Annotated in this window: 163 protein-coding genes and 2 tRNA genes; 72 read left to right on the forward strand and 93 right to left on the reverse strand. The window is 59.5% G+C overall.

Features of this window, described 5'->3' with window-relative positions; all coding sequences use genetic code 11:
- Nucleotides 1-34 precede the first annotated feature (34 nt).
- The 30 genes from ligA to P353_RS08615 all read right to left on the reverse strand — a co-directional run bounded on the left by ligA (nucleotide 35) and on the right by P353_RS08615 (nucleotide 37,243).
- Nucleotides 35-484 carry a protocatechuate 4,5-dioxygenase subunit alpha gene (gene ligA, locus P353_RS08465; RefSeq protein ID WP_003067559.1) on the reverse strand — a complete coding sequence of 150 codons (450 nt, stop codon included), beginning with the start codon at nucleotides 482-484 and terminating at the stop codon, nucleotides 35-37.
- 81 nt (nucleotides 485-565) lie between these two features.
- Nucleotides 566-1,483, reverse strand: coding sequence for an amidohydrolase family protein (locus P353_RS08470; RefSeq protein WP_034367970.1), 918 nt, complete (start codon nucleotides 1,481-1,483; stop codon nucleotides 566-568).
- A gap of 178 nt (nucleotides 1,484-1,661) precedes the next feature.
- Nucleotides 1,662-2,345 (reverse strand): 4-carboxy-4-hydroxy-2-oxoadipate aldolase/oxaloacetate decarboxylase, encoded by a 684-nt coding sequence (gene ligK, locus P353_RS08475; RefSeq protein WP_034367973.1) that lies wholly within the window; start codon nucleotides 2,343-2,345, stop codon nucleotides 1,662-1,664.
- 133 nt (nucleotides 2,346-2,478) lie between these two features.
- A complete protein-coding gene (locus P353_RS08480; RefSeq protein ID WP_034367976.1) occupies nucleotides 2,479-3,507 on the reverse strand; it encodes an amidohydrolase family protein in 1,029 nt (342 codons plus the stop codon).
- Nucleotides 3,508-3,547: 40 nt separating this feature from the next.
- Nucleotides 3,548-4,945: an MFS transporter gene (locus tag P353_RS08485; RefSeq protein WP_034367980.1), complete on the reverse strand. Its 1,398-nt coding sequence runs from the start codon at nucleotides 4,943-4,945 to the stop codon at nucleotides 3,548-3,550.
- Between the two features lie 161 nt (nucleotides 4,946-5,106).
- Nucleotides 5,107-5,799 (reverse strand): substrate-binding domain-containing protein, encoded by a 693-nt coding sequence (locus P353_RS08490; RefSeq protein WP_080750493.1) that lies wholly within the window; start codon nucleotides 5,797-5,799, stop codon nucleotides 5,107-5,109.
- A gap of 383 nt (nucleotides 5,800-6,182) precedes the next feature.
- Nucleotides 6,183-6,692 (reverse strand): hypothetical protein, encoded by a 510-nt coding sequence (locus P353_RS08495; protein WP_034367983.1) that lies wholly within the window; start codon nucleotides 6,690-6,692, stop codon nucleotides 6,183-6,185.
- A gap of 176 nt (nucleotides 6,693-6,868) precedes the next feature.
- Nucleotides 6,869-7,216, reverse strand: coding sequence for a hypothetical protein (locus tag P353_RS08500; RefSeq protein WP_034367986.1), 348 nt, complete (start codon nucleotides 7,214-7,216; stop codon nucleotides 6,869-6,871).
- Entirely contained in the window at nucleotides 7,213-8,598 is a 1,386-nt protein-coding gene (locus P353_RS08505) for a cytochrome P450 (RefSeq protein ID WP_034367989.1), read from the reverse strand. The genes P353_RS08500 and P353_RS08505 overlap by 4 nt, the downstream gene beginning before the upstream one ends.
- A complete protein-coding gene (locus P353_RS08510) occupies nucleotides 8,595-9,905 on the reverse strand; it encodes a hypothetical protein (protein WP_034367992.1) in 1,311 nt (436 codons plus the stop codon). The genes P353_RS08505 and P353_RS08510 overlap by 4 nt, the downstream gene beginning before the upstream one ends.
- Before the next feature lie 21 nt (nucleotides 9,906-9,926).
- Nucleotides 9,927-11,423, reverse strand: coding sequence for a capsule biosynthesis protein (locus tag P353_RS08515; protein WP_052084800.1), 1,497 nt, complete (start codon nucleotides 11,421-11,423; stop codon nucleotides 9,927-9,929).
- Between the two features lie 101 nt (nucleotides 11,424-11,524).
- Nucleotides 11,525-13,621, reverse strand: a complete 2,097-nt coding sequence (locus tag P353_RS08520) for a capsular polysaccharide biosynthesis protein (RefSeq protein WP_232776348.1) — start codon at nucleotides 13,619-13,621, stop codon at nucleotides 11,525-11,527.
- A gap of 7 nt (nucleotides 13,622-13,628) precedes the next feature.
- The gene (locus P353_RS08525) at nucleotides 13,629-14,822 is read right to left on the reverse strand and encodes a glycosyltransferase family 2 protein (RefSeq protein WP_232776350.1); all 1,194 of its coding nucleotides are present in this window, start codon (nucleotides 14,820-14,822) and stop codon (nucleotides 13,629-13,631) included.
- A gap of 308 nt (nucleotides 14,823-15,130) precedes the next feature.
- Complete coding sequence (gene pgi, locus P353_RS08530; protein ID WP_052084810.1) at nucleotides 15,131-16,678, reverse strand: glucose-6-phosphate isomerase; 1,548 nt, start codon at nucleotides 16,676-16,678, stop codon at nucleotides 15,131-15,133.
- A gap of 261 nt (nucleotides 16,679-16,939) precedes the next feature.
- Nucleotides 16,940-17,806, reverse strand: a complete 867-nt coding sequence (galU, locus tag P353_RS08535; protein ID WP_034368004.1) for a UTP--glucose-1-phosphate uridylyltransferase GalU — start codon at nucleotides 17,804-17,806, stop codon at nucleotides 16,940-16,942.
- Between the two features lie 30 nt (nucleotides 17,807-17,836).
- Complete coding sequence (locus P353_RS08540) at nucleotides 17,837-19,012, reverse strand: nucleotide sugar dehydrogenase (RefSeq protein ID WP_034368007.1); 1,176 nt, start codon at nucleotides 19,010-19,012, stop codon at nucleotides 17,837-17,839.
- A gap of 162 nt (nucleotides 19,013-19,174) precedes the next feature.
- Nucleotides 19,175-20,590: a mannose-1-phosphate guanylyltransferase/mannose-6-phosphate isomerase gene (locus tag P353_RS08545; RefSeq protein WP_034368010.1), complete on the reverse strand. Its 1,416-nt coding sequence runs from the start codon at nucleotides 20,588-20,590 to the stop codon at nucleotides 19,175-19,177.
- A gap of 2 nt (nucleotides 20,591-20,592) precedes the next feature.
- Nucleotides 20,593-21,063 (reverse strand): GDP-mannose mannosyl hydrolase, encoded by a 471-nt coding sequence (locus tag P353_RS08550; RefSeq protein WP_269799956.1) that lies wholly within the window; start codon nucleotides 21,061-21,063, stop codon nucleotides 20,593-20,595.
- Nucleotides 21,064-21,085: 22 nt separating this feature from the next.
- On the reverse strand, nucleotides 21,086-22,246 hold the full coding sequence (locus P353_RS08555) for a DegT/DnrJ/EryC1/StrS family aminotransferase (protein ID WP_034368016.1): 1,161 nt from the start codon (nucleotides 22,244-22,246) through the stop codon (nucleotides 21,086-21,088).
- 10 nt (nucleotides 22,247-22,256) lie between these two features.
- Nucleotides 22,257-23,174, reverse strand: a complete 918-nt coding sequence (locus P353_RS08560) for a GDP-L-fucose synthase family protein (RefSeq protein ID WP_034368019.1) — start codon at nucleotides 23,172-23,174, stop codon at nucleotides 22,257-22,259.
- Between the two features lie 14 nt (nucleotides 23,175-23,188).
- The gene (gene gmd, locus P353_RS08565; protein WP_034368023.1) at nucleotides 23,189-24,307 is read right to left on the reverse strand and encodes a GDP-mannose 4,6-dehydratase; all 1,119 of its coding nucleotides are present in this window, start codon (nucleotides 24,305-24,307) and stop codon (nucleotides 23,189-23,191) included.
- Between the two features lie 3 nt (nucleotides 24,308-24,310).
- Complete coding sequence (locus P353_RS28740; RefSeq protein WP_157839570.1) at nucleotides 24,311-25,054, reverse strand: hypothetical protein; 744 nt, start codon at nucleotides 25,052-25,054, stop codon at nucleotides 24,311-24,313.
- Between the two features lie 71 nt (nucleotides 25,055-25,125).
- Complete coding sequence (locus P353_RS08575; protein ID WP_157839571.1) at nucleotides 25,126-26,820, reverse strand: glycosyltransferase family A protein; 1,695 nt, start codon at nucleotides 26,818-26,820, stop codon at nucleotides 25,126-25,128.
- A complete protein-coding gene (locus P353_RS08580; protein WP_034368030.1) occupies nucleotides 26,817-27,827 on the reverse strand; it encodes a hypothetical protein in 1,011 nt (336 codons plus the stop codon). Before P353_RS08580 ends, P353_RS08575 begins: the two co-directional genes overlap by 4 nt.
- Nucleotides 27,828-27,871: 44 nt before the next feature.
- Nucleotides 27,872-30,871 (reverse strand): FkbM family methyltransferase, encoded by a 3,000-nt coding sequence (locus P353_RS27535; protein ID WP_052084802.1) that lies wholly within the window; start codon nucleotides 30,869-30,871, stop codon nucleotides 27,872-27,874.
- 73 nt (nucleotides 30,872-30,944) lie between these two features.
- Entirely contained in the window at nucleotides 30,945-32,768 is a 1,824-nt protein-coding gene (locus P353_RS08595; RefSeq protein ID WP_034368039.1) for a hypothetical protein, read from the reverse strand.
- A gap of 23 nt (nucleotides 32,769-32,791) precedes the next feature.
- Complete coding sequence (locus P353_RS08600) at nucleotides 32,792-34,582, reverse strand: polysaccharide biosynthesis/export family protein (protein ID WP_034368042.1); 1,791 nt, start codon at nucleotides 34,580-34,582, stop codon at nucleotides 32,792-32,794.
- A gap of 26 nt (nucleotides 34,583-34,608) precedes the next feature.
- Nucleotides 34,609-35,739, reverse strand: coding sequence for a chain-length determining protein (locus P353_RS08605; RefSeq protein ID WP_034368046.1), 1,131 nt, complete (start codon nucleotides 35,737-35,739; stop codon nucleotides 34,609-34,611).
- Nucleotides 35,736-36,407, reverse strand: coding sequence for an ABC transporter ATP-binding protein (locus P353_RS08610; protein ID WP_034368049.1), 672 nt, complete (start codon nucleotides 36,405-36,407; stop codon nucleotides 35,736-35,738). Before P353_RS08610 ends, P353_RS08605 begins: the two co-directional genes overlap by 4 nt.
- Nucleotides 36,404-37,243 carry an ABC transporter permease gene (locus tag P353_RS08615; protein ID WP_232776352.1) on the reverse strand — a complete coding sequence of 280 codons (840 nt, stop codon included), beginning with the start codon at nucleotides 37,241-37,243 and terminating at the stop codon, nucleotides 36,404-36,406. Before P353_RS08615 ends, P353_RS08610 begins: the two co-directional genes overlap by 4 nt.
- 533 nt (nucleotides 37,244-37,776) lie before the next feature.
- On the opposite strand from P353_RS08615, the gene selD reads away from it, so the two are divergent.
- Nucleotides 37,777-38,847 (forward strand): selenide, water dikinase SelD, encoded by a 1,071-nt coding sequence (gene selD / locus P353_RS08620; RefSeq protein WP_034368051.1) that lies wholly within the window; start codon nucleotides 37,777-37,779, stop codon nucleotides 38,845-38,847.
- A 116-nt stretch (nucleotides 38,848-38,963) separates the two neighbouring features.
- Here the strand turns inward: selD and P353_RS08625 are convergent, their stop codons facing one another.
- From P353_RS08625 to P353_RS08645, 5 genes are all read right to left on the reverse strand, one after another.
- Complete coding sequence (locus P353_RS08625) at nucleotides 38,964-39,431, reverse strand: Lrp/AsnC family transcriptional regulator (RefSeq protein ID WP_003054128.1); 468 nt, start codon at nucleotides 39,429-39,431, stop codon at nucleotides 38,964-38,966.
- 766 nt (nucleotides 39,432-40,197) lie between these two features.
- Nucleotides 40,198-40,274: transfer RNA gene (locus P353_RS08630), tRNA-Gln, on the reverse strand.
- Between the two features lie 123 nt (nucleotides 40,275-40,397).
- Nucleotides 40,398-40,718, reverse strand: a complete 321-nt coding sequence (locus P353_RS08635) for a heavy metal-binding domain-containing protein (protein ID WP_003054127.1) — start codon at nucleotides 40,716-40,718, stop codon at nucleotides 40,398-40,400.
- Nucleotides 40,719-41,120: 402 nt separating this feature from the next.
- Entirely contained in the window at nucleotides 41,121-42,023 is a 903-nt protein-coding gene (locus tag P353_RS08640; protein ID WP_034368056.1) for a LysR family transcriptional regulator, read from the reverse strand.
- A gap of 23 nt (nucleotides 42,024-42,046) precedes the next feature.
- Complete coding sequence (locus P353_RS08645; RefSeq protein WP_034368336.1) at nucleotides 42,047-42,595, reverse strand: MarR family winged helix-turn-helix transcriptional regulator; 549 nt, start codon at nucleotides 42,593-42,595, stop codon at nucleotides 42,047-42,049.
- Nucleotides 42,596-42,868: 273 nt separating this feature from the next.
- Here P353_RS08645 and P353_RS08650 point away from each other — a divergent pair, with 273 nt between their 5' ends.
- The 15 genes from P353_RS08650 to P353_RS08720 all read left to right on the forward strand — a co-directional run bounded on the left by P353_RS08650 (nucleotide 42,869) and on the right by P353_RS08720 (nucleotide 56,886).
- Nucleotides 42,869-43,996: a cupin domain-containing protein gene (locus P353_RS08650; protein WP_034368060.1), complete on the forward strand. Its 1,128-nt coding sequence runs from the start codon at nucleotides 42,869-42,871 to the stop codon at nucleotides 43,994-43,996.
- Nucleotides 43,997-44,139: 143 nt separating this feature from the next.
- On the forward strand, nucleotides 44,140-44,847 hold the full coding sequence (locus P353_RS08655) for a fumarylacetoacetate hydrolase family protein (RefSeq protein WP_003054121.1): 708 nt from the start codon (nucleotides 44,140-44,142) through the stop codon (nucleotides 44,845-44,847).
- Nucleotides 44,848-44,859: 12 nt separating this feature from the next.
- Complete coding sequence (maiA, locus tag P353_RS08660; protein WP_034368065.1) at nucleotides 44,860-45,504, forward strand: maleylacetoacetate isomerase; 645 nt, start codon at nucleotides 44,860-44,862, stop codon at nucleotides 45,502-45,504.
- An 81-nt stretch (nucleotides 45,505-45,585) separates the two neighbouring features.
- A complete protein-coding gene (locus P353_RS08665) occupies nucleotides 45,586-46,614 on the forward strand; it encodes a Bug family tripartite tricarboxylate transporter substrate binding protein (RefSeq protein WP_420093378.1) in 1,029 nt (342 codons plus the stop codon).
- Nucleotides 46,615-46,998: 384 nt separating this feature from the next.
- Nucleotides 46,999-47,667 (forward strand): hypothetical protein, encoded by a 669-nt coding sequence (locus P353_RS08670; RefSeq protein WP_034368068.1) that lies wholly within the window; start codon nucleotides 46,999-47,001, stop codon nucleotides 47,665-47,667.
- A gap of 212 nt (nucleotides 47,668-47,879) precedes the next feature.
- Nucleotides 47,880-49,403, forward strand: coding sequence for a CoA-acylating methylmalonate-semialdehyde dehydrogenase (locus tag P353_RS08675; RefSeq protein WP_034368070.1), 1,524 nt, complete (start codon nucleotides 47,880-47,882; stop codon nucleotides 49,401-49,403).
- 82 nt (nucleotides 49,404-49,485) lie between these two features.
- On the forward strand, nucleotides 49,486-49,959 hold the full coding sequence (locus P353_RS08680; RefSeq protein ID WP_232776355.1) for a lysozyme inhibitor LprI family protein: 474 nt from the start codon (nucleotides 49,486-49,488) through the stop codon (nucleotides 49,957-49,959).
- Between the two features lie 20 nt (nucleotides 49,960-49,979).
- Nucleotides 49,980-50,447, forward strand: a complete 468-nt coding sequence (locus P353_RS08685; protein WP_420093379.1) for a lysozyme inhibitor LprI family protein — start codon at nucleotides 49,980-49,982, stop codon at nucleotides 50,445-50,447.
- A 54-nt stretch (nucleotides 50,448-50,501) separates the two neighbouring features.
- Nucleotides 50,502-51,668, forward strand: coding sequence for an acyl-CoA dehydrogenase family protein (locus P353_RS08690; RefSeq protein WP_034368077.1), 1,167 nt, complete (start codon nucleotides 50,502-50,504; stop codon nucleotides 51,666-51,668).
- A gap of 31 nt (nucleotides 51,669-51,699) precedes the next feature.
- Entirely contained in the window at nucleotides 51,700-52,227 is a 528-nt protein-coding gene (locus tag P353_RS08695) for a TfoX/Sxy family protein (RefSeq protein WP_034368080.1), read from the forward strand.
- An 18-nt stretch (nucleotides 52,228-52,245) separates the two neighbouring features.
- Complete coding sequence (locus P353_RS08700) at nucleotides 52,246-52,665, forward strand: DUF488 domain-containing protein (RefSeq protein ID WP_034368083.1); 420 nt, start codon at nucleotides 52,246-52,248, stop codon at nucleotides 52,663-52,665.
- Nucleotides 52,666-52,737: 72 nt separating this feature from the next.
- Nucleotides 52,738-53,634 (forward strand): 3-hydroxyisobutyrate dehydrogenase, encoded by an 897-nt coding sequence (gene mmsB / locus P353_RS08705; protein ID WP_003054095.1) that lies wholly within the window; start codon nucleotides 52,738-52,740, stop codon nucleotides 53,632-53,634.
- A gap of 4 nt (nucleotides 53,635-53,638) precedes the next feature.
- Nucleotides 53,639-53,971 carry a cupin domain-containing protein gene (locus P353_RS08710; protein WP_034368086.1) on the forward strand — a complete coding sequence of 111 codons (333 nt, stop codon included), beginning with the start codon at nucleotides 53,639-53,641 and terminating at the stop codon, nucleotides 53,969-53,971.
- 271 nt (nucleotides 53,972-54,242) lie between these two features.
- Entirely contained in the window at nucleotides 54,243-55,331 is a 1,089-nt protein-coding gene (locus P353_RS08715) for a saccharopine dehydrogenase family protein (protein ID WP_034368088.1), read from the forward strand.
- Nucleotides 55,332-55,365: 34 nt separating this feature from the next.
- Entirely contained in the window at nucleotides 55,366-56,886 is a 1,521-nt protein-coding gene (locus P353_RS08720; protein WP_034368092.1) for an aldehyde dehydrogenase family protein, read from the forward strand.
- An 87-nt stretch (nucleotides 56,887-56,973) separates the two neighbouring features.
- Here the strand turns inward: P353_RS08720 and P353_RS08725 are convergent, their stop codons facing one another.
- From P353_RS08725 to P353_RS08745, 5 genes are all read right to left on the reverse strand, one after another.
- Nucleotides 56,974-57,891: a LysR family transcriptional regulator gene (locus tag P353_RS08725; RefSeq protein ID WP_230847540.1), complete on the reverse strand. Its 918-nt coding sequence runs from the start codon at nucleotides 57,889-57,891 to the stop codon at nucleotides 56,974-56,976.
- 811 nt (nucleotides 57,892-58,702) lie between these two features.
- Nucleotides 58,703-59,866 carry an acyl-CoA dehydrogenase family protein gene (locus P353_RS08730; RefSeq protein WP_034368095.1) on the reverse strand — a complete coding sequence of 388 codons (1,164 nt, stop codon included), beginning with the start codon at nucleotides 59,864-59,866 and terminating at the stop codon, nucleotides 58,703-58,705.
- 83 nt (nucleotides 59,867-59,949) lie between these two features.
- Nucleotides 59,950-60,342 carry a cupin domain-containing protein gene (locus P353_RS08735; protein WP_034368098.1) on the reverse strand — a complete coding sequence of 131 codons (393 nt, stop codon included), beginning with the start codon at nucleotides 60,340-60,342 and terminating at the stop codon, nucleotides 59,950-59,952.
- On the reverse strand, nucleotides 60,327-61,685 hold the full coding sequence (locus P353_RS08740) for a CaiB/BaiF CoA transferase family protein (RefSeq protein WP_080750495.1): 1,359 nt from the start codon (nucleotides 61,683-61,685) through the stop codon (nucleotides 60,327-60,329). The genes P353_RS08735 and P353_RS08740 overlap by 16 nt, the downstream gene beginning before the upstream one ends.
- Before the next feature lies 1 nt (nucleotide 61,686).
- Nucleotides 61,687-62,673 carry a Bug family tripartite tricarboxylate transporter substrate binding protein gene (locus tag P353_RS08745; RefSeq protein WP_034368101.1) on the reverse strand — a complete coding sequence of 329 codons (987 nt, stop codon included), beginning with the start codon at nucleotides 62,671-62,673 and terminating at the stop codon, nucleotides 61,687-61,689.
- A 270-nt stretch (nucleotides 62,674-62,943) separates the two neighbouring features.
- On the opposite strand from P353_RS08745, the gene P353_RS08750 reads away from it, so the two are divergent.
- Nucleotides 62,944-63,543 carry a hypothetical protein gene (locus P353_RS08750; RefSeq protein ID WP_232776357.1) on the forward strand — a complete coding sequence of 200 codons (600 nt, stop codon included), beginning with the start codon at nucleotides 62,944-62,946 and terminating at the stop codon, nucleotides 63,541-63,543.
- A gap of 169 nt (nucleotides 63,544-63,712) precedes the next feature.
- Nucleotides 63,713-64,048 (forward strand): cupin domain-containing protein, encoded by a 336-nt coding sequence (locus tag P353_RS08755; RefSeq protein ID WP_034368347.1) that lies wholly within the window; start codon nucleotides 63,713-63,715, stop codon nucleotides 64,046-64,048.
- 7 nt (nucleotides 64,049-64,055) lie between these two features.
- On the opposite strand, the gene P353_RS08760 is transcribed toward P353_RS08755, so the two are convergent.
- Nucleotides 64,056-64,847: a hypothetical protein gene (locus P353_RS08760; RefSeq protein ID WP_034368104.1), complete on the reverse strand. Its 792-nt coding sequence runs from the start codon at nucleotides 64,845-64,847 to the stop codon at nucleotides 64,056-64,058.
- A gap of 102 nt (nucleotides 64,848-64,949) precedes the next feature.
- A complete protein-coding gene (locus P353_RS08765; RefSeq protein ID WP_034368107.1) occupies nucleotides 64,950-66,437 on the reverse strand; it encodes a PLP-dependent aminotransferase family protein in 1,488 nt (495 codons plus the stop codon).
- A gap of 134 nt (nucleotides 66,438-66,571) precedes the next feature.
- Here P353_RS08765 and P353_RS08770 point away from each other — a divergent pair, with 134 nt between their 5' ends.
- Together P353_RS08770 and P353_RS08775 are read left to right on the forward strand one after the other, a co-directional pair.
- The gene (locus tag P353_RS08770; RefSeq protein ID WP_003067454.1) at nucleotides 66,572-67,189 is read left to right on the forward strand and encodes a LysE family translocator; all 618 of its coding nucleotides are present in this window, start codon (nucleotides 66,572-66,574) and stop codon (nucleotides 67,187-67,189) included.
- Between the two features lie 9 nt (nucleotides 67,190-67,198).
- On the forward strand, nucleotides 67,199-67,708 hold the full coding sequence (locus tag P353_RS08775) for a GNAT family N-acetyltransferase (protein ID WP_034368110.1): 510 nt from the start codon (nucleotides 67,199-67,201) through the stop codon (nucleotides 67,706-67,708).
- Nucleotides 67,709-67,765: 57 nt separating this feature from the next.
- Here the strand turns inward: P353_RS08775 and mnmH are convergent, their stop codons facing one another.
- The 3 genes from mnmH to P353_RS08790 all read right to left on the reverse strand — a co-directional run bounded on the left by mnmH (nucleotide 67,766) and on the right by P353_RS08790 (nucleotide 71,361).
- Entirely contained in the window at nucleotides 67,766-68,821 is a 1,056-nt protein-coding gene (mnmH, locus tag P353_RS08780; RefSeq protein ID WP_034368115.1) for a tRNA 2-selenouridine(34) synthase MnmH, read from the reverse strand.
- 388 nt (nucleotides 68,822-69,209) lie between these two features.
- A complete protein-coding gene (locus P353_RS08785; protein ID WP_003054063.1) occupies nucleotides 69,210-70,565 on the reverse strand; it encodes an alanine/glycine:cation symporter family protein in 1,356 nt (451 codons plus the stop codon).
- A 253-nt stretch (nucleotides 70,566-70,818) separates the two neighbouring features.
- Entirely contained in the window at nucleotides 70,819-71,361 is a 543-nt protein-coding gene (locus P353_RS08790) for a retropepsin-like aspartic protease family protein (RefSeq protein WP_034368118.1), read from the reverse strand.
- Between the two features lie 145 nt (nucleotides 71,362-71,506).
- Between P353_RS08790 and P353_RS08795 the strand changes: the two genes are divergently transcribed.
- Nucleotides 71,507-72,277 carry a DsbA family protein gene (locus tag P353_RS08795; RefSeq protein ID WP_034368121.1) on the forward strand — a complete coding sequence of 257 codons (771 nt, stop codon included), beginning with the start codon at nucleotides 71,507-71,509 and terminating at the stop codon, nucleotides 72,275-72,277.
- A 198-nt stretch (nucleotides 72,278-72,475) separates the two neighbouring features.
- Here the strand turns inward: P353_RS08795 and P353_RS08800 are convergent, their stop codons facing one another.
- A complete protein-coding gene (locus P353_RS08800) occupies nucleotides 72,476-74,863 on the reverse strand; it encodes a membrane-bound PQQ-dependent dehydrogenase, glucose/quinate/shikimate family (RefSeq protein ID WP_034368124.1) in 2,388 nt (795 codons plus the stop codon).
- A gap of 203 nt (nucleotides 74,864-75,066) precedes the next feature.
- A complete protein-coding gene (gene icd, locus P353_RS08805; RefSeq protein WP_034368127.1) occupies nucleotides 75,067-76,329 on the reverse strand; it encodes an NADP-dependent isocitrate dehydrogenase in 1,263 nt (420 codons plus the stop codon).
- 164 nt (nucleotides 76,330-76,493) lie between these two features.
- Here icd and P353_RS08810 point away from each other — a divergent pair, with 164 nt between their 5' ends.
- The 3 genes from P353_RS08810 to P353_RS08820 all read left to right on the forward strand — a co-directional run bounded on the left by P353_RS08810 (nucleotide 76,494) and on the right by P353_RS08820 (nucleotide 78,051).
- Nucleotides 76,494-76,751 carry a hypothetical protein gene (locus P353_RS08810; RefSeq protein WP_232776359.1) on the forward strand — a complete coding sequence of 86 codons (258 nt, stop codon included), beginning with the start codon at nucleotides 76,494-76,496 and terminating at the stop codon, nucleotides 76,749-76,751.
- A 214-nt stretch (nucleotides 76,752-76,965) separates the two neighbouring features.
- Nucleotides 76,966-77,466: a DUF192 domain-containing protein gene (locus tag P353_RS08815; protein ID WP_034368133.1), complete on the forward strand. Its 501-nt coding sequence runs from the start codon at nucleotides 76,966-76,968 to the stop codon at nucleotides 77,464-77,466.
- Nucleotides 77,467-77,553: 87 nt separating this feature from the next.
- Complete coding sequence (locus P353_RS08820) at nucleotides 77,554-78,051, forward strand: hypothetical protein (protein ID WP_232776361.1); 498 nt, start codon at nucleotides 77,554-77,556, stop codon at nucleotides 78,049-78,051.
- Here P353_RS08820 and P353_RS28025 read toward each other — a convergent pair.
- Nucleotides 78,031-78,321, reverse strand: a complete 291-nt coding sequence (locus P353_RS28025) for a CPCC family cysteine-rich protein (protein WP_080750496.1) — start codon at nucleotides 78,319-78,321, stop codon at nucleotides 78,031-78,033. The two genes, P353_RS08820 and P353_RS28025, sit on opposite strands and share 21 nt — an antisense overlap.
- 189 nt (nucleotides 78,322-78,510) lie before the next feature.
- Entirely contained in the window at nucleotides 78,511-80,742 is a 2,232-nt protein-coding gene (locus P353_RS08830; protein WP_034368141.1) for an NADP-dependent isocitrate dehydrogenase, read from the reverse strand.
- 510 nt (nucleotides 80,743-81,252) lie between these two features.
- On the opposite strand from P353_RS08830, the gene P353_RS08835 reads away from it, so the two are divergent.
- Entirely contained in the window at nucleotides 81,253-81,774 is a 522-nt protein-coding gene (locus tag P353_RS08835) for a regulatory protein GemA (protein ID WP_232776363.1), read from the forward strand.
- A 663-nt stretch (nucleotides 81,775-82,437) separates the two neighbouring features.
- On the opposite strand, the gene P353_RS08840 is transcribed toward P353_RS08835, so the two are convergent.
- Entirely contained in the window at nucleotides 82,438-85,125 is a 2,688-nt protein-coding gene (locus P353_RS08840; protein WP_198529047.1) for an ATP-dependent DNA helicase, read from the reverse strand.
- Nucleotides 85,126-86,786: 1,661 nt separating this feature from the next.
- Nucleotides 86,787-87,080: a hypothetical protein gene (locus P353_RS08845; RefSeq protein WP_052084805.1), complete on the reverse strand. Its 294-nt coding sequence runs from the start codon at nucleotides 87,078-87,080 to the stop codon at nucleotides 86,787-86,789.
- A 514-nt stretch (nucleotides 87,081-87,594) separates the two neighbouring features.
- Here P353_RS08845 and P353_RS08850 point away from each other — a divergent pair.
- Nucleotides 87,595-87,888: an H-NS family nucleoid-associated regulatory protein gene (locus P353_RS08850; protein WP_034368147.1), complete on the forward strand. Its 294-nt coding sequence runs from the start codon at nucleotides 87,595-87,597 to the stop codon at nucleotides 87,886-87,888.
- Nucleotides 87,889-88,855: 967 nt separating this feature from the next.
- Here the strand turns inward: P353_RS08850 and P353_RS29150 are convergent.
- Nucleotides 88,856-89,155: a hypothetical protein gene (locus P353_RS29150; RefSeq protein ID WP_157839572.1), complete on the reverse strand. Its 300-nt coding sequence runs from the start codon at nucleotides 89,153-89,155 to the stop codon at nucleotides 88,856-88,858.
- A gap of 392 nt (nucleotides 89,156-89,547) precedes the next feature.
- Here P353_RS29150 and P353_RS08860 point away from each other — a divergent pair, with 392 nt between their 5' ends.
- Together P353_RS08860 and P353_RS08865 are read left to right on the forward strand one after the other, a co-directional pair.
- Nucleotides 89,548-92,925: an EAL domain-containing protein gene (locus P353_RS08860; RefSeq protein WP_034368154.1), complete on the forward strand. Its 3,378-nt coding sequence runs from the start codon at nucleotides 89,548-89,550 to the stop codon at nucleotides 92,923-92,925.
- A 642-nt stretch (nucleotides 92,926-93,567) separates the two neighbouring features.
- Nucleotides 93,568-94,149 (forward strand): SMI1/KNR4 family protein, encoded by a 582-nt coding sequence (locus P353_RS08865; protein ID WP_052084806.1) that lies wholly within the window; start codon nucleotides 93,568-93,570, stop codon nucleotides 94,147-94,149.
- A gap of 1 nt (nucleotide 94,150) precedes the next feature.
- Here P353_RS08865 and P353_RS08870 read toward each other — a convergent pair whose 3' ends face one another.
- The 3 genes from P353_RS08870 to xseA form a co-directional block, all read right to left on the reverse strand.
- Nucleotides 94,151-95,011, reverse strand: a complete 861-nt coding sequence (locus P353_RS08870) for a DODA-type extradiol aromatic ring-opening family dioxygenase (RefSeq protein ID WP_003054035.1) — start codon at nucleotides 95,009-95,011, stop codon at nucleotides 94,151-94,153.
- 184 nt (nucleotides 95,012-95,195) lie between these two features.
- Nucleotides 95,196-95,783: a superoxide dismutase gene (locus P353_RS08875; protein WP_003054032.1), complete on the reverse strand. Its 588-nt coding sequence runs from the start codon at nucleotides 95,781-95,783 to the stop codon at nucleotides 95,196-95,198.
- Nucleotides 95,784-96,108: 325 nt separating this feature from the next.
- Complete coding sequence (gene xseA, locus P353_RS08880) at nucleotides 96,109-97,446, reverse strand: exodeoxyribonuclease VII large subunit (protein WP_080750497.1); 1,338 nt, start codon at nucleotides 97,444-97,446, stop codon at nucleotides 96,109-96,111.
- Between the two features lie 449 nt (nucleotides 97,447-97,895).
- Here xseA and P353_RS08885 point away from each other — a divergent pair, with 449 nt between their 5' ends.
- Nucleotides 97,896-98,528, forward strand: a complete 633-nt coding sequence (locus tag P353_RS08885; RefSeq protein ID WP_003054029.1) for a MotA/TolQ/ExbB proton channel family protein — start codon at nucleotides 97,896-97,898, stop codon at nucleotides 98,526-98,528.
- A gap of 19 nt (nucleotides 98,529-98,547) precedes the next feature.
- The gene (locus tag P353_RS08890) at nucleotides 98,548-98,979 is read left to right on the forward strand and encodes an ExbD/TolR family protein (RefSeq protein WP_003054027.1); all 432 of its coding nucleotides are present in this window, start codon (nucleotides 98,548-98,550) and stop codon (nucleotides 98,977-98,979) included.
- A gap of 86 nt (nucleotides 98,980-99,065) precedes the next feature.
- On the opposite strand, the gene P353_RS08895 is transcribed toward P353_RS08890, so the two are convergent.
- The gene (locus tag P353_RS08895; protein WP_034368162.1) at nucleotides 99,066-99,986 is read right to left on the reverse strand and encodes a Dyp-type peroxidase; all 921 of its coding nucleotides are present in this window, start codon (nucleotides 99,984-99,986) and stop codon (nucleotides 99,066-99,068) included.
- Between the two features lie 176 nt (nucleotides 99,987-100,162).
- Here P353_RS08895 and P353_RS08900 point away from each other — a divergent pair.
- Nucleotides 100,163-100,239 (forward strand) — tRNA-Val (locus P353_RS08900).
- A gap of 137 nt (nucleotides 100,240-100,376) precedes the next feature.
- Here P353_RS08900 and P353_RS08905 read toward each other — a convergent pair.
- A complete protein-coding gene (locus P353_RS08905; RefSeq protein WP_034368165.1) occupies nucleotides 100,377-100,826 on the reverse strand; it encodes an SRPBCC family protein in 450 nt (149 codons plus the stop codon).
- A 190-nt stretch (nucleotides 100,827-101,016) separates the two neighbouring features.
- Here P353_RS08905 and P353_RS28035 point away from each other — a divergent pair, with 190 nt between their 5' ends.
- Together P353_RS28035 and P353_RS08915 are read left to right on the forward strand one after the other, a co-directional pair.
- On the forward strand, nucleotides 101,017-101,415 hold the full coding sequence (locus P353_RS28035) for a hypothetical protein (RefSeq protein ID WP_232776365.1): 399 nt from the start codon (nucleotides 101,017-101,019) through the stop codon (nucleotides 101,413-101,415).
- A gap of 233 nt (nucleotides 101,416-101,648) precedes the next feature.
- Nucleotides 101,649-102,488, forward strand: a complete 840-nt coding sequence (locus tag P353_RS08915; RefSeq protein WP_034368172.1) for a CHAD domain-containing protein — start codon at nucleotides 101,649-101,651, stop codon at nucleotides 102,486-102,488.
- 21 nt (nucleotides 102,489-102,509) lie between these two features.
- On the opposite strand, the gene dkgB is transcribed toward P353_RS08915, so the two are convergent.
- Together dkgB and P353_RS08925 are read right to left on the reverse strand one after the other, a co-directional pair.
- Nucleotides 102,510-103,316, reverse strand: a complete 807-nt coding sequence (gene dkgB / locus P353_RS08920; protein WP_034368176.1) for a 2,5-didehydrogluconate reductase DkgB — start codon at nucleotides 103,314-103,316, stop codon at nucleotides 102,510-102,512.
- 358 nt (nucleotides 103,317-103,674) lie between these two features.
- Nucleotides 103,675-104,862, reverse strand: a complete 1,188-nt coding sequence (locus P353_RS08925; protein WP_034368179.1) for an MFS transporter — start codon at nucleotides 104,860-104,862, stop codon at nucleotides 103,675-103,677.
- Between the two features lie 74 nt (nucleotides 104,863-104,936).
- Between P353_RS08925 and P353_RS08930 the strand changes: the two genes are divergently transcribed.
- The 5 genes from P353_RS08930 to adk all read left to right on the forward strand — a co-directional run bounded on the left by P353_RS08930 (nucleotide 104,937) and on the right by adk (nucleotide 109,371).
- The gene (locus P353_RS08930; RefSeq protein ID WP_003054010.1) at nucleotides 104,937-105,839 is read left to right on the forward strand and encodes a LysR family transcriptional regulator; all 903 of its coding nucleotides are present in this window, start codon (nucleotides 104,937-104,939) and stop codon (nucleotides 105,837-105,839) included.
- Nucleotides 105,840-106,211: 372 nt separating this feature from the next.
- The gene (gene lpxK / locus P353_RS08935) at nucleotides 106,212-107,255 is read left to right on the forward strand and encodes a tetraacyldisaccharide 4'-kinase (RefSeq protein WP_034368181.1); all 1,044 of its coding nucleotides are present in this window, start codon (nucleotides 106,212-106,214) and stop codon (nucleotides 107,253-107,255) included.
- Between the two features lie 96 nt (nucleotides 107,256-107,351).
- On the forward strand, nucleotides 107,352-107,543 hold the full coding sequence (locus tag P353_RS08940) for a Trm112 family protein (protein WP_003054006.1): 192 nt from the start codon (nucleotides 107,352-107,354) through the stop codon (nucleotides 107,541-107,543).
- 3 nt (nucleotides 107,544-107,546) lie between these two features.
- Nucleotides 107,547-108,323, forward strand: coding sequence for a 3-deoxy-manno-octulosonate cytidylyltransferase (gene kdsB / locus P353_RS08945; protein WP_003054004.1), 777 nt, complete (start codon nucleotides 107,547-107,549; stop codon nucleotides 108,321-108,323).
- 391 nt (nucleotides 108,324-108,714) lie between these two features.
- Complete coding sequence (gene adk / locus P353_RS08950; protein ID WP_003054002.1) at nucleotides 108,715-109,371, forward strand: adenylate kinase; 657 nt, start codon at nucleotides 108,715-108,717, stop codon at nucleotides 109,369-109,371.
- 282 nt (nucleotides 109,372-109,653) lie between these two features.
- Here adk and P353_RS08955 read toward each other — a convergent pair whose 3' ends face one another.
- The gene (locus tag P353_RS08955; protein WP_080750498.1) at nucleotides 109,654-110,637 is read right to left on the reverse strand and encodes an asparaginase; all 984 of its coding nucleotides are present in this window, start codon (nucleotides 110,635-110,637) and stop codon (nucleotides 109,654-109,656) included.
- A gap of 82 nt (nucleotides 110,638-110,719) precedes the next feature.
- Between P353_RS08955 and lexA the strand changes: the two genes are divergently transcribed.
- From lexA to P353_RS08975, 4 genes are all read left to right on the forward strand, one after another.
- Nucleotides 110,720-111,391: a transcriptional repressor LexA gene (gene lexA, locus P353_RS08960; RefSeq protein WP_034368362.1), complete on the forward strand. Its 672-nt coding sequence runs from the start codon at nucleotides 110,720-110,722 to the stop codon at nucleotides 111,389-111,391.
- A 170-nt stretch (nucleotides 111,392-111,561) separates the two neighbouring features.
- A complete protein-coding gene (locus P353_RS08965) occupies nucleotides 111,562-111,984 on the forward strand; it encodes a hypothetical protein (protein ID WP_034368189.1) in 423 nt (140 codons plus the stop codon).
- Nucleotides 111,985-112,415: 431 nt separating this feature from the next.
- On the forward strand, nucleotides 112,416-112,661 hold the full coding sequence (locus tag P353_RS08970; RefSeq protein ID WP_003053995.1) for a hypothetical protein: 246 nt from the start codon (nucleotides 112,416-112,418) through the stop codon (nucleotides 112,659-112,661).
- A 144-nt stretch (nucleotides 112,662-112,805) separates the two neighbouring features.
- On the forward strand, nucleotides 112,806-113,267 hold the full coding sequence (locus P353_RS08975; protein ID WP_034368192.1) for a universal stress protein: 462 nt from the start codon (nucleotides 112,806-112,808) through the stop codon (nucleotides 113,265-113,267).
- A 306-nt stretch (nucleotides 113,268-113,573) separates the two neighbouring features.
- On the opposite strand, the gene P353_RS08980 is transcribed toward P353_RS08975, so the two are convergent.
- A complete protein-coding gene (locus tag P353_RS08980) occupies nucleotides 113,574-113,957 on the reverse strand; it encodes a hypothetical protein (RefSeq protein WP_034368194.1) in 384 nt (127 codons plus the stop codon).
- 296 nt (nucleotides 113,958-114,253) lie between these two features.
- Between P353_RS08980 and P353_RS29155 the strand changes: the two genes are divergently transcribed.
- The 12 genes from P353_RS29155 to P353_RS09030 all read left to right on the forward strand — a co-directional run bounded on the left by P353_RS29155 (nucleotide 114,254) and on the right by P353_RS09030 (nucleotide 123,248).
- Nucleotides 114,254-114,655 carry a hypothetical protein gene (locus P353_RS29155; RefSeq protein WP_198529048.1) on the forward strand — a complete coding sequence of 134 codons (402 nt, stop codon included), beginning with the start codon at nucleotides 114,254-114,256 and terminating at the stop codon, nucleotides 114,653-114,655.
- 18 nt (nucleotides 114,656-114,673) lie between these two features.
- A complete protein-coding gene (locus P353_RS08985) occupies nucleotides 114,674-114,982 on the forward strand; it encodes a hypothetical protein (protein WP_003053988.1) in 309 nt (102 codons plus the stop codon).
- 95 nt (nucleotides 114,983-115,077) lie between these two features.
- On the forward strand, nucleotides 115,078-115,482 hold the full coding sequence (locus P353_RS08990) for a hypothetical protein (RefSeq protein WP_003053987.1): 405 nt from the start codon (nucleotides 115,078-115,080) through the stop codon (nucleotides 115,480-115,482).
- Nucleotides 115,483-115,566: 84 nt separating this feature from the next.
- Complete coding sequence (locus tag P353_RS08995; RefSeq protein WP_003053984.1) at nucleotides 115,567-116,208, forward strand: FABP family protein; 642 nt, start codon at nucleotides 115,567-115,569, stop codon at nucleotides 116,206-116,208.
- 569 nt (nucleotides 116,209-116,777) lie between these two features.
- Nucleotides 116,778-117,224 carry a universal stress protein gene (locus P353_RS09000; RefSeq protein WP_003053983.1) on the forward strand — a complete coding sequence of 149 codons (447 nt, stop codon included), beginning with the start codon at nucleotides 116,778-116,780 and terminating at the stop codon, nucleotides 117,222-117,224.
- Nucleotides 117,225-117,420: 196 nt separating this feature from the next.
- Nucleotides 117,421-118,899, forward strand: a complete 1,479-nt coding sequence (locus P353_RS09005) for a metal-dependent hydrolase family protein (protein WP_034368198.1) — start codon at nucleotides 117,421-117,423, stop codon at nucleotides 118,897-118,899.
- A gap of 9 nt (nucleotides 118,900-118,908) precedes the next feature.
- Nucleotides 118,909-119,670, forward strand: a complete 762-nt coding sequence (locus P353_RS09010; protein WP_034368201.1) for a hypothetical protein — start codon at nucleotides 118,909-118,911, stop codon at nucleotides 119,668-119,670.
- 357 nt (nucleotides 119,671-120,027) lie between these two features.
- Complete coding sequence (locus P353_RS09015; RefSeq protein WP_034368205.1) at nucleotides 120,028-120,888, forward strand: hypothetical protein; 861 nt, start codon at nucleotides 120,028-120,030, stop codon at nucleotides 120,886-120,888.
- Nucleotides 120,889-121,405: 517 nt separating this feature from the next.
- A complete protein-coding gene (locus tag P353_RS09020; RefSeq protein ID WP_034368207.1) occupies nucleotides 121,406-121,603 on the forward strand; it encodes a hypothetical protein in 198 nt (65 codons plus the stop codon).
- 67 nt (nucleotides 121,604-121,670) lie between these two features.
- On the forward strand, nucleotides 121,671-122,018 hold the full coding sequence (locus tag P353_RS09025; protein ID WP_003053976.1) for a PRC-barrel domain-containing protein: 348 nt from the start codon (nucleotides 121,671-121,673) through the stop codon (nucleotides 122,016-122,018).
- Nucleotides 122,019-122,555: 537 nt separating this feature from the next.
- Nucleotides 122,556-122,804: a hypothetical protein gene (locus P353_RS29515; RefSeq protein WP_190275133.1), complete on the forward strand. Its 249-nt coding sequence runs from the start codon at nucleotides 122,556-122,558 to the stop codon at nucleotides 122,802-122,804.
- 249 nt (nucleotides 122,805-123,053) lie between these two features.
- Nucleotides 123,054-123,248: a hypothetical protein gene (locus P353_RS09030; protein ID WP_012838825.1), complete on the forward strand. Its 195-nt coding sequence runs from the start codon at nucleotides 123,054-123,056 to the stop codon at nucleotides 123,246-123,248.
- A 337-nt stretch (nucleotides 123,249-123,585) separates the two neighbouring features.
- On the opposite strand, the gene P353_RS09035 is transcribed toward P353_RS09030, so the two are convergent.
- Nucleotides 123,586-123,966 (reverse strand): cupin domain-containing protein, encoded by a 381-nt coding sequence (locus P353_RS09035; protein ID WP_003053968.1) that lies wholly within the window; start codon nucleotides 123,964-123,966, stop codon nucleotides 123,586-123,588.
- Between the two features lie 566 nt (nucleotides 123,967-124,532).
- Complete coding sequence (locus tag P353_RS09040) at nucleotides 124,533-124,778, reverse strand: DUF333 domain-containing protein (protein ID WP_034348676.1); 246 nt, start codon at nucleotides 124,776-124,778, stop codon at nucleotides 124,533-124,535.
- A 320-nt stretch (nucleotides 124,779-125,098) separates the two neighbouring features.
- Here P353_RS09040 and P353_RS09045 point away from each other — a divergent pair, with 320 nt between their 5' ends.
- Together P353_RS09045 and P353_RS09050 are read left to right on the forward strand one after the other, a co-directional pair.
- Entirely contained in the window at nucleotides 125,099-126,316 is a 1,218-nt protein-coding gene (locus tag P353_RS09045; protein WP_003053964.1) for a sensor domain-containing diguanylate cyclase, read from the forward strand.
- Between the two features lie 150 nt (nucleotides 126,317-126,466).
- A complete protein-coding gene (locus P353_RS09050; protein ID WP_034368364.1) occupies nucleotides 126,467-127,246 on the forward strand; it encodes a YoaK family protein in 780 nt (259 codons plus the stop codon).
- Nucleotides 127,247-127,260: 14 nt separating this feature from the next.
- Here the strand turns inward: P353_RS09050 and P353_RS09055 are convergent, their stop codons facing one another.
- Nucleotides 127,261-128,427, reverse strand: coding sequence for a GGDEF domain-containing protein (locus tag P353_RS09055; RefSeq protein ID WP_034368209.1), 1,167 nt, complete (start codon nucleotides 128,425-128,427; stop codon nucleotides 127,261-127,263).
- Between the two features lie 1,057 nt (nucleotides 128,428-129,484).
- Between P353_RS09055 and P353_RS09060 the strand changes: the two genes are divergently transcribed.
- Complete coding sequence (locus P353_RS09060) at nucleotides 129,485-130,504, forward strand: D-2-hydroxyacid dehydrogenase family protein (RefSeq protein ID WP_034368367.1); 1,020 nt, start codon at nucleotides 129,485-129,487, stop codon at nucleotides 130,502-130,504.
- Between the two features lie 31 nt (nucleotides 130,505-130,535).
- On the opposite strand, the gene P353_RS09065 is transcribed toward P353_RS09060, so the two are convergent.
- The 3 genes from P353_RS09065 to P353_RS09075 are packed head-to-tail and all read right to left on the reverse strand — an operon-like array spanning nucleotide 130,536 to nucleotide 133,383.
- Nucleotides 130,536-131,336, reverse strand: a complete 801-nt coding sequence (locus P353_RS09065) for a hypothetical protein (protein ID WP_034368214.1) — start codon at nucleotides 131,334-131,336, stop codon at nucleotides 130,536-130,538.
- A gap of 3 nt (nucleotides 131,337-131,339) precedes the next feature.
- On the reverse strand, nucleotides 131,340-131,771 hold the full coding sequence (locus tag P353_RS09070) for a DNA polymerase III subunit chi (protein WP_034368218.1): 432 nt from the start codon (nucleotides 131,769-131,771) through the stop codon (nucleotides 131,340-131,342).
- A gap of 52 nt (nucleotides 131,772-131,823) precedes the next feature.
- On the reverse strand, nucleotides 131,824-133,383 hold the full coding sequence (locus P353_RS09075) for a leucyl aminopeptidase (protein ID WP_034368221.1): 1,560 nt from the start codon (nucleotides 133,381-133,383) through the stop codon (nucleotides 131,824-131,826).
- Between the two features lie 23 nt (nucleotides 133,384-133,406).
- Between P353_RS09075 and lptF the strand changes: the two genes are divergently transcribed.
- From lptF to P353_RS09100, 5 genes are read left to right on the forward strand one after another with little or no spacing between them, the layout of a single operon-like run.
- Nucleotides 133,407-134,516 carry an LPS export ABC transporter permease LptF gene (gene lptF / locus P353_RS09080; protein WP_034368224.1) on the forward strand — a complete coding sequence of 370 codons (1,110 nt, stop codon included), beginning with the start codon at nucleotides 133,407-133,409 and terminating at the stop codon, nucleotides 134,514-134,516.
- Nucleotides 134,513-135,616 (forward strand): LPS export ABC transporter permease LptG, encoded by a 1,104-nt coding sequence (gene lptG, locus P353_RS09085; RefSeq protein WP_034368227.1) that lies wholly within the window; start codon nucleotides 134,513-134,515, stop codon nucleotides 135,614-135,616. Before lptF ends, lptG begins: the two co-directional genes overlap by 4 nt.
- A 2-nt stretch (nucleotides 135,617-135,618) precedes the next feature.
- The gene (locus P353_RS09090) at nucleotides 135,619-136,056 is read left to right on the forward strand and encodes a sirohydrochlorin chelatase (protein ID WP_034368229.1); all 438 of its coding nucleotides are present in this window, start codon (nucleotides 135,619-135,621) and stop codon (nucleotides 136,054-136,056) included.
- A 58-nt stretch (nucleotides 136,057-136,114) separates the two neighbouring features.
- On the forward strand, nucleotides 136,115-137,056 hold the full coding sequence (locus P353_RS09095) for a CysB family HTH-type transcriptional regulator (RefSeq protein WP_003053946.1): 942 nt from the start codon (nucleotides 136,115-136,117) through the stop codon (nucleotides 137,054-137,056).
- A gap of 40 nt (nucleotides 137,057-137,096) precedes the next feature.
- A complete protein-coding gene (locus tag P353_RS09100; RefSeq protein ID WP_034368232.1) occupies nucleotides 137,097-138,263 on the forward strand; it encodes a pyridoxal phosphate-dependent aminotransferase in 1,167 nt (388 codons plus the stop codon).
- Between the two features lie 116 nt (nucleotides 138,264-138,379).
- Here P353_RS09100 and P353_RS09105 read toward each other — a convergent pair whose 3' ends face one another.
- The 11 genes from P353_RS09105 to P353_RS09155 all read right to left on the reverse strand — a co-directional run bounded on the left by P353_RS09105 (nucleotide 138,380) and on the right by P353_RS09155 (nucleotide 148,352).
- A complete protein-coding gene (locus tag P353_RS09105) occupies nucleotides 138,380-139,489 on the reverse strand; it encodes a YeeE/YedE family protein (RefSeq protein WP_003053944.1) in 1,110 nt (369 codons plus the stop codon).
- 84 nt (nucleotides 139,490-139,573) lie between these two features.
- Complete coding sequence (soxB, locus tag P353_RS09110) at nucleotides 139,574-141,307, reverse strand: thiosulfohydrolase SoxB (protein ID WP_034368236.1); 1,734 nt, start codon at nucleotides 141,305-141,307, stop codon at nucleotides 139,574-139,576.
- A 181-nt stretch (nucleotides 141,308-141,488) separates the two neighbouring features.
- Complete coding sequence (gene soxX / locus P353_RS09115; protein ID WP_034368241.1) at nucleotides 141,489-142,142, reverse strand: sulfur oxidation c-type cytochrome SoxX; 654 nt, start codon at nucleotides 142,140-142,142, stop codon at nucleotides 141,489-141,491.
- A 9-nt stretch (nucleotides 142,143-142,151) separates the two neighbouring features.
- A complete protein-coding gene (gene soxA, locus P353_RS09120) occupies nucleotides 142,152-142,961 on the reverse strand; it encodes a sulfur oxidation c-type cytochrome SoxA (protein ID WP_003053940.1) in 810 nt (269 codons plus the stop codon).
- A gap of 78 nt (nucleotides 142,962-143,039) precedes the next feature.
- A complete protein-coding gene (gene soxZ, locus P353_RS09125; protein ID WP_003053938.1) occupies nucleotides 143,040-143,351 on the reverse strand; it encodes a thiosulfate oxidation carrier complex protein SoxZ in 312 nt (103 codons plus the stop codon).
- Between the two features lie 32 nt (nucleotides 143,352-143,383).
- A complete protein-coding gene (gene soxY / locus P353_RS09130) occupies nucleotides 143,384-143,839 on the reverse strand; it encodes a thiosulfate oxidation carrier protein SoxY (RefSeq protein WP_003053937.1) in 456 nt (151 codons plus the stop codon).
- A 47-nt stretch (nucleotides 143,840-143,886) separates the two neighbouring features.
- Nucleotides 143,887-144,960, reverse strand: a complete 1,074-nt coding sequence (locus tag P353_RS09135; RefSeq protein ID WP_034368244.1) for a c-type cytochrome — start codon at nucleotides 144,958-144,960, stop codon at nucleotides 143,887-143,889.
- Nucleotides 144,944-146,296 (reverse strand): sulfite dehydrogenase, encoded by a 1,353-nt coding sequence (soxC, locus tag P353_RS09140; RefSeq protein ID WP_034368247.1) that lies wholly within the window; start codon nucleotides 146,294-146,296, stop codon nucleotides 144,944-144,946. The genes P353_RS09135 and soxC overlap by 17 nt, the downstream gene beginning before the upstream one ends.
- 55 nt (nucleotides 146,297-146,351) lie before the next feature.
- Nucleotides 146,352-146,672 carry a c-type cytochrome gene (locus P353_RS09145; protein ID WP_034368248.1) on the reverse strand — a complete coding sequence of 107 codons (321 nt, stop codon included), beginning with the start codon at nucleotides 146,670-146,672 and terminating at the stop codon, nucleotides 146,352-146,354.
- A gap of 115 nt (nucleotides 146,673-146,787) precedes the next feature.
- A complete protein-coding gene (locus tag P353_RS09150) occupies nucleotides 146,788-147,282 on the reverse strand; it encodes a hypothetical protein (RefSeq protein ID WP_034368251.1) in 495 nt (164 codons plus the stop codon).
- Nucleotides 147,279-148,352 (reverse strand): MBL fold metallo-hydrolase, encoded by a 1,074-nt coding sequence (locus tag P353_RS09155; protein WP_034368254.1) that lies wholly within the window; start codon nucleotides 148,350-148,352, stop codon nucleotides 147,279-147,281. The genes P353_RS09150 and P353_RS09155 overlap by 4 nt, the downstream gene beginning before the upstream one ends.
- A 171-nt stretch (nucleotides 148,353-148,523) precedes the next feature.
- Between P353_RS09155 and P353_RS09160 the strand changes: the two genes are divergently transcribed.
- Nucleotides 148,524-148,937 carry a DsrE family protein gene (locus P353_RS09160; protein WP_003053926.1) on the forward strand — a complete coding sequence of 138 codons (414 nt, stop codon included), beginning with the start codon at nucleotides 148,524-148,526 and terminating at the stop codon, nucleotides 148,935-148,937.
- Between the two features lie 62 nt (nucleotides 148,938-148,999).
- Here the strand turns inward: P353_RS09160 and P353_RS09165 are convergent, their stop codons facing one another.
- Both P353_RS09165 and P353_RS09170 read right to left on the reverse strand, forming a co-directional pair.
- Nucleotides 149,000-149,308, reverse strand: coding sequence for an ArsR/SmtB family transcription factor (locus tag P353_RS09165; RefSeq protein ID WP_034368257.1), 309 nt, complete (start codon nucleotides 149,306-149,308; stop codon nucleotides 149,000-149,002).
- Nucleotides 149,309-149,541: 233 nt separating this feature from the next.
- Nucleotides 149,542-150,135, reverse strand: coding sequence for an NUDIX domain-containing protein (locus tag P353_RS09170; protein ID WP_034368260.1), 594 nt, complete (start codon nucleotides 150,133-150,135; stop codon nucleotides 149,542-149,544).
- 96 nt (nucleotides 150,136-150,231) lie between these two features.
- On the opposite strand from P353_RS09170, the gene P353_RS09175 reads away from it, so the two are divergent.
- Nucleotides 150,232-151,170 (forward strand): MBL fold metallo-hydrolase, encoded by a 939-nt coding sequence (locus P353_RS09175; protein WP_034368371.1) that lies wholly within the window; start codon nucleotides 150,232-150,234, stop codon nucleotides 151,168-151,170.
- A 143-nt stretch (nucleotides 151,171-151,313) separates the two neighbouring features.
- On the opposite strand, the gene P353_RS09180 is transcribed toward P353_RS09175, so the two are convergent.
- The gene (locus P353_RS09180) at nucleotides 151,314-152,384 is read right to left on the reverse strand and encodes a 3-keto-5-aminohexanoate cleavage protein (protein ID WP_003053922.1); all 1,071 of its coding nucleotides are present in this window, start codon (nucleotides 152,382-152,384) and stop codon (nucleotides 151,314-151,316) included.
- Nucleotides 152,385-153,148: 764 nt separating this feature from the next.
- Between P353_RS09180 and P353_RS09185 the strand changes: the two genes are divergently transcribed.
- Nucleotides 153,149-154,147, forward strand: a complete 999-nt coding sequence (locus tag P353_RS09185; protein WP_232776368.1) for a Bug family tripartite tricarboxylate transporter substrate binding protein — start codon at nucleotides 153,149-153,151, stop codon at nucleotides 154,145-154,147.
- A 77-nt stretch (nucleotides 154,148-154,224) separates the two neighbouring features.
- On the opposite strand, the gene P353_RS09190 is transcribed toward P353_RS09185, so the two are convergent.
- On the reverse strand, nucleotides 154,225-155,247 hold the full coding sequence (locus tag P353_RS09190; protein ID WP_034368266.1) for an AraC family transcriptional regulator: 1,023 nt from the start codon (nucleotides 155,245-155,247) through the stop codon (nucleotides 154,225-154,227).
- Nucleotides 155,248-155,357: 110 nt separating this feature from the next.
- Between P353_RS09190 and P353_RS09195 the strand changes: the two genes are divergently transcribed.
- The 4 genes from P353_RS09195 (at nucleotide 155,358) to P353_RS09210 (ending at nucleotide 159,387) form a co-directional block, all read left to right on the forward strand.
- A complete protein-coding gene (locus tag P353_RS09195) occupies nucleotides 155,358-156,269 on the forward strand; it encodes a TauD/TfdA dioxygenase family protein (protein WP_052084807.1) in 912 nt (303 codons plus the stop codon).
- A gap of 15 nt (nucleotides 156,270-156,284) precedes the next feature.
- Nucleotides 156,285-156,887 (forward strand): RBBP9/YdeN family alpha/beta hydrolase, encoded by a 603-nt coding sequence (locus tag P353_RS09200; RefSeq protein ID WP_034368268.1) that lies wholly within the window; start codon nucleotides 156,285-156,287, stop codon nucleotides 156,885-156,887.
- 99 nt (nucleotides 156,888-156,986) lie between these two features.
- Nucleotides 156,987-158,039: a Bug family tripartite tricarboxylate transporter substrate binding protein gene (locus tag P353_RS09205; protein ID WP_034368272.1), complete on the forward strand. Its 1,053-nt coding sequence runs from the start codon at nucleotides 156,987-156,989 to the stop codon at nucleotides 158,037-158,039.
- Between the two features lie 235 nt (nucleotides 158,040-158,274).
- Entirely contained in the window at nucleotides 158,275-159,387 is a 1,113-nt protein-coding gene (locus tag P353_RS09210) for a porin (RefSeq protein WP_232776370.1), read from the forward strand.
- A gap of 152 nt (nucleotides 159,388-159,539) precedes the next feature.
- Here the strand turns inward: P353_RS09210 and P353_RS09215 are convergent, their stop codons facing one another.
- From P353_RS09215 to P353_RS09225, 3 genes are all read right to left on the reverse strand, one after another.
- Nucleotides 159,540-159,893 (reverse strand): Rieske (2Fe-2S) protein, encoded by a 354-nt coding sequence (locus tag P353_RS09215; protein ID WP_052084808.1) that lies wholly within the window; start codon nucleotides 159,891-159,893, stop codon nucleotides 159,540-159,542.
- On the reverse strand, nucleotides 159,862-160,518 hold the full coding sequence (locus tag P353_RS09220; protein WP_034368283.1) for a DsbA family protein: 657 nt from the start codon (nucleotides 160,516-160,518) through the stop codon (nucleotides 159,862-159,864). The genes P353_RS09215 and P353_RS09220 overlap by 32 nt, the downstream gene beginning before the upstream one ends.
- A gap of 91 nt (nucleotides 160,519-160,609) precedes the next feature.
- Nucleotides 160,610-161,590: a quinone oxidoreductase family protein gene (locus P353_RS09225; RefSeq protein WP_034368287.1), complete on the reverse strand. Its 981-nt coding sequence runs from the start codon at nucleotides 161,588-161,590 to the stop codon at nucleotides 160,610-160,612.
- A gap of 484 nt (nucleotides 161,591-162,074) precedes the next feature.
- Between P353_RS09225 and P353_RS09230 the strand changes: the two genes are divergently transcribed.
- On the forward strand, nucleotides 162,075-163,865 hold the full coding sequence (locus P353_RS09230) for an acyl-CoA dehydrogenase (RefSeq protein WP_034368290.1): 1,791 nt from the start codon (nucleotides 162,075-162,077) through the stop codon (nucleotides 163,863-163,865).
- Between the two features lie 187 nt (nucleotides 163,866-164,052).
- On the opposite strand, the gene P353_RS09235 is transcribed toward P353_RS09230, so the two are convergent.
- A complete protein-coding gene (locus tag P353_RS09235) occupies nucleotides 164,053-164,742 on the reverse strand; it encodes a GntR family transcriptional regulator (protein WP_232776371.1) in 690 nt (229 codons plus the stop codon).
- Between the two features lie 508 nt (nucleotides 164,743-165,250).
- On the opposite strand from P353_RS09235, the gene P353_RS09240 reads away from it, so the two are divergent.
- On the forward strand, nucleotides 165,251-166,783 hold the full coding sequence (locus P353_RS09240) for an NCS1 family nucleobase:cation symporter-1 (protein WP_034368296.1): 1,533 nt from the start codon (nucleotides 165,251-165,253) through the stop codon (nucleotides 166,781-166,783).
- A gap of 123 nt (nucleotides 166,784-166,906) precedes the next feature.
- Here the strand turns inward: P353_RS09240 and rng are convergent, their stop codons facing one another.
- The 7 genes from rng to P353_RS09275 form a co-directional block, all read right to left on the reverse strand.
- Entirely contained in the window at nucleotides 166,907-168,394 is a 1,488-nt protein-coding gene (gene rng, locus P353_RS09245; protein WP_003053901.1) for a ribonuclease G, read from the reverse strand.
- 140 nt (nucleotides 168,395-168,534) lie between these two features.
- Nucleotides 168,535-169,149 (reverse strand): Maf family protein, encoded by a 615-nt coding sequence (locus P353_RS09250; RefSeq protein ID WP_034368318.1) that lies wholly within the window; start codon nucleotides 169,147-169,149, stop codon nucleotides 168,535-168,537.
- A 110-nt stretch (nucleotides 169,150-169,259) separates the two neighbouring features.
- Entirely contained in the window at nucleotides 169,260-169,727 is a 468-nt protein-coding gene (rlmH, locus tag P353_RS09255) for a 23S rRNA (pseudouridine(1915)-N(3))-methyltransferase RlmH (RefSeq protein ID WP_003053899.1), read from the reverse strand.
- Complete coding sequence (gene rsfS, locus P353_RS09260; protein WP_034368321.1) at nucleotides 169,728-170,405, reverse strand: ribosome silencing factor; 678 nt, start codon at nucleotides 170,403-170,405, stop codon at nucleotides 169,728-169,730.
- A gap of 227 nt (nucleotides 170,406-170,632) precedes the next feature.
- A complete protein-coding gene (gene hemF / locus P353_RS09265; RefSeq protein ID WP_052084809.1) occupies nucleotides 170,633-171,586 on the reverse strand; it encodes an oxygen-dependent coproporphyrinogen oxidase in 954 nt (317 codons plus the stop codon).
- A complete protein-coding gene (gene purD, locus P353_RS09270) occupies nucleotides 171,586-172,878 on the reverse strand; it encodes a phosphoribosylamine--glycine ligase (protein ID WP_034368324.1) in 1,293 nt (430 codons plus the stop codon). The genes hemF and purD overlap by 1 nt, the downstream gene beginning before the upstream one ends.
- Nucleotides 172,875-173,594 (reverse strand): YebC/PmpR family DNA-binding transcriptional regulator, encoded by a 720-nt coding sequence (locus P353_RS09275; protein WP_003053891.1) that lies wholly within the window; start codon nucleotides 173,592-173,594, stop codon nucleotides 172,875-172,877. Before P353_RS09275 ends, purD begins: the two co-directional genes overlap by 4 nt.
- An 80-nt stretch (nucleotides 173,595-173,674) precedes the next feature.
- On the opposite strand from P353_RS09275, the gene P353_RS09280 reads away from it, so the two are divergent.
- A partial coding sequence (locus tag P353_RS09280) for a helicase HerA-like domain-containing protein (RefSeq protein ID WP_034368379.1) occupies nucleotides 173,675-174,934 on the forward strand: 1,260 nt, incomplete at its 3' end.

Here is a 174,934-nt window from a genome sequence, read left to right on the forward strand (position 1 = left end):
AGGTGAAAACGGATGCGGTGATGCGTGCCATGTCTTAGTTGCCTTCCTTGTTCTGGTTGCCTGCGCTGCCCTGGGGCTGATGGTGTGCCTGCGCATCACCGTCCTCGCCCACGTAGCGATTGCCTTCGGCAGAGCGGCCGCCGCCCATCATCATGGCGCGGTACTCTTCTTCGGTCATGCCGGTCATGGAGCCGGCCATCTGCTGGAAGCTCTTGCCGTCGGTGGCACCGATCTTGGCCAGGAAGTAGATATTGCCGCCGGTGCGCATGCACCAGTTCAGGTCGCGCGCCAGCACGGCCTGCTTTTGCTCCTCGGTCATCGCCCACTCGTCGAGATAGGCACGCTCGTTGGCGCGAAAGCGCTCGCGGTTCTCGGCCTTCATCAGGCTCATGCAGAACTGGTTGAGCCAGTAGCCCTTGCGGGACTGCTCGGCATCGAAAATGATGGTGCCGGGCACGTCCAGATACGGTTTTTCCAAAGCCATAAATTCTCCTCGTTACGGATGGCGCAGCCCATGCGACAAGGCTGCGGCCTGTTTCCGGGTGTATGTGTCGCCGGAACTCCGTCAGACCTCTTCGGGCCAGTACAGACGCATGGGGTTGTCCACCAGCAGCTTTTGCTGCAGCTCTGCTGTGGGAGCGATATGGGGAATGAAGTCCACCAGCAGGCCGTCGTCGGGCATGTGGTCCTTCAGGTTGGGGTGCGGCCAGTCCGTGCCCCAGAGCACGCGATCGGGGAACTCCTCGACCACGCGGCGCGCAAACGGCACCACGTCGCGGTAGGCATTCTGCTCACCATTCAGCGCCTTGGGGCCGGTGACGGACAGGCGCTCGGGGCAGGACACCTTGCTCCAGACGTTCTGGTGCTCGCGCATGAACTTCAGGAACAGGGCGAACTCTTCGCTGTCCACGCCCTTGGTGACGTCGGGGCGGCCCATGTGGTCGACCACCACGGTGGTGGGCAGCGCGGTGAAGAAGTCCCACAGCTCGGGCAGATCCACGGCTTCGAAATAGATCACCACATGCCAGCCCAGCTTGGCGATGCGGCCGGCGATCTCCATCAGCTCGTCCTTGGGCGTGAAGTCCACCAGGCGCTTGACGAAGTTGAAGCGCACGCCGCGCACGCCGGCGTCATGCAGCTGCTGCAGCTCGGCATCGCTGATGGAGCGCTTGACGGTGGCCACGCCACGGGCCTTGCCGCCCGAGGACTTGCAGGCATCGACCATGGCGCGGTTGTCCGAGCCGTGGCAGGTGGCCTGCACCACCACATTGCGCGCAAAACCCAGATGGTCGCGCAGCGCATACAGCTGGGCCTTGCTGGCATCGCAGGGAGTGTACTTGCGCTCGGGGGCGAAGGGGAACTCGTTGCCGGGGCCGAACACATGGCAGTGTGCATCCACAGCGCCGGCAGGCAGCTTGAACTGGGGCTTGCTGGGGTTGGCATACCAGTCCAGCCAGCCGGGGGTCTTTTCAAATTGGCTCATTTGTCTTTTCCTCAATGGTCTGTGAGTGGGCCATAGCCGCCAATACTGGCGCCGCACAACTCAGAGATGCCAAGCAAGAGCCGCCTCGCAGCGAGGGCATCGTCCCCTTCCGCATTGCGAAGCAAAGCGAGAGAGGGGGAAGGCGCGGGGCCGCCTAGGCGAAGCGACTAAGGGGGTGTTAGTCAATATATTTCAGGCCAGCCTTTTCCAGGGGCTCGCGCATCTTGTACATATCCAGGCCCAGAACGCCCGAGGCCAGCTTGGCGCGCTTTTCGCCTTCGAAGCTCTCGCGCTTCTGGGCGGCGGCCAGCACTTCGACGGCACGCGCGGCGGGCACGCAGACCACGCCGTCGTCGTCGGCCACGATCACGTCACCGGGCGTGACCAGCATGCCGGCGCAGACGATGGGGATATTGACCGAGCCCAGGGTGGCCTTGATCGTGCCCTTGGAAGAGATGGCTTTGCTCCACACGGGGAAGTCCATCTCCTGCAGCGTCTTCACGTCGCGCACGCCGGCATCGATGATCAGCGCGCGTGCGCCGCGTGCCTGAAAGCTCGTGGCCAGCAGGTCGCCGAAGTAGCCGTCGGAGCACTCGGCGGTGACGGCCGCGACCACGATGTCGCCGGGCTGGATCTGCTCGGCAGCCACATGCATCATCCAGTTGTCGCCGGGCTGCAGCAGCACCGTGACGGCGGTGCCCGAGACCTGCTTGCCGGCATAGATGGGGCGCATGTAGGGCCTGAGCAGACCGACGCGGCCCATGGCCTCGTGCACGGTGGCGGAGCCCAGGGCGGCCAGGCCGTCAGCGGCAGCGCGGTCGGCGCGCTGGATATTGCGGTAGACAACTCCCAGTTCGTACATGGAAATACCTCTTAGCTTTGACGTGATTGAATCAAAAAAGTGAGCTTCTATCGCTTGATATTCTTCATATCTGAATAGTTTTCATGCTGAAAACGTTTAATTCCGTGCGATAGCAGCTCTCTTTTTTGAGAAGTTATAGACCCTTGGCCTTGAGCGCCTTGTCCAGGCGGGTGAACACGCGGCGGGCATTGCCTTCGTAGACGGCTTGCTTCTCATCGGCCGTCAGGTTCTGCGTGGCTTCGATGTAGCGCTTGGTGTCGTCGTAGTAGTGACCGGTCTGCGGATCGATACCGCGCACGGCGCCGATCATTTCGCTGGCGAACAGGATGTTCTTGGTGGGAATCACTTCCGTCAGCAAATTGATGCCGGGCTGGTGGTAGACGCAGGTGTCGAAGTAGATGTTGTTGAGCAGATGCTCTTCCAGCAGCGGCTTCTTCATCTCCTGCGCCAGACCGCGGAAACGGCCCCAGTGGTAAGGCACGGCGCCGCCGCCATGGGGGATCAGGAACTTCAGCGTCGGGAAGTCCTTGAACAGATCCGAAGTCAGGCACTGCATGAAGGCCGTGGTGTCGGCATTCAGATAGTGGCTGCCCGTGGTGTGGAAGCAGCTGTTGCAGCTGGTGGAGACGTGGATCATCGCGGGGATGTCGTACTCCACCATCTTTTCGTAGATGGGGTACCAGCTCTTGTCGGACAGCGGGGGCGAAGTCCAGTGGCCGCCCGAGGGGTCGGGGTTCAGGTTGATGCCGACGTTGCCGTACTGCTCCACGCACTTGACCAGCTCGGGGATGCAGGTCGCGGGGTCCACGCCGGGCGACTGGGGCAGCATGGCGGCGGGAATGAAGTGGTCGGGGAACAGCTCGCTGACGCGGAAGCACAGCTCGTTGCAGATGGCGGCCCAGGTGCTGGAGATCTGGAAGTCACCGATGTGGTGCGCCATGAACGAGGCACGGGGGCTGAAGATGGTCAGATCGGAACCACGCTCCTTCATCAGGCGCAGCTGGTTGGTTTCGATGGTCTCGCGGATTTCATCGTCGCTGATCTTCAGATCGGCCACCGACGGGGTCTTGCTCGGGTCCTTGAGGCCGGCGATCTGCAGATCGCGCCATGCGCCCAGGGCCGCTGGCGCCGTGGTGTAGTGACCGTGTACGTCAATGATCATCTTCAAGCTCCGTTCAAAATAATTCGTCTATCAAAAAAGTTCAGTGCGCACCGCCAAGGCCCAGCATGGAGGTGCGCGGTGCGCCGCCCGCATAGCGATTCTTGACCAGCAGCGCCAGCGCAGCGATGACGCCGGGAATGGCGACCACCATGAAGACCAGCGGCAGCTCCAGGTGACGACGCGACAGCTCGGCCACGAGGAAGGAGCCGGCAATGCCGCCAAAGCGGCCAATGCCCAGCATCCAGGACACGCCGCTGGCACGGCATTCCGTGGGGTAGTACTCGGCAGCCAGCGCCTGCATGGACGACTGTGCCGCATTCATCAGCAAACCGGCAATGAAGACCGAAGCCACCAGCATGCCCACGCCGCCACCAAGCACCTGGCCGATGAAGGCCACGCCCAGGCTGGTCAGGAAGTAGCCCGTCGCAATGATCAGATTGGCATTCCAGCGGTCCATCAGCAGACCGACAAAGATCGCGCCCACGCCGCCGAGCTGGAACAGCGCGGCAATCACGGCAGCCTGGCTGGCGGGCACGCCCGCTTCCTTGAACAGCACAGGCATCCAGTTGACCAGGCCATAGACAATCACCAGGCCCATGAAATACGTCACCCACAGGGCCAGCGTGCCGACCAGATATTTCTGCGAGAACACCAGACGCAGGCCCTGGGGACCCTGCTGTGCCTGGGCGGCAGCCTCGCCGCCGTCGTTGAGCACGAAGCGCGCTGCATTGCGCGTGCCGGCGGCGATACGCACCATCACCTTGCGCACGCGGTCTGCCGAGTAGTTCTTGAGCACCATGAAGCGCACCGACTCGGGCAGCATCACGATCATCAGCACGGCCAGGATCAGGGGCACCACACCGCCCACGATCAGCAGGCTGCGCCAGCCGAAATGCGGAATCATCCAGGCCGCGATAAAGCCGCCGAAGGCGGAGCCGATGGGGAAGCCGCAGAACATGCAGTTGGTGATGAAGGAGCGCTTGCTGTCAGGGCAGTATTCGTTCATCAGCGTGATGGCGTTGGGCATGGCGGCGCCAAGACCCAGGCCGGTGATGAAGCGCCAGATGGTCAAGCCTTGCAGGTCATGCACCAGGCCGGAGGCAATCGATGCACCGCCCATCACCACCGCAGCGATGATCAGCACGGTCTTGCGGCCCACGCGGTCCGCCAGCGGACCCGCGCCCAGCGCGCCGAAGGCCAGGCCGAACAGGGCCGCGCTCAGCACCGGCCCCAGATGGGACTTGTCGATGCCCCATTCGCCAAGCAGCGAAGGCGCGATGAAGCCGATGGCGGCGGTATCAAAACCGTCGAGCAGAACAATCAAAAAGCAGAGGAAGAAAATCCCCCACTGAAAGCCCGAGAACGGGCTCTCGTTGAGCACGGTCTGCACGTTGACGACCGTCGGGTCGGTGTTCTGTTTGCTAGTTTGCGAAGTCATAGTTGGAATCTCAGTTGCCTCTCTTTGTCGCCTCTATCTCCTGTCTCGCGGCTGGCGCCAAAGCCTCAAAGGCATCTGGTACGTCCGTCACGAAAGGGCTATGACTGCCCTTTTGCTGGATGGGGTTTCAGTGCCAGGCCCCCGCCTGGACACGAGTCAATTCAAGCGGGCTCCATGCCCTGGCGGCGCTTGGCCGCTGCGGCCTCGGGCGAAGCCATGAAGGCCAGCAGACGCTGCACGGCATCGGCATGGGCCGAGCCCGTCACAACGCCGGCCGAAAACACGGTGTCGATGGCAATCGCGGCAGGCAAGCCGCCCACGATGCGGATGCCTTCGACATGGATCAGCTCGCTCAGCTGCTGAAAGCCCAGCGCCACTTCCCCCGAAGCAATCATGGAGCCCACGGGAACGCCGGGCCGGGCCTGCACGATGCGGGACTTGATCTCCTCGGCAATGCCCCAGCGCTCGAACAGCTTTTGCAGCGCCACGCCGCTGGGGCCGGTGGAGTAGCCAATGCTGGGCGCGGCCAGCACGGCAGCGCGCACGGCCTCTTCCGAGCCGATATCGGGCTGGGCCGCGGCGGCAGGCACGGCCACGGCGGTGCCAGAGAGCACCAGATCCACCTTGCTGCCCTCAACCACTCGGCCGGCGGCCTGCAGCTTGTCGATGGCGTTGGAGGCCAGGAAGACCACATCAAAGGCCTCTGCGCCAGACTGCACGCGCTGCGCGGCATCCACACCGCCCACGGATTCGATCTGCACCGGCTCGCCGCCCTGCTCCTGCCAGGCTGCAGCCAGATCCGCGAGGACCTGGCGGGTTGCCATGGAAGAAATGCCTTTGAGTGCTGCGCTCATGCCGGAAGACTCCTGAAGTGGATGCAGTGGCTGCCCAGCCAGATTCCGCAACCCAGCCTTCAAGGCTTTGCGAGCCACTCCCTCATGCTGCGGGCACTGCACCGGCAGGACTGGGACGCTCGAACAGGGCTTGCGTCAAGGCAACCATCTAGTCAAAACGAATGAGACTATTGTCGACAGCCCTGAGCGCCCCTACTAGGCAAGCCCTCCGCTAGCAGCTATGCCGCAAAGGCATAGCAAAGTGCTTGCTCATATCACGTATAAATACCTACGAACAAGGCATGAAACCAACAAATAGAAAAGGCTGAGTGCTATTTTTTCAATAGCATTCAGCCTTCATTGCTGTGCATAAGCAACAGTAGATTTAGTGGTTAACCCCTAATTCAGTCGTCATGGCGTCCATGCCCACGCCCGTGACCATGACCGTGGCCTCGCCCCCGGTCATCGCGATCATGCCTGTCCCAGTCACGTCGGTCATGGCGATCGCCTCTGTCCCATTGGCGATGATCCCGGCGATCATCACGCCAGTCGCGCCTGTCGTGATGGTGATGCGGCGGAGGTCCTGCACGCCAATGGGGCGGCGGATTGCGCAGGAAATAGACCGGCTGGCCGCAGGCATGGTAGCGACCGCAGTAGCGGCGCCAGTTGCGCGAATGGCCGGGCGGCACCCACATATAGATGGGCTGCACCTGCGGCACCATCGGGCCGCCCCACATTGGCTGGGCATACAGCAGCTGCGGCGGCGCATTGCCGATATTGACCTGACCGTACACCCCGGGCGCCAGCTGCCCCGAGATGGAGCCGCTGATATAGGCCTGTGCCTGGGCGGCACCCGCTGCGCAAACCAGCGCCAAGGCCGCCAGACTGCGGATGATTGAAGTGCGATTGGACATATCTCTCCATGCTCGATATAGATCACCGTGGGGCCGGCGAGATCGCGCTTCAACCCGGAAACGCTTAAGCCCTTAACGCGCCAGGGCCGGTTCCCGCTGACCTGTACCAATCTCGAAGCGTAAAGAGGCGTAATGCGCGGATTCGGCTCAATCGGCTGAACGAGTCGGCCGGCCTCTCATTTGATCGTCTGACCCTGCAGGCCTTTTTTCAGGATCAGGTCCACCACGGGCTGCTCGCGCTTGTTGGCGCGCATGCAGTGATCCTTCTGGAAGTGATCGGTGATTCTGATCACCCAACGCGCCCAGCGCTTGTTCTCGCGTTCGCGCCAGGCATGCGATGAGACGCTTTCCCATGCGTAGCCGTTGAGCACTGCGGCATTGACGAAATGGTCCAGCGCGCGCACTCCGGCCCTGCCCCGCTCCGTCTTGCCGAACAGGCCGACCCAGCAAAGAATCAGCCAGCCCACGACCGCGAGCGGGACAACGGCGCACATCAACACAAAGCCTGCCAGGCGCTCCTTCATGCGTCCTCTCTCTTGCGCAACTTGATACGAACGCCATTTTCGGAGCGAATCGTCAGACGCCCCACGGGCTGCGGCACATGACCCGGCGCGGGCAGGATTTCATAGCGCTGCAGCAGGCAGGCCAGAATCAGGACCGCCTCCTGCAGCGCAAATGCAGCGCCCAAACAGACACGCGGGCCCATGCTGAAAGGCATGTAGGCATGCTTGATGGCCTCCTTGTCTTCCTCACGGTCAAAGCGGTCGGGATCGAAGGCATCGGGGTTCTGCCACCACTTGCGGTGGCGCTGCAGCAGCCAGGGAGCCACCACCACCGTGCTGCGCTCCTTCAATTGCTTGCCCCGGATGGGGCAGGATTGAACGTTCTCCCGCGCAAAGAAACCCACTGGCGGAAACAGGCGCAAGGTCTCGCGAAAGATATTCCAGACCTGCGTGAAGCTTTTCATGTCCGCCTGCTGCGGCAGACGATCGCCAGCCACCTCCAGCACTTGCTCGTAGGCACGCTGCTGAATGTCGGGAGACTGGGACAGCAGATAGCTGGCCCAGGTCAGCGCACTGGCCGAAGTTTCATGCCCTGCCAAGAACAGCATGGCAACCTGATTGACGAGCTCTTCCTCGTTGAAAGGCTCGCCCGTATTCGGATCCTTGGCCTGCATGAAGGCGGCAAGAATATCCTCCTGCTCCTCGGCCTCGCCCCTCAGATGCGCTTCATAGCGCGGCTTGATCATGGCGTGCAGCAGGCCGCGAATCTCCGTGGCGGCCTGGTTGCTCTGCCAGCGATACCAGGGCATGGTCAGCCAGCGAACGCCGAACAGAGCCGGCAGCATGAGCTTGGGAGCCAGCGACTGATAGCGCGCAAAGGCTTCGAAGATGCGATGCGCATCAGGCCCCTGCAAGGGCGTGGAAAAAATCGTGCGAAAAATGATATCGGCGGTGACATGAGTCATCTCGATCTCAATGTCATAGGGCTGGGCCTCGTCCACGGCATCCAGGCGCTCCAGCATGGCCTGCGCCGCACCCAGCATGCGCGGGAAAGCGACGTTCACCCGGGCCTGTGCAAACGCCGGGTTCATCATGGTGCGCTGACGCTGCCACTGCTCGCCATTGGTCGTGAAGATGCTGTCTCCCAGCAAGGGCTCCAGCGACTCGTGCAATAGATGGCTCTTGGGAAACTGCTGCGCCTCGCTCTGCATGACTCGCTTGACTTCCGCAATGTCATTGAGCATGTAGAGATCCACGCCGGGCAGATGGACCTCGCCCATCTGCATGCTGTAGCTGCGCTCGAACAGCGCATCCATCCAGGAGCGCCGCGCATGCCAGAACATGCGCAGCTTCGATGTCTGCTCGGGATGGGGTTTGGGATAGGCGGGGCAAAAACGACTCATCGCACCAATTTCCTCTCTATGTAGTCATGCATCGGACCGGCGCTGGTGAGCAACTCAAAAAAATCATAGGCGCCGGCAACCTCGCCGGCCATCAGATACTGAAAATGCATGCGCATCTTGTTCCTGCGCAACCAACGGTAGGTTGTCGGCAAAAACAGCTTGTGAAAGCGCGGGGAGCACATCGCTTGCGGGTTGAATCCCCACTGCGGCCTGCGCTTGCCGGCAGCGGCAACGGAGCTGGCAAGCTGGCTCTGATCCCGGCGTCCATCCTCGCGCAAGGACAACCCCACCACATCGCACATGCCGAAGCACACGCTATCGCTGGGGGAAGAAATATCGGCCCAGTACACGGCTTCGTCCATGGCAATCTGGCGCAAGGTCTGCCGCAAGGCTCCAGCGCCGGGAAACAGCCCGAACAGCGGAATGCAATTGCCCAGGGTGACCAGATTCACCAGCGGCCTGCGCGAAGCCTGCAAGGATAAGGGACTTTCTGCCAGTCTCCGGCGAAGTGCCTGAGTCAACTTCAACGCCTGCACGCTGCCGACACTGAAGCCGACCACCACCACTTCGCGCCAGCGCTGCTGCTGCAAGGCCTGCGCCACCTCGGCGGCCATGGTCTCGATGCGCGCATCCAGCACGGGAAAGGTTTTCCGGGAACTGACATGGGCAAAGTTCAGAATCCTCAGAAGCCAGCTGATATGCAGATAGCCATCCAGCACCAGGCCGCCCCAGCCAACGACAGCGACCGCCGCCAGCATCAGCGTGGCTGCGCCCGCTGGCGGCAAGCCGTCCCAGGCACTGACAAGCACAGAGCCCAGGCCCAGTCCGGCCAGCAACACCAGCAGCATATAAAACAGCGGATACATCAGCGCCCACAGGGTAAAGCGCGCCTGCTCCCGCACGGGTTTGAGCCACTGCCTCAAATTCCAGATCGAAACATAGGTGCCCACGGCCTGGCGAAAAACCTCCGCCCGGCTTGAAGGCCAGTGCAGACGGACCTGATCGTGCCAGTCGAAAAAAACAAAATCGGCGCTAGCCGTGTTTCCGGAATCCGTCTGAGAGACTTTCCAGCGGGAATGCAGCGATTTCTCCTGCCCGTGCTCAGCCGCATTCCATTTTTCTCTGCCGCCAATCGCATATTGTCGGTCCGCAGAAGCCACCGGCTGCTTTTGCGCCTCGGAACGCATCAGCTGGTGATAGTGCCTTGCACCGCGCGGATCGAAGCCGCCCATGAAGATCACGAGGCGCTCGCCCTCTCCTGTCTTCTTTGAAGACTCGACTGAGATATTCTTTTCGCTGCTAGTCATTGGCCCCCTCCATACCAAGGCTTATTCGACAGAGGCGGCCCCCTGCAGCATGGAAGGCATGGCATCTTTCTGATTGGCCGGCCTGGAAACAAAGACTGGCTCCGCAGCCTCTGCGGGCCAGAGCACAGGATCCACGGACAGGCCGCCGCCCCAAAGGCGCTGGGCCATCTGTCCATCCAGCGCAGCCCCGCAGCGCCAGGAGACCGCCGGAAGCCGACGGTAGAAGCTGCCGTTGATCTGCGTGCACTCTATCAAGGCCTTGCGAAAGCGCGAGAGCATTTCCTGATCGGGAACCGCATGATGGGCCCGGAACCAGAAGTCGCGCATCTTGCCCTGATAGGTCAAGCCTTCCAGGTCATACAAGGCATTGCCGCAGACCTTGACGGGGGCGCCATGACCCAAGGCCGAAAGCCCGGTCGTGCTATTGACCAGCACCACACCCTTGGCGCTCTTGAGCAATGAAGGCAAATGCTGGTCATGGATATAGAACACCTTGCCCTGCAAACCGTGGCGGCGCGCCAGCAAGCGGATGATGTTGGCGTAATTTCTATGTCCGCGGTCCATGGGGTGATGCTTGAAAACCACCACGTCATCGGCAATCGACTTTCCACCCTCGGGCACGCCATTCGTGCGCTCCAGCGCCTGGGCCCGGGAAAACGAATGCAGCACGTGATTGATGAAATCCGTCACGAAGTCATAGTTCGAGTGAACCACGATCTGGGCATCGTTATAGACCTGCAAGGGAGCCAAAAAGAACTTCTTGCGCAAGTCACCAAGCAGCAGATTCTCAATCTCTTTTTCCGTGCGCCGATACCAGAATTTACGCAGATAGCTCAGCCACCACCAGGGGGCATCGCGCACGGTCATGCTCCGGTGATGCAGGGCGTTGTTCCAGAACCACTGCCCCAGCCAGGCCACAAAGAAATACAGCATGCCCCACATGGCCGAGTGCCAGAAAGAGTTCCCGACCTTCTTCCATGACTCCGTGGCCGGCCCGTTCGAATGAGGACGCGATGGAGCATTCTCCTGCTTCGACCTCTGTTTCAGCCAGAGGGCCAGTCTCTTTTCGAAATGCGAATGCCCGTTGACGCCCATGGGCTCGAAGGTAATATGATCGGGCCGCAGATAGCCTTCTTCAAACACCCCGAAGGCACAGCCCAGGCGCTCTGTCATGGAGCGCACGCAGGCATGGACCGGCCGGCAGTCGCCAAACAGCAGCACGGCATCGATACGGTGCCTGACGATGAAGGCCTCCAGCACCTCCGGCCACTGGGTCAGATCCCCCCGGAACGAATGGGCCTTGCGCGGATAGAACAGCCAGTCCCCGGCATTGAAGTTGAATTTGAAGACAGTCGCCCCCACCGAGCGCAAGTCCTTGGCCAGGTTCCAGAAAAAAGGCCCTACCGGGCCTTGCAGCAACAAAACACGTTTAGACGCAAATCCACTCTTGTTCTTCATGCGTACGGGACTGCGGGCTGTCAGGCCGCTTGGTATTTCTATGGAGGCGTCATGAAGCATGACCCCTGTATTTTAGGGGTTTCACCGGGCGCCCCCCGTGCATATCACTGCACGTTGACAACAAATCGATGAAAAATAATTGCAAAAAAAGGTAAGTATCACTAATCCGACAAAATCGACTGAAGCAATACCTTGGATTTGCGCCATTGCCGCCGCAGCCAGCCGGACTTCAGGCCATGCAGACTGCCCGACTGCTCCAGGGCAGTACGTTGCTCAAGCAAGCGCCTGAGCACCGCTTCGCAGCTCGTGTAGCCCCTGAGCACCGGGTCCCAGTACAAGGGGTAATGCAGCAGCGCCCCTGCAACCAGCTCATCCAGCAACAGCGGACGGCTTCGGCGTGGCACGGGCAAGCGATCCTGCGTCAGACCCCAGCCTGCGTAGAACGGGCGCCCATGTACCACCACCTGCTTGTTGCGCAGCAAGGCGTCAAAGCCCGTCAACGAGGTCATGGTCACCACCACATCGCAGGCCTCGATGCAGCTGACCACCGAAGCGCCTTGTTCAATGTGGTCGGCATGCTGCAAAGCCTGGGCCGGTTCAACATGGCCCTTGCGATTGCCGCTGCTCACATCGGGGTGCGGCTTGAAGACAATGAATGCATGAGGAAACGCAGCGCGCGCGGCCTGGATCAGACCCAGATTCGTGCAGACGCCATCGGCGTCGCAGCCAAAGCGAATGGAGGCATCGTCTTCCACCTGACCCGGCACCAGCACCACCTGCCTGCCGGCCTGCGGACGATCCGTGCTGAACCAGTCCACCGGGCGATTGGGCTCGAGGTTGTACTTGGTGATGCCATGCTCGACGATAAACGCACGCACATTGCGCGCACGCTGCAAATCGTGCGCCGTGAATGCCCTGGTGTTGAGCAAATCCTCCAGCTCCGACGACTGACCCGGGTCAAAATAGATGCCCTTGGCATCCAGCACAAAGGACTGCGGAGGAATCAGGTCGGAGCCCAGGCCCACGGAGCGGACAAAGCCATCCTCCATGCGCAGCAGGCGCACGCCCGCTGCATCCGCCAACTCCTGTACACCTGCCGGCGGCACCCGCCCCCAGCAGACCAGGCAATCTTCACCGCCAGGCTGCAAAACCCTGGCCGCAGCAGCATTCTTGACAAACACCACCTTGCCGGGATGCAGCGACAACATGGCCTTCACGTTCGCGGCCTTCCAGCGCCGAAAACCCACCACAATCATGCGCCCGCCAAAGCGCCGAGCGACCCGACGCTGACGCTCCAGCCAGTCCATCACGTCCAGTAGGTCGCCACGTTGCCGGGTCTCCGGATTCAAATAGCGGCTGTAATGCATATAGCCGGCTGCAAATAATTCGTCCACCGAGCGTCGGCGAGCGGCGCGACGCAGCATGGCTGCATGCTGCGGCTGGCGATCATCCGTCACACCCCAGCCCGCATACCAGGGCACACCAAAACAAACCACTGGCTTGTTTGCCAGCAAGGCCTCAAAGCCCATGGTCGAACTGACCACATAGACCTTGTCCATCTGCGCAAGCAGGCTCATCGGGTTGACAGCATTGCGCAGCACCACCGTGCGGGCACCGGGCTGCACGCCCGTCAAGTAGCCGCCCTTGCGGCCCGAAGTCACTTCGGGGTGGGTCTTGACATAGACGGTGGCCTGCGGGTTCTCAGCCAACGCAGCGGCCAGCATAGCGTCAAAAGTAGCAGCATCCGCCCCGCCCTTTGCCACGCTCATATCGCCCGCGGTCTGGTCCACCACCAGCACGCGCTGAACATCGTCGCTGCGCAGCATGCCCTCAGGCAGATCAGGAGCGTGGTTGTATTTGCTCAGCCCGGCGAAGAGCAGCTTCTCTCTGGCCTGCTGCACCAGCACGGTATCTGCAGCCAGCAGATTGACATCGCTGCAAAGCAGGCGCTCCAGTGCACTGGGCCGCGTGCAGTCGTAGTAGATGCCCGCGTCATCGACCACCAGCGACAGCGGCGGGAAATGCTCGCCAGTACCAAAGGAGCGCAGAAAGCCGTCTTCCAGCGCTACATAAGGCAGGCCATGCGTGTCCGCATAGGCCAATGCCTTACGAGTGGTTGGACGCAGGCCCCAGCCTGCCACCACATCAACAGGTGCGGCGCGCCATGCGCGCAAGCGCACGGGCGCGGCCTTGAGCAATACCGCAAGCAAAGGAATGCGGAGTATTCCTCTCGAGAAAATGCCAATTCTTTGCGACACCAGACTCTCAAATAAAAACGGGTTCACTGCCAGCATCGACAAGCAGTCTCTGTTGCCGGACTTGATTCTGCGCGGCTCTGACCTGCTCTGGCGTGACACAGATCTCCTTCGGAGCATCGAAAAATCGGCTTGCAGTCAACGCCTCAAGATCCAGCGGCAGGCACGGCAAGATGCCCTGGCGCAGACATTCCAGGTGCCAACTCATCCCGGCCTCCCAATAGGCCAGCCGTTGCGGTGAAACACCGGCATCCGAGTAGCCTGTGTCCTCTGCCGTCATCAGCGAGCCTATACGGTGCGAACCCAAGGACAGCGGCTTTGCAATGCGCTTGACGGCATCTTTTCCAAACACCAGCCGCAGCCGCGCATGAAACTCGCTGTCCGCTCCCGTTCGCACACAATCCCAAGCACCCATGCGGTGCAAGACCAGTTCACGGCGAAACAGGGGTGAAGAGGGATTCAGGCGCATCAAGGTATGCACGGGACGGGCATAGAAAACGCCGTCATCCTGCATGCGCACCCAATGCGAAGTGGTCGCAACCAGAGAAGCATCTTCCAACAAGGGGCGCACCTGCATCTCGATCTTCAGCGGGTGCGACCAATCGTCAGAATCGTGACAAGTCACGAACTCTCCACGGGCAAGCTGCAGACCCATGCTCTTAGCCAGATAGGTACCGCCATTCGTCTGCAATCGCAGCAGTCTTACGCGTGCATCCTTTCGTGCCCAGCTCTGCGCCACCTCAGGAGTGTCGTCAGCGCTGGCATCATCCACCACGATGATTTCCAGATTGCGATAGGTCTGATTCAACAGCGATTCGATCGCCACCGAGGCTCTCGCGCCGGTCTGGAAAGTCGTCATCAAAACCGAAACCAGCGGGCCATCCGTCACTGCAGGCAAGCCGGGCAATTTCACATTGCAGGGGCCCGGCGCCTCCTGCGGGTTGCACAGCGCCACCGGCGGCAGCCCGTGAGCCGCAAAAAAGCGATTGAGCCGCTCCAGTTGCTGCTCGGGCCGATCAGGCCCCGCCATAGTCTGATAAAGATACAACTCAGGATAGCGTGCTGCCTGGCCACGGTTCAAAGCATCTGCCAGCAACTCACCCGCGCGCTGCGTCTGATTTGTGCGCAATAAAAGTGCGGCGTGCAGAGCCGGAGGTACACCCTCTGGTACAGACTCCAGCAATTGCAAGGCCTCTGCTGGCATGAATGGCGCCAGGGCCTCGGCCAACGCGACACGCAGGTGCGCCGGGGTACCCCGCCACTGCGCCGCAGCCAGCATCTTGCGCGCACTATCATGCTGGCCGCATGCGGCCAGAGAAACCACGGCAGGCATGACATGGCGCCTGCGGCCCGGCTTCAGCGGAAGCGCCGCCACCGTGGCATACATGCCCAGGCGATAGTACGCCCTGGGCACCCAGCTATTGAGAGCCCCCAAAGAACTGGTGTCCACCTCGGCCAGGGCACGGGCAACATCGCCGCGCAGCAGATGCAGCAGACTACACAAGGCCTTCATCAGACGTGTTCCGTTTCCGGGATGCAAGACGCCAGCAATCCCGCCGTGGACACGTCAAGCCCCGATAGATCGCCGGAGTCCATGCGCGCGCGCAAGTCTCTGGCCAGGGTCTTGCCCAACTCAACCCCCCACTGATCAAAGCTGTTGATGCCCCATACCGTGCCTGCCACAAACACCCGGTGCTCATGCAGAGCCAGCAAGGCTCCCAGCGACTCGGGAGTCAATGCATCCAGCAACATGAAGGTGCTGGGCCGATTGCCCGGAAAGTCCTGATGTCCGGGCAACTGCCCCTGCCCGGCATTGCTACCCTGCATCAGCGCCTGCGCCTGGGCCAGGGCATTGGCCAGCAAGGCCTCCTGGTGCTCCGGCAACCCATGGGCCGCCGTGCGCGCGGCAATGAACTCCACCGGAATACGCTGGGTTCCCTGATGCAGCCACTGAAAAAACGCATGCTGACCATTGCTGCCAGGCTCACCCCACACCATGCCGGTAGTTGGATAGCCTACGGCTGTTCCATCTGCACGCACCTGCTTGCCATTGCTTTCCATCTCCAGCTGCTGCAGATAGGCCGGCAGTCTGCGCAAACCATGGTGATACGGCGCAACGCAGCGCCCCGGCATGCGCAAAAGGCTGGCGTACCACACATCCAGCAAACCCAGCCATACCGGCGCATTACGCTCCAGTGGTGCCTGGGCAAAATGCATATCCATCTCCGCTGCACCTGCCAGCAGACGCTCGAAGACCTCTGGCCCGACAGCCAAAGCCACTGGCAATCCCACGGCAGACCAGATGGAAAAGCGCCCACCAATCCCTTCCGGGATATGCAAGGTCTGGGTGAAGCCGCTTTGGCGAGCCAAGTCCTCGCGCGAAGACACAGCCACGAAGTGATCGGGCCAATGCAGGCCGCCAGCCGCACATACCCAGGACTTGGCAGAAGCCATATTGCGCTGCGTCTCGGCCGTGGACCAGGACTTGGAAGCCACGATGAACAATGTCCGCTCGGGCTCCAGCCCTTGAAGCGCCTGCTGCAGGTCATGGCCATCCATGTTCGACACCACATGCACGCGCGGCCCACCTTCGCACCACGGCTGCAGTGCCTGCAGCAGCAATTCAGGCCCAAGACCCGAGCCGCCAATACCGATATGCACGACATCCGTAAAACGTGCCGTTTCACGCAACTGCCGAGCCAAAGCCAGCATGGCGCGCAGGCCGGCGTGGCATTCGTCCTCCGGCAGAGAGCTGCCCTGCGGCGCCAAAGGAGCCCGCAAGCGCACATGCAAGGCCGGGCGCTGCTCTGTTTCGTTCACCACAGCCCCGTCATACAAAGCATCGCGTCGCTGCACCAAACCGGCCTCCTCGGCCAATTGCAACAAGGCCTCCAACACAGACTCATCCCACAAGGATTTGGAGCAGTCCAGCAAGACATGAGGTGCGTGCAAGCTCAACCGCTGAAACCGTTCCTGGCTGCTCAATGCCTGCTGCAGATTCAGCGTTTGCTCGCAAACGGCAGCCCTGGATCTCAGCGCCTGCCAAATGGGTGTATCCACACTCAAAACATCATCCTTGTCAAATCACACTCTGCAGGCTTTGCCTGCATCCGCTCCTAAAAAAGAAGCTTTCAGCGCAAGATATACGGATGTTTCAGGTTATGTATTACCTGAAACCCCATAAATTAATACGTCAACAGCTATGCTTTTAGAGAAAGTCACACAACCCCCAACCCGGAAGAGACACAGCCCGAAGCCGTAGACAGCAAAACGGCTGCCGCTGTACCTAGGAGCGCATCGCAGGGATTGCGCCGGCGCTTTCTAGTTGCGCAACGACTGAAGCAACGCCTCGAACTGCTCCCCCACCTCGGGGTGCTTGCGCGCCATGGCCAAGGTCGCCTCCAGGTAGCCGATCTTGGAGCCGCAGTCATAGCGCTTGCCCTGATAGCGGTAGGCCAGCACCTGTTCTTCCTTCATCAGCGCAGCAATTCCATCAGTGAGCTGGATCTCTCCACCGGCGCCCTTACCCAGGCGAGCCAGATGATGGAAGATACGCGGCGTCAGCACATAGCGGCCCACCACAGCCAGGGTGGAAGGTGCTTCCTCCGGCTTTGGCTTTTCCACAATGGCGTGCACAGCTTCCAAGCCCTCCTTGAGCGGCTTGCTGTCCACGATGCCATAGCTGCGCGTGTCTGCAAGCGGCACCTGCTGCACCCCCAGCACCGAGCACTTGTAGTAGTCGTACACGTCCACCATCTGGCGCATCACCGCCGGCTCGCCGTCCAGCAAATCATCAGCCAGCAACACGGCAAATGGCTCATTGCCCACCACCGGCTGAGCGCACAGCACAGCATGGCCAAGACCCAAGGCCTCTGGCTGGCGAATATAGACACATTTCATGTCTGCAGGCATCAGGCTGCGTACATATTTGAGCATCTCGGTCTTGCCACGCACTTCCAGCTCGTTTTCCAGCTCGTAGGCCTTGTCGAAGTGGTCTTCGATGCTGCGCTTGCTTCTTCCTGTCACAAACACCATTTCATTGATGCCTGCAGCAAGGGCCTCTTCCACCGCATACTGAATCAACGGCTTGTCCACCACTGGCAGCATCTCCTTGGGGCTGGCCTTGGTGGCAGGCAAGAATCGGGTGCCCATGCCCGCAACCGGAAAAACAGCTTTTCTTACTTTCATCTTCACACGTCTTTCAATTGCAAAAAAATATCAGGAATCACCACCAAACAAATCGCGTGTGTAAATTTTCTCTGGCACATCTGCCAGCTCATCCACCACACGATTGGCCACAATCACATCAGCCATCTGCTTAAACTCCGAAAAGTCCTTCACGACCCGGGAATGGAAGAAATCAGAAGCATCGAGCACAGGCTCGTAAACCACCACCTCGACACCCTTGGCCTTGAGGCGCTTCATCACCCCCTGGACGGAAGAAGCACGGAAATTGTCCGAGCCAGCTTTCATCACCAGGCGGTAGATACCCACCACCTTGGGATTACGCTTCAAAATATCGTCCGCCACAAAATCCTTGCGTGTGCGGTTCGATTCCACAATCGCATGCATCAGGCTCTGCGGAACATCGGCATAGTTGGCCAGTAACTGCTTGGTATCCTTGGGCAGGCAATAACCGCCGTAACCAAACGATGGATTGTTGTAATGCCCGCCGATGCGCGAGTCGAGACTGACCCCTTCAATGATCTGGCGCGTATCCAGCCCATGCACGGCCGCATAGGTATCCAGTTCATTGAAATACGCAACGCGCATCGCCAGATAGGTATTGGCAAACAGCTTGATGGCCTCTGCCTCGGTGCTGTCCGTCAGCAATACCTGCACATCCTTTTTGATGGCGCCTTCGCACAGCAGATCGGCAAACTGCTGACCGCGCTCGGAACGCTCCCCCACCACAATGCGACTGGGATGAAGGTTGTCATACAGTGCCTTGCCTTCACGCAGGAACTCTGGCGAGAAAACAATGTTCTCGCTACCTAGTTGTTCCTTCAGGCGCTTGGTAAAGCCGACAGGCACCGTCGACTTGATCACCATCACCGCATCCGGATTGATGGTCATCACCTCTCGTGCCACCGACTCCACCGACTTGGTATTGAAGTACTGCGTTTGTGGGTCGTAATCCGTCGGCGTTGCGATGATCACAAAGTCCGCGCCAGCATAGGCATCCTGCTTATTCAGAGTAGCGCGAAAATTCAGCTTTTTTTCCGCCAGGAAACTCTGAATCTCTGCATCCACAATAGGAGACCTCTTGTCATTGAGCAACGACACTTTACGCTCGTCAATATCAAGAGCGACTACCTCGTGATACTGCGCCAACAACATGGCATTGGAAAGGCCAACGTATCCTGTACCTGCAATTGCAATTTTTAAAGTCATGATCTATTTTTCGAAGCAAGGTGAAGCGATACTCTGAAAACACGATTGAATTCCATTTATGCACTTACCTCATTTAGCAATCCTATGGTAATTATCTGCTACCCAAGCTGAGCTACCCTGATAATGTGAAGCAGGGCCAAAAATGAAAGATTATTGATGTTATTAGGTGCGTCCATATCGGTCTTCAAACCGCACTATGTCATCCTCACCCAGATATGAGCCAGACTGCACTTCAATCAACTCCAAAGGGATTTTTCCTGGATTTTCCAGCGCGTGAACCTCACCGACCGGTATGTAGGTAGACTGGTTTTCCGTCAAGAGGTAAGTCTTATCCCCATTGCTGATCTGAGCTGTACCACTCACCACAATCCAATGCTCCGCCCGATGGTGGTGCATCTGCACCGACAACTTTGCGCCAGGCTTCACAGTGATGCGCTTGACTTGGTAACGCATGCCGCTATCGATGCTGTCATACATGCCCCAGGGACGGTACACCTCCCGATGGCTATCGTGTTCGTTACGACAGTCAGCCTTCAGCCGTTCAACCACTTTCTTCACATCCTGCACTCGGTTCTTGCAGGCTACCAGCACCGCATCTTTGGTCTCGACAACCACCAAGTCTCGCACCCCCACAGCAGTTACCAACCGACTACTAGCGTGCACATAGGTTCCCGCACTGTCTTGCAAGATAGCATCGCCCTGAACGGAGTTGCCAGCGTTGTCCTTGGGGCTCACATCCCACAGCGCCGACCAGCTACCCACATCGCTCCAGCCAGCGTCCAGAGGAACCACCACAGCATCATCGGTTTTTTCCATTACTGCATAGTCAATGGAATCCGATGGACAGGCCTCGAATGCTGCCTTGTCCACGCGTACGAATGTCAGATCCTCCTGAGCATTTGCCATGGCCGCTTGGCAGGCCTTGAACATATCGGGCGCAAAGCGTTCCAGCTCCTGCAGATAGCGAGCAGCCTTAAACATGAACATGCCGCTATTCCACAGGAAACGTCCGCTGTCCAAATAGGATTGCGCAGTTGCGACGTCCGGTTTTTCAACAAAGCGGTTAATCACAAACCCGTTGCCGGTGACCGCTCCCTGCTCAATATAGCCATAGCCAGTTTCAGCGTGCGTAGGCACCACGCCGAAAGCGACCAGCTTGCCGTCACTTGCCAGAGGCAAGGCCGCCTGCACACAGTGTTGGAACGCTGCCACGTCGGCAATGACATGGTCAGCAGCCAACACCAGCAGCACTGCGTCGCTGGTAGCCTGCAGCTTGCTCGCTTGCATTGCTGCCAAAGCGATGGCCGGTGCAGTATTACGGCCTGCTGGCTCCAACAAGATCTGTGCCTCGTCTCGACCGATAGAGCGTAACTGCTCGGCGGCAAGGAAGCGATGTTCTTCGTTACATATCAGCAGCGAAGATGCCACGTCCAGCCCCTCCAGCCGCTGTATCGTGGCCTGCAACAGGGTTTGGCCACCAGATGCCAGCGGCAGAAACTGCTTGGGGTATTGCACCCGCGACAGCGGCCACAGACGGGTACCGGAACCTCCGGCCATGATGACGGGTATGACTTGCATGTTCAACTCAGAAAAGAAAAATAGGCCTTGCTGTTCATATGAACGACTTCGCTGCGAGCCGCCACCTGCAATGGCCACCAGCGAAACCGAGCATGTTGATCTCGCGGCCAGCTATGAGGCCAATTTTGTGAACCCCATGAAAGGGCGTAGGCCAGCACTACATAGTGAGTGCCGGCGCTGTTAGGTGCGTTGCTGAACACATTGTCATCATAGAAATGCTCGAAAACGCCCAGCAGCCGAGCTTGCTCCCGACGGCTGGAACGGCCCAGCTCATTAAGAGTCAGCCTCTCGAAGGCCGTGTCCAAACGTTCGTCTTTACGCACCCGTCCGCCGGGAACAAACCATGTTCCCTGCGCCGGCCGGTTTAGCCGCTCGCCGAGCAAAATTTCGCCGCAATCATTGCTAACAACCAAATCAATCGACACCAACGGTGCAGACTCAATGACCGTCCTGAATGCATCATCACTCAGCAGCATGCCAACACCATTAACAGTGTCACGCTACAAGAGAGTGCAGGTAGTCGATTTGATCAATCAATTGATAATGGTGATTACCCACGAAGAAACCAGCACGATCAATATATTCCGCGTTCTTCAAATCAGCGTGGATAGTGTAGTCAAACCATTTCAGAACTTCATTCTTGGCGAAGTTGCCCGCCACGATCGGGCGCACGTCAATCTGGCTGGCCGAGAGCTTATCCATCAAGGCTGAACGGCTGATTGGAGCGTCTTCCGCCAGCAGAAGCGAAAAACCGAACCAACTGCTTTCCCCGATTTCCTTCTGAATGCTCAACCAGGGATGCTTTTCGAACCGCTTGACAAAGTGTTCAGCATTGTTGCGGCGTGCGGTGATCATGCCGGCTAGCTTCTTCATCTGTTCCTGGCCCACTGCGCCGCTCATTTCCAGCGGGCGCAGGTTGTAGCCGGGCAGCACGAAACGGAAGGATTCTTCGAATGCGTTGTCGCTCTTTTCGCCACACACCAAGTTGTGCTTGGGCAAGTTGCGCGTCCAGCCGTGAGCACGGACGCACAGCAGAATGTGATACAGCTCCTCATCATCCGTCACGACCAAGCCGCCTTCCATTGTGGCAATGTGGTGGCTGAAAAAGCTGCTGAAGGTGCCCATCAGTCCATGGGTGCCGGCTTGTTTACCATCAAAGACGGCTCCGAGGGATTCGCAGTTATCTTCCAGCAGCAGGATGTCACGTTGACCAATGATCTTGCGGATTTCTGCGAAATCGTTCGGGTTACCCAGCAGGTTGACCGTCAGGATGGCCTTCGTGTCATCTGTCACGGCCGTCTTCAACTGCTCCAGGTCAAGGTTCAGCGTTTGACGGTCGATGTCCACGAACTTCAGCTTCAAGCCGTACTGCTGCAGCGGGTGGTAGGTGGTGCTCCAGGAGACGGCGGGTACGATCACTTCGTCACCCCGCTTGAGCGAGCCTTGCTTACGGAACATCAGCGCTGCGATCATGGCCAAGTTGGCCGAAGAACCGGAGTTGACCATCACCGCATAGCGGCTGCCCACCCATTCAGCGAACTGCTTTTCGAACTGAGCTACTTCCTTGCCCATGGAGAACATGCCTGATTTGAGCACGCGATCAATGGCGGCGTATTCGGCTTCGTCCCAGGTGGTGCTGGCGAGCGGATATTGCATTTCAGGTTCCTTAGAGTTGATTCAAATAGTATTGATAGGTCTTTGCCAGACCCTGTTCCAGGGTATGACCGGGCTGCCAACCCCACTCCATTGCCCGGCGTGTGTCGCTCAACTTGCGTTGCATGCCGGTAGGTTTCGAGAGGTCGTGATGGAACCCCCCTTGATAACCTACTACTTTGGCGGCGATTTCGTAGTACTGGTTCACGGTGTAGTCGTGACCCAGTCCAATGTTCATCAGCGAAGGCAGGCTTTCAAAGTTCGTCAATGCACGCATGACGGCATCGGCAAGATCGCCGGCATATAGAAATTCGCGTCTCGCCTGACCTGAACCCCAAATTTCCACGCTGTCCAAACCTTGCTGCTTGGCTTCGTGCAGCTTGTGAATGACAGCAGGGATCATGTGCGACCAACGCGGGTCGAACTTGTCATATGGACCGTACAGATTGCACGGAATCACTGTCTTATATTGCAGTTGTGGATTTTCACGGCAGAGGTAATCGGCCAGACGAGCCACCGTGATTTTGGCCAGGGCATAGCCTTCGTTCGTGGGCTCCAGCATGCCTGTGAGCACATCGCCTTCAGCCAAAGCACCCTGCTGGTCTTTGGGGTACATGCAGGTGCTGCCGAAATTGATCAGGCGTGCGACACCTGTTTCCGCTGCCGCCATCAGCACGTTGCGGCCCATGTCCAGGTTATCCACGAGAAAGCGCACAGGCTCTCGCATGTTGGCCTGAATACCGCCCACACGTCCGGCCGCGTGAATCACGGCATCTGGACGATGAGTCTCGAAATACTGTTTGACTGTGGCGTAGTCAAGCAAGTTCAGCGCGGCACTGCTGGGTGTCAGCCAAGCATGCTCTGAGGCCAAAGGGTGGTCTTGGATATTGCGCCCCACCATACCCGAGGCGCCTGTCAGCAAAATCTTCATGTGAGTCGTGCAGCTCAGCGTTCCAAGCTCACTGCAGCTTCATAGCCATGCTGCTTCAGCAGAGCGTGCTGGCGGGCCTGCGTCAGGTCGTTGGCCACCATCTCAGCGCACATTTCCTGAACGGTGATCTCGGGGACCCAACCCAGCTTGGACTTGGCCTTGGCGGGGTCACCCAGAAGGGTTTCCACTTCGGCCGGGCGAAAGTAACGTGGGTCAACGACGATGAGAACATCTCCTGGCTTGACCGCAGGGGCCTTGTCGCCTTCCACCTTCACGACCACTCCCTTCTCATCCACGCCCTGACCTTCAAAACGCAGGGTAATACCCAACTCGGCAGCCGACCACTCGATGAACTGGCGCACGCTGTACTGCACGCCAGTCGCGATGACAAAGTCTTCGGGTTGGTCTTGTTGCAACATCATCCACTGCATGCGCACATAGTCCTTGGCATGGCCCCAGTCGCGCAGGGCGTCCATATTGCCCATATACAGGCAGCTCTCAAGCCCTTGGGCAATATTGGCCAAGCCGCGGGTGATCTTGCGGGTGACGAAGGTCTCGCCGCGGCGTGGTGATTCGTGATTGAACAAAATGCCGTTGCAGGCATACATACCATAGGCCTCGCGGTAATTGACCGTGATCCAGTAGGCATACATCTTGGCCACCGCATAGGGGCTGCGGGGGTAGAACGGTGTGGTTTCCTTCTGTGGAATTTCCTGGACTAAGCCATATAACTCCGAAGTGGATGCCTGATAGAACTTGGTCTTCTTCTCCAGCCCCAAGAAGCGGATCGCTTCCAATAGGCGTAATGTGCCAATCGCATCCACATCGGCCGTGTACTCGGGTGACTCAAAGCTCACGGCCACATGGCTTTGCGCACCCAAGTTGTATACCTCATCCGGCTGGATCTCGGACAGGATTCGCGTGAGATTCGAAGAATCCGTCAAATCGCCATAGTGCAACTTGAAGCGGGCATTTTCCACATGCGGGTCCTGAAAAATGTGATCGACCCGTTGGGTGTTGAATGAGGACGCTCGGCGCTTGATACCATGCACCTCATAGCCCTTTTCCAGCAAGAATTCGGCCAAATAGGATCCGTCTTGTCCTGTGATCCCAGTAATCAATGCTTTTTTCATTTTCTAAACCCTAATGTAATTGATAGCCCCCCAAATGGCGGCGAACGTACTAAAAGATGAGTGCTTTGTCCCGATAATGTAGCTACATTTAGAGAGAGCATAAAGATCGGCAACCGCCTCCTCTAACGAAGACAACCTCTCTTGAATGTTTGATTTTCCGGCAGCCTCTGTTTTAGAAATATCCCAGTTCTTTCTTAAAACAAGCACTTTATTCTTGTATTTTTCCATAAACTCAAATTCAGAGTCAGGATTATCTGCAGACAAAATTATCAAAGACTTCGGATTGGATTCAAAATAGTGGTTGATCTGCTTGTGGAGCTCTGCATCACTTGGGGGTTCAATACCCATCTTTATGCAATGATCTAGCATATCAGTGCGCCTCAAATGCACACCAAGTATTTTATCCTGTTTATTTAAAAATAATGAGTTGACGGATTTTTTTATTGACTCCACAGGAACTAGATTTTCATAAAATTCTTTAATAATTTCATTAAATCGAATGGACTCATCTTTATCAAGATTGTATTCTTTTTCGATACTAGAAGGATGACTTCCGCAATGCGTTGGTTGCGTTTTATATGTAACCAACAGATTATCTGAAAGATTGGTGACAGCAGATCTCTCCGAATTATCCATTAACTGACAATTAAAAAGATCAGAAAAATTTCCGGGACAGCTTGGATCCTTAATCCATTCATAGCTGAAAGCTAATCCCTTAACTGAGGCAAGAGCATAATGTCCAGCCATTGATCTCACCCTGTTAGACAGTCCGTAACGACCAGAAAATATTATATGTAAATTTTTCATAAATCGGGAGTTCAGATAAGAAACTCAGGTATTTGCTTTAAATATTCTTGATTATTTAAATAATTCGGATAAGAGAAGTGCTTAGACAAATCTCTATTTATTTTTTTGTAATTTTCGAGAAAAATCTCTTTATGCTTACTTCTCTGAGACAAATCTGATTGCATGGATTTCCCATTGTTATCCACTTTATAGATGTCTGCGGTGAGGTTCATGCCGTCAAAGGGTTGAAATAGCACGGGGTATCTGAACCATTGAGTGCTATGCTTGCCTTCAAAGTATCGCAGGCGCTCAATGAACTCTGTGTCCGCATTCTTTCGGATATTTTCATAATAGCCATATTTCTGGTGAGAATTAACCCGACAGGCCAAAGATGCCGTGCCATAACGCTCCACCTTGCCATCCAAAGCCAACAGCTTGAACTGTTTGTCTACTCGGACGATATCGCCAAAGCAAATAACGGCCTTGGTATCGGATTTTTCAAGGAAGGGCAGCTGTATACTGGCCCGTTGGCAGCAGCTAAAGTCATCTGAATCATTGACCAAGTAGATCGTGTCATCGTTGATGTGGCGGTGGATAACCGAATTCCGGATCCAGTAGGTGCCCATGCTTTTCTTATTCTGCTCCAGAGTGATATCGAACTTGGAGGAATCAACAAGTTTCCTAAACGCTGAAACAATGTGCATGGACTGATCTGTGCTGACGTCGTCCACCATGTGAACACTACAGTGTGGATGAGTTTGCATCGCGACGCTGTACAAGGCCGATGCGATATAAGAGGCCTTGTTGTAGTTCGACATCACAAAGATGGCGCTGGCACTGCTTTTCTGTAGCGGCCATTGATTGCATGTCGTGACGGTCAGAACCGTTCTAGCGGTCTGTAGACGGATAGAGTCAGTCGGCTCGTTGCGCTGTGGCGCCGGGTTAATATCCAGCAAAATTTGGCGACCTGGCGCATTGCACAGTAGGCCTGGAATGGTAACCACTTTACTCTGGCGAAGAACTTCAATATCTTGCTTGCAAAAATCCTCCAAGTCCAAGTCATTGTCAATCTGCCAAAGCCGCTTGTATTTGGCGGGTAGATGTCCGTCTATCAGAATATCAATCGATCTGAACGCCGCCTCACCACCAAAGCGCTCAAGCCCTTGTTTGGTAACAAACAAAGATGCAATGCCTGGGTTTTTGGCTTCCTGGCTGTTAGTCGCCTTGATTGGTTCTTGCCTAATAGACCAATATAAGCTCTCAAAGCTTTCAAGATTGATGCTCGGGCAGTCACGCAGGTACTTCTGAGAAAAAGCAAGATACTGTCCATTGCATGCGCGTGCAGCGCTTATTTCGGCATTCAGCAGCTCCACCTTGAACTTCAGGAATTCAGCCCAGGTTGATTTGAGTTGCGGCAATTCTGCAAAAAAAACTTGGTCAACCTCTTGCCGCTTGGCAAACTCCATGCAGTCAAACCAAAATGCCTTGGGATCGTCCGTGATCAAAATTCGATCAATAGTGCCCTGCGCAATCCAGTGAAGCAGACGTCTATTAAAGAAAAGTAATTCAGGCGTCTTGAATATAAGCGCGAGTTTAATATCAAATCGCTTTTTTAGAAGATCAGCAACAAAAATCAGCTGATTGATATTGGAAACTGTTTTTTCAACAGCAATAACCAACGCAGAGCTCTGTTGCTTTTCATTGTGGATTCGGTGAAATCGTTTCACATTACGCCCCCTTCTTTTTCACACAGCGTATGCAAATTATATCCATATTTTTTCAAGAAATATTTTTCCAAATTCTTAGTGGATATATCATTTTTTCCACCCGAAGCGCTGGAGTTGTGCGCTTTAAAAAGACTAACATCTCGATATTCCGCCGAATAATCAACAACAGGAAAACTCTTATAATCTGACGTAGATGCCTCAGGATTCAAAATCACAGATTTCACACCATTCAGACCACAGTGCCATTTAATCCACAAATCATCCGCAGTGGGAGTCAATTCAATCGCCGCGTTGATATCAACGAAATCCCGAGTAAAGAATTTAGTGGAATACAAAATACCATCCTTACCTGTTGGTAGATTGTTCATAGTCGCCACTGTCTTGCCGAGCTCCCAGTTACTGTACGGATTGATACCACTACTGTTGGCTGTAATGTAACGCCCCCGAAATGCAATGACACTATCATGTTCAAGGTATTTATCATACAACGTTTGGATAAAATAATCTGGATATAAAGTGTCATCATCCACTGTGATGAATATTTTATCTTTCGTTTTATCTTCAGAAAAAAAACCCTCCATGAATGGAATAATTTTTCTAAAAGGCCCCGTATTCTTTGTCCATTTTATCTCCAACAAAGGAAGCTTGATAAAGCTAGCCAACCGCGGATCATCTTTTCTAATACCTTTATCCAGAAGATATGCCTCCTCCGAAATATTCAAATATATTTTTTTAGGCAGCAACGTCTGTTTGTGCAGCGACTCTAATACTGGCAACAACCGATTCAAGCGGTCGCTTATAGTGGTAAGAGTAATGAAAATTTCAGGCGCTTCGGAATTTTTCTTTATTTCCGATTTAATAATGAATTTTTTGCACAGCTCAATATTTGCTGTAAAAATATACTTTAAATCAGGGTACTCTTGCTCTATCCGCTGGTAAGCAGCAAGCGCCTGCTCATATTCACCCCTATTAAAAAGGAGATTAGCTTCTTTAGTGGAGATCAACATAAAATACCTTAAATCACATTCAGAACTAAAGACTTCATCTTGATTTATTCAACAAATTTATCAAGCTGACTTTTCAGGCGCATTATTTCCAAACTACATTTATATGGATTTTCAGCAGCAAACCGCTTACTCATATAAGCAAAATTGCATCTTCTGAGCAATGGAGAATCTTGAATCCATTCATTTTTTTGTTCATATATTTTGAATATACGATATCCATAACTCTGAAAGAAATTATCGATATCACCAAAATATGCTTGTTGTGTCCCATCACGACGAAAACCAACCTCGATGTAAATTACATCAGCGAGCTGGTTTTCAAGTATTATTTTTGCTCCTCCAAGAACATCCAACTCATATCCTTCCACATCAATTTTCAACAAATCGATATGCCTATCCGTAAATAAATCCACAAGACCATCTAGACTACGGCATTGAATTTTTTTTACTTCCTGGCTTTGGTCCAAATGCATTTCAGGTGGAAAAACTTTGCTCATAGACTTAGCGGGACTCAATAATAATTCTTGATCCTCCGCGCCCAATGCATGATTATATGTATGAAGCTTATTTAAATTGACTTCAAGAACATTATTCTCCAACTGCTTATAGCTTATTGGATTAGGCTCAAACAAATGGGCTTCACGAATTTTTAGCAATTTACTCTTATGGAGCTTTAACAAAACCTCGCCAATATATGCACCAACATCTACATAAGTAAGGGATCTATTATAAAAGAATGGAGATATATCATTCAAGAAATCATCAATATCAGCATCACTGCTATATTTTCTTTCTTTTTCAGATTTTACCTGAAGCTCTCCCAGACTCTTTCTCAATTGTTCACTCTTTTTTTCTAGTTCAATATTCTTCTTTTCGATATCCTTAAATCTCAAGCTCCAGCCATCATTCAGTTTTTTTTCTTCAAGGAGAGATTTCGTCAAAACATCGATTTCATTTTTTTGATTACCATTGTTTTCGGCACACGGAGCATTAACCAACGTTAGCTGCTCAATCTGTGCCTTATATCCTTGGTGCAGCTTGATAGCTTCCTCATCACGCGCCTTGGCTAAGTGCTCTAGCTGTTGCATCCACTCCTGTGCCTGCCTTTCGACAGCAGCTTTAGCCTGAGCCAGTTGCTCAATCTGCACCTGACTCTCCTTCGCCATTTTGGCTTGCTCGTCGCGTGCCCTACCGAGCCGCTCCAGCTGTTGCGCTCGCTCCTGTGACTGCTTTTCAGCTGCCGCCCTGGCCTGGGTCAGCTGCTCGATCTGAGCCTGACGCTCCTGCGCCAGCTTGACTTGCTCGTCACGTGCCTTGGTGAGCTGCTCCAGTTGCTGGGCTCGCTCCTGTGACTGCTTTTCAGCTGCCACCCTCGCCTGGGTCAGCTGCTCGATCTGAGCATGGCGCTCCTGCGCCAGCTTGGCTTGCTCGTCGCGTGCCTTACTGAGCTGCTCCAATTGCTGGGCTCGCTCCTGTGACTGCTTTTCAGCTGCCACCCTCGCCTGGGTCAGCTGCTCGATCTGAGCATGGCGCTCCTGCGCCAGCTTGGCTTGCTCGTCGCGTGCCTTACTGAGCTGCTCCAATTGCTGGGCTCGCTCCTGTGACTGCTTTTCAGCTGCCACCCTCGCCTGGGTCAGCTGCTCGATCTGAGCATGGCGCTCCTGCGCCAGCTTGGCTTGCTCGTCGCGTGCCTTACTGAGCTGCTCCAATTGCTGGGCTCGCTCCTGTGACTGCTTTTCAGCTGCCGCCCTCGCCTGAGTCAGCTGCTCGATCTGAGCATGGCGCTCCTGCGCCAGCTTGGCTTGCTCGTCGCGTGCCTTACCGAGCTGCTCCAGTTGCTGGGCTCGCTCCAGTGACTGCTTTTCAGCTGCCGCCCTCGCCTGGGTCAGCCGCTCGACCTGATCCAAACGATCCTGCGCTAGCTTGGTCTGCTCATCACGCGCCTTGCCCAACTGCTCCAGTTTCTGGGCTCGTTCCTGCGATTGCTTTTCGGTGCCAGCCTTAGCCTGGGTCAGCTGCTCAATCTGAGCCTGACGCTCCTGTGCCAGCCTGGCTTGCTCATCCCGCGCCTTGCCGACCTGCTCCAGTTGCTGCGCCCGCTCCTGCGATTGCTTTTCAACAACAGCCTTGGCTTGGGTCAGCTGCTCGACCTGGGCCTGACGCTCCTGAGCCAACTTGGCCTGCTCATCAAACGTCTTGCTGAGCTGATCCAGTCGCCTGGCTACATCCCGTGACCGCTGCTCTGAAACGGCTTCGGCCTGAGCCAGTTGCTCGATCCTTGACTGAGCCTCCTGCAGCAACTTGGTCTGTTTCTCTCCATTCAGGCGCAGCGCAAGGCACTCGCGGTGATGTTGTTGCACCTTGGCATGCAAGGCCGCCCGGGCATCGCGCACAAACAATGCATACCCGATGCCAGGATGGCGCGTAGCCTCGAGGGCAACATACATCATGCCGTTTTGCTGAAGAAGTTCTGCCACTTCTTCCAGACTTGCTCCAGCAGGCATTGAGTGAAGCTCGCCCAGCAAGACTCTTGCAATGACTACATCCACCAGACCCAGCTTGCTGGAAGCTCGCAGCAGAGATCCTGCAGGAAGGCAGTCAATGATCAGCCAATTTCCTTCACCCATTGGCGGCTCGACGTCTTCGCTCAGGTCGCTAAACAAGGCGTCCAAGTTAATGGCACTCAGCTCTCTGACCTCTTGCGTCTGTAGGTTGGGCCAAAGACTCAAGAGTGATTGAGGCTCCAGCAGACCACTTTCCTGCTGACTGTTGGCCACAAAAAAGGAAGCCGTGCCCTGTTGAGCTGCAACCACGGTATTGCGTAATTCGCAATGTTGAGCACGTTCACCCAACAAGCCCACTGTGCGCTGCAAGGTCGAATATTGCAGAGGCTCCGCCTCTATCAACGTCACTCGGGACTTGCTGGCTTGATGCGCCAGCCATTGAGCCCAAATGCCTTTGCCGTTGCCTGCCCCTACCAGAGCAATATGTCCGGGGTGCATCAGTACATTCAGATGTTCCAGCCAGGGGATGATGGTATTCATTGGGCTATTCATAAAAGTTCTGCCGTTTCAGCCACACTCAGTGGCTGCGATTTGTGCATGCAAACCCTCAGCTTCAGTGCGACCGGCGATCTTTTCTGAATGCCTTCACTTCCGTGTACAGGCTCCAAGGCAGGGACATACGGCCGCCCAATGTTTTGGTATTTGCCACCAAGCAAGCGCCTAAACGATATGAGAGGTGTTGTTTGATCAGTTCTGCCTCGTGCGCATCACGATATTGCGTGATGGGCGGTAGTTGGAGACTTTTGCTTGCGACCTTATCCTGCGCGTAACGCTTTGCCTCGGCGCGCAATGCAAAAGGCATACTCAACCAACCGCCAATACTGCGCGATTGCCTGATCATGGTGGCACCCAAGCGATAGGAAAGCTGCTGCTTTACACGATCAGCGGCTCCGAAGAGAGCCCGAGGCTGCGGTTTCAGTTCAGCCTTGAGCCTGCAGTTTTCCAAGTAATGGCGCTCCAGCTCTTCCTGAACTTTGTGCAATTGAGTTAGCAGCAGTTCGTTTTCTTTCTCCAGTTCTGCCACCGAGGTTCTGGCGCCTGCAGTCTGCAGCTGCTTTTTTAGCTGCTCTTCACTTTGCTGAAGCTGCATAGCCTTGTCATGAGCGGCTTTAAGTCCTGCCTTAAGTTCGCTGTTCTGCAACTGATAAGACTGCAACGTTTTGACCCGCTCTTGGGCCGATTGCAAATCGATCTTGACCTTGGAAAATTCCACCAAAGCTTTTTCCTGCTGCTTGGCTTGCAGATACCGGCTTTCCAGTTCCTCTTGCACTCTATGTAGTTGCTCCAGCAGCAACTGTTTTTCCCTCCCGCTAGCCTGCAATTCTGTGGCTTTGCCTGCCAGCAGGCGCTCCTGCTCCCAGACACGCTGCTGCGCCGCAACGCCTGCTTGGTTCAACTGCTCAAACTGCCTCTCACGCTCAAGCGTTTGCTGAGCTTGCTCATCCAGCGCTTTGCCTAATTGCAACAGGCGCTGGGCATGCGCCTGCATGGCGGCCTGTTGCGCGACAAAGCTCGACCAGGCCTGATATCTACGATTGGCCTGCACACTTGAAGTCAGCAGTTGTCTACCTGTCTGGGCCTGACTGCGTTGCGGCAACGATGCTGCAGCCTGCAACTGCTCATATAGATCGATGGCCTGAGGATAGTCCTCCAACAGTTGCTCGGCCAGCCACTGCGCCAGTGCATTGCCATCCAGAGCTTGCTTTGGCTTGCCCACCGCGCCAGTGCTGATCTGAATTTCGTCGTTGCTCAATTCCTGATTCTGGCCTTCAACCTCTGACTGCACTGCTTCGCTGGGCAAGCAAAGCTGTGCGTCCACATGCAAGCTAAGTTGCTGCAAATAGCTCTGCGCCGATGTTTGCACCTGGGCTGCATGAACAAGCAGACTGCGCTCAGGATGTCGCAAATGGAAATTCAGCAAGGCGGAGTTGTAGGCAATCCAGCCATTGATTCGAGCTTCCTGCTCTTGTGGGCTGGCGTCAGCATGCTCCAACGCCTGGCGCGTGAATACGCTTTGCGGCTCATCAAACACCAGAACGAACACCATCTGCGGGTCTTGCGACTTCCAGTAATCCAGCAGATAGACCGCTTGTGCATCAGCCCAGCCCCACAAAGGCTGCTCCATATTGGCCAGCATCAAATCCAGAGCCAGGCCTTGCCAGACCGGTGCCACCTCAATCTGCGCAAGCTGATCGGCAACGCATACCTGCTGCACCGGAACTCCACCATGCACCTTGACCAGGGTTTCACTGATCTGCGCCGGCATGAAACCTTCACGTCTGGACGGATTGGCCTCAGCCATGCCACTATCCAGAAGCAACTCCTCCACCTCATCAAAGCCCGACTGAGGGTGTCCCACCACAATAATTTTGTTCATAGCTCTTCAACAAATCAGAAAAATCAAAGACCAAATACGACCTTCGCGCCAATCGCGATCTGGTACATGATCTGAGTGATGTCTTTCCAGAACTGGCGCTTTTTCTCATCCACCTTGGGCAACACCAGCACCTGATCACCCGCCTTGAGTCGGGTATTCTCAAAAAGCTTGCTGGTATCAACCTGCTCGAACGCACCATCGCGGTGCGCCACAACAACGCGAGCGGCATCTGCGGTCTGAGTAAAGCCGCCAGCACGATCGATATAGTCCTTGAGACTCAAAGAGCCATCGAATGCCACGGCATTGGGAAAGAGAACTTCCCCACTGACCAGCACCAGTCCATCCTTGCGCGGTATGCGAATGACGTCGCCGTTTTCCAGCAGCATGTTGTCGCGCTGTGCTGCCTGTGCGATTTGCACCTGCCCGGTGGGCTCCACCTTCTTGGCACGCTCCACCCATTGCAGGGTCAGATCGGCCTCGTCCTTGCGCAGTCGGGCCTCTTCGCTGCTGCCGCTGCGAGCGGTGAGCAGTGCCGTTTCCAGACTACGCAAGCTGGTAGCCAGCATCTCCTTCTGGCGATCCTTCACGCTCTGGCGAAAGAGCTGAATGCTCTCAGGCTCGGCGTCTGCCGAGGTCTGAATGCCCTGCATCAGAGACCCCAGACGAGTGCCGTAAGGCAGCACATATTCCTGAGAATTCATATGCTCGCCTTCAACCCGAACGGTAATCGTGCCAGGCTTCTTATCAGCGGTGAATTCCAGTTCATCCCCGTTTTGCAGCACCAAGGCATTGGCCTCCTGCAGCGGGTAGTACTCCGTGTTCTTCACGGTTCCGGTATTGCGCGCAATACGAACATGGGTGGCCTGGGCCTGCGGCTTGGCCAGTTGCATCAACTGGGCGACCGTTTCAGAGCCCTGAGCAAACTCGAAGCGCTTGGCGTTGTTTACAAGACCCGATACCCGCACACGGTTGGCAATGGGGGGGACAAAAATCACATCTCCGTCATTGAGCTGCAGCAGCGGCAACTGGCCTTTGAGCAGAAAGTCATAGAGATTGAAAGTGGCACGCACGGAGCTACCGCGCTTGACCTGCACGGTCAGAAAGCTGCCCCGCTCCGGGTCAATGCCGCCTGCCTGATCAAGATAGTTAAGCAGGCTGTCCATGCTGGTGCCGTTGTACAGGCCCGGGCGCATGACATTGCCGCCCACAAAGATGCGCACCGGCTGGGCTGCCGCCAGGCTGGCGTAGCTGTACACATTGGCGCGGAACACGCGGCGCACTGCAGCCTCTACCTGCTGCTGAAGATTCTTGTTGGCAATGCCCAGTACCTTGACCGGCCCGACCTGCGGCAGAAAGATATTGCCTTGCGGGTCGACCGCGGCCACGCTGTCAAAAGTAAAGCCGCCCCAGAGGCGCAGGTGGATGCGGTCGCCTACCGCGACGAGATAATCGGGGTTGAACTGCGTTGCCCCGGCACGTGCAAAGTTGCCGGTAAACAGGTTCGCACCAAAGACATCGCTATTGAGGTTGGCCGTGTAATCAGCGGTCTGTGGGGCTTGCGGCAACACAGGGGACTGCATGGGGACGGCAGCACCAGAGCGACTTACCGAAGCATCGCTAGATCCACCAGAAGGAACCAGCCCCAGCGCCTGATTGATCTGGAAAGGATCAATACTGGATGCCGATGTATCTTGGCTGGACCGGGCTTGAGAGGTCTGGGGCTGGGTCTGGGTCAGGGCCTGAGCCGGTACCAAACCAGTCAGCAGCACCACGACTGCCGAACTGATACAGGTACGCGCGATAAAACGTTGCATGATGAGACTCGAAAAATTCAGAACAATCAGTCGCGGTGATCGCGCACGATGGATACCAGCAATTGCACCAACCCGGCCAGCAGCAAGGCACCCAAGATAAAGGTGGCAATGTTGTAGAGGCGACGCGGGCGCAGGGGGTATTCAGGCATCGACGGGCTTTGCAGCACCAGCACCTTCTTCAGAGTACGCGTTGCTTCCACCCGGCCTTTTTCCAGCGCAACCAAGGCGCTCTTGTAGGCATCCTGTTGAAACTGGGCCTCCAGCTCCAAGCGCTGGTACTCTTCTACCGTCTTATTCAACGACTGCCCCTTGGCACTGGTCAAACGTGCTTTTTCTGTCTTGATCTGCTTTTCCACGGCCTGAATCTGCAGATCGACCTCCACGACCGCAGGCGCTGTGGGGGCCAGATAGCCCAACAACGCAGTCTTGCGCGCGCTGAGTTCAGTCAGCTGTTCATCCAGCTTGTTGACCACACCGGCCAGATTTTCAGCTGCGGACTGCGGCGATATCAGGCCCTTGGCATTCTGAAAGGCCAGAACGCGCTGACGCGCGTTCAGCGCATGCTCACTACGTTCCTTGACCTGCTTTTCCAGAAAATTCACCTGCTCCTGCGCCAGCTGGTGGCCCAGCGTATTCATATAGTGCTCGCCCTCATGAACCAGTGCACTGGTGATCTTGCGAGCCATGTCTGCGTCATAAGCCTGCGCCTGGATGACCAGCACACCTGCATACTCGTCATATTCCACACTGATGCGCGAGAGAAAATGCCTATGAAAAAACTCCAGAGACGCATCATGGAAGAACATGCGCGAAAGCACGTCATGATCGTGGCTGCTGTAGTGTTCCCGCAGGTTCAGGTCTTTATCCAGTTGCAGCAACATATCCACGGACAGCAACCGATCGCGCAGCAGCATTTGATCTGCGCGTGATATGCCATCACCGCCAGCCAGTAAAGAGCTGAAATCCATTGCCTGCGAAGCCGCCATGTCGGTTCGTTGAATCAGCACGCGGGCTTCAGACACATATCGATCAGAAGCAATAAGTCCCCAATAGATAATGGCTAATATAGATACGCACAATGCAATGGCAAGAGCCTTCATCCGCCATATGGCTTGGCAATAGCCCTTAAGGCATTCTTTTTTAAAGAAATCGGTCATGTGGCAATACTGTCTTTGTAATTCTTTAAGGCATCTTCAATGCTGTCAAACCAATGGGCCTGACCTTCATGCAACCAGATACCAGCTTGACAAAACTCGCGCAAAGTACCATCGCTATGGGATACCATAATCAGCCCAGAACGATCCGCAATTCGCTTAAATGCATCAGATGCTTTCTTTCGAAATGAAGCATCTCCGGCCGAAGTGGCTTCGTCCGAAATATAAACATCAAAATCAAATGCCAGAGAGAGGCCGAACTGTAGGCGTGATTTCATGCCCGATGAATAAGTACGAACGGGCTCATCAAATGATGAGCCCAGCTCCGCAAATTCTTCAATATAGTCAATCCTGTCCACCATGGCCGGTGCATCGCCAAAGCCATGCAATCGGCAGACAAACTTGGCATTCTGTCGACCAGTCAGAGAGCCTTGCAACCCTCCGCCATAACCCATGGGCCAGGAAACCCGGCTACGCCGTTCCACAAGGCCTCGTGTAGGTGTATCCACCCCGCCAATCAGGTTGAGCAAAGTGGACTTACCTGCACCATTACGGCCAACCAAACCCACACTGACATTGGCAGGAATGGTGAGATTGACACCTTTAAGTATCCAGCGCCCTGCCCCGTGTGGGGTCTGGTAACGCTTGTGTACGTCTTCCACAATAATCATTGTGCCCTCAGCTTCTGAGCAAAACGTATCTGCAACGCCACGCCGAAAAATATGGAAGCCGCAGCAAAGCCAAAAAGGTATTCAAAATTAGCCTCAGGAGCCGCGTGATAAACAGGAAAAAAACTGCTTCTCAACAACTCCAGTCCATGTGCAAATGGATTTAAAAATGCCCACTCTCTGTATTGAATCGGGATGACAGACAAAGGAAATATCGCTCCCGATAGAAAATACAAAGGTCTAAAAAGGAATACCGCCAGATTTCCTGCCTCAGGAACCAAATCACTAAGCACTGATAAAATCAAACCAATCCCCAATGCACAGAGCATCAGCCCCGCCCATGAAAGAATAGTTTCCATCGGAGCATCGGGAACAACGGAGCGACCAAAAAAAGCCAGCCCCCCTAACAAGACCAGCAAGATAATGATTCCGAGCAAAGTCTCCAGTGCAGCTCGAGAGATCACGGTGTCTATAGGCCGAACCTGACGATAGGCAAACAAGGACTTGTTAGCATCGACCGCCCCCATGGCGCGCTGGAAGACGTTCTGTACCGTAAAGTAGCCAGTCAGGCCCAAGACCAGCCACACCGCCACATCAGCGCCAGCAACAGAACGTGTACGCAGGACGGTGTACAGAAGCAACATGAAGCAAGCATGCAACACCGGCTCCAGCACGATGAGCACCCAGGCTCCGCGCGTAGCGCTCAGGCGCGCAACGGCTTCGCGCAGGAAAAGTGCGTTCCATACCGCAAAGGTAACGGAAAGTGAACTACGTGGCGCAGAAATCGCACCAGAAGACGGGGCTGAGTCCAAAATAAATCCTCGTTCTTTTGGACTCAAGACGCACTGAAATCCAATCGGCCGATTGTAAATGAAAACATAAGCAAAACCTTATTACAGGCAGCCACTACCTCCCACTTCACATTCAATTACATTATCAATAAACTATCGAAATGCACGATTTGATATATTTTATCTATTAAATAATTTTAATTCAAAAAATAAATGGTTAGATATTTTCAATCTGCAAAACACGGTGGTACTACAATATCAAAATAATTTCTCATACGCGTTTTCAAAAAAATCACTCAATAATAAAAATCAAAGAAACATAACCTCAACTATTTAGTTATCTCATATTTAAAACATTGAATAGTTGAAAAATATATTTCACGACCCCAGGCACACCACCGCACCGTCTTCATGCTTCACCCGGGGAGATCTCCGATGAAATCGCCAGCAAAACGGCAGATCCACACCGCAAGCAGTCAATAATGAGAGCCTACTGTGCGTTCAGGATGAACTTCTGACCGAGCACAAACATCGCTACCGTCACCGCAGCAACATCCGTGCTGCTTGCCGTCTGGATTGATATGAACACCACTCAAGAAACCGCCTCCCCAGCGACCCCACGCCTGACCTCTCTGTCTCACGGCGGCGGCTGTGGCTGCAAGATTGCGCCCGGCGTGCTGTCGGAGTTGCTGGCCAAAAGCAATCTGCCCAAGCAGTTTTTCCCCGACCTGCTGGTAGGCACAGAGACCGCAGACGACGCGGCCGTCTACAGGATCAATGACGAGCAGGCCATTGTTGCGACGACGGACTTTTTCATGCCCATCGTCGACGACCCCTATGACTTTGGCCGCATTGCCGCCACCAACGCGCTGTCCGATATCTACGCCATGGGCGGTACGCCGCTGATGGCGCTGGCCATTGTGGGCATGCCCATCAATGTGTTGCCGCACGATGTGATTGCCAAGATTTTGGAAGGCGGTGAATCGGTCTGCCGCGATGCAGGCATTCCGCTGGCGGGCGGTCATTCGATTGATTCGGTCGAACCCATCTACGGCCTGGTCGGCATCGGCATCGTCAACCCCAAGCAGATGAAGCGCAACGCCGATGCCAAGGACGGCGATGTGCTGATTCTGGGCAAGCCCCTGGGAGTGGGCATTCTCTCGGCGGCGCTCAAGAAGAATTTGCTCGATGATGCAGGCTACCGTGCCATGGTGGATGCAACCACCAAGCTCAACCGCCCCGGCGCCGAGCTTGCCAAGCTCGAGGGCGTGCACGCGCTGACCGACGTGACCGGTTTTGGCCTGCTGGGCCACGGCCTGGAACTAGCCCGTGGTGCCCAGCTCAGTGCACGCTTTGAAAGCGCCAAGCTGCCCGTGCTGCCCGGTGTTCGGGCACTTGCAGAGCAAGGCATTTTCACGGGCGCATCGGGGCGCAACTGGGCATCCTATGGTGAACACATCCAGTTGGCATCAACCGTGACAGATGCCCAGAAAGCGCTGCTGACCGATCCTCAGACCTCTGGCGGCCTGCTTGTTTCCTGTGCGGCAGATGCTGTCCAGCAAGTACTCAAGGTCTTTGCCGACAGCGGATTTGGTGATGCTGCAGTGATTGGCCGCATGGAGACAGGCACGCCCAAGGTTTTTGTGGACTGAGCGCGTCAGGCAGTCGAGAAGGAGCGCAGCCCTGCCCTTCTTTCCAAACAGAATGCAAAACGCCCGGCTCAAACCGGGCGTTTTGCATATGAGCGTCATATCGCGACTCAGGGCGTCTACGCCTCGCCCACGACCTCGGCCGTGGTGCGGCGGTCGATCTTGCGGCTCAGCACCACCGAGGTATAGGTCTGCTGGATGCCGTCGATCAGGCCGATACGGTCGAGCAGCGCATCCAGTTTCTCATTGCTCTCGCAGCGCACAAACACCATGTAGTCGTACTGCCCGCTGACAGCCGATACCTCTTCGACCTCGGTGAAGCGGTTGAGCGCCTGCATCACCGAAGTTGCCGTCTTGGGCTGAACACGGATACCGCAGTAGGCGCGCACGGCAGACTGCTCCATGCGTGAGCCAAGGCGAACGCCATAGCCGGCGATCACGCCCTCATGCTCCAGCTTGGCAATGCGAGCGACCACCGTGGTCCGAGCCAGATTCATCTGCCGAGCCAAATGCGCGGTCGAGGCTCGCGCGTTGGTCTGCAGCAGGCGCAGCAGCTGGCGGTCCGTTTCATCCAGTCGATATTCCATACCTTGTCTATCCAAATCTTGCCGTGCACTTACGCAAACGCTGCGTTAAACACAAACCCCAAGAACTCTCTGCCACCACCTGCAGCCATGCATTGCGCCGAGCGACTTCTATTGCTGCTCGCCCTCAGTCAAATGCCTGGAGCGAACCTCAGCCACACCCAACAGCCAATCATTGTGTCAGCTAACCCAGCCTGGCAGTGAGCTTGTCTTTTCAGATGGCAAATCTGAATACATTTGTTTCAATCAGGCAAAAATTCAACATATCTGCACTTGCCTGCGCTTGTGACCATGGCAAGGGCGCACTGCGGAACTTCAGGGTGACCCCGGCCGAAACCAGATCTCTGTTGTGGGCGGGCGGTCAAGCTCGTTCACAAGGAACCAAGTGCGCTCGCCGATTAACAGCGACACAAAAGAGCGAGGAGTCTAATGGTTGTTTTCCCGCGCTCATCGATGCCACCGACGATACGGCGAAAACACTCGGTAAGTTTGGCTGGTTTGACGCAAATATCTGCGAAAGGTAAGTGCTTACCCTAGGAAATTCTTTGGCCCAGTGCGTCGCTTTCGGCAATGCCTGAGCCCACCAGACGGCAAGCAGCCTCCAATCACCGACAACTGCGCCTTGTGCTGTGCAGCAAGACTGACTGCGCGATAGCGCAACCTGAGCGCTCCAATCGCGCATGACTGAAAGCTTCGGGCTCGCTTGCACGCGTCCCAAGCTCTACAAACAAAAAACCCTGCTCATTGCAATGAGCAGGGTTTTGATTCTTGGCAGGGGAGGAAGGATTCGAACCTTCGCATGCTGGAATCAAAATCCAGTGCCTTAACCAGCTTGGCGACTCCCCTACGATGGGACGAATTCTACAACGACTTTTCGCTATGAATTTCGAAGTAGTCAAAAAATGTGCAATTGCACATGGAATAGGTGTACAGCCTTCCTAGCGCCAAGCCAGCTCAGTCGCTGGCTGCCTATTCCACGACGACAGCCGTTCCGCTGGCCGAGACCATGAGCATGCCGTTGCCCTGGCCCAGCACCTCGAAATCAAGGTCCACACCGACCACTGCATTGGCTCCCGCCTCGGCAGCGCGCTGCTCCAGTTCCTTGAGGGCAATTTCACGCGCTCTTTGCAGCTCGCGTTCGTAGGTTCCAGAGCGCCCGCCCACGATGTCACGGATACCGGCAAAGAAGTCCTTGAACACATTGGCACCCAGAATGGCCTCGCCCGCTACCACGCCGCAATAACGGGTGATGCGCTTGCCTTCGATAGAGGGAGTGGTTGTGACGATCATGTTGGGCTTTCAAAAAAACGGCAAACCGAGATCGACACCCATACGCACTGTCCAGCGCTCCTCATGCCGCAGATCCAGGCGAGCCAAACAGCAAAAATCGGCGCAATCCGCTCGGCCCAGTATATGCGTGCAGACAGCGTGTCATGGCGGCCCACGGTCCAGACCGGCCAATGCTTGCCGTGGGCCAAATCAACGCCACAAATCGGGCACAGGGCACAGGGCACAGGGCACAGGGCACAGGGCACAGGGCAATCAGGCTGCAACCGTCAGCATCCGAAGCAGTTCTCCTTCGCCAGCGAAGCATCGATCAGGCAATACCGGATTGCATCTGTCTCACATTGATTTCCAGCATCAAATCCAAATCTGTCTGAATGCCATAAAGCACAAGACGCCATCAAAGAATCATGAATCCGGCAATAGCAGCTTCTGCATGCCTTGCACGGCATCGCGCAGAAAGCTCCAGGTCGTGGCTATGCGTGGAATCTGGCGCGACTCCACGGGCATGCTCATCCAGAAGGTGCGCGTAAAGCACGCCTGCTCGGGCAGCACGCGACTCAGTATCGGATCCTTGTCGGCCACAAATGCCGGCAGCACGGCCAGACCGGCGCCGGCACGCACGGCCTCGTATTGAGCGGTGATGCTGGTGCTGCGCAGCGCAAAACGCTCAGGCCGGTGCAAGGTATCGAGCAGTTGCAGCTCGCGCGTGAACAGCAGATCGTCCACATAGTGCACAAAGCTGTGATGGCGCAGATCCTCGGTTCTGGCCACCAATGGCTTTCGCGCCAGATATTCACGCTGGCCGTACAGATAGAGTCGGTAGTCGGTCAGCTTGGTGACCACGACCGAGCCGCGTTTGGGCCGCTCCAGCGAGATGACGATGTCGGCCTCGCGGCTGGACAGATGGAGCATGCGCGGCAACGCCAGCAGATCCACGCTGAGCAACGGGTAGCGCAGCGTGAGCCTGGCGAGCTCGGAGGCCAGCATCTGCGTGCCAAAGCCTTCGGTTGCCCCCACCCGCACCAGCCCGGCCAGCCCCTCGGCGGTCGCTGCATGTGCCAGGGGGCCTCGCTCCATCCCGTCCACCGCGCTTTGCATGGTGTTGGTCACTTCCTGCAGCTGCCGCCCGGCCTCGGTCAGCCGCCACTGCCCGCCTTCGCGCGCGAACAGCACGGCGCCCAGCTGCTTTTCCAGCGCTTGAATGCGCCGCGACACCGTGGTGTGCTCGACACCCATGCGCCGCGCAGCTGCGGCCATGCTTCCGCTGCGGGCCAGCTCACCAAAAAAACGCAGATGGTCCCAGTCCAATGTCTTTCCTTGCGATCCGTGGTTCAGTCGTTCTCGCTGCCCTGCAGCTTGCCCGTGAGGCCCTTGACCGCCTTGACGGCCGCACTGCGCTTGCGCTCGGCACTGCGCTGGGCCACGGCGCTCGGGGCGCGCGCGAACTCGTCGTTCTCGTGAATCAGCAGCGACAGCATTTCCATGAACTGCGCCCGCTTGTCATCGGCAAGAGGCTCCAGCATGCGGCGCTGGGCACGCAGCACCGAAGGCTCGGCAGCGACCAGCAGATCGCGCCCCTCTTCGGTCAGGCTCAGCAAACGCACGCGTCGGTCCGCAGGGCTGGCGTTGCGCGCCATCAGGCCACGCGCTTCCAGGCGGTCGATCACGCTGCCTATGGTGGAGGTGTCAAAGCCGATATTGCGTGCCAACGTGCGCTGGTCGATGCCCGGCTGACGCAGCACGGCCGACAGGGCCGCGTACTGCACGGGCGTCACGCCAAATTCCTCGGTTTCTTCCATGAACACGGCCACGGCGATCTGCTGCAGCCTGCGGATGTGATAGCCGGGATAGTTTTCTAGTTCTGCGGGTTGGTATTGCATGTCTTGAGAGCCGACGCCGGGCCCCGCCCTGCCGCGCGGCAGTTGAAGGGCCATGACTGAAAGACCCCGATATTCGCACGACTGCCGCCCCGATTCGCGCTAAGCCTGCTACCGGGTTTAACCCAATCAACGCTGACACAGATCAACATTATGCTAATCATCAGTGTGCTGTTTATTTGATTCACAGCCTCTCCTGGCCCATCACAAGGCCGTCAGAACCAGACGCAAGGCAGCAACGCACTGCCCAGCAGATACCAAAGAAAGAGACAAACCATGAGCCTTGTGCAAGCCCAGCCCTCACCGGTCAAGCTCACGGCCCTCGAAGCCCCCGGCCAACCCGAGCCCACAGCTGCGCTTGCGCAGTTGTACCGAGGCTTCGAGCAGGAAATGCTGGTGCCGCTGTGGACGGAAATCGGCGGCCTGATGCCTGCCCACCCCAAAAGCCAGGCCGCCGCGCATCTGTGGCGCTGGGAGAATCTGCTCAAACTCGCAGATGAAGCCGGTCGCATCGTCCCCGTGGGCCGGGGCGGCGAGCGCCGTGCGATTGCTCTGGCCAATCCGGCGCTCGGCGGCCGCCCGTTTGCCACGCCCACGCTGTGGGCTGCCATCCAGTACCTGATGCCCGGCGAAGATGCGCCCGAGCACCGTCACACCCAGCATGCCTTTCGCTTTGTGGTCGAAGGCGAAGGCGTGTGGACCGTGGTCAACGGCGACTCGATCCGCATGTCGCGCGGCGATTTTCTGCCCCAGGGCGGCTGGAACTGGCACGCCCACCACAATGCGGCCAGCCAGCCCATGGCCTGGATAGACGGGCTGGATATTCCGTTTGCCTACTACACCGAATCCCAGTTCTTCGAGCATGGCCGCCTGCATCTGGACCCACACGAGCGTGTCACGCCCGAGTTCTCGCGCTCCGAGCGCCTCTGGGGCCACCCCGGGCTGCGCCCTGTCGCTCACCTGCAGGACAGCCCGAGCACGCCTTTGCTGGCCTACCGCTGGGTGGACACCGACCGCGCGCTGACCGAGCAACTGGCGCTGGAAGCCGAAGGCTGCGCCGCCACGGTCAGCCCCGGCCATGCCGCCGTGCGCTACACCAATCCCTGCAATGGCCGCGATGTACTGCCCACCATCCGCTGCGAAATGCACCGCGTGACCTGCGGCGCCAGCACCCGGCCTAAGCGCGAAGTGGGCTCTGCCGTCTTCCAGGTCTTTGACGGCCAGGGCACGGTGACCGTGGGCGAGCGCCAATGGCAGGTGCGGCGCGGCGACATGTTCGTCGTGCCTTCCTGGCAGCTGTTCAGCGCGCAATGCGATGCCGAGCAGCCGCAGCTGGACCTGTTTCGCTTTGCCGACACGCCGATTTTCGAAGCCGTCCACGCGTACAGGGTGGACACCCCCTGAGCCGCTTCGCATCTTCCCCTTCAAGGGGGACGACAGCCTTTGCTGCGGGGCGGCGGGGCCGCCTAGGCCCTTTCTGGCTGCCTCACACATAGAACGTGTCTTTTTCAAGCACCTAGTCACCGATACCCATCAGGAATCACACCATGACCCAAGCCAACTACCTCTGGGCGCCGCCGCCCGTGCAATCTCTGCCCGTGCGCGACAGCGAGCAACGCCTGCCCGTCAATCGCCTGTTCTTTGTGGGCCGCAACTACCACGCCCATGCGGTGGAGATGGGCCGTCCCGTGGACAAAAGCGTCGAACGCCCCTTCTATTTCACCAAGGCCCCGCAGACGCTGACCGACTCGGGTGCCTGCGTGGCCTATCCCTCTGAAACAGCCAACTACCACTTCGAGATGGAGCTGGTCGTGGCCATCGGCAAACCGGGCTTTCGCATTCCTGCCGACCAAGCCCATGAGTACATCTACGGCTATGCCTGCGGCCTCGACATGACGCGCCGCGACCTGCAGCTGGTGGCGCGCGACAAGGGCCGCCCCTGGGATCTGGGCAAGGATGTGGAGCAGTCCTCCGTCGCCAGCGAAATCGTGCCCATGGCCGGCAAGGTGATCGAGTCCGGCCTCATCGAGCTGAGCGTCAACGGTCAGCTCAAGCAGCAGTCCGATGTGAACAAGCTGATCTGGAACATCCGCGAAATCATTGCCGACCTGTCCCTGTTCTATCACCTGCAACCCGGCGATCTGATCTACACGGGCACGCCCGAGGGCGTGGGTGCCGTGCTGCCCGGTGACCAGATCACAGGCCGCGTGGAAGGCGTGGGCGACATTACCCTGAATGTCGGCCAGCCCGAGTAAGGCGCGCAGACCATGAAGCTATACAGTTTCTTTCGCAGCGGCACCTCGCACCGTCTGCGCATCGCCCTCAATCTCAAGGGCCTCACGCCCGACTACCTTCCTGTCGATCTGCGCGTGGACGAGCAGGCCGAAGTGCCTTTCAAGCGCATCAACCCGCAAGGCCTGGTGCCTGCGCTGACGCTGGACAGCGGAGAGACGCTGATCCAGTCGCCGGCCATCATCGAATGGCTGGAAGAGCGCTACCCCACGCCCGCGCTACTGCCAGCCCCCCCCGAGGCACGCGCCCATGTGCGCGCCCTGGCGGCCATCGTGGGCTGTGATGTGCACCCCATCAACAACCGCCGCATCCTGCAGACCCTGCGCCAGCAGTTCGGAGCCGACGAGGCCGCCATCAACGCCTGGTGCGCCACCTGGATCACGGCCGGCTTCGATGCCATCGAAGCCTTGCTGGCACAGGACGACACACGCGGGCACTTCTGCTTTGGCAAGGCGCCGAGCCTGGCTGATGTCTATCTGATTCCCCAGGTCGAGAGCGCACGCCGCTTTGGTGTGGATCTCGCCTGCTGGCCGCTGATCAGCGCCGTCGATACGGCCTGCAGCGCCCTGCCCGCCTTTGCCCAGGCAGCACCTCTGGCCCAGCCCGACGCCCCGCAATAGACCTTTCCCCCTGCGGCCGCGCTCAGACGCGGCTGCCTGTAACGCTTTGCAGTCCCTAAAAACGCCCACCGGAGACAAACTGTGAAACACGAGCAAAATCAGCACAAAAACCAGTCCAAGCATACGCAAACAGCCATCAAAACCATAGCATCTGCAGCCGTTCTGCTGGCCGCAGCCGGCCAGGCACTGGCCCAGGGCGATGCGTCCGGCTATCCCAGCCGCCCTGTGACCGTGGTCACGGCATTTGCCGTGGGCAGTGGCCCCGATGCCGTGCTGCGCATCGTGGGCGAAAAGCTGGCCCAGCGCTGGAAACAGGGCGTGACCGTGGACAACCGCCCCGGCGGGGGCGGCTTTGTCGCCATCGAGTACGCGCGCCGAGCCAAGCCCGACGGCTATACCCTGCTGCAGCTGGACAGCGAACATATCTCCGCCCTGCCCTATCTCTACAAGAACAAGAACTTCAACACGCTGAGCCACTTCGACCCCGTGGCCCCGCTGTTCCTGACGCCCTTCTTTGTGGCCGTACCCACGAATTCACCGTGGAAGAGCATGGGGGACCTGATCAAGTCCGCCAAGGCCGAACCCGGCAGGATCAGCTATGGCTCCTGGGGCGTGGGCAGCCCCGGCCACCTTGGCGGCGAATGGCTGGACTATCTGACGGGCAGCAAGATGACCCATGTGCCTTATCGCGAGGTCAGCCAGCTGTTCACCTCGGTCGCCAACGGCGACCCGACCTGGAGCTTTGCCAGCCTGCCCTCCAGCCAGGGCATCTACAAAAGCGGCAAGATCCGCTATCTGGCCGTGGCCGCACCCAAGCGCATCGCGCAAATGCCCGACGTGCCCACGGTTGCCGAGGCGGGCGGCCCCGCCGAGCTGGATGTGAACTCCTTTGTCTCCCTGCTCAGCCCCAAGGGCGTGGACGCCGCCGTTCGCGACAAGATCCGCAGCGATGTGGTGGCCGTGCTGCAGGACCCGCAGGTCAAGGAGAAGTTCTCCACCTTCGCCTTCCAGCCCATGAGTTTCACCGTGCCCGAGATGCAGCAATTTGCCAAGAAGAAGTCCGAGCAATACAAGCTGCTGATTGAAAAAGCCCAGATCAGCCTGGATTGAGAGCCGCCTTCGGCCGTCAAACAGATCACGCCATAGGCATACGCTCGCAACCGGAAAAGCCCCGTCAGCACAGGCTGCACGGGGCTTTTTTCATTGACGCGATGCCCTTTTTCTGCGCGCCAGATCAAGAGACGCTGCACAAAAACAGCAGAGCTCCCAAGGCGCGCAAAAACGACCTCGACCCGGGGTTACACTTATTGCAAGGCGTTTCTCCGGGCTTACATCCCACCTCTAAAACGCCCGCATGCCATGAGCCCCCGCTAATAAGCGTCAGGGCTGTGCGGCAGCTCCCCGCCCAAGCCGCAGCGCCGTCTGTCTGCCAGGGCTCCATGCTGTTTTCACGTGACTCCACGTGATTCAGCCCCTTCAAATCGTTATAAAAAAATGAACAATTCCATCAAGACTGCCATCGCTTTTTTGCTGCTTCCGCTAGCCGCAGCTTCGCAGGCAGCCGAGCCCCCTTCGCCCATTGCTGCTGCCGAGCTGTATATCCGCACTCTGGTCAATCACGACGAGCAGGCCATCGGCCAGCTCAATGACTATCTGCGTCCGGACCGCCTGCGCTCGGGCCGCAGCGCGGACTACGCCAACGCCGCCGAACTCAAGCAAGCCGACAAGGACTTCCCGCGCGAAGTCACCGACGTGGCCCTGCCCCTGTTCCCCGAGGCGCAGCGCAACGCCCTGCGTGCACCCGTGGAAAGCCTGATGAGCACGGTGCAAAAGGCGCGCCAGCAATCGCAGTGCAAGACCGTATCGGCCACCAAGCCCAAGCTCGACAAGAATGGCGTGCTCAATACCGAGGTGAAGTTCAGCTGCCAGCTGGTCAAGGCCCCCGAGACCTGGGCCGAGGGCATTCAACGCATGGTGCGCAACAAACTCAGCCTGGAGCAGGTGCAGGGCGAACTCAAGAAGCTGCAAGCCGCCTACTCGGTCCCCGCCAACCACAGCTACGAAGGTACGCTGTCTCTGGGCATGGTGCCCAAGGACAAGGACAAGGCCTGGCGCAACGACTTCGCGAGCGAAGCCTTTGACGAAATGTTCAGCGAGCTCTAATAGCACCTGAGAACGGCAAAAGGGCCCGAGTGGGCCCTTTTGCATTTTGCCGCCGCAGGTACTGCAGCCATGCCTGCACGACAGGCTCCAAAGCGCTGGCAGACATAGCATCCACTTGTGCACATTTGCACACCCTATGTGCAGTGTTTGCTATTGCTACGGCAAATCCGCACACATACCATGAGGAACGAATTCACCAACGGAGACACCTCATGAACGCACCGACTTCCGCCAAGGTTCTGGCGCCCACGGTCAAGCTGCTCATCAACGGGCAGATGGTCGAATCCAAAACCACCCAGTGGCGCGACGTGGTCAACCCTGCGACGCAGGAAGTGCTGGCGCGCGTACCGTTCGCCACGCCCGACGAGGTCAACGCCGCCGTGGCCAATGCCAAGCAAGCGTTCAAGACCTGGAAAAAGACGCCCATCGGCGCACGCGCCCGCATCTTTCTGAAGCTGCAGCAGCTGATCCGCGAGAACATGAAGGAGCTGGCCGCCCTGCTGACGGCCGAACAGGGCAAGACCCTGCCCGACGCCGAAGGCGATGTCTTCCGTGGCCTGGAAGTCGTGGAGCACGCGGCCAGCATCGGCAATCTGCAACTGGGCGAGCTGGCCAACAATGTGGCCAACGGTGTCGACACCTATACGCTGAACCAGCCGCTGGGCGTGTGTGCAGGCATCACGCCCTTCAACTTCCCGGCCATGATTCCGCTGTGGATGTTCCCCATGGCGATCGCCACGGGCAATACCTTCATCCTCAAGCCTTCCGAGCAGGACCCCATCGTCACCATGCGTCTGGCCGAGCTGGCACTGGAAGCCGGCGTGCCCCCTGGCGTGCTCAACGTCATCCACGGCGGCGAAGACGTGGTCAACGCCATCTGCGACCACCCCGATATCAAGGCCATCAGCTTTGTGGGCTCGACCAAGGTCGGCACCCATGTCTACAACCGCGCCAGCCTCAACGGCAAGCGCGTGCAATGCATGATGGGTGCCAAGAACCACGCCATCGTCATGCCCGACGCCAACAAGGAGCAGTCGCTCAACGCCCTGCTGGGCGCGGCCTTCGGTGCGGCCGGCCAGCGCTGCATGGCGGTCTCGGTAGCCGTTCTGGTGGGAGAAGCCCGTAACTGGATTCCCGATCTGGTGGCCAAGTCCAAGACCCTCAAGGTCAATGGCGGCACCGAGCCCGGCACCGATGTCGGCCCTCTGGTGAGCTGCGCGGCCCTGTCGCGTGTCGAAAGCCTGATCGAGTGCGGTCTGGCCGACGGCGCCACGCTGGAGCTGGACGGCCGCAAACCCGAGGTGGCCGGCTATGCCAAGGGCAATTTTGTCGGCCCCACCGTCTTCAGCGGCGTCAAGCCCGGCATGAGCATCTACGAGCAGGAAATCTTCGGCCCCGTGCTGTGCCTGGTCGCTGCCGAGGACATCGATCAGGCCATCGAGTTCATCAATGCCAACCCCAATGGCAACGGCACGGCCATCTTCACCCAATCGGGTGCGGCCGCGCGCAAGTTCCAGGAAGAGATCGATGTGGGTCAGGTCGGCATCAATGTGCCTATCCCCGTGCCCGTGCCGCTGTTCTCGTTCACGGGCAGCCGTGCCTCCAAGCTGGGCGACCTGGGCCCCTACGGCAAGCAGGTGGTCATGTTCTACACCCAGACCAAGACCATCACGGCACGCTGGTTCGACGACAGCACCACCAGCCACGGCGTGAATACCACCATCAGCCTGAAGTAAGCCGGCCATGAAACCCGACAGTGCAGCCCTGCCTCTTGCCAGGCCCGGGCTGCGCTGTGCGGCTTTGCCGATGATGGCAGGCATGTACGCTCAAGAATTGTCACGCTCCCCCCGCCTGCGCCCGGCCGCAAATACCTCTCACAGCCCCGCACGGCGGCTGACCCGTCTGTGCGCCCTGGCAGCCGGCAGCCTGCTGATTGCCCATCTGCCTGTGGCCTCGGCCCAGGACAGCGAACCGGCCCCGTTGCACTGCCCCGCAGATCAGCCACTGTCTCTTGCCTGCCTTGAGCAACAGGCCCAGGTCATTGAGCGGGGCATGCAGGTGCTCTACCTGTACCTGCAGCGCCAGCTGCCGCAGGCCAGCGCCCAGGCCCTGCAGACCGAGCAGGACGACTGGACACAGCAGCGCGACCGGCGCTGTCAGCCCAATGGCTACGTCCATGAAGCCGAAGACATGGCTGCCTGCCGCATCGGCATGGCCTTGAGCCGGGTCAAGGCCTTCAAGAACCAGTGGTATCCGCTGGCAAAGAACGCACAGGGTGAAAAGCAGCCATGAACCGGGCAAACCCATATCACTTGCGCCAGCAGGCCAGCCCGGGCTGCGATGATGCGGGCATGACGATCCGCATTCAGAAAATCAGGCAACTGCGGCCTGCGAGCATTGACACCAAATTGCTTGCTGCTCTTTTTATTGCAGCAAGCTTGAGCCAGCAAGCCCTGGCCCAGGCCGGCGCCGACTGCGTGCCCGGCGGCACCACGGCCCAGACCAATGCCTGCGCCATCAAGGACTTCCAGCAAGCCGACACCGACCACCAGATTCTCTATGGCGATGTGATGCGCGCGCTATCGGCCCATGAGCGCCCCGCCCTGCGCAAGGAGCAAGGCGAATGGAGCCGTCAGCGCATTACCCAGTGCAAGCAGGCCACGAAGGCCTTTGAAGCGCAGCCCGACTGGCCCAGCCGCTACCACGGCTGTCTGGTGCAGCAGATCACGGCCCGCGATGCGACTCTCAAACGCTGGCTGCACCAAGGGCCGCCGGACTGAACTGCAAAGCCGTCAGGGGCCAGAAGACGAGCAGAACAAAAAAGGAGACATGAAATGGACTTTGAACTCAGCGAAGATCAACGCGCTTTTGCCGATACCGCCCGTGCTTTTGCGCAAGCCGAGCTGGCGCCGCATGCGGCCGAGTGGGACCGCGAGCACATCTTCCCGCGCGAGGCGATTGCCAAGGCCGGCGAGCTGGGCTTCTGCGGCCTCTATGCTCCGGAGAGCATCGGCGGCCTGGCCCTGCCACGACTCGATGCAACGCTGGTATTCGAAGAAATGGCGGCCGTCGATCCATCGACCACGGCCTTCATCACCATCCACAATATGGCGACCTGGATGCTGGGCAACTGGGCCACCGATGCCGTGCGCGCCGAATGGGGCGAGCAGCTCACCAGCGGCAGCAAGCTGGCCAGCTACTGCCTGACGGAGCCCGGTGCGGGTTCGGACGCGGCCTCGCTCAAGACCCGGGCCGAGCTGGTGGGCAACGAGTACATCGTCAACGGCAGCAAAGCCTTCATCAGCGGCGCGGGCAGCACCGATGTGCTGGTACTGATGGCAAGAACCGGAGATGCCGGCTCCGGGGCTTCGGGCATTTCGGCCTTTGTCGTGCCGGCCGACGCGGCCGGCGTGAGCTATGGCAAAAAGGAAGAGAAGATGGGCTGGAACAGCCAGCCCACGCGCGTCATCAGCTTCGACAATGTCCGCATTCCCGCGCACAACCTGCTGGGCCGCGAGGGCGAAGGCTTCAAGATCGCCATGAAGGGCCTTGACGGAGGGCGCATCAATATCGCCACCTGCTCGGTGGGCGCTGCCCAGGGCGCGCTGACCCAGGCCCAGCACTACATGCAGGAGCGCAAGCAGTTCGGCAAGGCCATCGCGAGCTTCCAGGCCCTGCAGTTCAAGCTCGCCGACATGGCGACCGAGCTGGTTGCAGCCCGGCAGATGGTGCGGCTGGCGGCCTCCAAGCTGGATGCAGGCGCGCGCGACGCATCTACCTACTGCGCGATGGCCAAGCGCTTTGCCACCGATGCCGGCTTCATGGTCTGCAACGAGGCCCTGCAGCTGCATGGCGGCTACGGCTATATCCGCGAGTACCCGCTGGAGCGCCTGATGCGCGACGCCCGCGTGCACCAGATTCTGGAAGGCACGAACGAAATCATGCGCGTCATCATTGCCAGGCGCATGCTGGAGGGTGATGCACCGGAGGTCATTCGCTAAGCTGCTGCCATCATGCAACGCAAGGACTGTCATGCCCGCCAAACCCATCGCCCCTGAAACCCTGCAGCTCATAGACGCCGTGCGCGATGCGCTGCAAGATTGCACAGCCGTGGAAGAGAAGACCATGTTCGGCTGCCATGTGTTCATGGTCGACGGCAAGATGTGCCTGGGCGTGGAAAACGACGAGTTGCTGGTGCGCCTGCCCCCCGCCAGTCATGCGCAGATTGCGGAGATGCCGGGCGTACGCCCGCTGTCCTCGCGCGGACTGATGGACGGCTACTTTCTCGTCGGCCCCACGGCCTACGCCAGGCGTGAACAGTGGCAGCACTGGATCAGCGAAGCCCTGGCCTTCAACCCGTTGGCAAAGGCCACGCCAAAGCGCAAGACCGGCAGCAAGACCGGAAGCAAGGCCAGCAGCGAGACCGATAGCAAGAAGCCGGGCGATGGAGAAAGCCCAGCCGGTCAAGGCACCAGCAGCGGGCGCAGGCGCACCAGGGCAGCCCCGAAACCGGCTGATGCCGACGCTGCCGGAAAGCACCCTATTTTCGACAGCGAATAAGCACAAAGGACTGACCTCATGGCCATACGCATAGTCCAGCTAGGCAGCGAACGCGTCCCTGACGAGGGTCTGCGCATAGGTACGGTGCGCAGACCGCCGCGCGGGGTGCCCAAGGCCGAGTTCGCCAGTCGCAACTACTACGACTGCTGGTACCCGGAGCTCTCGCCCGAGGTGGAGCTGATGCAGCAGGCCCTGGAGGCCATCAAGCTTCGCATGGCCGGCCAGCAGGCACAGGCCGACAAGCTCTGGAAGCAGTTTGAAAAGCAGTTCCGCAAGCAACTGGCCGAGCCCGCCGCCGATCGCACCCTGGGCCTGCTCGCAGCCTTGTCGCACAGCTGCGCCTTTTCTCTGGGCTGCTACTGCGACGACGAGGCGCATTGTCACCGCAGCATCTTGCGCAGCCTGCTCGCTGACAAGGGTGCCATTTTCAAGAATTAAGCGAAAAACCGATCAATCGCTTATGGGTAAAGCGCTAGACGCCATCAATTCAATAACAGCAAGGAGACAGACATGCAAATCGCTTTTATCGGTCTGGGCAATATGGGAGCCCCCATGGCCGTCAATCTGGCCAAGGCCGGCCACAGTGTCAAAGCCTTTGACCTGAGCCAGGAGGCCATCGCCAAGGTCGTGTCCGCCGGAGCACAGGCTGCCTCCAGTGCCCAGGAAGCCGTGCAAGGGGCCGAAGCCGTCATCACCATGCTGCCCGCCAGCCAGCATGTAGAGAGCCTGTTCCTGGGCCGCGACGGCGCGGCCGGTCTGCTCGCGCACATCGCCAAGGGCACGCTGGTCATCGACAGCTCCACCATCGCTGCGGCCACCAGCCAAAAGGTGGCCAAGGCGGCCCAGGCAGCGGGCATAGACTTCATCGACGCCCCGGTCTCGGGCGGCACCGGCGGTGCAATTGCCGGCACGCTGACATTCATGGTGGGCGGCAGCGACGCGCAGCTGGCACGCGCCCAGCCATTGCTTGAAAAAATGGGGGCCAATATCTTCCACGCGGGCGGCGTCGGCGCGGGCCAGACGGCCAAGATCTGCAACAACATGCTGCTGGGCATTCTGATGGTGGGCACCAGCGAAGCAATCGCCCTGGGCGTAGCCAACGGTCTGGACCCCAAGGTGCTGTCCGAAATCATGCGCCGCAGCTCGGGCGGCAACTGGGCACTGGAAAAATACAACCCCTTCCCCGGCGTGCATGAGAACGCACCGGCCAGCAAGGGCTATGCAGGCGGCTTCGGCACGGACCTCATGCTCAAGGATCTGGGCCTGGCACAGGACAACGCCACGGCCAACCGCGCCAGCACGCCGCTGGGCGGCATGGCGCGCTCCATCTATGCGGCGCACAGCCTGTCCGGCCATGGCGGCGAAGACTTTTCCAGCATCATCAAGATGCTGCAGAAAAAGGCCTGAGGCCATGGCCCTGCCCCACGCCCAACCCGGGGTTCCCGTCGACGTGCTGCCCTACGGCACTGCGCTGGGCAACCAGAAGACCACTGCACTGTTCAAGTCCGGCACTCTGGAAGTGATCCGTCTGGTGCTGATGGCAGGCAAGCGCGTGCCTGCACATCAGGTGCAGGGCGAACTGACGATTCAATGTCTGGAGGGACGGCTCGCCGTCATCCGGGGCGCAAGCCGCCAGACATTGAGCGCGGGGCAGTTGCTGTTTCTGCCCGCCCAAACCATGCATGAGGTCGAGGCCGAGCTCGACTCCTCGGCCCTGATCACCATCGTTCTGCACAGCCACTAGTCACCGGCTGCGGCAACCGATCTTCCAGCCCCGTTCGGCCCCGGCGGATGTCTCCGCAGGCCTCCGGCATGAGGACGTCAAGCTGCCAGCGCCGATCCAGCAAGCGCTGATAGCTATTGTTTCCGCAGTCAGACAGCTGCACCCGAGGACTCCTTGTCTGCCCACGCAAATCGACTCCTGCTGACGCTTTTCTCAGTGGTGCAAATCGCCGCCCTGTGTTTAAGATGGCCCCAGAGGAAGTGATCGCTGCGTTGCTCTCAAGGAGTTCTCCATGATGAAGCTGACTGGACAGAACATTCTCATCCTCGGCGCCGGCAAGATCGGCTCAACGATCGCCGACATGGCTGCCGAGCTGCATGAAGCCACCGTCACGCTGGCCGATATGCAGCCCCCGCCCGGCGGCGACCCGCAGATCCGCCCCCTGCAGCTGGACATCAAGGACGATGCGGCGCTGACCCGCGCGCTGCAGCAGCACTCTGTAGTCATCAATGCCCTGCCTTTCTTCTGTGCCGAGCACGTGGCCCGGGCTGCGGCGCTGCAGGGGGTGCATTACTTCGACCTGACCGAGGATGTGGCGGCCATGCGCGCCATACAGGAGATGGCGGCGCAGGCGCGCTCGGTGCTGATGCCGCAGTGCGGACTGGCACCGGGCCTGATCGGCATGCTGGGCGGGCATCTGGCCCAGCAGTTCGACGAGCTGTTCGATCTGCAGCTGCGCGTGGGCGCGCTCACGCGCCATGCGACGAATGCGCTGCGCTACCACTTCACCTGGAGCGTGGACGGAGTCATCAACGAGTACTGCAAGCCCTGCAACACCATCGTCAACGGCCAGCCCATGCTGGTGCCGCCGCTGGAGGGGGTCGAAGCCCTGATTCTGGACGGCGAAAACTTCGAGGCCTTCAACACCTCGGGCGGTCTGGGCACGCTGTGCGAGACGCTGCAAGGCCGCGTGCGCAACCTCAACTACAAGACCATACGCCACCCCGGCCATCGCGACGCCATGCATTTGCTGCTGCACGGCCTGCGCCTGATAGAGCGCCGCGATCTGCTGCGCCAGGTGCTCGAAGGCGCGGTGCCCCACAGCCGTGAAGACATGGTGGTGATTGCCGCCATGGCCAGCGGCATGCGCGCGGGCCGCCTCGAGCAACTGATGCGCAGCGCCCGCATCTTCGGTGCGGTGCTGCGCGGCAGGCAGCGCACGGCCATAGAGCTCACGACCTCGGCCGGAATGCTGGCCGCCGTGGAGCTGTTCGCCGCGGGCCAGTTGCCCCAGCAGGGCTTTGTGCGCCAGGAGCAATGCACGCTGGCCGCACTCTCTGGCACTCGCGTAGCCCCCTATTTCGACGGCCTGCTCGGCTGAGGCCTGTATCTCACACCACTCAGGAGGGACTGCCATGACTGCCATCGCCGCTGCCGACTTCCACACCGTGCTGAGCCGCTGCGGCATAGCGCTGCAGGCCCTGGCGGGCAAGGACATCCGCGTGCACTCGCCCATCGACGGCACGGAACTGGCGAGTCTGGCCGCCCTGCCCGGCGCCCAGCTGCCTCTGGTCATAGACCATTCAGTCGAGGCGTTCAGGCAATGGCGTCTGGTGCCGGCCCCGGTTCGCGGCGAGCTGGTCCGGCTCTGGGGCGAGGAGCTGCGCCACGCCAAGATCGATATCGGCCATGTGATCTCCTGCGAGGTCGGCAAGATCGTGCAGGAAGGCCTGGGCGAGGTGCAGGAAGGCGTGGACATCTGCGAATTTGCGCTGGGCCTGTCGCGCCAACTGCATGGCAAGACCATTGTGTCCGAGCGTCCCGGCCACCGCATCATGGAGCAATACCACCCGCTGGGGCCGGTGGCCGTCATCACGGCCTTCAACTTTCCCAGCGCCGTATTTGCATGGAACGCGGCGATTGCCCTGGTCTGTGGCAACCCGGTGATCTTCAAGCCCTCCGACAAGGCCCCGCTATCGGGCCTCGCCACCTTCAAGGCGCTGGAGCGCGCCATTGCCCGGTTTGGGGACCGCGCTCCGGCAGGTCTGGCGCAGATCGTGCTGGGCGGCGCAGCTGTGGCCGAGGCCCTGGTGGACAGCCCGCGGATTGCGCTGGTATCGGCTACGGGATCGAGCCGCATGGGCCGCACCGTGGGTCCCAAGGTGGCGGCGCGCTTTGGCAAGCGCATTCTGGAGCTGGGCGGCAACAACGCCATGGTGGTCACGCCCGCTGCCGATCTGGATCTGGCCGTGCGCGCCATTGTCTTCAGCGCCGTGGGCACGGCCGGCCAGCGCTGCACCACGCTGCGACGCCTGATCGTGCACCGCGATGTCAAGCAGCCGCTGCTGGACAGGCTGCTGCCGGCTTACCGCAGCCTGCGCATCGGCAACCCGCTGCAGCCGGATACCCTGGTCGGCCCGCTGATCAACGAGGCATCGTTTGAGGCGCTGCAGCACTCGCTGAGTCAGGCTCAAAAGGACGGCGGCCATTTGCTCACGGGCGGCCAGCGCCAGCTCGAGCAGCAGTTTCCGCAGGGCTTCTATGTGGCTCCGGCGATCGTGGACATGCCGGCCCAGACCAGCATCGTGCGGCACGAGACCTTTGCCCCGCTGCTCTATGTGCTCAGTTACGAGGATATGGAGCAGGCCATTGCGCTCAACAACGATGTGCCCCAGGGCCTGTCCTCCTGCATCTTCTCCAACGATCTGCGCGAGGTGGAGCTGTTCTTGAGCGCGGCCGGCTCGGACTGCGGCATGGCCAACGTCAACATCGGGCCCAGCGGTGCAGAGATCGGCGGCGCCTTTGGCGGCGAAAAGGAGACTGGCGGCGACCGCGAAAGCGGCTCCGACGCCTGGAAGCAATACATGCGCCGCACGACCAACACCATCAACTACTCGCGCGAGCTGCCGCTGGCGCAGGGCATTCAATTCGGCTGAGCCACAGGCATTGCCATCTTTGACTGCCAGGGTCCCATGGAGCGGGTTTTCTCGTCGAGCGGCAAGAGACGCACCACAGTTGCGGGCTTAGCGCAGTGCGGCTGGGAGTTCTGGCTGTGCGGCCTGCACCAGGTTCTGCACGCTGGCCACAAAGGCTTCGAGCACGGCCGGCATGCCCTGTGACCGCCAGGCCAGTACGGCCGGCGTGCTCACCCGGCTGCCGCGCAGCGCCGCAAAGCGCACGCCGTTCATGCCCACGGTCTGCATGCAGGCCGGCACCAGGGCCACGCCCTGACCGGCAGAGACCAGTGCCATGACGGTCAGCCACTGGCGCGCGGCATGGCGGGTATGCGGATGAATGCCGGCCTGCTGCAGACAAGCGATGACGTTGTCGTAATTTGCCGGGGCCACCTCGCGAGCGAACATGACAAAAGTGTCCTGGGCCAGTTCGCGCAGATCGATTTCGGCACGCCAGGCCAGCGCATGCTCGCTGGGCAGGCAGCAGACAAAAGCCTCCTCACCTATGGACAGCGTGCGTATATCGTCCTGCGGCGTTCCGATGTTGAGAAAGCCGCAGTCGATCTGCCCCCTGGCAATGGCCTGCAGCTGATCGCGCGTTGACATCTCATGCAGGCATAGCTCGACCAGCGGGCGCTCGGCGCGAAAGGCCCGGCAGAACCCAGGCACCTGCCGGTAGACCATGGACCCCGTAATGCCTATGTCCAGCCGCCCCTGCAGCCCCTGGGCCACGCCGCGCACCACCTCGGCCGCATGCTGAAGCTGAGCCAGCACCTTGCGCGCTTCATGCAAAAAGGCTTCACCGGCAGGCGTGAGCCTGACGTTCTTGGCGTCGCGCTCCATGAGTACCGCCCCCAGATCCTGCTCCAGCGTCTTGAGCGCCATGCTCAGCGGCGGCTGGGTGATGCACAGGCGCTGGGCGGCCCGGCCGAAGTGCAGCTCCTCGGCCAGAACCACAAAGTAACGCAGCAAATGGGTTTTCATCATGATTCGCAAAGTTTGGCCAAGACCATACCCCATGCAGCTGGAAGCCGGGATTTCGCCTCGGTGTGCAGGTCGAGCCCCCTGTTCTGCAAGCCGATCCAAGAAGTCATTGGCTTCGTTCAACATTTCCTGCTGCCAGCCTGCTGCAACACATATTTCAAGCCAGATAGGCCTCTAGCCCAATAAGACAAAGCGCAAGCAGCTATCAAAGCTATGCCTGTGACTTCGCATGCGGCAGAAGACGGGTCTCGGCCCGTCAGCCGAGGTACTTTCTTTTGCTTCGCCACCGGATCGCCGGCCGAAAGCAAGTACCCAAAGAAAAGGCGAGCCGACCATCTGCGTCCCTGCGCTTCGCTGCGGGCAAACCTGCGTCACGCCATTCAGGCTGCGCTGCCGCCCAACTCGCTGCGCGGCTTTGCCGCTTCGCTCAGACAGACGGCGGCAAGCCAGTTCACGATGCAACGCTGTCCTGCGGCAGCGTTGCCCGCAGCCCGAACCGCGTGCCGCAGGCGCAGACACACGGGTGAATGCGGGCGGCCTGCGAGTGTTGTGGAGAAACCGGCCTCTGGCGCTTTAAAGATTGCGATAGCACCTACTAGTTTTCCAAAGAAGCTATCCCGCATCCGGTCTCGCCCCTTTTGCCCACGCTGCCCGCAAGCGCAGCCTAAGGGACGGGGGCAGCGGGGGACAACTCTTTGCCTACTTTCATGTAGAGGAAAGTAGGTCGGCTGGCGGGCCGAGACCCGCCCTCTGACCTTGGCGAAGACAGGTCAAGCGGGTCATTGGCTCGACCGTCCATCCCCTCCTCGGCCGATCAATACGACTTGGGCAAGCCCAGCACCTTCTCGGCGATAAAGCACATGATGAGCTGCGGGCTCACGGGTGCCAGGCGCGGAATCCAGGACTCGCGCATATAGCGCTCCACATGGAATTCCTTGGCATAGCCCATGCCGCCGTGCGTGAAGATGGCGGTCTCGCAGGCCTTGGCGCAGGCTTCGGCGGCCAGGTACTTGGCGGCATTGGCCTCGGCGCCGCAGGGCAGGCCCTTGTCGTAGAGAAAGGCGGCCTTCTGCACCATCAGATGCGCGGCCTCCAGCCCCATCCAGGCCTGGGCCAGCGGGTGCTGCATGCCCTGGTTCTGGCCTATGGGCCGGTCGAAGACCACGCGTTCGTTCGCATACTGGGTGGCGCGCGCCAGGGCTGCACGACCCAGGCCCACGGCTTCGGCCGCGATCAGGATCCGCTCGGGGTTGAGGCCGTGCAAGATGTACGAAAAACCCTTGCCCTCCTCGCCGATGCGGTCCTCCACTGGGATGCGCAGACCGTCGATGAAGAGTTGGTTGGTGTCCACGCATTTGCGGCCCATCTTCTCGATCTCGGTCACGGCGATGCGGCTGCGATCCAGGTCGGTATAGAACAGCGACAGGCCTTCGGTACCCTTGCACTCCTCCACGGGCCTGGTGCGTGCCAGCAGCAATATCTTGTTGGCCACCTGGGCCGTGGAGATGAAGACCTTCTGCCCGTGCACCACATAGACATCGCCTTCGCGCACGGCACGGGTCTGCAGCTTGAGGGTGTTGAGCCCGGCATTGGGCTCGGTCACGCCGAAGCAGGCCTTGTCCCGACCCGCGATCAGCGGCGGCAGCCAGCGCTGTCTTTGCTCGTCGGTGCCGAAGACCACGGCCGGATGCAGGCCGAAGATATTCATGTGCACGGCCGAAGCGCCCGACAGTCCCGCCCCCGTGGCCGATATGGTGTGCATCATCAGCGCCGCTTCGGTGATGCCAAGACCCGCGCCGCCGAACTCCTCGGGCATGGCAATGCCCAGCCAGCCGGCCTCGGCCAGGGCCTGGTGGAAGTCGTGCGGAAAGCCGCCGTCCCTGTCCTTCTTCAGCCAGTAGTCATCGTCGAAAGGCGCGCAGGCCCGCTGCACGGCTTCCCGGATCTGTTCCTGCTCGGCGCTCCATAAAAAATCCATGGCAGCTTCTCTCTATCAGTTCAATTTCAATGAAATCCGCCTCAAACGCCCATTCATCAAGCGTTATCAGCTATTGTTTTCAATCAATCAGGCCGGCGCACGCGCGCCGGGTTCTCGGCATAGGGCGGGCTGTAGATGACCAGCAGACGCACAGGTGTGTCGCTGGTGACGCGAAACACATGCATGCAGTCCTCGGGAAAAAAGCAGGTGTCGCCCGCCTGCATGGCAAAGCGCTCGGTCTGGCCCTGGCTTTGCACCTCCACCTCGGCCGTGCCTTCCAGCAGATAGCAGGCCTGCTCCATGCCCGGGTGGGCATGCGGCAGCGCACCGCCGCCTTTTTCCAGCGTTCCGAGCACCACTTCCATATGCTGCGCGCCGACATTGGCCTGGCTGACCAGGCGCCGGTTCACCGTGCCGTGGTGGTTGGCGGGGCTGTAGCCCTGTACGTCCTGCTCGCGGATCAGATAGCGGGGCATATCTCTGTCTCTCTTTGGTCGTTGGATGATGAAGCCTGCATGCAGCCGCCGTTGGCCTGCAGGGCGGCGATCTGCGCCTCGCCAAGGCCCGCTTCGCGCAGCACCTGCAGCGTGTGCTGGCCCAGTTGCGGCGCAGCGCTGGCGTCGCGACCCGGGGGCGTGGCGCTCCACTGCGTGGGATTGGCCGTGGTGCGCAGCCGTCCCTCGCTGGGATGCTCGATCTCGCGCACAAAGCCCGTGGCCGCATGGTGGGGGTCGGCCAGCAAGTCCTCGGGCGAGGCCATGGGCATGTTGGGCACGTCGGCCGCGTCCAGCAGCGCGCGCCACTCGGCCGTGCTGCGCTCGCGCATCAGGCTCGCCACCTCGGCATAGACGGCATCGATATTCGCTGCGCGCTGGCCGTGGGTGGCAAACATGGGCTCGCGCATGCGCTCGCCCTGGCCTATGGCGCTGAAGAAGCTGTGCCAGTGCTTGTCGTTGTAGATCAGCACGCACAGGTGGCCGTCGCTGGTGCGATAGGGCTTGCGATGGCGCGTCAGCAGCCGCGCATAACCGGCATCGCCCAGCGGCGGCTCGAAGCTCAGCCCGGCCATGTGATCGCCCAGGATGAACTGCGTCATGGCCTCGAACATGGGCACGACCACCGCCTGCCCAAGGCCGCTCTTCTCGCGCGCATACAGCGCGGCCGTGACCGCATAGACCGCGTGCAGGCCGGTGACCCGGTCGCCCAGCGTCATGGGCGCATAGGACGGCTCGCCGCCGCCATACTGCTGGGCCAGCCAGGGCACGCCGGTCGCCCCCTGGATCAGGTCGTCGTAGGCCGGCTTGGCCGCATAGGGGCCAGCCTGATCGAAGCCGCAGCAGCTCACATGGATCAGGCGCGGATGGCTCTGCTCCAGTGTCTGCCAGTCCAGGCCCAGCCGGGCAATGGCCTGGGGCCGAACATTGCTGATGAAGACATCGGCCTCGGCCAGCAGCTGCAGCAGCGCCTGGCGCGCGGCGGCCTGCTTGAGATCGAGCACCACGGAGCGCTTGCCCTGGTTGGCCTGCAGAAAAATGGGGCCCATGCCGGGGTTGCGCATGGGGCCTACATGGCGCATGTTGTCGCCCTCTGGCGACTCGACCTTGATCACATCGGCGCCCAGGGCGGCCAGAATCTGCGTGGCAAACGGCCCCATGATCACCGAGGTCATGTCCACGATCCTGACGCCTGCCAAGGGACCGGCTGATGTACCCGCTGACGGGCCCGCTGTGTGGCCCGCTGTGTGGCCCGCTGTGTGGCCCGCTGTGTGGCCCGCTGTGTGGCCCGCAGCCTGACGGCTATCGCTATGCATGCTCGTCATCTCACTGCGCCTCGATGCCGGCCTGCTTGACCAGTTGCCCCCATTTGGCGAGCTGCTCCTTCACGTAGAGCGCGAACTCGTCGGGCGTGGCCGTGGGCCAGACTTCAAAGCCGACCTGGGCCAGTTGCTCCTGCACGGCCTTGTCCTTGAGGATGAGCTGCAGCTCGCTGTTGATGCGCTCGGCAATGGCCTTGGGCATGCCGGCCGGGCCGAAGATGCCGTTCCACGAAGTGATGTCGAAGCCCGGCAGCGCCTTGCCGATGGCCGGCACATGGGGCAGCAGCTGCGAACCCTTGGCCGCCGTCACGCCCAGCGTGCGCACGCGCTCGGTCTTGAGCGTGCCCCAGGCCGAGCCCAGGTCGGCCACATACATCTGGATCTGGTTGCCCATCACATCGGTCAGCGCCTGCGGGCTGGACTTGTAGGGCACGCCGGTGATCTGAGTGCCCGTGATGTATTTGAAGGTTTCCGAAGCCACCAGCGAGGTGCTGTTGGGCGTGCCGTAGGAGAGCTTGTCCGGATGCGACTTGGCATAGGCAATCAGCTCGGCCACGGTCCTGGCCGGCACCGAGGGATGAACCACCAGCGCGAACGGCAGCTCGCCCACGCGCGCCACGGGCGTGAAGTCCTTGACGGGGTCGTACTTGAGCCCCTTGACCAGCCAGGGATTGGCCGAATGCGAGGTATTGGTGGTCATGAAAAGCGTATAGCCGTCCGGCTTGGCCTTGACCACGTGCGCGGCTGCAATCTGGGCATTGGCCCCGGCCCGGTTGTCCACCACCACGGGCTGCTTGAGTCGCTCGCCCAGCTTGTTGGCCACCACGCGCGCCACCGCATCGGTGCCGCTGCCCGCGGCAAACGGCACCACCAGCGTGATGGGGGCGGCGGGATAGCTCTCCTGAGCCAGCACCGTCCCCGCAAGGCCCATGCTCATGGTGGCTGCCAGGCCTGCGCTCGCACAGGCGCGCAGTAAGAATCGCTTGTTCATGCTTGTCTCCTTGTTCAGGCTGCGGCACCTGTATCCGGTGCCTGCACTGCATGCTGAAGCGTTCAATAATTCAAGTCCAATTGTTTAAACCGCATGAATGATTCGATTTGCGAATCATTAAGTCCAGCCAGACATTCCCAGCCGCTGCGCACGACGAAATGAGCCGGATTTGCCCCTGCGTCCCCAGCCTTTGTGCCCTTGAGGTGGCGGCAGCAGCAGCAGCAGCGACAGCGAGACCAAGAGCGGCTACTACGCCTGGCGGCAATACTTGTGCCGCATGAGCCACACCACAACTGCTCGCTCGCGCTCGGGCTGGCGCTGGCGCAAGGCATTCCGTTTGAGCAAGTAGCTGGAGCGGATACGGCGTTTGAAGCACCGCCCGATGGCAAACTGTCGCCTTGCTTTCTCTGTATTCCCCTGACCATGGCCAAGCCTCTCAAGTACCCCGGCAGCGACATTGAGTTCCATGCCGAGCCGTCTCTTTTGCTGGCGCCCTTCGATATCTATGATCGGGAAGAGTCTCTGGGCCAGGAACTCGCTGCCTATGACCCCAATGATCCCCAGCAATTGCTGCTGCTGCTCGATCGCTATTTCTTTCCCTGCTGTGACCAGGCTTCATGGAGCACTGCGCATAAAGTGATGCTGACCCGGTCATTGCAAGCCGCCTTGCAAAGCCTGCAATACGACTTTGCGGCCCCACTGGAAGACAGCCACGACGGCTGCTTCTACCTGCCCGCAACCTGGCAGATCCAGGCTCCTCGGCAGTTCTTCCTGAACGCTTATTCGATCCTGGTGAAACGCTGGGTTGCAGCATTCGCGACAGCAGGCTTCAGCCCCATGCCTGCCGAGAATCTACGGCACTTGGCATGACAGCTGCCAGTCGAGCCCGGACCTCGGTGATACGCGCCAAACAGCGCTGATGAACAACGAAACGAGGTGATAAGGCCTGATGCCCTACAGCACTGTCACAAAACGGTGATTGAACTTGGGGCCCACTCGGGGGAGAATGCCTTATTACCGCTTTCGCTCAGGTGCTGTCATGGACCATATCCACTCCACGCCCACCCACCAAGCTCTGGATGTCGCTCCTTTCGGAGCCAGGCTTTCTGCCGCTCACTCGAGCGTGCTCTTCAAGGCGGAAGATCTGGAAGTCATTCGCGTCGTGCTGCGCTCGGGCCAGTCACTGCCGCCGCATCGCGTGCCTGGCAGCGTCAGCCTGCAATGCCTGGAGGGTCGACTCGAAGTTCTCATCGGCCAGACCGTGCATGAACTGGGCCCCAAGCAACTCATGCATCTGCCGGCCAATATGCCCCATGCCGTGCGTGCCATGGAAGACTCGTCTGCGATTGCCACCATCGTGCTCTGTGAAGTCTGAAGCGTTTCTAACGAACGGGCAAAAACTGCATGAACGGACCGGCAAGCAGTCCCTGCGCATAGCCGATGACGGAGCGCCGGTAGCGCTCGGTGGTGTAGTCCGCCACCAGATCCAGCCGGCCGATGATCTTGCCCATCTCGCGCTCGAAGCTCAGATTGCGCCCCTCTTCCGCTATCTGATTCGATAGCAGCAAGGGCTTTCCACCGGGCGCTTTGCGGGAGTTGAGAATCCAGTTGGCGATCTCCAGATTGCGCGCGGCATTGAAGACATGCTGCGGGTCCAGACCGTCGATCAGCGTGAAGCTGGTTCGCCCGCCATGCGCGGTGATCAGCATATCGGCGGCAGCATGCACGAACGCCGCGACCCGGTCGCCCGAGAACTCGGGCTGCAAGGCCAGGGATAGCGCCGCCACGTCGCGCTTGTCCTGCAGCTCATGCCAGGGCTGGCGCTCCATGACGGCAATACGCACATAGGTCATGGCCGCTTCGCGGCTGGAGGCGGTCTTTTTCCATTCGACGGGGTTGCGGCGGTAGAGCTTGTCCATGATGAGAAACAGGCTCTCAAGGTTCTCCTTCATGGCCAGCGTCGCCATGCGGTTGCTGTCGGACTGAAGCAGCTCGCGCGAGTGAAAGTCCTCGCCCTTCACTTCGCCATGATTCGTGGGTGCGCTGGAACAAGCGGCCACAGCGCACAGCACCAGCCCTGACAGCAGCCACCGCCCCGTGCGCGAGCCACCGCGCAGCGGATCGCGCGTGCAGTGGCCTGCGGCGGCATGGGGCAAAGCTCGTGCTGCTGTCATGCTACAAACATAACAGCAGATGCCGCTGCCTCAGTCACGCCACATACGCGCGATTGTTATCAATCGTGAACAAAGCCCGGGCCCGCACACCGCGCCAGGACGCTATTTGCGCAGCTGCCTGAGTATCTGCTCCAACACCTTCCATGGCTCGGTCTGGTCGGCCATTGCCACGGGCACGCGCAGCTTGCTGCTGGTTGCCTGCTGCGGCGAAAACAGCAGGCCCGGCGCCAGCAGCAGATTGCTCAGCGCCGCCTGACGCGCCAGCACCTCGGTATCCACGCCGCAGTCGACCCAGGCAAAAGTGCCGGCCACGGGCTCGTACTCCGCATGGCAGCCCAGCGCTTCGAGCTTGCGCAGACAGCGCCCGCGCGCGCGGTCCACCCGCTCGCGCAGCCGGTCCACATGCTTGCGAAAGGAGCCGTCGGCCAAAATATGGTGCACGATCTGCTCCGCCGGCAGCGAAGAGGTCAGGCCCGCCAGCAGTTTCATGTCGGTCAGGCGGTGCACATACTCGGGTTTGGCCGCGATATAGCCTACACGCAGGCCGCCCGACAAGGTCTTGGAATAGCCCCCCACCAGAATCACGCGCTGCAATCTGTCCATGGCCGCCAGTCGCAGCGGCATGGCGCCCAGGAATTCGGCATAGGTGTCGTCCTCGACCAGCAGGAAATCATGGCGCTCGGCAATGCGCAGCACCTCGTGGGCCACGCCGGCAGACAGGCTCAGCCCCGTGGGGTTGTGCACCGCCGTGTTGAGGATGAAGAGCTTGGGCTTGTGGCTCTGGGCCAGCGATGCCAGGGCCGCCACATCGGGCCCGCCGGGCAGGCGCGGCACGCCGACGACGTTCACGCCCATGTACTTGAGCCGCCCGAAGATCAGAAACCAGGCCGGGTCCTCGACCAGCACGGTATCGCCGGGCTTGAGAAAGCAGCGCACGACCAGGTCCAGACCATGGGTCACGCCGCCCACCGTCATGAGATTCGCTTCGGGATGGGCCGGCACCTCCTGGGCCTGCAGATTCGAGGCTATCTGCTGGCGCAGCGGCAAAAAACCCTGGGGATGGCCATAGCTGAGAAAGCTCTGCTCGGCCCGCACATTGTTACGGGTAATGGCACGCATGGCGCCGGTGATCAGGCCCTGGTCCATCCAGCTCGAAGGCAGGCAGCCCGCGCCTCCGGTGCCCGCGCTGTCGTCGCGAAAAATGCCGCGCAGCAAATAAGCGGTGTCGAAGTCTGCCGGCTGCGCCGAGGCGGCAGCCACGGCGGCAGGCTCCATCACGCGGCGCTGGGCCGCTACATAAAAACCGCTGCCGCGACGCGATTGCACCAGACCCTGGGCTGCCAGCTTGTCGTAGGCCTGGACCACGGTGTCGCGACTGACACCTGCGCTTTCCGCCAGCGCCCGCACCGAAGGCAGGCGCACGCCCACACGCAGGCCATGATTGCGGATCAGCCCGCCGAAATGCTCGACCAACTGCTCCACCAGGCCTGCTGCACTGGAGCGCATGGGCTGCCAGCCCAGGGATGCCGTAGCGGCCACAGGCAAGGCTGCCGGAGTCGCTGTCCCGCCGTCGATATGTGCATCCAGCATGACGCGCTTTCTCAAAGTGTCAGGTCAATTAGAGCAGGCCAGCTCATGAACTGGCCTGCAAAAGTGTACTGATAGTGTACTGATTCAAGCTTTTAGTATAGAGGCACAACGCTTATGCAGCCCCAAGGTTCGCCATGTCATTTCTGCCTGAATCCTCTGCCTTCATCCTGCCTTTGGCCATGTTTGCCTTTGTCAGCTCCGTCACGCCCGGCCCCAACAATGTGATGCTGACGGCCTCTGGCGCCACTTTCGGCTACCGCCGCAGCGTGCCGCATATGCTGGGCATCTGTCTGGGCGTGGTCATCATGGTGCTGCTGATCGGCGCGGGGCTGGGCAAGCTGTTCGAGGCCGAGCCACGCATCTACACCCTGCTCAAATATGTGGGCGCGGCCTATCTGATCTGGCTGGCATGGAAAATCGCCCGTGCCGGGGGCGTGGACCAGGGCCAGTCGGGCAGCCGCCCATTCAGCTTCTGGCAGGCCGCCGCTTTCCAGTGGGTCAACCCCAAGGCCTGGATCATGGCCGTGGGTGTGGTCGCGACCTACACGCCGCGCGAAGGCTTTTTTGTCAACCTGATGCTGTCGGCCCTGGTGCTGGGCCTGGTCAACTATCCCAGCATCAGCGTCTGGACCCTGTTCGGCAGCACCGTGGGGCGCGCACTGCGCACGCCACAGGCACTGCGCATGTTCAACGGCGTGATGGCCGGTCTGCTGCTGCTGTCGCTGGTGCCCATCTTTGCCGAGCATGTCTAAACTCGGCCCATGTCCTATGCCATACGCCAGCTGAGCGAGTCCGATCTTTGCAGTTATCGAGCCCTGCGCCTGCAGGCCCTGACAGAATGCCCCGCCGCCTTCGGCGCCACGCCCGCGACCGAGCAGGCACTGGCCGATGCGCAGCTGCTGAGCCGCTTCAGCGGCGCCCAGGGTCAGGCCATGTGGGGAGGCTTTGATGCAGACGGCAGACTCTGCGCCAGCCTGGGCTTGCATCGCGACCAGGGAGAGAAGACCGCGCACAAAGGCCATCTCTTTGCCATGTATGTGGCTGCACCGGCCCGAGGCCAGGGCCTGGCCTGCCGCCTGCTGGAGACTGCTGTTGAGCACGGCAGAGCGCTGAACTTGCGACAGCTGATGCTGGGCTGCAATGCCGGCAACGGCAACGCACTACGCTTGTATGAGCAGGCAGGTTTTCGCGAATATGGGCTGGAGCCTGCGGCCCTGTATGTGGACGGCGAGTATTTTGACGAGGTGCTGATGGTGATGGGGCTGGACTAATCCGCACCGCACCGGCCCGTTTCAGCTGGCAGGTTTGAACCACCAGCTCAGCTCAGCTCAGCGCGCCTGCATCGCAATGATCTGCTGCGCCAGAGCAGCGATGGCCTCGTCCGAGAGCTGGTCTGTCTCCAGCACCTGGCGCCGGGGCCATTGTTCGAAGTGATTCGACTGGGAGCGCTCGTAGTGCGGGTCGTAGTGGCGCAGCATCAGCTCTTCGAACAGCGCAGGCAGCTCCCCTTCCCGAGCCCATTGCTGCCAGCGGCTCACGGTCTCCTTGCCCTGCAGCTCCTTGAGCCAGCCCAGCTTGGTGGCCAGCACTTCGGGATCGTCGCCCAGGTAGGCATAGTCGCGCAGCAGATAGGAAAGACGTGCGGCCGCCGTTGCACGCACCTCGATGACCGCAGCCTTGTGCAGATGCTGCACCAGTACCAGCGGCAGGCCGACGCGGCCGATCTTGGCGCTCTCGCCTTCCACATAGACGGGGCGCGAGAGATCGAAGCTCTCCAGCTGCTCGGCAATCAGGGTCTCGAAACGTTTCTGGCTGGGTTGCTCGATGCCGGGCAGGCCGCCCAGCAAGGAGCCCTTGTGGCTGGCATAGCCCTCCAGGTCCAGCACCTGCTCGCCGCTTTGGGCCAGCGCATGCAGCACGCGGGTCTTGGCCGAGCCGGTGGCGCCGCACAGCACGCGCATCTGCAGCTGCGGCACCAGGCTTTCAAGCTGCGCAATTACATGGCCGCGAAACGCCTTGTAGCCGCCGGCCAGCTGCTGTGCATCCCAGCCGACCAGACGCAGCCAGGTCACCATGGAGCCGCTGCGCAGACCGCCGCGCCAGCAATAGACCAGGGGCTTCCAGTTGGCAGGCTTGTCGGCAAAGGTTTCGCGCAGATGGCGTGCCAGATTGGCCGACACATAGGCCGCCCCCAGACGCTTGGCCTCAAAAGGGCTGACCTGCTTGTAGATGGTGCCGATCTCGGCGCGCTCGGCATTGCTCAGTACCGGACAGTTGATGGAGCCGGGGATATGGTCCTGCGCAAACTCGGCGGGCGAGCGGGCATCGATCAATGCATCAAACTGGTGACGTTCGGGAACGCGAACGGGCTGGCGGTGGGACACGGCAGACTATCCATGGCTGCGCCTGACGGCCTGCATGGCTGCCGGGCAATGGCGTGTGGTCGGGCGCAAAGCGGGAATCGCGACAACGCGGCGATTCGACCTGAGGCTCGGCAACATGAAAAACCTGCAGTCTCATCTCAAGATGAAGCCCGGCAGGCCACGAAGCAAGGGCGTGGATCGAGCCTCGATACGCACAACGGCTGCAGCAAGATTTCGCGCAACAGTCATTCCCTGTGTGGGGGGTATTTTCGCAGATATGCGGGGCAGCTTCAGCCACCGCCCCAAAACAGCACAGGGCGCAGCTGCTTGCACAACTGCGCCCTGTGAGAGGTGAGGTCAGGTCAAGCTCAAGCACTTGTGCGTCAAGTGCCTAAAGCTACCGAAATGGTCAGGCCTGATTATCCTGGCGCGCAAAGTATTCGCGCGTGAGCTGCACGATCACGGGTGAGAGCAGCAGCAGCGAGATCAGATTGGGAATCGCCATCAGCGCATTCAGCGTATCGGCGACCAGCCAGGCAAAGTCCAGCGTGGCCACGGCACCCACAAAGGCGCTGATGGTCCAGAAGATGCGGAAGGGCTTTTCACAGATGGTGCCGACCAGATAGGTCCAGCATTTTTCACCGTAATAGGCCCAGCCCAGAATCGTGGTGAAGGCAAACACCGACAGCGAAACGGCCAGCACATATTTGCCCACGCCGGGCATGGCGGCCTCGAAGCTCTGGGTGGACAGCACGGCCCCGGTAGCGCCTGAATTCCAGACGCCGCTGACCACGATGGCCAGCCCGGTCATGGTGCAGACGATGATGGTGTCGATAAAGGTACCCATCATGCCCACCAGCCCCGAGAAAACGGGGTCGCGCGTGGCGCCAGCTGCCTGGGCGATGCCGGCCGTGCCCAGGCCCGCTTCGTTGGAAAAAATGCCGCGCGCCACGCCCATGCGGATGGCCATCAGCACCGTGGAGCCCACAAAGCCACCCGTGGCCGCCGTGGGGTTGAAGGCCTGCTCGAAGATCAGTGCAAAAGCAGCCGGAATGCGGTCCAGGTACACGCCCAGCACATAGAGCACGCAGATCACATAGGCCACGCACATGGCAGGCACCAGCTTTTCGGCCACCGCGCCGATGCGGGTGATGCCCCCCAGCACCACTGCGCCGGTAAGCACGGCCAGGCCCAGACCCGTGATCCAGTTCTCCAGACCGAAAGCCGTGTGCATGGCCGATGCAATACCGTTGGACTGCACCATGGAGCCGATGCCGAAACCGGCCAGACCGCCAAAGATGGCAAACAGCGTACCCAGCCACTTCCACTTGCTGCCCAGGCCGTTCTTGATGGCGTACATCGGGCCGCCCACCCACTGGCCGTGGTCGTTTTTCTCGCGGTACTTCACCGCCAGCACCACCTCGCCATACTTGGTAGCCATGCCCAGCAACGCCGTCATCCACATCCAGAACAGTGCGCCCGGGCCGCCAACGGCAATGGCCGTGGCCACGCCGGCAATATTGCCCGTGCCCACGGTGGCGGACAGTGCCGTCATCAGCGCGGCATAGGGAGTGATGTCGCCATCGGCCTTGTCGCCGGGACGGCGGCTGCGCCAGATCATGCGAAAGCCGCGCACGATGTTGCGCAGCGGCATGAAGCCCAGGCGGATCTGCAGATAAAAACCCGTGCCGAGAATCAGCACGATCATGGGAACGCCCCAGACAATATCGTTGAGGGCTTTGAAGAGTTGGGTTAACCAGTCCATTGAGTGTCGTCTGCCGCAGCCAGCTTTCGCCTGCGGTCCATTGAATGGCAACAGTCCCGGAACATGTCTTTCACCCATGAGCGGCGAGTGCAGCAACAGCAAGAGGCCCGTGTGAGGCCCCCGCAAGGTGCACTATTCCTGTTTGCCGGTTGGCAAAGCGCCCTACTTTAATCCAGTCTGCGATCGCTTTTGGGCTGCCTCGGCCCATGACTCGCACAAGTGCGCAAAATCACGGCCAGGGTCTTCGCTGCACTCACTTGCGCGGGCGCAGCAGCATTTCATCGCCGCTCATCTGCACATCGAAGAAGCGCAGAAAGTTCTGGCCCAGCAAGGCGTCTTCGCTGTCGTCGCCCGTATAGCCCGTGCCCACGCGCACGTCGCGCACACGCAGGCTGGCGATGCGGACCTCGTCGGCAGTGACGATGCGGCCGTCACGTTCGCCGTTGGCCGTGCGAAAACGCACTTTCTCGCCGCCTTCCAGGCCGGCACGCTCGGCCAGTGCATCGGTCACGCTGACCGAGGTGGCCCCGGTGTCGACCAGAAAGGTCACGGGCTGATCGTTGACATAGCCCTTGACGCGGAAATGCCCGTCCATGCCACGCTCTATGCGCACCGTGCCATCGGCCAGAACCTTGGCCTGGGCCGGCTTGAGGAAATGCTGCATGGCCAGATACATCACGGCCATGACCACCAGCCAGAACAGCAAAAACAGCACTGTGCTGCGCCGTGCCACGGATTGCGGGGAAGGCTCGGACTCTGGCGAGGACTGGGGCGGTGGCGTGACATTCAGGCGCATGGGCAGACAAACAAGCTGAGGACAATGCAGCCATTTTGCCAAGACCGGCGCCAAGGTCATCGCCCGCGTTGCGGCACGGCGGCCCCGGCAGCGCTTACATTGAAGCTTGTCTGCAAAATCCACCGACCTTGCTGGTCGTCCAACCATGAACACATCCCAGCTGCCCGCCCTGGTGCTTCACTATATTTTCGATCCCCTGTGCGGCTGGTGCTATGCCGCCGCCCCGCTGGTCAAGGCCGCGCGCGAAGTGCCCGGCATCGAGGTTCAATGGCATGCCGGCGGCATGCTGACCGGAGCCCACACGCGCACCATCACCGCGGACTGGCGTGACAAAGTCATGCCCAGCGACCAGCGCATTGCCGAGATGACGGGCCAGCCTTTTGGCGATGCCTACCTCAACGGCCTGCTCAATGACATTGGCGCGCCGCTGGACTCCGAGCCCCCGACCACGGCCCTGCTGGCCGCCCAAGCGCTGGCCGGCAAGGGCCTGGAGATGCTGGCTGCCGAGCAAAAAGCCCATTACGTGGAGGGCCGCCGCATCAGCGAGCCCGCCGTGCTGCGTGAGCTGGCGGCCGGCATCGGTCTGGACAGCGCAGCCTATGACGCGGCCTACGCCGAGCAAAGCGGTGCGGCCACCGAGCAGCACATTGCCGACAGCCGCCAATGGCTGGGCATGGTGCAGGGCCAGGGCTTCCCCACCCTGGCGCTGGAGTTCGACCACCCCGAGCAGGCTGGCCAGCGCGCCGTGCAGCGCATCGAGATCGGCGAATGGCTGGGCGATGTCGACGGCTGGAAGCAGCAGCTGGCCGCCTGGGCCGAGCAGATTGCCGAGCTCAATCAGCAGCAGGCCGGCGACACCCACACCAGTGGCGACCCCAGCTGCGGCCCCGACGGCTGCGAGCTGCCACCGCGCTGAGTGGCATAGCCCGCGCGGCAGTCACTCTTTTATTCATAGCTTGCAGCGCTTGATAGTCAAAGAACTCAGACATTATTCAATCCAAGTTCCTTATATATCAAGCGCAAGCAGCTATCATTTTATAATATCGCTGCCGCATTGCAGCCCGGCTGCCGGCGGCTCCCCGCCCCGTCGCTATTGCCTTCGCTATTGCCTTCGCTATTGCGGCAGGGCATAGGCGATCACATAGTCGCCGCGCTTGGGCGACTGGCGTGCACCGCCGGCGGTGATCACCACATACTGCCTGCCGGTTCTGGGCGAGACATAGCTCATCGGCCCGCCCTGGCTGCCCACGGGCAGGCGCGAGCGCCAGATCTCCTTGCCGTTGGCGCTGTCGAAGGCGCGCAGATAAAAGTCCTGCGTGCCCGCGAAGAACACCAGCCCCGACTTGGTGGCCATGGAGGGGCCCAGCGTGGGCATGCCGATGGGAATTGGCAGCCACATGGGAATGCCCAGAGGGCCGGTGTCGCGCACCGTGCCCACGGGTACCTGCCATTTGATCTGGCGCGATTTCAGGTCCACCGCCGTCATGGTGCCAAAGGGCGGCTTCTGGCAGGGAATGCCCAGCGGCGACAGAAAGCGCTGGCGCATGGCGCCAAACGGCGTGCCCTCCTGGGGCACGGCTCCCATCTCGATGCCGCTGGCGCCGGGCTTCATATCGGCGCGCGCAATCATGTAGTTCGCCAGGCCCAGGCGCATATCGTTGACGAACATGGTCTGGCTGATCGGGTCTATGGAGACGCTGCCCCAGTTCATGCCGCCCAGCGAGCCCGGAAACTGCAGCGTCGGCCCCATGCCTGGCGGCGTGAACACGCCTTGATGCTGCATGTCCTTGAAGGCAATGCGGCACAGCAGCTGATCGAAGGGCGTGGCCCCCCACATATCGGACTCCTTGAGGGTCTGGTTGCCGATATTGGGCATGCCTGTGGAATGCGGCTGGGTCGGTGCATAGCGCTCGCCAGGTACATGGCCTTGCGGCACGGGCAGCTCCTGCACCTCTGCCAGAGGCTCGCCACTCTCGCGGTTGAGCATGAAGATCATGCCCTGCTTGGTCACCTGCAGCAGCGCGGGGTCCACCCCGCCCTGGGCATTGGGCACATCGACCAGAGCGGGCTGGGACGGGATGTCGAAGTCCCACAGATCGTGGTGCACGGTCTGGTAGAGCCAGCGCGGCTTGCCGGTCCTGATATCCATGGCCACGATGGCGGAGCTGTTCTTCTCCATCTCCGGCGTGCGCTGGGCCGCATAGAAGTCCGGCGTCGCATTGCCCGTACCCAGATAGGCCAGGCCCAGCCTGGCGTCATAGGACATGCCGCCCCAGACATTGGGCGAGTTGCGCGTGTAGGTCTGCCCCTGCGGCGGCTGCCCGGTGATGTCGGGATTGCCCGGGTCCCAGGCCCAGACCAGCTTGCCGCTGTGCACATCAAAGGCACGCACCACGCCCGAGGGCTCGTCGGTCGAGAAATTGTCGGCCACGCGGCCGCCCACGATCACCAGGTTCTCGGCCACCAGCGGCGCCGAGGTCTGCTGATACCAGCCCTCCTTGACTTCGCCCATGCCCTGGGTCAGATCCAGCACACCTTCCTTGCCGAAGTCGGTGCATGGCTTGCCGGAATCGGGATCGAGCGCGATCAGGCGCGCATCGATGGTGGGCAAAAACAGACGACGCCTGCAGCCTGGCGCAGCATCTGCGGGCTTGCCAAGGGCGCCCGAGGCCTTGATGGTGGCCTCGTTGCCATCGAAGTAACCCAGACCTCTGCAGCGCTGCCAGTTGGGTGACTTGGCCTCGGGGTCGAATTTCCACTTCTCCTCGCCCGTGTCCACATCCAGTGCCAGCACCTTGCCGTAGGCCGTGCAGACATAAAGACGGTCACCGATCTGCTGCGGCGTGTTCTGATCTTCGGCACCCGAGCCCGTGCTTTGCGGTACATCGCCGGTGCGTGCCGTCCAGGCCACGGCCAGCTTGTCGACATTGTTTCGGCTGATCTGCTCAAGGGCCGCAAAACGCTGGCCTGCGGGACCTTGCCCCCAATCCGTCCAGTCCGAAGGCTTGAGCTCCATGGAGCTGACCGACGGCACCTCGGTGACCTCGGGGGCAATCACGCCCTTGGGCGAGAAGGCACTGACGGCCGTCGCGACGATGCCCAGGCCCAGCACCACCACCGACACTGCGGCCCCCAGGCGTCCGTAGTCGTTCATGACCAGCTTGCCCGCCTCAAGCTGTGCATAGCCCAGGGCCACCAGCAGGCCCAGCACGGCAAACACCATCAGGCGCGAGACCAGTGGCCAGAACTCCCAGCCCGCATCCCACCAGGCCCATACCAGGGTCAGCACAAAGGCCAGCGCATAGACATGGGCTCCGGCCCTGCGCCGCGCCAGCAGAAGTGTGGCCGATGCCAGCAGCGCCAGCCCCATCAGCACAAAGTACCAGCTGCCTCCCTTGCCCAGCAGCACACCGCCGCCTATGGTCATGTACAGACCCATCAGCAGCATCAGCAACGCCACTGCAAGCCAGTACCAGCGCCCGTCATTGGATGAAGGAGCCATAGCCTCACCTGAAATTAATTGCCATTTGTGTATTGCACGCTTTAAAGCCGATACACATCGACATACTTTCGAGGCTTTGCACGCCAGCCTCAGGACTACAAGCGCCAGGCCGCAGGCATAAAAAAACCGCACCGTGGAGACGGTGCGGCCGCTGAGATCGCCGTGCCGGCAGCTCCTGCAAGCTGCCGGGCAGGCAGCACAGCTCAGTCCATCATCGAGATCACCACATCCCCGAAGCCCGAGCATGAAACCTGGGTCGCTCCGTCCATCAGGCGGGCAAAGTCGTAGGTCACATGCTTGCTCTGGATGGCTTTTTCCAGCGACTCGACGATCAGATCCGCTGCCTCGCGCCAGCCCATGTGGCGCAGCATCATCTCGGCGCACAGAATCATGGAGCCGGGGTTCACATAGTCCTTGCCCGCATAGCGCGGCGCCGTGCCGTGGGTGGCTTCGAAGCAGGCAATGCTCTCCGACAGATTGGCGCCGGGAGCAATGCCGATCCCGCCCACCTGCGCGGCCAGCGCATCGGAGATGTAGTCGCCGTTGAGGTTGAGCGTGGCCACCACCGAATATTCGGCCGGGCGCATCAGAATCTGCTGCAAGAAGGCGTCGGTGATCGAGTCCTTGATGATGATGTCCTTGCCCGTCTTCGGGTGCTTGATGCGGCACCATGGGCCGCCGTCGATCAGCTCGGCACCGAACTCGCGCTGCGCCAGCGCGTAGCCCCAGTCACGGAAAGCGCCTTCCGTGTACTTCATGATGTTGCCCTTGTGAACCAGGGTCACGCTGGGCTTGTTGTTGTCGATGGCGTACTGGATGGCCTTGCGCACCAGGCGCTCAGTGCCTTCGCGCGAGACGGGCTTGATCCCGATGCCCGAGGTTTCGGGAAAGCGGATCTTGTTGGAGCCCAATTCCTTGGCCAGGAAGTCGATGAGCTTTTTCGCCTTCTCGCTGCCGGCCGCGTATTCGATGCCCGCGTAGATGTCCTCCGAGTTCTCGCGGAAGATCACCATATTTGTCTTCTCGGGCTCCTTGAGCGGCGAAGGCACGCCCTTGAAGTACTGCACGGGGCGCAGGCAGACATACAGGTCCAGCTCCTGGCGCAGCGCCACGTTCAGCGAGCGGATGCCGCCGCCCACGGGCGTGGTCAGCGGGCCCTTGATAGACACGGCATAGTCGCGCACGGCAGCCACGGTTTCCTCGGGCAGCCAGACATCGGGGCCGTAGATGCGCGTGGCCTTCTCACCCGCATACACCTCCATCCAGGCAATCTTGCGCTGCCCGCCATATACCTTGGCAACGGCAGCGTCAGCCACCTTGCGCATCACCGGCGTCACATCAACACCGACACCATCGCCCTCGATGAACGGAATGATGGGTTGATTCGGAACATTCAGTGTCTTGTCCGCGTTGACGCTGATCTTCTCACCCTGCGGCGGAACCTGGATGTGCTGGGACGTGCTCATGCTGTGGAATCTCCTAGTCTTGAATACTGCGCGGTGGCGCACCTTTTTGGTGCTGTTTCTTGCCCCCGATTTTGGCACCTTGCTCTAAGCAAATTTTAAGAAATACCGCATAAAAATCTGTCAACGGCGGCACAGGACCGCCGTTGAGGGGATGTGAGGGGCAGATGGGCTGCTCCGCACTTCAATCTGAAACCTGGCATTGCCGCATCTTTGGGAAATTGGCATCTATGAAAAAACTACTCGCTGTCCTGATTGCCGGTTCGTTCGCTGCTGGCGCTTTTGCTCAAGCCGCCGCGCCGGCGCAGCCTGCCACCTCCCCTGCCGCAGCAGCAGCGGCGCCCACAGTCAAGCATATGAAGGCAAAACCTGCCAAAAAGCATCATATGCAGCACAGCACCAAAAAGATGCACAAGCCAGCCTGATTGCGCGCTGAAGGCCGGTGCGGCGATACCAGCACTCCAAGCCTCTGTACGCCGGACCTGACTCACGCCAAAGCCTGCCGAACGGAAAGCTCTGCAGACTTTGCATTTTGCAGACCGGCTCCGGCCGCCTATTTGCGACAGCGATTTGCGCCGCAACCCACGCGGATTGCTATAGGCTTGCAACTTCCGACTTCCTGTTTGGCATGCAAGGCTCATGAAGAACCTCCCCACCAAGACAATCCCCAAATCCGGCTGGCGCGCTCCGTTGCTGGCCCTGGCCTGTACCGCCCTGCTGGGCCTGTTCGGCAGCCCCGCCATGGCCCGCGACGAAGGTCAGCCCCAGATGAATCTGCGCCGCATCGACCTGACTGCCGGCATGTACCGCATCGACACCCAACTGGCCGTCACGCCGCAGCAGCGCGAGATCGGCCTCATGTTCCGCAAGGAGATGCCGCAGCAAGAAGGCATGCTCTTTGTCTTCGAAGTGCCCGGCGTTCAGTGCTTCTGGATGCGCAATACCATCCTGCCTCTGACGGCGGCCTTTGTGGCCGATGACGGCACCATCGTCAATCTGGCCGACATGAAGCCCATGAGCGAAGACTCCCACTGCTCGGCCAAGCCCGTGCGCTATGTGCTGGAGATGAACCAGGGCTGGTTCACCAAGCGCGGCATCAAGGCCGGCACCAAACTGGGCGGCGCTCCCTTCAATCGCTAAGCACCGCCAGAGCCCGCATCCTTCATGCCCTGCCAGCCGCGGTTTCCACAGGCACTGAGCGATATCGCCGTTGCCCTGCTGCGGAGATTGGAAAAATCGCAAGCGCTTGAGCCCTGCCCCGGCTTCACGGTAAGGATTGATGGCCAATTGCTGCATGCTCCCTACCGCGTGTACTACGACGAACGTGAGCTGCAGCAATGCATTCAAAAAAGCAGCGGCCCCACACAGCAACTGGCCCTGTGCCTGGGCAGCCGCCACGCCAACGGCCATGTGCGCGAAACCTGTCTGCGCCAGCTACTGGCGCATGACTGCGACTGGGTGCTGCCGTTTGTGGTCCGTGCGGCTGGCGAGTATGTGCTGGAAATTGCCGAGCATCTGACAGCCCAGACCCATAGGCTATCGCCGCACAGCTACGGGCGTTTTGCTGCCGAGAACCCCGAGTTTGTGACTACCTGCAAGCAGCAGGCCGCCAGTTACTGGGACTGCTACCACCGCCAACGCTATCCGCTGCTGCGCCAGCATCCAAGCATACGATTTCTGCGCTGGGTTGACGAGGCACGGCAATCACTGCCCCATGCGGATTGAGGCCACTTTACTCAGAACGCGCGGTCCATGCCGATAGTGGCTGCGCGCTGCCGGTGGGAGCACGCTCTTGCGCATTCGGTAATCGCAGGCACCAAAGTACTGAAAGTTGCGCCGACCTTCGCGCAGCGTCATATGGTTGGGGCCGGAGTATTTATCCGGGCAGTCCACATCCCAGCCACTGTCTTCCCAGAAGCAGACGCTGCAGATGCTGTACTCGCCACGATCATCCAGCGAGAAATAGTCGCAGCACGGACACTGATACAGCGACATGGAACGCCTTTCATAAATTCGAATCAAGTCAAGCTGCAGCGCTTATACATCATGCGCAGGCAGCTTCTATTTATATAGCAACTACTGAGACCGGACACAAAAAAGCCGGAGACCTTTTCAGGTCCACCGGCTTTTTATGGGCACAGCCTGCACGCAGGCGGGGCAACCCGCTCTGCGAGGCAAGCTGGCTTACACCGACGCGATGGCGGCGTTGAAGGTGGCGCTGGGGCGCATCACGGCGTCCAGCTTGGCCACGTCGGGCATGTAGTAGCCGCCGATATCGGCAGCCTTGCCTTGCACTTCCTTCATCTCGCCCACGATCTTGGCTTCGTTCTCGGCCAGAGTTTTAGCCAGAGCGGCGAACTTGGCCGCCAGTTCTGCATCTTCGCTCTGAGCAGCCAGAGCCTGGGCCCAGTACAGAGCGATGTAGAACTGCGAGCCACGGTTGTCCAGCTCGCCGGTGCGACGCGAAGGCGACTTGTCCTCGTCCAACAGCTTGCCGGTGGCTTCATCCAGAGTCTTGGCCAGCAGCTTGGCACGGGCATTGTTTTCCTTGATGCCCAGGTCTTCAAACGAGACGGCCAGGGCCAGGAATTCACCCAGCGAGTCCCAGCGCAGGTGGTTTTCTTCCACCAGCTGCTGCACATGCTTGGGAGCGGAGCCGCCAGCACCTGTTTCGTACATGCCGCCACCGGCCATCAAAGGCACGATGGACAGCATCTTGGCCGAGGTGCCCAGTTCCAGAATCGGGAACAGGTCGGTCAGGTAGTCACGCAGAATGTTGCCGGTCACCGAAATGGTGTCCAGACCGCGGGCCACGCGCTCCAGCGTGTAGCGCATGGCGCGCACTTGCGAGAGGATGTGGATTTCCAGGCCGTTGGTGTCGTATTCCTTCAAGTAGGTCTGCACCTTCTTGATCAGCTCGGCTTCGTGGGGACGATAGGGGTCCAGCCAGAACACGGCAGGCATGCCGGAGTTGCGGGCACGGGTCACAGCCAGCTTCACCCAGTCGCGGATAGGAGCATCCTTGACCTGGCACATGCGCCAGATGTCGCCAGCTTCCACGTTCTGGCTCAGCAGCACTTCGCCGGTGGCGATGTCCACGATGTTGGCCACGCCGTCTTCGGCGATCTCAAACGTCTTGTCGTGCGAGCCGTACTCTTCGGCCTTTTGCGCCATCAGACCCACGTTGGGCACGGTGCCCATGGTCTTGGGGTCGAAGTTGCCGTGCCACTTGCAGAAGTTGATCACTTCCTGGTAGATACGGGCAAAGGTGGACTCAGGCATCACGGCCTTGCAGTCGTAAGGCTTGCCGTCAGCGGCCCACATCTTGCCGCCCACGCGGATCATGGCGGGCATGGAAGCATCCACGATCACGTCGTTGGGCGAGTGGAAGTTGGTGATGCCCTTGGCGGAATCGACCATGGCCAGACGCGGACGGTGCTCCTGGCACTTGTGCAGGTCACGGATGATTTCTTCGCGCTGCGAAGCAGGCAGGGTCTCAATCTTCTCGTACAGATTGGCCATGCCGTTGTTCACGTTCACGCCCAGCTGATCAAACAGCTTGCCGTGCTTTTCGAAGGCTTCCTTGTAGAAAATCTTCACGCAGTGACCGAACACGATGGGGTGGGACACCTTCATCATGGTGGCCTTCACGTGCAGCGAGAACAAGATGCCCGACTCGCGGCAGTCTTCGATTTCCTTTTCATAGAAAGCGCACAAGGCCTTCTTGCTCATGAACATGGAATCGATCACTTCTGCAGCCTGCAGCTTGACCTTGTCCTTCAGAACGATGCTGTTGCCGGATTGGGTCTCCAGCACCATCTTCACTTCGCGGGCCTTGTCCAGCGTCATGGACTTTTCGCCGTGGTAGAAGTCGCCCTCTTCCATGTGCGACACATGGGTTTGCGACCACTGCTTCCACTCACCCATGGAATGGGGGTGCTTCTTGGCGTAGTTCTTGACCGCAGCAGGCGCGCGGCGATCCGAGTTGCCTTCGCGCAGCACGGGGTTCACGGCAGAGCCGATGCACCTGTTGTAGCGTGCCTTGATGTCCTTTTCGGCATCAGTCGTGGCGGTTTCAGGATAGTCGGGGATGGCGTAGCCCTTGCCCTGCAATTCCTTGATCGCTTCTTGCAGCTGGCCCACGGATGCGGAGATATTGGGCAGCTTGATGATGTTGGCTTCAGGCGTCAGCGTCAGCTTGCCCAGTTCAGCCAGGTTGTTCGGAGCGCGTTGGGCTTCGGTCAAAAAGTCGGGGAACTCGCCCAAGATACGGCCTGCCAGCGAGATATCGCTGGTCTCCACATTGATGCCGGCCGGTGCTGCGAAAGCACGGATCACGGGCAGGAATGCGCTGGTAGCCAGGCGGGGAGCCTCGTCAGTCAAGGTGTAGATGATGGTGGGTTGCTGCGTACTCATCTCTTGTCTCAGGTTGTGAAAAAAGGGGGAAAGGTGCCTTGGGCCTGCATCCCGGGCTTGCGCAATGGGGCCTGACACAGCGGGACGACACTTTCTTGATGCAATGCGTTCCCACAATACAAAATTCTACGCGCAACCGGGCCGATTTTTTTAAGTCTTGTACAAGACTCAAGGATTTAGCTCAACTTTCGCAAGGTGTTTTCATAGGGAAACAGGCTTTTTTCCCCGGTTTTCTGCCATGTAAAAATGTCGCACTGCGGCATTCATTTAGAGACATCACAGCCATGCAAGTTGCGTTGAAGAGTTGCGTTGCGCGGCCTTTGGCACAAATTTGCGCGATCTTTGGCGCAAAGTAGCACAGGCTTTGGCACCAAGGCTGACAAATCGGCAAGCATTAGTTCACCACAAGTGTTGCTTTGCTGCATATCAATAGCTCGCTGATCCATATAAGACTTCGGATCACTGCTCATCACTCTTCGTCATCGAAAAAGATCTTCTGAGCCAAGCGTCGTGCTTTTGACGTATGCCTTCAAACACGAGCATTCGCTAACAAGCAGACCTCAAAAAACTGTACTGCACATTCTTGTTGCTCACACCTCGCCTTTTGCGGCAAAAGATCAGCGCCGCCGTGAGCTGAGCCGCATCCATCAGGGGCGCACCGCCCTGGGGTGGACGGAGGATGACTACCGCTTCCACCTGGTTGCAATCAAGGGCGTGGCCAGCTCTGCGGATCTGGATGCAGCGGGTCGCGCCAAGGTGCTGGCTCACATGGCCAAGCTGGGCTATCAGCCCAAGTCCCGCAGCTTCAAGCCCTTTGGTCAGCCCGAAAAGATCAAGTGGCTCTGGAAGAAGCTCAATGAAGCAGGCGGCCTGCGCAACGGCAGCCCCGCCGCCCTGCTCGCCTTCGTGAGTCGCACCACAGGCACAACGGTGTCGGATCTGAAGTTCCTGCCAACCGCCCAGGCCAGCACGGTCATTGAGGCGCTGAAGTCCATGCTGGATCGCGCCAAACGTCAGCCAGCATTGAAATGACCCAGACCTTCCCCATCCCCATTGACCTGCTGCCGCCGCTGCTGCAGGAGTTTGAGCGCCTGGTAGTCTGCAGGCCACCATGGCGCTGGTTCAGAAATGGGGTGGGCTGCGGGTTTACTTCCCAACCCCAGAGCGTGTCACCGAAGATCACCCCTATGCCGCAGTCATTGGCGTCGAGGCGCTTTAAAGCTGGCAGAGGAGTATGGGGGCCTGCCTCATTTCCAGCTGCCTAAAGCGGAAAGAGCGCTCCAGGCCGTGCGCAATGCACGGATTGCATCTGAGTACGCGACCAACAAGATTGCTCGAGAGATCGCAGCCGAATACGGTCTCACTGAGGGTCAAGTGGTTCGCATAGCGGCCAGCTTGGGAGTGACAGCCCCGCTCGACCGGAGGCAGCGGGCACTCTTTTAAACCCGCCTTGCCTCACACAAAAGAGAAAACGCCCGACCATGCATGGTTGGGCATTTTTTTAAGAAAATTTTTCTATAAGTGGTGATTCCATGAATGGTAATCATAAAAACAGACATTATAAAACCATATTAATACAATTATTCAAAATTAATTGCCGCATATATTAATTGCAGATACAAATAATACAAAAAACATCAATTAATATTGTATTCCACTACATATAAGTAGCCTGTAAATCATTAATTATCACCATTAAATTTTCACAAGGCCTCGACGGCTCGAAAGAATATGAATATCCTTTGCATTTGATTCTCTATTCAACTTCTTAATGACACTCTGCTGTGTCTCTGGAGTCCAGAAAATCTTTAAACTCTCTCGAGCCCGAGTGATTGCGGTGTAAAAAATGCTATGTGACACGTCATCCTCATTAGCATCAGTGACGACAACCTTTACTGAATCATATTCAAGGCCTTGTGCCTTGTGGATTGAAACAGCATATGCCACCTGAAATGGTACGATGGTATTAAGTGAATCATCATCGTCATCATCACTGGTCGCCATGTCATAGACAGAGAATCGTACTATTGAGTCCCTGATCCATACAACTTCATTATTATCTGCTACATCAAATGCATTTAAAGGTCGATCCAACTCGACATCGAATTGAATTTTCCCTTCTTCCCTACTAATTCCAACAATAAAACCTTTTAAATTATTATAAAATAATGGTCGAAATCTCTCAGTATCATTAAACAGTATGGGATCGCCAACTTTATAAGTAGAGTAACGCCAAACAGTTGCCTGACCTGGATTACCACTTTGAAGAAAACGATTAATATTATTTATTCCGTAAAGTCCATCGTAGTTTAAACAAAGAATAATCTCATCCTTACCCTGACGACGAAATAGAGTATTATCCAACACTGCAGAATATCCATTACGAACCATTATTTCAGTTATATCATCCCTAATAAATCTAACTGCATCCCAGAATCTCAAAAGTGAAGAATTTTTCGTTCTATAAGGGGTTGTCAGTTCAAAAATAGAGGAAGCAGGTATAAAGGCTCGTATTACCTCAAACCAGTTACCGAACTGAATAGACTCAATTTGGTATGTATCACCAACTAGCACAAGCAACTTGAACCGAGTATTCAGCAGCACCTTCAGAAAGTCCGCATTGCTAACGGTACTACATTCATCAACGACCAGAATATCGTACTCCTGATCTATCTTTTTTCTTCCCACTTGGCTGCTAATAGTTCTAAATTCCGAGTTTTGTGCTGTGATTTTCCTCTTAAGATTGTCAATTGCAGGATTGGTATGCGCCAAAAATAATTTATTTTTATCATTAAAATAATTAGCGACATGGTCAACCATTGTCGACTTTCCAGTCCCTGCAGCACCGTATATCACTGCGACTGTTGATCCACTGAAAAGTTTTCTTAGAACATCTACTTTAATCTGATCATCGATCACTCGGTGCGATTGGGAGAGCCAGCGCTCAACCGACTGAGTATAACCATCTATTTTTAATGAAGCATATTCTTGCAACTTCTCGACGATAGAGCATGTTTCATCTTCGTACCCTGAAATATGAATGTACTTTCCATCGACAACTAATTTCCGATGCACATGCTTCCGATATAAATTATTATTGTACTCCTCAGACAATTCAGAAATACTGCCATAATCCTCAACATCTTTTAAGGGCGTGTAAAGAATCCCACGACTCTCCACATTATTCTTTACATGCCTTCCTAAAAGCTCGTGCTTACGATCAACAATGTCAGTGCTTTCAACTACATCCCAGTACTTTGGGTTATGCCCTGGCAAAGAAGTGCACAATGGCATAGTATCAAACGGAATACACCCATAAGAAAGCCGCATTGCCGAAAGCATCGCAGATTCCTCCGAATTAAATACCATCTTTAATGTCTGATTATGCATCCGCACAGAGAGATATCGAATTACATTTTTCCCTCGCGCTGAAAGCTTCGATATGTTTCTTACTTTATCGAAAGTTGGAAAAATCTGCAACTGTCTTTCATTATCTCTAACAGCCTCCTCTTTCATAGAAGAATATGCATTATCTGGCATATCGATCAATTCAACCAAGTTCCGACCACCCACAGTCAACCACTTCATCAAAAGCTGATATTCATTTGAATTTGTTCGAACCGAAGTTTTAAGCCCCAATAATCTTGAGAAGTTAACAAACTCACATGGCCGAATGGAAACCTCCCAGTTTCGAATAATCGTAATAGGCATGGTTTGACCGATGACATCAATGGACTCCCTTCGGAGAGTCAACATTGCTGAGTACTTGTCAGTCATGTCTATTAATGTAAAGGCAATTATTCGGTCAAACTTATTAGTCTTATTGACTGCCCTATAAAATGTCACCTCATAATAAACACGACCTCTAACAAAAAATGGGCGCGTCTTATGGATGTAGTATCTATCTCGAGCATCTTCTCCCCGAGGCATAGATCGGGATAGCTCAATTTTTTCTGCAATTTTCTCATAATACTCGAGCAACGATGGGTCTAAATCTACTGGAAATTTTTCCAAATTATTAAGTATCTCAACTCCATAATTCTCTTTTAAAACGCTACGAATACGATATAGGTATTCATAATATTTGAGCATTAAGCGCTCAGATGCATCGCCATCAAGAGTATAGTGAGAGGCGATCTTCTGAATCAGCTTGTGAAATTTACCTATAAAACTCAGCTTACCGTTGCTCTTGACATAATTCAGTCCGGGCTCTATTGATGCATAAATAAATTCTGTTTCAAGAGATTTAGTATGAAAAAGAACTACCACGCCCTCAACAAGGTTCCGAAGTTGGGACAAGACATTCTGAGATAACAAACCCCGATGGTCAACGAGCATATCAATATTATGGGATATCGCTCTGTTGGCATTATTGATTTGCATGAAGACCGTAATCATACGAATATATCTTTCTTATTAAAATGAAAAATAAATAATATTTAAATACCGAGAATCAACTATTTATAATATTCATAGCAATTTAAATAAATATAAAATTTGCTTCAGTGATGGATTCACAAAAATCAGTGTAACAAGATACAACATTTAAGTCATAAAATCTACACAAGACAAACTCATTGCAAAGAACTCGTACAGTGCGTAAGAGAGCACACAGACAGGTCAAATCACATGTTGTGCCTTAGCCAGAGTTGCAGACTGAGAGCTCAACTGGAGCGCTTATGACCGACTCAAAACCTAAGATGTTTCATGCGTCCTCCGCTTTGCTCATCTGCATAAAGGCAACTTCCCAGCGAACAAATCGACGCAAGGTCGGAAGACATTGCATTCCAACACGATCAGACCAACTAGTTGATTTTATTGACCTTTAAAGGTAGGAAGTCAGCTGGCTTCCTACCTTGGAACTTCCATGCTCAGTTAGAAGTAGACATATGCGCGGCGACCACAAGAAGCGCTTAAGTAGTGTGCCAAGCCAAGCGAAGCTTGGAGGTCCGAGTAAACCTATTCCACCCGTTATAGGCCCACTCCGACCGTTGTATGCCTTTTTTCAACCCATTCTGTGCCAAACCTTCTGCAACAAGCAAAAAGGTCGATTTGCCATGCAATCCCGCACCGGTATTAACTTTCCAAGAAGTTCCATCTCCTGTGCTCAGTGCCAAAGCGCTCACTCCCCCACAAAATTTGCGCGATCTTTAGCACAAAGTAGCACAGCCTTTGGTACCAAGGCTGACAAATTGGCAAGAGATAGCCGCCACGAATGTGTTGTTTTGTCGCCAACAGCCCGAGCCAGCTTCGGCGATGAATGTATCAGCTAGTGGACTTTCAGTCCTACAGGAGCGGCAGGAATCGCCCCTCAGCAGTCATTCAATGCAGGCTTAATGCAGCCACTCCATTGCTATAGTCATGTGGCAAATTTAGGCTACTCCTGCTCTGAAAAAGCAGGCAACTATGAGCGTAGGAGCCTTTGACGGTCTATTTTGGATGCAATCTAATTTAGGCTAGAAGATCGTCAATTATGAAAGAGCGTCATGCGAAATCTATTAATGTCGGCGCTGATTGGTGTGGTTTGTATGAACGCTAGCGCGACGTGCTGGAGGGTCACAGATTTACGTGGAAGTTCAGCGCGCGCCTCAAGTGGCTTCACGTTAGGCCATGATGGTTTTACTGGACAGACGTTCGAGATCACAATCAACAATGACGCAGGGGCAGTGAAGCCGTCGAATCTTGATTGCCGCCCGGCAACAAAGAACTCGTTAGTATGCATAGACTCTAAGGATGATCGGCTAACCGTCGAAACGTGGTCAATAGATGAGAGTCAGCGAAAGCTTGTCCATACAAAGGCAATTAGTGGCTACGGTTCGTACGATGGTGGAAATCTCTTTATTGGAAAAATCATCGGGACATGTAATGCAGGCTAATTTTCCGATATTGGTTTAGTGGGCGAACCACGCCGCTGTGCGCTACATAGCTTCTGCATTGGGCATCTGATTCCTCTCGCCTTAATCAGCCGTTCCTGGCCGGTTTCGGCTGTCGCTGACCGCCCCACAGGGGACGTTGACATCCGACGATGAATGCTATGAGACGGGCTATATATCCTCTTGCTTGCTGTACAAGTTCTTTTCATACCAAGCTTCTGAATGAACATTGCCGGGGGCTACCTCAAGCATTTCTCGCACTCTGGACAAGGGCACCCGGACCAAATGATGCCCGGCCTCAAACTCCAACCACAGCGACTCGTCCAAATCGCTAGCAACAACAGTTATCAACGAATGATCTTTACCGTCGATCTCTGCAAATAGCTCAAGCTGTTTCCCAGCATCGACTGCTCCGAACCACTGAAGGCGAGTGTCCGGTTCAATAGGCAGGCGTTTCGTGCTCATGGCTTTTCATGCGTCCTATTGCATCGTGTTGGCCGCGAAAGTTAGCCAGTATGGCACCCCAAATGCGTTATCACTAAATAAGATGAAGTTCTACTCCGCAAATTTTGTATATGCCTCGATGAGGGAACACCAATCTTTGAGCTCGATAGCAGGCTGATCGCGTGATCTTTCAACATAAAGAGTGACACCCATAACAGCACCTTTCACTGCATTTGTACGGTACAGGGCAGGAGTCTATCGGCACTATCTCTGGTCCGAAAATGGCCGAGCACAGTCGGGCATGGCGACCCTCTGCGGCCATGTTGCAGCACTCAAGACATAGGCTCCAAGCCTAGCCCTACGCATTGCAGAACCCACTTTTTCTGCCCCAACCTCTGCTTTGAACACCTAGAACTGGTACACAATGTGCGCGGTCACTTTCAACTGAAAGTGAACTAACTGCATAAGCGATGTATCTCATGTATGAGTGCACCAATTTAGTGCTATCTCAAACATTTACAGAGGATGTCTTTAAATGAGTACACATTCGTACAAGGAACTGTTGGCGCAACGCGAAGCTCTTGAACAGCAGATTGCTGCTGCTCGAAAGGCCGAAGTCGCAGGCGCGGTGCAAAAAATCAGGGACTTGGTCGAGGCTTTCGGCCTGACACAGGACGATGTCTTCCCTGCCGCCAAGCAAAAACAAAAGCGCGAGACTGGCTCTGTAGCCCCCAAATACCGCGACCCCGCCACAGGCCAGACTTGGTCCGGTCGAGGAAAGCCTCCGAATTGGATCAAAGATCAGGACCGTTCCAAGTTCGAAATCTAAAAGTGGCCCTAGCGGCCACTTTTTATTTCTCCCAGCTGCCGCAGCGCTCGGGTTTGCCGGCGCTCTGGCGATTCCTTCAACACTGCCTCGCAGACCCCTTTGTCTTGGCCCAGTTGTAGATTTCCAGCGCGCCACGTTCACACCGATCCGCATCGCAGCCAACCGCGTACTCCTGCTCCTGAGCTTCCATCTCAAAGTCTTTGAAGCATTCCCGTATTGCAAAATCCGGTCGTTGATGCCGATGACGACCTTGTCTTTGATTTCCTTGGGCTTTTCAGCCCTAGGTTCGTACTGCTCCCACTCGAACCACACACCACAGCCTTCGGTTTTCCAGTGGATGTGCCCTGTCGTATCAATCCATCCGTTCCCTGGCAAGCTGCTCGATGTAGGCATCGCCCGCCATTCACCGATATGCCGCTGATAGGTTCAGCCACGCCATAAACGAGGCCACATTCAGCAGGCCGCGACAAGGGGCTTGCTCACATGGCCAAGCTGGGCTTGCAGCCCAAGTCCAGAAACTTCAAGCCATTTGGCCCAACCGAGAAGATCAGGTCTCTCTGAAGGAAGCCGGATGCAGCGGTGACCTGTGCAACAGGCAGCCTCGCCGCCCTGCTCGCCTTCGTGTGCCAAACCATAGGTACAGGAGTGTCGGATGTAAAGCTCCTGCCAACTGCGCAGGCCGACACCTTCTTTGAGGGGCTGAAGTCCATGCTGGATCGAGCCAAACGCCAGGCACAGTTCAAAGGACCCAGGCATGTACGGCCCCATCGATCTGCCACCACCGCTGCGGCAAGAGCCGGAGAGCCTGGTGGGTCTACCAGCCACCAGGGCACTGGTTCAGAAATGAAGTGAGCTGCGAGTGCACTTCCAACACCAGAGCGCACAACCGAAGACTCTCATAAGCGAAGGTAACTGGCCTGGATGCGCTTTTAGAGCGTGTAAAGGAGTACGAAGGGTTGTCCCATTTTCAGCTGCCGAAGGCAGAAAGAGCGCTCCAGGCCGTGCTCAACGCGCATATCGCCGCAGCGTTACGCAGCGCATAGATCGCGTGAAAAATAGCAGCCGAGTACTGCCCCAAGTGGTAAGGATCGTCGCCACTCCAAGAGTCAACGCCCCGCTCGGCAGACGGCCGCAAGACTTTTTCTAGTCGAACACCACTCCTGAAAAAACGCCCAGTTTCATTCAAAGCTGTGCGTTTTAGAACGTTCTCCAAACTGATATGGCTCAGGAATTCAAAAGAAAAAAGCCAACTCTTGTTGAGGCTCAATTGTAAAAACTCACAGTTACTTGAATCCAGCTTCTATGTAATGCGTCTTGATCGCATCAGTGACACTGAAAAAGAACGCTATTTATCTGCTGGCTACTGAATATCGCACTGCTATTCCGAACTGGCAAACGGATGCTTCAAGACCAACCGACACGCAGAATCTCGCAAATTTCGAGGCCTCGGCAATGTCAACCAATGACAACAAATGAAACAAAGCGCATATTGTTTGTATATTTGAGCTTGTATCCCTCAGTTTGCATGCTTACGAGACCCTGCACATTCCTCCCCTATGGAGTGTCTGGAGTTCTTGCATGGATGGTGATATCAGCCTTGGCCCGCAGCAAGTGAAAAATGGCTTGTAGCGGCCTGCATCTAGCGTAGGAGCGCGTTCTATGGTGCGGAGGTCTAGTTTCGAGTCCAAGGTTGCCACTGCATTTGGAGCAGCCGCGCTGGTAGTGATCGCGATGGCACTATCGACGTGGGAAGTCGCAAGTGATGCAGCCAAAGCCGCCCAAATGGTGACACATGCACACCAGTTGCTCAACAATATAGATCGCGCCAGAGGCTACTCTCTCCAATCTGAGCTAACCACTCAAAATTTCCGTCTGACAGGTAATGCTGAGCATATTGCCGAGCGAAATGCAGCGATGGCTGCGCGAGAGCTTGCGCTGGAAAAAATACGGCAACTAACGATCGACAATCCAGATCAACAACGTCGCTGGACAGAGCTGCGTAAAGTCATTGACCAGCGCATGGAAGCTGCTCGCCAAATTGAAAAATTGCGCAATACCCAAGGCCAGAAGGCAGCAAATGCATTTGCTGCCGCAACTACGCTTGCATCTACGCGTTTGCGCACCTATGAATTGCTGAGCGAGATGGATACCGAGGCGCGCCTGCGACTCGCCCTGGAAGAGGCCGAGCACAAACAAGCGCGTCATAAGCTGGTGATGGCTGGAGCATTGGTCGCTATAGCACTTATCTTGCTGTTGGGCTCCTCCTATCTTCTGATAAGACGACAACTGCGGGAAACACAAGCCAGTCAGCGTGCTCTGGCTGACAATGAAGAAAGCCTTGTGACTACCTTGCACTCGATCGGCGATGCAGTGCTCGCAACAGACACTGAAGGCCGAATCACCCGCATGAATTCAGTGGCCGAACAGCTCACAGGCTGGAGTATTAACGAAGCTCAAGGCCGTTCTATCGGGGAAGTATTCAATATCATCCATGAGCAGACCCGCGAGCCTGCTCACATTCCTGTGGCAACGGTGCTAGCCACCGGGGAAGTGCAGGTACTTGCCGATGACACCTCAATCATTGCCAGAGATGGCACCGAACGTCCAATCTCTGATAGCGCCGCCCCCATCCGCGATTCCAAGGGCCAACTACGAGGTGCTGTACTGGTCTTTCGGGACGTTACTCTGGAGCGAAAGGCTCAACGGATCATCCGTGAGCAAAACGCGTCACTTGAAGCCGACGTGCACCAACGCACTTTGCAATGGCATGAGATTCAAAGTCATTTGCACAACGTCATCAGCGCCGTTCCGGCGCTGATTGCCTACGTCAATGCAAAACAGCGCTACGAGTACGTCAACACTCAGTATCGTCAGTGCTTTGCACCTGGCCGAGAAGACATCACGGGTGAGTCGGTAAGACAAATCCTCGGAGAGGAACGCTATGTTGTTGCCAATGATTTGATCAGCAAGGTTCTCGCAGGAGAGCCGCAAACATATGATTGGCAGCCCTTTCCAGGAGTTTGGCAAACCATTCAGTATGTTCCCAAACATCAAGCCGATGGAACGGTTGCTGGCTACTACGTATTGGGCACAGATATTACTGAGCGCAAGCACTATGAAGAACGTATCCAGACGCTCAACGGGGAACTTGAACAACGAGTGCATGAGTTAGAGCACATTGGCCGCGGACTGCGAACGTTGAGCGCCGGAAATCGCACCATGCTACGTGCCAGCGAAGAACAGAGTCTGCTTGAAAACATGTGCCGAGCCATCGTGGCTGCAGGAGGCTATGGCATGGCTGCCGTCTGGTATTCGGGTGACGAGCCAGATCAACAACTACGCCCGATGGCCGAGTGCAATTATCCAGGCGGTATAGAAGCACTTCGCAGCCTAGGACTCATAGCAGCCGATACGGAGCTGGGCCAAAGTCTGACATCTAGCGCAATTCGCAGCGGCAAGGTTCACTTTGTCCAAGACATGCGCATGGATTCCAACCATGTTCGATGGCACGACAAGCTTGGTGAACTTAAATCAGGCGTATCTTGCCCTTTATTGGTTGAGGGCGAAGTCATTGGCGCACTCTCCATTTATGACACCGAACCAAACGCCTTCGGCGAAGATGAAATCGCATTGCTGACCGAGTCAGCGGACGATCTAGCTTTTGGGATTTCCATTCTGCGTACACGCTCAGAACAACAACGTGTACAAGCAGAGATGAATCATATGCTGCGCCATGATCCCTTGACTGGACTACCCAATTCGATTGAATTCAGGGAAATTCTGACTGCGAAAATTGAGGAAAGCTCCCCACTTCCAGGACCAATTGCGGCTTTGCAATTCAATATCGAACGCCTTCGAGAAATCAACGAGGTGCTAGGTTTCTCTAATGGGGACCAGATTCTTAGAGACTTCGGAGAGCGCCTAAGGCAAAGCATTCCTGATTCTGCACATATCGCGCGTTTACGCGGAGACGAATTTGCAGTATTAGCGCCCACTTTGGATAGAGGTTCTGCCGTAGCCTTGGCCGAAGATTTGGAAAAAACCATCTCCCGCCCTTTCCCGATCGCAGATATTGAATTGGATGTCAGCGCGAGAGCTGGCATCGCTTTGTTTCCCGAACACGGCACAAACGCCGATGAACTATTGCGTCAAATGGGAAAGGCCACCCATCAAGCCAAGGCCCGCGGATTGAGCCAGTGCGTATTTGATCCGTCGCATCAGAAAAATCAAGCGGGACGCTTGACCATGGCAGGGGAGCTTCGGCGAGCAATTGCAGGCAACCAGCTGCGACTATTTTTGCAGCCAAAAGTTGATTTTTCCTCCGGGCAAATCTGTGGAGCAGAGGCCTTGGTACGCTGGATGCATCCGCTTAAAGGATTAATTCCTCCCGGATTGTTTATCGACTTGGCTGAGCAAACAGGCTTGATCAAGCCTTTGACGGAATGGGTCATTGTCGCAGCCCTTGATCTGCTGCAGAGCTGGCAGGCAAAGGGTTGTGCTGTCCCTATTGCAATCAATCTCTCCGCTCGAAACTTCAGAGATGAACAGCTTTTTGCTAAGTATCGCCAATGGCATTTGGATCGCTCTGTATCAACCGGATTATTGGAAATCGAGATTACGGAAAGCACCGTAATGGAACATGCAGAATATGCTCTACGAGCACTGAGCGAGATGAGAGACGCGGGGATTCCTCTTTATGTGGACGATTTTGGAACAGGGTACTCCTCATTGAGCTATCTACAAAAACTACCAGTAGATTACATCAAGATCGACCAGTCATTCGTTTCTGCAATGCATCGCGACCGGGATTCCGCCACGATTGTGCGCTCCACCATTGATCTCGTACATGATCTCGGACGAAAGACAGTTGCCGAAGGTGTGGAGACCAAAGAGCACTGGGACCTGCTCAAGGAGCTTGGCTGTGATATTGCACAAGGCTACTACATCGCGAAACCTATGCCTTCCAGCGATTTTCAAAAATGGGCCGAGGATTTCAAAAAATCTCAATCACAGGATAGCTCATCCTTTTCAATATAATCCATCACATTGAAATCACGCACTAACAACAAAGAAACAGGTATTTTCAACATCAATGAATTTTCAAGAAAACAGAATCATGCAATGCCGAGATACATCTGAAATTTTTCTCTGACAAATTCAATGATGACGGCCAGCAAATAATAATCTATAGCGATTAAAGTAATCCAGCGATTGCAAGCCTTGATCCTTTACCTCTGCACTTAGCACCTTCATAGCTAAGTACACTCTCAATTCCGACCTCATACGAGATTGCAAGTTCTCGACTTATAAGCGTCAGGCGTCTAATTTATTTAAATGACATTCAAAGGTTGGAGTCAAAAGCAACTGCCGACCTTATAGTTTCCGACTTCAGACTGAAGTCCAAGCACACAAGAAGTGCTTCAAATGCGCGCCACGCAAAAAAGCAGGTACGTCTGTGGCTTCTATGCTGGTCACCAGCGTCTGTGGATCTAACAGGTCAATGCAACGCAATGACCGCCTCTGGTGCAAGGAGTGCTGGCATGAAGCAAAGGCCGCGGATTTACTACACTGAAAATCCAAAGAGCCACACCATGTACCCGAACAGTCACTCCCCGACATCCGCTGTCAAGCCGACCTCGTTGTCCAATTCACTTGTCTCGGACTTCTGCGCCCGCCACCATGACACCTGACCAATATCTTGCACATTTGCAGGCTGTGTATGCTGCATTCCAGCTAAGCTTTCACCCCAAGCCGCCGGCCAGCGAACAGGATCTGGCCGCTTTGGCAGCCGCGCTGGGGCCTCTGGATACCGAACTTGCCTCATTCTGGCGCCTGACTGCAGGCAGCAGCACCGACAGCACCCAGCCCCTGTTTCAGCGGCCAGGCTTTGTGGATGCTCTGGACCTTCTCACACCACCACAGGCCATGGCCCAGGCACTCCGCATGGAAAAGCGGGCCCAGCGCATGTGGGAACTGGCCGGCCCCGCATCCCAGGACCCTCGCCTGAGCGGGCGCTGGTGGCACGCCGGCTGGCAGCCGTTTGCCAGCTTCTATGGCGACATCGTGCTAATGGCCGATCATCATCCCGGTCCTGAAGGACAGCGCGGCCAGATCATTGCCTATGTGCACGACCCCGACCAGATCTGCTGGATCGCCCTCAGCTTCTCAGCCTATCTTCAAGCGTCCGCCGACTCGATTGACGATGACAGGGAAGAATTTTTGAATGGACCACTGGACGAGCAGGAACAAGCAGAGCTCTGAGCTACGCCCCGGCCTCAAGGCAGTAGCTGGACAGCGTGGCCGAGCCCATGAAGGCCTCTTCAAAGTAAACGCGGCGGGCCTGGTCTTGCTCGGCCGCCCCCACCACCACCATCAACGGCAGCAGATGCTCTTCTCGCGGGTGCGCCACACGTGCGCCGGGGGCCCGCTCCCAAGCGGCCAGCCGCTGGCTGCGCGCGGCAGGCGTCATCTGCATCAGCGTCTCGGCCAACCAATCGTCAAACAGCTTGGAAGGCGCCCGCCCCACGGGGCCGAAGCTACGCATATTGTGATAGCTGGAGCCGCTGCCAATGATGAGAACTCCCTCGTCACGCAACGGAGCCAGCGCACGGCCCACGGCCAGGTGTTCTGCAGCGTTCAGATTGCTGCGCAGGCTGAGCTGAAGTACGGGTACATCGGCCTGCGGATAGATCACCGCCATGGGCACAAACATGCCATGGTCATAGCCGCGCTGTTTGTCTGCCCGCGCGTCCTCCCCTGCCTGCGCCAGCAACTGCTGCACCCGAACTGCCAGCTCAGGCGAGCCTGACGCACGGTAATGCAGGTCATAGGTGTGCGGCGGAAAGCCGCCGTAGTCATACAGCATGCCGGGATGGGCGGCACTCTGTACGGTGAAAACCGGCTCCTCCCAGTGGGCGGAGATCAGCAACACGGCCCTGGGCTTGCGTGCCAGTTGGCGCGGAATATTGCGCAAGTCCTCGGCCATCAGCGCATGCCAGTCGAGCATCTCGGGCACCCAGGGCCAGGGGCCGGCACCATGACAGAGAAAGTACACGGGCATGCGAGCGCCTGCCTCTATTAGCCCGGAAACCGCCTGACTGTTCAGGCTTTCACGCTCCTTCATGCCAGTCCTTCCATGCATCAACAGGTCATCAAAAACATAGCCGCCTGCGCTTTCCCCATCAAAACTGCAGACCTAAAAATCCTCATTCTCAGCAGACAGGCATAAAAAAACCTCCTTGCGGAGGTTTTTGCCAACAATCAGATCCGAGCCGTGCAGCCGCAAACCTGATGCCGTATTGCCCCGATCAGGCAGCGAAGTTGGCTTCGGCAAACTTCCAGTTCACCAGCTTTTCCAGGAAGGTTTCGACAAACTTGGGACGCAGGTTGCGGTAGTCGATGTAGTAGGCGTGTTCCCACACGTCCACGGTCAGCAGCGCCTTGTCGGCGGTGGTCAGGGGAGTGCCGGCAGCGCCCATGTTGACGATGTCCACGGAACCGTCGGCCTTCTTCACCAGCCAGGTCCAGCCCGAACCGAAATTGCCGGCGGCGGAAGCCACGAAAGCCTTCTTGAACTCAGCGTAGGAGCCCCACTTCTTGTTGATGGCGTCGGCCAGAGCGCCTGTAGGTTCTGCACCGCCGTTGGGAGTCATGCAGTTCCAGAAGAAGGTGTGGTTCCAGATCTGGGCAGCGTTGTTGTAGATGCCGCCGGAAGACTTCTTGACGACTTCTTCCAGATCCATGTTTTCGAACTCGGTACCCTTTTGCAGGTTGTTCAGGTTCACCACATAGGCGTTATGGTGCTTGCCATGGTGGAATTCCAGCGTTTCCTGGCTGTAGCCGAACGGAGCCAGTGCATCGATAGCGTATGGCAGGGGGGGCAGGGTGCGTTCCATGATGGTTTTCCTCGTGGTTGAAATTTTTGGGAGCCGTCCAGTGCCATGACGCCTGAGCGGTGACCGTTGTGCCGGCCATGGCGGCAAGCACATTGCTGTACTGCAGACGTCAAGTATTGCACTAACCGAACCATTGTAGAAAGAACTGAGAGGCTGCGCGCCATTCATCAGGACTATTGCGCACGCAGGCAAAAGCATGCGCTCACGGCTTACAGCGCATGAATACTGGACCCTGCCTCATTGCCTGCGCGGATTGCAAAAGAGTTCTGATGAAGAACCCGGTGAGCGTGCAGGTGTTTTGCGGCCAGCTTGTGGCTGGCGAGCCTCAAAGCAGACGTGGCTGAGTGACCACCACATCCACCGCACCGTCCGACAGTTGGGCCTTCAGCGCCGCTCCCGGCACGGCCTGCCTGACCTGGGTCACAGCCCTTCCCTGCTCATCCGTCAGCAAGGCATAGCCGCGCTGCAGCACCAGGCGCGGGTCCAGCAACTGCAAGCGCAGGTCGATACGATCAAGCGTTTGCTTTTGCTGCTCCAGATTGCGCTGGAAGATACTGGGAAAATTGACCTGTAGCGCTTGCTGGTTCTGAGCAAGCCGCTGTAGTTTCAATAGCATCGCATGACGCAGACGTTGCGCCTGCCTGTTGAGCTGCAGCTGGTTGCGTGTCAGCTGCTCGCTGGGCCGGCCCAAGCGCTGGGCCGCTATATCCAGGCGCTGGGCCTGGCGATCCATCACGCGCTGCACGGCGTTGTCCAGACGGTCCTGCATCAGACCCAACGCACCCAACCAGACCTCGCGCGGCTGGGCTACCAGCTCGGCCGCAGCCGTGGGCGTGGGCGCACGCAGATCGGCGCAGAAATCGGCAATGGTGAAATCAGTCTCATGGCCCACGCCACTGATCAACGGCACCGGGCTTTGCACAATGGTGCGCGCCAGCTGTTCGTCGTTGAAGGCCCAGAGGTCTTCCAGCGAGCCACCACCGCGCACCAGCAAGATGGTGTCAATTACCGGCTGCCGTGCGAAGTCAGCAGGCAAATTGCTGCCTGGACCCTGCCCCTCTTGCAGCAGCCGATACAGTTTTGACAGTGCCTGCACCAGCGACTGCGGCGCCTGTGCGCCTTGCACCAGAGCAGGAACGACCACTACTGGAATATGCGGCACGCGGCGACGCAGCGCCGTCACCACATCGTGCAAGGCGGCCGCCCCCAGGGAGGTGACCAAGCCGATGCCGCGCGGCAAGGGTGGCAGCGGCCTCTTGCGCGCAGGGTCGAACAGTCCCTCGGACTCCAGCTGGGCCTTGAGGCGCAAGAACTGCTCAAACAGGGCCCCCTGCCCGGCTCGCTGCATGCTCTCCACCACCAGCTGCAAATCGCCTCGCTGCTCGTAGACGCCCAGACGCCCTCTGACTTCGACCAGCTCGCCATCACGCGCAGAGAAACCGACCTGCTCGGCTGCACGTCGGAACATGGCGCAGCGAATCTGCCCGCTCGCATCCTTGAGATTGAAATAGCAATGCCCGCTGGCGGCGCGCGAAAAGCCGCTGAGCTCGCCGCGCACCGAGACCGGATTGAAGCGCGCCTGCAAGGCATCACCAATGGCGTGGCATAGCGCGCCAACTTCCCACACATGCTGCGTGGCTGCTGGGTTTGATCGTTCAAACATTGAATTCATGCGGTGTCAGCGAGGGCTTACGCGGGCCGGATTCTCCACAGATGTCGGCATCCAGCCTTGTTGGCGACAAAGCCGGGAAAACTCTAAAAATCACCTTAAAAACAAAACCCATCTTATTGATTTAAAACAATTTATTGGCATTCACACAGCTGTCAAACTCGTAACAAGCCTTCACTGCAAAGCAAACAGACCGCTGGCACGGCAACTAGATCACAAAGTTATCCACAGATTTTTGTGCTATACGCGAAAGCATTCGCAAAGAAACGCAAGTTCCGCGTACCCCTGATGTCTGAACAAGCTCCAATCGCATCAAGCGTCACCTGACAACCTTGCTGCGCTAACTCAAGCCGGCATATCAAGCCGGCAAAAACGGCTCGCAACAGCACTACAGTGGGTGATAATCGTTGGCTGCAATTTCAGAACGACGAGGGAGAGCAACGTTGCTGTCGATCATACAAGCCGCAGGATGGCCTATCTGGCCTTTGATTGCCTGCTCGATTCTGGCTCTGGCCCTGATTTTTGAGCGCTTTGCCTCGCTGAAAGCCAGCAAAGTTGCGCCGGCCAATTTGCTCAATGAAGCGATTTCGGTCTCTACCAAGAACCTACCCAGTGCAGAAACCACCCAGCAACTAGCGCAAAGCTCGGTACTCGGTGAAGTGCTGGCCACCGGCTTGCGCACCCGCCAGGCACACCCCGAAAGCAGCGAGGAAGAGCTGCGCTCGGCCATGGAAGGCGCAGGACGCGCCGCCGCCCACAAGCTGGAAAAGTATTTGAGCGCCCTGGCCACCATCGCCTCGGCGGCGCCGCTGCTGGGCCTGCTGGGCACGGTGATCGGCATGATCGAGATTTTCGGCTCCCAGCCCGGAGCCAGCTCCGGCGCCGGCAACCCCGCCCAGCTCGCTCATGGCATCTCGATCGCGCTCTACAACACGGCATTCGGCCTGATGGTGGCCATTCCTTCGCTGATCTTCTGGCGCTATTTCCGCGCCCGTGTGGACGCCTATCTGCTGGGCATGGAACTGGCGTCCGAGCAGTTCGTGCGCCATCTGGGTCGCCTCAAGCCTGCCAAGTAATAAGCGGAACGCATCCACCATGAACTTCCGTCCTCGTCACCGCGATGAGCCCGAGATCAATCTGATCGCCTTCATCGACGTGCTGCTGGTGGTGCTGATCTTTTTGATGCTCTCCACCACTTACAGCAAGTTCACCGAGCTGCAGCTGACCTTGCCCGTGGCCGACACCGAGCAGCAACGCGATCGCCCCAAGGAAATCATCGTCGGCGTCTCCGCTGACGGCCGCTACTCCGTCAACAAGCAAGGCGTGGATGACCGCAGCGTCTCCTCTGTTGCCGCCGCTCTGTCCGGTGCGGCAACAGCGGGCAATGACAGCGTGGTCATCATCAGTGCCGATGCCAACTCGCCGCACCAGTCGGTGGTGACCGTCATGGAAGCGGCCCGCCACGCAGGACTGTCGCAAATCACGTTTGCCACCCAGACCTCGGCCAGCGCAGGCAAGGCCAACTAGGAGACCCTCGCCATTGCCTTTTGGTGATGGCGCCACATGAAAAAACGGGCCAGATGGCCCGTTTTTCTTTGCCCTCAGGCCATTTCTCAGGCCTGGAGACCCAGCACCGTCAGATCCAGCTTGCCGCCGCAAACCGGCGGGCACCAGAAATAGCAGCCTGTCAACGGCGTGGAAAAGCGGAACAGTCCATCGCTGATGCCGTCATCCATGCCCAGCATGCGGCGCATTTGAGCCTCGAAAGCGTCAAAGCTGCAACCAAAGGCAGAGAACATCAAACCGCTGCGATCACTGCCCTGCGGGCTGACGCTCCACCAGGGCATGGAGCGTCGCACCACAAAGGCTTCCGGCTCAAAGCTCTCCTGCGCCGTGCGCTTGACATGGGCCGACTCAGGGGCATCGTCCAGTTCCTCGTTGTCGCTGCGACGGCGACCCACGGCATGATCCTGCTCCGTGGTGCTCATGCAGCCAAAAGCCGAGTAGTCATGTTCCCACTGCTGCAAGGCCCAGTAGCTGCAGCCGTCCAGACCTGCCCCCAGTTCAGCCGCAATGCCGGCAACCACGGCCTCATCGTCCTCGGGGTTCTCAGTGCCGTCTTCATAGCCGGTCAGGTCGCGGCCATGGCCGTTGTCCGAGAGCTGGTGCACAAAGGCATCCACGATGTGATCGAGCTTGAAGACCGGTGCCAGCAAGTTGGTCAGCTTGGCCGTCAGGGCGATCAGCTCACCGCGTTGATCGCCGCGCAGCCACAGGCACAGCGCATAAGGTGTGCTGGGTGCTTCAAACTGCGGGCCCTTGAGGTGCGGGAACTCGCGCATCAGCGGCAGTTTCTTGTCCAGTTCCTGCAGCACCTGCAGGCCCAGACCCGCCACTACCTGCTGGCCGTCAACACTGGTCTGCAATTTCTTCAGACTGTTCTGCAAATCTGCACCTGCACCGGCCAGGGTGAAAAAAACATAACGCCCCTGTTCGGGAAGAGACGCCAGAATGCCTGCTTGCGCTTTTGTCATGGGGTTGCCGATTCAATGGTTGGAAAACACATCAAAGTTTAGTAGCGAATCAGCAGCGCCCCGCCAAGCCCAGGCCCGGGTGGCGGATCGGAAAAAAATGGGCCTCCAACGCAAAAAAGTCGCGACTTTGCCCAAACCACCATTTTTCCGCTGCTAGAATTCATCCCATCGACGACAGGCGCGTAGCTCAGCTGGTTAGAGCACCACCTTGACATGGTGGGGGTCGTTGGTTCGAGTCCAATCGCGCCTACCAAACATCGCAAGCAAAACCAGAGCTTGCAAGCAAGACAGCCCGCTGCAAAGCGGGCTTTTTTGTGTCTGCGCCTCTCGTGGACCACCGCAGCATGGATCACGCCATGCATTGGCCTCGGGTCGCGCTCTGCTCGGTTTTCACGCTCCGTCAGGGATGGTCGGCTCCACAAGCAGGGCAAGCAGCTGCAGCGACTCCTGCCAGCCCAGATAGCAGGCCTCTTCGGGAATCATGTCGGGAACGCCCTCCTGCACCACATTCAGTTCGGTGCCGCAAAACACGGCTTTCAGTTCCACGGTGGTGATCATCTCGCCCGGCAGATTCGGGTCCTCGAAGCGGTCGGTATGGCGTATGCGCTGATCCGGCACCAGCTCGAGAAACTCGCCGCCAAAGCTGTTTCGACTGTTGGCGGAAAAATTGATGAAGCTCATGCGGTAGCGGCCGCCCACACGGGCGTCAAATTCATGCACCAGCGCCGCGAAACCATGAGGCGGCAGCCACTTGACCATGGCCTCGGGGGTCGTAAAGGCCCGGTAGACACGCTCGGGCGGGGCTTTGAGTACACGGTGCAGTCGAATGGTCTGTGGCATGCGGGACTCCTGAGCTAGAGGCCGCAAGCTTAGTCCTCATCACCGCGGCTGGCTACCAGGCTTTCTTGGAGGTATGCATCCGTCGCCTCTTGGGCGCAACGCCGCCACGGATATCCAGCGGACAAGCCGCTGCGGCTCCGCACCCAACAAACCCTTGAAAGATTCACCGACATTAAGAAGATGGCTGTCCATGGCGCGCGATGACGAGATCGTCGTCGACGCCACCGACATCAACCACGAAGCATCGTCAAACCTATGGTGCTTTTCTCCGGACGATGAGCAGCCCCAGGGCATCAGCGCGGAAGCCCTTGCCGACTTCATCGGGCAGGTCGTGGCAGCCAGACAAAAGCAACTGAGTGGAGATGTACCCATGCTTTTTCTATTGCTGGCATCAACTGGCACGAGGCACAGACCAGGCAGCTACGCTTCAGTCCTGTATCCGCCGCGCATGGCCGGCTGCCCTTCGGCTGCGCCATCGACCCTGGAGCGAAGCTTGCATCGATTGCCGCAGACATTGTCAAAAAGGACTGGCTCAATGCCCAGTGGGGCCAGGCCGGGCCGGATGACCCCTGTGAAAAGCCGGCTTTGAGCTTGGCCGTGTTCGTCGCCCATCTGCCATAGCCCGATCTTCAGGCGCATGTTCAGGCTCTTCGCAACCCAAGCCGCTACCATTCTGGTCGCGCAACTGCCGCAATTCAGGAACGAGCCCCATAGGGCCTGGGGCACGGAACATGGCACACTGTGGCGAACACTGGCGTATGCCGCACCACATTGCGCGTCGCCGCCTGTCGCAGCCTCATGACAACGGCCCCGGGAGTTCATATGGGCAAAGGCAAACCAGACGCCACAGTGGCGTTTTCAGCTATCGCCTCCCCGCTTGTCGACTCGGCAGTCGAACAGGCCCGGCACATAGCCCGAGCACCCGAAGTCGAAGGAATCCATCAGTTGCGCGTCACATTGCGTAGCCTACTGACGCTGTGGTGGTTTTACCGGCCTCTGATGGAGGCAAGAAAGTATGCGCTGCAGCGCAGCAGCCTGAAATCGATTGCCTGCGCTGCAGGCATGGCTCGCGATTACGACATTCTGATCGAGCTGCTGAGGCGCAACGACAAATGCAGCGCGGCCGGCATTGCTGCCATCTCGGCCGCCCGCGAATCCGCCCTGCAGGCGGGCCGGGAAATACTATCGCCCTCTCACATACAGACATGCTTGCAGGAAGCTCTGGCGCAGGCTTCGGCAAGCTTGGGCCCTGGGTCCGGCCAGCCGCGACTGCGAGCCCTTGCAGAGGCCCGGGTTGCGCAAGCAGCGAGACAGCTACGCCGACGCACCAAGCGGGCGATCACCGCCGGCAGGCCGGACCTTGAAGCCTTTCACGATGTCAGAAAAGCCGGCAAGAAAGCACGTTATCTGCTGGAGCTGTTCGGGCCCCAGCTGCCCGCAGACCATCGCCGCCTGCTCAAGCGACTGCAGAAAATCCAGCAGCCGCTTGGCGAGCTGAATGACTTTGCTGTCAGCGAAAGCCTGCTCAGGCAGAACCCGTGTCTGATCCCTTCTCCGGATCAGACGAAAGAAATAAGACGCTGGCTCAGAAAAAAACGCAAACACCGCCTGAGCGCCCTCTCCTGCCTGCTGCGCAAGGATCGGACACTCAAGCAGGCTTAAACGCTCATGATGGCGCCGTTCTCAGTCCCAGACAGGAGCTAGGCCCTCGGGGCTGACTTCGCGGCCATTGCGCTCCAGCGCCGCGATCAGCGCCATGTCCTCGGCATCCAGCTTCAGGTCGCGGGCCAGCAGATTGCTTGCGAGGTTCTCGCGCTTGGTCGACGAGGGAATCACGGCATAACCGAGCTGCAGCGCCCAAGCCAGCGCGACCTGCGCCACTGTGGCCTGGTGCTTGGCCGCGATCTGCGCCAGCACCGGGTCCTTGAGCACCTTGCCGTAGGCCAGGGTCATGTAGGAAGTGACCTGAATGCCCTGCTCCTTGAGGAAAGCCGTCAGCTTGCGGCCTTGGAGATAGGGGCTCAGCTCGATCTGGTTGGTGGCAATCTCGCCCTGGCCTACGGCGGCGACGGCCTGGCGGGTCAGCTCGATATTGAAGTTGGAAATGCCGATCTGACGGGTCAGACCCTGCGCCTTGGCCTCGGCCAGGGCCTCCATGTACTCGGGCAGCTCCACACCGTTGCCGGGTGCCGGCCAGTGGATCAGGGTCAGGTCCACGTAGTCGCTGCGCAGTTTCCTGAGGCTGTCCTGCAGACTGGGAATCAACTTGGCGCGGCTGTAGTTGTCGGTCCAGATCTTGGTGGTCACAAACAGCTCGCTGCGCGCCACGCCGCTGTCGGCAATCGCCTGACCGACTTCGGCTTCGTTGCCGTAGATCTGTGCCGTGTCGACGGCGCGGTAGCCCACATCGAGTGCATTGCGCACGGAATCGATCACGACCTGACCGTTGAGACGGAAGGTACCGACGCCAAAGCTGGGAATATTGCTCATCTAAAGACTCCTTGCAGGGGTTGAGGTGCAGGAAAGCAGGCCGGACAGCACATCTGCCCACCGTTGATTGCTTTCTCCATGGCTGGAGTTTGCGCTTTTTATATTTGCGGATTAAGCCCTGTATCTCATAAATACTCTTGAATTTAATTCAAATATAAAGCGCTGAAAGCAGTGCGCAGTGAACCAATGCATCATGGATCTGGATAGCTGCCAGCGCTTTATGGGCATGCGATGGAGATCAATCCGATGCCGTACAAGCAAAAAAGGCCAGTCGCGGGACTGGCCTTGGCCGACCGGCAAAAGCCGGCCGCTGGGATGGGACTTGGTGAACGCGACGGGGCAAGCCTGCTGCACGCCATCAGGCCTTGCGGGCATCCCTCTCGCCAGGAGCTTGCGCTGCAGGACGGCGAGCCGTCTTGCCCAGCCAGACCAGGGCCAGACCGCCAGCCGCCAGCGCAGCGCCCACGAGAGGCACCGCCGCATAGCCCAGGCCCTGGCCGATGACGGCACCGCCCAGCGCCGCCCCCAGGGCATTGCCCAGATTGAAGGCGCCGACGTTGACGGACGAGGCCAGACCCGGCGCCTGCGCAGCGGCCTGCATGACCCGCATCTGCACCGGCGGCACAATGCCGAAGGCTGCCGCACCCCAGACCACCAGACCTATGGCTGCGCCCAGATGCGTGCTCATGATCAGCGGCAGCAAGGCCATGATGATGGCGAGCAGCGCCAGAATGATCTTGGTGGCGCCGTCCAGCGACCAGTCGGCCAGCTTGCCGCCCAGGCTGTTGCCCAGCGTGAAGCCTACGCCGATCAGCACCAGGGCAAAGGCCACGAAGCCGGGGCTGGCCTGCGTGATCTCGGCCAGCACGGGCGCCACATAGGTGTAGAGCGCAAACATGGCGCCAGCGCCCAGCACTGTAGTGCCCATGGCCAGCAGCACCTCGGGGCGCACCAGCACCTTGAGTTCGCGGCGCACATCGGGGCGCGTGCCACGCTCGCCCTTGGGTAGCGCCAGCCAAAGCGCCGCGATGGTGATCAGACCCAGCACGGCCGTGCCGCCAAACGCCAGGCGCCAGCCCACCTGCTGGCCTATCCAGGTGGCAGCGGGAACGCCGCCGATATTGGCGATGGTCAGCCCCATGAACATGGTCGCAATGGCGCTGGCCTGTTTTTCCCTGGGCACCACGCTGGCCGCCACCACGGCGCCTATGCCGAAGAACGCGCCGTGATTGAGGCTGGTGACCAGGCGCGACAAGAGCAGGGTTGTATAGCTGGGCGCGAATGCCGACAGCAGATTGCCGATGGTGAAGATGAGCATCAGCGACATCAGCGCAGCACGCTTGCCAAAGCGGCTGAACAACAGCGTCATCACCGGCGCACCGGCCATGACGCCCACGGCATAGGCCGAGACCAGCATGCCGGCACTGGGGATGCTGACTTGAACGCCGTCGGCGATCACGGGCAACAGCCCCATGGGAGTGAATTCTGTGGTGCCGATGGCGAATGCGCCGACGGCCAGGGCAAACAAAGCAGCTGAGGATTTCATGGCCGCAGTGTGCCCGGTTAATATTTGCAGATTAAGCCCTGTATCCAATAAATTCTCTTGAATTCAATTCAACAATGAAGACCACGCTCGATGAGTTGCAAGCCTTTGTGGCCGTCGTGGACACGGGGTCCATCACAGCCGCCTCGGAGCTGCTGGGCCTGACGATTTCGGCCACCAGCCGCACGCTGGGACGTCTCGAGGAAAAGCTGCAGACCACGCTGCTGCGCCGCACCACGAGAAGGCTGGAGCTGACCGAGGAAGGCGCCACCTTCTTGCAGCATGCCCGGGCCATACTGGCATCGGTGGACGAAGCGGAGGAGCTGATGGCAGCGCGGCGCATGCGACCGGCCGGGCGCTTGCGTGTCGATGCGGCCACCCCCTTCATGCTGCATGTGCTGGTGCCGCTGATCGCGGGATTTCGCTCGCGCTACCCCGAGGTGGAGCTGGAGCTGAACTCCAACGAAGGCATCATCGACCTGCTCGAAAGGCGCACCGATGTGGCATTTCGCATCGGCGTGCTCAAGGACTCCACGCTGCATGCCCGCCCTGTGGGCATCAGCCGCATACGCGTGCTGGCCAGCCCGGCCTATCTCAAGCGCCACGGCATGCCCGCCAGTCCGGCACAGTTGGCCCAGCACAGCCTGCTGGGCTTTACCCAGCCCGAGTCGCTCAACGACTGGCCGCTGCGCGATGCCGACGGCAACGCCGTGCGCATTCGCCCGGACATTGCCTCCTCCAGCGGCGAGACGCTCAGGCAGATGGCGCTGGCCGGCCTGGGCATCGTGTGCCTGTCAGACTTCATGACGCGCGCAGACCGCGAGCAGGGAGATCTGGTGCAGTTGTTCGGCAAGCAGACGCTGGACATCTGCCAGCCCGTCAATGCCGTCTACTATCGAAATACGGCACTGGCGGCACGCATCACCTGCTTTGTGGACCATGTGGTGCAAACGCTGGGCAGCCGCCCTTTCGAGGCCTGAGCAGAGCCTGGCGCGATGGATGCTGCGACTGTCAAACCGGTATCGCGATGGCCCGGCGCAATGAGCCGGCGCAATGAGCCGGTGCAATGAACCGGAGCAGTGCACCGGTGCAGCGGGCTGCCCAAGCCCTGCTGCAGGGCTTGAACCTGCGGCAAACGGCCCTGGCTAACGTCCCTGGCTGTCAGCCTGACGCTGGACAGCCTGTTCGCCAGCTTCTGAGTGCCGGGCTGCAGAGTCACCAAGGCGCGGCCCGTGCTGCCAGCGGGGTCCAGCTTCTGCGCTTTTCGCCCCGGACGCTGCCTAGCGATTTGCCCTGAATAGCGGCAGGCTGACCCTGGCAACCCCGGCCGCGCCCGTATGATCCGAAGCCCTATGCCTCAAAACACCGTCCAAGCATCCTCCTCGCAACATGGCTTGCGCGCCCTCTGGCGCCAGCGTGGAGCGGGTGCCTGGCTGCTGTGGCCGCTATCGCTGGTCTATGGAGTGCTGCAGGCCTGGAATGCACGGCGCATGCGCAGCCGCCAACAAAGCACGGGGCTGCCAGTCATCGTCGTCGGCAATGTGATTGCGGGCGGCGCGGGCAAGACCCCCGTGACTCAGGCCGTGGTGGCCCACCTCAAGGCCAGAGGCTGGCAGCCGGCCATCATCTCGCGCGGTTATGGCCGCAGGATCGAGAACGGGCAGGATTGCCGCGAGGCCCTGCCGGACAGCCCCGCCAGCGAAGTCGGCGACGAGCCCGCCCTGCTGGCGCGCAGCACCGGCGTGCCGGTCTTTGTCGCCTCCAGGCGTCTGGAGGCGGCGCAAGCGCTGCGCCAGCGCTACCCGCAGGTCGATGTGATCGTGAGCGACGACGGCCTGCAACATCTGGCCCTGGCACGCGATGTGGAGTTGTGCGTCTTCAATGACGAAGGAGTCGGAAACGGCTTTTTGCTGCCCGCAGGCCCGTTGCGCGAGCCCTGGCCTCGCCCGGTGACGGCCACGCTGCATGCCGGCCAGCCGCCCAGCCCACTGGGCACATCCCCGGCGTTCGCGCTGCAGCGCAGCCTGGCCGAGACCGCCTGCAACGGCCATGGCCAGAGCATCCCGCTGCGCAGCCTGGCCGCTCAGAGCCCGGAGGCCGTGGCCGCCGTGGCACGCCCCGAGTCCTTTTTTGCCATGCTGGCCGCGCAGGGCATCACTGCGGCGGCAACCCAGGCCCTGCCCGATCACTATGATTTCGAGAGCTTCTCGCGAAAGCTGGAAAACGACAAACCCTTGATTTGCACCGAAAAAGATGCCGTCAAGCTCTGGCGCAGCCATCCTGAAGCCTGGGCCGTGCCCCTCAAGCTGCAGCTGCCGCAGGCCTTCTGGGAGCTGCTGGATGCGCAGCTGGCCAAGGCCAACGCCAATATTCGCCGCGGTGGCAAGCCAGGCTGACTATCATTGGGCCTATGGATCAACAGTGTTTGATCACCTCTTTTTGCTGCGCCAGCACACTGCCGGCGCCCTCATCCCGTTTTGCAGGAATACTCCATGGACGCCAAACTTCTCGAACTGCTGGTCTGCCCCGTCACCAAGGGCCCGCTGCGCTTTGACCGCGAGCATCAGGAGCTGATCAGCCACAGCGCGCGTCTGGCCTATCCCGTGCGCGACGGCATCCCGGTGCTGCTGGAAAACGAAGCCCGCACCCTGTCCGACGACGAGCTGGAAGAAGAAAAGCAATAAGCCATGAGCTATACGGTACTGATCCCGGCCCGCCTGTCCTCGACCCGTCTGCCCGGCAAGCCGCTGGCCGATATTGCCGGCTTGCCGATGGTGGTGCGTGTGGCCCAGCGCGCGGCTCTGGCCGGCGCAGCCCGCTGCGTGGTGGCGGCCGACGACGAAAGCATTGTCGCGGCCTGCGCCCGGCATGGCGTACAAGCCATCCTGACGCGCAAGGATCATCCCAGCGGCAGCGACCGTCTGGCCGAAGCCTGTGCGCAGCTGGGCCTGTCCGGCGACGATGTGGTCGTCAATGTGCAGGGCGACGAGCCGCTGATCGACCCCAGGCTCATCGAGGCCGTGGCACAACTGCTGCTGGCCCGCCCCGAAGCCAGCATGGGCACGGCAGCCCATCCCATTGATAGCCTGACGGATTACCGCAACCCGAATGTGGTGAAGGTGGTCTGTGACGCCAAGGGCCTGGCCAGCTATTTCAGCCGCGCGCCCATCCCTTTCTCGCGCGACCACGGCGATGAAGCCTGGTGGCAGACGGCGGCCCCCGGCGCCGGTCACACAGGTTTCACACCGCTGCGCCATATTGGCATCTACAGCTACAAGGCCGGTTTTCTGCGCGAGTTCCCACAACTGGCACCCGCACCGACCGAAGCCATGGAGCAGCTGGAGCAGTTGCGCGCCCTCTGGCACGGCCACCGCATTGCCGTGCATATCACGCCCGATGCACCGGGTGCCGGCGTCGACACGCCCGAAGACCTTGAGCGCGTGCGCGCTGTTTTGGCTGTTTGAGAAAAAGACCTGCGCACTTTGGCGACACCGGTGCGCAGGCTGTCTTCATCCAGGGCTGCTCACGCATCAAGCCGGCAGCAGCCCCGTCGGCCATAGCAATCCCAAAGGGCCCTAGGCCAGTCCAGGAAAGCGCTGATCGCTATACTTTCCGCATAGTCCGAATAGCATATGTAACGGCTTCGGCACCTGGATTACAACTACAGCAATCGCGTTTGCAGCGGATACATGCCTTCAATTGGCCGCACTTGTGACAGCCTTGACTGAATTGTGTAAGCCTGTGTTGGTCTTGTGCGTGCTATCCTTGCCCGCGAAAAAATACGGCCCGGGGACTACGGACGACCACCCGTCCGCCTGGGGCCAGCAAGAATTTCTACTCTCCTCAAGGATTTCCATGAAACTGATTTTGTTGGGTGCACCCGGCGCCGGCAAAGGCACTCAGGCGGCCTTCATTTGCCAAAAGTACGGTATCCCTCAAATCTCCACGGGCGACATGCTGCGCGCCGCCGTCAAGGCTGGCACCCCTCTGGGTCTGCAAGCCAAGGCCGTGATGGACGCCGGCCAGCTGGTCAGCGACGATCTGATCATCAACCTGGTCAAGGAACGCATTGCTCAGCCCGACTGCGCCAAGGGCTTCCTGTTTGACGGCTTCCCCCGCACCATCCCCCAGGCCGACGCCATGAAGGCCGCCGGCGTGAAGCTGGACTATGTGCTGGAAATCGATGTGCCCTTCGACGCCATCATCGAACGCATGAGCGGCCGCCGTAGCCACCCCGCCTCGGGCCGCACCTACCACGTCAAGTTCAACCCTCCCAAGGTGGAAGGCAAGGACGACGTGACCGGTGAAGACCTGGTGCAGCGCGAAGACGACAAGGAAGAAACCGTCAAGAAGCGCCTGGACGTCTACAGCAACCAGACCCGTCCTCTGGTGGACTACTACAGCAACTGGGCCAAGGCCGATGCAGCAGCGGCCCCCAAGTACCGCGCCATCAGCGGCACAGGCAGCGTGGAAGAGATCACCGAACGCGCTCTGGCCGCTCTGGCTTCCTGATCGCCCTGATCACTCGCGCATGAAGCCTTGCCGACTTTTCGCGGTCGGGCATCTCTATCTCTGCGCGGAAAAAGGCCGGTGTCTTCACCGGCCTTTTTTGTTCTCGAACCTCAAGCTCCCGGCCGTTCGGCCGGCATCCTTCCGATGCGGGCAAGCTGCACCGAGGTGGAATTGCTGCCATCAATATTCATAGCTATCTGCGCTCATGACCATTGAGTTTTAGATAAAAAGCATCGTAGATTCCCCGTATTACGCGGGAACGATGCTCTTAAAATAAGAGCATCAACCCAATGCGCGAGGCCAGCCCATCAGCTCCAGCATCAGGCTGATTCTGGCCTTGGCCGCAGGCAGGCTGCTCACATGATCATCCTGCGTTCCCTGAGCCTGCACCACCTGCCCCTCCTCGCACCGGGTTGCGATACGCAAAGTCATGCCCTGCGCCTGCGCCCAGTCCAGCGCTGGCCCCAATGCCTGATGGACCGTGCCATTGCCCGTGCCCACCACCACCGCGGCACGCACGCCTTGCGCATGCCAGGCCTGAACTACCGCCAGCGCCACGGCACTGTTGCAGCCGGCATGGCTATGCAGCAGCTCCACCTGGGGCCATTGACCTGCGGGCGGTAAAGCGATCGCAGGCGAGCCAGCCAAAGCTGCCCTAGGCAGCCCGCCCGTTGCCCAGCGCAGCCGCCCCTCTTCCACCCAGCCCTGCGGACCGGCGCCGCTGCCATCAAAGGCATCCACACGGTAGGGATGCACCTTGCGCACCTGGCGTGCGCTGAACACCCGACCCGCCACCACGGCAAGCACACCGCGGCCAGCAGCCTGCGTATCGGCCGCACAGGCCACGGCATCACGCAGATTGCCCGGGCCGTCGGCCGAAATGGCTGTGGCCGGGCGCATGGCGCAGGTCAACACCACGGGCTTAGTCGGGCGCAGAACACATTGCAGAAACCAGGCGGTTTCCTCCAGGGTGTCCGTGCCGTGGGTGATGACAATGCCGCTCACATCATCACGCGCGAGCAACTCTGCACAGCGCAGCGCGAGTGCATGCCACGTCGCGTGATCCATATCCTTGCTGTCCAGCTGCGCCAGTTGCTCCGCCTGCAGCGACGCCGCAGCAACGCGCTCCATGTCCGGCACAGCCTGCAGCAGCTGAGCCACGCCCAGCTGGGCCGCACGGTAGCCCACGCTGGCGCCAGCCTGCTCTGCGACACCGGCAATCGTGCCACCGGTGCCCAGGATGACGATATTTTTGTCACGTTCCACTTGCAGTCCTCTTCAAACTGATTAAAAATACAGGTACTGGATGAACACACAGTATTCATCATTGATCGATCAAGGAATGCCCATGGACCACCCCAAGCTCACTCCCCGCCAGCAGCAGATTCTGGACCTCATCCAGTCCACCATCGCTCGCACGGGTGCGCCCCCTACCCGGGCCGAGATTGCCAGTACCTTTGGCTTCAAGTCCGCCAATGCTGCAGAAGAGCATTTGCAGGCACTGGCCCGCAAGGGCGTCATCGATCTGGTCAGCGGCACATCGCGCGGCATTCGCCTGCGCGCCGATACCGTGCGCACCATCAATGCGGCACGCGGTGCCAGCTTTGCGCTGCCGCTCACGGCCCTGGCTCCGCTGGTGCTTCCCCTGGTCGGCCGCGTCGCTGCCGGCTCGCCTATTCTGGCTCAGGAACATATCGATCAGAGCTATTCGCTCGAGCCCAGCCTGTTTGCCGCCAAGCCCGATTACCTGCTCAAGGTGCGTGGCATGTCCATGCGTGACGCGGGCATTATGGACGGCGACCTGCTGGCGGTACAGGCTACGCATGAAGCGCGCAACGGCCAGATTGTGGTGGCCCGCCTCGGTGATGACGTTACCGTCAAGCGCTTCAAGCGCACGCCTCAGGGCATCGAGCTGCTGCCCGAGAACCCCGACTACAAGATCATTCATGTCGATCCTGAAGAGCCGTTCGCCATCGAAGGCCTGGCCGTAGGCCTTATCCGCAACAGCATGTTCATGTAACGGGCAGACGGCGTCCCTCCGTCTATGCAGCGCAGGCACTGAGCCTCTTTCCCTCTCAAGCCCAGGCAGTAGGCGCGAAGCCGTTGAGCTTCGCCCTGGGCGGAGCTTTGCCGAAAGAATGCAATCCTGCCCTTATCCATGCCGCAAGGTCATCAAAAGGAGTTGCCAAAATGGGATTCGCCACATCACTGCAGACTTTGACACGCCTGACTCTGAAGAGCCTGCCTGCCACGCTGTCGTTCAACCCGAACTTCAGCTCCGATGACGCAAGCAAAGCCGCCGCAGAACCCGTATCGCTCACTACCAATCGACCAAAGGCGAAGCAGATCAGCATTCCTGTCATGCGCGCCAACCGCGGCCGCAGTCGTCTAGGCAGCAATACGCTTTATCCTCAGACCTTTGCGGCGCCCCCAGAGCTGCAATCACTAGTAACCGATGAGTCGACGCAAGCTGCTTCTCCGCGACTTCTCAAAATCGTGCAGCGAGAACCGCGCAAGCAGCCCGAATGCCTGCTGATCTGCGGACGCATGGCCGATGTCTGCGCAGCGCTGGAGCGTATGGCACTCCATGAGCAAACAGCCCCGCAAGTCTGAAGCAGCAAGTCTGAAGCACAGTGAGGTTTGACTGCCTGCACTTATGCCGCCCACGCCCGATCCGCAATAGGCCTGCAGGCGATGCAACAAAGCTTCCATATGCATCCAACACAAAGCCATCTCAACGCTCTTGGCCCATCGGCCGGTAGATATGGCACCAGACAACCATGCCAGCAGTGCATAGGCGAAAAACTCGATATCGCCAGCGCAGGCCCTCTGTATTTGCGCCGAACGATCTGGATCGTCATGTAAATTTTTTACTGATGTTCTGCCTGGGCCTGTTCGCGGAACGCATTTCGCACAATGCCTCGCAGCCTCCAGAACTCCTTGTCAGGCGCGAATATCCGTCAGAACGGATACCCGGATCAGGGTATTGCGGCACCTCCTCGACAGTGGAAACATTCATATACACATGTCAACGAGGGCGTCTTATGAGTGCCTACCGCAAGCTCTTGCAGCACATACAGGCCAAAGACGCCAATGGAGACCTGCGCCTGATTCTGGTCTATCAGAGTTTTGATGAGGTCGACATGCCGCATGGCATCTCCATACGCCCATCTGCCATTTACTTTGAAACTGCCGATCACCAAGAGGTCAACTGGCTCAATCCACAGCAGTTCGAGATAGAGGCCACTGGCGAAATCCTCAATCGCGTTCCTCCTTCGCCCGAGGAATGAGACAACTCGGCGCGACCGCCCCTCGTTACAGAGTCTTACCTCCTGTCTACAACTCTGCTGCATTCAAGAACTAGGCATTGCGCGGCTCGAAATATTGGAATAGATTGAGTCTCAGGCACATCTTCCGGCATCAGGAGGCTGAACATGTTCAAGCACCTGCTCATTCCTACCGATGGCACCAAACTGTCAGAGGCTGCCGTGCGTGCCGGCATTCTGCTTGCACGTGAACAAGGCGCCAAGGTGACCGGCCTTTATGTCATGCCCGATTACCGCGCCATCATCTACGGCGCAGACGCGCTGTTGACTTACAACAGCGCAGAGTTCGAGCGAAGTGCCAACAACGATGCAGATGCGGCTTTGCAGTTCGTTGACCAGATTGCCAGACCTGAAGGCGTGCTCTGCAACTTTGTGCGAGTCACCCACGCCTCTGTCTACCAAGCCATTGTTCAACAGGCGCAGGAATTGCAATGCGACCTGATTTGCATGGCTTCACACGGTCGCAAAGGTATCGGCGGAATTTTGCTGGGCAGCGAAACCCAGCGCGTTCTGACGCACAGCCATGTCCCGGTGCTGGTACACCGGCCCGCCTCCACCGGCAAACATTAAGGAGCCAGAAATATCGAATAGCAGTCCTGCATGTCGCACGCTTGCCTCGATACAAGATGGGCTCAAGCGACTTGCAAGTCATGGCTACAAAATGCAGGCCAGCCAGTCAGCAGTTGCTGGCCGCACCCGATGGGGCAACCTGTCAACCGTTCAAACGCGTCAGCAACAGTGCAAGAGCGATAAACGGCGATTGAGGCCAAAGTAACGCCTCTGCCAACTATTCAAATGCATTGACTGTGTGGGCTGCAGAACCGGATCGAGAGGACCCCGAAACTTGCCCGCCTTGCGCGGGCATTTTTTTGGCTGCTAGGCACATCGCTCCGGTACTTCTCCCAATCGCTCACGATGCCCAGGCAAGGTGAACAGAATCTGGAGATTCTGCGAGTCCATTTGCTGCACCACGATGGAGCCGTCTTCGTGCAGATAGATCCGCACAGTGTGTGCATCATCCAGATCCCAGTGTGCAACGCTCGTATTCACCCCCCGCCAGCCATGCTCCTCGCACAGCCGACGCCGACGCAAGGCCTTCAAAAATTCCGGTGAAGCACCAAGCTCTGCATTGGTTTGCACCCAGCTGTCGATCACCAACTCATAAGCCATCTGCTGCGTATGACAAGGCTGGGCCAGCTTCATATGCCTGATCCAGGCATCCAGACGGGAGGCAAAAGTGTATTGCAGGTGATGGGACATGGGCTTTTTTTTTGAATTCAGTAAGGCATCGGGCTAGATCGCCACTTGCACATCAAAATCAGAATTTTCCTACGCCCAATTTACCGAAAAGTGCAGCAGAAACAAAATCTACATCACCAATAGGCTCAGGGTTTAACACTGCTTGATGACTGGGCTGAGAGACGACTGGCAAAGTGAGAATGGCCAGAGCCACGGTGAACCCTGAGCCTGCACGGTGACATATCTCAAGGATTGGACAAGCTGGCTTTTGGACGCTTGCCAGCTGTTCAGTCACCGCATTGCCACGTATTTCTGGAGTGCCTACCGATGACTTGCCTGTTGGAATTCAGGCAGCGCGATTCAGCCATCCTTTCGATGACTCAGGCCCCGAGCATCGACATCCTGACATTCAATGCTCCCCTCTAAAAATTGTCATCATCAGGCAACTTTTACGCTCAAACCCATGCCAGCTCAAGATAGATTTCATTAAAAAAATCTATCTTTTCACTCAGTTACTTAGCACGGCTACTTCATCAAAAAAAGATGACAGCGGCACCGGCAAAGCACCTCCTCAGCGCTTCAAAGAAGCTCACACATCAGATCTGGTCTATCCATTAGCGCGATCTGTAAGTGCCTACATACTTTCTTACATCCGCTTGATACAACATCAGTCAAATGCAATGAAATGTCAGCTCGCAGGTCCTGCGGCAAGTTGTTGAGGAACAGGGAGTGTCGTCATGAGAAAAGTTAATCCTGCCGCCAAGAACGCGAACCGCGCTTTTGTCCGTCTGCACACGTATGTGACCAAGCAATTCGACTGGGATCTCTTCACCAAGGACTACCGTGTAGTCCTGCACACAGACGAGGACGGAGGCGTCACGCTCTACATCGTCAAGGTCTTCGACAAGGACGGACAGCCTGCCGCGCTAGGGCCAAAGATACCCAACCAGATTACGTTCTCTTACCGTCAGGCTCCCATCATGTCGGTATGGACAGAGTTCTTCAACGACGGCAAATTCAGTTGGCGCAATGTCTCCTGCCGCTAGGGCGCGGCGGTGGGGGATGAAGGCCCGGCTGTCGACATAGACACCCGCCGCTGCGCCAGGAGCGCCATCCTGTCCAACACATTCAGGAGAGTTGCATGACCCGCTTCCAACCGATGCTTGCAACTGCTGCCCTGCTCAGTCTCATGACGCTACATCTCAGCAGCAGCTCCATGGCACAGGCCGCCTTTACAACCCCAGGCGGCTACACCAACTCCTACAGCGGCCAGATCACCGGCAACGGCATCGTGCAATACGGGCTTGAAACGCGGCCCTTCCAGCGCATGACCGTCACGCTCAACACCAACAACCCGTCCAGCCAGATGAACGTCTTCAAGGACGGCGCTGCCCAGCCTCTATGCCAAGGCTCTGCCCACAACAACATCTGCACCTTCCGCATCGAGCGTGGTGCCAGCTACCGCGTGCTGATCTTCCTCACGCGTGAAGCAGCCCTGCGCGGCGAAAGCGCACGCTTTACGCTCACCACCGAAGAAAGCACCTGACGGCTTGACTGCCGTCAAGAACACCTCAGTCCGTGGCTTGTAAACTGGCTTTAACAGATTCAAAGTGAAAGCCCGTTACACGATATGGAAAACTTTCCCAAAGACATCTACACCGAGCCTACGCCCGATGTGAATACACTGGCCAACCTCGGCCCCCTCACCGGCATGGCTGGCGTCTGGACCGGCAAGCGCGGCCTGGACATCAACCCCAAGGCTGACGGGCCCGAAAAGCAGGCCTTTATCGAGCACATGGAGTGCCAGCCCATCGATGCGCAAACCAACGGCCCACAGCTCTTCTATGGCCTGCGCTACCACACACGCATCGTCAAGCCCGACGACGTGGAAACCTTTCACGACCAGGTCGGTTACTGGCTGTGGGAGCCTGCCACCGGCAACATCATCCAGACCCTGACCATCCCGCGCGGGCAGACCGCCATGGCCACGGGCAAGACCACGGCCGATGCCACCAGCTTCACCCTCAGGGCCGAGCGCGGCTCCACCGTCAACGGCATCTCCAGCAACCCGTTTCTGGAGCACGCCTTCAGAACCGACGCCTATACCATCACCGTCACCAAGCACTCAGACGGCACCTGGTCGTACGAGCAGGAAACCACGCTGACCATCCCCGGTCAGAGCGAGCCTTTTGCCCATACCGACCGCAACACCTTGCACAAGATTGGCGAGCCCACGCCCAACCCAACGGCAAGGGCCGCAGTTGAAATCTGATTAGCGCTCTCAAAGGACGCCACGCCACAGCCGAATTCACTGGCTCCACAGGGCGCACACTCCCCGATTACCGCATCGTCCGCGATGGCCTTACGCTGCTGGTCATGGACCTTACGGGCAAGAAGGCGCTTGCCTTCAATCTGGTCGCGAAGGCTGCGGCGCAGGTACACCGCACTGCGTTCAAGACCTTGATACGGGGCAATGCCGACAAATGACAGCACAGCAGCCACCTGCTAAACCTGAATTACGGCCGCCCCATGCGCCATGCACAGTCGATTGCGGCCGACCTGATGCTGGCCTCCTTTGACAGCTTGCCAACCGGCAACAGCCGCAGAGCATGCTCCGCATGGCGTTCGAATAGTCTGCTTTTGATAGCTTCTAACGCTTTATGGATAAGGGCTTGAGGCGGTTTATACCTGCATCTTCATGAATTTGATTTCCATCAAGAAACCATCTGAATACTCATTTCAAGATGTTGCATTAGCAGCCCTGGAGTGTGAATATGAGTCCAATGATCGGTCGAATTGATTTGGCAACAAGACGCGCACTTATGCGCAAGGAGGCTGGATATGTTCAAGCACATTTTGATTCCTACGGACGGCTCGAAACTTTCTGAGGCCGCGCTGCGCGCGGGCATACAACTGGCCAAGGAACAAGGCGCACAGGTGACGGCGCTGTATGTGATGCCCGATTACGCAGCCATGATTTACGGAGCCGAGGCGCTGATCGCCTACAACTCTGCAGAGTTCGACAAGAGCGCCCAGAAGGAAGCAGATCAGGTGTTGCAAGCTGCCCTGGACATTGCCAAGACCGAGGGCGTGGCCTGCCAGACGGTGCGGGTAACGAATATCTCCATCAATCAGGCCATCATCAAGCAGGCGCAGGAGGGTAGTTGCGACCTGATCTGCATGGCATCACACGGCCGCAAGGGCATTGCCGGCATTTTGCTGGGCAGCGAGACCCAGCGCGTACTGGTCAACAGCAGCATTCCGGTTCTGGTGCACCGCCCGGTTTAAGCCTGATCGACTGCGGCGGAGTCACTTCCCGGCCGCTCTCATAATGCAAGAACGCCCCATCGCCCTCGTGCGGTGGGGCGCTTTTTCATGGGCCGATCGTCGTGTAGCATCGGTGCATCAAATTGTGAACATTAGGTTCCATTTTTCACGCCAGCAGCGGCGTCTCTTGTTCATTTTGAAAAAAGGGATAAGGCAGATGAGTCACGCAATCGCAACCGATGCCGGCCTGGCATGGCAGACCGGCCCGATTCGCCCGAGGGCCTGCACCTGCGGTAGCGTGGTGTGCCAGTTGCTGCATGAGCGGGTCATGAGCGATATGTCGCGCCGCATGTTTGTGGGCGGGGTGGCGGCCATGATGGCGCCATTTGTGGCCCTGCATGCAGCCGAGACAGGTGTGGGCGGCGCGGCCAGGCCGGCCGACGGCCCCGTGTTGCTGACCAATCTGCGCCTGTTTGACGGTACGGGCAAGTCGGTGCGCCAAGGCGTGCAGGTGCTGATCCAGGGCAAGCTGATTGCCGCCCTGCCCTCTGCCGGCGAGAAGGTCGAAGGTGCCCAGGTGATCGACTGCCAGGGCAAGCTGGTGATGCCGGGCATGATCGATACGCACTGGCACACCATGCTGGCGGCCGTGCCGCAAATGACGGCCATGACGGCAGATCTGGGCTATCTGTACATCTCCGCCGCACAAGAGGCGCAGCGCACGCTGATGCGCGGCTTCACCGCGGTGCGCGACGCGGGCGGCCCAGCCTTTGCGCTCAAGCGCGCGATCGACGAGGGCATGGTCCCGGGCCCGCGCATCTATCCCAGCGGGGCGATGATTTCTCAGACCTCGGGCCATGGCGACTTCCGCCTTCGCAGCGATATTCCGCGTGCGGCGAACGAGCCGCTGAGCATGGTGGAGCAGACCGGCGTGGCCATGATTGCGGACGGCGAGGCCGAGGTGCTGCGCCGCGTGCGCGAGCAGCTGATGCTGGGGGCATCGCAAATCAAGATGCTGGCAGGCGGCGGCGTGGCATCGCTGTACGACCCGCTGGACAGCACCCAGTTCACCGAGAAGGAGCTGCGCGCCGGAGTGGAGGCCGCCGCAGACTGGAACACCTATGTGATGTCCCATGTTTACACGCCCAAAGGCATCAAGCGGGCCATCAAGGCGGGCGTGAAGAGCATCGAACACGGCCAGTTGGCCGACGAGGAAAGCGTGCGCATGATGCGCGACGAAGGCGTGTGGTGGAGCCTGCAGCCGTTTCTACAGGACGAGGACGCCAACCCCTATACCGATGCAGTGCGCCGCGAGAACCAGTCGCGCGTGGCCCAGGGCACGGTGCGCGCCTATGAGATGGCGCAGAAGTACGGCATCAAGACGGGCTGGGGCACGGACATTCTGTTCAACCCCAAGGGCACTGTCACACAGGGCAAGCAACTGGCCAAGCTGACGCGCTTTTACGACCCCATGACGCTGCTGAAGCAGGCCACGGGCACCAACGGCGAACTGCTGGCCCTGTCGGGCGAGCGCAACCCCTATCCCCAACCACTGGGCCGCATCGCCCCTGGCGCATTTGCCGATCTTCTGGTGGCCGATGGCGACCCGACGGTGAATCTGGACTTCCTGAGCAACCCGGAACAGAACCTGCGCCTGATCATGAAGGACGGCAAGGTGTACAAGAACACGCTGTAAGGGAGACAAATGAGCCAGCACATCACCACCATTCCGGGCATGGCAGCTGCGACACTGGCCGCGGGCCTGCTGGCAGGCGCGCCAGCCTGGGCTCAGAACAAGGCTGAGGCCGATGCATGGCGCTTTCAGCTCACGCCCTATGTATGGATGACGGGGCTGAACGGCAGCGTCCGCCCGTTCAGAGGAGCGCCCACGGTGAACGTGAACAAATCGTTCTCGGACATTCTGGAGGATCTGGACGCTGCTGCCTTTGTGAACGGCACGGCACGCAAGGGGCAATATGTGCTGCAGGGCGACTTCAGCTACGCAGCCACATCGGACAAGGCTGCCCTACCCTTAGGCCTGAGCGCAAATGCCAAGATTCGCCAGACCTCGCTGACAATGACCGGCGGTCACAACTGGATGCTGAGCCCGCAGTCGAGCGTTGACCTGATGGCGGGGCTGCGCCTGTGGCAGATCAAGGCCGAAGTGAATGTGCCAGGGGTGGGTTCGGCGCAGTCCAACACCTCGTTCGTCGACCCCGTGGTCGCCGCACGTTGGCGCTACGACATTGCGCCGCGCTGGTCCACCTTGGTGTATGCCGATATGGGTGGGCTGGATGTGGGCTCGAAGTTCACCTGGCAGGTGCACGGCTCGGTGAACTACCAAGTCAAGGAAAACATCTTTGTGTCCGTTGGCTACCGCCACCTGAGTGTGGACTACCGTGACGAGGGCAAGCGACTGGACTTCAGCCAGAGCGGCCCGATCGTCGGAGCGACGTTCAGGTTCTGATCCTCACCAGCAGATAGACAATACCCAGCCCGCCAGACCAGCGGCTTTAATGCCACATGCAGCAATGGCATAGGCGATGGCAATCGCTGCGCGCGAGCCGGGCTGCGCCAGGCCCTCGATAGCGCTGGCTTACCTGGTGCACGATCTCGCTCGGTTTCGGCGCATGGAGTCTCCTCAACCACCGAAGGAGCAGAAACTGAAAATGCGCTCAAAACACCATCACAGAGCAAACCAGGGGCGTGCGCACTCATTGCTGCAGTCGCCTTTCTTTGCTCCGTCAGCCGCCTGCGACGGGCGACAATGTCAAAGCTGCACCAACTGACCAACACAAGAAATCCGACAGGCCACGAGGCATCAATGAACCGCACCGAATTCCTGCAACAGCCCGAAGTCGTTGGCTTTACCGACTGGCTTGCAGCCACACTCCCCCAGCGACAGATTCAGTTGAACATTCGCTCTTCCAGCTACGTACCCAAGGGCTTGATAGCCACCACCTGTTTTGCCGATCTGGTACCTCGCCACTACCGCTGGCGGGCGACTGGCCTGACAACGGGCGACTGGGCCGAGTCGTGCATAAAGACAAGCACTCTTTCTGCCAAGCTGCGCACTGCCGTGCAGGCCAACGATGCGACAGCCACCCTGGCCGCCTGTAGCGATGTGCTGGATTGGGGCGGCGAGCGCAACCCCAAAGAAGGCGCGCGGCCCTTTCTTGTGGGCCTTGGCTCTAACATCAGCCACTACATTGCCCAGACCCACCAGGAAATGGCGCTTGGCTCGGCCAGCCTGCGCACCGGCTTTCCGACAGTGCGGCTCATGAACTCCATGCTCACCAAGGTGCACGCCTTCTATTCGGCCGAAGGCTTGCCCATCTATGACTCACGGGTCAGCGCCGCAGCGGCTGCTCTGGTGGAGTTCTGGCGCCGCAGCAGCGGCACGCCCCACCTGCCCGATACGCTGAGCTTCCCGCTGGCCGGCGGCAGCCAGAAGCTCCAGCACAAACTGGCTTGCCTGTTTGACCAGCCACCGACGCCGGGCACCCTGCTCTACACCAGCCAAAGCACGCCCCAGCGCTGGGCTGGCGCCAAGGTGCGACTGGCCTGGGTAATGGCCGAGACCCTGCGCAAGACCCCCAGCCTGTTTTCAGGCCAGCCCGATCGCATGCGCGCCATGGAAGCTTCGCTCTTCATGGTGGGCTACGACCTGAGCTGCCTGGCCTGAACAAAACAGCCCCTGCCAACCAGTAGCTGCAAGGCTTTTCCGCACCCAGGAATTTAGGTCAAATAGTCCTCCAGCGCCGATTCATCAAACGCCGGAAGCTATCCAAACGGCTAGCTCTGGAAAAAGCCAATGGGCCTGTCGAAGGCGGACAAGGGCAAAAGGGCAAAACGGCAAGGCAGGCGGAATCACGGCAGCGCCCTTCACCAAGGCATAAGGCCAGCCGGTGGACCCGATTCAGGGTACTGCGTTTGGAGCGACTTGCATCGTGGAGACAGCGACCGCAATCCTGAATGAGCCCAGAACCCACCACATCCTGCTGCGCGTTTGGATGAATACTGTGAGGAATATCGAGAGTTCCGCCTCAAACGTAAACCAAATGCTACGTAATGGCCGTGAACTCACAAAATTCAGCGTTGTGCCACGTTCTCCTACAGAAGGGTTTTCCATGACTCGGCGACCATGCACCCACAGCAAGCCAACCCGGTTTGCTGATCACCAACCTGAAGGAGTGAAGGACATGACGCAACAAGCGAACCAGCAGCACAGCCCCAGCCAACAGGACAAGCAGCAACAGCAGCAGCAAAACCCTGGGCAACGCCAGCCAGGCCAGAGCACCAGCCAGCCCGGCCAGCAGCAACAGCAAACCCCGGGACAGCAGAAGAACCCTGCTCAGCAACAGCAGCCTGGGCAGCAGCACAAAACGCCTCAGCAGTGAAAGTCAGCGCCCGGCGCTGGCCCACCTTGCCAGCGTTGTTCTGTATCACGCAAAGAAAGGAGCAGGAATGCAATTAACCTCACCTGTCATCTCATCCGATCGTGTCAACGGCACCAACGTCTACAACCCCAACGGCGAAAAACTGGGAGCTATCGACTCACTGATGATCGACAAGCTCACCGGCAAGATTCGATATGCAGTGATGCAGTTTGGCGGTTTCCTGGGCATCGGCTCAGATCTCTACCCACTGCCGTGGGATAGCCTCAAATACGAACCCAGCCAAGGCGGGTACGTGGTCTCCGTCACCAAGGAGCGGCTTGAAAATGCCCCTCACTACGAGGGAGGCACATTGCCCGAATACACCGACGACTACGGCCGCCGTGTTTATGACCACTATGGTGTGCCCTTTGTCTGACCCCGGCACGCAGCCACACATGCGCTAGTGCCCAAACTCAAGAAAAACCGCAGGCCGGTCAGCGCCGGCCGCCATCCATTTGGAGTTCAGCCCACCTCGCGGTCGGCTTTTTTTTGCGCGGAGATTTTCAAATGTAGCCTCCCGGCCCCGCGGGCCTTAAGCGCGACCTCTCCCCGCAGGGTCAAGCGGGGCCATCTGGTGTGATTGCTCCAGGTACAAGGTATTGCTCAAAATCGAGGCCTGAAATACGCTTTGCCAATACCGTACGTAGTGCACAAGCTGTGGGCTGCGGTCTGAGCGGTCACACCAGATGGTGACGTTACCCATCGCTTTCTGCCGAGCCTGAGGTTCTCTACCCTCCCTCCGCTTCCCCAGGCACGCCGCAAGGCATCGGCCTTTACGCACAAGCCCACCCGCCAACGCCGGTGGGCTTTTTCTTTGCCGGCAGGCACTGGCAGGCACTCAGTGCGGCCACGCAACACATGGGGTCGACGTCTGTTGACGCGCTGTACAGGGCAAATTTAAACTACTGTACAAATGAACAGCACTGATGAAAATAACAGTAAAATTCCAAGCAACAGCTTGCTGCACCAGAGCGCGAAGCGCATTCACTCCATACCTTCGTTGGTTTCGCCTGCTCGCAAGAGCGCTGGCCTTTTTTATTCGCCCCCGCCTATCCAGCGGGCCTGCCTCTCGCCACAAGGAGATTCCATGCTGTACAGCACCGTTCCTCAACCCGTTGATGAAGACCTCGTGCAGCGCCTGCGCGAGAAGGGGGGCCTGTGAAATGGCCACACATCCCCACCGTCGCGCTCGCGCTGCTCCTCGCAGCCCTGCTCTTGATCGCCCCGGCCTTGGAGCAAGGCTACTGACCGCCGCGCAATGGAGCCTCACCCTCCTGGGGATCTTTTGCCTCATCGGCGTGGCGGTCGTCATTGCCACCACCCCGGAAGCCTGGCCGCTGTGAACGGTCAACCTCATCGATTTTGATAGCTACAGGCGTTTTCCTGACAAGCGCCAGACCGGAGAAATATCATGGAAAAGATCATCGAATCCCTGATCCTCGTCGCCGCCATCTTCATGGGCGTACTGTGGCTTGCCACCCCCAACGCCCAGGCTGACGAGCCCACCGCCCTCACCAAATCCGTGCGCGACGAGTTCGCCTGCCCGGGCATGCACGCCGAATGGCTGGACGCCCACACCGTCCAGTGCCTGCGCGAAAAGCCCTGATCTACCACGCCCCGCAGCCCCCGCGAACAGCACATGCCCCATAGACACCGTGCGGCAATATCTGCAGCACCGCGACAGCCAGCGCAGCCGACTGCTGCCTGCTATGGAAAGCAAGACAGCTAGTTCAATTCAGACGATGCCATCAGTGGCAGCACACTTTCAAATGCAGATAGGGCAAGCGCAACGGAATCACCAATTCAGAAGCTCGAAAGCGCCCTCCAAGCAGACAAAAGCCCGCCAGGCTTCAGACCTAGAAGGCTTTTTTGCCAAGTGGTTGGCATGTACTACCGCTACATCAATCTGTCATGTCGCAAGCCCGCAAGCACTTGCGCGAGCGTTATTCGGAAGGTTTTGCGTAGACCTCTGCACTTAGCACCTCAAGGCCGACAAAGGGTTCATTGCCTTCGACCCAGGCGTCGTGACCGGGTGGGATGGCGTAGGACTCTCCTGCGCTGAGCATTTTCTGAGAGCCATCCTGCATTTGAACGGTGAGCTTTCCCGAAACGACGTGCCCCACATGCGAGAGTTGGCAGTAGTCGGTCTTCACCACGGGCTTGATGCATTCGGACCAGCGCCATCCGGGCTCAAAGTTAAACCGCCCAATCGTGTAGCCCTGAAGCTTTACGAGCTCCACGCGAGTTTTGCTAGGTGTGCGAAGTTCATCTGGCTCGCTGTGCGACCTGACTTCTAGCTTCTCAACGCTTACTGGAGTGGCCATGATTTTCTCCTTCATAAGAGCTGCACCTCAAGCCCCCAAGGAATTCTTCAGGTATAGCTGGTGAGCTGAAGGACAGATGAAAAACTTATCACTATGTCATTCGCATGGCATTGCCAGGAGCGCTTATCAGTTACCAATTGCTCCATGCGACGCGCCACCGCCTGCGCCCCCAACCCACGGCTAACAGCAAAAAGCATGCTTTGACACACAGGGGGCCAATGCGCCCCATCTAAAGCGCCACAAGTTCGCACAAATTTTTCAGATTTGCATACAGCAAGCAGGTCGAATGCAGCTGCACCAGGAACGGCATGACTTCTTTGCGCAGACTCAAGACGGCCCGGTGCGGACTGTTTTGGGCACAGCCAATGCCTTACCCATTGGTAAAGCTGGCTGAACTGTCCAGATCCCGCCCACCCAGCCTTCGCCGTGTGGGTTTGTTTTCTATTCACGCAGACACGATGGGTCACGCCGCCCCTTGGCCTCAGCGAGGTACATGCCCACGTCATCCACTGCGCACCAAGAGCCCACCAGCACCTGAGCCCGCCGATGTGAAGACTACGGCGCGACTACTTTGCAGGGTGGTCGCGGCGGAACAGCTCCCACTCGTCGATTTCCGTGCCATTGGGCAGCACGCAGATGCCGCGCTCTCCGGCTGTTGTCTTCTCGATGCGGGTCTTGCCGCCCAGCTTGGCGCAGTACACCGATGCGGGGTTGGCCATGCCAATCACAGGCGCAGCAGGCTGAGGCTGGGCGCAACCGCTGATAGCAAGCGCAGAAAGTACTGCGCTGGTGGTTCCAAGTGCTTTTTTCATGGACTCAATGTAGCAAATTCCGCCTTTTTCAATTGAGCCGCCAAAACTCCTGATTCGCATCAATCCCTCGTTTCCTTCATTCATAGGGGCTAAGGGTTGGTACCGACGATGCTGGCGGCACTCTGTCAGCCAATGTCACTTTTAGTTATTTCACCTCCAAAAAAAGGAAAAGTGAACTGTCAGAAATCGCAAGAAGTTGTTAATTTCTGATCCGGAAGATGAGCGGCTGACACATTAGTCGCCGCCCTGGCATTTAGATTTGACTAGAGATATGGCCAGTCTGGCCTGTCTGTTGGTGATCACTAGCAGAAGGGCTGTGTATGCATACGAGCAACGACCACATCTTTGTGTTGATGCCATCTCTGTCCCTGCTCTTCTTGGCCGGCCTGCTGGGGGTGTGCTGGGCGACCCAGCCCAAGCAACGCTTTCTGCTCTGGCTGTGCGCCGCTTTCCTGCTAACAGCAATGTCCATCAGCATTCGCAGCGTGCTGAAGTTTGAAGTCCTCAATCACTATGTGGTTCTCGTCAACGCACTGTTTCTGGCGGGAGCTTGGTGTTTTTCCAAGAGCTTTTCAGAGCGTCGACGTGTACCCACATATCCGCTTGCTGCCCTTGTCTTGTGTGCCGCAACGCTGGCCTCGCTCTACTACTTCGTCAATGTGGCACAGAACCAGGTGGGTCGGCTGCACGCATTCGGTATAGGCGTAGCACTGATGCTCTTGCTGCCAGTGCCAGCAGTTCTCAAACGAGGCCTCACCAACGATTGGCTGGATAGGACTTTGCTGTGGTCCTATCTGTCTTATGCAGTCTTTACCATGCTGCGCCCAACGCTGGTCGCAGCTTTCGCGCATAACGGTCTCGGCGATGCCATGGATGCCAACTCAACCTATTGGCTGACAACGCTGATGAGTATTTTGCTTTTTGCCTTGCTCTTCACCGTTTTAGTCTGTGCAGTCACCATCAGGGACACAGTCCGTCAACTGCGCACTGAACGCGACCTGGATGCCTTGACCCAGATACTGAATCGCCGCGCATTCAGGGAAGCTGCACAGCATCGCCTGAGCGACCAGCGCCTGTATCCCATGGCGCTTCTGGCCAGCGATATTGATCACTTCAAACGCATCAACGACAACTGGGGGCATGACAAAGGTGACGAGGTCTTGCAGCTTGTCGCCAGAGCGATGCAGCACAATGTGCGCAGCAATGATCTGGTTGCACGCTTCGGCGGTGAAGAATTTATGGTTCTGCTGACCAAGATCGATTTGCAAGGTGCCGAGCAAGTCGCCACGCGCATTGGCCTGGAGTTGAGAAATGACCAGGAGGTATTGCCGAACGGGCCAGCACTGACGCTGAGCTTCGGCATCACATCAATCAGCAATGCTGAACAGCTTGAAGGTGCACTGAGGCAAGCTGACCAGTTGCTGTACAGCGCCAAAAATGCTGGCCGAGACCGCGTTCATGTGGAAGGCCGAACTTACCCTGACATCAGCTTTGAACACACCATACCGGCAGACCACCCCATGGCCTTGCTGATGTGAGCCGGTGAAATCACTGACCAATGCCATCACGCACCAGGCAGCTCACGTATCCAAGTTGGCCCACAATGATCCATGCATGGTCGCTGGCAAACCCATTTGTCAGCATTGATGTACCCCGTCATGGGTGCACTTTTGTCAGTGGAATCTTTGATGCGCAGACTTCGCCATCTCACCAACCGGCATCGCACGCCGTCCACCAATATCGCCCTGGGTCTGCTGCTGGCCTTTAATGCTGGCGCGGTCAACGCAGGTGGCTTTCTTGTGCTGCGGATGTATACCTCGCACATGACGGGCTTCGCCTCTCAACTGGCTGATGGCCTGGTGCTTGAGAACGCCAAGCTGCTGCTGAATGCGCTTGGTGCCATCATCGCCTTTACAACTGGCGCGGCCGTGTGCGCGTTGCTGGTGAATTGGGGACGCAAACGTCACCTGTACAGCGTCTATGCCCTGCCGCTGATGCTGGAGGCCGTCATGCTGATTGCCTTCGGCCTGATGGGCACAGTCACCTTGACCTGGAACACACCCTTCGCAGTGCCGCTGACCGTGCTGCTGCTGTCCTTCATGATGGGTTTGCAGAATGCCGTGGGCTCCAAGACGTCCGGCGGCAGCACTCGCACCACGCACATGACCGGCAATTTCACGGATCTGGGCATGGAACTGGGCAAGATGTTTTTCTGGAAGCGCCATGCCAACGCCGGCCTGCAACTATCGCCCCTGGTTCGGCATGACTGGCGCCGTATGAAGGTGTCCGCAGGGCTGATTTTGATGTTTGTACTGGGCGGCATTACCGGTGCACTGGGCTTCAAGCATCTCGGCTTCATCTGCGTGGTTCCGCTGGCCGCGCTTTTGCTTGTACTGTCCGTGCCTCCATTTATGCGCGACGCAGCGCAGTCCGCCGAGCGGCCATCACTCTTTGGCAAGAAGAGCTGAGTGCATCCTGCATCTCACGCCGCTGCCGCGACGTCACCTGGTCCATGCACGACGACCTGATCGCGCCCGAGCTCCTTGGCCTTGTAGAGTTGCTGGTCAGCCCGCATCACGGCTTCGCGCAGATCACTGCCGAATGGGTTGACCACGATACCCATGCTCAAGGTCACACGCTGGCCATCGGGCAATGGCGCAATGATCTCGACCGCTCCTGCACGAATACGCTGCGCCACACGTTGTGCAGTCTCAATGTCGGCATGGGTCAACAGCAACACAAATTCTTCGCCTCCAAAGCGAGCCACCAGGTCGCTACCACGGACACTTGCCTGTACGACTTCCGCGACGGCCTTGAGTACTCCGTCGCCATACTCGTGCCCCCAGCTGTCGTTGACCCGCTTGAAGTGATCCAGATCCGCCGCCACGATGGAGATCGGCTGCGCTTTTCGATCTCTGGCCAGCAGGTCCGCTAACTCCCAGAAGCCACGACGATTCAACACGCCAGTCAGCATGTCGTGATTGCGCTCGTCTCTGAGTGTGGCCATTGCATCCCTCATCGAAACGATGAGCATGAGGCCCGAGAACGCCAGGCTGAACAACAGCGATCCCAGCATGGTGACCAACCAGTAAATGGAGCTGAGCATGTCCTGGAGCTCAGTGAATCCAAGAAACAGCACCATGATGGGCCTTAGCACTGTGTAGATCGCAAAGGCCCCGTAGGACCGGTAAAGCAGCTTCTCCAGCCCGTCACGTCTGACTCTTTTTAGCGCGATGGCCGGAAACGGTATGAAGTGAATGATGCCAAGCCCGGTGTTCAGCCAGAGCACGCGCGCTGCAATGTTGTCCTGCACGATGCTGTACTCGTAAAGAGCAGCAACCACGATGATCGATACCAGGGCCGAGACCTTGGGATATGAGGAGACGGAAAATTTCTGAGCGACGCCCCAGGTACAGAGCCAGGCACCAAGCAGATAGATGGGCCCGGTGTAAATAGCCCACCGAACCAGTTGCCCGTGAGGTGTCAAGCATTGCCAACCCAAGGCAAGCCCCGTAAGTGTCAACCCACAAGCCGTCGAGAGCAAAAACACGGAGCGGCGCTGTCCAAGCCAGCAAAAAGCCATGAGTGCGCCCAATGCCGTTATGCATACCGGCGCGACCAACAAGTACAGCTGCAAATTGCTAGGCATGAATTGGCGGATCAGGAAAGCTCATTCACGCGGCAACGCAATTGTGGTGACCCATGCTCTGAGACTCAGAAGGTGGAGTCCATTTGCTAAGTGGACTGATAAACGCCTGAATGTTAACAATTGCGCCGAGAACCCTGCAAATCTCCTCCGAAACACAATGGTTTCCCTGGTTCGTCACGAGTCCGTCAAGAAGCAGCAACTCGCGGCCGCCCTCGCCCATAGCACTCGCCCCCGGCCCCGTCTTTGAGCGGGCTTTTTTATGACTGAATCAAAGATGCATCTCCCTGGCAATACCTCCCAGAATCATCGCCAAAGAAGTCGCGGCTCAACTGATGGATCTGCTCTGAAAGACCTTTGAGCGCCTTGAACGGCAAAGCAGACAACCTGCCCCAGCCTCGGCAAATCAGCGCGGGGCGCTGGCTGACTAGCGCTCCTGACGCATGGGTGAGCAGGCACCCGTTGTCTCGATTGCAGTTGCCGGAACACACCGGCGCCCAAAAAGCCTCTGCGCACTCACACAGCAGCAGCTTGATCAACGGCCTCGAGCCGCAGTGCCAGATGGCTGCAACCATTGCTGTTTCTCGGCGTCGTATTTGTGGCAATTGCAGATGCCATCCGCACCGGGAGTCACATGGCCCGGAATGGCGTCCCTCACATCCGCTGGAGGGGTTTGGATACATCAGTAAAACAGGTACTCGGCCAAGTCCCGAACATGACCTGTCGCCTACGCCCGTCTACCAGGGACTTATACCTATAAACCCAGTTTTTAGCTGACGCAACAGCCTGCAGTCGCGCCCCAGGACAACCTTGGATCACAATAGCATTCCCATCGGACAGAGCTTTTGCGGCATGGGCATCAAGATACATGCAAATTCCCTGGGCCAGCGTAGCTTTCAAAACCTGCGCCAAACCTACGCTAAGCTCTGGAGTGTGTAGGGTGCGCGTAGGGAATCTGGTGGCGTCGATTTGGCGTAAGTTTTCACAGAAGCAATCCTAAGCCTTTGATCGCATTGAATTTCATTCAATAAACTCAGCCACTTATTTAAGGATTCCAGTGGTGAACATCGTTATCCTGGACGATTACCAAGACGCGGTTCGCAAGCTCGATTGCGCCAAGCTGCTCGACGCCTTCAACGCAAAGGTCTATACCAACACCATCAAGGGCGTGGGTCAGCTCTCGGTTCGACTGCGCGACGCGGATGTCATCGTCCTGATTCGCGAACGCACCCAGATCTCGCGCCAGCTGCTCGATAAACTGCCCCGGCTCAAGCTGATTGCCCAGACGGGCAAGGCTGGCGCCCATATCGATGTGCAGGCCTGCACCGAGCGTGGTGTGGCGGTTGCAGAGGGCGTGGGCTCTCCCATTGCTCCGGCGGAGCTGACCTGGTCGCTGATCATGTCGGCCATGCGCCGTCTGCCGCAGTACATCTCCAATCTCAAACATGGTGCATGGCAGCAGTCCGGACTCAAGGCGGCCTCCATGCCGCCCAACTTCGGACTGGGCAGCGTGCTGCGCGGACGCATTCTGGGTATCTGGGGCTACGGCCGCATCGGGCAACTGGTGGCTGGCTATGGCAAGGCCTTTGGCATGCAGGTCTGTGTTTGGGGCAGCGAAGCCTCGCGTCACAAGGCCGAGGCCGATGGATATCTGAGTGCCCCGTCCAAAGAAGCTTTTTTTGAACAATGCGATGTGCTGTCGCTGCATCTGCGTCTGCACGACGCGACGCGCGGCATTGTGACGGCACAGGAGCTGGCACGCATGAAACCGACGGCCTTGTTCGTCAATACCTCGCGCGCCGAACTGGTGGAGCCCGAAGCACTGCTGTGTGCCCTGAACCGCGGCCGCCCGGGACTGGCCGCGATCGATGTATTCGAGAGCGAGCCGATCTTGCAAGGCCATGCCCTGCTCCGTCTGGAGAACTGCATCTGCACGCCCCATATCGGCTACGTGGAGCAAGACAGCTATGAGCTGTATTTCCGTGCTGCATTTGAGAACGTGGTGAACTTTGCCGACGGCCAGCCCAGCAACATCCTGAATCCCGAAGTTTTCAGCGGCCCACTGCGTTTGAACCGCTAACCGCTAACCGCTAACCGCCATAGCTCGGCGACTACTGCCGGGCTTGCAGCGCCAGCTCGGCCTCCACGGCCTCGTAGACCGATTGACGCACCACGGTCTCCACCTCTTCACGCAGGCGAAGCACCATGGATCGGGTCTGCGCTTCCACAACCTGAGCTATTGCTTCCTTGAGCTTGTGCTCCAGCACAAGGTCCACTCGTTGCATGAGCCGGTGGACCAGATATTCTTCGGCAGCCACCGCCCCATACGCATCCAGTGCTTGGGGCAGATCGGCCTCCTCCAAGGCTGGGGGCGATTCAATCGCCGGATCCACATCCACGAGCTGTGCAACCGGCGCGCTGGCATCCTCATGGAGCTCTTCATGCCAAGGCAGAGCTTCTGCATCCACAGGCTCTGCGGGGTCCGGTGTGGATGGCTGAGCCATCCGGTCGACAGACGGCAAGGCTTGCACGAACTCGGCAGTTGTCATCTCATGCCCAGTCTGCTCGACGGATACGGCCCCGATCGCCTCCGCAGCGATGCCCTCCGCGAATGGCTGCTGCGGCGGCAAAGACTCCGGCAAAGGTGGCAACTGATGCGGAATGGTGGCAGGCCTGTTTCGAACGTAGAGTCCATCGGCCAGCCAGGGCGTGTGAAATGACGCTCGAGGCACAGGGGCCGTGCTCTCTTGCCCAGTCTGCGAATCGAGCACCTGCGCCGCATAGCCCAGAGCCTCTTGAGGCTCTGCAGTGTGGCCACTGTGTGCGGCTTCTTCAGGCGACCCTGGCTCGTGCTGAACTACCTCGGTCAAGGTAGGGACGAAGCGTGGCGGAACTTTGGATGAGGAGTTCATGACCTAGCCCTTGAGATTCAGATCGTGCCGGACAATGGAAAAACCACGCGCTGCATAGTCGCGCCAGCGGGCACGCGCATCCTGGCGATCCATCTCATCGCCGGAAGAAACGATTTCCACCACACGCTCGAAGCGCTCAAACCCCGAGGGCACCTGCGGCGTGAGATTGACCAGCACATCGTAATGAGGCAAGTCCTGCAGGTGTTCGGCCAGGATGACGGGAGAAGCAGCAAGCATCTGTGCTCCATCCGACTCGCAAGCATGCGCAAGAAAATCCGTGGCCGACATGCTCCACAAACGGGGCGAAAGCCGGCTCAGCGCAGCTCCATCTCCCAGAACCACGATGCGCGCACCATGACGCAGAGCCTTGCGTGCGAATCGGCACACATAGCCCAGCTTGTCTGGCGCATTGAAATGAAAGGCAATTTCTGTCACAACTCTTGGCGGCAGAGGCGGTCTGAAACCAGGCCGCCTCTGCCGACTTTTCTTATGCTGAAGCCTTGGCAGTCACACGCGAGCGGCGCGAAGCCGCAGGCTTGGCAGCACTCTTGCGAGCCACCGGAGCCCTGGCTGCAGTCGCTGGCGCAGCGGCAACCCGGCCTTCCTGACCCAGCAGATATTGCACCAGCAGGCCTACGGGGCGCCCCGTAGCGCCCTTGGCAGCACCGCTCTTCCAGGCAGTACCGGCGATATCCAGATGCGCCCAGGGAATATCGCCCACAAATTTCTGCAGGAACTTGGCGGCCGTCACCGCACCTGCGGCGCGCCCTGCCACGTTGCCCATGTCCGCAAAATTGCTCTTGAGGCCATCGGCGTACTCGTCGTCCAGAGGCATGCGCCAGCAAGGATCAAGCGCCATATCGCCAGCGGTCTGCAACGCGGCTGCCAGCTCGTCGCTGGTCGAGAACAGGCCGCTGCGCAAACCGCCCAGAGCTATCACGCAAGCGCCAGTCAGCGTGGCCATATCGACCAGCGCAGAGGGCTTGAAGCGCGCTGCGTAATGCAGCACATCGCACAGCACCAGCCGGCCTTCTGCGTCCGTGTTGAGGATCTCGATGGTCTGGCCGCTCATGCTGGTCACCACATCGCCGGGCTTGACGGCTGCACCGTCGGGCATGTTCTCGCATGCGGGGATCAGGCCTACGACGTTGATGGCCGGCTGCAGCTTGGCCAGCGCCTGGAACACGCCCAGCACGCTGGCAGCACCGCCCATGTCGAACTTCATCTCGTCCATCTCTGCTGCAGGCTTGAGCGATATGCCGCCGGTGTCAAAAGTAATGCCCTTGCCCACCAGCACGATGGGGGCCACGCTCTTGGCCGCACCGTTGTAGTGCAGCTCGATAAAGCGCAGGGGTTCGCGCGAGCCCTGGGCCACCGCCATGAAAGCGCCCATGCCCAGCTTGGCCACATCGGCAGGGCCGTGAATCTTGCAGCTCATGCGTGCTGCCTTGGCAATGCTCTTGGCAGCATTGGCCAGCAAGGTGGGCGTTGCATGGTTGGCCGGGCGGTTGGCCCATTCGCGGGCCATGGCCACGCCCTCCTGCTGCGCCACTGCGGTATTGAAAGCAGCGGTAACAGCAGCCGTCTTGGACGATACGCCCAGCACGAGCTTGGTCAGCGCAATGGGCTTGGCCTGGGATTTGGTGTGGGTATAGAGGTAGGTCGCATCGGCCACTGCCTGCACGGCAGCCGCTACAGCCTGGACATCGGCATCAAAGGCAAAGCTCACAACAGCCTTGGCAATGCCTTCGGTCTTGAGCACCACGCCACAGCCGGCCAAGGAGTTGCGCACGTCCTTGGGAGTACCCGCTCCCACGCCCAACAGCACCACACGGCGTGCGGCAATGGCGGGCACTTGGTACAAAGGCAATTGCTTGCCGCAAGACAGTGCAAAATCACCCTGCTTCACCGCATGAGCCACCATGGCTCCGATGGCGTCGCTGCCGAATGTGCCCGATGCAGCCTGTTCAGAAACCAGCACCAACAGCAGATCACATTTTTCACGCGCTGCGGCGGCAGCGGTCAGAGCCTTCAGTTCAAAGTTCATAATCGGTGTTTTCCTTTTAGCCAATGTTATTCGATTCATCCATACGCAAAGAGCTGGCCCGCAGCTTTGGTGCGACGGCCGTGGTTCTGATCACTGTGGTGATGACCATGATGCTGATCCGCACCCTGGGTCAGGCTTACAAGGGCAGTGTCAGCCCTTCCGACGTGATGCTGGTCATGGGTTTCACCGTGCTCGGGCAACTCCCGACCATTCTGGGCCTGAGTCTGTTTGTCGCCATTGTGGGATCTCTTTCCCGCATGTACCGCGACAGCGAGATGGTCATCTGGTTTGCCGCCGGCCAGGGTCTGGCCAGCCTGCTCAAGCCTTTGCTGCGCTTTGCCTGGCCGGTGATTCTCATCACGGCAGTCCTGGCTCTGGGCGTGCTGCCCTGGTCCTATCAGCAAATCGAGCAGATCAAGACCCAGTTCCAGCAGCGCAGCGACTTGGATCGCATTGCCCCCGGCGAGTTCCAGGAATCGGCGGGCGGCACACGCGTGTTCTTCGTCGACAAGGATTCCCCTTCGGACATGGCTGCCAGCAACGTCTTCGTGGTCTCGCGTGACCCGGGCAAGGAATCCGTGACCTCGGCCAAGGGCGCGCATCTGGCCGTCATCAAGGGCCAGCGCATGGTGATTCTGGAGGACGGCCAGCGCATGGAGACACGCAGCGACGACGGCTCGGTGCGCATCACCGAGTTCAAGGAATACGGTGTGCAGGTCGACAACGACAACCCCGTCGCCATCGAGGAGATGGCGGCGCGCAGCATGCCCACCAAGGACTTGATCGGCATGGATGAGCCGATTGCCCGCTCCGTGCTGGCATGGCGTCTGGGCCTGCCCTTTGCCGCGCTGAATTTTGTCATTCTGGGCCTGGCCATCTCCAGCGTGAACCCGCGCGCGGGCAATAGCAGCAGCCTGATGATCGCCCTCTTCGCCTTTATCGTTTACTACAACCTCATGACCCTGGGCGAGAGCTGGGTCAGCGCCAACAAGATAGGCATGTGGGGCATTCTGGGCCTGCTGCATGGCAGCATCCTCACGCTCAGCGTGCTGGTACTGCTGGCGCGCCACTTCCGCTGGTCGCTGCGCGATCTGCTGCAGCGCTCGGGCAAGCGTCAGGAGAGCGCACGATGAAAGTTCTGCGCAACCTGATCTATCGCGAGGTCATACAGGCCGTCCTGTATGTCTCGCTGGCCTTCCTGGCGCTGTTCTTCTTCTTCGACCTGGTCGATGAAATGCGCTGGGTGGGCAGTGGCAATGCCGGCTACACCGCCACGCGCGCGCTGCTGTTCGTGACTCTGTCCATTCCGGGCCACCTCTACGAGCTGATGCCGATTGCCGTGCTGATCGGCGCCATCTTCGTGATGGCCAAGTTCGCCCAGAGCTCGGAGTTCACCATCATGCGCACCAGCGGCATGGGCCCCTGGCTGGCATTGCGCACGCTGCTGATTCTGGGCATGAGCTTTGTGCTGCTCACCGTGCTGGTGGGTGACTACATTGCCCCTGCTGCCGACAACTTCAGCCAGAAACTGCGCGTGATCAGCAAGGGCCAGATCTCCCGGGGCGCCACCGGCGCCTGGCTCAAGGAAAAGCAGGGCGATCACTCTGTGGCCATCAATGTCGGGGCCGTCAAGAGCCCTGGCGATTTCGTCAATGTGCGCATCTTCGAATTCGACAGCAAGGGCCGCATCGCTGCGCAGATCAACGCTCAATCAGCCCAGGTCGATGAAGACGAGGAACAGTGGACGTTGCATGGTGTGCAAGGCAGCAAGGTCGCTCAGGAAGGCGATGTCACCAAGCTCAGCCCAATCAGCGAAGCCAGCATGAACTGGCCCACCAAGGTCACTGCGGCCATGGTCTCGGGCGCGCTGCTCAAGCCCGATCGCATGACCACGATTGCACTGTTCCAGTTCATACGCCATCTGCAGGACAACGGCCAGGCGGCGCAGAAGTATGAAATCGAGTTCTGGCGCAAGGTCTTCTACCCGCTGAGCTGCCTGGTGATGGTGGTGCTCGCCCTGCCTTTTGCCTATCTGCATTTCCGCTCGGGCGGCATCACTGCCTATGTGTTTGGCGGGGTGATGGCAGGCATCAGCTTTTTCCTGCTCAACAACGTGTTCGGCTATATCGGCACCCTGCAATCCTGGTGGCCCTGGCTGGCCGCCGCGGCGCCGGGCCTGCTCTATACCGCGCTATCGCTCTCGGCCTTTGCCTGGCTGGTACTGAGGCGCTAGCCATGGATGACGCAGCCAACCACACTCCAGGCCGGTCCGGTCTGATCCTGCTGGCCCATGGCTCCAGAGACGCTCTCTGGCGCCAGCCCATAGAGGCCGTGCATCAGCTGGTACAGGCAATGCGGCCCGACCTGCACTGCATCTGCGCCTATCTGGATGCCTGCGCACCGGATCTGCCTGCCGCCGCGCAAAGCCTGATTGCGCAAGGCGTCGAACATCTGATCGTGCTGCCGCTGTTTCTCGGTACCGGCAAACATGCACGAGAAGATATTCCGCGCCTGCTGGACGAGTTGCGCCGGCAGCATCCCGGCTGCCGGTTCGATCTGCAGACCGCAGCGGGAGAGAATCCGCGCGTCACGTCCCTGCTGGCGCAGCTGGCGGTAGAGGCAGTAGAGGCGGCAGCCGGCAGCGAAGCGCTCAAACATACAGATTTCAAATAAAAAATAGCTTCTTTAGATATTTGAAGCATAATGATGCGAGTTCTTAGTCCATGCCGTCATGAACCTGCATCAATTCCGCTTCGTTCAGGAAGCCGCCCGCCGCAATCTCAACCTCACCGAGGCGGCCAAAGCCCTGCACACCTCCCAGCCTGGAGTCTCCAAAGCCATCATCGAGCTTGAGGAAGAACTGGGCATCGATATCTTTGCGCGCCACGGCAAGCGCCTCAAGCGCATCACCGAGCCGGGACAGGAAGTCCTCAAGAGCATAGAGCTGATCATGCGCGAGGTGGGCAACCTCAAGCGCATCGGCGAGCAATACAGCGCCCAGGACAGCGGCACGCTGAGCATCGCCACCACCCACACCCAGGCCCGCTATGTGCTGCCACCCGCCGTGGCACGCCTTCGTGAGCTCTATCCCAAGGTCACCATCAGCCTGCACCAGGCCACGCCTGCCGAAGTCGCGCGCATGGTGATCGATGAAGTGGCCGAGATCGGCATGGCCACCGAATCGCTGGCTGACTACCCCGATCTGGTGACCCTGCCCTGCTACGAATGGCAGCATGTGCTGGTCATTCCCACGGGCCACCCGCTGGCGCAGAAAGAGCGCATCACGCTGGAGGACATCGCCCAGGAGGCTCTGATCACCTACCACCCGTCCTTTACCGGACGCGGCAAGATCGACCAAGCCTTCGAGATGCGCCGCCTGCATCCGCACATTGTGCTGGAGGCCATCGATGCCGACGTGATCAAGACCTATGTGCGTCTGGGCCTGGGCATTGGCATCGTGGCCGAGATGGCCATGCGCGACGACCCCGTCAATGATCTGGTGGTGCGCCCCGTCGGCCATCTGTTCGGCGCCAGCGTGGCCCGCGTGGCCATCAAGCGCGGCGCATACTTGCGCAACTTCGTCTACAGGTTTGCCGAGTTGCTCAGCGACCGACTCTCGCGCGACCTCATCATGCGCGCCATGAACGGCAGCGTGGACGACTTCGGGCTCTGATCCGGCCCGCCTTAAGGGCTGGTGCCTGCGCACCCGGCCCATGCATTGCAAGACTATCGTGACTCCCAACTTCCCCAGCAAGCTGCCCAATGTGGGCACCACCATTTTCACCGTCATGTCGGCGCTGGCCGCCGAGCACAAGGCCGTCAATCTGGGCCAGGGCTTCCCCGACTTCGGCTGCGACCCCAGGCTGCTCGACGCTGTCAACGACGCCATGCGCGCCGGTCACAACCAGTACCCGCCCATGGCGGGCTGGCCCGCGCTGCGCGAAGCCGTGGCGGCCAAGATCGAAACGCTGCACGGCCGCCGCTATGACGCGGGCAGCGAGATCACCATCACCGCCGGCGCCACTCAGGCCATTCTCACGGCCATTCTGGCCACCGTGCATGCGGGCGACGAAGTCATCGTGCTCGACCCCTGCTACGACAGCTATGTGCCCAATATCGAGCTGGCCGGCGGCGTGGCCGTGCGGGTGGCGCTGACGCCCGGCAGCTTCCGCCCCGACTTTGCCTCGATCGCGGCCGCCATCACGCCGCGCACGCGCCTGCTGATCATCAACAGCCCGCACAACCCCAGCGCCACCATCTGGACCGATGCGGAAATGCGCCAGCTCGAAGCCCTGCTGGCACCCACCAATGTGCTGCTGATCAGCGACGAGGTCTACGAGCACATGGTCTTCGACGGTGCCCAGCATCTGAGCAGCGCCCGCTACCCGGGCCTGGCCGAGCGCGCCTTCATCGTCTCCAGCTTTGGCAAGACCTACCATGTCACGGGCTGGAAGGTGGGCACCGTGGCCGCGCCCGCGGCCCTCACCGCCGAGTTCCGCAAGGTGCACCAGTTCAATGTGTTCACCGTGAACACGCCCATGCAGGCGGGCCTTGCGCAGTACATGCAGGACCCCGCGCCCTATCTGGAGCTTTCTGCCTTCTACCAGGCCAAGCGCGATCTGTTCCTCGGCGGCCTGCAGGGCTCGCGCCTGAAGCTGTTGCCCACGGCCGGCACGTATTTCCTCTGTGCCGACATCTCCTCGGTCTGCGATCTCAACGAGGCCGAGTTCTGCCAGTGGCTGGTCAAGGAAATCGGCGTGGCCGCGATTCCGCTGTCGGCCTTCTACGGCGACGGCTTCGATCAGCGCGTGGTGCGTTTTTGCTTTGCCAAGAAGGACGAAACCCTGATCGAGGCGGCCGCGCGTCTGCGCAAGCTCTGAAACGCTGCAAACCATAAAAAAGGAGCGCCTACCGCGCTCCTTTTCTTATATTCAGCATGTTTTCATGCTGAATCTGTTTACTGACAGGCGCAAGCAGCTATTAAATTTATCGGGCTTCATGCCGTCTGTGCCAGATGGCGCAGCATCAGCACCGCGCCCAGCACAATGCCGGCCAGCGCCACAAAGCTGCCCAGGCTGAGCATGGAGATCGCACTGATGCCCTGGCCCACGGTGCAACCCATGGCCGTCACCCCGCCCACGCCCATCAGCAGCCCGCCCAGCAGGTGACGGGCCAGGTCCCGGCGGTCGGCAAAGCCCTGCCACTGGAAGTCCCTGCGCCACAGCGCATGGACAAAACTGCCCAGGACCACGCCTGCCACCGAGGCAATGCCCCAGGTCAGCACCTTGTTGCGGTCGCTGAAGAACATCAGCCAGTCCAGCGTGTGCGCCACCGGCGTGACAAAGCTGAAGGCCTCGATACGGCCGCTATAGGTCGCGGCATAGACCTGCTCCAGCGTCTCGGGGTGCTCGGCCACCAGCGCCAGATGACCGCTGAGCCACCAGGCTGCCGTCACGCACAGGCCCACCAGCAGCCCGCCCAGCAGCACGATCCGGCTGCGCTCGGCACCAGGCCGGGGGTCGAAGGCCAGCAGCAGCAACAGCGCCCCCAGGCCCAGGCCCAGCACACCGCGCAGCAGCGTCAAGGGCCAGGCGATATGGCCGGCCAGCCATTCGGGCAGCAGGGCCGGGCCCGCGAATTCAAGATGCACACTGTCCAGCCAGCGCACCCGCGCCACGGCGGTGATGCCCTTGAGCGTGGCAAAGGCGGCCACGCCCATGACCAGCAACACCACGAGCGCCTTGAGGCTGCCGCTGCCCAGCCGGGTCAGATTCCTGGCCCCGCAGCCCGATGCCAGCACCATGCCTGCGCCAAACAGCAACCCTCCGGCCAGGGCCGACAGCCACAGCAAGCGGCGGCTGGCATAAAGGGCATCGCCCACCTGCAACTGGCCGCACAGCGCCAGCGCCGTGAAGCCCAGCATGCTCACGGCGATGGCCATGCACCACTGGCGCGCCCGCCCCCAGTCCTGCAGATAGACCACATCGCTGATGGCACCCACCGTGCAAAAGCGGGTCTCGCGCATCACGAAGCCCAGAACAGCGGCCAGCAACAAAATGGCCACCAAAACGGTGGCCGTCAGGGAATCAAACTCGGCAAGACTCATGCGGGCATTGGACGGCGCGGCCCGGCTTCAAGGCAATGGCATATACCCCAGCCCGCGCGATAACTGTGCCTTAATCGGCTTTCATCAGGCCTTGGCCAGCCCCTGATTGCCGCCGACATTGATCAGTCTGGGCTCGTCGAGCCGGCGCGGCCCAAGCGTCTTGCGGTCCTTGAGCCAGGGCTCGACCACCTCCCAGATCTGTTTGTGGCCTGCGCTCTTGGCATCTTCGGCCACGGGCGCCCAGCCGGCCACCTTGTATTTCTTGTCCGCCTCCAGCAACTGGCCGTTCAGGCGCATGTCGCTGATGCGCCGGCCCGCGGCCGCCGCCGGGTCGCACTGGTATTGCAGGCCGCCCACGCGCACCATGTCGCCGCCCTGCTGGTAGTAGGGATCGGGGTTGAAGAGGTTGTCGGCCACGTCTTCGAGCACCGTCTTGATCGTGGTGCCCGTCATCTCGGTCACCGTGGCGTAGGAATACGTGGTGGCCGTCATGTCCATCAGCCATTCGCGCGTGATGTCCTGCCCGGCCAGCAACGATGTCCCCCAGCGAAAGCCCGGCGAGAAGGCAATCGGCGCATTCTGCACCTCCATCATGGCGTCCAGCAGCAACTGGTCGCCCGTGCCGTTGAAGTTGCCGCGGCGGTACAGCGTGCCGTCGGTGCGCGCCAGCACTTCGCCCAGCCGGCTTTCATAGGGCGCACGCACCCGCGTGATCAGCGCCTGCATCTGGGCATCGGCGGGGAGGATGTTGGCGAACACCGGCAGCAGGCGGTACTGGAAGCCGCGCACCTTGCCGTCCCTGACATCAAAATCCAGCACACCGAGAAACTTGCCGTTGGAGCCCGCGTTGGTGACGATGGTCTTGCCGCCTGCGTTCTGCACCAGGGTGGGCACCGGCATGCCGTCATGCGTGTGGCCGCCCAGGATGGCATCTATGCCGCGCACGCGGCTGGCCATCTTGAGGTCCACGTCCATGCCGTTGTGCGAGAGCACGACCACCACCTTGGCGCCCTTGGTGCGCACCTCGTCCACCATCTTCTGCAGATTGTCGTCCTGGATGCCGAAGCTCCAGTCCGCCACCATGTAGCGCGGATTGGCGATCGGCGTGTACGGGAAGGCCTGGCCGATGATGGCCACGGGCACGCCGTTGATCTCGCGAATCACATAGGGCTTGAACACCGGATCACCGAAATCGGCCGTCTTGACGTTTTGCGCCACAAAGTCGAGCTGCGTGCCGAAATCCTTGTCGATGATCTCCTGCACGCGCTGCATGCCGTAGGTGAATTCCCAGTGGCCCGTCATCACGTCCACGCCCAGCAGCTTGCAGGCATCCACCATGTCCTGGGCATTGGTCCACAGCGAAGTGGCCGAGCCCTGCCAGGTGTCGCCGCCGTCCAGCAGCAGTGCGCCCGGGCGCGAGGCGCGCATGCGCTTGACCAGCGTGGACAGATGGGCAAACCCGCCCACCTTGCCGTAGCGCCTGGCCGCCGCCTCGAAGTCCAGATAGCTGAATGCATGGGCCGAAGCCGTTCCGGGCTTGATGCCCACGGAGCGCAGCAGATGCTCGCCCACCAGATGCGGGCGCTGGTTCTTCATCGCAGCGATACCGAGATTGACACTGGGCTCGCGAAAGTGCACCGGGTTGAGCTGAGCATGGCAGTCCGTCATGTGCAGCAGGGACACATTGCCGAACGGCGCCACCTCATACAAGGCCTTGTCGGCCAGCGACTGATCGGCGTGGGCATAGCGCTGCAAGCCCATGCCCGAGACACTGGCTGCCGCCAGCACTTGCAGAAATTCGCGTTTGGAAAGACTCATGGTGATATCCGTTGGTACTTGTGCCAACCAGGGGCAGGCGCGGGCATTTCCGTCGACAGGACGCCCGCGCTATCCCAACTGGCACAAGCCATGTCCGCAATGCTGCGCCGCCCGGTCTCGCTCCCCTGCCGGATAGCTCAGCACTGCGAGACGGGCAAGCAGCCGCGCCGCTTGAAGGAGGCTATTTGTTGACGGGAGAGGCAGGATCGACAAGCAAGGCGACAAGATCTCGTGTCTGCGCTTCGCTGAGGATGCCGGAGTGACCGAAGCGGGGCATGCCCGAGCAGGCGTTGTAGGCCTTGGCGTTCCAGATCTTGCCCCAGGTGTACTCGACGATGGCTCTGGATTCGGGGCTGCCCGGATCCTTGATGCCGCGAATCTTTCCATAGTTGTAGAGACTGGGGCCCAGCGTGCCAAAGGAGATTTCTTCCTTGCTGATCTGGTGGCAGTTGTAGCAGTTGCCGCCATTGGCGCTGCCCGCCTTGTCGCTCCAGGTCATGCCTCTGCCGTTCTGGGCGATTTTTTCGCCCTCCTTCCAGTCGCCGAGCAGCTTGCCATCCTGAGGCCATTTGACGGTCTTGAGATTGGCAGCTTCGATGGCTTGCGCACGCTCAGGCGCCAGCGGCTTGCCCGAAGCATCGGCAGCGCTGCAGGCCGCATTCGATTCGTCCTGCTGCAGGCGATCGACCTTGGCGATGCCCTGATCGCGAAAAGAGGTCTGCACCATCTTGGCCGTCAAGGCATCGATGTCCGCCACCCCGTCGACGGAGGCACAGCCCAGCACCAGCAACGATGCGGCCACGGCCAGATACGGCATGTATTTTTGCTTGCGCATAGGGCCTCCTTATCGCTTGATGGCCGGTGCGGTCGACATCCCGCCCTTGCCGTTGACGCCCATGAACACACCCAGCGCCACCGTCACGTCGCTGGCGTAACCGGGATAGGGAAAGCGCTGCTGACGGAAGCAGTCGTTGAGGCGGCGCTGCATGCTCCAGAGCTCGCCCGAGGAGACGCGATAGGCGGGCCAGGCACCAAAGCCTTCCGCTGCGCCGGGGTTCCTGGTCAGATTGGGCAGATCCTGCATGCGGATGCGCTTGCCATCCGCACCATGGCAGGAGGCGCAGGCAAAGTCATGCGGGCCGCCGCGCATATAGAACATGCGCTTGCCCGCCTCGTACATCTGCCTTTCCTGCACATGGCCTTGGGGCAGGTTGAACTTCATGCCTTTGGACTGCGATGAAATCCAGGCCACCAGCCCTTCCATGTTCTTTTGCTCGTCCTTGCCAAACGGTGTTGCCGCAATCTTTTGCGCGTCCAGCCCCTGCAGCCTGTCCATGCAGGTCAGCAGGCGCGACTCCAGATCCTGCACCTTGCCCGTGTCGGCAAAATAGCGCGGCAGCTCTACAAATGCGCCCTTGACCACGCCCGGCCCCTTGCCCAGATCGCACTGCTCCATGGACGCCTTGCGGGGGCCTCGCTTTTGCTTCCACAGCTCCTCGCCCTTCATCTCGAACAGCTCGGCGGGGTTGCCGTCCTGCAGCATCTCGCGGTACTCGGCAATGCCGTCGGCCGTGGACTTTTGCGCCAGCACCGGCGCGGCCATGCACAAGGCCAGCACGGCGGCAGCCATCTGACTGGGGGAGGAATGTCTCATGGGGCAGCTCTCTGTTTTTTGATTGATTCTGGACCGGGATGAAGGCTGGCCGGCGGCCAGCCGGTGTCTGCGCCGTGCTCAGCTCACGGTCGCTTCATCCGTACGGGTCTCGCCCTTGTTGTCCTTCCAGCTCACCGAGATCTTGTCTCCCGCCTTGGCGCCCTTGACCACGAACTGCAAAAACGGGTTCTTGGAAACCGCAGGACCCCATTCGGCCTGCAGCACCTGCTTGCCGTTGTGCGCCGCCGTCACCTCCTGGATAAACCAGGCGGGCACGGTCTTGCCTTCCGCATCCTTGCGCTGGCCGGTCTCCATTTCATGGGACATCAGCACGCGCACAGTGGTCTTGTCACCCGCAGCCTGGGCACGAATACGCATTGGATCAGCCATGTTCTTCTCCTGTTTCAGATGATTGGTTGCAATCAGCCGCCGCAGCCACCGAGGGTGACCTTGACTTCCTTCTTGGCATAAAAAGCCTTGCCGTCATTGGTGATGGCCACGGCATACACATCCGAGGACTGGCCCAGCTTGGCGCGGGTCAGAAAATTGGCCTCCAGCGCCTCGTTGACGGTAAAGGCTGCAACCAGCGTGTTGGGGTTCTTTTCCACCAGCACCAGCATCTGCTTCACATTGGGCAGGCTGGTCGCGGCGCCCAGGGGAACGACGGCCCCGTTTTCGGCGATGTCGGGCGCCGTCAGCGTCACGTCCTTGCTCTCGGCAGGCGCAGCAGCGCCCATGGCCTTGAGCACATCGGCCACGGTCTTGGCGTCGAAAGCGGTCTTGTTATAGGCCGCCTGCGCGGCCTGCGGCAGCAGACCGGCGGCCACCAACATGCCGAGCACGGCCGCGCTGTTCTTGAGAGCGTCTCTACGTTTCATCTTTGTCTCCTTTTCATTCACTTCACTGTCGCACGACACAAGCTGCATCAGGGCTTGGCGCCCGCCGCCAGCCACTGGGCAATCACCCTGGCATCAGCATCGCTGAGATTGGGCTGGGGCGGCATGGGTGTTGATCCCCAGACGCCGGAGCCTCCGCCCCTGATCTTGTTTGCCAGATAGTCCGGCTGGCCGCCATGCTTGCCGGCAATGTCGCTGAAGGCCGGGCCGACGAGTTTTTGCGCCATGCCATGGCAGGCCATGCAGGCGTTCTTCTCCAGCAAAGCCGTCGGTGCCGCGCTGCCCGATTTCCCGGCGGCCGCGGGCTGGGCGGCCTTGCTGGCCCCGCCATCGGTGGCGATGCCGCGCTGGGCACCGACCAGCCGGTTTTGCTGGGCCAGATTGCCGTGGTTGTTGCTGGCATGCTCGGGCAAGGCCGAGCGCAGCCTGGGCTCGGGGCCGCAGTTGCTCATGCAGGCAGCGGCCTGCACATCGGGCCTAGCGCTCTTGCCGAACTCATTGCCGGGCCACAGCGCATGCCGAGTCGTCATGCCGTTGCGGTTGGGCAGTTTCTGCTGTACCTCGGCAATGTTCTTCTCGCTGAGCGTGAAGTTCTCGGGCACCACGCCGCCGAGGTTGAGCAGATAGGCGGTGACGGCATACACCTCTTCGGTGGACAGCGACTTGGGCGCATTCCAGGGCATGGCACGGTTGATGTAATCCCACAGCGTGGAGACCGTGGCCACCTTCATCAGGGTTGTGCGCCCCGGAAAGGCCGGATCCTTGAGCCGCGCCACATGGCCAGTCCTGATGTCCTCGGCCGTGGTGCCGCCGATCAGCGGGCTGAACACCTCGTTGGATTCGCCGAACACCCCGTGGCAGGACGCGCACTTGGCCTCCCACACATCCATGCCTTTTTGCACGGACCCCAAGCCTGGGGGCAGCCCCTTGAAATCCGGGCGCACATCGATATCCCAGGCCAGAACCTCCTTGCCCGTGGCATTGCGGCCCACGCCGGGATAGCGGTCTTCGCCAGACTTGCCCTGCGCCGCAGCGGGCCCGGCAGTCACGCCCATGACCAACAGCAGCGCCAGCAGCGCCAACGGTTTACGCAAGCTGAACATTGGCGACCTCCCCGTTGGCTCGTACCGCCCAGGACTGGATGGAATTGTTGTGATAGATGGAGCGCGTGCCGCGCGCGGCGCGCAGCTGCTGGTTGCTGGGCTGCACATAGCCCGTCTCGTCCATGGCACGGCTCTGGATGATGCATTCCTCGCCATTCCAGACCCAGTCCAGATGAAAGCGCGTCAGGCACTTGTCCATCACCGGCCCTTCGAGCCGGGCCGTGCGCCAGTTGCGACCGCCGTCCACGCTCACATCCACGCGCCTGACCTTGCCGCGCCCCGACCAGGCCAGGCCCGTGATGTTGTAGAAGCCCTTGTCCAGCAGCATCTGCCCGCCGGACGGCGTGGTGACCACGCTCTTGCACTCCTGGATGCTGGAGTACTGGCGGTGCTGTCCGTCGGGCATCAGGTCCACATAGTGGATGGCCTCGTCCTTGGCCGCATAAGGCATGTCGCCCACTTCGATGCGGCGCAGGTATTTCACCCAGCTCACGCCCTGCACGCCCGGCACCACCAGGCGCAGCGGATAGCCCTGCTCGGGCCGCAGCATCTCGCCGTTCTGGCCGTAGGCGAGCAGCACCTCGCCCGAAGTGATCAGCTCCACGGGAATGGTGCGCGTCATCGAGGAGCCGTCCGCCCCCTCGGCCAGGATGAAACGGCCTTTCTTCAGATCGGCGCCGGCCATCTCCAGCAAGGTGATCAGGGGCACGCCCGTGAACTCGCTGCACGACAGCATGCCGTGCGTGTACTGCACCGTGGGCACGGCCACATTGCCCCACTCCATGCCGGTGTTGGCGCCGCATTCGATGAAATGAAAACGCGACACCGAAGGCAGACGCATGATCTCGTCCATGGTGAAGACCTTGGGGCTCTTCACCAGACCGTTGATCATCAGCCTGTGCTTGGAGGGGTCGATGTCCCACCAGCCCTGGTGGTGACGCTCGAAATGCAGACCGCTGGGCGTGACGATGCCGAACAGCGACTGCAGCGGTGCAAACGATACCGAAGCCTGCTTGGTCTGGGTCAGCCCCGGGCTCTGGCGGCGCTGCACATTGGCCTCGTATCTGGAAGGCTTGCCGTAGCCGTCGGTGACCACCGGCTGACCCAGGCCCTTGCTGTGCGCAGGCAGCTCCAGAATATTCGGGTCTCCCTCGCCGCTCACGGCCTGCCGGCCCTGCGCATGGACGGCTGAAGCGCCGGCTGCCGCGGCTGCGAAAGCCCCGCGAATGAAGTCACGCCGACCTGCCCTGGCTTCGGCAAACACGGTGCCGACATCGTCCGCCCGCACAAAGTTCTCGGGTGCCTTGCGCACCTTGCCCATCAACTGGCTTTGCATAAGCTCTCTCTTTGATCGCTGGTGGCGCTTACTGGGGCAGCGCAACACGCCTGTTTCATTTGGAATCCTTGAGAATCCAGGCCGCCAGTGTCTGGGTGTCGGCATCGCTGAGTGCGGGCTGGGCGGGCATGGGCACCGGCCCCCATTTGCCGGAGCCGCCGGCCTTGATGCTTTTGGCCAGATAGGCCTGTGCATCGGCCTGAGCCGCATATTTCCTGGCCACGTCCTGGAACGCCGGGCCTACCAGTTTCTTGTCCGTCGCATGGCAGGCCATGCAGGCGTTCTTCTGCGCCAGCGCCTGATCTGCCTGCGCCAGTGCAGGAGCAGCCAGCCCCAGCAGCACCGTCAAGCCACCCAGCCAGGATGAAGTCTTCATCGCTCGGTCTCCTTATATTTATATATAAGCATGTTGTTATTTATAGTATCGACCAGGATGCCCAATTTGAAATCCCGCGCTAACCCTCGTTATTCCCGAACAGGAATAACGAGGCTCAACGCCCCTGCACCGCCGCGCGGGCCGTCTTCATGCGCTCATCCAGATAAGCGCCATAGAAGTCGGGGATGGAGCTACCAATCAGGCGTTCAGCCACTTCCCGCCGTCCTGCCCCATAAAAAAGCACGGAGGGAGCGACCTCGATCTCCAGTTGCCTGACCATGCCGCCATGCGTGGTCGCCGCGCCATTCCAGTCCCGCAACGGCTCGGGCGACAGAAAATGAATCTGGGTCACCAAAGCTCCAGACTGCTGCAGCGGCAGCAGGTAATGCTCGCGCACGATCTTGCAGAACGGGCAGCCATGCAGGCTTGCCATCACCACCAGCGGCTGCTTGTGGGCCAGCGCCAAGGCCAGGTCACTATGCAGACTCTGGCTGGTGGGCAGCAGGCGCTCTGAGGCATCGAGCGCCGCCCACGCAGGGGCCGCGCCCGCCAGCAGCAGCTGCAAGCACAGTCTTCTGCGGGCATCAAAGAAGCGGGCCAAGGCCGTCACGGCTTTTCCTGCTCCATCAGCAAGAAGGTGTTGTAGGCATTCATGCGATTGGCTTCCTTGAACAGCGGGTAGGCCGAGAACCTGGACCAGTCCGTCGCCTGGTAGGCCTCGTCAAACGGGTCGAGATTGGCTGCGGCCTTGCCCATGGCCTCGCGCAGATAGTGCAGATAGTCACGCGTCAGCTGCATGTCCCGGCGCGGCTGCTCGGAGGCCGGACCGTGGCCCGGCACCATGACCTTCACGGGCAGCTTGAGCAGCTCGTCCAGCGCCGCAATCCAGTGGCGGCTGTCGGCCTGGCCCACATAGGGAATGCGGTTGCGAAACACCACATCGCCAATGAACAGCACACCGCTTTGCGGCAGGAAGATGGCCGTATCCTCCGGCGTATGCGAGGGCCCCATATGCTGCAGCACAAAGTCCACGCCCCCCACCTTCAGCGTGGAGCTGTCGCCTGCCACCCATTGACTCGCCGGCACCAGGCGCGTGCCCTGGTCGACCCAGGGCGCCAGGTCCTTGCGCGAAGCCTCAAGCCGCAGATGCGCGGTTTCTGAATTGATGTATTCACGCGCCTGGGCATGGGCGACGATCTTCGCGCCCAGGGCCTCGAACACCTGCAGGCCATAGATGTGGTCGGCGTGATAGTGGGTCAGCAGCACATGGCTGATGGGCTTGGGCGTCAGCGTCCGGATTTTCTGCACCAGCTCCTCGGCCAGTGCGGGCGAGCCCAGCGCATCGATCACGACCACGCTGTCATGGGTGATGACAAAGCCGGCATTGGAGATGAAGTTGCGATTGGCCGCACTGCCCAGCGCCGATACGCCCTGCACAAAAAACACATTGGCCGCCACCTGTTGCAGCTCCATCACGGGCGCACTGGTCGCCACGGGGGTGCCCGCCACGGGGGTGCCCGCCACGGGAGTGCCCGCCACGGGACCGTTCAGCGCGGGAGCCTCCTCATGTGCTGCCTCATGTGCTCCCTCATGTGCGGCCTCGTGCGCAGCCGCTGCCCCTGTCGCTGCGATCGCTGCCCACACAAAGCTCCTCAGCGCAGCCCCTGCCCAGCTTGTCATGGCTTTGTCTCCCTTGCATGGGCAGCGCGTCATGCATGAATGCCGCCACTAATGTCGCCACTAGCGCTTGCCCTATTTTTGAATGTTTGCGTCATCGTTAATATAAGCAAGTGGCAATATTTAACCAGCAGCATCTTCCCTGATGCCTACAGACCCCACAGGAGACCTTCGATGAAGCGCCAACTTGTTGCCCTGAGCTTTGCCCTGTGTACGGCGATCGCCGCCGCTCAGGATGTGAAAGTGGTCTATCACGTCAACACCGGCGTGGAAACGGCAGCCGCCATACTCGCCAATATCAATAACGAACTCAATGCCTCGCCCACGGACAAGATCGTGGTGGTCACCCATGGGCCCGGCATAGACTTTTTGCTCAGCAATGCCAAGGACAGCAAGGGCCGCGAGTTCAGCGGCCAGGTCAGCGCACTGGTGGGGCGCGGCGTGGAGTTCAAGGTCTGCAACAACACGCTGCAAACGCGCAAGCTCGATGCCTCAAGCCTGCTGATGGAAGCCTCGGTCGTCCCCTCCGGTGTGGCCGAAGTCGCACGCCTGCAGGCCAAAGAGGGCTTTGTCTATCTCAAGCCCTGAGGCGCATACGGCCATGAAAAAAGGCGCCTGGTGCGCCTTTTCTTCTTTTGGGGCTCAAGCCATCAGTTCTGTTCGATGGCCATCTGCACGCAGATGGTGCGGCACATATGGACGACCTTCTCGTTGGCGATGAAGTAGTAGATGCTGACCCCTTCACGCCTGCGGCCCAGAATGCCGGACTGGTACAGCGTGTTCAGGTGCTGAGACATATTGGGCTGGGTCGTGTCTATGGAAGCCAGCAGCTCGGAGACGTTTTTCTCTCCGTTGCACAGCGCGCTGATGATCTTCAGCCGCATGGGCGCAGCCATGGCTTTGAACAGCTCGGCCGCACTCTCGAAAACGCTGTCATCCTCAAGCTCTGACGATTCCATGAAACACTCCTGAACACCGCTTCAGACTGCAACCCTCAAATAGAGGCGATACGCCATGGTGCATGGCAGCAGTTTATAGGAAGGTCATGCAGCGCCTGCCATCACCCGGCGACAAACACTGATGGGCATCAGGCAATCCCGAAAAGGAAGCAGCCAGCGCCCGAGCGACATGAATTTCAGGCAATTTTATAGCTGAAACCCATATTCAACGTGCGCAAGCAGCTATCAAAAAATCAAGCCGGCTTCCACTCCAGAGACCAGGCACCGCTTTGCACATTCTGCAGCCACAGACAGCAGCTCAAGGTCTTGGCATCGGTGACATGGCCGCCACGCACGCCGTCCAGCAACTCGGCAGGTGTCATGCTGCAGACATCGAGAAACTCGTCGGCATCGAGCTGGCGCTCGCCCGCGGTCAGGCCGCGTGCAAAGAAGATGTGAATGACTTCGTCGGAGTAGCCGATCGCCAGATGCATGGGGCCGGCATAGGCCCATTCACGCGCGCTGTAGCCGGTCTCCTCCAGCAGCTCGCGCTGGGCGCAGATCAGCGGCTGCTCGCCCGCATCGAGCTTGCCCGCAGGAAACTCCGTCATGACCCGGCCCACGGGGTAGCGAAACTGCCGCTCCAGCAGCACGCGGCCATCGTCGAGCAGGCCTATCACCACCACGGCGCCGGGGTGCACCACATACTCGCGCGTGGCCTGACCGCCATGGGGCAGGCGCACGGTATCGAGCCTGACTTGCAGAAAACTGCCCTGATGCACCAGCTCGCTTTTGATGGAGTGCTCGATCAGATGGCTTTCCTGAGCCTGTTTGTCTTGTTGGGTCATCTCCGACTCGTCTTTCAAAGCGCTGTGGTGACAGCGCAAATACATCCAAGGTCTTAATCTTCGCAGATGCCGGCTTCACTTTTCTCCACTCAGACCATGATGCATCCCATCGACACAGCCCAGACAGACATACAGCGCCACCAGTTTGGCCGCGTGACGGTGTTTCGCGGCGCCAAGGGTGGCAAGTATCCGGACGGCAACCAGATCGTGATTGGCGGCAGCGATACGCTGGCAGCGCTGGATACGCCTATCGTTGCCAACCATATCGGGGCCGAGTTCGATGCCACCGAGCTGGTGGTGATGGGTCATGTGCACGAGGACCATATGGCTGGCCTGCACCGCCTACCGGACGCGCAGGTCTTTGCTCACGCAGGCGATCTGGCGGCGTTGCAAAGCTGGCAAGGGCTGCTTGCCACCTTTGGCTGGGCCGATTCGGCGCAAGCCGACAGCATGCGCAGCAAGCTGGAGAGCGAATTCTTCTACGCCCCCAGACCCGATGCCAGGGGCTACGAAGATGGAGCCGTCTGGGAGCTGGGGCAGTCGCAGATTCGCGCCATTCATATGCCGGGCCATACGGTGGGCCACAGCGTGCTGCTGATCGAGCCCGAAGGGGTTGCCTTTATCGGCGATATCGACCTGACGGGCTTCGGTCCCTATTACGGCGACGCCTGCTCCTGTCTGGCGGACTTTCGCCGCAGCCTGGCGCGGCTGCCGGAGATCGAGGCCAAGATCTGGGTGACTTCTCACCACAAGGGCATTTACACCGAGCGCGAGACGTTTCTGCGAGACCTCAAGCGCTTTGCTGCGGTCATTGACGAGCGCGGTGCACGCATTCTCGAATGGCTGAGGCAGCGGCCCCTGACGCTCTCGCAGATGGTGGAGCAGCGCCTGCTCTACCCGCAAGGCTTTGATGCGCCCTGGGTACAGGGGGCCGAGACGCGCAGCATCTCCCAGCATCTGGATGAGCTGCAGGCGGCCGGTGAAATCCTGCAGGAGCGCAACGTGCGCGGCGAAGACCTGTATCTGCGGGCTTGAATCCAGAGAAATAAAAAAGCCGACTTCTCAAGGAAGTCGGCGGGGGCAGGCGCCTGGCCACGCATCCACCAGGCAAGCGTGACAAGCGCACAGCGGCTACCCCTTGGCCGATGAGCCGGGCCCAGTCATCCGGGCTTCGAGACTCAGGCCACAGCATCCATGGGCTTGCGCAAAAAGCCCTGGTTGGCGCCCTTGCGGTTGGGCGCGAAGCCGTTCCTGGCCAGGGTTTCGTCGGCGGTTTCGTAGAACACGCCGATCTGCTTGATCTCGCGGGCCTGCTGGGCCGTGGCAATCGGGCGACCGAACTCGCCCGCAATGCGCACCAGCTGCTTGATCTGCTCCACAGTGCTCATCTTGCCGGTGCGGGTCTGATTCCACAGCACGTCTTCGATACCGCAGCGCACATGCAGACCCAGGGCCATGCCGATCATGTTGATGGGCAGCACGTTCAGCACCGAGCTCTCCACCGTCACGATGGCGTTGTCGGGCACGGCGCGCAGCATGTTGGCCAGGTTGTAGATATTGGCCTGGTCCATGCCGCCGCTGATGGCGACCCAGTTCATGACCAGCGGGCCCTTGTAGACGCCGCGGCGGATCATGCGCTCGATGGTCTCAAAGCTGTTGATGTTGTAGACCTGGAAGGCGCTCTGGATGCCCTTTTCGGACAGGCGGCGGATATGTTCTTCGACGAAGCTGGGGTTCGAAGGAACAATCATGTCCTTGTAGGTCTTGTGCAGATGCGGGAAGCCGCGCGAGACACCTCGGAAGTCGTCTTCGCCGGCATGCTCGGTCACGTTCATCTGCGTGGTGTTGACGGTCACCGTCACCTGATCGGGCACGGGTGTCAGCTCGGCCAGCATATGGCGGGTATCGTCGGAGAGCCACTTGGCTTGGCCGTCCGGGCCTTCAGGTGCAAAGCTGATGGAGCCGCCGACCTGAATGATCATCTCGGGCACACGCTCACGCACACCGGCGATCAACTCGTTGAACTTGGACAGACGCTTGCTGCCCTTGCCATCGTCTTCACGCACATGCAGATGCAGCACGGTGGCGCCGGCCTCATAGCAGTCCACGGCCTTCTGAATCTGCTCTTGCATGGTGATGGGGATGTCCTCGGGGAAGTCCGAGGGAATCCAGCCCGGTGCATAGGGAGCCGCAGTGATGATCAGCGGCTGCTGGTTTTCGGGATACAGGTGACCGTCGAGAAAGTTCATGGTTGTTGTCTCCGGTTTGAGTGCGAGAAATCAGTGTCTGGACAAACTGCATCAGCCGATTTCAGGCCATTGCCGATGCGTGAGGCCAGTATCAAATGCCGTGCGAGATGCCACTTTGCATTTCAAGACACGCGCTTTCTCAAACGCGACAACACCGGCAAACCATGCCTGAAGGCGATTGGGGGCAGGCAGCAGAGAGACGAAATTGCTGCATGCGCTGCAAAGTCCAGGCGAGTGCTGCGCTGCATCGGCAACCAGCCATCTCCCCCTGGCGGCTCCGATTGCAAGGCGCCCATACCGCGCCTCAAGCACGCCCTGAGCCATGCAGGCTGCAGCCCTACATCGGGTAAGTGCGGATTACTGCAGTCATCAAATGCGAAGTCGCAGGCATGAAACGCCAAGTCAGCGCACTTGCGGGCCTCCATCATGAATTGGTGCATTCCTACACCCCGAGCACAAGAGCGCAGGGACATGCCGGCAGCTTCAGCGGATCACCTATTCGTTGGGTCTGCCCCCTGCGAGACAGAGATCGGCGTCATGCCGAATGTCTGCCCCCATGAAAAAACGACAGGAGACATCAATGACAACCGCTGTGAATTTTGCTGGACCACCCGGACCGCAAGTGATGCCAGTGATTCGCGTCTTGCAAGCCAGCGCCGATAACGCCGCTGCAAGACAGGCGCTGAATGCCTACGTTCTTGACGATGAGGGTCACAGACTCTCCTGCCAGCGCCATCTGAGCAACTCCATTTAGGGAGCAACACATGCGAAACATTCCTCGAACCCTGCGCTCCTGCGCCGCATTTTTTTGCGTCGGCGTCATGGCCAGCACCGCCGCACAGGCCCAGACCCCAGCACCTGCCTGGCCCGCCAAACCCATCCGCCTCGTCGTTCCTGCGCCTCCAGGTGGCATCACCGATGGTGTGGCGCGCCTGGTGGCCGATCATCTGCAGACCAATCTGGGCCAGCCCGTGGTCGTCGACAACAAACCCGGCGGATCGGCCGTGATTGCCGAGCGCGCCGTGATGAATGCACCTGCCGACTGGCACACGCTGATGATTGCGCCCTCCAGCATCTGGACCGACTTTCCACTCACCGTGAAGACGCCGTTTGACGTGCACAAGACATTCACCTATGTCTCGGATGTGGCCTCCATGGTGCATATGCTGGTAGCCAACAACAGCTTTCCCCCCAACAGGATTCAGGAGGTGCTGGACTATGCAAAAAAGAGCTCCAGCCCGATCAATATCGCCAACCTGAGCCCCGGCACTCGCTCCGACATGCTGGGCGAGCTGCTGAGCGAGAAAAGCGGCGGCAAGATCACCGCCGTGCCCTACAAGGGCTCGGCCCCTGCCATCGTCGATCTGATCGGCAACCAGGTACAACTGACCTTTGAAGTGGTGACCAATGCAGCCCCGCTGGTCAAGGCCGGCAAGATCAAGGCCCTGGGCGTGGTCTCGCCCAACCGCTCGCGGCTGCTGCCCGATGTGCCCAGCTTTGCCGAGCAGAACATGCCCGACTTTGTGCTGCCCGATGCCAGTGTGGGACTGTTCGTGCTGAGCAGCACCCCCCCGGCCCTGATCCAGAAGGTGCGCCAGGAAATGGACAAGGTGACTCAATCCGCCAAGTTCCAGGCGCAGCTCAAAACCCAGGGCTTTGACGCACCCCAGCCCAGCACGATGACGGAGCTGCAACAAAAAATGCTGAACACGGTGGAGCAGAACCGCAAAATTCTGAGCAAGCTCAGAATCGCCAGCAACTGAAGGACGCTGGCGTAGCCGCCCTCTCCCAGGGGCGGCACTTTGGTAGTGTGTTTGGCGGGCCTTTGCGGCCCGCTTTTTTATGCGCCGCCTGTGCCTTCGGTCTGTGCCTTGGCACGGCTGTCCTTGGCACTGCAGCCAAACTGGCTCTGATACCAGCGCGAAAAACTGCTGGGGGCCGTAAAGCCCAGCAGCTCGGCCACCTCGGTCAGAGAGCGGTTGCTCTCGAACACATAGCGCACGGCCAGCTCCTTGCGGATATCGTTCATCAGCGAGGAAAAGCTCTGCCCCTTTTCCGTCAGCCGGCGCTGAATGGTGCGTGGCACCACACCCAGGTGCTCGCTGACCTTCTCAATGCTGCAGCGGCCGCTGGGCAACAGCAGCAAGATGGTGCGGCGCACATCGTCCAGCACCGTATCCTCGCTCATGGGCGCCACGGACTCCAGCAGCTTCTGGGCATAGCGCACCATGGCAGGGTCGGCAAACTCGTTGCGCGTATCGAGATCGGCCTTGACGCAAACAATGCAGTTGAACTCTTGATTGAACTCCACGCGCGGGCCGAACATCAGGTGATGCATGCTCAGGTCCTTGGGCGCGGCATGCTCGAAACACACCATGCGAGGCTGCCAGTCACGCCCGATGAGCTGCCGAATGGCGCGCACCATCACGCCCAGCGCCAGCTCCACGCGCTGGCGCGTAGGCTCATGGGCACGGCCGGCCAGCAACAGCTCACGGATCAGCACCGTCTCGGCCTGCTCGTCCAGCTCCAGCGTCATGGCGCCATTGAGCAGGGCCAGATGACGCACCAGCAGGTTCAGCGAATCGCGCAGCGTAGCCTGATCGCGAATCAGCAGGCCCACCGGGCCCATATTGGACAGCAGGCGCGAGCGCGCCATGCACAGACCGAAGCTCTCATTGCCCGACTGCGTGGCCGAGGCCTGCAGCAAACGCCCCACCTTGTCCACCGGGATCATCAGATCCGGCTCGTCGAGCACACCGGGGCTCAGGCCGGCATCGAGCAGCATGCGCGCGCCATTCAGCCCCGAAGCCTGGGCGACTTCGGCGTAATTGGTCAAGCAGGCTGCGCGAACGAGAGAGGCCATGGGGTTTCACTAACTTGGCACTAATTGCAAAGCACCAGTCATGTAATGACAAGCGCCGATCGAGGGGAGTTTTCACACTGGCGACATTGATTCTATAAGGAGACTTCCCCATGAAAAACGAGGTTGGCGCAGCACCCGCCCTTATCCGCTCCAGCTCTTTGACCCGCTCTGTGGAAGTCAATCCTCTGACCTGCTCCATCGGTGCGGAGCTGTCCAACGTTCATCTGGGTGCGGCCGCCGAGGACGAAGGCCTGATGGCAGAGATCCGCCAGGCGCTGCTCAGGCACCGCGTGATCTTTTTCCGCGACCAGGACATCACGCGCGCCGAGCATGTGGCGTTTGCACGCAAGTTTGGCGAACTGGAAGACCACCCGGTGGTGGGCAGCCACCCCGAGCACCCTGGCCTGGTGCAGATTTACAAGACCCCCGACAGCCCTCTGGACCGCAACGAAAACTCCTGGCACACCGACGCCACCTGGCGCGAGCAGCCCCCCATGGGCTGCGTGCTGCGCTGCGTTGAGTGCCCGCCCGTGGGCGGCGACACCATGTGGGTGAACATGGTGATGGCCTATGAGAATCTGCCAGCCGACATCAAGGTCAAGATCGAGCATCTGCGTGCCCGCCACAGCATCGAAGCGAGCTTTGGTGCCGTCATGCCCATCGAAAAACGCCTGGCACTCAAGGCCCAATACCCCGACGCCGAGCACCCCGTGGTGCGCATCCACCCCGAAACCGGCGAGAAGATTCTGTTCGTCAACAGCAGCTTCACCACCCATTTCACCAACTACAACACACCTGCCAATGTGCGCTTCGGCCTGGACAAATCGCCCGGCTCCTCGCAGCTGCTCAATTACCTGACCAGCCAGGCCATGATTCCCGAGTACCAGGTGCGCTTCAAATGGAGCAAGAACAGCGTAGCCTTCTGGGACAACCGCTCCACCCAGCACTACGCAGTGATGGACTACCAGCCCTGCCACCGCAAGATGGAACGCACCGCCATCATCGGCGGCCCCACGGACTGAGCCAGGAGACAGAAGATGACCTTGAACCACACGATTCTCATCATCCCCGGCCTGCGCGACCATGTGCAAGAGCACTGGCAGACGCTGCTGGCCAAGGAGCTGACTGCTCAGTCCATCCCCTGCGTCACCGTGCCACCGCTGGAGCAGGACAAGCTCAGCTGCCAGGCCCGCCTGGACGCGATCGACCGTGCACTGGACAGCATCGACGGCCCCGTCATCATCGTGGCGCACAGCGCCGGCTGCATGATGGTCGCGCACTGGGCGCTGCGCCGAGCCCGTCCCATTCTCGGAGCCTTGCTTGCTGCCCCCGCCGATGTGGAAACCCAGATGCCTGCCGGCTACCCCACCAAGGAAGTGCTGGCAGCCAACGGCTGGACGCCCATCCCGCGCCAGCGCCTGCCGTTTCCCACACTGCTGGCAGCCAGCAGCAATGACCCGCTGACCCAGTTGGAGCGCGCGCGCGGCTTTGCGCGCGACTGGGGAAGCGAGCTGGTGGAGCTGGGCCCCCAGGGCCACCTGAACCCGGCCTCGGGCCACGGCCCCTGGCCGCAGGCAAAACAGCTGATCGAGGATTTGCAGGCTCGGATCGAGGCCCGACAGCCCGAGCCAACGGCCTGAGCCGCCCGACAACCATCACGATGAATGCGCAGCCACCCACAATATATAAAAGGTGCGCGCAGATGGGGAGCCAGATCTCCCCATTGAAGGAGACAAGCAATGAAGGCAACGACACCCGCCTCGCGCAATTCAGTGCACACGGCAGACTCTCGCACCGCGACAGCCAGCGCACTGCGCCGGACATTAGGCCTGGCCGTCATGGCCGTGGCCGCCAGCCTGGCCTTGCCCGCACAGGCCGAGCAGACCGCGGACTGGCCGACCAAGCCCATACGCCTGATCGTCACCGGGCCTGCCGGCGGCACGGCCGACACACTGGCCCGTCTGCTGGCAGAGGGTATGCAGCAAGAGCTCAAACAGCCCGTGATCGTGGAGTCCAAGCCCGGTGCCTCGGGGGCCATCGGCATCCAGGACCTCAAGTCCCATGGCAAAAGCGGCTACACCTTTTTGGTGATTCAGGACGGAGCACTGAGCGAGGCACCCCAGGCCCAGAAAGTCAGTTTCGACCCGTTCAAGGACCTGACTCCGCTGGCCCAGCTCACACGCACCGGCCTGGTCATGGTCGCCAACAAGGATCTGCCGTTCCAGACCCTGCCTGAATTCATCAGCTACGCCAGGCAGCAACGCGACGGCGTGGACTTTGCCTCCTACGCCACGGGCCTGAAGGGTCACACCTCGGGCATGCTGCTGGGCCAGTTGGCCAAGATCAATATGCGCCATGTGGGCTACAAGGGCTCGCCCCCTGCTCTGGTGGACCTCATGGGTGGTCATATCCCGGTGATGTTCGATGGCGTCACTACTTCGCTACCCCTGATTCGCAGCGGCAAGATCAAGGCACTGGCAGTCGTCTACCCGAGCCGCCTGCAGACTTTGCCCGACGTGCCGACGTTCACCGAGCTGGGCTACCCCCAGCTGTCCAAATCCGGCTGGTTCGCCCTGTGGTCCCACCCACAAACCCCGGCCGTCATCCAGCAAAAGCTGCGAGATGTGGCGCTGGCACATTTCCGCAAGGAGTCCGTGCTCAAACAGCTCGCCACGGTGGGCATGGAGCCCGGCCAGCCGCTTACCACGGCAGAAATGACAGCCGACCTCAAAGAGGCCAGCCGCAAGCAGGCAGCTCTCCTCAAGTCCATAGGCTACAAGCCCGAAAACTGAGCCCCGGGTCCTTGAGCAGTTGCTCTCACGCGGCTCCACTACCTATCTGATTCAAGACCTCTGCCCGGTGCCCCCTTGGCACCGTGGGCGGCTGCGCCCGGCTCAAGCCCTTTTGCAGGATTCGAGCTGGGGCTTGCCTGCGCCTTCAACCCATTCTCAGGCCCGGCCTTGCCCCGCTGTGTTTTTCGTCGGTTTGCCATCAGGCATCTTTTTTCAACGGTTCAAGGAGACATGAATGACTACAAAAAAAATGGCTTTCAATACGCTGGGCGCTCTGGCATGCACGTTGGTGCCGCTGGCGGCCTCGGCACAATCGTCTGTACAGGTCTACGGCGTGGTGGATATGGCCGTATCCAATTACCGCGGCGCGGGCGCAGGCTCGCGCCAGATGCTGACCTCCAGCGGCAATCAGGCCAGCCGCCTGGGCTTCAAGGGCCGTGAAGACCTCGGCAGCGGTCTGGCAGCCGGCTTTGATCTGGAAGCGGGACTCAACACCGACAGCGGCACCGGCCAGGCCTCCAACACCAACAACCAGCCTTCGGGGGCCGGCAGCGGCAGCGGTCTGAGCTTCAACCGCAAGTCCCTGGTCTATCTGCAGAGCAAGCAATGGGGCGAGGTACGTCTGGGCCGCGACTATGTGCCCGCCTTCTGGAACATGTTCAACTACGACCCCTTTCGTCTGGGCGTGGGCATGAGCCTGCATGTGCTGCACGGCACGACGGTGACGGGCTTTCGGGCGTCGAACAGCATTGGCTACCTCTCGCCCGGCTGCTCCAGCTCGAGCTGCAAGGGACTGTTCTATCAATTGATGACGGCATTCGGCGAAAACGATGCCGGCCCCAACCGTCAGGACGGCCGCGTCTATGGTGCACGCCTGGGTTATGGAGGCGATAACTGGGATGCAGCCGTCGCCATCACAACCACCAAGAACCGTGCCGCCGACGATTACAGGCAGATCAATGCCGCCGCCTCCTACCTCTGGGAGGGCCACCGCCTCATGGTTCTGGCTGCCGATCACCGCACCGGCAACCGCCTGGCAGGTCTGGACAATGCCGACCATGTACGCTACTGGCAGCTGGGTGCCATCTGGAAGGTCGGCAACGGCAACATTCCCATGAGCTTCATGCGCCTGAGCCGCAACGACAACAGCGGCAGCAGCTCCAACAAGTACGCCGTGGGCTATGTGCACAACCTCTCCAAGCGCACTGCACTCTACGGCACCTATGCCTATGTAGACAATCGCGGCAGCATCAACCTGCCGGTGGCCACGGGCGCGCTGCAAGGCCCGATTCCAGTCGCAGGCGGCAATGCTTCGGGCTTTGACATCGGCGTTCGCCACACGTTCTGAGCCCAATCCATGGCAACCGGCGCCTGCTGGTTGCCGGTTGCCGTTCTCCGTTCTCCGGTCTCCGGCCAGAGGACATCAATCCTGAAACCATAGAAAAAGGCCCGCAGAGATAATCCGCGGGCCTTCTTCATCGCACATCAGCGCTCGATGGTTCAGCAGCAGTTGTCAGGCGGTTTGAGCCAGAGCAGCCCCTGTCTGACAAGAACTTCGTAGAGAGGAATCGTCATCTGCGGCGATGCCGTGCACCGGCCGCTGCGGATATCGAACTTGAGTCCATGCGCGGGGCAGCTCAGCACATGAGCATCGCAGCTGCCACCGGCCATGGAGGCACCCGCATGCGGGCAGCTGTTGTCCAAGGCATAGAACTCGCCTTCGACATTGAGCAGCAAGATGCTCTGGCCACCAGGCGTGAAGACCAACTTTCGCCCGCCCGGCGGCAAATCCCGCACGGCGCCGGCGGCCAGCAATGCGGTATCAGGCGAAGGTGCTGTCGGCAACACGGGCATGCTCCATGGCGCGCAGCAGTTCTGCGGGCGCCACCGCGCCCGTCACCTGCAGACGCTGGTTGAACACCATATGCGGCACGCCGCCAGTATGGCCCTCCTCGCTTTGGTAGCGCAGCGCATCAAAGCGGGAGGGATTCCAGTCCAGTGCTGCCGAGTGCGCCAGCTGCTGCAGCACCATGACCGAGCCTATATCGCGGCCCTGCACAAAGTAAGCGGCAAAGATGGACTCCACAAAGCGGATCATGGATTCGCCATCGAGCAGAGTCTGGGCGTAGTTGACCAACGCACAAACCAGGCGCGTGCTGGGGAAGGTTTCAATCAGCGCATGATTGATCTGCAGGCCTGCCGCGTGGGCCGCCGAGCGCACCTGGGCACGGCGAACCTCCACGGCCCTGGGACCGCCCAGCCTGGCTTCATAGAAGGCCTGGTAAGGCACTCCATGCTCCGGGATATGGGGCAGCAGAGTGTCTGCATGCCAATGGATTGCAAGCTGCTGGTCGGGATATCTGGCCAGCAGCATCTCACGGGCGGCCAGCAGATTGCGCAGGCCGATCCAGCACCAGGGGCAGATCAGGTCCAGCGAAAAGTCGACCTGCAGTGTCGTTGCAGCAGAGCTTTGAGTCATGGCATTTATTTCTTTGGGCAGTCACCGGAGTTGATGCAAAAAGGGCTGAATGGCTCAGCCCTTTTCATACCCGCATGCTGCCTTCGGTATCTCAGAGCGTGAAGATGGCCGATCCCACAATCTTGCGGGCTTCCAGATCGCGGTGAGCCTGCACGGCGTCTTCCAACGCATAGCGCTTGCTGATGTCCACCTTGATACGACCTTCGGCCACATGGGCGAACAGCTCGTTGGCCAGCTCTGCACGCTCCGTGGGGTCGGCGATGTAATGCGCCGATGCGGGACGGGTCAGGAAAAGCGAGCCCTTGCCGGCCAGAATCTGCGGGTTGAATGGCGCAATGGAGCCCGAGGCCGTGCCCAGACAGACCATCAGCCCGCGCACCTTCAGGCTGTTGAGCGAGCCCTCGAAAGTGTCCTTGCCCACGCTGTCGAAGACGGCATTCACGCCCACGCCGTCTGTCAGCTCACGCACGCGCTTGGCCACGTCTTCGTGGCTGTAGTTGATGGTGTGAACGCAGCCGTTGGCCTTGGCCACTGCGGCCTTGGCATCGCTGGAGACCGTGCCGATCACATTCAGGCCTTCCAGCTTTGCCCACTGCGACACCAGCAGGCCCACGCCACCGGCCGCAGCGTGCAGCAAGATGGTGTCGCCCTTCTTGAAGTCCCAGATGCGGCGCATCAGGTAAGCCGCCGTCAGTCCGCGCATGGTGATGGCTGCTGCGGTTTCAAAGCTGATGTTGTCAGGCAGACGGATCAGGGGGGCAGCAGAAATCAGGCGCTCCGTGGCGTAAGCGCCGATGGTGTTCAGTGCGCCGGTATAGGTCACGCGGTCGCCGACCTTGAAATCCGTCACGCCGTCGCCCACGGCCGTGATCGTGCCGCAAGCCTCGCTGCCCACGCCTGCGGGCAAAGGAGCGGGATACAGACCGGAGCGGAAATAGGTATCGGCAAAGTTCAAGGCCACAGCGCCTTGCTTGAGGCGAACCTGACCTGGACCGGGTTGGCCGACTTCAATGTCTTCCTGTCGCAACACCTCGGGGCCGCCAACTTCGTGATAACGGATTACTTTAGCCATACAAACTCCCAGTCAGATACCAATCGAAAGGTGATACGGCACACTGCCTCACCTCGAACAGAAGCAATACGAATCAATGACTTAAGCCATATCTCCGGTATTTCTCCATTCAGACTGGACTGAATTTATGGGAATTCGGCTCTAGGACATTTCCCGAGAGCGCCGCCCTCTTGTCTTTACGCGACACCACGGGTAAATACCAAGTCAAAAAAGTTAACTTAAAAGTTTCTATTTGATTGAAAGCTTGCCGCAAGCGTTGGCCACCATATTGCGCGTCTGCGACTGCGGCAAGCCCGTCACAGCCTCTAGAATCATTCCGTTTACGTAAACGTCAAACCAATGCGAGGTCCTGACATGCTTGCCAGGCGCCAGACATGAAGTCGAGGGAAGCCCCTGCCATCCGTGGCAGGCAACATCCCCAACAATCCAAGGCACAACTCAGGTCTGGCAGCCAGCCGGGCCAGCATTCAAGGAAACAGAGACGATGACCTACAAAGCGCCCATCAAAGACATGCTGTTCGACATGGAGCATCTGGCCCAGATCGAGCAGGTCGCCCAGATTCCCGGCTTTGAAGATGCGGGGCTGGAAACCGCGCAGGCCGTGCTCGAAGAATGCGCCAAGCTCTGCGAAGGCGTGGTCGCCCCCCTGAATGTTCCCGGCGACATCAATCCCTCTTCCTTCAAGGATGGCGTCGTCACTACCACGCCCGGCTTTGCCGATGCCTTCAAGCAGTACGCCGAAGGCGGCTGGCAAGGCCTGCAGCACCCAGCCGACTTTGGCGGCCAGGGCCTGCCCAAGACCATTGGCGCGGCCTGTATCGAGATGCTCAACAGCGCCAACCTGAGCTTTGCGCTGTGCCCGCTGCTGACCGACGGCGCCATCGAGGCGCTGCTGACTGCAGGCAGCGACGCGCTCAAGTCCAGCTACCTGGAAAAGCTGGTCACCGGCGAGTGGACCGGCACTATGAACCTGACCGAGCCCCAGGCCGGCTCCGACCTGGCCCTGGTGCGCACCAGGGCCGAGCCTCAGGGCGGCGGCAGCTACAAGGTCTTCGGCACCAAGATTTTCATCACCTATGGTGAGCACGATATGGCGGACAACATCGTCCACCTGGTGCTGGCCCGCGTGGCGGGGGCGCCCGAGGGCGTCAAGGGGATCAGCCTGTTTGTCGTGCCCAAGTTCCTGGTGAACCAGGACGGCTCCTTGGGCAAGCGCAACGATGTGCACTGCGTCAGCATCGAGCACAAGATGGGCATCAAGGCCTCGCCCACGGCCGTGCTGCAATTTGGCGACAACGGGGGAGCCATCGGCTACCTCGTGGGCGAGGAAAACCGCGGCCTCGAATACATGTTCATCATGATGAACGCCGCGCGCTATGCCGTGGGCCTGCAGGGCCTGGCCGTCGCCGAGCGCGCCTACCAGCACGCCGCGGCCTACGCCAAGGAACGCGTGCAAAGCCGCCCCGTCGACGGCTCGGTCAAGGCCAGCGCCACCATCATCCATCACCCCGATGTGCGCCGCATGCTGATGACCATGCGCGCCAGCAACGAGGGCTGCCGCGCCATGGCAACCGCCGCCGCTGCCGCCTACGATGCTGCTCACCACCATCCGGACGCAGAAGTGCGCCAGGCCAACCAGACCTTCTATGAATTCATGGTGCCCCTGGTCAAGGGCTACAGCACCGAAATGAGCCTGGAAGTCACCAGCCTGGGCGTGCAGGTGCATGGCGGCATGGGCTTCATCGAGGAAACCGGCGCCGCCCAGTACTACCGCGATGCCAAGATCCTGACCATCTATGAGGGCACGACCGCCATCCAGGCCAATGACCTGGTCGGCCGCAAGACCGCGCGTGATGGCGGCCTGACCGCCAAGGCGATTGCCGCCCAGATCGAGAAGACCGAAGCCGCCCTTACTGCCAGCGGCACCGACACGGCCAAGGCCGTTGCCAGGAATCTGGCCCAGGCCCGTCAGGCCTTTGTGCAGGTGGTGGACTTCATCGTGGCAAAGGCCAAGGCCGACCCCAATGCGGCCTATGCAGGCAGCGTCCCCTATCTGATGCTCACCGGCAATCTGGTCGCCGGCTGGCAGCTGGGCCGCTCGGTGCTGGCTGCGCAGGAGCTGCTGGCCAAGGGCCAGGACACGGCCTTCATGCAGGCCAAGCTGGCCACGGCACAGTTCTATGCCGAACATATCCTGACCCGGGTGCCCGGCCAGGCCGATGCCGTGACCAACGGCGCGGCCAGCGTGATGGCATTGCCCATGGAGCAGTTCTGATCCCGGGCGGCAAGGCCCCGCCCCATCACAGCATCCATGAAGATAGCGGCTGACGCTTGCCCATCAAGCGCCAGCCGCTATATTTTTTGAAGATCCAGGTCAGCAGCACATCTCCCAGGGCTGGCGCTTTTGCCTGGCAAGGCAAATTCCTGCCATGCTGCTGCGCTCCCAGTCGGGCCCGGCAAGGCTACTTCGCCGGCGCGGTCTGCTCGGCAATCAGGATGGAGCGCAGGCGGTCACGCTCCCGCCCATTGCTGGCCAGCCCCTCGTCCAGACGCGACTTCAGGGCGTCGATATGCGCAATCATCAGTTGCTCGGCCCTGGCGTTATCACCTTCGGCCAGTGCCTCGACGATGGCCGCATGATCGTCATTGGAGACCTGAGCCTCGCTCTTGGAGTGATACAGCGCCGCAGCCAGCATCGACCTTGCCGACAGATCGACGATCATCGAGGACAGAAAACGATTGCCCAGGCATTCGGCCAGGCAGATATGAAAGTCCGCAAGCAGCGAGCTGCGAGCAGTGGCGTCGTCGGCAGCAATCGACTCCTGCTCCTGCGCAATATGCTGGCGCAGACGCTTGAGCGCAGATTGCAGCGGCCTGCCTGCATCGCGCAGCATGCCCGGCTCCACCACACGCCGCGCGGCATAGGTCTCCTGGGCTTCTTCGAACGAGGGCTCGGCCACATACCAGCCCACGCGCGAGCGCACCTCGACAAAGCCGCGCGCCTGCAGCTGGATCAGCGCTTCGCGCACCAGGGTGCGGCTGACCTCAAACATGTCGGCGATGTCCTGCTCGCCCAGCCTCACGCCGGGTCGCAATCTGCCCGTCAGGATGGACTCGATCAGACGCTCCGCAATCTTGGTCTTGGTGATCACAGCATTACCTTCTGCATGGCTCTCCATTCAATCAACAGGACTGGGCGTGCAGCCCGGTGCCAAGGCAGCCATCACCGGCTTCGGGGCCCGGTCGCAAGCCATGGCACAGAGGCCATGGCTTTTGCGCCAGCCTGCAGTTTACCGTTGCTTACCTTGCCCGAACCCGCTGCCGCCCGGGCCCTGCACAAACGCGCCAGCGCCAGCATTTGCAAACTCCGCGCGCCACCCCGAACGCGCATTCGGAACTATTTGTAGGCACTCCAATGACCGAGGGTTCCCACCAATTCGAGCCCGAATCGGCTTGTATACATTTTTCGTCTTATCTGATGTATACAAGATGATATTCAAGTTTGAGACTTGAATCCTCTCATCTTCAAAGCATCGGAGTGCATGTCCGCTGCCCATTAGCGCGGTCATGCCGATGCCACGCTGTCTGGGCGAGACGGGAGCGATTGCCTGAGAAAAGCCCGCGCCCGGACAAGTGGTTGCTCCCCACCAAAGGCAATAAATGAGAGACCTAGCAATCAACGAAGGCGGCCACTTCGCCCCCAGTCAGAGCACTGCAACGGCCAAGCCGCATGAAACCCTGCCAGCAGGAGTCTCGCCAGCGCTCTACAACGCCGACCTCGCGCCCACCGCCAAGCAAGGTCGGTCCTGGGGTGCCTACAGCCTGTTCACCCTGTGGGTCAACGATGTGCACAACCTCGGCAACTACTCTTTTGCCATCGGCCTGTTTACCCTGGGCTTCAGCGGGGGGCAGATCCTGACGGCGCTGCTTCTGGGGGCCAGCTTTCTTTTCGCGCTGCTGAACCTCTCGGGCTTCATGGGCTGCAAGACGGGCGTCCCCTTTCCCGTCATGAGCCGCATCAGCTTTGGCACGCGCGGCGCACAGATACCGGCCTTGATACGCGGCGGCGTGGCCATCGCTTGGTTTGGCATACAGACCTATCTGGCATCCAAGGTCCTCGATGTCCTGGTGCTGATGCTGCTGCCGCAGTGGCAGCCCCTGGCCGAGCAAAGCCTGCTTGGTCTGCCGCTGCTGGGCTGGATCAGCTTCACGCTGCTCTGGGTGGTGCAGGTCGTCATCGCCTGCTGGGGCATGGAGAGCATCCGCAAGTACGAGGCATTCGCGGGTCCGGTGATCTTCATGACCTTTATCGCTCTGGCTGGCTGGATTCTCTACAGCTCGGGCGGACAGCTGCACTGGTCGGCACCTTCGGTGCAGGCCAGTGGCTCGCAGTGGGTGCAGATTCTCGGCGCCGCCTCGCTATGGGTGGCGCTCTACGGCACTTTCGTGCTGAATTTCTGCGACTTCACGCGGGGCACGACTTCGCGCAGCGCCGTGATCAAGGGCAACTTCTGGGGCATTCCCATCAATATGCTGGTCTTCGGTCTGGTCGTGGTGATCCTGACCGGCGGTCAGCTCTCCATCGACGGCACGCTCATCAACAGCCCTGTGGACATCATCCAGAAGATTCCCAGCAAGCCCCTGCTGATCCTGGCCAGTATCGCGCTCATCATCCTGACCATTGCCGTCAATCTGATGGCGAACTTTGTGGCCCCAGCACTGGCTCTGACCAATCTGCTGCCCAGAAAGCTCAACTTCCGCAAGGCCGCCCTGGTCAGCGCCATCCTGGGCTTTGTCATCCTGCCCTGGAATCTGTACAGCTCGCCCGTGGTGATCGTGTATTTCCTTGGTGGACTGGGCTCTCTGCTCGGGCCGCTGTTCGGCATCGTCATGGCCGATTACTGGCTGATCCGCAAGCAATGCGTGGATGTTCCGGCTCTGTACGCCCAGAATGCAAACAGCCCCTACCACTACCGCAACGGTATCAATCCCAGAGCCATTCAGGCCTTGATTCCCTCAGCCCTGATCTCGCTGCTCTTCGCCTTTGTGCCCCATCTGCAGTCCGTCTCCGCATTTTCCTGGTTCATTGCCGCAGGACTGGGGGCCTTCTTTTACTGGCTGGTCGCCCCCAAGGGGCTGACCTACGCCGATCGAGATGGCGAAGCCATCGCTGTGGCAGCAGCCAAGCACTGAGCCACGGCACCGGTATTCGACGGGAACATGAAACGAGGCGCCAAGGCGCCTCGTTTTGTTTGAAGCCGCAGCTTGATGGCTCGGCGCCAGCGTGGTCGGCAGCCTACGCCGCAGCAGCGATCCTCACAGCAGCACGATGTCGTATTGTTCCTGCGCCATCGCAGTCTCGGCCTGCAGCGAAATGGGCTTGCCGATGAAGTCCGAAAGACTGGCCAGATGCTGGCTTTCCTCGTCGAGGAACATCTCGACTACCTTGGGAGATGCCACGACGCGGAACTCATGCGGATTGAACTGACGGGCTTCGCGCAGGATTTCGCGCAGCACCTCGTAGCAGATGCTGCGCGCGGTCTTGACGTTGCCCTTGCCGGAGCAGGCTGCACAGGGCTCGCACAGCATATGGGCCAGCGACTCGCGCGTACGCTTGCGCGTCATCTCCACCAGGCCCAGCTGCGAGAAGCCGCCGGCCATGGTCTTGACGCGGTCGCGCGCCAGCTGGCGGCGGAATTCGGAGAGCACCTCGCCCTGGTGCTCCTCGCGCACCATGTCGATGAAGTCCACGATGACGATGCCGCCCAGATTGCGCAGCCGCAACTGACGCGCGATGGCGTGCGCCGCTTCCAGGTTGGTCTTGAAGATGGTGTCGTCAAAATTGCGCGCACCGACATAGCCGCCCGTGTTGACATCGATGGTGGTCAGGGCTTCGGTCTGATCGACGATCAGATAGCCGCCCGACTTCAGATCCACACGCCGTCCCAGCGCACGCGCGATTTCCTCGTCGATGTTGTAGAGGTCGAAGATCGGCCGCTCGCCCTTGTACAGCGCCAGTTTGGGCACGGCCGCCGGCATGTACTCCTGGCCAAAGCTCTTGAGCAGCGCAAACTGCTCGCGCGAATCGATGCGAATGCTCTGGGTGTTCTCGCCGACCAGATCCCGCAGCACACGTTGCAGCAGGTTCAGATCCTGATGCAGCACCGACATGACGGGAAGCTTCTGTGCCGTATCCTTGATGCGCGCCCAGGTCTTGCGCAGATAGCGGATGTCATCGGCCAGCTCGGCATCGCTGGATTCCTCGCCATTGGTGCGCAGAATGAATCCGCCGCCCCCGCCGCCGTCCTTGGTGCCGACCAGCTCCTGTAGACGGGCCCTCAAGGCATCGCGTTCGTTCTGGGGAATTTTCTGGGAGATGCCGATATGGTCGTCCTGCGGCAGAAACACCAGCAGGCGCCCGGCAATGCTGATCTGCGTGGACAGGCGTGCGCCCTTGGTCCCTATGGGGTCCTTGATGACCTGCACCATGATGGACTGGCCTTCGAACACCTGCTTTTCGATGGGTATCAGCGGCTGGTCCTTGCGCGCAAACATCGGGGCTTCGCCGCTTTCCTGACGCTGCCAGACATCGGCCACGTGCAAAAAGGCAGCACGCTCCAGGCCGATATCGATGAAGGCAGACTGCATGCCGGGCAGCACGCGCGAGACCTTGCCCAGATAGACATTGCCGACGAGTCCCCGCTCCAGAGGGCGCTCCATGTGCAGCTCCTGCACGGCACCATTCTCGACAATCGCCACCCGCGTTTCCTGCGGCGACCAGTTGATCAAAATATCTTGCTGCATTGACTGTCGTTCTTTCTTTATATGTCCTGGCTTTTGCTGCACCCAGTGTGCGACGCGCGCATGGCTGGCGCAAGACAGCTGCCATGCAGACCTTCCCTTGGGGGAAATCTCAAGAACAGAGTGTCGATTGCGCCAAAGGTTCAGAGCGGCCAGCCCAGCTGGCGCAAAAGCTCGGCAGTTTCATAAACGGGCAGGCCCATGATGGCCGAATAGCTGCCGCGGATTTCTGCAATATGTGCGGCCGCCCTGCCCTGTATGCCATAGGCACCGGCCTTGCCCATGGGTTCGCCCGTGAGCACATAGGCATCGATCTGCGCCTCGGTCATGGGCGCAAAGCGCACGGTAGACACCGACAGGGCCTGCAGACGCCGCACACCGCTTTGCAGCGCCACGGCAGTCAGCACCTCATGTTCGGCCCCGGAGAGCAGGCGCAGAATGCGTCGCGCGTCTTCGGCATCGGTGGGCTTTCCCAGATTCTGCTTGCCCAGTGCTACGGTGGTGTCCGAGCACAGAATGGGCGCTGCCGGCAGACCACGCCGCGCATGGCGGGCCACGGCCGCATCGAGCTTGCCTGCCGTCACGCGCTGCACATAGTCATGGGGGTCTTCCCCAGTCAGCTCGGCCTCTATGGCCTCGGCATCCTCGGCGATGTCGCCGGCCGCATTGGGCAGCAGCAATTCATGCGCCACACCCAGCTGCTCGAGCAGTTGACGACGGCGGGGACTTTGGGATGCAAGATAGAGAAATGGCGCCATGATTTTGATTAAAAATGGCCTCTAGCGCCCATATATAAAGCGCTACAGGCTATCAAAATCATAGTATCACGCACTGCGCGAAATTGCACGCAGAGTCCGATCACAAGCGCTTATTCGCGATGGTAGGGATGGCCGGCATTGACCGACCAGGCGCGGTAGAGCTGCTCGATCAGCAGCACGCGCACCATGGCATGCGGCAGGGTCAGGTCGGAGAGACGGATGCGCTCGTGTGCCGCGGCCTTGAACTCGGGGTCCAGCCCGTCGGGGCCGCCGATGACCAGGGCCACATCGTCGCTCTCGAGCTGCCAGCCCTTGAGACGCTGGGCCAGCGCCTTGGTGGTCAGATTGGTGCCGCGCTCATCGAGCACCACGATGCGGGTACCTCTGGGAATGGCCGCTTCGATACGCTTGCGCTCTGCCGCATACAGGGTCTCCAGCGTCTTGGAGCCGCGCGGCTCGGTCTTGACGGCCTTGAGTTCGACCTTGAGTTCGGGTGGAAAGCGCTTGGCGTAATCGTCGTAGGCCGTCTGCGCCCAGTCGGGCACATGCAGGCCTACAGCCACGATGGTCAGCTTCATTTAGGCCTTGGCGCGGGGAGCACGCTTGGCTGCGGGTTTGGCCGCAACCGGCTTGGCAGTACGGGGCGTGCTGGGCTTGACGACCACGGTCTTGACCGTCTTGGCAGCGGCGGACTTGGCAGCAGGCTTCTTGGCTGCAGGCTTGGCACCGGCGGCCGTCTTGGTGGCGGGCTTCTTGGCCACGGCCTTCCTGGCAGCAGGCTTTTTCTCGACCACGGTGTTTTCCGCAGCAGCCTTTTCCACGGCCAGCTTGGCAGCCAGCTTCTTGGCGGCCACTTCGGCGGGCTTGGGCTTGGCGGCACCGATCTTCATGCGCACCGGTGTCTCACCCCAGATTTCTTCCAGGCGGTAGTACTGACGGATGGCCGGCTGCATGATGTGGCAGACAACCGAGCCGCAGTCCACGATGATCCATTCGCCGTTTTGCTCACCTTCCTGGCGGGGCACGGGAAACCCTGCTTCCTTGACGGCTTCGCGCACGCTGGAGGCAAGTGCCTTGGTCTGGCGGTTGGAAGTACCCGAGGCCACGATCACGCGCTCGAACAGCGGCGACAGTGCTTCGGTGTTGAACACCTGGATGTCGTGGGCCTTGACGTCTTCGAGACCGTCAACAATGGCTCGCTGGAGTTTGGTGACGTCGCGCTTGGCTGCGGAATCCGATTTGGTGGAGGTGGTCATCAGGCGATGGAATCAGTAAATGATGGGATCAATATAGCGTGTGCTGCGCCACACCCGTATCAGGGCTGGGTTAGCGTCTGCGTTCGGGCCCCTAAGACCCGTGCTCTTCACGCATTGAAAAAGGTTGACGCGCCAGTCGATAGCGCATCCAGCTATGGAAATTATAGTTTTCTAAAAATTTCCTTGCTGACAGGGCTTTATGCGCTGCCGGCAAGGAAACAGACTGATTACAGCCAGTCGCGGCGAATCAGGAATTTATCCAGCAAATCACGCTCAGGGGTACCCGGTGCATCCTCGCGCTGATAGCTCCAGTCCGCGTGGGGCGGCATGGACAGCAAAATGGATTCAGTACGGCCGCCGGACTGCAGGCCGAAATGCGTGCCGCGGTCCCAGACCAGGTTGAACTCCACATAGCGCCCACGGCGGTATCGCTGAAAGTCCACCTGCTGCGGGGTGTAAGGCAAATTCTTGCGGCGCTCCACGATGGGCAGATAGGCCTTCAGAAAGGCATCGCCCACCGAGCGCAGCATGGCAAAGCTCTGCTGCTGACCCAGTTCGCTGAAATCATCGAAGAAGATGCCGCCAATGCCGCGCTGCTCGTTGCGATGCTTGAGGAAGAAATACTCGTCGCACCATTGCTTGAAGCGTGGATAGAGCGGCTCGCCAAACGCTGCCAGTGCATCGCGGCAGGTCTGGTGGAAATGCACGGCATCTTCCTCAAAGCCGTAGACCGGCGTCAAATCCATGCCGCCGCCAAACCAGCAGGTCTTGGGCTGGCCCTCATGGCCGGCCGATATCATGCGCACATTCATGTGCACCGTGGGCACCAGGGGATTGCGCGGGTGAAATACCAGCGATACACCCATGGCCTCGAACGGCGCACCTGCCAGCTCGGGCCGGTGCTGTGTGGCCGAAGGCGGCAGCTGTGGCCCGCGCACATGCGAGAAACCGCAGCCTGCGCGCTCGAACACGCGCCCGCCTTCCATGATCTTGGTGACGCCGTTGCCTTGCAGCTTCTCGCCCGGCTCCTTGTGCCAGGCATCTGCCAGAAAACGCGCACCACCCTCGCCTTCGATCGCTTCCAGCGCATCGGTGATGCGGGTCTGCAGACCCATCAGGTACTCACGCACCTCGGCCGCAGGCAGCTGATCAGCCACAGAAGATGAGGATGCCTGGATCATCAGTCGGCTTTCTTGACGGCGCGGAAGCCGATGTCGCGACGATACTGGGCGCCATCGAAATGGATGCCACGTGCCACGTCATACACCTTCTGCTGCGCCTGCTTGACACTGTCGGCCAGCACGGTCACACACAGCACGCGACCACCGCTGGTCACAGGCTGGCCGTCATCGCCCAGCTGGGTGCCGGCATGGAAGACCATGGCATCGTCGGCGGCGGCGGGCAGGCCCGTGATGACATCGCCCTTGCGCGGGCTTTCAGGGTAGCCGGCGGCAGCCATGACCACGCCCAGTGCGGTACGACGGTCCCACTGCAGCTCCAGCTGATCCAGCTTGCCTTCGCAGGCTGCCAGCATCACGTCCACCAGATCGCTCTTCAGACGCATCATGATGGGCTGGGTTTCCGGATCGCCCATGCGGCAATTGAACTCCAGCGTCTTGAGATGGCCGGCCTTGTCGATCATCAGACCTGCATACAGGAAGCCGGTGTAGGGCACGCCGTCTTTTTCCATGCCGCGGATGGTGGGCAGGATGATCTCGCGCATGGCGCGGGCATGCACATCGGCCGTCACCACGGGCGCAGGCGAATAAGCGCCCATGCCGCCGGTATTGGGGCCCTGGTCGCCATCCTTGAGACGCTTGTGGTCCTGACTGGTCGCCAGCGCCAGCACGTTCTTGCCGTCGCACAGCACGATGAAGCTGGCTTCCTCGCCCTCGAGGAACTCCTCGATCACGACGCGTGCACCGCCTTCGTTGTGCTGAACACCGTACTTATTGTCCACCAGCATGAAGTCCACGGCATCGTGGGCTTCCTGCAGCGACATGGCCACCACCACCCCCTTGCCTGCAGCCAGACCGTCGGCCTTGATGACGATGGGAGCACCCAGGCGATCCACGTAGGCATGGGCCGCGACGGCGTCGGTGAAGGTTTCATATTGCGCCGTGGGGATGCTGTGGCGCGCCATGAAGTCCTTGGAGTAGGCCTTGGAGGACTCCAGCTGCGCTGCAGCCTTGGTCGGACCAAAGACCTTGAGTCCATGGGCACGGAACTCATCGACCACACCAGCCGCCAGCGGAGCCTCGGGCCCCACCACGGTCACGGCAATCTTTTCGGCCTGGGCCCATTCGCGCAGAGCCTTCACATCGGTGATGTCGAGGTTCTCCAGCTTGCCGCCAGCCAGGGCTGTGCCACCGTTACCGGGAGCCACATAGACCTTGGTCGCCTTGGGCGATTCGGCCAACTTCCACGCCAGAGCGTGCTCACGGCCACCGCCGCCAATCACAAGAATTTTCATAGTTCTGCGTTGTGGTAGACGTCTTGAACGTCATCCAAGTCTTCAATCATGTCCAGCAGCTTCTGCATGCGAGCTGCATCATCGCCTTCGAGAGCGATTGTATTTTCGGGGCGCATGGTCACCTCGGCCATGTCGGCGGTAAAGCCGGCGGCCTGCAGTGCATCACGCACGGCTTCAAAGTCGCCGGGGGCCGTCAGCACCTCGATGCCACCTTCGTCATCGGTGATCACATCGTCGGCGCCAGCCTCCAGTGCGATCTCCATGACTTTTTCTTCGTCCGTGCCGGGGGCGAACATGATCTGACCCACATGCTTGAACTGGAAGGCCACCGAGCCTTCGGTGCCCATATTGCCACCGTACTTGCTGAATGCATGGCGAACATCGGCCACCGTACGTACGCGATTGTCCGTCATTGTGTCCACAATGATGGCCGCGCCGCCGATGCCATAGCCTTCGTAACGGATTTCCTCATAGGTCACGCCGTCGAGATTGCCCGTGGCCTTGTCGATATTGCGCTTGATATTGTCGGCCGGCATATTGGCGGCCTTGGCCTTGTCCACTGCCAGACGCAGACGCGGGTTCGCACTCAGATCGCCGCCGCCTTGGCGGGCTGCGACCATGATTTCACGAATGATGCGCGTCCAGATGCGGCCACGTTTTTCATCCTGGCGCCCCTTGCGGTGCTGGATGTTGGCCCATTTGCTGTGTCCTGCCACAGGGAATCCTTTGATATTTGATTTAACCTAGCGGGAGCGATTTTACTTTTGACTGCATGCCCCCCCAGAGGAAACCCGAAATGGCTTCACCCCTTTTGATTGCCCAGCACTCTGCCACAGAATGTGTCCTGCTGCCCGGACTGGCCAATCGGCATGGCCTGATCACCGGCGCCACCGGCACCGGCAAGACCGTCACGCTGCAAAAACTGGCCGAGAGCTTCTCGCAGATCGGCGTGCCGGTCTTCATGGCCGACGTCAAAGGAGACCTGAGCGGCATCAGCCAGGCCGGCAAGATAGAAGGCAAGCTGGCCGCCTCGCTCAAGGAACGCGGCCTGGACCTGCCCCAGCCCCTGGCCTGCCCCGCCACGCTGTGGGATGTGTTCGGCGAGCAGGGCCATCCCGTGCGCGCCACCATCTCGGACATGGGCCCGCTGCTGATCGGCCGCATGCTGAATCTGAACGAAACCCAGATGGGCGTGCTCAATCTGGTGTTCAAGATCGCCGACGACAACGGCATGCTGCTGCTGGATCTCAAGGATCTGCGCGCCATGCTGAACTTTGTGGGCGACAACGCCAAGCAGTTCACCACCCAGTACGGCAACATCAGCTCGGCCAGTGTGGGCGCCATACAGCGTGGACTGCTGGGCATTGAAAGCCAAGGCGGCGACAAATTCTTTGGCGAGCCCATGCTCGACATCAACGATCTGATGCAGACCGACGCCAACGGCATGGGTGTGGTCAATGTGCTGGCGGCGGACAAGCTGATGAACGCGCCGCGCCTGTACTCGACTTTTTTGCTCTGGCTTCTGTCCGAGCTGTTCGAGCAGTTGCCGGAAATCGGCGATCCCGAGAAGCCCAAGCTGGTGTTCTTCTTCGACGAGGCCCACCTGCTGTTCAACGATGCGCCCAAGGTGCTGATCGAGCGCATCGAGCTGGTCGTGCGCCTGGTGCGCTCCAAGGGCGTGGGCGTGTACTTCGTCACCCAGAACCCGCTGGACGTTCCCGATAGCGTGCTTGGGCAGCTGGGCAACCGCGTGCAGCATGCCTTGCGCGCATTCACCCCACGCGACCAGAAGGCCGTAACCTCGGCCGCCTCCACCATGCGCCCCAATCCCGGCCTGGACATTGCCGCAGCCATCACCGAGCTGGCTGTGGGCGAGGCCCTGGTCAGCTTCCTCGACGATAAAGGCCGCCCCAGCGTGACCGAGCGCGTGTTCGTGATTCCACCCGGCAGCCAGCTCGGCCCCATCACGGCCGAGCAGCGCAAGGCCCTGATCGATGGTTCCCTGGTCGCTGGCGTCTATGAGAAAGCCGTGGACCGCGAATCGGCCTTCGAGATA

This window comes from Comamonas testosteroni, from assembly GCF_000761245.1.
GTDB lineage: Bacteria > Pseudomonadota > Gammaproteobacteria > Burkholderiales > Burkholderiaceae_C > Comamonas > Comamonas testosteroni_C.

What these genes read in the sequence shown, in the direction of transcription:
- ligA (WP_003067559.1), bottom strand. Translation starts at nt 484, where the DNA reads ATGGCTTTGGAAAAACCGTATCTGGACGTGCCCGGCACCATCATTTTC.
- P353_RS08470 (WP_034367970.1), bottom strand. Translation starts at nt 1,483, where the DNA reads ATGAGCCAATTTGAAAAGACCCCCGGCTGGCTGGACTGGTATGCCAAC.
- ligK (WP_034367973.1), bottom strand. Translation starts at nt 2,345, where the DNA reads ATGTACGAACTGGGAGTTGTCTACCGCAATATCCAGCGCGCCGACCGC.
- P353_RS08480 (WP_034367976.1), bottom strand. Translation starts at nt 3,507, where the DNA reads ATGATCATTGACGTACACGGTCACTACACCACGGCGCCAGCGGCCCTG.
- P353_RS08485 (WP_034367980.1), bottom strand. Translation starts at nt 4,945, where the DNA reads ATGACTTCGCAAACTAGCAAACAGAACACCGACCCGACGGTCGTCAAC.
- P353_RS08490 (WP_080750493.1), bottom strand. Translation starts at nt 5,799, where the DNA reads ATGAGCGCAGCACTCAAAGGCATTTCTTCCATGGCAACCCGCCAGGTC.
- P353_RS08495 (WP_034367983.1), bottom strand. Translation starts at nt 6,692, where the DNA reads ATGTCCAATCGCACTTCAATCATCCGCAGTCTGGCGGCCTTGGCGCTG.
- P353_RS08500 (WP_034367986.1), bottom strand. Translation starts at nt 7,216, where the DNA reads ATGAAGGAGCGCCTGGCAGGCTTTGTGTTGATGTGCGCCGTTGTCCCG.
- P353_RS08505 (WP_034367989.1), bottom strand. Translation starts at nt 8,598, where the DNA reads ATGAGTCGTTTTTGCCCCGCCTATCCCAAACCCCATCCCGAGCAGACA.
- P353_RS08510 (WP_034367992.1), bottom strand. Translation starts at nt 9,905, where the DNA reads ATGACTAGCAGCGAAAAGAATATCTCAGTCGAGTCTTCAAAGAAGACA.
- P353_RS08515 (WP_052084800.1), bottom strand. Translation starts at nt 11,423, where the DNA reads ATGCTTCATGACGCCTCCATAGAAATACCAAGCGGCCTGACAGCCCGC.
- P353_RS08525 (WP_232776350.1), bottom strand. Translation starts at nt 14,822, where the DNA reads ATGCCAGCAGAGGCCTTGCAATTGCTGGAGTCTGTACCAGAGGGTGTA.
- galU (WP_034368004.1), bottom strand. Translation starts at nt 17,806, where the DNA reads ATGAAAGTAAGAAAAGCTGTTTTTCCGGTTGCGGGCATGGGCACCCGA.
- P353_RS08540 (WP_034368007.1), bottom strand. Translation starts at nt 19,012, where the DNA reads ATGACTTTAAAAATTGCAATTGCAGGTACAGGATACGTTGGCCTTTCC.
- P353_RS08545 (WP_034368010.1), bottom strand. Translation starts at nt 20,590, where the DNA reads ATGCAAGTCATACCCGTCATCATGGCCGGAGGTTCCGGTACCCGTCTG.
- P353_RS08555 (WP_034368016.1), bottom strand. Translation starts at nt 22,246, where the DNA reads ATGCAATATCCGCTCGCCAGCACCACCTGGGACGAAGCCGAATACGCC.
- P353_RS08560 (WP_034368019.1), bottom strand. Translation starts at nt 23,174, where the DNA reads ATGAAGATTTTGCTGACAGGCGCCTCGGGTATGGTGGGGCGCAATATC.
- gmd (WP_034368023.1), bottom strand. Translation starts at nt 24,307, where the DNA reads ATGAAAAAAGCATTGATTACTGGGATCACAGGACAAGACGGATCCTAT.
- P353_RS28740 (WP_157839570.1), bottom strand. Translation starts at nt 25,054, where the DNA reads ATGGCTGGACATTATGCTCTTGCCTCAGTTAAGGGATTAGCTTTCAGC.
- P353_RS08580 (WP_034368030.1), bottom strand. Translation starts at nt 27,827, where the DNA reads ATGTTGATCTCCACTAAAGAAGCTAATCTCCTTTTTAATAGGGGTGAA.
- P353_RS27535 (WP_052084802.1), bottom strand. Translation starts at nt 30,871, where the DNA reads ATGAATACCATCATCCCCTGGCTGGAACATCTGAATGTACTGATGCAC.
- P353_RS08595 (WP_034368039.1), bottom strand. Translation starts at nt 32,768, where the DNA reads ATGAACAAAATTATTGTGGTGGGACACCCTCAGTCGGGCTTTGATGAG.
- P353_RS08600 (WP_034368042.1), bottom strand. Translation starts at nt 34,582, where the DNA reads ATGCAACGTTTTATCGCGCGTACCTGTATCAGTTCGGCAGTCGTGGTG.
- P353_RS08605 (WP_034368046.1), bottom strand. Translation starts at nt 35,739, where the DNA reads ATGACCGATTTCTTTAAAAAAGAATGCCTTAAGGGCTATTGCCAAGCC.
- P353_RS08610 (WP_034368049.1), bottom strand. Translation starts at nt 36,407, where the DNA reads ATGATTATTGTGGAAGACGTACACAAGCGTTACCAGACCCCACACGGG.
- selD (WP_034368051.1), top strand. Translation starts at nt 37,777, where the DNA reads ATGAACACCACTCAAGAAACCGCCTCCCCAGCGACCCCACGCCTGACC.
- P353_RS08625 (WP_003054128.1), bottom strand. Translation starts at nt 39,431, where the DNA reads ATGGAATATCGACTGGATGAAACGGACCGCCAGCTGCTGCGCCTGCTG.
- P353_RS08635 (WP_003054127.1), bottom strand. Translation starts at nt 40,718, where the DNA reads ATGATCGTCACAACCACTCCCTCTATCGAAGGCAAGCGCATCACCCGT.
- P353_RS08645 (WP_034368336.1), bottom strand. Translation starts at nt 42,595, where the DNA reads ATGCAATACCAACCCGCAGAACTAGAAAACTATCCCGGCTATCACATC.
- P353_RS08650 (WP_034368060.1), top strand. Translation starts at nt 42,869, where the DNA reads ATGAGCCTTGTGCAAGCCCAGCCCTCACCGGTCAAGCTCACGGCCCTC.
- P353_RS08655 (WP_003054121.1), top strand. Translation starts at nt 44,140, where the DNA reads ATGACCCAAGCCAACTACCTCTGGGCGCCGCCGCCCGTGCAATCTCTG.
- maiA (WP_034368065.1), top strand. Translation starts at nt 44,860, where the DNA reads ATGAAGCTATACAGTTTCTTTCGCAGCGGCACCTCGCACCGTCTGCGC.
- P353_RS08670 (WP_034368068.1), top strand. Translation starts at nt 46,999, where the DNA reads ATGAACAATTCCATCAAGACTGCCATCGCTTTTTTGCTGCTTCCGCTA.
- P353_RS08675 (WP_034368070.1), top strand. Translation starts at nt 47,880, where the DNA reads ATGAACGCACCGACTTCCGCCAAGGTTCTGGCGCCCACGGTCAAGCTG.
- P353_RS08680 (WP_232776355.1), top strand. Translation starts at nt 49,486, where the DNA reads ATGTACGCTCAAGAATTGTCACGCTCCCCCCGCCTGCGCCCGGCCGCA.
- P353_RS08690 (WP_034368077.1), top strand. Translation starts at nt 50,502, where the DNA reads ATGGACTTTGAACTCAGCGAAGATCAACGCGCTTTTGCCGATACCGCC.
- P353_RS08695 (WP_034368080.1), top strand. Translation starts at nt 51,700, where the DNA reads ATGCCCGCCAAACCCATCGCCCCTGAAACCCTGCAGCTCATAGACGCC.
- P353_RS08700 (WP_034368083.1), top strand. Translation starts at nt 52,246, where the DNA reads ATGGCCATACGCATAGTCCAGCTAGGCAGCGAACGCGTCCCTGACGAG.
- mmsB (WP_003054095.1), top strand. Translation starts at nt 52,738, where the DNA reads ATGCAAATCGCTTTTATCGGTCTGGGCAATATGGGAGCCCCCATGGCC.
- P353_RS08710 (WP_034368086.1), top strand. Translation starts at nt 53,639, where the DNA reads ATGGCCCTGCCCCACGCCCAACCCGGGGTTCCCGTCGACGTGCTGCCC.
- P353_RS08715 (WP_034368088.1), top strand. Translation starts at nt 54,243, where the DNA reads ATGATGAAGCTGACTGGACAGAACATTCTCATCCTCGGCGCCGGCAAG.
- P353_RS08720 (WP_034368092.1), top strand. Translation starts at nt 55,366, where the DNA reads ATGACTGCCATCGCCGCTGCCGACTTCCACACCGTGCTGAGCCGCTGC.
- P353_RS08725 (WP_230847540.1), bottom strand. Translation starts at nt 57,891, where the DNA reads ATGATGAAAACCCATTTGCTGCGTTACTTTGTGGTTCTGGCCGAGGAG.
- P353_RS08730 (WP_034368095.1), bottom strand. Translation starts at nt 59,866, where the DNA reads ATGGATTTTTTATGGAGCGCCGAGCAGGAACAGATCCGGGAAGCCGTG.
- P353_RS08735 (WP_034368098.1), bottom strand. Translation starts at nt 60,342, where the DNA reads ATGCCCCGCTATCTGATCCGCGAGCAGGACGTACAGGGCTACAGCCCC.
- P353_RS08740 (WP_080750495.1), bottom strand. Translation starts at nt 61,685, where the DNA reads ATGACGAGCATGCATAGCGATAGCCGTCAGGCTGCGGGCCACACAGCG.
- P353_RS08745 (WP_034368101.1), bottom strand. Translation starts at nt 62,673, where the DNA reads ATGAACAAGCGATTCTTACTGCGCGCCTGTGCGAGCGCAGGCCTGGCA.
- P353_RS08755 (WP_034368347.1), top strand. Translation starts at nt 63,713, where the DNA reads ATGGACCATATCCACTCCACGCCCACCCACCAAGCTCTGGATGTCGCT.
- P353_RS08760 (WP_034368104.1), bottom strand. Translation starts at nt 64,847, where the DNA reads ATGACAGCAGCACGAGCTTTGCCCCATGCCGCCGCAGGCCACTGCACG.
- P353_RS08765 (WP_034368107.1), bottom strand. Translation starts at nt 66,437, where the DNA reads ATGCTGGATGCACATATCGACGGCGGGACAGCGACTCCGGCAGCCTTG.
- P353_RS08770 (WP_003067454.1), top strand. Translation starts at nt 66,572, where the DNA reads ATGTCATTTCTGCCTGAATCCTCTGCCTTCATCCTGCCTTTGGCCATG.
- P353_RS08775 (WP_034368110.1), top strand. Translation starts at nt 67,199, where the DNA reads ATGTCCTATGCCATACGCCAGCTGAGCGAGTCCGATCTTTGCAGTTAT.
- P353_RS08785 (WP_003054063.1), bottom strand. Translation starts at nt 70,565, where the DNA reads ATGGACTGGTTAACCCAACTCTTCAAAGCCCTCAACGATATTGTCTGG.
- P353_RS08790 (WP_034368118.1), bottom strand. Translation starts at nt 71,361, where the DNA reads ATGCGCCTGAATGTCACGCCACCGCCCCAGTCCTCGCCAGAGTCCGAG.
- P353_RS08795 (WP_034368121.1), top strand. Translation starts at nt 71,507, where the DNA reads ATGAACACATCCCAGCTGCCCGCCCTGGTGCTTCACTATATTTTCGAT.
- P353_RS08800 (WP_034368124.1), bottom strand. Translation starts at nt 74,863, where the DNA reads ATGGCTCCTTCATCCAATGACGGGCGCTGGTACTGGCTTGCAGTGGCG.
- icd (WP_034368127.1), bottom strand. Translation starts at nt 76,329, where the DNA reads ATGAGCACGTCCCAGCACATCCAGGTTCCGCCGCAGGGTGAGAAGATC.
- P353_RS08810 (WP_232776359.1), top strand. Translation starts at nt 76,494, where the DNA reads ATGGGCTGCTCCGCACTTCAATCTGAAACCTGGCATTGCCGCATCTTT.
- P353_RS08815 (WP_034368133.1), top strand. Translation starts at nt 76,966, where the DNA reads ATGAAGAACCTCCCCACCAAGACAATCCCCAAATCCGGCTGGCGCGCT.
- P353_RS28025 (WP_080750496.1), bottom strand. Translation starts at nt 78,321, where the DNA reads ATGTCGCTGTATCAGTGTCCGTGCTGCGACTATTTCTCGCTGGATGAT.
- P353_RS08830 (WP_034368141.1), bottom strand. Translation starts at nt 80,742, where the DNA reads ATGAGTACGCAGCAACCCACCATCATCTACACCTTGACTGACGAGGCT.
- P353_RS08840 (WP_198529047.1), bottom strand. Translation starts at nt 85,125, where the DNA reads ATGCAAATCAATAATGCCAACAGAGCGATATCCCATAATATTGATATG.
- P353_RS08845 (WP_052084805.1), bottom strand. Translation starts at nt 87,080, where the DNA reads ATGAGCACGAAACGCCTGCCTATTGAACCGGACACTCGCCTTCAGTGG.
- P353_RS08850 (WP_034368147.1), top strand. Translation starts at nt 87,595, where the DNA reads ATGAGTACACATTCGTACAAGGAACTGTTGGCGCAACGCGAAGCTCTT.
- P353_RS08860 (WP_034368154.1), top strand. Translation starts at nt 89,548, where the DNA reads ATGGTGCGGAGGTCTAGTTTCGAGTCCAAGGTTGCCACTGCATTTGGA.
- P353_RS08865 (WP_052084806.1), top strand. Translation starts at nt 93,568, where the DNA reads ATGACACCTGACCAATATCTTGCACATTTGCAGGCTGTGTATGCTGCA.
- P353_RS08870 (WP_003054035.1), bottom strand. Translation starts at nt 95,011, where the DNA reads ATGAAGGAGCGTGAAAGCCTGAACAGTCAGGCGGTTTCCGGGCTAATA.
- P353_RS08875 (WP_003054032.1), bottom strand. Translation starts at nt 95,783, where the DNA reads ATGGAACGCACCCTGCCCCCCCTGCCATACGCTATCGATGCACTGGCT.
- xseA (WP_080750497.1), bottom strand. Translation starts at nt 97,446, where the DNA reads ATGTTTGAACGATCAAACCCAGCAGCCACGCAGCATGTGTGGGAAGTT.
- P353_RS08890 (WP_003054027.1), top strand. Translation starts at nt 98,548, where the DNA reads ATGAACTTCCGTCCTCGTCACCGCGATGAGCCCGAGATCAATCTGATC.
- P353_RS08895 (WP_034368162.1), bottom strand. Translation starts at nt 99,986, where the DNA reads ATGACAAAAGCGCAAGCAGGCATTCTGGCGTCTCTTCCCGAACAGGGG.
- P353_RS08905 (WP_034368165.1), bottom strand. Translation starts at nt 100,826, where the DNA reads ATGCCACAGACCATTCGACTGCACCGTGTACTCAAAGCCCCGCCCGAG.
- P353_RS28035 (WP_232776365.1), top strand. Translation starts at nt 101,017, where the DNA reads ATGGCGCGCGATGACGAGATCGTCGTCGACGCCACCGACATCAACCAC.
- P353_RS08915 (WP_034368172.1), top strand. Translation starts at nt 101,649, where the DNA reads ATGGGCAAAGGCAAACCAGACGCCACAGTGGCGTTTTCAGCTATCGCC.
- dkgB (WP_034368176.1), bottom strand. Translation starts at nt 103,316, where the DNA reads ATGAGCAATATTCCCAGCTTTGGCGTCGGTACCTTCCGTCTCAACGGT.
- P353_RS08925 (WP_034368179.1), bottom strand. Translation starts at nt 104,862, where the DNA reads ATGAAATCCTCAGCTGCTTTGTTTGCCCTGGCCGTCGGCGCATTCGCC.
- P353_RS08930 (WP_003054010.1), top strand. Translation starts at nt 104,937, where the DNA reads ATGAAGACCACGCTCGATGAGTTGCAAGCCTTTGTGGCCGTCGTGGAC.
- lpxK (WP_034368181.1), top strand. Translation starts at nt 106,212, where the DNA reads ATGCCTCAAAACACCGTCCAAGCATCCTCCTCGCAACATGGCTTGCGC.
- P353_RS08940 (WP_003054006.1), top strand. Translation starts at nt 107,352, where the DNA reads ATGGACGCCAAACTTCTCGAACTGCTGGTCTGCCCCGTCACCAAGGGC.
- kdsB (WP_003054004.1), top strand. Translation starts at nt 107,547, where the DNA reads ATGAGCTATACGGTACTGATCCCGGCCCGCCTGTCCTCGACCCGTCTG.
- adk (WP_003054002.1), top strand. Translation starts at nt 108,715, where the DNA reads ATGAAACTGATTTTGTTGGGTGCACCCGGCGCCGGCAAAGGCACTCAG.
- lexA (WP_034368362.1), top strand. Translation starts at nt 110,720, where the DNA reads ATGGACCACCCCAAGCTCACTCCCCGCCAGCAGCAGATTCTGGACCTC.
- P353_RS08965 (WP_034368189.1), top strand. Translation starts at nt 111,562, where the DNA reads ATGGGATTCGCCACATCACTGCAGACTTTGACACGCCTGACTCTGAAG.
- P353_RS08970 (WP_003053995.1), top strand. Translation starts at nt 112,416, where the DNA reads ATGAGTGCCTACCGCAAGCTCTTGCAGCACATACAGGCCAAAGACGCC.
- P353_RS08975 (WP_034368192.1), top strand. Translation starts at nt 112,806, where the DNA reads ATGTTCAAGCACCTGCTCATTCCTACCGATGGCACCAAACTGTCAGAG.
- P353_RS08980 (WP_034368194.1), bottom strand. Translation starts at nt 113,957, where the DNA reads ATGTCCCATCACCTGCAATACACTTTTGCCTCCCGTCTGGATGCCTGG.
- P353_RS08985 (WP_003053988.1), top strand. Translation starts at nt 114,674, where the DNA reads ATGAGAAAAGTTAATCCTGCCGCCAAGAACGCGAACCGCGCTTTTGTC.
- P353_RS08990 (WP_003053987.1), top strand. Translation starts at nt 115,078, where the DNA reads ATGACCCGCTTCCAACCGATGCTTGCAACTGCTGCCCTGCTCAGTCTC.
- P353_RS08995 (WP_003053984.1), top strand. Translation starts at nt 115,567, where the DNA reads ATGGAAAACTTTCCCAAAGACATCTACACCGAGCCTACGCCCGATGTG.
- P353_RS09000 (WP_003053983.1), top strand. Translation starts at nt 116,778, where the DNA reads ATGTTCAAGCACATTTTGATTCCTACGGACGGCTCGAAACTTTCTGAG.
- P353_RS09005 (WP_034368198.1), top strand. Translation starts at nt 117,421, where the DNA reads ATGAGTCACGCAATCGCAACCGATGCCGGCCTGGCATGGCAGACCGGC.
- P353_RS09010 (WP_034368201.1), top strand. Translation starts at nt 118,909, where the DNA reads ATGAGCCAGCACATCACCACCATTCCGGGCATGGCAGCTGCGACACTG.
- P353_RS09015 (WP_034368205.1), top strand. Translation starts at nt 120,028, where the DNA reads ATGAACCGCACCGAATTCCTGCAACAGCCCGAAGTCGTTGGCTTTACC.
- P353_RS09020 (WP_034368207.1), top strand. Translation starts at nt 121,406, where the DNA reads ATGACGCAACAAGCGAACCAGCAGCACAGCCCCAGCCAACAGGACAAG.
- P353_RS09025 (WP_003053976.1), top strand. Translation starts at nt 121,671, where the DNA reads ATGCAATTAACCTCACCTGTCATCTCATCCGATCGTGTCAACGGCACC.
- P353_RS29515 (WP_190275133.1), top strand. Translation starts at nt 122,556, where the DNA reads ATGAACAGCACTGATGAAAATAACAGTAAAATTCCAAGCAACAGCTTG.
- P353_RS09030 (WP_012838825.1), top strand. Translation starts at nt 123,054, where the DNA reads ATGGAAAAGATCATCGAATCCCTGATCCTCGTCGCCGCCATCTTCATG.
- P353_RS09035 (WP_003053968.1), bottom strand. Translation starts at nt 123,966, where the DNA reads ATGGCCACTCCAGTAAGCGTTGAGAAGCTAGAAGTCAGGTCGCACAGC.
- P353_RS09040 (WP_034348676.1), bottom strand. Translation starts at nt 124,778, where the DNA reads ATGAAAAAAGCACTTGGAACCACCAGCGCAGTACTTTCTGCGCTTGCT.
- P353_RS09045 (WP_003053964.1), top strand. Translation starts at nt 125,099, where the DNA reads ATGCATACGAGCAACGACCACATCTTTGTGTTGATGCCATCTCTGTCC.
- P353_RS09050 (WP_034368364.1), top strand. Translation starts at nt 126,467, where the DNA reads ATGCGCAGACTTCGCCATCTCACCAACCGGCATCGCACGCCGTCCACC.
- P353_RS09055 (WP_034368209.1), bottom strand. Translation starts at nt 128,427, where the DNA reads ATGCCTAGCAATTTGCAGCTGTACTTGTTGGTCGCGCCGGTATGCATA.
- P353_RS09065 (WP_034368214.1), bottom strand. Translation starts at nt 131,336, where the DNA reads ATGAACTCCTCATCCAAAGTTCCGCCACGCTTCGTCCCTACCTTGACC.
- P353_RS09075 (WP_034368221.1), bottom strand. Translation starts at nt 133,383, where the DNA reads ATGAACTTTGAACTGAAGGCTCTGACCGCTGCCGCCGCAGCGCGTGAA.
- lptF (WP_034368224.1), top strand. Translation starts at nt 133,407, where the DNA reads ATGTTATTCGATTCATCCATACGCAAAGAGCTGGCCCGCAGCTTTGGT.
- lptG (WP_034368227.1), top strand. Translation starts at nt 134,513, where the DNA reads ATGAAAGTTCTGCGCAACCTGATCTATCGCGAGGTCATACAGGCCGTC.
- P353_RS09090 (WP_034368229.1), top strand. Translation starts at nt 135,619, where the DNA reads ATGGATGACGCAGCCAACCACACTCCAGGCCGGTCCGGTCTGATCCTG.
- P353_RS09095 (WP_003053946.1), top strand. Translation starts at nt 136,115, where the DNA reads ATGAACCTGCATCAATTCCGCTTCGTTCAGGAAGCCGCCCGCCGCAAT.
- P353_RS09100 (WP_034368232.1), top strand. Translation starts at nt 137,097, where the DNA reads ATGCATTGCAAGACTATCGTGACTCCCAACTTCCCCAGCAAGCTGCCC.
- P353_RS09105 (WP_003053944.1), bottom strand. Translation starts at nt 139,489, where the DNA reads ATGAGTCTTGCCGAGTTTGATTCCCTGACGGCCACCGTTTTGGTGGCC.
- soxB (WP_034368236.1), bottom strand. Translation starts at nt 141,307, where the DNA reads ATGAGTCTTTCCAAACGCGAATTTCTGCAAGTGCTGGCGGCAGCCAGT.
- soxX (WP_034368241.1), bottom strand. Translation starts at nt 142,142, where the DNA reads ATGCGCAAGCAAAAATACATGCCGTATCTGGCCGTGGCCGCATCGTTG.
- soxA (WP_003053940.1), bottom strand. Translation starts at nt 142,961, where the DNA reads ATGAGACATTCCTCCCCCAGTCAGATGGCTGCCGCCGTGCTGGCCTTG.
- soxZ (WP_003053938.1), bottom strand. Translation starts at nt 143,351, where the DNA reads ATGGCTGATCCAATGCGTATTCGTGCCCAGGCTGCGGGTGACAAGACC.
- soxY (WP_003053937.1), bottom strand. Translation starts at nt 143,839, where the DNA reads ATGAAACGTAGAGACGCTCTCAAGAACAGCGCGGCCGTGCTCGGCATG.
- P353_RS09135 (WP_034368244.1), bottom strand. Translation starts at nt 144,960, where the DNA reads ATGTTCAGCTTGCGTAAACCGTTGGCGCTGCTGGCGCTGCTGTTGGTC.
- soxC (WP_034368247.1), bottom strand. Translation starts at nt 146,296, where the DNA reads ATGCAAAGCCAGTTGATGGGCAAGGTGCGCAAGGCACCCGAGAACTTT.
- P353_RS09145 (WP_034368248.1), bottom strand. Translation starts at nt 146,672, where the DNA reads ATGAAGACTTCATCCTGGCTGGGTGGCTTGACGGTGCTGCTGGGGCTG.
- P353_RS09155 (WP_034368254.1), bottom strand. Translation starts at nt 148,352, where the DNA reads ATGACAAGCTGGGCAGGGGCTGCGCTGAGGAGCTTTGTGTGGGCAGCG.
- P353_RS09160 (WP_003053926.1), top strand. Translation starts at nt 148,524, where the DNA reads ATGAAGCGCCAACTTGTTGCCCTGAGCTTTGCCCTGTGTACGGCGATC.
- P353_RS09165 (WP_034368257.1), bottom strand. Translation starts at nt 149,308, where the DNA reads ATGGAATCGTCAGAGCTTGAGGATGACAGCGTTTTCGAGAGTGCGGCC.
- P353_RS09170 (WP_034368260.1), bottom strand. Translation starts at nt 150,135, where the DNA reads ATGACCCAACAAGACAAACAGGCTCAGGAAAGCCATCTGATCGAGCAC.
- P353_RS09175 (WP_034368371.1), top strand. Translation starts at nt 150,232, where the DNA reads ATGATGCATCCCATCGACACAGCCCAGACAGACATACAGCGCCACCAG.
- P353_RS09180 (WP_003053922.1), bottom strand. Translation starts at nt 152,384, where the DNA reads ATGAACTTTCTCGACGGTCACCTGTATCCCGAAAACCAGCAGCCGCTG.
- P353_RS09185 (WP_232776368.1), top strand. Translation starts at nt 153,149, where the DNA reads ATGCGAAACATTCCTCGAACCCTGCGCTCCTGCGCCGCATTTTTTTGC.
- P353_RS09190 (WP_034368266.1), bottom strand. Translation starts at nt 155,247, where the DNA reads ATGGCCTCTCTCGTTCGCGCAGCCTGCTTGACCAATTACGCCGAAGTC.
- P353_RS09195 (WP_052084807.1), top strand. Translation starts at nt 155,358, where the DNA reads ATGAAAAACGAGGTTGGCGCAGCACCCGCCCTTATCCGCTCCAGCTCT.
- P353_RS09200 (WP_034368268.1), top strand. Translation starts at nt 156,285, where the DNA reads ATGACCTTGAACCACACGATTCTCATCATCCCCGGCCTGCGCGACCAT.
- P353_RS09205 (WP_034368272.1), top strand. Translation starts at nt 156,987, where the DNA reads ATGAAGGCAACGACACCCGCCTCGCGCAATTCAGTGCACACGGCAGAC.
- P353_RS09210 (WP_232776370.1), top strand. Translation starts at nt 158,275, where the DNA reads ATGACTACAAAAAAAATGGCTTTCAATACGCTGGGCGCTCTGGCATGC.
- P353_RS09215 (WP_052084808.1), bottom strand. Translation starts at nt 159,893, where the DNA reads ATGCCCGTGTTGCCGACAGCACCTTCGCCTGATACCGCATTGCTGGCC.
- P353_RS09220 (WP_034368283.1), bottom strand. Translation starts at nt 160,518, where the DNA reads ATGACTCAAAGCTCTGCTGCAACGACACTGCAGGTCGACTTTTCGCTG.
- P353_RS09225 (WP_034368287.1), bottom strand. Translation starts at nt 161,590, where the DNA reads ATGGCTAAAGTAATCCGTTATCACGAAGTTGGCGGCCCCGAGGTGTTG.
- P353_RS09230 (WP_034368290.1), top strand. Translation starts at nt 162,075, where the DNA reads ATGACCTACAAAGCGCCCATCAAAGACATGCTGTTCGACATGGAGCAT.
- P353_RS09240 (WP_034368296.1), top strand. Translation starts at nt 165,251, where the DNA reads ATGAGAGACCTAGCAATCAACGAAGGCGGCCACTTCGCCCCCAGTCAG.
- rng (WP_003053901.1), bottom strand. Translation starts at nt 168,394, where the DNA reads ATGCAGCAAGATATTTTGATCAACTGGTCGCCGCAGGAAACGCGGGTG.
- P353_RS09250 (WP_034368318.1), bottom strand. Translation starts at nt 169,149, where the DNA reads ATGGCGCCATTTCTCTATCTTGCATCCCAAAGTCCCCGCCGTCGTCAA.
- rlmH (WP_003053899.1), bottom strand. Translation starts at nt 169,727, where the DNA reads ATGAAGCTGACCATCGTGGCTGTAGGCCTGCATGTGCCCGACTGGGCG.
- rsfS (WP_034368321.1), bottom strand. Translation starts at nt 170,405, where the DNA reads ATGACCACCTCCACCAAATCGGATTCCGCAGCCAAGCGCGACGTCACC.
- hemF (WP_052084809.1), bottom strand. Translation starts at nt 171,586, where the DNA reads ATGATCCAGGCATCCTCATCTTCTGTGGCTGATCAGCTGCCTGCGGCC.
- purD (WP_034368324.1), bottom strand. Translation starts at nt 172,878, where the DNA reads ATGAAAATTCTTGTGATTGGCGGCGGTGGCCGTGAGCACGCTCTGGCG.